Below are 170,335 nucleotides of genomic sequence, written 5' to 3'. Positions count from 1 at the left end.
CGCTTCGGGGTAAGCCATCGAGCCCAAGAACCTCCTTCCGAGTTCTTCCCGGCTGAGCCGGGGATACGACAGAGCGCCTCGTGGCGCACCTCGTTCGTCTTCGCTCCGACTTCCGCCCGGGCAATGGTGACCGCCCGGTGGTGGGTGACCGCGGAGAGCAGATGTCGCCGGCCGGCGGACAGGCGGGCCGATCCCTTCAACGACTTGCCGTCGACGGCGATCACCTGCTGTTGCCCGGAGCCGGTCCCGCCGGTGTTCCGGCCGGCGAGGTAGGCGCCGACCGTCCGGTCCAGGTCGTCACCGTCAACGGCCGCCAGGACGCGGCCGATCGTGGTCCGCGAGGGAGCGCGGCGCCACCGCAGCGGATGACGGCGGACCCCGACTGCCGTCAGCACACCGTCCGGGGCCCGCGCCGCCCACTCGGCGATCTCGTCCACGCTCCTCGCTCCGGACACGGCCGGGCGGGCACACACGAGGAGGATCGCGGTCAGCGAGTACCAGCGACCCCGTCTCGCACGCGGGTCCGGCATCCGGTCCAGGAAAGGCCGCAGGTCAGCGACTCGGCCGACGTCCAGCGGACCCAGCTTCACCAACACCGGCGGGACGAGGGAAGACACAGCGGCAGGCACGGGCCACCTCATGATCGTTGAGCTCAGACACCCCAATGATCACGAAGCCCGTGCCTGCTCCGCCATGCACCCCGACCGGTCACAGCCCCACCAACGGCACGACACCGGAACTCGCCCAAACCCTGCGACGAACCGGCTCGCGCTCGTCCAGGCGAACCGCCTCGCCGCCGCCGTCCTCCTGCGGGACTGGCAGGCCACGCGCACTCTGCTGCTGAAACTCATCCGGACCGAATCATGCCTGTGCGTGCTGCGCGGAACCGTTCTGGCAGCGGAGTCAGTCACCTCCGATGTCCTGCACAGGCGTTGGCGACGCGAAGCGCTCGGCCTGGGCGCGGAGGCCGTTGCCGGACTGGAGATGCCGCACGAGGCCACCGGGAAAGGTTTCCACGACTGCCTCATGACCTTCCTGGAGCGCGGACCCTCCGGCCGGACCCTCCTGGAGAAGGTCAGCGTCTTCCTGTCGCCGCTGTCCGCAGGCTCCTGCCAGGGAGCCGCACTGGCGTCAGCAGTCCTGCTCGCCGCCTCACTCACCGTGTCCGATCCCAGAACCCCCCGCGAACCGGCCCGCGAACAGGTCGCGTTGATCAGCGCCTTCATGAACGCCGGCGTCATCACCCATGACGACGACCGTGTCCACGGCTTCGACTAGGGCATGCCTGACACTTCGCGTCGGATCGACGCGCGGCGTCCGGTGCGCCGCATCGCGAGGCGGAGGAACGCCCGCGGACTGCGTGTACACGGCAACGGCTCCCGTACCCCCGCGCGTAGAGGCCTCCGATGTCACCCGGGATCAGTCTCGGATCGCGCACCGATGAGTTTCCCGCGCCGCGCCGGTCTGTACGCGTGAGACCGACTCACGGAAGGCTTGCGCCATGCGGAAACTGATCTACGGCATGAACCTGACCCTGGACGGCTACATCGCCGCGCCCGGCGACGACATCGGCTGGAGCGTGCCGAGCGACGAGCTGTTCCGGTTCTGGTCCGACCAGTTGCAGGCGACCGACCTGTCGCTGTACGGGCGCAAGCTGTGGCAGACGATGAGCTCCCACTGGCCGACCGCCGACCAGCAGCCCGACGCCACCCCGGCGGAGATCGAGTTCGCGCGCCGCTGGCGGGACATGTCGAAGGTGGTGTTCTCCTCGACGATCGACGAGGTCGACTGGAACACCCGTCTGGTCACCGGCGACGCGGTCGCCGAGATCACCCGGCTCAAGGCCGAGGACGGCGGCCCGATGGACATCGGCGGCGCGACGCTCGCCGGGGCGGCCATGCGGGCCGGGCTGATCGACGAGTACGTGCTGGCCACCGCGCCGGTCCTGGCGGGCGGCGGCACGCCGTTCTTCACCGCGCTGGACAGCTGGGTGAATCTGAACCTGGTGGAAACGCGGACGCTTCCCCGCGGCGTGATCCTGACCAGGTACGAGACGAGGCGCTGAGCGCCCGTCACGCGATTCGACCGCCTGCCGGGTCCACGCGAACGTGAACGCCACCACCGGGGTGGAAGCCGGCAGGGGCTCCGACACGCACGGACGGGCCGGGGCGGCCCGGCGGACCAGGTGTCCTCCTTCCCCCGAAGAGCACCGTGGCCTCGGTGAAGACGGGCAGCAGGTGACGACGCTCCCCGACAACGGCTCCGACCGCGATGCCGTGCATGCCCAGGTCCGATCGTGGAGGGTGGAGACATCTGCACTCCGATCGGGCGCCGAGGGCGGGCCGGTCGAGGGGAGGCTGCCGGCCCGGCCGGATCGGGAGGCCGAACGGTCGCGGGTCAGGTGTCGCCCGCCTGACGTTCGGCCAGGCAGCAGACGGCATTCACCCGGTGTACACGCTGCTTCAAGACCGCATTGTCACAGTGCGACCTCGTGCCTACTTCACACTCGCGTGCAAGCATCGCCTCCGTGTGCGCCGCCGCTCTGACGTTTTCGGGACTCGTCGTCACCGGGCTGGCCGCCGCGCAGCCCGCGGCGGCCGCGGACCCGGCCGGTTACCAGAACGTTCGGATCAACGAGGTCACCTCGTCGAACAACGACACGGTGGAGCTGTACAACGCCGGCCCGACGGCGGTGAGCGTCAGCGGCTGGAAGATGTCCGACGACGGCTTCTCGCCGCAGTCGTTCAGCCCGTCGTCCAGCACGATCGCGGCCGGCGGCTTCGTCACCTTCAACTCGCCCAAAGGGCTGGGCGACTCCGACAAGCTGGTGATCTACACGGCGGACGGCACGGTCGTCGACCGTGTCGACTGGGCGGCCAGCAACGCGAAGCCGGCGATGGCCCGGTGCGGCGGCGACGGCACCGGCGCGTGGGTGACCACCGCCCCGGCGACGACCTTCGGCTCCGCGAACGCCCCCGCCTGCCCGTCCGCGCTCCCGGCGGCGAGCCGGATACGGATCAACGAGGTCACCTCCGACGGCTCGGACACCGTCGAGCTGTACAACGGCGGCACGAGTGCGGTCAGCATCGGGTCGTGGAAGTACACCGACGGCGACACCGGCCACTCACCGGTCCCGATCTCCTCCTCGCCGAGCGCGGCCAGCATCCCCGCGGGCGGCTACGCCACCTTCGACTCCACCCTCGGCCTGGGCGACAACGACTCGGTGTTCCTGATCGACTCCGGCGGCACCAGCGTCGACTCGGTGACCTGGGCGACCGACGGCGCCAAGCCGTCCGACGAGCGGTGCGCCGACGGCACCGGCTGGTTCCAGCCCGCCACGAGCGCGACCCTCGGCGGCGCGAACTCCTGCTCCGGCAGTGGCGGCGGTACGGGCGGCGGCGGTCAGACCGGTCACCTGCTGGGGGGCGGTGGCGCACTGACCAGCGGCTGCACCCCGGAGGCGCCCTCCGGCACGGGTCCCACCCCGGCGGGCACCCTGGCGTGGCCGGGCGGGCCGGACGTGACGATCGCCGACACCGTGTGCGCGTTCACGACCTCCACCGGCCCCGAGGGGCGTGACGTGAGCGGTCTGGCGTTCGACCCGGCGAACCCGTCGGTGCTGTGGGCCGCCAAGAACAAGAACTGGCTGTACAAGCTGGTGAAGAGCAACGGCACGTGGATCCCGGACCCGTCGTGGAGCGCGACCGGCAAACAGATCCGCTTCGCGGGCGGCTCCGGGCAGCCGGACTCCGAGGGCATGACGGTGGGCGGCAACGGCCACCTCTACGTGACCTCCGAACGGGACAACGCCAGCAACACCGTCCCCAAGGACACGATCATGGAGTTCGACCCGGCCGCGACCGGCTCGACACTCACGCCTCTCCACCAGTGGGACATGACCTCGCAGTTCCCGCAGCTGAACACCGGCAGCAAGGACGACGCCAACCTGGGCTTCGAGGGTGTCGGCTACGTTCCGGACACCTGGCTGACCGCCAACGGCTGGACCGACCCGCTGACCGGCGCCGCCTACAACCCGGCGAACTACCCCCTGCACGGCTCGGGCCTGTTCTTCGCCGGCCTGGAGTGGGACGGCACGCTCCACGTCTACGGCCTCAACTCCGACGGTACGTTCACCACGTTCGGCACGATCGCGACCGGCAAGGCGGGCGTGATGGACGTGATGTTCGACGCCGGCACCCAGCGCATCGTCGCGACCTGCGACAACACCTGCGGCGAGACCCACACCTTCCTCAAGGTCGACACCGCCGGCGCGATCGTGCCCGACGTGACCTACACCAACCCGGCCGTGATGCCGGTCGACAACCTGGAAGGCTTCGCCATCGCACCCGCCTCCACCTGCATCAACGGCTTCCGCGAGGCGGTCTGGAGCGACGACGGCATCTACGGCCTCGGCACCGGCACCACCTCCTACGGCCACGCCCTCTACAGCGGCACCTTCCCCTGCTGACCCCTGAACCGAACAAAACAGATGACCTGGGGGTGTCACCGGGTCCGGGAGGTGCCGTCGGAGACGCTGATGAGCGGTCCGGCCACCGCCCGGTCCGGTGCAATGCCGGACAGTTCCGCGGGCGGCAGGTCTGCATGACGTGGATGCGCGCGTACGGCACCGACGCCGCGGCCAGCACGGATCGGCCTCCCGGGAGGGACGCGGTGTCCGACATCGAAGACGTGAGCGTGTTCCCCGGTCCGGACGTCGGCAAGACGGCCCACCACGGTCACGGACCGGCCCCGGCCGGGAAGAAGGTCTTCGACAAGCCCCTGCCCAACCCGCTCGCACGCCAGGAGACCAGTCCCACTGGCCTCAGCGGCGCCACGCCCCCACGGTCGCCCGCCACCGGCTCCGGCCCCTGGGCCTTGACGGCTCGTGCAGACGATCGGGCTGCGCCGCCCGGGACGAGGGGACGGCGTCGGATGTCGCAGCGGCTCAGCAGCCTGCCCGGCCCCTCGGCGGATGGAAGGCCGTCCCCACCGGCTCATCCCTGACGACGAGGAGAGCGCGGGGTGGCACATCGTCACGAACTCGCCTATCAGAAAAGGGAGTTCCTCGCTCCGCTGATCGCTTCGGCCATCTGCCGGTGACAACCGTGCTCCGGCTGCCGACTGCCGCCCGCCGGCCGGGAACCGGGCATCCCGTCACTTACGGCGGTCCACTCCTCATCGCTCATGTCCGACGGACACCTCGGTCGCCGGTACGGCCGGCCCCGGCGTCCCCGAACCGGTGCACCAGACAATCACCAGACCGACGAAACACGCGTAGCCGAACGGCTCTTCGCCCACTGCGGTGCGGAAGACCCACACACCCGCACTCACGGCCGGAAACGGTGACGGCCGTCACCCGGCCGGACGGCACCGGATAGCCGGGGCGAGGGAGGTGACGGAAAGTGGGTGCGAGCCCGCGGTCACCCCGATCCGGCTGCGCGCAGCCGCCCGGCCCGAGGAAGAGATGAGTACCGAGACCGGCACGACCTCAGCGACCGGCGACCTCTTGTCGAAGGCCGATCGGTTGCTGCCGAAGATCCGCCGGGGTCTGCCGGGTCTCGTCCGCATCCGCTCGGTCACCGGCGACGGCAGCGGCAGCGGCGAAGCAGCCATGACCGACGTGGGAACGTGCGTGCACAAGATCCTGGCCCTGCGGGCCGCCACCGGGGTCAAGGGCCGCCTCGTGCCGCTTGGCGGCGACGGCGGGCAGCACGCCGCTGGTCCATGCCGACCGGTCCTGCCGGGGCACCCCACCGGGAACACCGCCGGGACTGCTTCACGCGTCCTGTGCGGTCGGCCCGGTGGCAGTCTCCTCGCCCGGTGCGTTCCAGGTCTCGTGCGGCGGGGGGCGTTCCAGCCCGCGTCGACCGGGGTCGTCCTCCCGGTCGCTCCCGGCGGGACGGCATCGCGTCCGTCGACCGGTGGCGCACGATCCGGCTCTTCCGCCCGGCTCCCCGATCCGGGGGTGCGAGGCACGCGAAGGCCCCCTATCCCTGTTCTCGTGGAGGGACAGTATGGAAAAAGCCGACATAGACCAGGAGCGTGTCGAGACGGCCCGGCGCGACGGACGACGGTGGGTGGTGCGTCGCCGCACCCGGCTGATCCTGCACCTCATGGGGACGTTCATTTTCTTTTTCGTCACCTGCGGGGCCACACCGTACGCACGGACCCCGGCCGCCGCGGGCGCGTCCGCGACGGCGCACCTGGTCCTCGACGGGAACTCCCTGACTCTTGAGCAGATGTTCGCCGTCCTCGACGCTCCGGCGGTCTCCGTGCGCCTGGCGCCCGAGGCCCGGGAGCGGATGCGGCAGAACCGCGAGGACGCGATCGGCGCCCTGCGTTCCGGTCAGCGCGTCTACGGATGGAACCAGGCGCTGGGGCCCTTGAAGGACCGTGCGCTCACCCCTGCCGAGCAACGCCAGTTCCAGCGCAACATCGTGCGGTCCAACGCGGCGGGGGTCGGCCCTGCCTTTCCCCCGGCGGTGGCCAGGCTCGCGCTGGTCATCCGCGCGAACCAGATGGCCCGGGCCCGGATGGGGGTGCGCCCGCAGCTCCCCGAGAGACTGCTCGACCTGGTGAACGCCGGCGTCACTCCCGAGATGCCGCAGATCGGGTCACTCGGCATCGGTGACCTCCAGCCGATGGCGGAGGCCGGCATGGTCGCCCTGGGCGAGGCCGCTCCGGCCCGGTTCAGGGGCGAGGTGGCCCCGGCGTCGCGGCTGCTGCCCCTGGCGGGGCTGGCGCCCTCGTTCACACTCGAACAGGGAGAGGCCCTTCCGGTCATCAGCGGAAGCGCGGTCGTGGCCGCCTCCTTCGTCTACGCCGTGGAGCGGGCGCAGCAGCTGGCGGACCTCACCGAGGGCGGCCTCGCCCTGTTCATGGACGCCACCCGTGCCGAGAAGCAGGCCCTGGACGCCCGCACCCACCAGGAGCGCCGGATTCCCGGTGAGATCGAGGTGGCGGCCCGGCTGCGTGCGCTCGTCGCGGGCAGCGGATGGATGACCGACGCGGGGCGCCGTCGGCTCGGGGAGACCCATGACCGTGTGCAGGACGCCGTCTCGGTGCGTGCTGCGCCGCACATCCTCGGCGCGCTGCGCGAGACGCTCGGCGACGAGCGCCAGGTCCTCGAACGTGAGGTGAACTCCTCCACGAGCAACCCCCTGGTGTTCCCCCGGCCCGGTGGCGGCCACGAGTTCGTCATGGGCGGGAACTACGACGCCGACCTGCTGGCGCACGAGATCGACAGGCTGAACGGCGGCATCGCCGACGTGGGCGTCCTTTTCGAGCAGTTGTCGGCCCGGCTCATCTCACCGGAATGGAGCTACGGCCTTCCCGCCAACCTCGCCGGCGGCCGCGTGGGCCTGAATTCCGGCATGGTGCAGGTGCAGACCGTCGCCACCGCCCTCGTACCGGAGATGCAGGTGCGGGCCTACCCGCCGAGTGCGCTGTCCAGGCCGGCGAAGGCCGGGCAGGAGGACCACAACACCATGGCCATGGCCTCCGCCCGCGGCCTCCACGAGAACCTCGACCGTATGGACACCGTCCTCGCGGTACAGATGCTGATGTCGGCGCAGGGCATCGACCTGATCCGCGCCCGCATGCAAGGACTTCCCCTGGGGTCCGGCACGTCGGCCGTCCGACGGGAGATCCGCCGCCACATCCCTGCCCTGGAGGACGACCGCTGGATGTCCCCCGATCTGAACGAGATGATCCGCTTGGTGAAGGGACCCGCGCTTCTCGACATCGTCCGCGGGGCCGAACCGGCGGCACTTCGCCCTGCGGCATGAGTGTCCCCGGCCGCGGACGGCGACAGGCGAACGAGCGAGGCGTCGGGACGTGCGGAACCCCGGGGGGCTCGCCGTGCAGGGGCGCGCCCCGGGGCTCGTGCCGACCGGTCCGGCAGGGAAGGCGGTCAGCGCGTGCAGGGCGGTGACCGGGTCGAGGCGTGCGAGGGCGCGACGCGCCGGTACCGGCAAGGGGAAGGGTGGCAGGAGCGGAATCAGGAAGGGGGCGATCACTGCTCGTCGGCTTCCAGCAGTTGGCGCAGCAGCCCCAAGGTGATCGACCACCGTCAGTGACGGCATGCGCAATGCGTTCATGAGTCACGACTACAGGCCCGGTGACGTGCTGTTGCCGGAGTGCCCGTTCACTGAGACCGCCGTCACCGGGGTCACCCGTTACCACGTGTCCGTGCGGTGCCCGTGGCTGGAAGTGGATCCGCAGGCCGAGAACATCAGATGGAACGGCCGAAGGGCGCTTCCCACGCCCGCGGCCCGCGAGTGGGAAATCTTCCGAACGGAACCGGCGGAGACCACACTGAAGCCGGGCGATACCTGCCTGGTGGGTATCCCCACGACCGTGGTGCACGTCCAGGCGGTCCACCGCTTCGACCCGCCCTTGGTCACCGGCATGCCGCCCCGGCCCGCGTCCTGCCTTGAGGTCCTGCAACAGGGTGAGACCCATGATCCTTCCCTTGAGGACCAGGGCTACACGATCGATCCGGCCGGCGGCGAACCGATACGCGTCGAGCTGTTCTTCCGTCCGTACGCCTTCCTCGAACTGGGTGATGAGGTCGCTGACCGCAACGGGCGCGCCTGGCGGTTCGATGCGGCCTGGGACCGGCACCCCTTCGACGGTGAGCAGTCGGGCACTCCGACCTGGCCGCTGACGTTGCTCTTCCGACACAGTGAGCCGACACCGAAGGAAGCCGAAGTGGTCGCCCGGGCAACAGCGGTCGGCAGCCACGCGGACGAACTGGAGCGGTGGAGCGGACTCACTCGCGCGCGACCAGCCGCCCGGCAGCAGTAGCCTCGCGGGACTCTACTGGCTGCGCTTCGGGCCAAGTGGGTGCTCAGCTCAGATCCGGTGCCCGCGGGTCAGCCACCGTGGAGGGCCCACTCGTCGAGGCCGCCATAGATGTGCGCTTCGAGGCATTGCGGGGCGTCAAGGCCCACAGCCTCACCTCGGTACACGGCGATGAGGGAGTCCTTCCCCCGCCACCACGAGTCGGTCACACCCCCGCCCGGCCGGCGTTCGTCCTTCGGGCCGGTCATAAGGATGATCCTCACCCCGCCATCGTCTACAGTTCGGTAGACCGTCTACAAGATTGTAGTCACCGGTCGGGCGCTGTTACGACGCGCCCGTTCCGCCGGACCGAAGGGGTCGCGACGATGTCCACACCCGTCCACCTGTCGTCGCAGCTCGCTGTCGACGTGCTCGATGCCCATTCCCTGCCGGGCGACTCGTTGTCGGTCACGCCCGGTCTGCTGTCCAGGGGCTCCACCGAAGCAGGTGTGCACCTGTCCCTGGAGCCGTTGCTGTTCACGGCTACGTCAGGTGCACCGGCCGGGGTGCAGTGCGGGTATCCGCCCGGCCGGAAGGCTGGAGGCGGAGCTCCATCGGGCCGCAGTCGCTCACAGCGCCTGCACCAGGGCGCGAAACGCGCCGAGGAACTGCCGGAGCGGTACGGATATGCGAAGGCCATCGTGCCGGCCCGCCTTGCACCGGTGGTGCGGACCGCGCCCGATCCGGTGGCGGGCGCACCGGAGGTGCCGGTGCGGACGTCCACGCTGTGGCAGGTCGCCGGCGGACTCGCGTGGAGCGTCGGCCTCGCTCTCGCCGGCTGTGCGCCGGGCTCGTCGGTCCCGAACGTCGGCCGTTACCTGTTGCCGCTGGTGACGTCGGCCGTTGTCCTGTCGCTGCTCCCCCTTCCCACCGAGGTGTACCGGGCCCGTCGGGGCGCCGGGACCGAACGGAGCAGCAGGTGATCATGGCCTTCGACGGGGCCTCGATCGACGGCTCCGCCTACCTGGACGTGGTGCGTCTGGCCCGGCATTCGCCGGGCTGGCTGGACGGCGCGGTGTCCTTCTGGTCGACGTACGGGCTCGCGGTGTTCGCCGCCCTCGCGGGCGTCGGCTGGTGGCTCGCGCGCCGGGCCGGGGGCACGGCGGCGGTGACCGCGCTGGCCGTGCCGGTTGTCGTCGTCGTGGCGTACGGCGTGGACGCCGTGATGAAGCTGTCGGTGGGCGAGGACCGGCCGTGCCAGAGCCTGCGCGTGAAGACCCTGGAGGCATGTCCGGCGCCCGGGGACTGGTCCTTCCCCAGTAACCATGCGGCGATCGCGGCCGCCGCCGCGGTGGCCCTGTTCTTCGTCTCACGCCGGCTGGGGGCGGCCGCGGCCGCGGCCGCTCTGGCGATGGCGGCCTCCCGGGTGTGGGTCGGCGCACACTATCCGCATGATGTCGTGGCCGGAGTGCTGGTCGGCGGGCTCGTCGCGCTCCTGTCGATGATCACTCTGGGACGGTGGTCCCGATCTCTGGACGGTTGGATCCGCTCCGGCCGCCTGCGCCCGCTGGTGACGGCCTCATGAACCGGTCAGTCGGCCCGCCCAGTCACCGGCTCCCGTTCCATCGGCCGCGCCGTGGCGGTCCGGCGTTCCTGGACCTGCGCGTAGGCCACCAGACCGAGCAGGACACCCAGGAGCACGGCAGAGGACCCTGCGGTGCCGAGGTCCAGGCCACCCTTGGCGACCGGCTTGGTCAGGAAGTCACCCGCGGTGGCGCCCAGGGGGCGGGTGAGGACGAAGGCGATCCAGAACAGCAGCACGTTCGGCACCACCGGCACCCTCATCAGGGCGACGAGAACGGCGAGCGCCCCGCCCACGAGCAGCGCGCCACCGGCGTAACCGAGCCCGGAGCTGTCGGACAGGAAGTCACCCATGGAAGTGCCGAGGGTGTTGGAGACGAGGATCGCCGACCAGAACAGCGCCTCGCCCCGGAAAGTGACGATGTCCCGGATCCGGAAGGTCGTCCCGGACATCTTCCAGACGGCGAAGACAGCCAGCAGGATCGAGATGAGGATCGCCGCCCCGGTGGGGTAGCCGAGACCGAGACCCTGCGGCCCCCGGCCGAGTGACGTGACACCGCCGGAAAGGAACCTGGTGCTCGCGTCACGGTTCATGAAGTCGGACATCGTGGTGCCGGCCATGCTGGTCGACAGGATCACGGTCCAGTAGAAGAACGGGTTGTAGCGGCTGGACCTCAGCTGGACGACCAAGGTCACCACGAAGAGCAGGAACAGGGCGATCGTGGTCAGGAAGTAGCCGAGATGCAAGGTCTGGGCGAAGAGGTCGCCGGCCGTCTCGCCGAGGGTGGTTGCGGCGACCTTCATGATCCAGAACACCAGGGTGGCCTCGGGCAATTTCTTCATCACCGACCTGGTCGCGCTCGCGACGTCCAGATCGGTGAGCACTTCCGGTTGTTGCATGGTGGGGCTCCGATTCGGTCGTACGGCACAACGCCCGCCCCGCCACGGGAAGGGCGAGCGCACTATGTCATGCAATGACCCCGAAGAGTGATCACCGGAACCGATCTTGGCAGCGTCGGCCTGAACGCATCCTGAACGCCGGCCGCGCTCGGACGTGACGCAGTCGCAGCCGGCCGCCCGGCACGGGCCGCCGAGCCGGGCCAGGACGTGCGGCGGGACGTCGGCGGTCCACTCCGCGATCGCGGCCGGGGACCTCGCTCCGGCCGGGACCGCGCACGCGGCCAGGCACAGGACGAAAGCGAGCGGATGACGTCGGCCCCGGTCCCGGCGGGTGTCGGGCACCCGGGCCAGGCAGGCCGGTGAGTCCGTCGGGAGCGGTCGTGCGGCGTCGGTGAGTCGGCCCCGAGGCCCCGGGACGAGCGAGGACGAGCCGGCAGGCACGGTCTTCCGCCGTGATGATCAGGGACTCGACACCTCATGGTCACCTGAGTCGTGCCTGCCTCCGCGTCAGCCCCCGGCGACCGCTCCCCGGTCCTGCCCAGCCCCTGAAACCCCATCGACCCCACCCCATCGCCTGCATGACGCCGCCCTGGTCCCGTACCTCACCCCTCGATGTGGTCCACCAGGCCCCAGGCCAGGGCCCGTTGGGCGGAGACGGGCCGGCCGTCGAGGACCAGGTACCGGGTGCGCCAGGGGCCGATCCGGCGGGGGATGCTCACTGTGCCTCCCGCACCGGGGATCAGGCCCATGGCCAGTTCGGGCAGGCGGACGGTGGTGCCCGGGGCCGCGAGGAGCCGGGGGGCGAAGGCCGGGAGTTCGATGCCCGCGCCGACGCAGGTGCCGTGCAGCCGCGCGGTGAGACGGCCGCCGAGGGCGTGCAGACGGGCTGCGGCGCCGGCTCGGGTGCGGATGAGGTGCGCGGCCGCGAGGTCCGTGGCGGTGCCGAACTCGTCCAGGTCACCGCCCGAGCTGAAGCAGGGGCCGTTGCCGTCCAGGACAACCTGGTGCACGGTCTCGTCCCGGACGGCGAGGTCGACGGCCGCGACCAGGGCGTCCCGCAGTTCCGCGCCGTGCGCGTTGCGCCGCTCGGGCCGGTCGAGGGTGATCCGCAGGACGTCGCCCTCGCGGCGCACCGCCACGGGGTCGGTGCTCACACGAGGGGGCGCGGGCCGTGGCCCCCGGGCCGTGAGCCAGCGGGCGAAACCGGAGCCGCCGAGCAGCGTCGAGTACGCGAGGGACTCCACGTCGAGAGCCTGCGGTACCGGCAACCGCCCGGCCGTGCGGAGGACTTGGTGGAGCACCAGCGCCGCCTCGGGCTGCTGTTCCGCCTGCACGCGCAGGAACTCCGCCTCGGCCGCCGGGTCCGTGACCGCGACCGTGGCCGGGTGCCCGGCGCTGTCCGCCGCGCGGAGGCGGTCGCCGGTGGCCCGTACCAGCGTCACGGCCAGGACCTCCAAGAGGTCCTCGGGACAGTCGGGGACCGGTCGGCCGGTGCGTCCGACCACCAGCCGGTCGCTGTCCCGGGCCCGCTGGACGGCATGCTCCAGGTCGGCGGCGGATGCGGTGGAGCGGTCCAGGTCGACGACGACCAGGGGCCGGGAGGGCCGTGCGCGGGCGTCGAGGAGGTCGGCATGCGGCGCCCCGGCCGCGAGATCGGTCACGGAGATCGCTGTGGTCGCAGACACCTCTCTCGTCTACCATCCGGGCATGGCCGACGACCGGGCATCCGGCAGGAAGGCACGGATCCACCGGAGCCGAGGACCCGGCGGTACGGCGCCGGTACCGCCCTCGGACCGGCCGTGCTCGGAACGGCCGGGCGCTGACACGGCCGGACCGGCCCGTGTCCGACCCGAGGCCGATCCCTCCCACGTCGCGCAGGACTGGGCGCGCAGCGGCGTTCCGCTGCTCACCGGCCATCCCGACGCGCCACCGCTGCTCCCGCCCGGCGGCGCGGCCACCCTCGCCTCCCGGCTCACCGATCACATCGCCGCCGCCGGCGGGGCGAGACTCGACGGGGCCCGGCTCCTCGCCGAGCGGGCCGCGCTCAGCGGACGCGGACGGCAGGGCCGGCTGTCCGTGGGCGGCAGTTGCCGGCTGCTGCCGACCCGCGACGGCTGGGCCGCGGTGTCCGACGCGCGTCCGGACGACCCGCTGCTGTGGAGCGCGCTGATCGGCCGGGATCTCGATGCCGAGGCGCTGCCCGGCCGGCTGGCCGGCTGGCTCACCGCGCACGACGGCGCGGACCTCGACGAGCGGGTGGCGCTGCTCGGTCTCGCGGGCGGTGCCGTCCGGCCCCGGCCCGAACGCGCCTGTCCGCTCCCGGGAACGCCCCGCCATGCGGCAGGAATGCTGGTGATCGACTTCAGCGCGCTGTGGGCGGGGCCGCTCTGCGCGCATCTGCTGGGAACGGCGGGGGCCAGGGTGGTCAAGGTGGAGACGCCGTCCCGCCCGGACGGGGCCCGCTTCGGCGACCCCGCCTTCTACGACCTGCTGCACGCCGGGCACGCCTCGGTCGTCCTCGATCCGGCGGACGCGCGCGGCCGTGCCGCGCTGCACGAACTGGTCGGCCGGGCGGACGTGGTCGTCGAGGCGTCCCGGCCGCGCGCCCTGGCGCGGTTCGGCCTCGACGCCGAGACGGAGGCGGCGCGCGGCTGCACCTGGATATCCGTCACGGCGTACGGGCGTGCCTCGGACCGGGTCGGCTTCGGCGACGACGTGGCCGCCGCCCGCGGTCTCCTGGGCACGGCCGCGGACGGGCTGCCCGTGTTCGCGGGTGACGCCATCGCCGACCCGCTCACCGGCTTGCTCGCCGCGGCACTCGCCCTGTCCGAACAGCCGTGCGGTGGCGGTGCGGTCCTGGACGTGTCGATGGCGGACGTGGTGTCCGCATCCCTCTCCCCGCCCGTGTCCCTCTCCACGCCCGCCCGGTCCGGCGCGCCCGGTGACCGCGAGGCCCGTGTCGTCGGACACGGTGACGGCTGGCTGGTGGACCTCGGCGGTACGTCGTACCCGCTGGCCGCCCCGCGCCCGCGCCGTGCGGCCGCCGCCGCCCCGGCGAGCGGAGCCGACACCGCCGATGTGCTGCGTCACCTGGGGATCCGGGTGCCGTGAGCGGGCTGCTGATCCAGAACGCGCAGGTCGAGGGGCGGTGCTGCTGCGTGCGCGTGCGGGGCGGCCTGGTCGAGGACCTCGGTCCGGTGCTCACACGCACCCCCGGTGAGCGGGAGTTCGACGCGGCGGGCGGTGCCCTGCTGCCCGGCCTGACCGACCATCACCTGCGTCTGTTCGCGCCGGCGGCCGCGTCGTCCTCGGTACGGTACGGCCCTCCCGACGTCCGCGACCGCGCGGCGCTGCGGGCCGCGCTGCACCGGGCGGCCCCGGACCGGCACGGCTGGGTGCGGGGCATCGGCTACGACGAACGGGTCGCCGGATCGCCGGACACCGCCGGGCTCGACGCGCTGCGCGCGGACGTGCCGCTGCGGGTGCAGCGCAGGAGCGGCGCCCTGTGGGTGCTCAACTCCCGTGCGGCCGAACGGTTCGGCCTCGTGCACGGACGCCGTCCCGGTATCGAACGCGATGCCGCCGAACGCCCGACGGGACGGCTGTGGCGTGCCGACGACTGGCTGCGCGGGCGGCTGCCCGAGACGGCGGTGCCGTCCTTGGCCGCGGTGGGTTGCACGCTCGCCGGTCACGGCATCACCGCGGTCACCGACGCAACGCCGCGTCCGGCCGCCGGGCCGGCGGTCCTCATGAGGTGACCGCCGGTTCCACGGGCACGTTCCCTGCCCGATCCTGCCAGGACGGTGGCCCTGACGGCTCTCCGCGGTGCGGGACGGTGCCGCGGTCACCCCTGCCGGACGGTGCCGTCCCCGGCCGGGGCGGACTCGGCCGGGTCCGGCCGTTGCCCGTTCATCAGGGCGAGGGCGGCGCCGGCGGTCGGCAGGACGATGTCCGGGTTCGCGCCGGCGCCCTCGGCGACACGGGTCGCCAGCCGGACGTCCTTGCGAAGCAGGGGGCCGGCGTGAGCGGCGAACCGGTCCAGGGTGCCGCCCGCCGCCGCGACCCGGTTCAGCGCGAAGCTGGCCGCGCTGCCGTGGGTGAGGACCCGGGCGAGGGCGACCGGGTCGATCGCGAGGTCCCGGCCGAGGGCGAGGGTGTCGGCGGCGGTGGCCAGGTTGGCCGTGAACAGGACGTTGTTGAGGAGCTTGGCCGACTGGCCGGTGCCGAGCGGGCCCATGTGCACGACCGGGTCGGCGTAGGTCTCGAACACCGGGCGGCAGTAGGCGACCGTTCCGGGCTCGCCGCCCGCCATCACGACCAGTCTGCCCTCGGCCGCCGCCGGGCCGCCGCCGCTGACCGGGGCGTCGATCAGGGCGGCGCCGTGGGTGCGGGCGCGGTCGGCGAGGCGGCGGCAGGTGTCGGGGTGGACGGTGCTGTGCACGGCGACCACCCCGCCCCTGCGCAAACCGGCCAGGATGCCGTGCCCGCCGGTGAGGATCTCCTCGACGTCCGCGTCGTCGACGACGCACACGCAGACCAGGTCGCTGGCCTCGGCCAGGTCCGCGGGAGAGGCGGCGCGCCCGGCCGGGGTGTCGGCGAAGGGGGCGAGGGTGGCGGGGCGGCGGGCCCACAGCGTCGTCTCGTAGCCGGCGTCGACGATCCGGCGGGCCATCGGCGCTCCCTGGCTGCCCAGGCCGATGAATCCGACTCGCATCAACTGGCCTCCTGCTCAACGGGGTCGGGACCGGGTGCCGGTTCCGGCGCGGGCCTGGGGCGCCAGAACGCGGCGAGCAGCATGCCGCCACCGACTTCGCTGATCACGCTCAGCCAGGCCTGGAGGGTTCCGTGGGTGAGGCCCGGGCCGGTGAACCAGCGGGCGGTGCCCGCGATCCGGCCGCCGCGCCAGTGGTCGAGACGGTGCGCGATCATGACGACGCCCAGGACCAGGCGCGGCAGAAGTGCGACGGCATCGGCTTGGTTCATCCCGCTCTCCCTTGTCGTGGGGACGCGGCGAGACCGGCCTCCCGGGTCACCGCGCACTCCTCCGCGAACGACAGCACCTCAGGTGGTAGGCCAGGGCCGCGTGGGCGAGGTCGACGCGCCGGGCCGGGTCGGTGAGCCGGGGCGCGTGGGGCAGGGAGGCGCCGTAGCCGGGCCGGTCGAGTGCGATGACCGTGCGGCCGAGGGCGGCTCCGGTGCGCAGCAGCGAGAGCCGTGGGTGGCCGGGGCAGTCGAAGTGGGCCGAGTCGGTTCCGCCGCCGTGCAGGGCGAGGACGACGGCACGCGGCTGTCGTACCCGACTCGCCCGGAACGACAGCGAGATGCCGTCGACGCCCACCGCGCCGGGCACCACGTCGGGATGGCTGTCCGTCACGTGTCCGTCCTGAGGAGGATGGCCCCGCCGGGCGCCAGCCCGCCGGTACTGACCGCCGCGACCCGGGCGCCGGGCACCTGGCGGGGGCCGCCGTCGCCGCGCAGCTGGACGACCGCCTCGTGGACGAGGCCCATGCCGTGGGTACGGCCGTGGGAGAGCTGGCCGCCGTGGGTGTTCAGGGGCAGTACGCCGTCGCGGGCGATGTTCTTCCCTCCGTCCAGGAAGTCCTTGGCCTCACCGATGCCGCAGAAGCCGAGCGCCTCGATCCAGGACAGGCAGTTGAAGGTGAAGCCGTCGTAGAGCTCGGCCACGTCGACGTCGGCGGGGCGCAGGGAGGTGCGGGTCCACAGGTGGGCGGACGGGCCCAGGGTCTGGGGTTCGTGGGTGAGCGTGCTCTGGTCCCACTCGAGGCGTTCGGTGATCCGGGTGCCGACGGCCTCGACGAGGACCGGCGGCTTCGCGAGGTCGTGTGCGGTGTCGAGGGCCGAGACGACCACGGCGACGGATCCGTCGCAGGGGACGTCGCAGTCGTAGAGGCCGAAGGGGGTGGTGATGGGGCGGGCCGTGAGGTAGTCGTCCATCGTCAGCGGGGCGCGGTAGATGGCGGTGGGGTTCAGGGCCGCGTTGGCGCGCTGGTTGAGGGCGATCCAGCCGAGGGTCTCGCGGGTGGTGCCGTAGCGGTGCATGTGCCGCTGGGCGTTCTGGGCGAGGGTGTGGGCGGCGGAGGTGGCGCCGAAGGGCTTGAGCCAGCCGGCGTCCGCGCCGCCGGCCGGGGGGATCCTGCCCTCCTTGACGAGTTCGGCGTGGCTGGACTCCCACACGGTGCGGAAGCAGAGCACATGACGGGCGAGGCCGCCGGCCACCGCGAGCATCGCCGAGACGAGGGAGCCGCCGGGGCCGAAGGTCTCGCTGCCGCCGTTGTACCAGGTGGGGCGGATACCGAGGGCGGACTCCAGCGCGGTGACGCCGCCCTCGGCGAAGCCGCCGTAGGCGCCGGCACCCGGGTAGCTGGCCAGACCGTCGATGTCGTCCAGGGTGAGTCCGGCGTCGGCGACCGCGGCCTCGCACGCCTGGACCGTGAGGGAGATCGGGGGGACCCTCAGCCGGCGGCCGAGCGGGGAGACGCCGATGCCGGTGAGGGCGGCTTTCTCCTCGAACTTCTCCGTGGTCCGCGCCGGCCGTATGTGGCGTACCACTGAGCCGGGCCCGGTCTCGTCGGCGGGCAGCGGGGCGGGTTCCCCCTGCTCCGCGGCCGGCCGGAACAGCGGCAGCCACACGTCCTGCCCGGCCCGCTCGAAGACGGCCTCCATGCGCATACCGAGGGCGAGTTCGCCGGGGTCGCACTCGACGGCGTTGGTGGTGAGCCGGATCCGGCTGTCCTCTTCGAGCGCGACCTGGGCGACGACGTAGGGCGCCGGCAGGCCGGGGAGACTGAAGCGGTGGCTGACGGTGAAGCCGATCAGGACCGCGTGTCCGGAGACGGCCCGTACGCCCATCTCCCGTCCGCGGCAGTACCGGCAGACGGGCTGCGGCGGATGGATCAGGGCGGTGCAGGACGTGCACTCCTGGATCCGCAGCCGGCCGTCCGCCCCTGACGTCCAGAAGAACTCGTTCTGATCGGTGACCAGGGGCAGCGGGCGCCCCGGGGACGCGGCTGCCGGACCGGATACCGGGGATGCGGCCACTCGTCGACTCCCTTTCAGTGTTCGTTCCCGGCCCGGCCGGGGCGCACGGTCACCGGCTCGGCGAGCCTCTGCTCGTCGCATGCCTTCCGGAGCGTCTCCGGCGTCTCGTCGAGCGGGGGCCGAGGCGCCTGCCCGGGGTGAAGGCCGCCGGGAGGTGCCGCATGCCCTGGATGATGCCGATGGTCTCCCAGTGGACGGTGGCCTCGGGGTCGCAGCAGTGGTCGGGCATCCGGTCCGTCACGGCCGTCACCATCCGCTTGAACACCGTACGGGCGACGTTCGAGCCGATGCAGCGGTGGACACCCGGGCCGGAGCTGCTGTGCCGGTTGCCCTTGCGGTCCAGGTGCACGCGGTCGGGGTCGGAGAAGACGGCGGGGTCCCGGTTGGCCATCGCCCAGGACAGCCACAGGCGTTCACCCTCCTTGAACCGCCGGCCGGCGATCTCGCAGTCGGCGGAGATCGTGCGACCGTCGCCCGGTGCCGGGGGAAACAGCGCAGGAACTCCTCGGTCGCCGAGTCCAGCAGAATGTCCCGCTCCCGGCTCAGCCGGTCCCGCTCAGCGGGATGCCGTGACAGCCGCTCCGCAGAGCGGCGTTCCGGACGCCGGCGGCCTCGGGCCGGTTGAGGGCGAGAGCGGTCCCCCGGCCCGCAGCCACGCACCGGCCGCGACAGGGCGCTTCGGTCTCAGTCCTCCCCGACCGCCGCGCACAGCCCCCCGTCCACGACCACGTCCACGCCCGTGACGAAGCTCGCCCCGTCCGACAGCAGGAACGCGGCGACGGCCGCGACCTCGTCGCACCGGCCGATGCGCCCCAGCGGCGTGCTCTCGACCAGCTCGCGCACCGACGCGTCCCGTGCCATCCCCAGCCTCGTCTGCGGGGTGTCGATCGCGCCCGGCGACACCGAGCAGGCCCGGGCGCCCACCGGCCCGAGCCGTACCGCCTCCGCGCGGACGAAGCGCTGCACGCCGTAGGCGGCCCACGGGTACGCCCAGGCGGGATCCTCGATGGCCGGACCCACCGCCTCCCGGACCCAGCCGAGGAAGTCCTCCTCCAACGGGTCGTCCAGGACGGCGGCGACGGCCGGGTCGGGGTCGACGTGGGCCATCAGCGCGGACACCGACGCCAGGTACACGAAGGCGGTTCCGGCGACGGCCAGCGGGCGCAGTTCCTCGGCGAGCAGCGCGGTCGCGACGAAGTCGGTGCGCAGCATCCCGCGCCAGTCGGCTTCCTCCGGGGCGACGCTGTCGGCGTGCGCGACGGCCCGGAGCGCGCCGAGCTCCCCGGCCCGGGCGGCCAGCCGCGCCACGTCGTCGCGGTCCGCCACGTCCCCCGCGAACGGCTCGGCGCGAGCCCGTTTGCCGCGGCCTGAAAGGTCTTTCGCGAACGCGGCCACGGCGGCTTCGTCCCGGTCGACGAGCAACAGCACGTCCACCATGTCGGCCAGGCGACTCGCACAGGCCTGCCCGGTCCCGCGACCGGCACCGGTGGCAATACCTACCGTGGTCATGCGCCACTCCTCACTGGAGACACTCGTCACGGCACGAGTGTCTCGTGAGTGGCGCCGTCCGAGCCCCGGCGGGGGCCGGACGACACCGCTCACCGGGTGCGCACGGTCTTCGGCCGGGCGGCAGCGGCGCCGGTCCGGCCGGAGCGGGCTCCCGGACGCCGGGCACGGCCCGCTCCGCCCTGCGGATCAGACCGTCTGCGGGATCGCGGTCTCGGTTTCGCCGAGCCGTCTGCCCCTGGGTACGAGCGCGACCAGCAGCGTGCCGAGGGCACAGCATCCGACGACCAGCCAGAGGCCGTTGGTGAAGCCCTCGTCGAGGTAGAACCGGGTGCCCTTGAGGACCGTGCCGTGCTGGGCCATGACCACGAAGGCCAGCTGGGAGACGATGATCTGGGCCACGCCCTGGGCGAGGGTCTGGGCGCCGTTGGCGAGGGCCTGCTCGGCCGGCGTGACCACCTCGATGATCATGATGGGGACGACGGCGACGACCATGCCGGTGCCGAAGCCGGCGATCACGCCCATGCCCACGATCTGGGGTCCGTTGTGGTGCAGGTGGGTGCCGATGCCGTAGCCGACGACGGTGAGCACGGAGCCCGCGGCGAGCAGGATCCGGGCGTCCACGCGGCGGGCGACCCAGCCGGTGCCGACGGCCGCGATGATGATCATCGCGCTGATCGGGCTGGTGACGACGGCGTTGTGGGTGCCGGACCAGCCGAGGCCCTCGGAGACGTGAGGGATGTCCGGCATCAGCACCAGCAGCTGGATGACCACGCCGACGGCGCTGAGCGAGCCGGCCGCCACGGAGGTGGCCAGCAGCACGGTCCACACGGGCCGGCGCCGGGTCATGGACGGCGGGAACAGCGGCTCGGCCACCCGTCGCTCGACGATCAGGAAGGCGATCAGCGCGACCGCCGCGCCCGCGACACAGCCGATGAACTTCCCGCTGCCCCAGCCCCAGCCGGCGCCCTCCCCGACCGCGTACACGAGGGCGGTGACCCCGCCGCCGAGGAGGAGTCCGCCGGTCCAGTCCATCCGGCCGGTGCTCTGCCGGACCGGGCTCTCCGGGACGACGAGGGCGACCATCACGAAGCTGACGGCGGTGCTGACGGCCATGAACCACAGCACGCCGCGGAAGCCGTAGTCGTCCAGCAGCCAGCCGGCCAGGAACGGTCCGCCGAAGGCGACCAGGCCGACCCCGCCGGCCAGGATGCCGCTGGCGATGCCGACCCAGCGGCGCGGGAAGATGTCGCGGGTGATGGCGTACCCGATCGGCATGGTGGCCGCGTAGAGGCCGGCGAGTCCGCGTCCGATCAGGAGGGTGCGGTAGTCGGTGGCGACGGCGGCGAGCAGGTCGCCGGCGAAGCCGAGGCCGGTGGCGACGAGCAGGACACGCTTCTTCCCGAACAGGGCGGCGCCCTTGACCATGAACGGCAGGAAGAAGGTCCCTGTCAGCAGGGTCATCAGGGTGAACCAGGCGATCTGGGTGGTCCGGAAGTGGATCGCGACGTCGGCCTGGGCGATGCCGGAGAGCGCGGCGACGAGCGACACGAGCTGGACCGTCCACAGGAGCGCGACGACGACGAGCACGTTGCGCGTGGTGGAGCGGGATCTGTCGTCCGCCTGGGGCGGAACGGTCTGCGTCTGGGACATGGGGGCCTTCCGTGGACGGTCGGGGGCGCGGAAGCCGCCGCGGACGGACACGGCCTGATGCGCCTCGCCGGAGGGTTCGCCGACGTGTCTCGTCGGCCCGAAGGAAGTGCGGGGAAGCGCCGGTACCGGCGGCGTCGGACGTAACGTAGACCTAACGGTCGGTACAATCAATCCTTCGCACGGAGAAATTCAGCGAGCCGGTCACTTGCGCGGAAACGCAGAAAAACACCGCGCGAACCACAAAAGTTCGCGCGGTGCCGGAAGAGCTCGGAAATACTCGGAGAACTACAGACCGACGCAGAAAGCGGGAGGTCGCCCCGGGCCGCTCACGCGTCCGCGGCACCCGTCCCGGGCTGGAACTGGTGCTTCAGGAAGGATCCGGTCCAGGCCATCAGGTCGGCGGGCACGTAGTAGCCCTTCTCGTCGTTGATGGTCTCCCAGTTCGCGGCCACGTCCTCGACCGTGGCGGGGCCGCCCTCGTGGGCGTAGCCCTCGGTGGAGGCGAGGAACAGACGGGCGAAACGGCCCGCGCCTGCCGTGTAGGTCTCGCCGCTGACCGGGCAGCTCTCGTGCGCGAGGTAGGCGACCATGGGCGCGACGGCGTCGGACGGCATGTACGGCATGCCCGGGGCCGCCTCGGCGGCCTCCTCCTCGGGGCCGCCGCCCATCCGGGTCATGGCGGCCGGGGCGATCAGGTTGACCTTGATGTTGTGCGGCTCGCCGGCCAGCTTCGCGCTGCGGGCCATGCCCACCGTGCCCGCCTTGGCGGCCGCGTACGACAGGTTGTTGTCCATGCCGAACATGCCGCTGGAGGTGGTCAGGACGACCCGGCCGTACCGCTGCTCCACGAAGTGCGGCCAGGCGGCGCGCATCGTGTTGAACGAGCCGACGAGGTGCACGGCGAGGTGGCGGTGGAGGTTCTCCGCGTCGATGTCGGGCAGACCCGCGTAGCGGATGATCCCCGCGTTGTTGACGAGGACGTCGATGCGGCCGAAGTGCGCGATCGCCGTGTCGACGACGGCCTGGCCACCGGCCGGCGTGGAGACGTCGTGGGTGTCCGCGACGGCCTCGCCGCCCGCCGCGGCGATCTCGTCGACGGCCTTCTGCGCGGGGCCGGCGTCGGCGCCGTCGCCCTCCATGGAGCCGCCCAGGTCGTTGACGACGACCTTCGCGCCGCGCGCCGCCAGGAGGCGGGCATGGGCCCGGCCGATGCCACGACCCGCGCCGGTGACCACGGCGACGCGTCCTTCGAAGCTCAACTTGCCCATTCCTGACTCCTGTTGTGCGGCGATTACGTGCGGGACACAGGTCGCCGGTCCCGTCCGGGCGGCCGGAACCGGCGGTTGGTGCGCGGCCTTGCGGGCGCGCCGGCTACCAGGTGACCGGCAGCTCGCTGATGCCGAAGGCGAGCGCGTCGGACGGCCGGAACCGGAGTTCGTCCCGGTCGACGGCGAGGCGCAGGGTCGGGATGCGCCGGTAGAGGGTGCCGTAGACGACCTGCAGCTCGATGCGCGCGAGCTGCTGGCCCAGGCACTGGTGGATGCCCCAGCCGAAGGCGTGGTGATGCCGGGAGTCCCGGGTGAGGTCCAGCTTCTCCGGGTCGGGGAAGGCCTGCGGGTCCCAGTTGCCGGCGGGCAGCGGGACGACGATGCCGTCCCCGGCCTTGATCTCGGCGCCCTCGAACTCGAAGTCCTCGGCGGCGATGCGGCGCTGCCCGAACTGGGCGATCGTCAGATAGCGCAGGATCTCCTCGACGGCGGGCGCCGCGTCCCTGGTGTCCTCGATCGCCCGTAGCCGGGCCAGCTGGTCGGGGTGGTCCATGAGCAGCGCCGTGCCCACCGCGATCATGGTCGCGCTGGTCTCGTGGCCGGCGATCAGCAGGATCATGGCGAGCAGGGTGGCCTCGGGAAGGGTGAGGTCGCCGTCCTGGATACGTGCGGCGAAGTCGGAGAGCACGTCCTCGCCGGGCTCCTCCGTCTTCTTCTGCAGGAGCGCCGCCAGGTAGCCGCCCAGGGCCGCGTTGGCCCGGTTCTGTTCCTCGGTGGTCTTGTCGCTGCGGGTGGCGAAGGAGGCGTGCTCGTGGAAGAACTCGTGGTCGTCGTAGGGCACTCCGAGCAGCGCGCAGATCATCAGCGAGGGCAGCGGGAGCGCCAGCGCGTGGACCAGGTCCACCGGTTTGGGGCCCGCCAGCATCGTGTCGATGAGGCCGTCGGTGAGCCGCTGGATCTCCGGGCGCAGCGCCTCCATCCGGGGACGGGTGAAGGGCCGGGTCATCATGCGGCGGATCCGGGTGTGGTCGGCTCCGTCCGCGTTGAAGATGGTGAGCGGGTGGAGGTGCGCCGTCTCCGCCATGGCCCGGTTGGGGTAGGGGAACCCGGCCTGCTTGTCGTCCGAGCTGACCCGGGTGTCGGACAGGATGGCGCGCTGGGCGGCGTGTCCGGTGACGAGCCAGGGGGTGCTGCCGTCCCAGATCCGGCCGCGGCTGACCGGGCCCGTCCCGTTCAGGGCGCGCAGCCCGGGCGGCGGGGCGAAGGGACACTTCGCGTCCCGGTCGTCCTGGTAGTGGTAGACCTGCTCGTCACGGGTGGTTCGGGCCTCTGCCTCGGCCATGGGTTCTCCGTAAGTTGTGGGGTGGGGGGAGGAGCGGGCGCGGGTCGGGCTATTCCTCGATGCGGATGGCCAGCGCCGGGCAGACCGCGGCCGCGGTGCGGACCCCGTCGGCCAGTTCGGCGGGCGGGTTCTCGTCGAGGACGACGACGATGCCGTCGTCCTCCCGCTGGTCGAACACGTCCGTGGCGGCGGCCACACACTGTCCGGCCGCTACGCACTTCTCCTCGTCGACGACGACCTTCATGGGATCTCTCCAGCTCGTTCAGGGGGTGGGGGTGCGGAAGGCGTCGACGATCTCCTGTCGGCGCATCCGGGCCTGTCGGGGCATGTTCCAGCCGAGGACGCCGGTGACCACGCCGTCCAGCCGGTAGCGGGCGACGAAGCGACGGGCCGTCAGATCGCCCTCGACGACCTCCGCCTCCGCCTCGGCGGGCAGGAAGCCGTGCACCTGGAGCCTGGCGTCGAACTGGTCCGTCCAGAAGTACGGGACGGGCGCGTACGGCCGGTCGTCGCCGAGGATCACCGCCGCCACCGCCATGGCTTGTTCGGTGGCGTTGGTCCGGTTCTCCAGGCGGACCGGGCGGCCGAGCCACTCGTGGTGCCAGCGGGCCACGTCACCGACGGCCCAGACGCCGTCCGCGGCCCGGCAGCGGGTGTCGCAGACCACGCCGTTGTCCAGGCTCAGCCCGCTGTCCGCGAGCCACTCCGTCGCCGGGACGGCACCGATCGCGACGACCACGACGTCGGCGGGCAGTGTCTCCCCGGTGGCGAGCCGGACGCCCGTCACCCGGCCCGCGCCGTCGTCGGTGAGCCCGGTGACGCCGTCGCCCAGGCGCAGCCGAACGCCGCGTTCGGTGTGCAGGTCGGCCAGCACGCCGGAGACCAGCGGACCCACCTGGAGGGCCATCGGCGCGTCGAGGGGGCCGGTCAGGGTGACGTCGAGGCCGAGTGCGCGGCCGGTGGCCGCGATCTCGGAACCGAGGACACCCTCGCCGACGACCACCAGCCGCCGGGCGGCCAGCAGGCCCTTGCGCAGGGCGAGCGCGTCCCCGAGGGTGCGCAGCACGTGCACCCCGGCGAGCGCGTCCTGGCCGGGCAGCCGCCGGGCCCGTACGCCGGTGGCGATCACGACGGCGTCGGCGGACAGCTCGCGGCCCGACTCGGTGCGCACCGTCCGGGTCGCCGGGTCCAGTGCGACGGCCGGGTCGCCGAGCGCGAACTCGGCGTCCAGGGCGGACAGGACGTCCTCGGTGCGCAGCGTGGCCCGCTCGGGCTCCCACTCGCCGACGAGGACCTGCTTGGACAACGGGGGCCGGTCGTACGGTGCGTGCGGCTCGTCGCCCAGCACGGTGAGGGTGCCGGCGTACCCTTTGCGCCGCAGGGCTTCCGCGGTGGTCAGCCCGGCGGCGGAGGCGCCCACCACCAGCACGCGCTCCGGGGCGGTCATGCAGGCACCTCGACGCCCGTGTTCCCCGCGGGGATGTCGTGGATGGTCATGCGTGGCTCCGTTCGGGTCTCTGGTGCGTTGTCCGTCCCTGAAAAATAAACCGACCGGTCGGAAGAATCAATTCGATCCGCATGACGACGCGGTCCGGAGCGGTCCGGATCAGGGGCGGACGCCTCGCGCGCAGGGCTGTACCGGTCGTGCGAGGCCCGACGGACCACCGCGGACGTGCGGTCGTACGACCACCGCGGACGTGCGGTCGTACGACCACCGCGGACGTGCGGTCGTACGGCGGCGGAGCTCAGAGGAGGTAGCGCCCGCCGTTGGCACTGAGGCTCTGGCCGGTCACATAACCGGCCTCCTCGGAGGCGAGGTAGGCCACCGCGTAGGCGATGTCCTCGGGCTGTCCGGCCCGCTTCATGGGCATGGTGGCGGCGGCCGCCTCGACGTCGACGGGGCCCTCGCGCACCAGCGGGGTGTCGATGAAGCCCGGCGGGACGTGATTGACGGTGATGCCCTTGTCGGCGTACTCGATCGCCAGTGCCCGGGTGAGACCGATGACACCGCCCTTGGAAGCCGCGTAGTGGGCCATGGCGGGGGCGCCGGTCTGCGCGGACGAGGACGAGATGTTGACGATCCGGCCCCAGCCCGCGGCCAGCATGTCCGGTACCAGTTCCCGGGTGACCAGGAACGGCCCCTTGAGGTTGATCCCGATCATGCGGTCCCAGGCGGCTTCGCTGATGCCGGTGAACGGCACGTAGGCGGTGGTCCCGGCATTGTTGACGACGATCGAGACGGAACCCAGCTCCGCGCGGGTCCGGGCCGCCGCGGCGGCGACGGCCGCGGCGTCGGCGGCGTCGCCGGCCACCGCGATCGCGGTCCCGCCCGCCTCCTGGATCTCGGCGGCGGTCTTCTCCGCGCCCTCGGCGTTCAGGTCCCAGACGGCCACCGCCGAGCCGCGCGCGGCGAGGACGATCGCGATCGCCCGCCCGATTCCGCGGGCGCCGCCGGTGACGACCGCGACCTTTCCCTGCAATGTCATGTGCACTCCTTGTGTGCCTGGTGCGGGTGCCCTGCGGCCCCTGCTACTCGCCCAGCGCCTCGCGCGCCGCGGTACGGGCCCCCACCGCGCGGGGGAAGCCCGCGTAGCCGGCGGCGTGGTAGATGACCTCGGCGATCTCGTCCCTGGTCAGTCCGTTGGTCAGTGCGACCCGGACGTGCGTCTTCAGCTCGGTCTCGGCCCCGAGCGCGATCAGGAGGCCGAGCGTGACCAGGCTGCGGTCCCGGGGCGCGAGCCCCTCACGGGCCCAGATCGCGCCCCAGACACTGGTCAGGCCGATGTCGACCAGTTCCTCCCCGAGACGGCCGTCACGGAGGTCGGCCTCCCCCTCCGGGAAGACCCCGGGCAGGGCGGCACGCATGGCCTTCCAGCCGGCGGCTCGCAGATCGGCGGTGGTCCCGGACCCCGTTGCGGCGGGTTCCCGAACGTCCTCGGTCGTCATACGCGACTCCTCTGCCACGACACGGTGCGGTTCGCCTGAGCGAAAGTTAATTCAAACGATCGGTACAATCAATCCATCGCACCGATCCGGCCGTCCGCGCCACGGACCGAGCCCGCCGCGCGGCGCGATCCCCCGGGAGGAACCCCGGAAACCGCACCCCGGACCATTGATCGGGCCCACCCCCTCCCCTACGCTCGGCCCTGAATATTCGACCGACTGGTCGAAACATCATTCAGGGCGTACGCGGGAGCAGCGGCCCCCGTCATGTTGGAGGGCAGATGAGCGAATCGACGAAGGCGCCGGAGGCGGCGCCCGGCACCCGGGCGCAGGCATCGGAGCAGGGCATCGGTGTGGTCGACGTGCTGGTGATCGGCGCCGGTGTCACCGGCATCTACCAGCTCTACCGGGCCCGCGAGGCCGGCTTCTCGACACAGCTGATCGAGGCCGGCACCGGCGTGGGCGGCACCTGGTACTGGAACCGCTACCCCCAGGCGCGCTTCGACTCCGAGAGCTACACCTACGGCTACCTGTTCTCCAAGGAGCTGTGGGAAGAGTGGGAGTGGTCGGAGCACTTCGCCGGCCAGCCGGAGATCGAACGGTACTTCAACCACGTGGTCGACCGGTTCGACCTGCGCCGCCTCGTCTCCTTCGGCGCCAAGGTGACCTCGGCCGTGTGGGACGCGCCGTCGGGCACCTGGACGGTGCGGACGGAGGACGGCACGGAGCGCCGGGCGCGGTTCGTGGTCGCGGCGACCGGCATCCTCTCGGTGCCGTTCGTCCCGGACATCCCGGGGCGTGCGGACTTCCGCGGGGAGCAGCACCACACCGGCCGCTGGCCGAAGGAGCCGGTGGACTTCGCGGGCAAGCGGGTGGCCCAGATCGGCACCGGTTCCAGCGGGGTGCAGATCGTGCCGGCGATCGCCGACGAGGTGGCCTCCATCACGGTGTACCAGAAGGTCGCCGACTGGCTCACGCCGCTGAACAACCGGCCGATCACCCCCGAGGAGCAGGCGGACCTGAAGGCGAACTTCGAGTCCATCCGCGACACCCTGAACGCCTCGGTGAGCGGGTTCCTGCACCAGATCACGATGCGCTCGGGCCTGGAGGACACCCCGGAGCAGCGGCAGGAGTTCTACGAGCAGAAGTGGAACAGCCCCGGCTTCACCAAGCTCTCCGAGCACTACTACGACATGACCACTGACCCGACGGTCAACGAGGAGTTCTGCGCGTTCATCGCGGCCAAGATCCGCTCCATCGTCAAGGACCCGGCCACGGCCGAGAAGCTGATCCCCAAGGGGCACGGCTACGGCGGTCGGCGGCCCCCGTTCGGCACCGGCTACTACGAGGCGTACAACAAGCCGAACGTGCACCTCGTCGACCTCAACGAGACGCCGATCGTCCGCATCACGGAGACCGGCGTCGAGACCGCGGAGGGCGTGCACGAGGCCGACATCATCATCTGGGCCACCGGCTACGACTTCGGCACCGGGGCCCTGAACCGGCTGGGGGTGCAGGGCCGCGAGGGGCTGCCGCTGAAGGAGTACTGGGCGGACGGACCGTCGACGTATCTGGGCGTCGCGACCGCCGGCTTCCCGAACTTCTTCTTCCCCGGCGGACCGCACGGCGCGCTCGGCAACAACCCCCGCTACTCAGGCGACCAGGTCGATTACGTGATGGATGTCCTGGTGCACGCGCGCGACCACGGCCACGACGTCGTGGAGGTCACCGCGGCCGCCGAGGAGGAGTGGACGAACCTGGTCAACGACAGCGAGGGCCAGTCCTCCTTCCTCAAGAGCAGCTACTTCTACGGGGCGAACATCCCCGGCAAGGCGATCAAGCAGCTGCTGAACCCGACCGGGCGGTGGAAGCTCCGGGAGCTGATCGACGAGTCCGTCGAGAACGGCTTCCCCGCGTTCTCGTTCGCCAAGGCGGAGAAGCAGGGCTGAACACGCCGATCGCCCGTGCCGCCGGTCCCGTCACAGGGCGGGATCGGCGGCACGGGCGATCGGCTGCGCCGGGTGACCCGGTCACCGGAAGGACGTGACCCGCTTGCGGAACTGCCACGCCCCGTCCACGAGGACCACCGTGTCCTCGTAACCGCCGACGAGCCGGACGGCCCAGCCCTCCTCGCCGCGGGCGAAGAACACCAGGTTGCTGGTCGCCGTCACCTCCTCGCCGGGGGACGAGGTGAGAACCGTGTTGCCGACGAGGTGCAGCTGCGGAGCCTGCGGCTTGAAGGCGCCGTAGGCCTCACGGATCGCCTCGCGGCCCTGGAAGGTGCCCTGGCCGGCGATCTCGGAGACCCCGTCCTCGGTGAACAGGCCGGCCACGGTGTCGGCGTCGCCCGCGTCGATGGCGTGGGCGTAGGCCGCGATCACGGACTGCACGCCGGCCAGGGCTTCTTCGGCGGAGATGGCCATGTGTCCTCTTCTCTCAACAGGTACGGGAGATCTACGGATACGACATGCGGAAGGGATGGAACGGGGGCGGGCGGTGGCGGGCGGGACGGCCTACGCCTGGAAGACGGTCACGCGCCGCTGTATCAGCCAGGTGCCGTCGACGTGCCGCAGCGTGTCCTCGTAGTGGCCGACGACCTGCGGCGCCCAGCCCGCCTCGCCCCGCAGGAAGAAGGCCACGTCGCTCTTGGCGGTCGCCTCGCCGGGCCCGGAGGAGGTGACGACGGTGTTGCCCACGAGGTGCAGCTGCGGCAGCTGGGGGGCCCACCCCTTGAAGGCCTCGCGCAGGCCGTCGTGCCCCCGCACCGGGTCCATGCCCGGCAGCTCCAGGATCCCGTCGGGTGCGTACAGCGCGACGATGTCGTCGGTACGGCCGGCGTCCTGAGCCTGGGTATGCGCACCGATCACGGCACGGACCCCGGCCGCGACCCACGCCGGTGTGGATCCACTCATTGCCTCTCCCACGGACAGTAGACGTTTCGACCAATCAGTCTATTGATCGGAGCGAGCAATATGAAGCCAAATTTCCAAGCCGTCGTACTAGTTGACCACTCGGTACATTAGAAATAGCATGCGGCCACGACCGTCGACGGGGACCGTCGCCCAAGGAGGCGTTTTATCGTGACGAAGCGTTGGAAGCAGCGGCCGCCGGGATCGACGTGGGGCGATTTCGGTGCGGACGACGAACTCGGCCGCATCAACCTGCTGACCGCCGAGAAGGTGCTCCAGGGCGTCCGCGAGGTGGAGCACGGGGTCACCTTCAGCCTGAGCCTGCCGCTGGACTACCCGGGCGGGACCGCGCTCAACCAGCGGCGTTACCCGCCGATCCTGAAGCCCACCGAGGACCTCGCCCACCAGCAGGACGTCTTCTACAACGTCGTCGCGCGCGACCAGATCGATCCCTCCCTGATCGACGTGTGGTCCGACGACGTGGTGACCCTCTGGCTGCAGTACTCGACCCAGTGGGACTCCCTGGCCCACCAGGGCGCCGAGTTCGACGCCGACGGCGACGGCGAGGCCGAGCCGGTCTACTACAACGGCTTCCGCCCCGGCACCGACCTGGTGGGGCCGCGGGAGGACGCCAAGGGCGACGGCAGCGGGAGCGTCAGCTTCGCCCGCCACCTCGGCCTGGAGAAGATGGCGGAGCACGGCGTCCAGGGCCGCGGTGTGCTCATCGACATCGCCCACCACCTGGGCACCGGCTACCAGGCCGTGAACCACCGGCAGCTCCAGGAGATCATGGCCGCGGACGACGTGACCGTGGAGCCCGGCGACATGGTGCTGCTGCACACCGGTTTCGCCACCCAGGTGCTCGCCTGGAACAAGGACCCGGACCCGGTGACGATCCACCGGACCGCCGCGTACCTCGACGCGGACGACCCGGACATCCTCCAGTGGATCGCCGACTCGCAGATGTCGGCGCTGATCTCCGACAACTACGCGGTCGAGGGGGTGGGGGTCACCCGGGCACAGGGCCGCCACACCCTGCTCCCGATCCACCACCTGTGCCTGTTCAAGCTGGGCGTCCCGCTCGGCGAGCTCTGGTACCTGCACGACCTGGCGGCGTGGCTGCGCGAGCACCGCCGCAGCCGCTTCCTGCTCACCGCTCCCCCGCTGAACCTGCCCGGCACCCAGGGCAGCCCGCTGACCCCGGTCGCGACCGTCTGATCCACGGCCACGACCGGACCGCCGCCGGCCCTCCCCTGTCCTGCCGACGAAGACGGGCCGGTGGCGGACACCACGCAGCGGACGCAGAGAAGCGCGCGTGACGAAGGGGTGCCCCCGGGACCGGATCCCGGGGGCACCCCTTCGTCACGTGCCGTGCGGTCCGCGGGTCACACCGCCGCGATCCGCCGCAGCGTGTCGGCGATGGTGTCGCGCGAGGGCAGCCAGAGCCGCTCCAGCGCCGGGGCGTAGGGGGCCGGCATCGGCGGCGGGGCGACCCGGGTGACGGGTGCGTCCAGGTGCCAGAAGCCCTCGTCGACGGCGAGCGCGGACAGTTCCGCGCCGATGCCGAAGTCCCGTACCGCCTCGTGGGCGATGACCAGGCGGTTGGTCTTCGCCAGAGAGGCGAGGACGGTCTCGCGGTCCAGCGGGGCGACCGTGCGCAGGTCGACCACCTCGACACTCACGCCCTCGGCGGCCAGCAGTTCCGCGGCCGCCAGGGAGTCCTGGACCATCCGCGACCAGGAGACCAGGGTGACGTCGGTACCTTCCCTGACGACCCTGGCCCGGCCCAGCGGGACGAGGTGGTCGGCCGGCGGCCTCGGCCCCTTGAAGCCGTACTGGAGGCGGTTCTCCACGAAGACCACCGGGTTGGGGTCCTGGACGGCGGCCCGCAGCAGGCCGTAGGTGTCGGCCGGGTCGGAGGGCATCACCACGGTGAGGCCGGGGATGTGCGCGAGCAGCGCCTCCAGGGACTGGGAGTGCTGGCTGCCGGAGGAGCGGCCCGCGCCGAACTGGGTGCGCACGACCAGGGGCATGCCCGCCCGGCCGCCGGTCATGAAGCGCAGTTTGGCGGCCTGGTTGAGCAGCATGTCCAGGCAGACGCCGATGAAGTCCATGTACATGATCTCGACGACCGGCTTCATGCCGGCCATCGCCGCCCCCACCGCCGCGCCGAGGATCGCGCTCTCGCTGATCGGGGTGTCGCGGACCCGGCCCGGGAAGGCCTGGGCCAGGCCCCGGGTGAGGCCGAACACGTTGCCGCCCGCGCCGACGTCGATGCCGGCGACGAACACGTCCGGGTCGGCGGTGAGTTCGTGTTCCAGGGCCAGGCGCACGGCGTCCATGGTGCGGAAGACCTCGCCCGCGGCGGGGGCGGGCTCGGGTACGGCCGGACGCGGGGCGGAGACGAAGTCGTACAGCGTCCCGGGGGCCGGCTCGGGCAGGCCGCGGGCCCACTCCACGGCCGCCTCGATCTCCTTGTCGATCTCCTCGTCGACGGCGTCCGCCAGCGCGGTCGCCACCCCGGCCGCCACCAGGTGCCGGCGGGCGATGAGCAGCGGATCGCGCTCCTTGGCCGCCGCGACCTCCTCGGCCGGGCGGTAGCGCTCGGGGTCGCCCTCGTAGTGCCCGTGCCAGCGGTAGGTCTCGGCCTCCACCAGGACCGGGCCGCCGCCCGTCCGCAGCCGGGCCACCACGTCCGTCATGAGGGTCTTCACCGCGAGCACGTCGTTGCCGTCGACGTGCTCGTAGCCGATGCCGTACCCGGCGGCACGGGCGGCGAGCGTGGCGCGGTGCTGTTCGGCGGCGGGCGAGAACTCGGAGTAGTGGTTGTTCTCGCAGAGGAAGACGACCGGCAGGTCCCATACGGCGGCCAGGTTGACGGCCTCGTGGAACATGCCCTGGGCGACCGCGCCGTCCCCGAAGAACGCCACCACCACGTCGCCGCGGCCGCGCAGCTTCGCGGCGGTGGCGACTCCCCCGGCGATCGGCAGTCCGGCGGCGACGATGCCGTTGGCGCCGTAGATGCCGATGCCGGGGTCCGCGATGTGCATCGAGCCGCCGCGGCCCCGGTTGGTGCCGGCGTCCTTGCCCATCAGCTCGGCCATCATCGGGGCGGCGTCCAGGCCCTTGGCGAGGACGTGGCCGTGGCCCCGGTGGGTGGAGGTGATGCCGTCACGGTCGGTGAGCGGCCAGCACGCGCCGACGGCGCTCGCCTCCTGCCCGATGGACAGGTGCAGGAAGCCGGGTATCTCCGTCGCCTTGTACAGCTCCGACGCCCGTTCCTCGAAGCGCCGGATGCGCCGCATACGGCGGTACATTTCCAGGAGGTCGTCCGCCGGAGCGGAGCCGGTGTGCTGCGGTGCCTGCGTCATGCGCGTCCTCGCAATGCTCACGCGGACGGCTGGGCCGTCCGTGTCCCGTGTTTTAATGTACCGTTTGGTCTAGCAAACTGGAACGATGCCCTGGAGTCCGCTTCCCCCGGATGTGCCGAAGGCTGTTCGACACGGGCCCGGGAGCCTGTTTCAATCGACACGTCGTCGCATCACGCGGGAGAGGAATCCATGCCACGTCCGCCGGGCCATGGACCGGGCTTCGAGGTCAGACGCCAGAAGATCATCGACATCGCGGCCTCGCTGTTCGCGCAGCAGGGGTACGCGGCGACCTCCATCAACGACCTGGGTCGCGCGGTCGGACTCGCCAAAGGAGCGCTGTACTACTACATCGGCTCCAAGGAGAACCTGCTGGTCGAGATCCAGTCGCGGGTGATGGGGCCGCTCCTCGCCCGCGCCCGCCAGATCGCGGACCTGGACGAGGAGCCCCTGCTGCGACTGCGGCTGCTGTCGGAATCGCTGCTGACGATCATCTTCCGGCGGCTCGACCACATCTGGGTCTACGAGCACGACTACCGTTCCCTCAGCGGCGACGAGCTCAAGACCCTGCTCGGACAGCGCTCCGACTTCGAGGAACTGATCTCCGGGCTGCTCTCGGAGGCCATGGCCCAGAACGTCTTCCGGCAGATCTCGCCGCGGCTGGCCACCCTGCAGTTCCTGAACCTGCACAACCACACCTACCAATGGGTGCGGCCGGAGGGGCAGTGGGACGCGCCGTTCCTGTCCCGCGAGTACTGCGCGACCCTGTTCCGCGGGTTCGGCGCGCCGGACCACGTCCTGCCGAGGGTCGAGGAGCAGGCCGAGGCGTTCAAGCGCGAGCGGCCCGCTCTGCCGCTCGACCCCGAGGCCGGCTGGGAGCAGGTCCCGGCCGCCGGCTGACGGACGGTCCCGCGGTGCACCGACACACACCGCGGGAACCCGCTCACGCCTCGGCGACCAGCGCCCTGGCGATGACATTGCGCTGGATCTCGCTGGTGCCCTCACCGATCTCCAGGATCTTGGCGTCGGCGTAGAAGCGGGAGATCTCCGACTCCCGGACATATCCGTACCCGCCGTGTATCTGGACGGCCTGGGAGGCGGCCCGGTTGGCGACCTCGGAGGCGTACAGCTTGGCCATGGCGGACGCGGTGCTGTGCGGACGCCCCTGGTCGGCGAGCCAGGCGGCCCGGTAGACCAGGCAGCGGGCGGCCTCCAGCTCGGTACCCATGTCGGCGATCTTGTGTCCGACGGCCTGGAAGTCCGACAGCGGACGGCCGAACTGGTGCCGCTCGGTGGCGTGCTTGACGGCCAGACCGAGCGCCGCCCTGGCCAGGGACAGGCCGAGTGCGGCGACGCTGATCCGGCCCTTGTCGAGGACGGAGAGGAACTGGCGCAGACCGCCGCCCTCCTCGCCGATCAGGTGGTCGTCGGGGACGAAGCAGCCGTCGAAGACCAGTTCCCGGGTGTCCATGGCGTGCCAGCCGAGCTTCTTCAGCTTGTGGCCGACGGTGTAGCCCGGGGTGCCGGTCGGGACGTAGAAGGTCGCGTAGCGCTTGCGTCCCCCCTCCTCCCGGCCGGTCACCGCGAGGAGGGTGACGCCCTGGCTGATGTCGGTACCGGCGTTGGTGATGAACATCTTGGTGCCGTCGATCACCCAGCCGCCGTCCACCCGGCGGGCGACGGTGGCGATGCCGGCCGCGTCGGAACCGGCCTCCGGCTCGGTCAGGCCGAAGGCGCCGATGGCCTCGCCGGCCGCCAGCGGGGCCAGCCAGCGGTGCTTCTGCTCCTCGGTGCCGTAGGCGAGCAGCGGCAGCGTGGCGATGGTCGAGTGGGCGTTCCAGGAGGAGGCCACCGACTGGTCGGCGGCGCCGAGTTCCTCCATCACGGCCACATAGGTGACCATGTCGGAGCCGGCGCCGCCGTACTCCTCGGGCACCAGCATGCCCATCAGGCCGAGTCCACCGAGCTTGGTGAAGACCTGGGTCGGGAACTCCTCGTTCTCCGACCACTGGGCCGCGTACGGTGCGATCTCCTTGGCCGCGAACTCACGGACCATCTCCTGGAGGGCGACGGTCTCCTCGGGCAGGTCGAAATCCATGTCGGTCATCCCTTCGGGGTCAGCAGAACCTTGAGGTGGCGGGCCCGGTCGGCGGCCAGGTCCGCGAAGACCCCGGCTCCCGCGGAGAGCGGGAAACGTCCGGTGACCAGCGCCGAGGCGTCCAGGCGCCCGGTGCTCATCAGGTCGATCACGCGGGGGATGTCGAAGGTGTAGCCGAGCGTGCCGAGCACGGAACGCTCGTGGAAGACGAGCTGGCCCAGGTCGAACTCGACGCTGCCGTGGCCGACCCCGGCGAGCACGACCCGGCCGCCGCGCCGGACGGTGGCGACGGCCTCGGCGGCGAGCCGGGGTACGCCGGTCGCGTCGATGACGGCCGCCGGGCCGATCCGGCCGGTACGCACGAACACCTCGCGGCGCACGTCGGTCTCCGCCGGGTCGAAGGTCTCGGTGACGCCGAGGCCGAGCAGCTTCTCCCGGCGCTCCTTGAGCGGTTCGCTCACATAGAGGCCGGCCGCACCGGCGATCCGGGCCGCGAGGACGACGGCGACACCGATGGGTCCGCCGCCGACGACCAGGACGTGGTCGCCGGGCCGTACCCCGGCGCGGGACACCGCGTGCAGGCCGACGGCCAGCGGTTCGGCGACCGCCGCCATCTCGTCGGTGACGTTGTCGGGCAGCCGGGTCAGCCCGGCGATCGGCACGGTGACGCGGTCGGCGAAGCCGCCGGGCGACGCGAGGCCGACGGAGCCGCTGCTGGGGCAGATGTGGTACTCGCCGCGCGCGCACCAGAAACACACACCGCAGCGCCAGACCGGGTCGGCGGTGACGCGGTCACCGACCGCGATGCCGGGCACTTCGGTGCCGAGGGCGACGACGGTGCCGCTCAGTTCGTGGCCGAGGGCGAGGGGCGGCTCGGCGCCGGTGAACGGGTGCGGGCCGGTGCGGATCATGTGCGGGCCTTCGAGGAACTCGTGCAGGTCGGTGCCGCACACCCCGCACCAGGAGACCTCCACCACCGCCTCGTGCGGACGGGGCTCGGGAGGGTCGGGGACCTCTTCGAGGCGGAGGTCCCGCGCGCCGTGCCAGCGCAGTGCCTTCATGGTGGGCACCCCTTTCGTGTCGTAAGCGCTTCGCTGCCGGCGCCGCCAGGTGTCGTCGTTCGGTTGCGGCGCCGTCGTGGCTGGTCACGCGGTTCCCGGCGCCCCTTCGGGACGCTCCCCGAAGCGGGCCCGCCCCGGGCCGTGCTCCAGGAAGGACCGGATGCCGGTTGCCGCGTCGGCCGTACCGAAGACGCCGGTGAACAGGGCGCGTTCGAGGCTGAGGCCGGTGGCGAGGCCGGTGTCGGCGCCGTGGTCCACGGCCTCCTTGATCGCCTCCAGGGCCGCGGCCGGCCCCTCGGCGAGGCGGCGGGCGTAGTCGAGCGCGGAGTCGAGGACACGGGCGGCCGGGACCACCTCGTCCACGAGGCCGAGACGCAGCGCCTCGTCGGCGCCCACCCGGCGGCCGGTCATCAGCAGGTTCTTCGCGCGGGACGGGCCGATCAGCCGGGTGAGCCGCTGGGTGCCGCCGGAGCCCGGCATGATGCCGAGCTGTACCTCGGGCTGGCCGAGCAGCGCGTCGCCGGCCGCCACCCGGTAATCGGCGGCGAGGGCCAGCTCGAGGCCTCCGCCGAGGGCGTAGCCGGTGACGGCCGCGACGACCGGCATCGGCAGCCGCGCCACTTCGTCGAAGGTCCGCTGCAGGGCGCGGTTCCAGCCCCGCACCTCCTCCGGCCCCATCGCGGCCAGTGCTTTCACGTCCGCCCCGGCCGCGAACAGCCGTGTGCCGCCGTAGAGCACCACGGCCCGTACGCCGGGGGCCTCGGCGAGCTCTCGGACGCAGGCGGAGAGCTCGGCCCGCTGGGCGGAGTCGAAGGCGTTCATCGGCGGGTTGTCCAGGCGGACCGTGACGACCGGTCCGCCTGGATCGAAGCGGATGCGTGGCACAGGCACCTCCTCGTCGGCTGCCGCACCTCCGGCCGGTTCCGGCACCGGTGGGCGCGGGAGCGCTTGTCGAGGCCTTCGTGCCGTCGTACAGTGCGGAAACAAGTTTTATAGACCAAGAGGTACACTAAATCTTCGGTGCGGGCAACCGACCGGTCGGGACCCGGGTCGCCCTGGAGCCGGGGCGGCAGCGGTCGTCGTCGAACACCACACAGTGAGAGTGAGCCGTGCACAATTTCGCGAGCATCCTCGACTACCACCTGACCCAGCGGCCCGACGCCGTGATGGTCGCGCAGGAGGATCGGCACCTGACTGTTCGTCAACTGCACCTACGTGTCGTCCGGCTGGCCGCCGGCCTGACCGAACTCGGCATCCGGCGCGGCGACGTCGTCGCCCTGCTCCTCTACAACAGGCCGGAGTTCCTGGAACTGGTCTACGCGGCGAGCCGGATCGGTGCCGTGCTCCTCCCGCTCAACTACCGGCTCTCCGAGGAGGAGTGGCAGTACATCCTGGGCCACTCCCGGGCCAGGGCCGTCATCACCGAGCCGGAGTTCGCCCCGGCGATGGAGCGCAGCGCGGGCCTCCTGACCGATCTGGAGCACCGGATCCTGGTCGGCGGCGCACCGACCGCGTCCTGGACCGGCTACGAGGCGATGCTCGCCGCCCACAAGGGCGCCCGGGTGGAGCCGGTGGACGTCGGGACGGAGGACCTGCACCGCCTGATGTACACCTCCGGCACCACCTCACGGCCCAAGGGCGTGCGCATCACCTACGGGAACCTCCAGGCGAAGAACCTCGCGCACATCGTCCACTTCGGGCTCACCGCGGCCGACACCACCCTGGTGTGCGGCCCGCTCTATCACGTGGGCGGCCTCGACATGCCCGGCCTCGCGACCCTCTACGCGGGCGGCGCCGTGGTGCTCCAGCGCAGGTTCGACCCGGTGGGCGTGCTGGAGGCGATCGGGCGGCACCGCGTCACCAACCTGTGGCTGGCGCCCGCCATGGTCAACCAGGTGCTGGAGGTCCCCGGCCGGGACGGCTACGACACCACCTCGGTCCGCTTCGTCCTGGGCGGCGGCGAGAAGACACCGGAGCCGGTGCTGCGCCGCATCATGACCGCGTTCCCCAACGCCTGGTACGCGGATGCCTACGGTCTGACCGAGACCGTCTCCGGCGACACCTTCCTCGACCGGGAGCACGCCCTGACCAAGCTGGGCTCGGTCGGCCGCCCGGTGCCGCACACCCGGGTCAGGATCGTCGACGACGAGGGCCGGGAGGTGCGGGCGGGCGAGCTGGGCGAGATCACCCTGCACGGCCCGAAGGTCTTCGCCGGCTACTGGCGCGACGAGAAGGCGACGGCCACCGCGCTCAGGGACGGCTGGTTCCACACCGGCGACATCGGCCACCTCGACGAGGACGGCTACCTCTACATCGACGACCGCAAGAAGGACATGATCGTCTCTGGCGGCGAGAACATCGCCACCCCCGAGGTGGAACGGGTGCTCTACGAACACCCCGCCGTGCTGGAGGCCGCCGTGGTCGGCCTGACCCACCCCCGCTGGGGCGAGGTGCCGCGCGCCTTCGTGGTGGTGCGGCCGGGAGCGGCGGCCGGGGCCGAGGAGCTGCGGGAGTTCTGCCGCACCCGGCTGGCCCGCTTCAAGGTGCCGGCCCGCTTCGACTTCGTCGACGTGCTGCCCCGCACCCCGTCCGGCAAGGTCCTCAAGCGGACCCTTCGCAAGCTGCCCGCGGAGGGCTGAGCCATGACCGACGTGAACACCGAACTGCGCCTGGACGGCCGGACGGCATGGGTGACGGGGGCGGGGAAGGGACTGGGCCGGGCGATCGCGGTCGCCCTCTCCCAGGCCGGCGCCACCGTCGCCGTGACCGCACGCACCGCCGCAGACCTCGAAAGCCTCGCGGCCGAACTCGCAGGCCACGGCGGCAAGGTGCTGGCTCTGCCCGGCTCGGTCGCCGACTCCGCCGTGGTGCGCGAGACGGCCGAGCGCATCACGGATACGACCGGCCGGCTGGACGCGCTGGTCAACTGCGCGGGGATCAGCCCGCACTTCACCCGCAGCGAGCAGGTCACCGACCAGGACTGGCAGCAGGTCCTCGACGTCAACCTGCAGGGCACGTTCTACTGCTGCCGCGAGGCGGGCAAGGCGATGCTGGCCCAGCGCTCGGGATCGATCGTGAACGTCTCGTCCGTGCACGCCAGTACCGGCTTCGAGAGGATCGCCGCCTACGCCGCCAGCAAGGGCGGGGTCGAGGCGCTGACCCGGACGCTGGCCGTGGAGTGGGCCGACCGCGGGGTGCGGGTCAACTCCCTGGCCCCCGGCTACTTCCACACCGATCTCAGCTCCGGGCTGCTGGACAGCCGCTGGGGCGAACGGATCGTCGGCGGCACCCCGCTCGGCCGGGTCGGCGACGCCGGGGAACTGGGCGGCGCCGCGGTCTTCCTCGCCTCGGACGCCTCCCGCTTCGTCACGGGCACGACCCTCACGGTGGACGGCGGCTGGACCGCCTGGTGACCCGGCCGCACCCTTCCGCCCCGCAGCCGTGGGCCCGGGGCGGAAGGAGGTGCTCCGCGGACCGGACCGACGGGGACGGCCGGTTCCCCTACCCCACCAGCACGTCCTGGCGGTCCGGCAGCGGGGTCCCGACCAGGTCCTCCGAGACGGCCTGGACCACGTTGACCACCAGCGGGGCCACCAGTTCGAGCGCGGTGCCGTCGTCACCGACCACCGATATCGCCGCGACCGGGCCCTCGGGCCCCCGCAGCGCGAGGCCGACGCACCCGATGTGCGGGAAGCACTCCCCCCGTTCGATCGCCAGGCCGTTGCGGCGGCGGACCAGGCCGAGTTCGCGGTGCAGCTGGTCGAGGCGGTCGATGCTCTGCGGGGTACGGGGCTCCATCACCTGCGCGCACCGGGCCTCGACCTCCTCCGCGGGCAGCCAGGCGAGCAGGGCCTTGCCCAGCCCGGTGCAGTGCGCGACCGCCCGGCCGCCGACCTTCGAGGGGATGTCGAAGGCGGCCCGGCCGCCGACCTTGTCCAGGTAGTAGATCTCCGGCCCGTCGAGCACGGCCAGGTGGACGACCATCCTGGTCCGCACGGCCAGTTCCAGCAGATGCGGCGCGGCGGCCGCCCGCAGCGCGCTGTGGTCGATCTCCCGGCCGCCCAGGCCGAGGGCGCGGGCCCCCAGCGTGTATCCGGCCGCCGTGTGGCGCAGCCAGTCCAGGCGGACCAGCTGGTCGAGTATGCGGTGTGTCGTCGAGCGCGGGAGCTGGGTCCGACGGGAGATCGCTTCGAGCGTCAGACGGGTCTGCGGACGTTCGAAGAGATCCATGATGAGCGTCACGCGCTCCATCATCGACGGAGGCAGCACGGGGCCGCCGGCCTGGATGGTACGTGCGCTCGGGCGAAGGGCAGACGTCATCGTCGGTGCCTCTCTGCTCAAACTGAAATCAATTCTAGTTCGGCGCCGACGCCAAAATACCAACGGCCTCGGCTGCGGAGATAGAGGCGTGCACCGATTCATTAGATCGATTGGTCTATTATTCGTGGAGGGGCACCCGCGGACATCAAAAAGGTACCGCTCCCGGAAGGGCCCCGGGAGCGGTACGTCCGGCCGGGGTCAGCCGCGGGTGGTGAGGTCCAGGGCGATGTCCACGATCATGTCCTCCTGGCCGCCGACGAGTCCGCGGCGACCGACCTCCTCCAGGATGGTCCGCGCGTCGAGTCCGTAGCGTTCCGCCGCGGTCTCGGCGTGCCGCAGGAAGCTGGAATAGGCACCGGCGTAACCGAGGGTGAGGGTCTCCCGGTCCACGCGCACCGGCCGGTCCTGCAGGGGCCGTACGAGATCCTCGGCGGCGTCCTGGAGGGCGTGCAGGTCGCACTCGTGCTTCCAGCCGTGCAGGGTGGCGACGGCGACGAACGGCTCGATCGGGCAGTTGCCGGCGCCCGCGCCCTGTCCGGCGAGGGACGCGTCGACGCGGGTCACCCCCTCCTCCACGGCGACCACGGAGTTGGCGACCGAGAGGGAGAGGTTCTCGTGCGCGTGGATGCCGATCTGGGTCTCCGGGCCGAGCACGTCCCGGTAGGCGCGGATGCGGTCGCGTACGCCGTCCATGGTCAGCCGGCCGCCGGAGTCGGTGACGTACACGCAGTGCGCGCCGTAGGACTCCATCAGCCGGGCCTGCGCGGCCAGTTCGGCGGGTTCGGCCATGTGGGCCATCATCAGGAACCCGGAGACGTCCATGCCGAGTTCGCGGGCGGTGGCGATGTGCTGGGCGGCGACGTCGGCCTCGGTGCAGTGGGTGGCGATGCGCACCGAGCGGACCCCCAGGGCGTAGGCGCGCCTGAGTTCGGCGACGGTGCCGATGCCGGGCAGCAGCAGGGAAGTGAGGACCGCGCGGTCGACGGCGTCCGCGGCGGCCTCGATCCACTCCCAGTCGGTGTGGCTGCCGGGCCCGTAGTTGAGGCTGCCGCCGGCCAGTCCGTCGCCGTGGGCGACCTCGATGGCGTCCACGCCCGCCCGGTCCAGGGCGGCGGAGATCTTCGACACGAACTCGGGCGTGATGCGGTGCCGGACGGCGTGCATGCCGTCCCGGAGGGTGACGTCCTGCACGTAGAGCCTGCGGGTCACTCGGCCACCTCGGAGGTCGGACGGAGGGCGATGCGCTCGGCGACCCGCAGGGCGGCCGAGGTCATGATGTCGAGATTGCCGGCGTAGGCGGGCAGGTAGTGGGCGGCGCCCTCGACCTCGAGGAAGACCGTGACCCTGGTGGTCGGCCGCTCGCCGACGTCCTTCGGCAGCAGGGTGTGCACCGGGTCCGCGTCGGCCACCGGGGTGAACTGGACCTGCTGCTTGAGCCGGTAGCCGGGCACGTACTCGGCCACCGCGGCCACCGTCTCCTCGACGGAGGCGCGGACCGCGTCCTGGTCGGCGTCGCCGGTCAGGCAGTACACCGTGTCCCGCATGATCAGCGGCGGTTCGGCCGGGTTGAGCACGATGATCGCCTTGCCGCGCCGGGCGCCGCCGACCTTCTCGATGGCGCCGGCCGTGGTCTCGGTGAACTCGTCGATGTTGGCCCGGGTGCCGGGACCGGCCGACCGGGAGGAGATCGAGGCGACGATCTCGGCGTAGGGCACGGGGGTGACGCGGCTGACCGCGTGGACGATCGGGATGGTCGCCTGGCCGCCGCAGGTCACCAGGTTGAGGTTTTCGACGTCGCCCGCGAGGTGCTCGTCCAGGTTGACCGTCGGCACCACGTACGGCCCGAGGGCCGCCGGGGTGAGGTCCACCAGGCGCTTGCCGTACGGGGCGAGCTTTCTGGCGTTCTCGACGTGGGCCTTGGCCGAGGTGGCGTCGAAGACGATGCCGATCTCGTCGAAGCCGGCCATGCGGATCAGGCCGTCCACGCCCTCGTGGGTGACGGGCACCTTCAGGCGGGCGGCGCGGGCGAGGCCGTCGGACTCCGGGTCGATGCCGGCCATGGCGGCCATCTCCAGGGTGTCGGACAGGCGCAGTATCTTGATCATCAGGTCGGTGCCGATGTTGCCGGAGCCGATCACGGCCACCTTGGTCTTCGTCATCCTTCTTGGTCCTTGGGTGAGAAGGTCGCGGTCACCGAACCGAGGCCGCCGGTCATCTCGGCTTCTACGGTGATTCCGGGCGGGGTGGGGACGAGCGGGCCGAGGGCGCCGGAGAGCACCACCTGCCCGGCGCGCAGCGGGTCGCCGAACTCACGGGCGGTGCGCGCCAGCCACAGCAGGGCGGCGAGCGGGTCGCCCAGGCAGGCGGTGCCGTCGCCCTCGGAGACGGGCACACCGTCGGCGTACATCCGCATGGCCACGTCCCGGGGCTCGAACTCGTCGATGCCGACGGCCTGTCGCCCGAGCACGAAGAGGCCGCTCGAGGCGTTGTCGGCGACCGTGTCGGAGATCGCGATGTCCCAGCCGGCCACCCGGCTGTCCACGATCTCCAGCGCGGCCACGGCGTGCCCGACCGCCGAGCGGACCCGAGCCAGGTCGAGGTCGTCGGTGTCCAGGTCGGCGGCGAGGACGAAGGCGATCTCCGCCTCGGCCCTGGGCTGCAGCAGCCGGCCGCTGGGGACGGCCGGCAGGGCGGAGACGTCCATGTCGTCCAGCAGGACGCCGAAGTCGGGCCGGTCGACGCCCACCTGGCGCTGCACGGCCTCGGACGTCAGGCCGATCTTGCGGCCGACGACGCGTGCTCCGGCGGCGATCCGGTCGCCGACGACACGGCGCTGGACGGCGTACGCGAGGCCGATGTCGGCCGGTCCGAGCAGGTCCCGGACCGGCGCACAGGGCCGGTGGTCCCTCGCCGCCCGGGCGAGGCGCGCGGCCGCCTCCGCCACGGCTGTCCCGGGGTCCGCGACCGCCGTCGGTTCCCACACGTCTGTCATCGCCGTCCTCACCTCGTGCCGGCCTTCAGCCTGTGCCGCGGGCCGAGGGGCCGCCGGGTACTTTCCGCTCACCGGGACTGCCGGCCGGCCGCCGGGGCCGGGTCAGGAGCCGGTGGCGGCGGCCCTGGGCCGGGGCCGGCCCGGGGCAGGTGGGGGTCTCGCTGAGCGAGATGGCGCGGGAACGACCCCGCGCTGTCTCCTTACCGTCGTCCACGGGGCTGCCGGGCGGCGAGGGCGGCATGCCCCCTGGCTCCTTGCCTTCGCGGGCCCCGTGTCGCCTTCTCCCCCACCCACAGGTTCGGCACCCATCAGGAGGTTCGGATGAGCATCAACGAAGATGCCTACGACGTGATCGTCGTGGGGTCGGGCGGAGGTCTGGTCGGGGCGTACGTGGCGGCCGCGCGCGGCCTGCGCACTCTGGTGATCGAGAAGTCCTCTCTCGTGGGCGGCACGATGGCCTACTCGGGCGCGGGACTGTGGTTCCCCGGTTCCGCGCCGCTGCGCCGCGCCGGACTCGGTGACGATGTCGAGGCGTGCCGGGCGTACCTGCGCGAGATCGTCGGCGATCCCTCCCGCGAGGCGCTCCAGGACGCGTATCTGGAGGCCGGGGCCGGGTTGATCGACGAGCTGGAGCGCAGCCCCTGGTTCCCTCCTTTCGTGCACGGGCCCGTCCCGGACTACTTCGGGGACATCGAGGGCGCCTCGCCCACCGGGCACACGGTCTTCCCGATTCCGCTGGAGATCGCCGAGCTCGGGGAGAACGCCGAGATCCTGCGGCGCTCGCTGCCCACCGAGCGGTGGGACTTCGACGAGGGCCCGGTGGTCTCCGGCGGCCGCGCGCTGGCCGGCCGGGCCCTGGCGGCGTTCCTGGAGACCGGCAACGGCACGGTCAGGCTGAACACCCGGCTGGAGAGCCTGGTCGTCGAGGACGGCCGGGTCGTCGGCGTCGAGGCCGCCGGCGAGGGCGGCCCGGTCCGGTTCCGGGCCGAACGCGGCGTCCTCCTGGCGGCCGGCGGCTTCGAGCACGACCGCGAACTGCGCGAGAAGCACCAGGCGCCGCTGACCGGCGCATGGTCCAACGGCGTGCCGACGAACACGGGCGACGCGCTGCGGGCCGGCCTCGCGGTCGGCGCGGACGTGGACCTGCTCGACGAGGCGTGGTTCGTGGCCGGGCTGATCCAGCCCGACGGCCGGCCGATCTTCCACACCGGCACCCGGGGCGGCATCTGGGTGAACGGCGCGGGTGAGCGCTTCGTCAACGAGACCCGGCCCTACGACCAGGTCGGGCACGAGATCATGCGCCTGCACAACGCGTCGGACGTCAGCCACATACCGGCCCACTGGATCTTCGACCAGCGGCAGTTGGACCGCGACAGCTTCGGCGGGCCGCCGGACGAGCCGCTGCGCCCGGAGTGGCTGGAGTCGGGTGCGCTGCGCAAGGCGGACACCCTGGAGGAGCTGGCGCGGCTGATCGGCGTGCCGTTCGACCGGCTGAGCCGGACGGTCGCCGAGTTCAACGGCTGTGCGCGGACCGGCGTCGACGAGCGGTTCCACCGCGGCGAGTCGGTGTGGGACCGGATGTTCCACCACATCGTCCCCTTCGCTGCCGACCCCCGGCAGAACTTCCCGGCGAAGCCGGAGACCGAGTTCCCGAACCCGCTGCTGACACCGATCGAGAAGGCCCCGTTCTACGCGGCGACGATCGTGCCGTCCGACATCGGCACCAAGGGCGGCCTGCGGACGGACAAGGACGCGCGCGTGCTGCGGCCGGACGGGCGGCCGATCCCCGGCCTGTACGCGAGCGGCAACACGACGGCCGCGATGTCCGGGCGGGTCTACCCGGGCGCCGGCACCCCGATCGGTTCCAGCATCGCCTTCGCCTACCGTGCGGTCCTGGACATCGTCGGGGCGGACGGCTGAGCCCGGCGGGGCGTCCGACCGGGCGCGGCAGGCGGAGGTGCCCGGGACAGGTGCGGTGTCCCGGGCGCTTCCGTCTGCTCAGGCGGGGACGATCAGCCGTGCGGCCAGGCGCAGGTCGGCGGCTCCCTGCTCGGGGGAGATCTCCTCGGTCAGCACGGCGACGAACAGCCCCCACCAGCCGTAGACGAGGAGCCGCGCCCGGCTGCGGCAGGTGTCCGCGTCCGCGCGTCCCGCGAGCAGCCGCACGAGCCGTTGCCCCAGCGACCGTTCGACGATGTCGATCCGGGTCGGGACGCCGGTGGCGTACTCGGTGAAGGAGGACACCGCCACCGCCGAGGCCAGCAGACGGCTGTCCAGCAGCTTCCCGGTGAGCGCGATGAGGGTGTCGGCCACCTCGGTCGCGGGGTCCGCGGTCCGGGTGGCCGGCGGTTCGCTGCCGTGGTCCCCGAGGAACTGCCCGATGTGCCATTCGAGGACCGACAGGAACAGGTACGGCTTGGACGGGAAGTAGCGGTACAGGGTGGCGATCGCGACCCCGGCCTCCTTGGCCACCTCGTGCATCTGTACGCTCGCCAGCCCCTCACGGGCGCCGAGTTCGGAGGCGGCGCGCAGGATCCGGACCTGCCGTGCCGCCTGCCTGCCGGACATCGGTGCGGCGGGGCACCCTGCCTCCACGGGTCTTGCCACGTCCTCGTCCTCCCTCTGTCCCCGTGTCCGCGCTGTCGCCGACCGCCTGCGCGGCCAGGCCATCTCAGTCGGCCTCCGGGCGGGTCAGGAAGGCCAGTACGGCGCTCTCCCAGGCATCCTTCTGCTCGATCATCGCCCAGTGTCCGCAGTCGGGCAGCACGTGCAGTTCCGCCTTGGGGATGGTCCGCATCGGCAGCAGCGCGCTCTCCAGCGGGGTGACCCGGTCGTCCCGGCCCCAGGTCAGCAGGGTGGGCGCGGTGATCTTGTGGAGCATGGCCCAGATCGGCTGGTCGGACTGCGACTGGGCGGCCTGCATCGCGGCCATCGCCTGCCGGCCGTAGATCCGGCGGGACGCCTCCAGGGTCTCCGGTTCGGTGGCGGTCGCCCAGCGCTCCTCGATCAGCTCGTCGGTGAGCAGGGCCGGGTCGTGGACCATCGACCGCAGCCACTGGACGAGGTGGTCGCGTGTGGGGTTCTCGGCGAACTCGACCAGCAGGTTGAGCCCCTCGCTGGGTCCCGGGGAGAGAAGGTTGCGGCCCACCCCGCCGATGGTCACGATCCGGCGGAACAGGTCCTTGTGGGCCACCGCGAGCCCCACGGCGACGTACCCGCCCATGGAGTTGCCGATGACGTCGACGCGGTCGAGACCGAGGCCTTCGAGGAAGCGCAGCACGGCCTTGGGAGCGGCCGCCATCGGGTTCTCGGCGGTCGGGTCGCTCACCCCGAAGCCGGGGAACTCCAGCGCCAGGCAGCGGAAGTGCCGGGCGAACACGGGCAGGTTGCCGCGGAAGTTGCGCCAGCCGGTGACGCCCGGACCGGAGCCGTGCAGCAGCAGCAACGGCGGCCCGTCGCCGACCTCGTGATAGCGCAGCACGCCGTCGTCGGTGGTCAGTTCGCGCAGGGTGTCCTCGTGGCTGAGTGTCATGGCGGTCACCGTGGCACCGGCCCGGCGGCCGTCGCCGTACGCCTCCCGATCAGTGGGACGGTCCCGGCGGCGGGCGTGCCGGGCCTTCTACCGTCGCGGACGTAACGAGTACCGGGGGCCCGACGGGCCGTCCCGGACCTGACCGAATGTGAGGGGAGGGCCTGATGGGTGTTCGCTCACTCGGGTACCTGCGTCTGGAGTCCGACGACCTCGACAGATGGAAGGCGTTCGGCGCCGACTTCCTCGGCCTGATGCCCGTCGAGAGCGGCTCCGGGTCGCTCGCCTTCCGGATGGACGACCATCCGTCCCGGATCGTGGTCTCGCCGGGTGCCCGGCCCACGATGACGGCGCTGGGATTCGAGGTCCTCGACGAGCGGGAGCTGACACGGCTGGCCGCGGACGTCGAGAAGGCCGGCATCAAGGTGACGGCGGGCACCGAGGCCGAGGCGGCGGAACGGAAGGTGACCGGCTTCGTCAAGTTCGACGACCCGGGCGGCAACCCGGTCGAGCTGTTCTACGGCAGGACCCTCGACCATGTGCCCGTGCAGACCCCGCTGGTGTCCGGGTTCGTCACCGAGGACATGGGCTTCGGCCACGCCATCGTCTCCGCGGAGGACGCCCGGGGCACGTTCGACTTCTACGTCGGCGTCCTCGGCTTCGTCGAGCGGAACACGATGCGCTCGCCGGGCGGCACGACCTGGTTCATGGGCTGCAACCCGCGCCACCACACCCTCGGTGTGACACCGATGCCGGGACCGGGCCGGCTGCTGCACTTCATGGTGGAGGCGGCGACCCTGGACGACGTCGGCCGGGCCCTCGACCGGGCCGGCAGGTACGAGGTACCGATGATGCACTCGCTCGGCAGGCACACCAACGACCACATGGTGTCGTTCTACGTCTGGTCGCCGGAGAACTACGCCGTCGAGTTCGGCTGGAACGGCCTGAAGGTGCCGGAGCCGGTCCCGGTGTACGAGATCACGGACGGCGCGTTCTGGGGCCACCACTTCACCCCGCCGCCGCAGCCGGCCGGCTGAACGGACGTGGAGTACGGGGAGAGCCCCACGGTCCCAGGGCCGTGGGGCTCGGTCGTGCGCCGGCGGACGCGGGTCGGGGGACGCCGGTACCGGGGTACCGGGGACGTCCTGGCCGGTCGGCGCGTGCTCAGCGGACGGTGACGGCCCGTTCCGGGCAGGCCGCCTCACCGTCGCGGGCGTCCTGCTCCAGGTCCTCCGGGACGTCCTCGTCGAGCGGCAGCGCATAGCCGTCGTCGTCGAGGCGGAAGAGCCGCGGTGCCGCGGCCGCGCACCGCGCGTGGCCCGAGCACGACGCCGAGTCGATGGTGACCCTCATGCAACCCACTCCGTTCTACGGCTTGTTGGTCGACCCCGCGTCGACGGTGAACTGCAGCCCGGTGACGTACCGTGCCTCGTCCGAGGCGAGGAAGAGGACGGCGTTCGAGACGTCCCGGGGCTCGACGTACGGAGCCAGGGGGTTCATCGCGGCGAGCGCGAACAGCGGCTCCCGCGCGGCGAGTTCCTCGACCGGGACACCGACGGTGATGCCCGTGTCGCTGACTCCGGTGGGGTGGACGGTGTTCACCCGGATCCGGTGCGGGGCGAGTTCGTTGGACAGGGCCTTCATCAGGCCCACGACGCCGTGCTTGGCGGCCACGTAGTGCGCGTAGGGCACATGGCCGCGGATCCCGGCGGCGGAGCTGGTGATGACGATCGAGCCGCCCCGGCCCGCCTCGATCAGCCAGGGGATCGCGGCCCGCGCCGTGTTCCAGGCACCCTTGAGGTTGACGTCCACGACGACGTCCCAGACGTCCTCGGTCAGCTCCCAGGCGGCGCCGGAGCTCATGACGCCGGCGTTGGCGACGACCGTGTCGAGCCGCCCGAACTCGGTGTGGGCGGCGTCGACCGCGGCCCGCATCTCGGCGATCGAGCGGACGTCGGCCTGTACGGCGACGCACCGCCGGCCCGTCGCCCGGACCAGCTCGGCCGTCTCCTCCAGCTGCTCCTCGGTCCCGAGCGGGTACGGCAGTCCGTCGCCGATGTCGTGGCAGACGTCGGTGACGACGATGTCCGCGCCCTCCTCGGCCAGCCGCACGGCGTGCGACCGGCCCTGTCCGCGGGCCGCTCCGGTGATGAGCGCGGCCTTGCCGTCCACGCGTCCCACGGCCACCTCAGTCGCCCTTCGGCTGCCGGCCCAGGTCCTCGGCGGCCTCGCGCAGGGCACGCAGCCGGGACCGCAGGAGTTCCCGCTCGGCCCGCTCGGCCTCGGTGCCGGATGCGGCCCCGGTTGCGCCGAGTCCGGCGAGGCGTACGTCCGTGTCGGCGATCTCGGCGAGGAGCCGCCCGTGGGCCTCCTCGCGGGTGAGCAGGTCCAGGTCGGTCCAGTCGGGCCGCTCGGACTCGGGCCGGCGGGTGCTCATGCGGGGAGGTTGTAGAGCCGGCGGGTGTTCAACTCCACGATCTTGTGCACCTCTTCGTCGGGTACGTCGGCCAGCACCTCGGCCGCGTAGGCGCGGGACCTGGGCCAGTAGGAGTCGGAGTGCGGGTAGTCGCACTCCCAGGTGATCCGGTCGACTCCGACGTGGTGGCGGGCCTCCACGCCGAACCGGTCGTCGATGAAGCAGCCGTGGAAGTGCCGCCGGAACAGCTCCGAGGGCCGCACGCTCTGGTCGACGTTCTGGTAGAAGCGGTGCCGCTCCCAGGTGCCGTCGGCGCGTTCCAGGAGGTAGGGGATCCAGCCGATGCCGCCCTCGGACAGGCCGATCTTCAGCTGGGGATGCCTGTGCAGCACCGGGGAGAAGAGCAGGTCGGCGGTGGCGAACATGGCGTTGCAGCCGAAGAGGGTGATCGTCACCGCGAAGGGCGCCTCCTCGGCGGTCCTCGGAGGCCTGCCCGAGGTGCCGAAGTGCAGGCACACGGGCAGGCCGGTCTCCTCGGCCGCCGAGAACATGGGGTCCCAGTGGTCGGTGTGGAAGGAGGGCAGGCCGCGCGGAGCGGGGTTCTCCGGGAAGGAGATCGCCTTCGCCCCCTTGGCGGCGGTGCGGTGGATCTCGGCGACGCAGGCGTCGACGTCCCACATCGGCATGATGACCAGCGGGACGAGCCGGCCCGGTGCGGTGGCGCACCACTCGTCGAGGACGAAGTCGTTCCACGCCCGCACGCAGAGCAGGGCCAGCTCGCGGTCGTCGCCGTCGAGGAAGACGTGTCCGGAGAACCCGGGGAAGGACGGGAAGCACAGGGCGCCCCACACGCCGTCCAGGTCCATGTCGCGGATCCTGGCCTTGGGGTCGTAGCAGCCCGGGATCATCTCGTCGTAGCGGGTGGGTTCGAGGCCGAACTCCTCGGGCCGCTTGCCGGCGACGGCGTTCAGGCCGATGTAGGGGTAGATCCGGTTCTCGTAGACCCAGACCTCGGCGGGTGCCCGTCCCTCGCCTCGCGACTGCTCCACGATGCGCGGCCCGGCCTCCCGGTACCTGGCCGGCAGCCGGTCGGACCACAGGTGCGGGGGTTCGATCAGGTGGTCGTCGGTCGACAGCAACTTCATCCACGGCTGCAACGGCATCGCGTGCTCCCTCGGTCTCGGGGACTCTCTAGCACCGGACGCATTGTGTGCACTCAACATGTCCCACTGAACGGGAAGGTTCGAACACCTCCCGCGTGATCAGGCGATCATCAGGGAACGCCCGGCTCCCGGCATCGCCATTCAGGCTACTCTTTTATGTAAGGGAAGGAGACCCCATGGGTCGAGTGCAGGACAAGGTCGTCTTCATCACCGGGGCCGCGCGCGGACAGGGACGCGCCCATGCGGTCCGGCTCGCCGCGGAGGGCGCCGACATCGTCGCCGTGGACCTGTGCGGGGACATCGCGACCAACGGCTACCCCCTGGCCTCCGAGGCGGACCTGGACGAGACCGTGCGGGAGGTGGAGAAGCTCGGTCGGCGGGTGGTCGCCCGCAAGGCGGACGTCCGGGACCCGGCCGCACTGAAGGCGGCGGTCGCCGAGGGGGTGGCCGGGCTGGGGCGGCTCGACGCCGTGGTCGCCCAGGCCGGGATCGCACCGCTGGGGCCGCGGACCGCCCAGGCCTTCCTGGACGCCGTCACCGTCGACTTCAACGGGGTGGTGCACGCCGTCGAGGCGGCGCTGCCCCATCTGCCCGACGGGGCCTCGATCGTCGCGACCGGGTCCATCGCGGCGCTGACACCGGCGTCCGTCGACAACCCGGCCAACGGACCAGGCGGCCTGGGCTACTCCTTCGCCAAGCGCCAGGTGGCCGCGTTCGTGCACGACCTGGCGACGGTCCTGCTGGCCCGCCGGATCCGGGTCAACGCGGTGCATCCCACGAACGTCGACACCGACATGCTCAACAACGACCTCATGTACCGGTCGTTCCGGCCCGACCTGGAGAACCCGACCCGCGAGGACGCGCTGTCCTCCTTCCCCGCGACGACGGGTTTCGGCATCCCCTACGTCGAGGCGAAGGACGTCTCCGACATGGTGCTGTTCCTGGTCTCGGACGAGTCGAGGTACGTCACCGGCATGCAGATGCGCGTGGACGCCGGCGGCTACGTCAGGCGGCGCCCGCAGCTGCCGGCGTTCTGACGGTCAGGCACGCATGCCGATGACCACCTTGCCGGTGGTGCGCCGCTCGGCCACGTCGGTCAGCGCGGACGCCACGTCGGCGAGGGGGTGGACGCGGGAGACGAGCGGGCGCATCCCGTCCCGGACCATCCGGGCCAGCGCCCGGTCGCCCGCGGCCACCGCCTCCGGGGCGTACCGGCGCAGCATCCGGATCTCGAAGCCCCGGACCACCGCGGCCTTGAGCAGCACCAGGTTGAGCGGGATCCGCGGGATCTTCCCGTCCGCGTAGCCGACGGTGACGAACCGGCCGCCCCGGCGCAGCGCGCGCAGGGCGGCCTCCGCATGGTCGCCGCCCACCGGGTCGACGACCAGGTGGGCCCCCTGACCGCCGGTCAGCTCGCGGATGCGGGTCTTCAGGTCCTCCCGGACGTAGTCGACGCCGCCCGCGGCGCCCAGTTCCCGGGCGACGAGCAGCCGCTGCGGACCGGAGGCGGCCGCCACGACGCGCAGGCCGAGCCGGGTGGCGACGTCGACGGTCGCGGAGCCGACGCCGCCCGCGGCCCCCAGCACCACCGCCCACTCCCCCGCCGTGCCCTGCCCGACGGTGGTCAGGGCGTGGTAGGCGGTCGCGTAGGTGACGTGGAACGCGGCGGCGTGGACCATGTCGAGGCCCTCGGGAACCGGCCGCAGGCCCGCCGCCGGCACCACGACCTGCTCGGCGAAGGCGCCCGTGAGCACCGCTCCGGCGACCGCCGAGCCGACCGCGGGACCGGAGACGCCCGGCCCGAGCGCGGCCACCACTCCGGCGAACTCGCTGCCCGGGGTGAACGGCAGCGGTGCGGGCACCTGGTACCGGTTCGCGACCAGCAGCACGTCCGGGTGGTTGACCGCGGCGGCGTGCACCCGGACCAGGACCTCACCCGGTCCGGGTACGGGGTCGTCCAGTTCGACGACGTCCAGGTCCGCCGGAGGGCCGTAGCGGGTGCAGCGCGCCGCTCTCATGGTGTTCTCCCGGTGGCCGGCATCGCCGGGTCCCGGGGCAGCCCCAGGACCTGTTCGGCGATGGTGTTGCGCTGGATCTCGGCGGTGCCCGCGCCGATGGTCGAGGCCCGGGTGCGCAGGAAGCCCCAGACCCAGCGCCCGCGCTGGACGGCGTGCGGGTCGCGGCGGCCCAGCATCCCGTACGGTCCGAGCAGTTCCAGGGCGAACTCGTGCAGTTCCTGTTCGAACGTCACGATGAACAGCCGGGAGGTCGAGGAGGCCGGGCCGGGCTCGCCGTTCGCCATGATGTCGGCGATGGTCCGCATCCCGGTGAGCCGCATGATCGTCACCCGGATCTCGAAGTCGGCGAGCCGGTCGCGCACCAGCGGGTCGGCGGTCGCCCCGCGTTCGTGTGCCAGCTCGATCAGCTCGTCGAGGACGCGCCGGTACAGGGCGGCCTGGTTCATCGCCCCCGCGGCGCGTTCGTGGCCGAGACTGGTACGGACCAGCGGCCAGCCGCCGTTCTCCGCGCCGATCCGGTCGGCGACCGGGACCCGGACGTCGTCGAGGAAGATCTCGCAGAAGTGCGCGTCCCCGGTGAGGTCCCGCAGCGGGCGCACGGTCACGCCGGGGGCGTGGGCGTCGATCAGCAGGTAACTGATGCCGTCCTGACGGGAGTCGGGAGGCCCGGTGCGCACCAGGGTGAAGAGGACGTCGGCGATGTCGGCCGAGCTGTTCCACACCTTCTGGCCGTTGACGACGTACACGGCGGCCGGGTCGTCGGGGCCGCCGCCCTCGCGGCGGGCGGTGGTCCGCAGTGCGGGGAGGTCCGAGCCCGCCTCCGGTTCGGAGTACCCCTGCGCCCAGACCGTGTCGCCGCGCAGCATGGGGCGCAGGAAGCGGTTCTTCTGCTCGGGCGTGGCGTACCGGATGAGAGTGGGCGCGGCGATGCCGGGTCCGGTGCCGAGCGGGCCGGGGACCCGGGCGCGCGCGTACTCCTCCTGGTAGACGACCTGACGGGCGAACGGGAGGTCCATGCCGCCGTGTTCGCGCGGCCAGCTCGGGCCCGCGTATCCGGCGTCGTACAGGGTGGCCAGCCATCGCTTCTGCCACGCCAGGCGTTCGGCGGGGTCCTTGGGGCGACGGCCGGGGTGACGGGCCGTCAGGAATGCGCGGAGGCGGGTGCGGAATTGCTCGTCGGTCTCGGCCGCGGTCGTCGCAGCGGTCATCGCGGGGCCATGCGGAGGGCGCCGTCGAGGCGGACGGTCTGGCCGTTGAGGTAGGGGTTCTCCAGCATCTCGACGGCGAGGCGGGCGAAGTCGTCGGGGGCGCCGAGGCGTCTGGGGTGCGGGACGGAGGCGGCGAGGCCGTCGCGGATGTCCTCGCGGAGCCGGCCGAGCATGGGGGTGTCCATGATGCCGGGGGCGATGGTGTTCACCCGGATCCCCCAGCCGGCCAGGTCACGGGCGGCGACCAGGGTCATGCCGTGCACGCCGGCCTTGGCCGCGGCGTAGGAGGTCTGGCCGATCTGGCCGTCGAACGCGGCGACCGAGGCGGTCAGGACGACGGCCCCGCGGTCGCCGTCCACCATCTCGTTGCCGGAGAGGCGGGCGGCGGCCAGGCGCAGCACGTTGTAGGTGCCGATCAGGTTGACCCGTATCACCTCGGTGAACGTGGCGAGTTGTCCGGGCGTGCGCTCGCGGTCGATGATCCGGGTGCGGTCGCCGCCGCGCCCGGCGCAGTGCACGACGAAGCGCAGCGGACCGAGTTCCTGCGCGGTGTCGAGGGCGGCGTTCACCGCGGCCTCGTCGGTGACGTCGGCGCCGACGAAGCGGGCGGCCTCACCGAGGTCGGCGACCGCCTTGGCGCCCTGTTCCGCGGAGATGTCGGCCAGGACGACCTTGCCGCCGCGGTCGGTGATCCGGCGCGCGGTGGCCAGTCCGAGGCCGGAGGCGCCGCCGGTGACCAGTGCCGTGGATCCGTCGATGTTCACTCGAGTCTCCTCTACAGGCCCAGGGACTTGCTGATGTCGGTCTCCGGTCGTTCTCACCCTCTATTCAGTGTACGCAATTGACGTCTACCAGCACAGCGAAAAGCTCGGAACAGCAAGAAGCCGTCCGGAGCCGGGTAATCAGTGTCAGTAAATCGGCGGCATCCGGTGCGGCTCAGTGCCACCAGGGGATGAGGGCGTCCAGGTGGCGGCGCATCCGGTGCCTGGCCACCCCGGTGTCGCCCTGCACGATGGCGTCGAGGATGCGCTGGTGGACGTGCTGGACCTCGTCGGCGACCGTGTCGCCGGGCAGCGGCCGGTCGTGGCCCGAGGCGTGCCGGCGGAACAGCTCGGTGATGATGGCGAGGAAGAGCGCCAGCACCGGGTTGTCGGCCAGAGCCGCCAGTTCGGAGTGGAACAGGTCGGCCTTGCGGGTGTCGTCGGCCGGACCCTCGGTGGGCCGGCGGACGGCCCTGCCCAGGCGCTCGGCGATCTCCTGGTCACCGGCAGCGTACCGGGCGGTCACCCTGGCGACGATGCCGAGTTCGACCGCGTTGCGGACGATCCGCAGGTCGTCGGCGGTGACGCCCTGGTATTCGAGGAAGAGGGCCATGGTGTCGATGCTGGCCTGCGGCTCGGGCTCGGTGACGACCAGGCCGCCGCCGGGGCCGCGCCGCATCCGGGCCACCGAGTGGTACTCCAGGAGCCGCACGGCCTCCCTCAGGACGGCCCGGCTGATCCCGTAGCGGGCCAGCAGATCCGCCTCCGAGCCGAGGACCAGTCCGATCTGCCGGCCGCGTGCGGCGATGTCGTCGTGGATCCGGGAGGCCACCACCTCGGCGAGCTTGGCGCGCGGGCCCTCCACCAGCTCGGGCTCGATCACGTTCCCCGAGATCCGCGCGGACCGGCGCACCCTGTGTTTCTCGATCCAGGCGGCCACCGACTCCAGATGCGCCGTCAGCTCGGTCTGCGCGCGGGCCCCGTCGTCGGCGACGACGGCGTCCACGACGGCACGGTGCTCGCGGTGCGAGGTCTCCTTCGCCGCGTGCATCTCCGCCTTGGAGATACGGCGCGAGGTGTGGGCGTAGCGGGCGGTGAGCCGGGTGAGGACGTCGATGAACAGGTGGAGCACCGGGTTGCCCGACAACTGGCCGAGCACCGGGTGCAGGGGGTCCTGCGAGTGGACCGAAGGGTCGTCCCAGTGGTCGCGTTCGGAGCCGAGGGTCGCCCGGAGGACGGCGATGCCCTCCTCGGTGATGCGGTCGGCGGCCAGGCCCGCGGCGATCGGTTCGAGCAGCTGACGGGCCTGGAGCAGGTCGGTGACGCTGGTGCCGACGTATTCGAGGTAGATCACCATGGCCCGGGTCGCGGGTCCCGCGTCGGGGGCGCAGACGATCAGGCCGCCGCCGGGGCCGCGCCGCATCCGGGCGACCTGGTGGTGCTCGACCAGGCGCACCGCCTCGCGCAGCACCGCCCGGCTCACCCCGAGCCGCTCCCGCAGGTCCGACTCCGAGCCCAGCGACTCGCCGACGGGCCAGCCGCGGCGGATCACGGTCGCCTCGATGCGCTGCGCGGTCTGCGCGGCCAGCTTGCCGACCGGGGTGTCGGTCTCGCCGTCGGCGGGCTCGCGGTCGACGGCAGTCGCCATGGGGCCAACTCCTCTGCGGAAGCATTGCGGATCCCCAGTCTATTCGGCACCGGGGCAGGACCCCCGGGGCCGACCGTCCGACGTGGAGATCAGTTTACTGTTTTCGGCACAGACCCATGACAACCGGGTCTGTCGATGTTTAGAGTACCCTCATTTCGAGATCGCTTGCATGAGGACCGAGGAGTCGGCGGCGATGCGACTGGAACCCGCACCCGAACTGGACGCCTTCCGTGACAAGGTGCGCGCCTTCGTCGCGGAGCACGCGCCGGGCGTCAAGACCCACACCGGGGTACGCGCACCCGAACCGGAGCTGATGCCGGCGATCCGGGCCTGGACCGCGCGACTGTACGAAGCCGGCCTGCTCGGCATCGACTGGCCCGCCGAGTACGGCGGCCGGCCCGGCGCGCACCCCCTGGAACCGGCCGTCGTCGCCGAGGAGATCGCCCGCGCCCGTACCTGGGCCCCGGTCGGCGCGGCCGCGCTGGCCTCGGCGGCCCTCATCGAGTTCGGCACCGATGCCCAGCGGGCGCGTTTCCTGCCCCGCATCCGCTCCTGCGACGACATCTGGTGCCAGTTGTTCAGCGAGCCCGAGGCGGGCAGCGACCTGGCCTCGCTGCGCACCCGGGCGCGCCGCGAGGGCGAGGGCGACGACGCGGTGTTCGTGGTCGACGGCCAGAAGGTGTGGACGACCAACGGCCAGCACGCGGACCTGGGTTACCTGCTCGCCCGCACCGACGCCGACGCGCCGAGGCACCGGGGCATCACGGCCTTCGCGCTGGACATGCGCAGCCCCGGGGTCGAGGTCCGTCCGCTGCGCGAGATCACGGGCACCACCGACTTCAACGAGGTCTTCCTGGACCGGGTGCGCATCCCGGCGGCGAACGTGATCGGCCGGGTGAACGACGGCTGGCGGGTGGCGATGAGCAGCCTCGCCCGGGAGCGGTCCGGGGTGGCCGCCCGCGGCGTCGAACTGTTCGCCGTGCTGGACGATCTGGTGCGGCTCGCGCAGGAGGTGCCGGTCGGCGGCCGGGCCGCGCTCGACGACTCCGCCACCCGGCAGGAGATCGGCGAGCTCGCGGCCCGGGTCCAGGTGAACGCCGCGCTGGTCGCGCTGGCACAGTCCCGGATGCTGCACGGCACGGAACGGCCCGCGGACGCCCTGGTGGGCAAGGTCTTCTTCAGCGAGCTCAACCACGACCTGGCCGACCTCGGCCTGCGCCTGCAGGGCACCGACGGCCTGCTCACCGAGGACGACCCGGCAGCGGTCGCAGGGGGCTGGTGGCAGGACGCCCACCTGTACTCACGCGCGTACACGATCGCGGGCGGGGCGAACGAGGTGTTGCGGACACAGATCGCCGAGCGGGGTCTCGGTATGCCCAGAGAACCCCGCTGAGCTGGCAGAACACAGAGCGGGTCAGTCGCGGACAATCAATTGGACCAGTCGGTCGACAGCCATCGGACCACGGGGCACATATATTGATTGTACCGTTCGGTCTACGTAAGGTTCCCTCCGTCGTGCCGCCGAGAGAGCGAGGTAACCATGACCGAGAGCGTCGCCGGGACCGATGCCGCCGCGAACCTGCCGGAGTTTCCGTCACCCCGATCGGGCGAGTGCCCGTTCGCGCCCCCGCCGGGTCTGCTCGCCCTGCACGAGTCGGACAAGGCCGTCCTGCGCGTGAGGACCTGGGACGGCACGACCCCGTGGCTCGTCACCTCCCATGCGGCGCAGCGCGAGCTGATGACCGATCCGCGGCTCAGCGCCGACATCGGTGCCCCCGGTTACCCGCACACGACCGAGGCCATGAAGGCGCACGCGGCCGAGATCCAGCCGTCGGTCAACAACACCGACGGTGCCGAGCACACCCGCTGGCGCCGGATGCTGACGAACTCCTTCACCCGGCACCGGATGGAGAAGCTCCGGCCGGAGATCCAGCGGATCACCGACGACCTCATCGGCAGGATGCTGGCCGGACCCACACCGGCCGACCTCAACGAGGCCCTGTCCCTGCCGCTGCCGTCGCTCATGATCTGCGCGCTCCTCGGCGTGCCGTACGAGGACCACGACTTCTTCCAGGAGCATGCCGGGGTCACCAACGCCCGCTTCAAGACCCCCGAGGAGGCGGCCCGGTCGACGGCGGAGGTGCGCCGGTACATCGCCGGACTGATCGAGGCCAAGATGGACGACCCCGGTGAGGACGTCCTCTCCGACCTCGGCGCCCGGGTCCGGGAGGGGGTGCTCTCCATCGCGGAGGCGGCCCCGCTCGGGCACATCCTGCTCGTCGCCGGCCACGACACCAGCGCCAACATGATCACCCTGGGCACCGCACTCCTGCTGCAGAACCCGGGCCAGCTGGCCGCGCTGCGGGAGCACCAGGACGACCCGGAGTACGTGACCAAGGCCGTCGAGGAGCTGCTGCGCTACCTGACCGTCCCGCACCTGCTGGCCCGGCGGGCCGTGCTGGACGACATCGAGATCGACGGGGAGACCGTCCGGGCCGGCGAGGGTGTCATCGCCTCGCTGCCGGCGGCCAACTGGGACCCGGCGGCGTTCCCGGAACCCGACCGGCTCGACCTGACCCGTACCGCCTCCCACCACCACGCGTTCGGCTGGGGTCCGCACCAGTGCGTCGGCCAGCAGCTGGCCCGCATCGAACTGCACGTCGTGTTCAGCACGCTGTTCCGCCGCATCCCGACCCTGCGGCTCGCGGTCGACGTCTCGGAGCTGAAGTTCAAGGAGGACTCCCAGGCGTACGGCATCTACGGCCTGCCGGTCACCTGGTGACCGGCGCCGACCGAAGGGAGTGGACCCCATGGCCACGATGAAGTCCGTCAGGACCGGAGCGAAGAACCAGGTCGACGTCGTCGAGTGCGAACGCCCGGTGCCGGGCCCCAGGGACGTGCTGGTCCGGATCCGCGCCTGCGGGATCTGCGGCACCGACACCTTCTTCGTCCGGACGGGCGGCACCCCGTACAACGCCGAGGGCGGGTTGGTCCCCCTGCTGCTCGGGCACGAACCGGCCGGCGAGATCGCCGAGCTGGGCACCGAGGTCACCGGGCTGAAGGTCGGCGACCGGGTGGTGGTCAACCCGCAGGGCGTGCCCTCGGGGATCATCGGATGCGGTGGCGCGCACGGCGGGATGAGCGAGTACCTGCTGCTGGAGGACGCGGAGATCGGCCGGACCCTCGCCGTCCTCCCCGACACCGTGCCCTTCGACGTCGCCGCGCTCAACGAACCGATGGCGGTCGCGAGGCACTGCGTCAACCGGTCCGGGGCCGGCCCCGCCGACCAGGTGGTCGTGTTCGGCGCCGGGCCCATCGGCCTGGGCGTGACCATCTGGCTGAAGCTGCGCGGGGTCCGGCACGTGGTGGTCGCCGACATCGTCCCCGAACGGCTGGAGACGGCGCTGGCGGTCGGTGCCGACGCCGTGATCGACCCGGCCGCCGAGGACGTGTCCGCACGGCTGACGGAACTGCACGGCGAGGCGGCCGACGCCCTGGGCCGGCCCCGCCCCGGCACCGACATCTACATCGACGCCGCCGGTGCCGCCGCCGTCTTCAACACCACCGTCGGCACCGCGAAGTGGGGCGCCAGACTGGTGATGGTCGCCGTGCAGAAGCCCTCCGAGGCGATCGACCTCGGCGGGATGCTGCCCAGCGAACTCACCCTGATCGCCTCCCAGGGGTATCCGACCGAGATCTTCGAGGTGACGGCCGAACTCGTCGAGCACCAGGAGCGGTTCGCCAGGCTGATCAGCCACCGGGTGCCGTTCGCCGAGGTGAACCGGGCCTTCGAGCTGGCGCTGACCCCCGGCGCCGCCGAGAAGGTCGTGGTCGTCTACGACGACGAGGCATGAGCCGGTGCGGAAGGCGGAGTCCCGCTCCGCCTTCCGCACCCACGTCGCCGGGTCGTCACGTCCTCACAGCAGTTCGAGAATGGTCGCGTTGGCCGTGCCGCCGCCCTCGCACATGGTCTGCAGCCCGTAGCGGAGGTTCTCGCGGCGCATCCGGGCCAGCAGCCGGGTCATCAGGATGGCGCCGGAGCCGCCGAGCGGGTGGCCGACGGCGATCGCCCCGCCGAGCGGGTTGAGCCGCTCCGGGTCGGCGCCGGTCTCGGCGAGCCACGCCAACGGCACCGGTGCGAAGGCCTCGTTGACCTCGTAGACGCCGATGTCGTCCAGGGACAGCCCGGAGCGGCGCAGCACCTTCTCGGTGGCGGGGACCGGGCCGAGGAGCATGGTGATCGGGTCGGCGCCGCTGACCGCGCCGGTGTGGTAGCGGGCGATGGGGGTGAGGCCGAGTTCATCGGCCCGCTCAGGAGTGGTGACGAGCAGGGCGGCGGCCCCGTCGGAGATCTGGGAGGAGTTCCCGGCGTGGATCACGCCGTCCTCCTTGAACGACGGCTTGAGCCCGGCCAGTGTCCCGGGCGAGGTCCCCCGGCGCAGGCCCTCGTCGGTGCCGAACGTGGTTCCGTCGACGTCGACCGGCACGACGTGGTCGTCGAAGACGCCCGCGTCGATCGCCGCGGCGGCCTTCGCGTGCGAGGCGGAGGCGAACTCGTCGAGGCGGGCGCGGCTGAACCCGTAGCGTTCGGCGATCAGTTCGGCGCCGATGCCCTGGCTGAACCGGACGCCGTCGTAGCGGGCGACGACCGTGGGACCGTACGGCTGCCCCGTCGTCCGGTGCGAACCCAGCGGCACCCTGCTCATGGTCTCGACGCCGCCCGCGACCACCAGGTCGTACTGGCCGGACATGACGGCGTGCGCGGCCTGGTCGACGGCCTGCTGGCTGGAGCCGCAGGCCCGGTTGACGGTGACGGCCGGGACGTGTTCGGGCCAGCCCGCGGCGAGCACCGCGAACCGGCCGACGTTGCTGGACTGGTCGCCGATCTGGGTGACACAGCCCCAGACCACGTCGTCCACGGTGCCGGTGTCGATGCCGGTGCGCCGCACCAGCGCCCTGAGCACCTCGGCCGACAGATCCGCCGCGTGCACCGACGCCAGCAAGCCGTTGCGCTTGCCGATCGGGGTGCGTACGGCGTCGACGATGACAGCGTCTCGCATGACAACTCCTGGGTCGGGTCATTCGGGGAGCGGCACGCCCCAGTCGCGGAAGACCGCCCGGGTGTCGGCACCGACGGGCGGTGCCACCGGGCCCGGGCGGGCCGGGGTCGCCGAGAAGCGCGGGGCCGCGGCGGGCTGGAGCACTCCGTCGCGGGTGAACAGGCTGGCGCGGGCGGCCAGATGAGGGTGCGCCGCCGCCTCGGTCAGGTTCAGGACGGGCGCCACGCAGGCGTCGGTCCCCTCCAGCAGCGCCGCCCACTCGTCCCGGGTGCGCTCCGCGAACCGCTTCGCCAGCAGTTCGCGCAGGTGCGGCCAGGTGGTGCGGTCGTGCTGCCGGTCCGGGTCCACCCCCAGGCCGAGCAGGTCGACCAGGCGGCGGTAGAACTTCCGCTCCAGCGCCCCGACGGCGACATGGCGGCCGTCCTTCGTCTCGTACACGGCGTAGAAGGGCCAGCCGCCGTCGAACCGGTTGACGCCCCGCTCGTCGCGCCACTCGTCGCGGGCGAGTTTGGCGAAGGTGCTGGCGAGCAGGTGGGCGGTGCCGTCGACGACGGCCGCGTCGACGACCTGGCCCGCGCCGGTGCGGCCGACGGCGTGCAGCGCGGCCAGTACCCCGATGACGAGGTAGCAGCCGCCGCCTCCGAAGTCGCCGACGAGGTTCAGCGGGATCCGCGGCGGGCCGCCCGCCTCGCCGATGGCGCCGAGCGCACCGGTCAGCGCGATGTAGGTGATGTCGTGTCCCGCCGCGGCGGCCAGCGGTCCGTCCTGGCCCCAGCCGGTCATCCGGCCGTAGACCAGGCGGGGGTTGCGGGCCAGGCAGTCGTGCGGTCCGATGCCCAGCCGTTCGGTGACGCCGGGCCGGAACCCCTCGATCAGCACGTCCGCGCGCTCGACCAGGCTCAGCAGCGCGCCGGCGGCGGCCGGTCGCTTCAGATCCAGGACGACCGACCGCTTCCCCCGGTCGAGCACGGCCGCGGGCCCGCCCGCGTCGGACTCCTCCGCCCGGCCGGGCCGGTCCACCCGGACGACCTCCGCACCCAGGTCAGCGAGGAGCATCCCGGCGAACGGCCCCGGTCCGATCCCGCCGAGTTCGAGGACCCGGCAACCGGCGAGCGGCCCGCCCGGACCGGCGGGCGTCCCCAAGCGGCCGGTGGTGCCGGCCTCGGCGGCCATCGTCAGCGGCCCTTCCACGCCGGTGGCCGCTTCTCCGCGAACGCGGCCGCGCCTTCCCTGGCGTCCTCGGACCGGAAGACCGGCTCGGCGATGTCGAACTGCCTGTCCCATGCCTCGTCCGAGGTCCAGTCGGCGGTGTTCCGGGCGATCTGCTTGGTCGCCGCGACCGCGAGCGGGCCGTTCGCCGCGATGACCGTCGCGAGGCCGAGGGCGCCGTCCAGCGCGCCGCCCTCCTCGGTGAGCCGGTTGACCAGGCCGTACGCGGCGGCCCGCGGCGCGTCGATCGGCTGCCCGGTCAGCAGCAGTTCGAGGGCGATGGCGTACGGGATGCGGCGCGGGAGATGGAGTGCGGCGCCCCCGCGGGCGACCAGCGAGCGGGTCACCTCGGGCACGCCGAGCCGGGCCGTGCGGGCGGCGACCACCAGGTCGCAGGCGAGCAGCAGTTCGAAGCCACCCGCCAGGGCCCAGCCCTCGACGGCGGCGACCAGCGGCTTGCGCGGCGGGGTCAGGCTGATCCCGCACAGGCCGCGGCCCTCGATCGCGGGTGTCTCGCCGCGCAGCCACGCCTTGAGGTCCATGCCCGCCGAGAACGTGCCGCCCGCGCCCGTGAGCACGCCGGCGCGCAGCTCGTCCGACTCGTCCAGCTCGTCGACGGCGGCCGCCACTTGCTCGGCCACCGCGGCGTCCAGCGCGTTCCTCACCGCCGGGCGGTTGATCGTGATGACCTGGACCGCGCCACGCCGCTCCACCAGTACCTCGTCGGACACGCCTACCTCCTCGGATGTTCGCCGGTGACGGCGAATCGGGCCAGTTCATGGGCGACCATGCCGTCCAGGTCCGCCGCGGGCGGCGCGGGGAGCTCGACGGCCCGGTCGCGGGTGGGCAGCAGCACGACGGCCGTGCCGGGTGTGGTGACCTCGCCCCGCTGGTTCTCGCAGCGCACCTCGAGGTCGACCTCCGCGCGCCCGTCCGCCAGACGTTTGCCGACGACCGTGCCGCGCACCCAGGTGGTGTCGCCGAGGTAGTTGAACCTGCGGTGCTCGCAGCGGAGTCTCCACAGCCAGCCGTCGTCGCCGATCCAGTCGGTGAGCAGATGGCACAGCCAGGTCTCGCGCATGCCGCCGTAGTCGTAGGGGGCCGGCAGGCCCAGTTCCCGGGCCCGCTCCGGCTCCCAGTGCAGGCGCTGCACGGTGTCGGGGACGTTCAGCGGGTTGGGCGGGTAGAGGCCGGGCGCCTTGCGCCGGACCCGCGCGGCGATCCCGAACGCCCCGGGCGGGGTCAGCTGCATGCCCCAGCCCAGGTGCCACACGACCACGTCGGTGGTGGTCAGCGGTCCCTTCACCCGGGGCTGGAGCTGCTCGCCGATCTCCACGTCCTCCCAGTACCGCGGCTCGGCGCCGCGCCGGGTCTCGGCCGCGTAGGCCGCGTCGATCTCCGCCAGCTCCGCCGCGCCGTAGGGTGGTTGGACGAGCTGCTCCTTGGCCCGCTGCCTGGAGGTGTGCCGTTCGGCGTTGATCCAGGTGCCCCGCCGCACCGCGTGCATCTCACCGCGCCCGTTGGCGTACAGGTAGTCGTTGAGGACATGGGCCGTGCGCCCGCCGAAGCGGCTGGGTCTGACCTCCACGCCGACCTGGGTCTGCAGCACCCGGCAGCGGTCGCCCCGGCGCAGCGGGCGCCACCACTCGAACTCCATCACCGCCTGGTAGGAGCCGAGTCCGGCAAAGGGGTCGCCCCTGAGCAGCGCCCTGGTCCCGGCGTCGGGCGGCGGGGCGGCGTCCTCGCCCATCGTGTACAGGAAGGTGGGCGGTGCCAGCAGGTCGCCCCAGCGGGTGCCGGCCGCGTACCCGGGATCGCAGTACAGGGGGTTGTCGTCGCCGTAGCCGTAGGCGAAGTGGCGGGCGCCGTCCCAGGTCACCTCGTGGTTGTGCGGAGGGTTGCGCTGGGGCCGGGGGATGCCGAGGCGGCGCCGTGAGCGTTCGACGGCCTCGTCGGTCAGCACGCCGAACCGCTCCCCGGTCTTTGTCATCGATGCTCCTCCTTCTGTCCCAGCCGGTCCCGGACCAGGCCCAGCAGCTCCACCCGGCTGACCTTGCCGGAGGGGGTCCGGGGCAGGGCGCCGAGGACGACGATGTGGGCGGGCACCTCGTAGGGGGTGAGCCGGCCGCGGCACAGGGCGGCGAGTTCGCCGGGGTCAGGCGCGGGCCGGCCCGGCTCGGCCTCGACCGCCGCGACCGGGACCTCGCCGAGCCGCGGGTCCGGCAGTCCGGCCACGGCCGCCTCCCGGACGGCCGGGTGCGACTCCAGGACGCGGGCGACCGTCTCCGCCTGCACCTTGAAGCCACCCCGGATGATCGCGTCGTCCGCGCGTCCCTCGATCCACAGGAACCGGTCGGCGTCGATCCGGGCGAGGTCGCTGGTGCGCGCCCATACCCGGCCGCCGTGGGTGCTCTGTTCGGTCCTGACCTCCAGGCGGCCCGTGCGGCCGACGGGCAGTTCGGCGCCGTCCTCGCCGGTCACCCGGAGTTCCACGCCGTCGAAGGCGCGCCCGGCGCTCCCGGCCTTGCTCCGCCACCAGCGCTCGTGCAGCGGCAGCGTCCAGCCGGCCACCGCTCCGGCGAACTCGGTCGCCCCGTAGGTCATCAGCACGGGCACTCCGTACGTGCGGAAGAACCTGTCGGCGAGTTCGGCCGGGCAGGGTGCGGTACCGGAGGTCACGACCTGGAGGCTCGCCAGCCGCTGTCTGGGCACCTCGGCGTCGAGCACGGCACGGATCGCGGCCGGGACCAGGCTCGCCGCCCGCAGCCCGTACCGCTCCACCGCGTCGGCCCAGGGCGCGACGGCGAACTTGGCCATCAGCAGCATGCGGCGGCCGGTCGCGAGGCAGGCGAGCGCCCGCCACAGGCCGCCGATGTGCACGAGCGGGCTGGACACCAGCGAGGCCGACGGCGACAGCAGGCGCTCGGGATTCGGGATCTGGCCGCCGGAGACGAGCGCCTGGTCGAGCTGGGCGATGCGCAGGTGGACGCGTTTCGGGGGGCCGGTGGTGCCGGAGGTGAGCATCTCCACGGCAACGCCCGGGTCGGCCGGGGCGTCGGCGGGGACGCTGCCTCCGGCGGGCTTCACCGTGCCGTCCTGACCGAGTTCCAGTGCCGTGCCGTGGGCGGTCACCGCGTCCACCACACCGGCGCGGGCCAGCGGTTCGGTGCCGGCGACCACGACGGGCGGCGCACAGCGGTCGATGTCGGCCGCCAGCCGCTCGGCGGGCTGCAACGGGCTCAGCATCACCAGGCAGCGCCCGGAGGCGATCACCGCGGCCACCACGGCGATGTGCTCGGGCCGGTTCTCCAGGACGACGCCGACCCGGCCGCCGGGCGGCAGGCCCGCCTCCTCCAGCAGCGCCATGACCTCGCCCGCGGTCCTGCGGACCTGTCCCCAGGTCCACCAACGGCCCTCGTGCTCGATCGCCTCGGCCTCGGCGGCGGCCTCGCCGAGCAGCCGGGACAGACGGTCACGGATTCCCACGTGATCGGCCTTTCGTCGCCTCGGGCGCGGAGATCCCCACCAGGGCGGCCAGCAGCCGGCGGTGCGTCGCCGGGCTGCCGAGGAGGTGCTCGGAGGACTTCGCGCGTTTCAGATGGAGGTGGGCGTCGTGCTCCCAGGTGTAGCCGATGCCGCCGTGGATCTGGATGTTCTCCTTGGCCGCGTGGGTGTAGGCGTCCGCGCAGCAGACGGCGGCGACCGCGGCGGCCGTGGACAGCGCGAGGGAACCCGCACCGGGCTCGCCCCGCTCCGGCGGACCCGCCGCCACCGACTGGGCGTGGTAGACCGCCGACCGTGCCGCCTCGACCTTGAGGAGCATGTCGGCACACTTGTGCTTGACCGCCTGGAAGGAGCCGATCGGCCGGCCGAACTGCACCCGGACCTTGGCGTACTCCACGGCCGCTTCCAGACATGCCCGGGCTCCGCCGGTCTGTTCGGCGGCCAGCGCGACCAGCGCGAGGTCGGTCACCCGGCGCAGGTAGGCGGTGGCGTCCGCGCCCCGCGGGCCGACCGGCAGCGCGGGAGCGCCGTCCAGGTCGATCCGGGCCAGGCGCCGGGTCGGATCGAGCGTCTCCAGCCGGGTGCGGGTCACTCCGGGCGCCGTGCCCTCGACGGCGAACAGCCCGGGGCCGGTGGCCGCGCGGGCCACGACCAGGACGAGGCCGGCGCTGTGGCCGTCGACGACGAACATCTTCGTGCCCGACAGCCGCCAGGTTCCCTCGTCGCCGTCGCCGTCGCCCGGTCCGGGTACGGCCTCGGTCGTCACGTCCCCGACGGGCCAGGAGCCGTTCTGCTCGGCCGGCGCCAGGGTGCCGGTCAGCGAGCCGTCGGCGAGGGCGGGCAGCCAGCGTGCCTTGGCGGCCGCGTCGCCGGAGACCGCGAGGGCCTGGCCGGCCAGGGCCGCGGTCGCGAGATACGGGGAGGGCAGCAGGACCCGGCCCAGTTCCTCCAGGACGAGGCCCAACTCGACCGGTCCGCCGCCGAAGCCACCGTACTCCTCGGGCAACGCCAGCCCCAGCAGGCCGAGTTCGTCCGCCATTCGCCGCCAGAGCACCGGGTCGTGCCCGTCCGCGGACTCCATCGAGCGGCGCACGGCCTCGCTCGGCGCCTTGTCCGCGAGGAAACGGCGCAGCGTCAGCCGGAGTTCCTCGTGCTCCTCGGTGAAGGCCGGTGCCCCGTCCGCCCTGTCCTCGGCCGTCACCGGGGCGTCTTCGACCGCAGATAGGCGGCGAGGTCGGGGATGCGGGTGCGGTCCACGATCTCGATGCGGATGCCGGAGGGGGCCAGGTGGTAGGCGAAGACGGACGGTTCGCCGTCGATCACCGCGCAGGCCTCCAGGACGAAGCCCGCCGCCGCCAGCCGCTTCGACGTCGTCGCCAGGTCGTCGCAGAAGTAGCCGAGGTGGTGGGTGGCGATGTGGCCGGACGCCGTCCACGGGGTGCCGGGGATCTCCTGGACGAGTTCGATGTGCGGGGCGTCCAGCGAGTAGCTGTAGCGGAGTTCCAGCACCCGGTCGCCGTCCGCGAGCCGCACCGGCAGCCGCGCGGACATCGTCTCGGTCCACCGGTGTCCGGCGACCTCGCCGAGCCGGGCCTTCCAGACGTCCACGTCGTCGACCACGATCCCGGTGTGGTAGAGGTCCGCCGCTCGCAGGGGGTGTGCCATCGTCGGTGCCTCACCACTCCAGCCGGAGCGACGTGATGCCGTACATGTTGCCGTGCTGCCACAGCTCCTGGCCCGGGGTGATCCGGTAGTCCGGGATGCGCCGGTGCCACTCCTCGACCGCCACGTCGAGTTCCAGGCGGGCGAGGTGCGAGCCGAGACAGCGGTGCGGGCCGGAGCCGAACGCGATGTGGTCGGTGGCCCTGCGGCGCAGATCCACCTCCCGGGGGTTCGCGTACCGTTCGGGGTCGCGGTTGGTGACCGCGAGCGGGAGCATCACCATCTCGCCCGCCCGCACCGGGCAGCCGCCGACCTCGACGTCCCGGGTCGCCTTGCGCGCCGGGACGACGAACGAGTAGACGCGCAGGATCTCCTCGACACCGGTCCGGATCAGCGAGGGGTCGGCGAGGATCTCGGCGCGCTGCTCCGGGTGCGTGGCGAAGTGGTACAGCGCCCAGCCGATCGAGATGGGTACGGTGTCGAAGCCGGCCTGGAACATCAGGACGCAGAAGGCGTGCAGGTCCCGGTCGTCGATCGGTTCGCCGTCGATGGTCCAGCTCATGGCGTGCGAGAGCAGGTCGTCCAGGGGCGTCCTGCGGCGCAGCGCGATCTGCTCCTCGAAGTAGGTCGACACCTCCCGCATGGCGGCCAGTCGGCGGGCGCCGTCCGGGTCCTCGGTGTGCGAGAGGTGCAGCAGTTCGCGGGTCCAGGCGAGGAAGGTGGGGAGGTCCTGCTCGGGCAGGCCCATCAGGCGCATGAAGATCAGGGTCGGGAAGCGGCGCGCGAACGCGTCGAGGACTTCGGCGCCGTCGCGTTCCCGGAGCCCGTCGATCAGCTCCGCCGCGGTCCGCCGGACCTCGGGTTCACGGGCGGCGACGGCGGCCGGGGAGAAGTGGCGGCCGAGCAGACGCCGCCACACGGTGTGGGCGGGCGGGTCCAGCATCTCGGGTATCCACAGGAACTCCGGGTCCGGGTCGAGTGCCGTCACCGACGTGCTGGAGAAGGTCCGCCAGTCCTGGAGCGCCCGCTGTACGGCCGGGCCGTCGGTGACGACCCAGAAGCCGCGCGCGACGGTGCTGCGGAATCCGCCGTGGGTGCCGGCCATCTCGTCCCACCGTTCCTGGTGGCTGAGGACCGGTCCGCCGAGCCGGTTGTCGAAGTGGTGGGCGGGCACGCCCGCGCCGGTTCCGTCGGACTCGCCGGGCGTCGTCCCCATCACGGCTCCTTCCGTCCTGCGTCCGTCACGTCGCGTCGCCCATCGGCCCGGTGTCGTCGCACGTCCGTCGCGTCCCGGCGGACGCCCGTCATGTCGCAGCGCCGTCGATCTTGAGGGCGATGAGTTCGCCGTCGTCGAAGCCGAGCGAGCGCAGGATCTCGTCGGTGTGTTCCGCGAACTGCGGTGCCCGGGTGAGGACGGCCGGGGTCTCGTCGAACTGGACCGGGCTGGCGACCAGTTCACGGTCGACACCGTCGGCGTCCACGACGGGCGCGATGAGTCCGTTGGCCCGCAGCGCGGGGTCCTGGCCCACCTCCCAGGAGTTCTGCACCGCCGACCACTGCCCCTCGCCCCGGGCCAGGATCTCCAGCCACTCCGCGCAGGGACGCGAGGCGAGGAGACCGGCGACGATGTCGGCGGCCTCGGCGGCGTTCGCCATCAGCTTCTCGGTGCTGTCGAACCGTTCGTCGCCGATCAGTTCCTCGCAGCCCGCCAGCTTGCAGAACTCGGCCCAGTAGCGGCCCGGTTGCAGCATCGACAGCTCGATCCAGCGGCCGTCGGCGGTGCGGTAGGCGCCGATCAGGGGGTTGGTGGCCGAGCCGTACCGGGGCTGGGTCCGCGCCGGGAGCGGGCCGCCGGCCATCAGCGCCATGTTGACGGTGAACTGGGTAGCCCAGGCGCCGACCCCTATCAGGGACACGTCCACGACGGACGGTTCCCCGGTGGTGGCCCGGGAGTAGAGGGCGGCGGCGATACCGCCGGCGATGGTCATGCCGCCCATCGAGTCGCCGTAGGCACCGGCCGGCATCCGGGTCATGCGGTCGGCGCCGGGCGGGGTGACCCCGGCGGCGCTGCCGCCGCGCGCCCAGAAGGCCGTGCTGTCGTAGCCGCCCTTGCCCGCCTCTTCGCCGCGGGCGCCGAAGCCGCTGCCCCGGACGTAGATGATGTCGGGGTTGACCGCCCGCACGTCGTCGAGGTCGATACGGAGCCTGGCGCGCGCGTCGGGCAGGAAGTTCGTGAGGAACACGTCGCTGGAGCGGATCAGTTCCTCCAGCGCGGGGCGCGCCGAGGGATTCTCCAGGGCCAGGCCGACGCTGCGCTTCCCGCGGTTGGGACCTTCCATGATCGGGAAGAACGACGACCCCTCGCTGACCGCCTCGTACCCGAGCACCCGCACCAGCCCCCGCTGGGCGTCGCCGCGTTCGGCGTGCTCGATCTTGATCACGTCGGCACCCCAGTCGGCCAGCACGGCGCCCGCCGCCGGGACGAAGGTGAACTGCGCGACCTCGAGCACCCGCACGCCCTCCATCGGCCTCTGCATCCGACCGGACCTCCCCGAGTTCACCCTTGCGCGTACCTGCTATTACGGATACCCAATTGACTCCTTGCGGCTCCGAGTATGGACCCGGGTCGCCAAAAAGTATACTGTTTTTGTCATGCTGGATTTCACGATCGAACCTGACTTCCAGGCCAGGCTGGACTGGGCGGCCGCCTTCGTGCGCGAGGAGGTCGAACCGCTCGACCTGCTGTTCCCGCACGGCGGCGACCCCTACGACACCGGCAACGAGAAGGCCCGGGCGATCCTGCGGCCGTTGCGGGAGCAGGTCCGGGAGCAGGGCCTGTGGGCCTGCCACCTGGGTCCCGAACTGGGCGGCCCCGGCTACGGGCAGGTGAGGCTCGCCCTGCTCAACGAGATACTCGGCCGCTCCTACTGGGCGCCGACGGTGTTCGGCACCGCCGCCCCGGACACCGGGAACGCCGAGATCCTCGCCATGTTCGGCACCGAGGAGCAGAAGGCGGCCTATCTGCGGCCGCTGCTGGACGGCGAGATCGTCTCGGCCTTCTCCATGACCGAGCCACAGGCGGGCGCCGACCCCAAGGAGTTCACCTGCCGGGCCTGGCGGGACGGCGACGAGTGGGTGATCGACGGGGAGAAGTGGTTCTCCTCCAACGCCCGGTACGCGGCCTTCCTGATCGTCATGGCCGTCACCGACCCGGACGCGCCCCCGCACACCCGCATGTCGATGTTCGTCGTGCCCTCGGGGACGCCCGGCATCGAGATCGAGCGCAACGTCGGCACCATGGACGAGCGGGAGAACCTGGACGAGGGCATCCACGCCTACATCCGCTACCACCACGTCCGCGTCCCGCTCGACGCCATGCTCGGCGGCCCCGGCGAGGGCTTCGCGGTCGCCCAGGCCCGTCTCGGCGGCGGCCGGGTCCACCACGCCATGCGGACGGTGGGCAAGTGCACCCGTGCCTTCGACATGATGTGCGAACGGGCGCTGTCCCGCCGCACCCAGGGCACCCTGCTCGCCGACAAGCAGGCGGTGCAGCAGTTCATCGCGGACTCCTGGGTGGAGTTGCAGCAGTTCCGGCTGCTGGTGCTGCACACGGCCTGGCTCATCGACACCCAGCCGCACGGTGCCGCCCGCACCCAGATCGCGATGTGCAAGGTGCAGACGGCGAAGGTGCTGCACGACATCGTCCAGCGGGCGGTGCATCTGCACGGTTCGCTCGGCACCACCGGCGAACTCCCGCTCGCCAAGTGGTGGATGGCCGTCCCGAACCTCGCGCTGGCCGACGGCCCGACCGAGGTGCACCGCACCACGATCGCCAGGCAGTTGCTGCGGAACCACCGGCCGGCCGAGGGGTTGTTCCCCAGTGAGCACATCCCTCCGAAGCTGGCGGCGGCCCGCAAGCGGTACGCCCACATCATCGAGGACGACGGCCTCGCCGGCCGGGTGGACTCATGACCGCCGGACACGACCCGGTCGGCCGGGACGCCAGGTCCATCGCCCCGGCCGACCTGTTCGACCTGTCCGGGAAGGTCGCGCTCGTCACCGGAGGCAGCCGGGGGCTCGGCCGGGAGATGGTGCGGGCCTTCGCCACCGCGGGCGCGGACGTGGTGATCGCGAGCCGTAAGTCCGACGCCTGCGAGACGGTCGCGGCGGAGGTCCGCGAGCTGGGCCGGCGGGCGCTGCCGGTGGCCGCGCACGTCGGCCGCTGGGACGACCTCGGCCGTCTCACGGACCTCGCGTACAAGGAGTTCGGACGTGTCGACGTGCTGGTCAACAACGCGGGGATGTCCCCGCTGGCCCCTTCCTCGGCGCAGACCGGCGAGGAACTCTTCGACAAGGTGATCGGTGTCAACTTCAAGGGCCCGTTCCGGCTCACCTCGCTGATCGGGCAGCGGATGGCCGAGGGCGACGGCGGCTCCATCATCAACGTGTCGTCCTCGGGCGCGCTGTTCCCCCAGCCGAGGTTCGCCCCCTACGCCGGCGCCAAGGCCGCGCTCAACGCGCTGACGACCGCCTTCGCCCTGGAGTACGGGCCGACGGTACGGGTCAACACCATCTCCGCGGGGCCGTTCCTCACCGACGTCTCCAGGTCCTGGACGGAGGACAATCGGCGGCACACGCGCAGCGCGGTGGGGCGGCCCGGACAGCCCGAGGAGATCATCGGCACGGCGCTGTACCTGGCGAGCGACGCGTCGAGTTACACCACGGGGTCGCTGATCCGGGTGGACGGCGGCCTGTACTGAGAGGGCGGGCCGGTGGGAACCGCGCGACCCGCCCCACGCCCGCGGCCGGAACGCTCAGCCGAGCAACCCCATCGCCTCGTCCAGCAGCACGGGCAGCGCCGGTCGCATCCGCCGGTGCATGTCGGTCAGCCGCCCCGCCTTCCGCCCCCGCTTGATCAGCAGCGCCGTCGCCGCCGCCTCCTTGTACTTCGTCAGCGCCTCGAACCAGGCCATGTCACGCAGCGGTGCGCCGCGTTCCTCCTGGTAGGCGTCGACGAGTTCGGCCTTCCCCGGCATCCCGGTCGGCTCCTGCGAAACGGACGCCGGATGGTGTGCCTCGTCCGTGAAGAAGGTCAGCCAGGTGATGTCGACCCGGGGGTCGCCGACCGACCAGATCTCCCAGTCGATGACCGCGTTCACCGAGCCGGCGTCGCACAGGGTGTTGCCCAGCCGGTAGTCGCCGTGGGTGAACACCGGCGTCGTCACGGCGGGCAGGGTCGCGCGCAGCCGCTCCTCGACGGCCTCGCAACCGGCGCGCAGGTCCCCGGGGACGGTCGTGAAGGCACGCGCCCAGCGGTCGATCTCGGCGCCGGGGGTGACGACGGGCTCCGCCGCCAGCGGCGTCCGTCCGGGGTCCGCGTGGTGCAGCCGGGCCAGCATCCGGGCGGCGTCGAGCGCCCGGGCCCGCACCTGTCCGGCGGGCACGGTGCCGCGGGGCACCAGCACCGGCTCCACGCACTGTCCGGGCACCAGTTCCATCGCCACGAACGGCTGCCGGGCGGGCGGGGCGCCCTTGTCGTGGAACAGCACCTCCGGTACCCGCACCCCGGGCACCCCGGCCAGGACCCGCATGAGCCGCGCCTGGCGCAGGACGTCCCGGTTGCGGACCGGTTCCAGGCCGGGCGGGGCCACCTTGAGGACGACGCGCCCGTAACCGGCGGGGGCGCCCGTCAGCGTGGCCACGTACGTGAGGCTGGACGTGCCGCCGGCCAGCGGTTCCACGGACTCCACCGCGGCCCCGGGCGCCCAGCCGGGCAGGGCGGCGGACGTACGGCGCGTCAGTTCCGCGGCCGGGTCCGTGCTGTCGGCGGCGACACTCATGTGCCGGCCCCCGTCCGGGTCCCGGCGGCGAGCGCCGCCACGATGTCGCGGCGGATCAGCTTGCCCGTCGGGGTGCGGGGCAGTTCGGGCCAGCAGGTGATGCGCTCCGGGGTCTTCGAACCGCGCAGCGTCGCGCGCACCTGAGCCCGCAGGGCCTCCGGGTCGACGCTCACCCCGTCCCGCAGCACGATCACCGCCTCGATGCGCTGGCCCCACTCCTCGTCGGGGACGCCGACGACGACCGCGTCGAGCACGTCCGGGTGGCCGAGCAGGACGTCCTCGATCTCGGCGGGCGCGATGTTCTCCGCGCCGCGGATGATCGTGTCGTCGGCCCGGCCCTCGATGTGCAGATAGCCGTCGGGGTCGAGGCGGCCCCGGTCGCGGGTGTGGAAGAAGCCCCGCTCGTCGACGGCGGAGCCCGCTCCCGCGTACTCCCCCGCGACCTGCTCGCCGCGCACCCAGATCTGTCCGCTCTCGCCAGGAGCGGCCACCGCGCCGGACGGGTCGCGGACCTCCAGTTCGACGCCCGGCACCGGCAGCCCCGCCGAGCCGAGCCTGGCCCGTACCGCGGGATCCTCGCTCGCCACGGCCGTTCGGTGCTCCTCGGGGCCCAGGACGGTGACGGTGGAGGAGGTCTCGGTGAGCCCGTAGGCGTTCACGAAGTCCACGTGCGGCCAGGCCCGCAGCGCGGTCTCCACGACCCGCACCGGCATCCGGGCACCGCCGTAGGCGAGCGCGCGCAGCGAGGGCACCGACCGGTCGAGCCCGTCCGTGTCCATGACGCGGGCGAGCATGGTCGGTACCACCATCGCGTGGGTGATGCCCTGCCGCCGTACGAGGTCGAGCCAGCCGTGCGGGGTGAACTGCTCCAGGGTGAGGGCCCGGCGCCCGGCGTAGACGTTCGTCAGCACGTTCGACACGGCGGCGATGTGGTAAGGCGGGACGCTCACCAGCGCCGCCTCGTCGGGACCCGCACCGGCGAACTCCACGGTACCCAGGACGTACGACACCAGGTTGTGGTGACGCAGGACCACGCCCTTGGGTGCGGCGGTGGTACCGCTGGTGTAGATGAGGACGGCCGGGCCGTCGGAATCCAGGCGGCCGGCGACGCCACCGGTACCGGCGTCGGCGTCGGCCCGCTGCGCCGCACGGTCCAGCCACTCCGCGGGACTGCGCACCGGCAGGCCCGCGCGGCGCAGCGCCGTGCCGTGGGCCGGGTCGGCGATGCCCAGCGCATGGGGGTGGTTGGCGAGGAGGGCATCGAGCTGGGCCTCGCCCAGGCGGTAGTTGACCGGTACCAGGGGTACTCCGGCACGGGCCGCCGCGAAGAGGGCGACGGGCAGCGCGGGACCGTTCACCGCGAGGTACACGAGCGCGTCGGCCCCGGCGTCACGGATCGACTCCGCTCCTCCGACGGCCAGTTCGCGCAGCTGTACGGCGGTCAGGCCGTCGTCCCGGCGCCCGACGACGACCCGGTCGCCGAAACCCTCGGCCGCCATGTCCAGGAGCATCGAGATGTTCACGGGCCCGGCCGCCCGTCAGTCCGAGGCCGGCAGCGGCTTGGCGGACTTCACCGGCAGCGGGACGCCGTCGACCGTCAGGGTGCCCGGTCCCGCCTTGGTGCACAGGAGTTCCACGCCCCGGTCGTCGTCGGCGTAGCGCTTCCCGAGCAGCGAGCCCCCTGGCAGGCCGGGGCCGGGCGAACCGGTGGCGGCGGCTGTCGGCGCGTTCCCGGTGCCCTCGACCATGGCGGCTCCGCCGCAGCCGATCTCCAGTTCCCCGTCCGGGCACCGCACGACGATCACCACCGTCGTGTCGACCGTACTGGCGAGCATCTGCCCCACGCGTGGCCTCATCGCAGTGTCCTCCGCGGCTCTCGCGGCGCCGCACCGGCGGCGCCGAGTGACCAGAGAAAAGTATACTACTTTCCTCGATCGCGTCGAGAACGGAGCTGCCCGATGGAACTCGAGACCGTCCTGTTCGAGGTGACCGACCACGTCGCCACCGTCACCCTCAACCGGCCCGCGGCGATGAACGGCTTCAACCAGCGGATGCTGACGGAGTTCGCCGCCCTCTGGGACACCGTCAGGCACGACGACGACGTGCACGTCGTCGTGCTCCGCGGGGCGGGTGATCGGGCGTTCTGCACGGGGATGGACGTGAAGGAGGGCATCGACCGCCACCCCAACGTCTGGTCGCAGAAGGATCCCGGCGAGTTCCTCTCGCCGAAGCTGAACCAGGTGTGGAAACCCCTGGTCTGCGCGGTGCACGGGATGGCCGCAGGGGGTGCCTTCTACTGGCTCAACGAGGCCGACATCCTGATCTGCTCCGAGGACGCCACGTTCTTCGACCCGCATGTCAGCTACGGGCTGACGGCGGCCCTGGAGCCCATCGGCCTGGCCCGGCGGATCCCGCTCGGCGAGGCGCTGCGGATCGCCCTGCTCGGCCTGGACGAGCGCGTGTCGGCGGCCCGCGCGCTGCAGATCGGCCTGGTCAGCGAGGTGCTGCCGCGCGAGGAGCTGTGGGACCGCGCCGACGGCATCGCCCGCATCATCGCGGCGAAACCGCCGGCAGCCGTCCAGGGCACCGTCCGCGCCGTCTGGGAGTCGCTCGACTCGACCCGTACCCAGGCCCTGCGCACCGGACTGTCGTACACGCAGCTCGGGAACCCGATCGGGAAGGCCGGGGTCGACCGTTCGGCGGTGCCCCGGAGGAAGTGGACACTGCGCTGAGGCGTCCCGCACACTTCCCGCCCAAGACCAAATAAGTGTACTTTTTTTGCGGTGAAGCGCTGCCATGTCGAGGTGATCAACAGGAGGCCGTCATGCGGTTCGGTATGCCCTGGCCCGGCCGGGACGTCGGACGGGAGGCCGAGCAGGCCGGTGCCGAGGCCTTCTGCGCCGGGGAGTTCGCCGACCACGACCCCTACCTCACGGTGGCCGACATCGTGGCGCACACCGAACGCGCGCTGGCGGGCCCGGCCATCGCCTACGCCTTCGCCCGAACCCCCTACGCCCACGCCACCGCCCTGCGCCAGCTGCACGCGCAGGCGCCGGGCCGGCTGTTCCTCGGGCTGGGCAGCGCCGCGTTCCGGATCAACCGGGACTGGCTGGGCGTGCCGGCGGAACGGCCGGTGGCCCGGATCGCCGACACCGTCGGCGCCGTCCGGGCCTGGCTGCACGCGGAGAACGGCGAGAGGGTCCGCTACAGCGGCGAGTTCCACGACCTCGACGCCGACGTCCGGGCCCCCGTGCTCGGCCGGCTGGACATCCCCGTCCTGCTCGCCGCGTTCAACGCGCGGATGGCGGTCACCGCCGGCCGGGTGGCCGACGGGGTGATCGGGCACGGGCTGTTCACCGGCTCCTGGTGGAACGACGTCGTACGGCCGGCGGTGGCCCGGGGGGCGGCCGAGCGTGATCCGGCGGGTCCGCGTCCGTTCGAACACGGCTGGATCATCACCGCGGTCGACGACGAGGCGCCCGAGAGGGCGATCGCCGACGCCCGGCGCATGATCGCCTTCTATCTCACGGTCCGGACGTACGACCCCTTCGTCGCCCATCACGGCTGGGAGGAGCCGGTCGCCCTGCTGCGCGCGGCGTTCCGGACCGGTGACACCGATGCCATGGCGGGGGCGGTCACCGACGAGATGCTCACCCGGATCGCCGTCTGCGGTACGACCGCCGACGCGAAGGACGCCCTGGCCCGTCGCGCCGGCTCGCTCCCCCGTGACATCGGCTATTTCGCCCCGCCGAGCTTCCTGGTGAGCCGCAGGCGGCGCGCCGCGTACGCCCGGGCCGGCCTGGCGCTGGTCGGCGCGCTGCCGTACCCGGTCTGAGCGGTCAGGCGCCCTCGGGCACCGGCGCCAGTTTGCGGCTGGTGTCGAAGCCGACGACCTTCGCGAGGGTGCCGCCGAGGATCGCGGCGCGGTCCTCGTCCCCCACTCCCTCGAAGTTCTCGGCGATGCACTCCTCGCTGCTGCGGAAGGTGCCCTCGGCGTGCGGGTAGTCGTTGCCCCACATCACCGTCGACAGGCCCGTGATGTGACGTGCCTTGACGGCCGTCGGGTCGTCGGCGAACTGGACGTGGATCTGACGCCGCACGTATTCGGTGGGCTTGAGCGGGTAGGGCCACTTGTCGTTGACGGCGAACAGGCGGCCCATCGAGGGCTGTTCCTTCGGTCCGCGGCTGTCGTCCCAGAAGCCGAGCCACCAGTCGGGGTCCTGGCCGGTGCCGGTCTTCCACGCCTTGTCCATGTAGCCCATGAAGGAGACCAGCCAGCCGGCCGTGTACTCGATCAGGTTGAAGTGCAGGTCGGGGAAGCGCTCGCACACCCCGCCGCCGACGAGGCTGGCGATGATGCCCTGCGGACCGGCCACGGCCGACCCCACCGCGCTGCCCATGGTCCGGCCGGCCACCATGTCGTCGGTCAGGTTGCCCTTGCCCATGTTCATGGCCGTCATCAGACCGCGGACGGTCATCGCCGTCTCGGAGACCTGCTCCCTGACCTTGACCCCGCCGGTGGCGACGTGGATGAAGACCGGCAGCCCGTGCGCCTGCGCGGCCGCCCAGACCGGGTCGTACTCCCGCGAGTAGTACGGCAGCGGCGGGATCTCCGGCAGCAGCAGCGCGCCTATCCCGAGCCGCGCGACCCGCTCGATCTCCGCGACCGCCTCGGGGACGTCCGTGAGCGGGATCGCGGCCGTCGGCCGCAGCCGGTCCTTGTACGACAGGTACCGCTCGACCAGGTAGTCGTTCCACACCCGGGCGTGGGCCATGGACAGCTCGTGGTCGTCCGTGAAGAGGACGAACAGGGAGAGGTTCGGGAACATCACCGAGGCGTCGACGCCGTCGAAGTCCATGTCCCGGATGATGTGGTCCGGGTCGCCGTCCGGGGTCTCCCCGCCGGTCTGGCGGTACTTGGAGATGGTCCAGCCGTCGAACCCGATGGTGTGGAGCTTCTTGAACTCGGTGTGCCCGCCGTCGACGATCGGCTCGTCGAGGGTGAACTCCTCTTCCCACAGGGCGCGCTCGCGCAGCTGCTTCGGCAGCCGGGTCCTGAAGAGATCGACCGGCTCGATGATGTGCGAGTCGCCGGAGACGACAAATTCCCTGAACACAGGCGGTACCTCTTTCGAACCTCGTTGTCCGTCGCAGAAATCCAACCCGCTGGTGCTGCCGAAGTTAGCTGTACCGACCGGTCTAGTCAACGATTCCGCGTACGGAATGGGCGGGCGAATTCCGTCGCGAACCCCAACGCCCGGCGGATACGGGGGACCTGGCAGCCCCCTTCCCGCGATGCCCACATTCAGTACACTCAACTGAGCAGGCATGGGTATCACCGCAGGCGACCGGGAGACCGAGATGACGACGGCGTACGCGTTCTCCGCGCAGCTCTACATCGACGGGCGGCGCACCGACGGCCGGGCGGACACACCGACGGCCGTCCGCAACCCCGCGACGGAGGAGACGATCGCCGAGGTTCCCGACTCCGCGCCGGCCGATGTCGACGAGGCCGTGCGGGCGGCCCGGCGCGCCTTCGACGAGGGTCCGTGGCCGCGGCTGAAGCCCGTGGAGCGGGCCGGTGTCCTGCTGCGCATGGCGGAGGAGATGGAACGCCGGCTGCCCGAACTCGTCGCCGTCAACATGGCGGAGGCGGGCTCGGTCCGGGGCCTGGCCGAGACCCTGCAGACCCGGGTCCCGGTGGCACATCTGCGGGACATGGCCGAGCGGGTGATCCCCGGGTTCGCCTGGGAGCGCCCGATGGACCCCACGGTCACCCCGGGCACGGGCATCACGCAGGGGGTGCTGCGCCGGGAGGCGTTCGGGGTGTGCGCGCTGGTCGCCGCCTACAACTTCCCTTTCTTCCTCAGCATGATGAAGGTGATCCCGGCCCTCGCGGCAGGCTGCACCGCCGTGCTGAAGCCGGCTCCCACCACCCCCCTGGAGTCCCTGCTGATCGGCGACTTCGCGGACGCGGCCGGGCTGCCGCCGGGCGTGCTGAACATCGTGACCGGTGGCGCGGAGGCGGGCCGGGCGCTGACCACCCACCCCATGGTGGACCTGGTGAGCTTCACCGGATCCGACGCGGTCGGCCGCACGGTCTACGCCCAGGCCGCCGCCTCGCTGAAGAAGGTCGTCCTCGAACTCGGCGGCAAGTCGGCCAACATCGTCCGCGCCGACGGCGACCTCGACGGCGCCGTGGGCGCCGCGCTGACGGGCATCACCGCCCACGCCGGGCAAGGCTGTTCCCTGCTGACCCGCACGCTGGTGCACGAGTCCGTCCACGACGAACTGGTCGCCCGGCTGACCGCGGCCCTCGCACGGGTGAGGGTCGGTGATCCGGCCGACCCGGCCACCACCATGGGCCCGCTGATCAGCGAGGCCCAGCGGGCCAGGGTCGAGAAGCTGATCCGCGTCGGCGAGGAGGAGGGGGCCCGTCTCGTCTGCGGCGGCGGCCGGCCCGCCGGTCTCGACCGCGGCTACTTCGTCGAGCCCACGCTCTTCGCCGACGTCGACAGCTCCATGACCGTCGCCCGCACCGAGTTCTTCGGCCCGGTCGGTTGCGTCATCCCCTTCGCCGACGACGAGGAGGCGGTGCGGATCGCCAACGACAGCCCGTACGGCCTGGCCGGCGCCGTGTGGAGCGCCGACACCGTGGCCGCCTACGAGATGGCGTCGCGTATCCGGACCGGCGCGGTCGCCGTCAACGCGAGCAGTGCCGGAGTGATCCCCCGGGCCGCGTTCGGCGGCTACAAGCAGAGCGGACTCGGCCGGGAGTGGGGCGAGTTCGGCCTGGAGGAGTACCTGCAGACGAAGACGGTGAGCTGGACGGCACGCTGAGGCGCGTGCCGGCATACGGGCCGCACCCACCCCTGGATGGTGCCGGACCATGCGGGAAGAACAGCGTCAAGCATGTAATTCAGAGCACTTAAACAAGTGATCTATCGGTGGATCGGAACCATATCACCTGGAGATCTCGACCGAGAACTTAAAAGAGGATACCTTGCTCGGGTGAACTTCGAGCTCAGCGAAGAGCAGGATCTTCTCCGGGCGGCCTCGCGCGACCTGCTGGCGGAGCGGGCCCCGATCGAGCACGTACGTGCCTGGGCGGACCGCGCGGAGGACGTCGATCCCGAGGTGTGGCGGCTGACGGCCGACCTCGGCTGGCCCGGTCTCGGCCTGCCCGAGGAGTACGGCGGCGCCGGCCAGGGGCTGGTGGAACTGACCATCCTCGCCGAGGAGTCGGGCCGGGCGCTCGCGCGGGGGCCGGTCATGTCCACCGCGGTCGTCGGCCGGGCACTCGCCGCCGCCGGGTCGCCCGCGCTGTGTGCCGAGGTACTGCCCGCGCTCGCCTCGGGCGCGGACTGGGCCACCTGGGCGTTCGCCGAGCCGCACGCCCCGTGGTCCGTGGACGGCGTGCACGCCACGGCCCGCGCCGACGGGGGCGGGTTCGTCCTGGACGGGGTGAAGACGGCGGTGCAGGACGCGGGCGGCGCCCGCCGGCTGCTCGTCACCGCACGTCAGGACGGGCTCCCGGCGTCCTTCCTCGTCGACCGCACGACGCCCGGTGTGACGGTCCGGCGGCAGAGGGTCCTCGACCTGACCCGCTCGTTCCACGAGGTCCGCTTCGAGAGCGTGCGCGTACCGGCCGGGCGCCGCCTCGCGGCCGGCCCCGGCGAGATCCAGCGGCTGCTGGACGAGGCGTCGGTGCTGCGCTGCGCCGACGCGCTCGGGGTGATGGAGCGCATGCTGCGGCTCACCGTCGAACACACCACGTCCCGCGTGCAGTTCGGCCGCCCCATCGGCACCTTCCAGGCCGTCAAGCACGCCTGCGCCGACATGGCGCTGCGGGTGCACGGCGCCCGCGCCGTCACCGGCTACGCGGCGATGGCCGCCGACGCGGGCGCCGGGGACGCCGGGCGGGCCGCCTGCGCGGCCGCCTCGTACGTCGCCGCCGCGGCGGGCGAGGTCGCGGGCCGGGCCCTGCAACTGCACGGCGGCATCGGCTTCACCTGGGAGCACGAGCTCCACCTCCACCTGCGCCGGGCCAGGGCCGACAGCGTGCTGTACGGCGATGCCGCCGTCCACCGCGACCGGCTCTGCACCTTCCTGCGGGCGTCTCCCGCATCCGCGTGACCGGACGATCCGAAAGGTTCCCCATGGACATCAAGGGAAAGAAGGCGGTGGTGTTCGGCGGCGCCTCCGGCATGGGCCGGGCCACCGCCGAACTCCTCGCGGCCCGCGGCGCCGACGTCGCTGTGCTCGACCGTCCGGCCTCGGCGGGCGGGGAGGTGGCGGCCGCGCTCGGCGGCAGCTTCCACCCCGTCGACGTGACCGACTTCGCCGCGGCCGAGAGCGCGCTGGACGCTGCCGTACAGGCGCTGGGCGGGCTGCACGTGTCGGTCACCACGGCGGGCGGCGGCAGTGTGCGGCGCACCCTCGGCAAGGACGGTCCGCACGACCTGGAGACCTTCCGCCGGGTGCTCGACCTGAACGCCGTCGCCACGTTCAACGTCAGCCGGCTGGCCGCCGCGCACATGAGCCGCAACGAGCCCGAGGAACCGGACGGCGAACGCGGTCTCATCGTCAACACCTCCTCGATCGCCGCCTTCGAGGGGCAGATCGGGCAGGTCGCCTACTCCGCCGCCAAGGCCGCCATCGCGGGCATGAGCCTCACCATGGCCCGGGACCTCGGCTCCCTCGGCATCCGGGTCGTCGCGATCGCGCCGAGCCTGTTCGAGACCGGTGCCACCGAGAAGATCCCCGCCGAGACGCGTGCCGCCCTGGTGAAGGACGCCGCGTTCCCCCGGCGCCTGGGCCGGCCCGAGGAGTACGCGAAGCTCGCCCTGGCGGTCGTGGACAATCCGATGCTCAACGGCCAGTGCCTGCGTCTGGACGCGGGCCAGCGGTTCGGGCCGAAGTGACCGCGGCGACCGAGGTGAGGTTCTGATGCCGGACAGCACACCGCACGAGGGCAGGGTCGCCCTGATCACCGGCGGCGGCCGGGGCTTCGGCAGGGCGTTCGGCGAGGCCCTGTCGGCACTCGGCGCGCATGTCGTGCTCGCCGACATCGACGGCGACGCCGCGGCCGAGGCGGCCCGGGAGCTGACCGCACGGGGCCGGGGCGCGACCGGGGTCGTCTGTGACGTCGCCGACGAGGACGGCGTCGGCGCCGTGGTGGACGAGATCGCCGCTCGCCACGGCGGGCTCGACATCCTGGTCAACAACGCCGGTCTGCACGCCACCTACAACCGGCCGTTCACCGAACTGGGCCTGGCCGGGGTCCGGCGCGTGGTCGACGTCAACATCATGGGCACCGTCATCTGCACCATGGCCGCCCGCGACGCCATGAAGGGCCGGCCCGGAGCGAGTGTCGTCAACATCTCGTCGTCGGCGGCCTACGCGAACCGCAGCATCTACGGCGTCTCCAAACTCGCCGTACGCGGCCTGACGGTGTCCTTCGCGCGGGAGCTGGCCGCCGACGGCATCCGGGTCAACGCCATCGCGCCGGGCCTGATCTTCACCGACGCGGTGCGGGAACAGCTCTCCCCCGCCGAGGCCGAACGCGTCCTCGGGGAGCAGATCCTGCGGCAGGAGGGCCGGGAACAGGACGTCGTGGAGGCGCTGTTGTACCTGGTCTCTTCGAAGGCTTCCTTCATCACCGGCGAAACCCTGCGGGTGACGGGCGGGTTCGCGCTCTCGGTCTGAGCCGACAGGCCTGTGGCCATGACCCCGGTGGGGTCACGGCCACAGGCCTGTCGGCTCAGACGGTCGTCGGCCGGGCCTCCGGCAGGCCGGCCAGTTCCTGCTCCTCCGACCTGATCGCCTTCAGCAGCACATAGGGAGTGGCGATCTTCCAGACGAAGTACGTCAGCGAGGGGATCGTGTTGGCCAGCACCCCGTTCCAGGCGAACGGACCGCTGTGCACGACGAAGACGAAGGCTCCCGGGACGAGGAGCACACCCAGCACGATGCTCAGCCAGCCGTACCATTTCGGGAAGACTTGCTTCTCCCGGTGGTCGATGAACGCCGCGTAACCGATCGACCAGACCTGGAGGACGAAGATGCACGCGTTGCCCACCAGCATGAGGTTGAACGTGTCGGTCAGTGCGGCCAGTACGTCGGGCGAGTGGATCTCCGGCCGGAACGCGGCGGCGGAGAGGATGGCGAGGGGGAAGAAGAAGCCCAGCGGGGCGACGACCCCGGTGGTCAGCTGGATCATGGACAGCAGACCCCAGCCGCCCTCGACGCGCTTCAACTGAAGGCTCGTCACGACGACGTAGGGGTACTCGAAGGGTACGGCCAGCACCATGATCACGGTGCACCAGAGGATCCCGGTGCGGTGGTCGTGCAGGAAGGTGACGACGTCCGCGGGGCTCATCTGCGGGTCCACCGGGGTGAGCAGGTGGCCCGCCCCGAAGGCGGCCACGAAGCCCACCAGCAGGACCACGCCGCACCACGCCGACACGCGTTCCAGTCTCAGGTACAGATCTCTTCTCAACTGCGGCTCCCTTGTGGGCCGGCCGACGCCCGCCGGCCGGCTGCTGCCTGCCGACCGGCGGCTACCGACCGATCTCGTCCCAGCCGACGAGCCTGTCCAGCAGCACCGCCGCGCTGGAGAGGTAGTCGCCGTATCCGCCGCGGAAGAACAGCAGCGGGGTCTTCAACGACTCGACGCACAGGTGGTGGACCCGGCCCACGACCAGCAGGTGGTCACCGATCTCGACGGTCTGTTCCACCGCGCAGTCCACCCAGGCGACGACCCCGTCCAGGACGGGACTGCCCAGCGGTGAGGGCTGCCAGGTCATGTCCGTGAACCGCTCGCCGGCCGGGCCGGCCGCCATCCGCCGGGAGAGCCGCTCCTGGTCGCCCGCGAGCGCGTTGGCGCAGAAGCGGCCCGCGGCCCTGATCGTCCGCAGCGTGGTGGAGGAGCGGTCGGCCAGGAAGGACACCAGGGGCGGGTCCAGGGACACGGAGGTGAAGGTGCCGACGATCATCCCGTGCGGCCGCTTCCCGGCGTCCGCCGTGGTGATCGCGACCACACTGGTGGGGAAGTTGCCCAGCACGTCACGGAACAGGCGGCCCTCGATCACATCCACCTCCCGGGCACGGCCGCCCCGTCCCTCATATCAGGACCCGCATCGCCTCGGGCAGTTCGAGCCCCATCCGGGCCAGGGCGTTCGCGTGGTACGCGGTGCCGGGCACGTGGATCATGTGCTGGAGTCCGACGTGCGCGTCCCGCCAGTACCGCTGGATCGGGTTGCCGCGGCGGATGGCGTTGCCGCCGGACCGCGCGAAGATCTCGTCCAGGGCGGAGACCGCCCGCCAGGCACAACGCACCTGGTTGCGCCGTACGTCCGCCCGGTCCTCGATGGTGATCTGCCGGCCGGACCCGGCCTTCTCGTACAACCGGCTGATGCCGTCGATGAGCTGGACCCGCGACGCGGCTATCTCGGCGGCGGCCTCCCCGGCCGCGTAGAGCACGTACGGGTCGTCGCGGACCTGGACGCCGGTCACGGCGACCCGGTCCTTCTGCTGGCCGAGGTGGAGGGCGAGCGCGCCCTCGCAGATGCCGATGACGGCCGCGGTGATCCCGAGCGGGAACATCGAGGCGAACGGCAGCCGGTAGAGCGTGTCGGTGAGCCCGATCGCCTCGGCGGCGGCCCCGTCCTGGACGGCCTCCTGCCGTACGGTGCGGTACTCCGGGACGAACGCCCTGTCGACGACGACGTCCTTGCTGCCGGTACCGGAGAGGCCGACGACGTCCCAGGTCCCGTCGATGATCTCGTAGTCCGAGCGGGGCAGCACCACGTGCAGGACGGTGATGGGCCCCGCGGGCCCGCCCTTGCCGTCCCCGACGAGCGCCCCGAGGAAGTCCCACCGGCAGTGGTCGCTGCCGGAGGAGAACGGCCAGCGGCCGCTGAGGACATAGCCGCCCTCGACCGGTTCGGCGATGCCGTTGGGCATGTAGGGAGAGGCGATCCAGGTGTCCGGGTCGGCGTCCCACACCTCGTGGGCGAGCCGCGGGTCCATCTGGGCCAGCTCCCACGGGTGGACCCCGACGACACCGCACACCCAGCCGGCGGCCCCGTCGTGCCGCGCGACCGCCATCACCGCTTCCGCGAAGTCCCGCGGACACGCGCCGAAACCGCCGTGCTCCTTGGGCTGCAGCAGCCGTACGACCCCGGCGGAACGCAGCAGTTCGACGGTGCGGTCGCTCAACCTGCCGAGTGACTCGTTCTCGTCGGCGAGTGCGGCCAGTTCCGGACCCGACTCCTCGACACGGCCGACCACTTCATGCGTCAATCCGCCCACCTCCTGGTCACTGGTCCATCGCCCGCGCGGCGTGGCGCCGACGGCGGGACGTCTCAGTGTCGGGGCACGCGGCGGTCGGCGGCCGGGCGCTTTCCGCTGACCGGGACTGGGCCGTCACGGCGGGTGAACCGGGGTCGCAGCGCGGCGCCGGAGCGGGCCCGGAGGGCGGCGGACCAGACGCCGGCCCCGTAGGCGAGGTCGTCGAGGCGGCGGGCGAGACCGTAGCGCAGTGGATCGAGGGTGGCTCGATCCCGCCGGTGTTCCAGGGCGATGTCGGCCAGCGCGGCGACCGCGGCGGCGCGCCGCACCCGGCCGGAGAACACACAGCCGACAGCCGTCAGCGGCCACCAGTGGCGGGTCAGCAGCGCGCCGGTCTGCGACAGAGCGGCGAGGGCTCCGTTGCCGGTGAGCCGCACGGCCAGCCGGTAGGGGTGCCCGGTGCCGTCGAGCTTGCGGGCGATGCGCACGGTGACGACTCCGAGGACGGCCGCGGCGGCCGGTGCCGACCAGCGCCGCCCGGCGAGCAGCGCCGCGGCCAGCGCGGTGCTCCAGGGGGCGAGCACGACGGGGGCGACGGACTCGGGGTGCCGTTCGGCGAGAGGCTGCGCCCCGGTGCCGTAGAAGGCCTTGCGCCGCAGCCAGTCCCCCAGTCGCACCCGGTGTTCGTGGGCGGCCCGGACAGCGGGTTCGTACCGCACCCGGCGGCCCGCGGCCACCAGCCGCCAGCACAGGTCGACGTCCTCCCCGACCCGCATGTCCGCGTCGAAGCCGTCCCCCAACGCGTCGGTGCGGGCCACCACGCACGCGGAGGAGGCCCAGGAGACGGGGGTGCCGGGCCGTACCGGGGCCGGATGCGCGCCGAGGTCGAGCGAGGACCGCGCGTTCTCGTACCGTTCGATCCAGGTCGTGGCCGGGGCGGTCAGTCCGGTGATGCGGGGTACGGCCATCGCGACCCGGGGGTCGGCGAAGTGCCGGAGCAGGGTGGGGACCGTGTCGGGGTCCAGCACGACGTCGGAGTCGGCGAAGACCACGTACGGGGTGGTGACCAGGCGCAGTCCGGCGTTGCGCGCCCCGGCGGGCCCCGCGTTGGACGTGAGGACGACCAGTTGCGCGCCGTACCGGGCTGCCGCTGCCGCCACGGCGGCCGGCTGCCGGGACGCGTCGTCGACCACGATCACCGGGCGGCCCCGGCCGATGCTCCGCAGCAGGCGGTCCAGTTGACGCGGGCGGTCACGGACCGGCACGACCACCGTGTACCGGGGGTCCGCGGGCAACGGGAGCGAGCGGGCGACGGGATGGGCCATGCCCGTCTCCAGCAACCGGTCCGCGAGGAGCGCCCCCGCCGCGTCCCGCACCGCGAGTGTCCGTCCGGTCAGCAGCCGCCGCGCTCGCGGAGCCAGCTTGAGCAGTCGCGTCGGGAACCCGCCGAGCAGCGCCCGGCCACCGTCGACGACCCGCGTGTGCCGGTCCAGCTCCACGACGAACCCGGGGGGAAGCGTCATCGGCGCACTCCCTCCGGGACAGCAGGTGACGTCAACGGCGTACCCGCCCCTGGACGCGCCGGAGCGGCGGCGGGGCCGACGGCGGGTCTCATCGGCGCGCGTCCCTCGGACCGGTGGGCGACGGCGGGGACGGGCAGGCCCTCGGGTCGGTGAGGCGGCCCCGGTCGTCCGGGGTCCAGGCGGTGATGCGGCGGAGCGTGGCGGAGACCATGGCGGCCGTCGTCCGGCGTCCTTCCTCGGCCGTGGCGCCGGCCGGGTCGCCGAGTACGCCGGAGGCGGACACCGCGCGGACACCGCGGGCCGTCAGCTCCGGCAGGAGTACGGACAGTGGGCGGGTGTCGCCGGCGACGGCGGCGTCGAGGCGGACGCGTCCTGGTTGCAGATGCAGCAGCAGGGAGGTCTCGGTACGGCCCGCGTGCGCGTCGCCGCCCGGCGCCTGGCAGGCGGTCCAGACGGCGTCGTGGCCCTCGGCGCGCAGCAGGGCGACGGCGCCGTCGAGGGTGGCGGTGTTGCCGCCGTGGCCGTTGACGAAGACGATCCGGCCCGCCCACAGGGACAGCGAACGGGTCAGTTCCACGATGACCGCGCGCAGCGCCTGATGCCCGATCGAGACGGTCCCGGGGAAACCGGCGTGTTCGCCGCTCGCGCCGTAGGCCAGGGCCGGCGCCACCAGCGGCCGGCCCTGCGGTCCGCCGGCGAGGGCGTGGGCCGTGAGCCGGGCGACGGCACGGGCGACGACGGTGTCGGTGTCGAGCGGCAGGTGCGGGCCGTGCTGCTCGGTGGACCCGACCGGGACCAGGACGAGCGCGCCCGGGGGCACGGCCGGCCACACGGCGTCGCTGAGGACGGGGGGCTCGGCGCTCCTCGCCACGGCGTCGCTGAGGACGGGATGTTCGGCGTCCCTCGCCACGGGGTCCCCGGACATGCTCAGGCGGCCGTGGATCCGGCGCCGGGCACCGGGACCGCCGCCGGTGCGTCCGAGCCGCCCAGTGTCAGCCGGAAGCCGGGCGGTACCGCCAGGTCGTCCGGCCCCAGGTGGTGCACGGAGGAATGCCCGAGACCCAGGACGGCCGAGTCCAGTCCGCCGCGCAGGATGTCCAGCACGTTCTCGACACCGGCCTGTCCGTTCGCCGCCAGGCCCCACAGACAGGCGCGGCCGATCAGGACGGCGCGGGCGCCGAGGGCGAGTGCCTTGGCGACGTCGCCGCCGCGGCGGACACCGCCGTCCAGCAGTACCTCGACCTGGTCGCCGAGGGCTTCCGCGACGGCGGGCAGCAGCCGGATGGTGGCCGGGGTGGTGTCCAGGTTGTTGCCCCCGTGGTTGGACACGGACAGCGCCGAGACACCGGCGTCGACGGCCCGCCTGGCGTCGTCCACCCGGCAGACGCCCTTGAGGAGGAAGGGCCCGCCCCACTCCTCGCGCAGCCAGGCGATGTCGTCCCAGGTCGGCGGCGGTGTCCTCATCCACTCGTCGTAGGCGCCGAAGAAGGTCGGCGCCTTTCCGCCGGCCGCGGTCATGTTGGGGACGGTGAGTTCGGGGAGGCGGCCCGACCTGGCGTACCGCCACAGCCAGCCCGGCCGGGGCAGGACGTCGGGGGCGAACCGGAGCACGGTCCTGAGGTCGAGGCGGTCCGGGACGGCGGGGCTGCCCCAGTCACGACCGTGGGAGAAGGACCAGTCGAGAGTGACGATGAGGGCCTTGGCGCCGGCGGCTCTGGCCCGGTCCATGCGCTGCACCATGATGTCCCGGGTGCCGCTCCAGTACAGCTGGAAGAAGAAGTCCGGCTGGGCGTCGGCCACCTCTTCCACGGGCTTGCTCGCGAACGAGCTCAGACCCATGATGACGCCCCGGTTCGCGGCGGCCCGGGCCACGGCCACCTCCCCGTCCGGGTCGACCGCCTGCACCCCGGTCGGTGAGATGAGCACGGGCAGCACGGTGGGCACGCCCAGTACCGTCGTGGACAGATCACGCTCCGCGTGGTGGCCCACGACACGCGGGGCGAAGCCCAGTTCCGCGAACGCCTCGGTGTTGGCGTCGATCGTGCGGCCCCGCTCCGAGCCCGCGACGAGCGCGCCGTAGACCGGGCCGGGCAGTCGCCGTTTCGCCCTGCGCCGGGCCTCGGCGACCGTCTCGAACCAGGGGTTCCTAGGCATGGGTCCCGCCCTTTCCGGTGGATATCAGGTCCAGCCCGGCCAGCGGACTCTCGGCGCACTCGCCGACCGGCGGGCGGCGGGTGAGAATCAGGTCCACGGGGCGGGGAGCGGCCCGGTGGGAGTGGTCCCCGGAGGGCTTGGGAAGGTGTCCGGTCCCGTCCGGGCGGCGGGCCGGGCGCTGCACGCCGTGGCCTTGCACGCACTCGGGGTCCGGTCCGTCCAGGGGCAGCCCGGTGAAGAACTTCGCGGCCATGCAGCCGCCCTTGCAGGTGTCGTAGAACGCGCAGGACGCGCAGGCGCCGCCGTGCTGCGGGGTCCGCAGCCGTCGGAACAGCTCCGCATCGCGCCAGACCCCGCGAAAGCCGCCGGTCTCGCGCACATTGCCGGCCAGGAACTGCTCGTGGACGGCGAACGGGCAGGCGTAGACGTCGCCGACCGGATCGATCAGGCAGACGACACGCCCGGCGCCGCACAGATTGAGGCCCGGCAGTTCCTGACCGTAGGCGGACAGGTGGAAGAAGGAGTCGCCGGTCAGCACGTGCTCACCGTGCGCCAGCAGCCAGTCGTACAGCTCGCGCTGCTGCCCGGCCGTGGGGTGCAGGTCGTCCCAGACGTCCGCGCCGCGTCCGGACGGGCGCAGCCGGGTCAGGCGCAGTTGGGCGCCGTAGCGGTCGGCGAGTGCCTCGAAGGCGTCCAGTTGTGGGATGTTGTGCCGGGTGCAGACCACGGAGATCTTGAAGTTGCGCATCCCGGCGGCGGCGAGGTTCTCCAACGCCCGGACGGCCGTGGCGTACGAACCCCGGCCGCGCACCGCGTCGTTGACGTCGGCGGTCGCGCCGTCGAGGGAGATCTGGACGTCCACGTAGTCGTTGCGGGCGAGGCGTGCGGCGGCCTCGGGGGTGATGCGGACGCCGTTGGTGGAGAACTTCACGCCGACGTGGTGGGCGGTGGCGTAGTCCAGGAGTTCCCAGAAGTCGTGGCGGACGGTGGGCTCGCCGCCGCCGATGTTGACGTAGAAGACCTGCATGGCCTCCAGTTCGTCGATGACCGCCTTGGCCTCGGCGGTGATCAGCTCACGCGGATCGCGGCGGCCGGAGCTGGACAGGCAGTGGGCGCAGGACAGGTTGCAGGCGTAGGTCAGCTCCCAGGTGAGGCAGATCGGAGCGTCGAGCCCGAGCTCGAACAGGTCGGCCAGCCGGGGCGAGGCGGATGAGGCGGATGAGGCGGATGAGGCGGATGAGGCGGATGAGGCGGACATGGTGGTCATGAGGTCCTCCCGACGACCATCGACGACCGCACGAGTACGGAGAGGGCCCGACCGTAGCGGGGCAGTTCGGCGTCTTCGAGCCCCGCGGCCAGGCAGGCGGCTCGGGCCGTGGGCGCGTCCGCGAGGCCCTGGACGACGGTCAGGAGTTTTCGGTCCTTGAGGAACGAGAGCTTGCGGGTGCCGAAGTGGTAGAGGAGGGCGCCGAAGGGTTCCGGCCGCACCGAGACCTGTGGATGCAGGTCCCAGGCGCGGTCCAGGTCCAGCCCTGCCGTGTCGGGGTTCATCGCGGTCACGCGACGGCGCCTAGTAGACGCCGCACATGCCGTCGATGGAGACCTCTTCGATCAGCTCGTCGGCCTCGATCAGCGGCTCTTCGGCCGGAGTCCTCTCGTCCTGGATCTCGCTGACCGGAACGGGCGGGGTGGTGCGGAGCTCGTTCATGCGACTCTCCCTGGGCATCGCTCCCGTCGGACATCTGGAGAGTAATGACACCGAGTGCCGAAAGTGAAGACGCCGGACGGCACGGAACTCCGGAGCGGGACCGACGGATGAACTCCGCTTGTTGTAGAGGCATGTGACGCCATGTCACCCGTCGCCGCGGAACGAGCTGGGAGGAACCGCCCCGACGTCATCGTCGTCGGGGCCGGCGGCACCGGCGCCGTACTCGCGGCCCGGCTGAGCGAGGACCCCGGTCGCACGGTGCTGGTGCTGGAAGCCGGCCCCGTGCCGTCCCGTCCGTCGGCGTTCGCACCGGGGTTGCTCGACGCCCGGCTCGTGCCCGGCGCCCAGCCCGGACACCCCGCCGTCCAGCCGTACGCCGTGCGGCTCACCCCAAAACGCCCTTGCACAGTCGTTCGCGGCCGCATCCTCGGCGGCTCGACGACCGTCAACGGCGGGTATTTCGTCCGCGCCCGGCGGGCGGACTTCGACCGGTGGGCGGTGGCGGGCGGCGCGGTCTGGTCGTACGACCGGATGCTGCCGTTCCTTCGCGCGCTCGAGACGGACCTCGACCACGGCGGCACGCTCCTGCACGGAGACCGCGGTCCGGTACGCGTCCGTCGTACCGGTCTCGGACACCCGGCGGCCGTCGCGTTCCGGGCGGCCGCCCGGCGGCTGGGTTTTCCCGCTGAACCCGACAAGAACGCCCAGGACGCACCGGGTTTCGGCCCGGTGCCGTGCAACGTCGTGGACGGCTTGCGCGTCAACACGGGCCTCGGCTACCTGCTGCCCGCAACGGAACGGCCCAACCTGCGGGTGGCGGGGAACACCACTGTCCTGCGGGTCGTCGTCGAGCGGGGTCGCGCGACCGGCGTGGAGACCGAGCGGCACGGCCACCGCAGGACGATGCACGCCGGCCAGGTCGTGGTCTGCGCCGGGGCCCTGCGCTCCCCTCACCTGCTGCGGCTGTCGGGGATCGGGCCGCGTCGCCGGCTGGAGTCCCTCGGCGTCCCCGTGGTCAGGGACGCTCCAGCCGTCGGGGCGCGCTTCGGCGACCATCCGCAGGTGGTACTGGAATGGGCGCCCAGGCGGCCGATGCCGCACCCCTCCGGCTCGTGGCTCGGCGGTGTGCTGCACCTCTCCTCGTCGGACGGGGACCACGCGGGCGACCTGGAGATCCTGCAGTCCCTCGTCCCGATGGCCGCGCTGACGGCCGGGAAGGTGTCCCTCCCCGGCGCGCCCCTCGCCTTCCTCGTCTCCGTCCAGACCCCTCGGCTGACCGGCCGGATGCGCACCCGTTCCGCCGACCCCGCGACACCCCAGGGCCTCGACTACGGCTACCTGTCGACTGCGGCGGACCGCCGGCGCATGCGCGAAGCCGTCCGGTCCACCGCCGAGCTGATCGGTACGGGCGACTTCGCGGAGGTCGCCGAAGGACTCACCGAACCGGGGGCGGCGGTGCTGGAGGACGACCGCCTGCTCGACGGGTGGATCCTTGACCGTCTCGGGACGTCCCAGCACACCTGCGGCACGGTACCCATGGGACACGCCGACGATCCCCGGGCGGCCGTGGACGCCTACGGCAGCGTGCACGGGGTCGCCGGTCTGCGCGTCGCGGACACGTCCATCCTGCCCACCCCTCCGCTCAGGGGGCCGGCGGCCACCGCCGTCCTCATCGGGGAGGTCGTCGCGGACGCGATGCGACGCGGCCCGGCATGACCGGTGCCGCGGGACCGGCGCGGCTACCCGGGAAGGCCCCGGTACCCGGCCGCGAGCTGCCCCACGGCGAGGTCCAGCAGCCTGCCCAGATCGGCGTTTTCGTCGGCCAGCCACTGTTCGTACGCGGTGACACACGCCGCCAGGACAGTGCTGCCGATCAGCTGGGGCAGCAGGTCGGATGCGGGGAGTTCCAGGCGCCGGGCGGCGAACTCCGCGACGAGCGCCCGCCAGGAGGCGTACCGCACGGCCGAGTCGGCCTGGAGTGTCGGCACACGCAGGATGAGGGCCATGCGCTGCCGGTGCCACGGGACCACCGCCGGGTCGAACCGGTTGAACTCGACGACCGCCTCGCGCAACGCGTCCATCAACGGGGTGCCCGCCTCGGCCGCCGTGAGCAAGGCGTCCAGCCTGACCAACTGCTCTTCGAAGTCACCCCAGACCAGGTCGTTCTTGGAGGCGAAGTAGCGGAAGAAGGTCCGCCGGCCGATACCCGCCGCGGCGGCGATGTCGTCGACGGTGGTGTCGTCGAAGCCCCGTTCCGCGAACAGCTCGAAGCCCAGCCGTTCGAGCACGCCCCTCGAGGTGACGCGCGGCCGGCCCATGCGGGCAGCTCCCGCGCACACCGCCGAACTGCCCCCTGGCGGCTCCATCCCCGCTCCCCTTCCCGGTACGACCTCTCCCCGCGCCGGACGGCCCTGCGCCCAGACGCCGTCGTCGCCATCCTCCCATCGCCGACGCCGGTGGGTCCGCCGGGCCCGTCCCGATCGAGCGGCCGGTGCGGGCGGGAACGCGAGGACGGCCGCACCGGGCATGAGAGGACGCCCTGGACCATGGTGGGGGAAGGGGCCGCGGTGGCGCGAGGGTGTGCCACCTCGATCAGTCACCGGTCCCGGACCCGGCTCCGCCAGAACGGGGGCACATCAAGAGGCGTCGAGAAAACCCCGGTGTGTGGCGGACACACCGGGCAGGTCGTCATGATCGACCACGAGCGGAGCGTCGGGGCCGCACTGCGCGCCGGCTCCCTCACCGACATGGTGGTCAACCACCGCGACGACTGGCGCTCGGACGATGACTGGAACCGTCCGCCGGTGGTGGCCCGGGTGAGCACCGACAGCCCGGGCGGCATGGTGGCCGCCGCCCGGCCCGAGCTGGAGGTGCTCCGGATCGGCGGTCGGAAGGGGGAGCCGGTCGGCCTCGCCCCGGTCACCGGTCTCCCCCGCCTGCAAACGCTCACCGCCTCCCCGGGCACGCCGGCCGATCCCCTGGAGATCGCCGGGCTGACGGGTCTGGAGTACCTGAGTCTCGGCCCCGCGGAGTGGCGCGTCCTCCTCGACGCGGGCACCGTCCCCCGGAGCCTGTCGGCCGCCGGCATCGATGTGCAGGGCGAACAGCACCCGCTGCCGGTCCTCGACCTCGCCGACGAACTCCTCGCCCTGTGGGACCGCCCCCTGATCACCCGGACCCTCCTCGAAGGCGGCCTGGACACCGACCGGACGGCCGGGGACGCCCCGTGAGCGACCGCGGAACGGAGGGCGGCCACTCTCGGTACGGTGCCGAACAGGCTCCGACACCCCACACCGCGACCGTCAGCCCCTACCGACCGGGGTGATCGTCCAATGCCGCGAAGTCGACAGCTCGGCGGCGGCGTCCAGCGTGACGCGAGGCGAAGAGGACCTCGGCCGCCCAGGGGATCGGCCAAGATCTTCCGAGCGGGCGGGAGCCCGGCGGCTCAGCCCGGCACGGGCGGCACCCATGACGTGTCCACGCCTGGTCATGGATGAGCTGACGCAGGCAGACCCGGGACCCGGACCGGCCACCCGTCTGCGGCACTCCGCCGTTCCGTCACCGCTCCCGGTGTCACCGTGCACTGACGCGTCGCTCGTCGGCCAGGGAAGAAAATTGACACACCATAAGATGGATCTTCCGAACTCTGGTCGATCCAAAGGAAACAGATGGGCAAACAGATACGGAGCACGGCGTTACTCGGTGCCCTGCTCGCGCTGGGTGCGGCCCTGCTCGTTCCGGGCACCGCACAGGCGGAGACCGTCACCTCCGGTGACTACACAGCGGTGTTCAACTACCCCACGCCCACGACCTACGACTCATCGATCAACACCTCGGTCGGCGACCTGATCGATCTCGCGGCACCCGGCTCGACCCTGTACATGGGCATGTACTGGTTCAACAGCTCGGACCTGCAGGCGAAGCTCACCGCCGCCCAGAGCCGCGGCGTCACGCTGCGCATCGTCTCGGAGTCGGCGAACCGGGCCAGCAGCAACCTGGACGGTCTGACGCTGACGGGCAACTCCAGCCTCACCTGGTGCTCCCGCGGCTGCCTGGGCAACGGCTCGGGCGACACGAACGCGATCGACCACGACAAGTACATCGTGTTCGACGCGCTCACCGACGGACGCACGAACGTCGTCTGGCAGAGCTCGCAGAACCTCGCGGGCGGCCAGGACGGCGAGATCAACAACGCGGTCGTCGTGTCCGGCAACGCGACCCTCGCCTCCCGGTACCGCGCGCACTTCAACCAGCAGATCAAGCATGCCGGCGACAGCCTGCACACGACGTACGACTACACCACGGGCGACCCCGGCTCCCCGGTCGAGGCGTACTTCTTCCCCCGGGACACCGACTCGGACGCCACCCACTACGGCAATGCCGACATCCTCGCCTCGTTCATCGACGAGGTCGACTGCAAGGCCGGCGGAAAGATCAGGATCTCGGCGGCCGAGCTCGACCAGCGGACCACCCGCCCGGCCGTCTACGCCGCCCTGCAGGCGAAGCGCTCCGACGGGTGCAGCGTGGACGCGAACGTCCGTGATCTCAGCGCCGGTGGCGGCAACAACGGCGTCAACGACCTCACCGCCCTCGACATCGCGGCCTACGGCAACCGGCCCGGCGGGTGCCGCTACAAGTCCTCGGCGACCGCTTCCTGCAATCACGGCACCACTCATTCCAAGTACCTGCTGACGGAGTGGACGGCGGCCGACGGTACCGCGGTCCGGCATGTGTACACGGGCTCCCACAACTGGACCTCGGGCTCGCTGAAGACGAACGACGAGACACTGCTGCGCATCGACGACCCGACGGTCTACCAGGCCTACGTCGCCAACTTCACCAAGGTGCGCTCGGGTGCGGTCGACATCGACGCCTCGAAGTACGGCACGACGTCCCAGCACTACTCGCGGGTCAACGTGGAGACCGACGGCGACCAGCACTACAGCGCCATCGCCTCCGGCGGCACCTCGTCCGTCTACACCGCGGTGGTGTACGAGCAGGGCGACCGGCACGACTCCTCGGACACCGAGCTGGGCACCGACGTGTACATCCGCATGTACAAGGACGGTGTCGCGTTGTGGAACGAGAAGCTGCTGAGCAACAGCGGCACCGGCGGCAGCATGACCTGGTCACATCAGAAACCCGACGTCGGCGTGGACGACCAGGGCAACGCGATCGTCGCGTGGGCCAAGGACGACGACGGCAACAAGTTCGCCGACATCGCCGTGGTCAGAGTGGCCCCGGACGGCACGGTGACCGCCCTGGCCCGTCCGCACGCCTCCGGCAGCGGGGACCAGCTGCGGCCGACGGTCGCGGTGGCCGGCGACGGCTCCTACACCGTCGCCTGGGAGAGCACGGCCGACGGCTCGACGCTCGACCAGATCTACGCGAGCAGCTGGTCCGGGACCGGTGCGCTGCGCTACCAGGACGTCCAGATCAGCACGATCAACTCGGGTGCGGCCGGGTCGAACCGCCGCCCCGACGCGGCGATCGACGACGCCGGGAACACCGCGATCGTCTGGGAGGAGGACGCGGACGGCAACGGCGGCCTCAACATCGGTCTCGCGAAGCTGAACACCTCGGGCGGCTTCGCCGTGGCCCGCAAGACGGCCAACACCCTCACCGACGGGCAGCAGACCGTTCCCGCGGTGGCGTCGACGGGCGACGGCCGGTTCGTCGCGGCGTGGACGGACGAGTACACCACCGGCACCGGCACGCCGGTGCGGCCGCAGCGGATCTACGACCGCGTCTTCTCGGCGACCGGCAGCGCCGCGGCAGCCGAGCAGCGGACCACCGAGGACGGCACCGGCAGCGGCCCGTACGTCGACGACGACCGGCCGATCTCCGACCAGGACGTCGCCGACGTCACGGTCGCCGACGACGGCAGCTTCGTGGTCGCGTGGAAGGAGGCCTTCGACGTGAACCTCGGCGGGACCCTGTACGCGGGCAAGGACGACGTATGGGCCCGCGGCTTCAACGCGGACGGCACGACGACCGGCAGGCTCCCCGCCTACCGGATGAACGTGGTGACCGGCGGCGGCCAGGGCGGCCCGGCCGTGACCCTGGCCCCGACCGGCCGGCTCGCGCTGACGTACTCGGACGACTACGACGGCAACGGCTTCAACGAGATGCGGCTGCGGGACTCGTTCAGCAACTCCTGAGTCCTGGGGAGCGGCCTCGCTCCTGAGGCCCTACGCCGTGCGAACGCCCCTGGGCGGCACCCCCGGAAGGGGTGCCGCCCTGGGTACTGCGCTCGCCCTGGAACGCGGTCCCTTCAGGTGTGAGGCACGAGGCTCTCCCCCGCAGCGACAAGAGGCGGTGCGCGATATTACCGTTCTCGGAATGGAGATGTCGCAGTTCACCACCCGTGCCCGGCTGCTCGTGGACAGTCCGGCGTTCACCTATCGCCAGCGGGTCCAGGCGCTCGCCGGCCTGGCCGAGGAGGCGCTCGACGCGCCGAAGGTGTCGACCGCCTGCGCCGAGGCGCTCGAGTCCGGGCTGATAGGCGACCTGGCGGAGGGGCACGCGCCGTACCGCCCGCGCTATCTCCTGCCGGACTACCGCCGCGCCCTGGCACAGGGGTCGGCGTTCCTGCAACTCGAGCCGCCGCGCGACCTGTTCGAGGCGGTCGCCTTCCTCCTGTCGATGTACTCACAGGTGCCGTCGATCACCGGTTACCCGGTCTACCTGGGCGACGTCGACCAGCTGCTCGAGCCGTACGCGGCCGACGTCGACGACGAGACCCTCACACGGCTGATGCGCCTGATGTGGGTGACGATCGACCGCTCGCTGCCGGACGCGTTCACCCACGCGAACCTCGGCCCGGACGACACACGCGTCGGACGCACGGTGCTCGCGCTGGAGCGCGAGCTGCTGCAGACCGTCCCCAACCTCACCCTGCGCGTCGACGTCGACCGCACCCCGGACTCGCTGCTGCTCGACGCGGTCCGCACCGTCTTCGCCTGCGGCAAGCCGCACTTCGTCAACCACGCGATGATGCGCGACGACCTCGGCCCGGACTACGGCGTCGTCAGCTGCTACAACTCGCTCAAGATCGGCGGCGGGTCGCACACACTCGTGCGGCTCGACCTCGCCGAGTCGGCGCGCCGGCACCACGGCGACGTGGAGTCGTACCTGGCGGCGACGCTCCCCCAGCACGTCGCGCTCAACGCCGAGCTGATGGCGGCACGCATCACGTCCCTGGTCGAACAGGCGCGCTTCTTCGAGCACTCGTGGCTGGTCGACGAGGGCTTGCTGTCGCTCGACCGGTTCTCGGCGATGTTCGGCGTCTACGGTCTCGCCGAGTGCGTCGACTCTCTCGTCGCCGCCACCGGCGGCACTGGCACGTACGGGCACGACGCCGACGCCACGGCCCTCGGGTGGCGCATCGTGGAGCGGGTCGCCGACCTCGTCGCCGGCACGCCGCTCCCCCACTGCGAGGGCAACGACGGCGTCGCCTTCCTGCACTCGCAGTCGGGCATCGACTCCGATGTCGACGTCACGGCAGGAACCCGCATCCCGATCGGCACCGAGCCGCCGCTGCACGAGCACCTGCTCGCCGTCGCGCCGAACCACAAGTTCTTCGCTTCCGGCGTGAGCGACATCATGCACTTCGACGACACGGCCGTACGCAACCCGCGTGCGGTGGTCGACGTGATCCGCGGCGCGATGGCGGTCGGCATGCGTGACGTCACGTTCAACCTCGACAGCAACGACTTCATCCGCATCACCGGCTACCTCGTGCGCAAGTCCGACCTGGCCGGACTCGAGGCCACGGGTGTCGCGCGGCACGGCAGCGACGTGCTCGCGGCCGGCTCGGTCGCCAGCTCGCACGTGACCCGGCGCGTGGTCAAACGCGTCGTCAGCGCGGAGTCGTCGCCCGGGCTCGGTGCCTGACGTGACGGCCGTCCCGTCCGCCGTGCCCGGCGCCGTCCCGACCGCGGTGCCGAGCGGACTGCTCGCGGACGTCGTCCGCTTCTCGTGGGTCGACGGGCCGGGCAACCGCTACGTGGTGTTCCTGCAGGGCTGCAACCTCGACTGCCTGGCCTGCCACAACCCGCACACCATCCCGCGTGCGACGCCGCGGGCACGGGCCGTCACCGTCGAGGAGACCGTGGCCGACATCCGCACCTACGCACCGTTCCTCTCCGGCATCACGGTGTCCGGCGGGGAGGCGACCCTGCAGGCGCCGTTCGTGGCCGCGCTGTTCGAGGCGCTGCGCGACGACGCGGCCACCTCGTCGCTCACCCGCCTCGTCGACAGCAACGGCTGTGCGTCCGACGAGGTCTGGGACCTCCTGCTGCCCCTGTCCGACGGCGTGATGCTCGACCTCAAGGCACTCGACGTCGACGTCCACCGCGAGCTCACCGGCTCGGACAACACACCGGTGCTCCGGTCGATGGACCGCCTCGCCCACGAGGACAAACTCACCGAGGTCCGGCTGCTCGTGGTGCCCGGGCACAACGACGGCGAGGACCGGCTGCGGCGCACCGGCGACTACCTCGCGACGCACGCACCGGGCGTGCCGGTCAAGGTCATCGGCTTCCGCCCGCACGGCGTGCGCGCCGCCGCACGCCGCGTCCCGGCACCGACCGACGACCGGAGAGCCGAGTACGGACGCCGGATCGCCGCCCGGGTCGGCGCCGAACTCGTCACGGTCGTCTGACCACTCGGCGGGTACGGCCACCGCATGGTCATCGGGGTGGGGCGGACTCCTGAAGATCGTGCGGTGGCCGCGGGCCATGGCGTGGACCCTGCCCGCCGGGACGCCGGTGCGGTCCGCGACGACCTGCGTGTCTGCGCCGCCGAACACCTCGGCGCTGCCGGCGGCGTTCTCGTGGTCGATCCGCGCCGGACGCCCGGGTCGCCGCCTCCCGGGTGGCCGACGACGAAGTTCACGTGCTGCCGTCCACCAGCTCCCCGTGTTCGCCGCCCGCCCCTCCCCCGACAACTCCTCAACGAGTGGCGAGCGTCTGCCCACCGTCGCCGATCGGCCGTCTGCGCCCCGGCAGGACGGCCAAGGCTGTGAGCCCCGGGCGCCTTTCCCGCGGTCTCAGTCGGCACCCCCCCGAGAGTGCCCCGTTCAGGAAGACCTCGACCAGCTCCTGCGGGGTCAGGTCGGGCTCGTCCTCGGTACGCGGCTGGGTGAAGAGCAGCCCGAAGAAGACGGCCGCGATCTGCTCCGGCGGTCGGCGCAGGGCCGCCTTGTCGGGCTCCAGCAGCTCGGTGAGGGCCGCACGGACACGGGTCGTCGACTCGTGGCGGCCCGAGCCGCGCACCGTGCCGGGGTGCTTGCCGCCGCGATGCCCCAGCGAGCCGAGGATCGCGCCCGTCCCGGACATGTGCGCCTGCGGTGCCTCGGCCGCCTCCGCGAGCCGGTCGGGCAGCGGCTGGGACACGTCGATCGCGTCGAGTTCGCGCACCGCGTTCTCCGGGGGGAGCGCCTCGGCCACGCAGGCCTGCAGCAGCTCGTCCTGGTCGGCGAAGACCCGGAAGATCGTGCCCTCGCCGATGCCCGCAGCGCGGGCGATCTTCGCGGTCGTCACCGCGGCGCCGTACCCGGCGATCAGCGGAACCGCGGTCCGGATGATCATTGAGCGGCGCTCCTCCGGCAGCGCTTCCCGAACCCCGCCGCTCGCCGACGGCGACCCACCGAGATCCACAACGGCTGGAGCAGGTGCCGCTCACGTCCGTTGATCCTCCTGTCGGCATCAGAACCCCGTGGGGTGTGGGTGACGGTCTTCCGCCCGGTGGACAGCCTCGGATCAGGTGCGAGTCTCCACGCAGGAGTCACCTGATGCAGGACACTCCCCGGGCATCGGCCGGGGCCGGGTGCGGTTCAGCGGCCCTGATCCGCGAGGAGAGCGTTCAGGCGGGGGTAGACGGTGCGTGCGTTGTGCTCCTGTATCGCGGCCAGCCGGCCGGCGGGCAGCCCGGCGGCCTCGGTGTAGCGGCGGGTGTCGTCGAAGTGGTGGCCGGTACGGGGGTCGATGTCCCGGACGGCGCCGATCATCTCCGAGGCGAAGAGGATGTTCTCGGCGGGGACGACGCCGAGGAGGAGGTCGATGCCGGCCTGATGGTAGACGCAGGTGTCGAAGTAGACGTTGCCCAGGACGTGTTCTTCGAGTGGGGGTTTACCGAGGGCCGTCGCCAGTCCGCGGAAGCGGCCCCAGTGGTAGGGGACGGCACCGCCGCCGTGCGGAATGATCAGGCGGAGGGTGGGGAAGGCGGGCTGCCGTCCCCCGACAGGGGCGTGGGGATATCGCGTGCTGTCCGGTGAGATGACGTGGGTGTGCGCGTCCACGATCTCCATCAGGCCTCCCAGGGTTCCAGGACGGTTGTCGGCGGCTCGGCACCTTGGCCGGAACTCGTACACCGACTGAAGTCCAACCCGACAGGATTATCAACAATTTTATTCGACTATTTTTTCAGCACTGACTCCCGGATGCCGCCGATCGGCCACCCGAGGAGGCGGGACGCCCCGGCCCCCAGGGACATGAGACAGATCTTGACGTGGGGAAATGACGTCCGTCGGTCCTCTGCGGACGGGACTGTCCGAGGCGCCGCCGACGGCGCCGCCGACGGCAGGGATGCGCCGGAAGAGTCGGGCCGTCGAACTCGCAGAGGGTCGTGGCGGTCGACGCCCGCCGCGCCCGCACGACGCCGCCGGCAGCACGGCGAAGCCACCGGCCGGCCGAGTCGGTGTGCCGGTCGGCCGCGCCCGCGCGGAGGAAACCGGCTCGCAGGGCGCCCCGCGCCGGGGCGACGGCCACCGGTCCGCTCGCGGGACGCGCGGCCTCCGGGACGGGGACTTGCAGGGGGCACCCGGCGCTCGCCGCGCAAGGCACGTCGGTCAGGACCGGCGCGCGCCACCTGACCGGCCGCGGCCGCCTCCCGTACGTGTCACATCACAGGCTCGGCGGGCCGCGCGGACCCGGTCGCACGCAGTTCTTCGATCACGCCGGCCAGTTGCGCCTCGGCGGCGGCGTCGGCGGCGTCGGCGTCACCGGCGACCACGGCGTCGATGATCGACAGGAGCTGGGGCAGCGACTGCTGCGGGCGCCCGGGCCGCATCGCGAGGCGGAACTGGAAGCGCACCATCTGTGTGTTGAGGCGCTCCAGCTGCCGCTTGGCGACCACCTGGCCGCTGAACTCGATGATGAGGTCGTGCAGTCTCCGGTTGAGCATCGAGTAGGTCTCCGGCGCGTTCTCGGCGACCGCCGCACGCAACTGCCTCCCGACCTCCGTCAGTTCGGCACGCTGGACGTCATCCGCGTACTGCGCCGCCCGGCGGGCGCACACCCGCTCCAGCGCGGAGCGGCACTCGGTGATCTGGACGGCCTCCTCGACCGAGATCATCCTGACCCGCGCCCCACGGTTGCGCACGATCTCCACCAGGTCGTCGGAGACGAGGTCGAGCAGCGCTTCGCGTACGGAGCTCCGGGTCACCCCGAGTTCGTCGGCCAGGTCCTGCACCACCAGCCGCTGCCCCGGCACGAGGTCGCCGACCCACAGGGCGTGACGGATGTAGGTGCTCACATGGGTCCGAGCGGCTGCCCCTTTGACGGGCGTGCTGGTCACCGGCTGTCGCTCTCTCTCACACGCGGACATGCGCCGCTTCGTCCTCACGGGCTTCGGATCAGATCACTGATTTTATCATCGGACATATTGTCGGCAATTATTGTGAGAGTTCCATCAGGTTCATGATCATGAAGTCGCCGGACCGTTCCCCGACACCGCGCGGACGACGAGAACCGGCGGGGACAGTGATGAGCACTCCGTGCTCTCCGGGGCCCCTGCTCGAAGAGCTCGGGGGAGCGCCCCGGGCGTCGTGACGGGACGAACGCGCCGCGGCACCGAGCGTGCGGTCAGCCGAGCGGGCGTATCGGATCGCCTGCGAGGAACGCCCGGATGTCCTCGACGGCCTGGCCGTAGTACGTCGCGTAGTTGGCCCGGGAGACGTAGCCGAGGTGCGGGGTGGCGAGCAGCCGGGGTGCGGTGCGCAGCGGGTGATCGGCGGGCAGCGGTTCCTCGGCGAAGACGTCGAGGCCGGCGCCGGCGATCCGGCCGTCGCGCAGCGCGGCCAGCAGGGCGTCCTGGTCGACGATGGCCGCGCGGGAGGTGTTGACCAGGTAGGCGGTGGGCTTGAGGAGGGCGAGTTCGGCGGGGCCGAGCAGGCCGCGGGTGCGGTCACCGAGCGCGAGATGGACGGAGACGAAGTCGCTGTCGCTCAGCAACTGCTCTTTGGAGGAGGCAAGTTCGACGCCGACCTCGTCGGTGCGGTCCTCGGTGAGGTTCTGGCTCCACGCGCTCACGCGCATCCCGAAGGCCAGGCCCACCCGCGCCACCCGGCTGCCGATCTTGCCCAGTCCGAGGAGTCCGAGTCGGCGGCCGTGCAGGTCGGCGCCGACGGTGGACTGCCAGGGGCCGCCCGCGCGCAGCGCGTTGTTCTCGGTGACGAGGTTGCGGGCGAGGCCGAGCAGCAGGGTCCAGGTCAGTTCCACCGGCGGGGTGGCGGCGCTGGCGGTGCCGCACACCGTGACGCCGTTGCGTTCGGCGGCCGCGTAGTCGATGACGGAGTTGCGCATGCCCGATGCGATGAGCAGCCTGAGCCGGGGCAGGCGGTCCAGCAAGGTGCCGGGGAACGGTACCCGTTCGCGCAGGGTCACGACGATGTCGAAGTCGGCGAGCCGGGTGGCGAGGCCGTCCTCGTCGGCGATGTGCGTGTCGAAGGCGACGATGTCGACGCGGTCCTCGACCGGGCTCCAGTCCGCCGAGCGGAGAGCGGTGTCCTGGAAGTCGTCGAGAACGGCACAGCGCATGCGCATGTCGGTTGTCTCCGTAGTCGGGGTCGGCCGTGGTGACGCCGACGCCGCGAACCGTCGGCAGCCGATCACATCATGCTCGACGGCCCCGCCGGGGCCCGGGGTGCTCAAGAGCCCGGACGGGCCCGTCGGCACCGGACCAGCGGACGGGGCTGTCTCCTCTTCGGCGGCCATGACGACCTCCAGCGAGGTCTGGTACGGCCGTCGGATGACGGCTGCACGATCTCCGTGTCGGGGCGCCCTCGTTCCGGCTGTCTCACACCTGCTTGGGCACCCTGCCGTTCCGGCCGAACACGAAGCACATCAGCCGGTGCCCCGCGTCGGCGGTGGGGCCGAACATCAGCGGGCAGCCGCCGTCGATCACCGTGATCCCGTGGGAGCGCCCGTACCGCGCAGCCGCCGGAGAGACGCTGCCGTCCCCGAAGACGGGGCCGTGCATCCACGCCCATACGACGCCGAGTTCGGCGCACTCCCTCATGGTGCCCTCGGCGTGTTCCGGGCGGGTGGCGATCACCACGGCCTCGACACCGCCGGGGATCGACGCAAGGGAGGGGTAGCACGTGCCGCCTTCGACCTCGTCCGTGTTCGGGTTGACCGCGAACACGTCGTAACCGCGCTCCCGCAGGCGACGGAAGACCACGTTGGCGCCGTGCCCCTGCGGTTTCCGGGACACCCCCGTCACGGCTATCCGCTTCTTGGCCAGGAACTCCGATGCGGCCTCTTTTGTCGTCGGCACGGGTGACTCCCTCGCATGCTGCCGGAACGCCCCAGCGTCCAGGGGCCTGATCGCTCTCCCCCACAAACTGCGCCATTGCCCGCGTCCCGGCCAGTGCCCAACGCCACCCTGATCGCCGTCATCCAGCCCTGCCGCACCGCGGCAAGACGTCATACACTCCCGCGGCTCGCGGCCCGTCCGGCCCCCGGGTCATGGCTTCCGCCCGCTCCCGCCCACCGTCTCGTCCAGCCGCGCACGGCGACGTGCGGTGTCCGGCTGACGTGATGCCGGACAGGAGGGAAGCCGGTCCGGTTCAAGCGGTCGAGGCCGCACGGGTGGGGACGTCGGTCATGCGCTCGTCGTAGCCCGTGGCGGCGTCGACGACACGGCCGGCGGCCCACCAGTTCTCGCCGGCCGTCTCGATGGCCATGAGCATGATGTCCTCTTCGGGGACGTCGGCGAACAGCCGGAGGTCGGCGACGATCGTCCGGAACAGCTCGGTCTTCTGCTCGGCGGTGCGCTGGTCGAAGGACAGCTGGATGAACATGGTGCGCTCGCTGCGCCGGAGGCCGAACACGACGGGCTGAATGACGAAGTTGTCGCTCAGGACCTCGTGGAAGACGTGGAACTGGTTGAATCGCCCCGGGTGTGTTGGAGACATCGGAGTTTCTCTTCAGCCGCGCTGGCCGCTCGACGACGGAGCCAGGGTGCTCCGCGCCGCGCACCACGCTGAAGAATCAGGCTTCGACCACGTTGCGGTCGGCAACCGCCTGCTGGACAGCGGCTTCGGCCCCGACACCGACCCGCTTGTTCTGCTGTCGGCCGTCGCAGCAGCGACGACGCGCCTGCGGCTGCTGACATCCGTACTCGTCGCGCCGTACTACCCGGCGCCGGTGCTTGCCAACCAGGCTGCCACCCTGGACGTCGTATCCGGAGGGCGCTTGATCCTGGGCGTCGGCACCGGCTGGAACCCCGACGAATTCGCCGCCGTCGGTGTACCCGCCCGTGAACGTGGTGACGCACCGACGACCACCTCGCCGCCGCCAAGGCCCTGTGGGCCCGGCGACCCGCAGACTTCGACGGGCCGTTCACGACACTGCACCAGGCGCATCTGGGAGTGCCTCCGGTCACCGCCGGCGGTCCGCCCGTGTGGGTCGGCGGCCACAGCGACGCTGCCCTGCGCCGTACGCTGCATTTCGGCGACGGCTCGTACGGCACAGGCGCCGACGCCGCAGAGGTCGCCGACGGCCTCGGACGGCTCGCCGAGGCGGGGCTCACCGCTTGCACCCTGTGGCTGCCTGTCGCGGCTGAACATGTCGAGAAGGCTATGAAATGGGTCGCAGCCGAGGTGGCACCGCGACTCACCTGATGCCGTGGCCGGGAAGACCGCCAGGTTGATCAAGCTGCCGCTTCGAGGGGGCGTCCACCCCAGCGGATGCCCTTCTCCCCGCGGATGCGGGCACGTTCTCGGCGGTGGCGGCCAGGACGTCGGGGTGGCGGGCGTTGGCGTCGCGCCAGCACAGGCATGCGTGCGGGGCCCGGGTCTGCGCGGGACGGCTGCGGTGGTGGGAGTTGGCCAGGGTGAACTGCCGCAGCGGGCCGAAGTGGGCCGCGATCGGGTTGGTCCAGCCCGAGCCGGGCTCGGCGCCGTGAGCTCTGTCTGCCCATACGGTGTCCGGTCCGGGTACGGGGCCCTCAACGGCGTCCGTCCTTGGTGGCGGCTTGCGGCGATCGGTGTGCGATGCCAAAATGATCAAAATGATCAAGCTGGATGATGTGGCCCGCGCGTCCGGCGTGTCCATCTCGACCGTCTCCCGAGCACTGTCCGAGCCCGAGCGCGTCGCCGAGCCGACCCGCCGTCGCATCTACGCTGCCGTCCGTGAGCTCGGCTACCGGCCGAACCGGGCCGCCAGTCTGCTGCGGTCCGGGCGCACGGGGTCGCTGGGTCTTCTGGTGCCGGACCTCGAGAACCCGTACTTCGCCTCCCTGACCAAGGGCGTCCAGGCGCGTGCCCAGGAGGCCGGGATGGCGGTGCTGGTCGCCGACTCCGACGAGAACCTGCGGCGCGAGACCGACCTGGTGGGCCAGCTCGCCCAGCAGACCGACGGAGTGCTGGTCGCCTCTCCGCGGATCCTTGACCTCGACGTCGCCGCCCTGGACGGCACGCCGAGCATCCTCATCAACGCCGAGGCTCCCGGCCTCCCCTCGGTGTCCGTGGACTACGCCGACGCGACGATGCAGGCCGTCGCCCACCTGCACGCCCTGGGTCACCGACGCATCGCGTACGCCGGCGGACCCGCCGGCTCGAGCGCGGACGCGCGCCGCCGGGACGGCCTGACGCAGGCCGACGAACGGTTCAGCGATGTCCAGATCGTCGATCTGGGGGCGTTCAGCCCGCGGGTCGAGGGCGGCGAGGCCGCCGCCGACCTTGCCGTCGGGTCCGGTGCGACCGGCATCATCGCGTTCAACGACCTGGTGGCCGTGGGACTGCTGGCGCTGCTCGCGCGGCGCGGCATCGCCGTCCCGGACCAGTTGAGCGTCGTCGGCTACGACGACATCCTGGTCTCCCGGCTGGCGACGCCTACGCTCACGACGATGCGCGTCGACATCCGTGGCGTCGGCGAGGCGGCGGTGCAGATGTTCGTCGACCTGACCGGGCGGCGTCCCAAGACGCGCGCCGACGCCGCCGACGAGCGTCGGACGATGCCCACCCGGTTGGTCGTCCGGGAGTCGACCGCAGCACCGGTACAGCGCGGCTGAGCGGCCCTTTTCGCGTCGGCCCGGCGGTCGGTGCCCGGGCCGGCCGCCGTCCCGCACCCCCTGACGACAACGCCCGTCCGGCGTCGGAGACCAGGGCCCAGCCAGGCCCTGTCATCACATTCCCACCTGACCCGCGACGTCTGCAACGCTCTCCCAAGTTCTGCGAGCCGGGGCCCCCAGCGGCGTTGTCGAACCGCCCACGCGACTCCTCCCCTCGCTCGGACCGGCTGCGCCGACTTACGCGGGGGCACCCCCGTCGAGGGGGCTCCGGCGCCTTGCGATCGCCCTCCCCCGAGCTCTCCGAGCAGGGGGCACCCCCACCCCCCGAGCTCTCGACTTCGCTCGAGCAGGGGACCCATGACGCCGCAGGGCCCGCCCTGCGGGCGGACGAGGGGAATTACTGATGCCCTTCATGTGATGTCACGTCGTGGTTGCCCTTCGCCGCAGGTCAGGGCGCGGGCTCCAGCGGCATCACGCGGCGAATCTCAGTAGACGACAGGGCCGAGGAGCCATGCCGGGCGGGCCCAAGGTCCTGCTCCACTCGGACCCATGGGCCCGTTACACCCGGCCCGGGGAGAGGTCTATGGTCACATCAATGCGAACGTTCGCATAGCGTTTGAACAGGCATGATGATGATCGGCATACAAACGTATGCAGACTGCCCACCACGCCTGACCCCGGATCGACATCGTGGGAGATGGACAGATGGCTGTCAGCAACGGAGCCGACACCCAGGCGGGTATCGCCTCCGAAGGGATCGTGCCGTGGGCAGGTGTGCCCCTCGAGTACGGTGACGTCCGCCTCGTCTCGACCTCGGACGGTCTGACCGCCGTCGAGATCCACGCGCCCGCCGCCGAGGCACGCGTGTATCTGCAGGGCGCCCACATCGCCGGGTGGACTCCCCGCGAGCAGGCCCCCGTGCTGTGGATGGGGCCGTCGACCGCCTTCTCGCCCGGCGTGGCGCTGCGCGGCGGGGTGCCGGTCTGCGCACCCTGGTTCGGTTCCGGCCCCGACGGCACCCGTCAGCCGAACCACGGCTGGGCTCGCCTGCGCGCCTGGGACCTGGCCGAGGTACGGGCCGCCGCGGACGGCGGCGTCGACCTCGTACTGGTGCTGCCGGCAAACCGGCCGGACGCCGACTCGACGCCGGCCGGCCTGTCACTGCGTCTCGCCCTGCACGTCGGCACGAACCTGACCATGGTGCTCACTGCGGCCAACACCTCCGATCACGCTGTCACGCCGGAGCTCGCCCTGCACGCGTATTGGTCCGTCGAAGCCCGGCGGACCACGCTCGGCGGGCTGGACGACATCGCGTTCCTGGACCGCGTCCAGGGTGGCGAGCGGACGGCATCGCCGTTCCCCGGCATCGAGGGGCAGACGATCGACCGCGTCTACCCCATGCCGGCACACATCACAGTGCACGATCCGGGGCACGGGCGCACGATCGGGCTCACCTCCGCCGACGCGACGCAGGCCGTGGTGTGGAACCCGGGGATCGAGGGCTGCGCGAGCGCGGCGGACCTCGGCGCCGACGACTGGCAGCACTTCCTGTGCGTCGAGGCGGCACGGGTCCGCGACCAGGCGCCCACGCTGGAGCCGGGGGCCGAGGCGACGCTCACCCTGACGGCCGCCGTCCGGCAGGAGCCGCTGCCCCGGCTGAGCGACGAGCTCGTCACGGTGCCGGACCTGCCGACCCGGATCATCCAGTTCGGTGAGGGCAACTTCCTTCGGGCCTTCGTCGACTGGCAGGTGCAGAAGCTCAACGAGCGCACCGACTTCAACGGCGGGGTCGCGGTCGTCCAGCCGCTCCCCGTGGGCCTGGCCGCCGGCCTGGAGGAGCAGGACCGGCTGTACACGGTGCAGCTGCAGGGCCTGCACGACGGCGCCGAAGTCAGGAGCCGCGAGGTCATCACGGCCCTGACCACGACCGTCGATCCCTACCGGCAGTGGGACACCTTCCTCGCCCTCGCCGAGGACCCCGAGACGCGGGTCATCGTCTCCAACACGACCGAGGCCGGCATCGCGGTCGACCCGCGCGACACCGCCGAGACCACGGTGCCGCGCGGATTCCCGGCCAAGCTGACCCGGTTGCTCCAGCACCGCCACGAGGCAGGTCTGCCCGGGTTCGTCATCATCCCGTGCGAGCTGATCGACGACAACGGCCGGCAGCTGTACGAGGCCGTCCTGACGTGCGCCCGCACGTTCGGACTGCCCGAGGAGTTCATCGCCTGGGTCGAGCAGGAGAACACCTTCTGCACCAGCCTGGTCGACCGCATCGTTCCCGGGTTCCCGGCGGACGACGCGCCGGGCATCTGGCGGGAGCTGGGCTATGAGGACCGGCTGCTCGTCAGCGCCGAGCCCTTCATGCTGTGGGTCATCCAGGGCCCGGCATGGCTCGATGAGGTGCTGCCGCTGCGGAAGGCGGGCCTCAATGTCGTCATCACCGATGACCTGCGGCCCTACCACGACCGCAAGGTGTACCTGCTCAACGGCCCCCACACGACGATGGCGTCGCTGGCACGCAACGCCGGCCTGGCGACCGTCGGCGACGTGATGGCCGACGACCTGTTCCGGAACTTCCTCCGCGCCGAGATGTACGAGGAGATCTTCCCCGCCATCGACCTCCCCGAGGAGGAGTTGCGGGCGTTCGCCGACCAGGTGGAGGAACGGTTCCAGAACCCGTTCGTGCGCCACGCGCTGGATTCGATCGCGCTCAACGCGATCTCGAAGTTCACCGCGCGGCTGCTGCCCATCGTCAACGCCCACGCCGCCCGCAGCGGCCCGCTGCCCCGCCGGATCGTGCTGGCCCTCGCGGCGCTGCTGTGGACCTACTCCGGCACGGCCCCTGCGGCTCCGGTCGACGCCGAGGAGACGATCGCGCGGTTCGCCGGCGTCCTCGAGCCGGGCGGCGTCGAGCGTGTCCTCGGCGACCAGGAGACCTGGGGCCAGGACCTCACGCAGGTTCCCGGGCTGCTCGACCTGGTCCGCGCCGACCTCGAGCGGCTCCAGACCGACGGTGTGCTCGCACTCGTTCGCGAGCTGCGCGGCTCCGAGAACTCCACGGAAGGACGCTGACATGGCTGACGCACTGGTGCTGCACCCCACCGACACGGTCGCCGTCGCCGTACGCGCCGTGCGCGCCGGGCAGACCCTCACGCTGGGCGGCGAACCGGGATCCACGGTGCGTGTCACCGCAGCCGAGGACATCGCACCGGGTCACAAGATCGCCCTCTCCGCCGTCCCCGAAGGTACGGACGTCGTCAAGTACGGGCTCCCCATCGGGCGTACGACGACCGACATCCCCGCAGGTGCGTGGATCCACTCCCACAACCTCCGCACCAACCTCGGATCCGACCTCGCCTACCGGTTCGACCCGACGCCGCACCGCACCGCACCCGGGTCGAGCACCCGGACGTTCCGGGGGTACCGGCGCGCCCACGGCCTGGTCGGCATCCGCAACGACCTGTACATCGTGCCGACGGTCGGCTGCATCAACGCTCTGTGCGAGGGCATCCTGCGAGACTTCGACGCGGCGCACCCCGAGGGGCAGCCGTTCGACTCCGCGATCGTCATGCGGCACCCCTACGGCTGCTCGCAGCTCGGTGGGGACATGGACATGACGCGCCGGATCCTTCAGGACATCATCCGCCACCCCAATGCCGGGGGCGTCCTGGTCGTGGGGCTGGGTTGCGAGAACAACCAGCTCGACGAACTGCGTGCGGGGCTCGGCGACCACGACCCCGCTCGCGTGCGGTTCATGGTCGCCCAGGACGTCGACGACGAGTACGAGACCGGGGTCCGGCTGCTCGAAGAACTGCGCGAGGCGGCGCGAGGCGACCGACGCGAAGAGGTCCCGATCTCCGAGCTGCGCGTCGGGGTCAAGTGCGGAGGGTCCGACGGCTTCTCCGGGATCAGCGCCAACCCCCTGATCGGACGTTTCACCGACTGGCTCGTCTCGCACGGCGGTTCAGTGGTGCTCACCGAGGTGCCCGAGATGTTCGGCGCCGAGACCGTGCTGATGTCCCGGGCCCGCGATGCTGAGGTCTTCCACGAGATCGTCGGCCTGATCAACGACTTCAAGGACTACTTCCGACGCTACGACCAGCCGATCTACGAGAACCCGTCCCCCGGCAACAAGGCGGGTGGCATCACGACGCTCGAGGAGAAGTCCCTGGGCTGCACCCAGAAGGCCGGCACCGCTGAGGTGCAGGACGTGCTGGCCTACGGCGCCACCATCCGCCGGTCTGGGCTTTCGCTGCTGCAAGGCCCGGGCAACGACCTGGTGTCGTCGTCCGCGCTCGCGTCCGCGGGCTGCCAGCTGGTGCTGTTCTCCACCGGGCGCGGCACGCCCTTCGGGACCTACGTGCCCACGCTCAAGATCGCGTCGAACACGCCGCTGGCCCAGCGCAAGGCCCGATGGATCGACTTCGACGCCGGACGCACCCTGGCCGAGCCGATGGATCAGGTCCTCGACGACTTCGTCGAGCTCGTCTCGGCCGTCGTCGACGGCACCCCGACCCGTAACGAGAAGAACGGCATGCAGGAGATCGCGATCTTCAAGGACGGCGTGACCGAATAAGGCGCCCGGGCCGCGATGAACGGCGCCGTCCCGGGCTCCGGTGACGCCGGGCGCCGGCGCAACAGTCCCCTATCTCGACACAAGGCGAGCAGGAGAAACAACGATGTTTCTGGATGATGACTTCCTTCTGACCACCGGCACCGCGAAAACACTGTTCCACGAGTACGCGAAGCCGCTGCCGATCATCGACTACCACTGTCACCTCAATCCGTCCGAGATCGCCGGGGACGAGAACTTCTCCGGCATCGTGGAGGCATGGCTGGGGGGCAACGGCTACGGCGACCACTACAAGTGGCGTCTGATGCGCGCGAACGGCGTCGACGAGGAGCTGGTGACCGGCCACGCGGACGACTGGGAGAGGTTCCAGGCGTTCGCGGGGGCCATCGAGAAGGCCGTCGGCAACCCCGTCTATCTGTGGACCCACCTGGAGCTGCGCAGGATCTTCGGGATCGAGACCGACCTCAACCGCAGCACCGCGCGGGCGATCTTCGACCGCACGAACGAGCTGCTGGCCACCCCGGAGTTCTCCCGGCGCGGCCTCATGCGGAAGTTCGGCGTCGAGGTCGTCTGCACCACCGACGACCCCGCCGACGACCTGCACTTCCACCGTGAGCTGGCGGCCGACAAGACCGTCAAGGTCATCCCCGCGATGCGCCCCGACAAGGCGCTCAATGTCGACAAGGACGGCTACGGGGCCTGGGTGGACGACCTGGAGAAGGCCGTCGGCCACCCGGTGTCGGGGTTCTCGGGGCTCACCGACGCCCTCGCCGAGCGGGTCGACTGCTTCCACGCGATGGGCGGGCGGTTGTCCGACCACGCCGTCGACGTCGTCACCTACGACGAGGCGAGCCCGGCGCAGCTCGACGCGATAACGGACAAGGCTCGCCTCGGACGGTCCCTGTCCGCGCTCGAGGTCTCGCAGTACCGGACCGCGCTCCTCAAGAGCCTGATGCGGATCTACCACGACCGCGGCTGGACGATGCAGATCCACCTCCGCGCGGCCCGGAACCTCAACTCGGCGATGTTCGCGGTGCACGGTGCCGACACCGGCTACGACGCGATGTGGGACCGTCCGATGATGGAGCCGCTGACGCGCCTGCTCGACTCCGCTCAGACCGCCGGCATCGTGCCCAAGACGATCATCTACTCCCTCAACCCCAACGACTGGCTGCCGATCGCCACGGCGTTCGGTTGCTTCCAGGGCGGCACGGTCCAGAAGTTCCAGCTCGGCAACGCGTGGTGGTTCGACGACACCCGCTCGGGCATCCGCCGCCAGCTGGAGACCCAGGCGGAGCAGTCACTCCTGGGCAACTTCGTCGGGATGACGACCGACTCGCGGTCGTTCCTGTCCTACCCGCGCCACGAGTTCTTCCGCCGCATCCTGTGCGAGCTGGTCGGCGAGTGGGTGGAGCGCGGCGAGGCCACCGGCGACATCGAGGCGCTCGGACGCCTGGTCGCCGACGTCTCGTACCACAACGCAAAGGCAATCTTCACCGCCTGAGTCCCCCCGACCGGATACACCGGTCCCCCGTCCGCGGTGACCCGCACCCGGGTCGCCGCCGACCGGCGTACGCCGAGACCGATCACGGACGTCCGGTGACTCGGCGATCAACAGAACGGCCTGCCGCACACCGCACGTGACGCGATGAGATCCCACGCGTCCCGATGCGCTTCTGCGGTGCCGGCGCGGATTCACGCAATTCATTCTCCTTGGCTGAGAACGGTCTTGCCGAACCGCACTCGACATTGGTGTCAGCAAAAAATACAAGCGGAGATGATGGGCAATGACAACGGAGACAAGCCCAGACCCGAGCGGCTTGGCGGCCTCGCTGCCGGACGGTGACAAGGCGGTGGCTCTCGAGAATCCCAGGAGCGGGGAGATCGAGACCAAAGAAAAGGCCCTGTACGGCTTCGGCGACTTCGGCAACGGCTTCATGTTCGACCTGGGCCAGAGCTACCTGACGAAGTTCTGGATCGACGAGAACGGGATCGGCGCAGGCGTCGTCGCCCTGATCTTCTCCCTCACGAAGGTCTTCGACGCGTTCATGGATCCGCTGGCCGCCAGCTGGATCGACTCCCGGAAGATCGGCAAGAGGGGCAAGTTCCGTCCGGTCATGATGGGCGGGGCCGTCGCCCTCGCCGTCCTGACGGTGGTCACCTTCACGATGCCCGACCTCTCCATGGGCTGGAAGATCACGTGGGCCGCCGGCAGCTATGCGCTCTGGGGCGTCGTCTACGCGTTCACCAACAACCCGTACCAGTCCATGGCGTCGGTCATGACGCGCGGCGTCGAGGACAGGGCCTTCCTGGCGTCGAGCCGGCAGGTGGGATCGCTGGGCGCCCAGTGGATCACGGGCTTCGCCTTCATCCCGGTCCTCACCTGGCTCGGCATGACCCACAGCTCCTGGGCGTTGACGTCGCTCGTGATGGCCGTCGTCGGCGTCATCGGGTTCTACATCTGCTACAAGAACTCGCACGAGCGGGTCCAGGTCAACCGCTCCGTCGGGTACCAGCGCAACTCGGCCAAGGACTACGCGAAGGTCGTCTTCACCAACCGACCGCTCCTCGGCCTTGTGCTGATGACGCTGTTCCTCATCTCCGCGATGAACGTGAACAACATGATGATGGTGTTCTTCGCGCAGTACAACCTCGGCAGCATGGGCCTGCAGCCGAAGATCAACCTCATCATGATCGGCGTGTCCGCACTGACCGTCCTGCTCATCCCGAAGATGGTGAAGCGCTGGGGCAAGAAGAAGCTCGCGATCGTCGGGTGCACCGTCGGCGCGTGCGCGAACCTCCTGAACTTCATCCTCCCCACCCACCTGTGGTCCTTCATCGTCCTGGTGACGATCGGCTACGTCGGCCTTGCCATCCCGAACGGCGTCACCTGGGCGTTCGTGTCCGACACGATCGACTACTCGGAATGGCACACCGGCGTCCGCAAGGAGACGATGGTCTCGGCGGCCTTCAACTTCTCGCGGAAGATCGCGCAGTCGCTGGCGGCGCTGATCGGCGCCGGGATGCTCTCGCTGACCGGGTACGTCGCCAACAAGGATGTCCAGTCGTCCGGGACGCTGAACGGGATCAAGAGCGTCATGACGCTCTACCCGGCGATCGCGCTGATCGTCGGCGGGATCATGCTCGCCTTCGTCTACAACCTCACGGACGACAAGTTCAAGGCGATCGCGGTCGACCTCGAGGCCGGGCGGTGGGAGCACGGCGTGATCGGCGCCGGCCTCGGGGCCTCCAGGGCGTCCGACGGGACGGACGCCGACCAGTCCGCGCAGGCTGCTGACGGCGACGAGTCGACGGAGCACTGACCCCTCGCAGCGCGTTGTGGTCGGCCGTCAGGCCAGCGACCGCTCTCGATCAACCACCACCGGCCGGGGCGCCTTTGACGTTCGGGCGGAAAATCCGGTGGCGCCGGTGTCCGTGTCGTCCTACGGTCTGCCGCGTGGTCGAGCAGCGGTTGCAGCCGCTGTGCCGAAGCCGAGTAGCAGGAGGTGTGACCGATGTCTGTCTCTGTGACGGGCGCTGCCCACATCCAGACGTTCGTCCGATTCACCTCCCTGGCTTCCGGCTGACCACCTCGCCGTGTTGCTGGTCACCGTCGGCCGCGGCACAGCCCCGCGCCGTCGGCGTGGACGACTTCGTACTGCGGCGCGGTCACGTCTATGGTCAAGGGCCGCAAGCGGCAGGTCCCGAGCGGGCCCGACCCGTTCAAGCCCTCCCTGGCCGACCACTGGGCCGAGACCGACGGGAACGTGACCGTCCTCGGCCTCCACCGGGAGATCACCGCACGCGGTTTCCGCGGCCACTCCATCCTCGTCCACGGCCGGATCCGGCGCGAGCCGCCCCGGCAAAAGGCGTCGCTCCCGCCCCACCCCCGCCGTCGGTACGGCAGGTGACCGGCTGGCTCACCCGTCACCCCGCCACCCTCACAGAAGAAAAGAAGCTGCACCGCAAGGCCGTACTCGACCGCTGCCCGGAACTGGCCTCCGCCGCAGAACTGACCAGCTCGTTCGCGGAGATGCTCACCACCCTCAGCGGTACCCGTCCGCCCGAATGGATCAACGAGGCCACCGACGCCGACCTGCCCGGCATCAGGAGCTGCGCCACCAGCCTGAACAGCGGCCTCACCGCGGTGACCGCCGGGCTGACCACCGACTGGAACTCCGGCCCGGCAGCAGGAAATCCCTGATCTGCCGAGCACAGTCAACGGCGCTGACCGTCGTCGCATCGCACTCGATGTCGTAAAGACCATGAGCGTGCACCCGTTTGAACTGATGGGCCGCCAGGCTCGCCGGACGATCGCCGCGCTCCCGCTCACGCCGTTCCAGTTCCAGTTCCAGTTCCAGTTCCTGCAGCGAACAGCACACACCGACCAGGACGACATCTCCAGGAGCGAAGAGCCCAAGGCAGTCCAGCAGACGCCATCGCTCGCTCAGCACGTGATCCACCACCACGTTGTTGCCTGCTGCGGCCATACCGGCAACCGCGCGGTGGAAGCCCATCCACGCGCGACGAAGGATGCCGGACAGTTCCTCCGGTGCCACCTCGCGGCGAAACCGCATGGCATGGAAGGCATCCACGGGCATATGGAAGTACGGCGCGTCCAGAACCCGGAACGGTTCACCACACCCCGGAACACCCCAGCATCGTGAACGGTTCCGTCGCGGCAGCCGTGCGCGGCTCGTTCGGCGACGTCCGGTTCACCGATCGCACCCGGGACAGCGAACTGTTCGTGAACCCGCTGATGGCCCTGTACTTCACATTCGATCTCCCGGGCCTGGCCGCCCGCTGCCTCTGCCTGGATCGCATCGAGGACACCCACCTGATGCGCCAGGTCCGTTCACGGATCGCCGAGTTCCGCGAATCGACAGTGACTCGCCCACCCCGCCGGTTCCCGCACCGACGGGGCCGTTCCGGCTCTCGCCGGGGTCAGCCGGTCCTGCAATGCCCGCGCCGCGGCACCGAGCGTGCGGTCAGCCGAGCGGGCGTATCGGATCGCCTGCGAGGAACGCCCGGATGTCCTCGACGGCCTGGCCGTAGTACGTCGCGTAGTTGGCCCGGGAGACGTAGCCGAGGTGCGGGGTGGCGAGCAGCCGGGGTGCGGTGCGCAGCGGGTGATCGGCGGGCAGCGGTTCCTCGGCGAAGACGTCGAGGCCGGCGCCGGCGATCCGGCCGTCGCGCAGCGCGGCCAGCAGGGCGTCCTGGTCGACGATGGCCGCGCGGGAGGTGTTGACCAGGTAGGCGGTGGGCTTGAGGAGGGCGAGTTCGGCGGGGCCGAGCAGGCCGCGGGTGCGGTCACCGAGCGCGAGATGGACGGAGACGAAGTCGCTGTCGCTCAGCAACTGCTCTTTGGAGGAGGCAAGTTCGACGCCGACCTCGTCGGTGCGGTCCTCGGTGAGGTTCTGGCTCCACGCGCTCACGCGCATCCCGAAGGCCAGGCCCACCCGCGCCACCCGGCTGCCGATCTTGCCCAGTCCGAGGAGTCCGAGTCGGCGGCCGTGCAGGTCGGCGCCGACGACCTCGCAGGAGAACCGTGGATCGCCGGTCCGGGCGACGCGGGCGAGCCGCTGCTCGGCCTCTGGCCGGGACTGCCCGGGCGGCCCCGGATCGGGCACACCGCCCGCGACTGGCTGACCAAGCTGCACCTGGTCGCGGCGGGCGCGGGGATCACCACGGTGACGCCGGCGCTGCTGCCCGTCGCACCGCCCGGCGTGCGTTTCGCGGACGTCGACGGCGTCGCGGAGGAAGTGCGGCGCGTCAGCCTGGTGTCCGTGCCCGGGCCGGTCACGGCACCGGCCCGGGCACTGATGCACGCCCTGCGCCGGCAGGCCACCGAACCGGCCGGCTGACCGGCCGCGTCACGGCGCCGGTCGGCGGGTCTCCGCCGCCGGCAGGCCGGAGACCCAGCCAGGTGACGCCCACCCGCGGCGCAGCGCGGCGCACGGAAGCGGTGCGGAGCGGTCCCTACGGGTTCGGGGGTGCCGTGGGGGCAGGGCCGGTGCGGACGGCCGTCCAGCCCAGCAGCAGGATCAGCAGCCCGACCAGGGGCGCGGCGATGCTCCACCACGCCGCGACGGCCAGGGGCACGGCCCCGGCCACCAGCAGAGTCACCGCGAGGGCGCGGGACCTGCGTGCGACCGGCACGGCGGCGAGGACCAGCACGGCGCCGCCCAGGCCCAGGGCCCGGTCGAGGCCGTGCGCGGCGAGGCCGAGCCATCCGTACAGCGCCGCGAGTGCCGCCGTCAGGCCGGTGCTCCACCAGGTCCGTAGCGTGTCGTTCATGGATACCAGCCCTTCGGATCAGGTGAGTCGGGCGTCTTCGGCCGGGCGTCGGGGGCTGAGCAGGGTGCCGGCGGTGGGGCGGCCTGTCCGGAACGCCAGCAGCGGGTGCCACCCGGTGGGCAGCAGATCGGCCATGGCGTCGGTGAAGTGCGGGGGCAGCCCGGCGGCGTGTTCCCGGTCGATGCGTTCCAGCACCTGGTTCAGGGGCTGCACAGCCAGCCCCCGGGTGGTGGCCCACAGATGCATCCGCTGCCAGACACGGCCGGTCTCCAGGCGCCGGACGGCGTCGAGGCGGTCACGCACCAGCAGGATCCCGAACGCCGCCGCGGTGGCGACGTGGGTGTCCCGGGTCGCCCGCAGCCACCCGTCCTGGTTCTGCTCGCGGGAGGTGCCCAGCAGTTTCGCCGCCGCGCGGATCAGCGGTGACTGGCCCGAGGCGTCGATCGTGATGCCGTCCTTGCGGGACTGGATCTGCCGCCAGCCGGTGCGGTACCAGGCGAAGTCGTCGGCCGCCTGCCGCGGGTCCGCGATGATGGCCCGCGTCGCGCGGACGGTGAGCCCGCCGAAGATGTTCCTGCTCTTCTCGGACGCGAGCCAGAGCAGGCGTACGCCGGAGTCGGCGCCGATCTGACCGCGCAGCCCGGCGGCGACCTCGGCGCCGAGCGGGCGGCCGGTGTCGTAGGCGCCCCGGTCGGTGTGCCGCTTCGGGACGGCGGCGTACAGGGGTGAGTGCGCGACCGGTGCCGGGCTCAGGCGGATCCTCGCGACGTGGCCGACCCGAGCGGGGTCCGGCATCAGCGTGACCGCCGGCTGCCAGCCGCTGGGCGGTCCGGCCAGGACCATGTTCTCCACGGCGCAGCCCAGGGACACGTACATCTCGCGGCGCAGCGGATCCATGCTTCCCATACCGCGCCGCGGGTCGGCGTACAGGTCGATGTGGTCCCGGCCGACGCGGAAGAGCCAGGGCTGCGTGTTGTGGGCGCTGGCGGCCAGCACCCCGGCGCGCAGCAGGCTCAGCATGTCGCGACCGGGGCGGTCCCACTGGTCCCAGGCCGCGTACGCCGGGCCGGTCCCGGTGGCGAACACGCCTTCCTGCGCCGCCCGCCAGGTCAGCCCCCCGGCCCCGGCCACCGCGACGCTGCCCGCGGTCAGGCCGGCCGTGCCGAGGAACCGGCGCCGTCCGACCGGCTTGTTGTCGACGCTGCCACGCTCCACGGTCTCTGTTCCTCTCCCGCCGGACGGGGCCGGGGGCCGCCGTTGCGGCACCGGCGTCACCGGTCCGCCCCGTCGCTCTCTTCGGTGCTCACGCCGCGCTCCGGTCCCGGAGCCGTCGCCTGCCACTCCCGCCGTCCCTGATCGGTCAGGTACGGCTCCAGCGCCACCAGGACCAGATCCGCCCCCTCGGCGAGCTGGTCCGGGTCCTGGGGATCGCCCACCACGTCCAGGAACGCCGGCCAGTTCTCGGCGATCAGCCACACCGCGATCCCCAGCCGGCGAAGCGTGCCCGGCGGGCGGGGCGGCCGCATCAGCCCGTGCGCCACCAGTCGTTCCGCGAACCCCAGCCACTGGGCGAGCCTGCGCTCGTACACCTGGCGGTAGTCGGCGCGCAGTTGCGGATCGGCGCGCAGCAGCGCCCGGCTCTCCCGCTCGAAGAACCGGTACCGCCAGGCCAGCGCCGCCCCCGCGGCCACGTTCCGGCGCAGCGTCACCAGGTCGGCCGGTGCTTCCGGCGCCGGGTCCCACCGGTCCTCGTGCGCCGCCGCGTACCGGGCGTGGAGGTCGCGGACGATCTCCTTCTTACCGGTGAAGTGGTAGTAGAGGTTGCCCGGGCTGAGTCCGGCCGCCGCGGCGATGTGGTTGGTGCTGACCGCCGCGGTGCCGCGCTCGTTGAACAACTGCCGGGCGGCGTCGAGGATCCGGCCGCGGGTGGCCTGGGATTTCGCCCCCGATGCCGCACGCGGGCGGGCACCCGCCCCTTTTTTCGAGCTCATACTCTAATTAGAGCAAATCATCGAAACGGGTGTCACGCCCGTCACCGGCCGAGTGCCGTTCGGCGGTGCGGAGGGTGACCTTCGGCCCCGGCCCACGCGGCGCGGCGGGCCGGCCGCGGCTCGAGGGAGGACCGCCTCGCCCGGCTCCGGTGGCACGTCGGCCCGGATGGTGGAGAGCATTCCGGCCGGGCTGCCCCGAGGGTGCGGGTGACTCGGCGGCGGGGCGGCCTGTGCGGTGGTGCGCAGCCGCCGGCGGTGACGCGGCGGGGATTCTCCGACCCCGCGTCCGACGGCGGTGCCGAGCGCGCCCTCCGGGCCGGAGCCGAGGTCGGCGGCGTACTGCGGGCCGAAGGCCACGACGTGCTCGGGGGCCGTGGCTCGCGGGCCTCGGCGCGTGCTTCGACCTGCCGGCGGTTTCGGCCCGGGTGACAGTGCCGGGAACGGCCCCTGGACAAGGGGCCGTTCCTCTCCTCCTCACCGCGGTCGGCGACGCCCGGTGACATCGCCGACGTGACCGTCACACCCGCGTCCGGCAGCCGGCCACGTCAACGTGGCTGCGCCGCCGGCAGGGGCTCGGCGGGGTCGGGCACGGCGGTGGTGCCGGACCCCGCCCGCATCGCCACGCGGCCGGTGGCGGGCGGGCGCAGGAGGACGAAGGTGAGGACCGCGGCCAGGAAGGTCAGTCCGGCCGAGACGGTCAGGCACAGGCGCATGCCGTCGAGGAAGGATTCACCGACCGCGCCCCAGACCTGTCCGGCCCGGGCACCGAGCGGCACCGAGCCGACCGCGCCGAGGCCGCCGTCCCTCACCGCATCGGTGAGCCGGCCGGCGGTGGTGCCGTCCACGCCCGTCTCGGACAGGCGGCCCGGGAGCGCGGAGACCGCGCGGCCGGTGAGGAGGGCGCCGAGCACGGCGGGGCCGAGTGCGCCGCCGACCTGCCGGAAGGCGTTGTTGCCGGCGGCGGCCATCCCCGCGAGCGGATGCGGCACGGAGGCGACGGCGGTGGCCGTCATCGGAGTCGTCACCAGGCCCATGCCCAGGCCGAGCACGACCAGTCGCCAGCCGAGCGAGCCGAAGGAGGTGTCGGCCTCGGCACCCAGCAGCGTGAGGAGCGCGGCGGTCACCAGGAGCAGACCCGTAGTGATCATGAGGCGCGGTGACACCCTGTGCATCATGCGCCCGGCGATGCCGCTGACGATCAGCGCGGCTCCGGTGACCAGGAGCAGCCGCCATGCCGTACCGAGGGTGTCCAGGTGCTGGACCATTCCGAAGTAGAGGCTCAGCACGAAGAAGAACCCGATCATGGCGAGGAACGTGACCATGGCCACCAGGGTCGTCACGGCGAAGCCGGGGCTGCGGAAGAGCGCGAGGTCGAGCATCGGGTGCGAGGAGCGCCGTTCGGCCAGGACGAACAGCACTCCGCTGACGCCGGCGACGACGAGCGCGACGACCACCTGGGTGTCCCCGAAGGAGCCGGCGCCGCCCTGGATGACTCCGTGGACGAGCGAGGTGATGGCGAGCGCGGCGGTGATCTGGCCGGGCCAGTCGAGGCGTCCGGCACGCGGCGCGCGGGACTCGGGCAGCAGCCGCAGGGAGAGCCCGAGGGCGAGGAGCGTCACGGGTATCGGAACGAGGAAGATCCAGCGCCATTCGGCATGACCGAGGATCACCCCGGCGAGCATGCCGCCGACGGCGAGCGCGCCGAGCAGGCACATGGCCCAGAAGCCGATGAACTTGCCGCGTTCACGGTGGTCGGGCACGGCGTGGCTGATGAGTGTGAGGGTGGTGGGCAGCAGCGCGGCGGCACCGAGCCCGGAGAGCGCCTGGCCGGTCCACAGCCGGCCGACCGAGTGCGCGGTGAGGGAGGTGGCGGCACCGGCGGCGCAGAGCAGCAGTCCGGCGAGGTAGACCTTCTTGCGGCCGTGGACGTCGCCGAAGACGCCGGCGGTCAGGATGAAGGCCGCCATCGGCAGCACGAAGGCGTCGGAGACCCAGGACAGTTGCGAGGTGGTCGTGGAGAGCGCCGACTGGATGGCGGTCAGGCTCACCGAGACGCTCGTCACCGGCAGATAGGCGACGAAGACGCCGAGGCAGGCCAGGAGGAGCGTCGTCCCGCGACGGGACCCGGCTGCGGACGGTGGCTGGGGCAAGACGACTCCTTACGGCGCGCCGGGCTCCGGCGCAGGCACTGTCGACGACGTGGGGGCGAGGGGTACGGCGGGGTGCACCGTGCGGGACCGGGTGGGACTGCGTCCGGTGATCACGCGTCCCGCGGCGCGACCGCGGCACACGCCGGGATGCGCGGTGCTCCCGCAGCGGTGGCGAGGGAGCGCTCCGGGAACCCGTCGGCGAATCCTCCGGCAGTCTCTTGCAGACCGAGGAGTACTCCCAAACCCCTGGGCCTTCATGGCCACAAACCGCCGCCTGGGAGCAGGCAATGGGATGCTTCCTCCATGCTCGACCCACTGGACAGTCATATCCTCCACGCGCTGCATGTGGCACCGCGTGCGCCGTTCCGGCTGGTCGGGGAGGTGGTGGGGGCTTCGGAGCAGACCGTCGCGCGGCGCTACCGGGCGATGCGGCGCGGGGGCATGGTGCGGGTGGTGGGGCTCGTCAACCCGGCTGTGCACGGTCTCCTCACGAGCGTCGTACGGATCTCGCTGCGCCCGGACCGGATCGACACCCTCGCCGAGGCGGTCATCCGGCTGCCCGAGATCTCCTTCGCGAACGTCTCCTTCGGCGGCTCGGAGATCGTCTGCTCGCTGGAGGCGCCCCACGACGGGCGGATGCCGGACGTGCTGCGCCAACTCGCCCGCTTCCCGGGGGTGCTGGGGCTCGACACGCGCATGATGCTGCACACCTACTCCCCGCCCGGCGCCGACTGGGCACGACTCGGTCCCTCGCTCCCCGAGGAAGCGGTGGCACGGCTGCGTGCCCGGCTGCCCCGTCCAAAACCGCAGGGCCTCCCGGTCGAGTTGGCCGGGGAGGACAGCGCACTGCTCGCGGTGCTCGCCGAGGACGGCCGGGCGAGCCAGGCCACACTCGCCGAGCGCACCGGCTGGACCACCGGCCGCGTCGCACGCCGTCTGGAGGTGCTGGAGAGCTCCGGCACGCTCTTCTACGACGTGGACATCGTCCCGGAGCGGCTGGGCCACCCCTTCAGTGCGGCGCTGTGGCTGAATACCTCCCCGAAGCGGCTGCACGCCACGGGCACGGCGGTCGCCGCCCTCCCCCGCGTCGTCTTCGCGTCGGCCACGACCGGCGAGCAGAACCTGATGGCGATCGTCACGTGCTCGGACGCCGCCGACTTCTACGACTGGCTGAGCCGCAGCCTGGCGACGGTTCCCGGCGTCACCGGCTACACGGTGAGCGTCCGGCTGCGCGCCCTCAAACGGGCCGCGTCCCTGGTCTACCGGGGGCGGCTGGTCGCACCGGCCCCGCGGCGGTGAGGACACCGGCGGCGAGCCGGGAGGAAGCGGGGGAAGCGGGCACGAAGGACAGCTCGGGACCGAGCCGGTGAGCGGGGGCGGAACGGCGGTGCGGCGCGCGTCGGGCGTCGGACGTCGGACGTCGGGCGTCGGGCGTCGGGCGTCACGGCTTCCCCCGGCCGGATCCCGGCGCAGGCCACGGCTGTGACGGCCGGCGCACACCGGCACGGAGAGCCGCGAGGCGGCAGACGCATGGGGAGAAGCACAGGGGGCAGCCGAACGGAGTCGAGCCCCGGGGTGCCCTCGGCCGGACGAGATCCACGGGGGAGGGGTGATTCGCAGGGCGATCGGCCCCGTTACCATGGCTTTGGTTTGAGAGTCTCAAAGGTTTCCTTATGACCGGGACTCAGCGTCACTTCTCCCCCATGCAGGAAGGCCCGCCGTGAACACCCTCTCCGGGCGCCGAACCCGTCTCGTCGCCGCCACCACCGTGGCGGCCGGACTCATGCTCGTGTCCGCCTGTACCTCCAGCGGCGGCGGAGGCAGCGCCTCCAGGACCGCCGCGGGCGGCGTCCAGCTCGTCAAGGCGGGTCAGCTCACCACCTGCACCCACCTGCCCTACCCGCCGTTCCAGTCGGAGATCGACGGAAAGGTCCAGGGGTTCGACGTCTCCCTGATCGACCTGGTCGCCAAGGACCTGGGCGTGAAGCAGAAGATCCTCGACACGCCCTTCGAGAACTTCAAGACCGGCGCCTTCCTCAACTCCGGCGAGTGCGACCTCGCCGCCGCCGGCATGACCATCACCGCGGAACGCAAGAAGAACGTCGACTTCTCCGACCCGTACTTCAACGCCACCCAGGCTCTCCTGGTGGACAAGAACGCCGGGGTGAACTCCCTCGCCGACGTGAAGTCCAAGAACATCAAGCTCGGTGCCCAGGCCCAGACCACCGGCGAGGACTACGTCACCAAGCAGGGCTTCGACCCGGTCTCCTTCGAGTCCTCCGACGCCGTCCTCAACGGTCTGCGCACCGGCCAGGTAAAGGCCGTCGTCATCGACTACCCGGTCGTCCAGGGCTGGCTGAAGGACAAGGCCAACGCCGACGCCTTCAAGGTCGCCGGCAATCTCCAGACCGGGGAGCAGTACGGGTTCACCGTGAAGAAGGGCAACACCGCGCTGCTGAAGGCCGTCGACAAGGCGATCGCCGACGCCAAGGCCGACGGCACGTACAAGAAGCTCTACGAGCAGTGGATCGGCCCGTACGACGCGTCCGCGGCCTCCCCGTCCGCCTCATGAGCGAAACCCGGCTCGAGGTCCCGCCCCGCCGCAAGGGGATGACCAGGCGCCAGAAGCGCAGCCTGTCGCGCGGGATCCAGTACGTCGTCTTCGCCGCCGCCGTGATCGCCTTCGCGGTCACGGCGGACTGGGGCCGGCTGCAGAACCAGTTCGCCCAGGCCGACATCGCCCGGCGGATGTTCCCCGACGTCATCACCCTGGCGCTGAGGAACACCGTCGTCTACACCGTGACCGGGTTCGCGGTGGGTCTGGCCCTCGGCATGGTCATCGCGCTGATGCGTCTGTCGTCGGTGGGGCCCTACCGCTGGCTCGCGGGTGTCTACATCGAGATCTTCCGCGGGCTGCCCGCCCTGCTGATCTTCATCTTCATCGGGGTCGCGGTGCCGCTGGCCTTCCCCGGCACGGAGATCGTGGGCGGCACGTACGGCAAGGTCGCCCTGGCGCTGGGCCTGGTGGCGGCCGCGTACATGGCGGAGACGATCCGGGCGGGCATCCAGGCGGTCCCCAAGGGCCAGCTGGAGGCGGCCCGTTCGCTGGGTTTCTCACCCGCCCGCGCGATGGTCTCGATCATCGTTCCGCAGGCGTTCCGGATCATCCTGCCGCCCCTGACCAATGAACTCGTCCTGCTGTTCAAGGACTCCTCGCTGGTGCTGTTCCTCGGTGTCACCCTCGAGGAGCGCGAACTGTCCAAGTACGGCCGCGACCTGGCCAGTACGACCGCCAACTCCACGCCCATCCTGGTCGCCGGCCTGTGCTACCTGCTGATCACGATCCCGCTCGGCTTCGTCGTGCGCCGCATGGAGGCGAAGGCCCAGGAGGCCGTGAAATGAGCCGACCGGAGATCGAAGTCCGCGCGCTGCACAAGTCGTTCGGCGACAACGAGGTGCTGCGCGGCATCGACCTGGAGATCGGCCGGGGCGACGTGGTGTGCGTCATCGGCCCGTCGGGCTCCGGCAAGTCCACCCTGCTGCGCTGCGTGAACCTCCTGGAGGACCCCACCGCGGGGCAGGTCTTCGTCGGCGGCGTCGAGCTCACCGACCCCGACGTCGACATCGACGCCGTGCGCCGCCGGATCGGGATGGTCTTCCAGCAGTTCAACCTCTTCCCGCACCTCACGGTGACCGAGAACCTCACGCTGCCGCAGCGCCGGGTCCTGCGGCGCGGCAAGGCGGAGGCGGCCCGCGTCGCCGCCGGGAACCTGGAGAGGGTGGGCCTGTCGGACAAGGCGGCCGCCTACCCCTCCTCGCTCTCCGGCGGCCAGCAGCAGCGCGTCGCGATCGCCCGCGCGCTCGCCATGGGTCCCGAGGTGATGCTGTTCGACGAGCCGACGTCCGCGCTGGACCCCGAGCTGGTCGGGGACGTCCTCGCGGTGATGCGCATGCTCGCCCGGGACGGCATGACGATGATGGTGGTCACCCACGAGATGACCTTCGCCCGGGAGGTCGCCGACCGGGTCGTCTTCATGGACGGCGGAGTGATCGTCGAGGACGGGACGCCCGAGCAGGTCATCGGCAGCCCGCGTCACGAACGCACGCGGCACTTCCTCTCCCGCCTCCTCGACCCGGCGATGGCAGAGGTGGAGGAGGAGACCTCACCACGGCAGGGACCCGCCTGACCGGCAGCCGTCCCGGCGCGGAGTGGTCAGGCGGTTCTGACGGCGGTGCCACCGCCCCGGAGCGCGGCCACCTCGTCGGCGGGTGCGGTGGAGTCGGTGACGAGGGTGTGCACAAGGGTGGAGGGGCCGACGTAGGCATAGGCGGTGCGGCCGAGTTTGCCACCGTCCGCGGCGGCGACGGTGCGGCGTGCGGAGGCGATGCCCGCCTTCTTCACCGCGGCGTCGTCGAGGTCGTAGGCGGTCAGGCCGTCGGCCGCACTCAGTCCGCAGCAGCCGATGACGGCGGTGTCGAAGCGCAGGGCCGCCAGAGAGGCGAGGGTCAGGGGGCCGGTGAGGGCGCCCTCGGCGGCGCGCGGCTGCCCGCCCGGCACGACCAGCGTGGCCGGGCCGGGTGTCTCCCCGAGCAGGTGGATGGCCTGCAGGGACAGGGGCATCACGGTGACAGGCCGCTCGCGCAGGAGGCGGGCGACCTCCAGACAGGTGGTACCGCTGTCCAGCAGGACGCTCTCACCGTCGGCGATGAGTGCGCAGACCTCGGCGGCGATCCGGCGTTTGGCGTCGACCGCATCGTGGGCGCGCAGCCCGAACGGGGGCTCCTCGCCCCTGAGCAGCAGGGTGCGTGCCCCGCCCCGGACGCGTTCGAGGACACCCTGGGCGGCCAGGGTGTCGAGATCTCGCCGGATGGTCATCTCCGAGGCCCCGGTCAGCGCGGCGAGCTCCTGGACCGTGGCGCCGCCGGAGTCCCTGACTGCCTTCGCGATCAGCCCGTGCCGGTCTGCGTTACTCATACCGCGATTGAACACCACTGGACACCACCCGAAAACGAACAATCAAATTGTTCATTAGTATGGCTTTCGAACATAAGTAATGTTCGTTACGGTGGGCGGCATGGAACGTTCGCTCCGGGCCGCCCGTGTGGCGACCTACGTCTACTTCGTCCTGTGCGGCACCCTGATGGGCGCCTGGGTGGTGCACATCCCTTCCGTCGAGGAGCGGGTGGGCATCGACCACGCCGCGCTGGGCGGTCTGCTGGTGCTGCTCGGGCTCGGGGCCTTCGCCGGGATGCGGGTGGCCGGTCCTCTGACCGACCGTCTCGGCGCGCGCGTCGTGGTGCCCGCCGGCGGGGCGCTGTGCGGCGCGGCCCTGGCCCTGCCCGGTCTCGCCCGAGACCCGTGGACACTGGCGGGTGCCCTGCTGGTCTTCGGGTTCTGCAACGGCTGCCTGGACGTGAGCATGAACGCTCACGCCGTGCACGTGGAGAAGGCGTACGGCCGCCCCGTCATGTCGGGCTTCCACGCCACGTTCTCCGTCGGCGGCGTCCTCGCCTCCCTCATCGGGGCGGCTGCCACGAACGCCGGCCTGGACCCGGTCGGGAGCATGACCGCGGTGGGAGCCCTGGGCATCGTGATCGCCCTGGCCTCGGCACGTGCTCTGCTGCCGGCCGCTCCCGCCGCCGAGAGCACCGGCTCCCCGGCGCGGACGGAGGCCTCACCGTCCGTCGAGCGCCGCGGCCCGGCAGGGCGGATCCGGCTCCTCGCCGTCCTGGCACTGATGGTCATGCTGTGCGAGGGCGCGGCGAACGACTGGAGTGCCCTGCACCTGGAGGACGTCCTCGGCGCGTCGGCCGCCACCGCCGCTTTCGCCTACGGCACCTTCGCGGCGGCCATGACCGTCGGCCGGCTCCTGGCCGACCGCCTCGCCGCCCGGTTCGGTTCCATGGCGGTCCTGCGCCACGGCGCGGCCACGGCCGCCGCCGGCATCACACTCGTGGCTCTCGGCCCGTGGATGTGGGCCGCGTTCGCAGGCTGGGGGCTGTTCGGACTGGGCCTGTCCGGCTGCGTCCCCCAGCTGTTCAGCGCGGCCGGGCACGCCGACCCCGCAGCCGCCGGCGCCAATGTCTCCCGGGTCGCCGGCCTCGGCTACGTCGGCATGCTCGCCGGCCCCGCCGTCATCGGATGGCTGACCCACCTGGTCGCCCTCGACCACGCCTTCGTCCTGCTGACCCTGCTGTGCGTCACCACCGCCGTCGCCGCCGGGGTCCTGCGCACCGGCTCCGACCGCACGCCCCGGAGCGACATGGCACCCATCGGCCACTGAACGCTTGCGCGGGACGGTTTCCCGCCCCGGGCCGCACGAGCACCACCACCCCGTCCGCCCCGCCCCTCGCCGAAGACCTCCGCCGGCCCCGTGCGAACGTCGCCGTGAGCACGACGGGCGTCACGGCCGGGGCTTGTGCGCGAGCACCCACCGGTTTCCTTCCAGCGCGTCGTTCGGCTCCGGGCAGGGGCCACGTCCGTGCCGGCGGGTGAAGTCGAAGGGCGTGTACATCGAGGTGGACCAGCCCTTGGCCTTCAGGGCACCCGCGGAGTCGGGCCGTGGCCCCTTGTCGAAGAGGTGGAGCAGGTCGATGCCGGTGTGCTCTCGCGTCGCCGTGTAGATCGGGCTGTCGCGGTACACCAGCAGGTCCTTTTCCAGCTTGGCCTCGAAGGCCAGAGCGCTGCCTTCGGCGGTCAGCCCGTCCACCGTGTCGATGAGGCACGTCTCGGCGGGGCCCGGCAGGTAGAAGAGGAGTCCCTCGGCCAGCCAGACGCTCGGTGCGGCCGGGTCGAAGCCGACGGCGGTCAGCGCGCCGGCCCAGTCCGCGCGCAGGTCGACCGGTACGGGGACGCGCTTCGTCCTCGGGATGGCCGCCAGGTCCGTGAGCACCTGGTGCTTGAACTCCAGCACACCCGCCCGGTCGATCTCGAAGACCGCGCAGCCGGGCGGCCAGTCCAGCCGGAAGGCGCGGGTGTCCAATCCCGCTCCCAGCAGGACCACCTGCCGGGGGCCCGTCCGCACCGACCGGAGCAGGAAGTCGTCGAGGACCCTGGTCCGCAGGCCGAAGTAGCGGGTGAACCGCCCCCACAGCGGGTTGCCGTCCCCGTCCGGGACCTGCTGGATGCGCACCGGCCAGTCCCGGCACACCGGGGCGGCCCGCACGAAGTGTTCCGCGTAGGCGTCCCGGGCGAGGCTGTCGTCGCGGTGGGTCTCGATCGCCCGTGCCGCGGCGACCAGGAGGGCGGTCAGGCCCACCCCTCCGTCCACGCCTTCCCTGTCCGTGTGCTGCGGTGCCGTGCCGGTCATGTCTCCTCCGTCGGCGGGGGTGGGGACCGCGAGCTTCCTGCTCGTCGGATGCGGTGGGTCCGCGGTGCCGCGTGCCGCGCTCACCGGCTTCTCCCGGCCGGGAGCAGGACGGGTTTGACCACGCGGCCGGCGTCGCAGTCACGCTCGGCCTCATTGATGTCGGACAGCGGGTAGGTGCGGATGAGCTGGTCGAAGGGGAAGCGTCCGGCCTGCCAGAGCCGGGTCAGCAGCGGTACCAGCAGTCCGGGGACGGCGTCCCCTTCGCAGATGTGGCGGATGCTGCGACCCCGGTCGAGCGTGCCCGGTGCGAGCGGCAGAGCGGTGCGGAGCCGTGCGACCAGGCCGAGGCTGCCGGTGGGGCGCAGTGCGCGGAGCGCATCGTTGACGAGCGGGGCGGAGGCCGTGGTGTCGAGGCCGTACTGCGCGCCGCCGCCGGTGAGCCGCCGGATCCGCTCGGCCCGTCCGGGCGTTCCGGCGGGCAGCGGGATCGCGCCGAACCGTTCGGCCAGTGCGAGCCGTCGGGGGTGCCGGTCGACGGCCACGGTCAGCACGCCGGCGGCGGTGGCCGCCATCACCGCGGCCAGGCCCACGGCTCCCGCGCCGAGAACGACGAGGGTGTCGCCCGGGCCGGCGGCGAAGGTGTTCAGCACGGCTCCGGCGCCGGTGAGGAAGCCGCAGCCGAGCGGCCCGAGCAGTTCGACGGGCAGCGCGGGGTCGACCCGGACGGCGTTGCGGGCCGAGACGAGCGCGTACTCAGCGAAGGAGGACTGGCCGAACCACCGGGGGGCCAGCGCTCCCCCGGCGGCGTCGGTGAGCCGCGGCGCCTCCTTTCCGCGGCCCCCGAAGAGGTTGAGGGAGGCGAAGGAGTCGCAGTAGGCAGGGGCCGCGCCGCGGCAGTTGCGGCAGTGCCCGCAGGAGTCGAAGCTCAGCACCACGTGGTCCCCGACGCCGAGCGCGGTGTCAAAGCCGCCGCCCGTCCGCACCACGACCCCGGATCCCTCGTGGCCGAGCACCGCCGGCAGCGGGCTGCTGCCGGCCGATCGCCGGACCGCGAGATCGGTCCGGCACATCCCGCAGCCGGCGATCTCGACCAGGACCTCGCCGGCGGCGGGTTCCGTCCGCAGGGCCACCTCCTCGACCGTGAAGGGGTCCTCGTGCGAGCGCAGCACGGCCGCCCGGAACCTCACCATCACGCCTCCCGCGGGCGGTGGACGACGAACGGCCGCAGGTTGCCGTACAGCCCCCACGGTCCGCCCGCCACACCGACGCCGCTGTCCTTGACACCCGCGAAGGGCTGGGCGAGGGACAGTTCGGCGTGGTGGTTGATCCAGACCGTGCCGCATTCGAGCCGGTCGGCCACCGCCTCGGCCCGGGCGGGGTCGGTGCCCCACACGGAGCCGCCCAGTCCGAAGCCGGTGCCGTTGGCGGCGTCGACGGCTTCGTCGAGGCGCCGGTACGGCAGCACCGGGAGGACCGGCCCGAACTGTTCCTCGGTCACCACCGGGCTGTCGGGCGGGACGTCGGTGAGGATCGTGGGGGCGAAGAAGTGTCCCGGCCCGGCCGGGCGGCGACCGCCGGCCGCCGCCCGGGCACCGTCCGCCAGGGCCCGCCGCGTGATCTGCTCGACCCGGGCCAGCTGGGGGGCGTTGTTGACCGGTCCCAGCCGGGTGTCCGGGTCGAGGCCGGGCCCGACGGCGACGGTCCTGGCGCGCTCGGCGAGCGCTTCGACGACCTGGGCGTGGAGCCGGACCGGGGCGTAGACGCGTTTGACCGCCATGCAGACCTGCCCGCAGTTGCGGAAGGCGGCCCAGAACAGCCGGTCCGCGATCCGGTCCACCTCGACATCGTCCAGCAGGACAGCGGCGTCGTTGCCGCCCAGTTCCAGGGTGACCCGGGCGAGAGAGGCCGCCGCCGCTCCGGCGACGGCCCGCCCGGTGGGCGCCGATCCGGTGAAGGTGACGTGGCGGATGCCGGGGTGGGAGGCGAGGCGGGCGCCGAGCGGTTCGCGGCCGGTGACGACGGTCAGCACGTCCTCGGGCAGGACGGTGGCGAGGACGGAGCCGAGCAGCCGGGTGGCGAGCGGGGTGAAAGGAGACGGTTTGAGGACCACGGTGTTGCCCGCCATGAGTGCGGGCGCGAACTTCGCCGCCGCGAGCTGGAGGGGGAAGTTCCACGGCACGATCGCGGCGACGGGGCCGAGGGATCGCCAGCGGATCTCGCTGTGCACGGGCCGGCCGTCGGTGATGCGCCGGGTCCTGGGGGCCAGGCCGGCGAAGTAGCGCAGGCGGGCCGCCGTACGGGCGATCTCCGCGTGCGACTCGGCCAGGGGCTTGCCCTGTTCCCGGGTGAGCAGCCGGGCGAGGTCCTCGGCGGCCCCCTCCACGGCGCCGGCCGCCGCGCGCAGAGCGGTGGCGCGAACGGCGGGATCGGCGCGCCAGCCCTGCCAGGCCCGGCGGGACCGGTCGACGACGGCGTCCAGTGCGTCCGGCTGCTGGTCGGGGACCTCGTCGAAGACCTCCCCGGTGGCCGGATCGGCGACGGCAAGACGCGGGGCCCGGCGTCCGGGGACGCGGCCGGGCTCGAAGGCCGGCATGCCGGTGGTCAGCTCACGGCGGCGACGCCGGCCGCGTGCTGCCGGGCCTGTCTGTCCATCTCCGCCCGGAAGGCGGCCACCAGGTGCGGCCGGATCCGTCCGGCATTGCGGTCGCCGCCGTCGCAGACCGCTCCCCGCACCCCGACGATGTCCGTGCCGATGCGGGTCAGCGGGCCCAGGTCGGCCTGCTTGACACTGCCTGCGAGGGCGGCCGACAGGCCGGCGGCGTGGGCCAGCCGGACGAACTCGGCACAGGCGTCCGGCGGCACGTGGTCGAACAGCCGCGTCCCGTCCTTGATCGCGGTGTCGAGCATGGCGGCGTCGGCGCCGGAGCGGGCGGCGATGCCGGGCAGGGCGAGCGGGTTGACGCAGCCGATCCGGTGGGCGTCGGCATAACCGGAGGCGACGACGAGCGCTTCGGGGCGGTGGTCCTTCACCGCCCGGACGACCGCGCGCATGACCTCGATGCCCTGGTCGGGCGTCGTGCATCCGTAGAGGCCGACCTTGATGTACGTGGCGCCGGACACGACCGCGCCGAGCGCGGCCTGCGCCACCGTACCGGGCTTGTACGGGACGTCCCCCACCGTCGCGGACACCGGCTTGTCCGCCGGTACCGCGTCGCGGATCTCCCGGATGACCCAGGGGAAGTTCGCGCCGAGAGAGCCCTCGTCGGGCTTCTTGACGTCGACGATGTCGACATGCTCCGCCGCCTTCGCACAGTCGAGAGCCTCCTCGACACCGTCCGGGGAGATGAGAAGCAACACCGTGAACTCCTTCCGCCGCCGGTCCGCCCTCCCGAGGGAGCGGGGGACCGCGGGTCACCTGGTTCATGCGCCGTGCACTCATCATGTCCGTCACTCAGAGGAACCGTAAGGGCGCACAGAGTGTCCATCGGCGCTCATGGTCACCCGCAGCGCGCCGCGCATAGTGGATCAAACCATCCGTATGGGCAATGTTTCGTCCGGTGAGGCAGGTCATGCCGATCGGCGCCGGCGAGGAGCGGCGAGGGGGCGGCTCCCGGTCGACACCGACGTGAACCCCCGCGATCTCAGCCGCTTCCACGCACCTCGGCGAGGCGGGACGAAAGCGTGGTACCACTGGTACCGTGGGTGCCATGTCAGATCCCAAAGCGATGAATCTGCGCTTCCCCGACCCCGCGCAGCGGGCTGCCATCGCGGCGGCCGCCAGGCAGGCGGGGGTCAGTATGCAGGAGTACATCCTCTCGGCGGCCTACGACCGGGCGACCGCGGTGGAGCAGCGGTTCCTGGAGGGCTTCAAGGCGTCCATGGCCCGCAGCGGCGCGGCCTTCGCGGCCGAGCCCAGCAGCGTCGATGTCGGCGCGGAGCAGCGGGAGCTCGAGCGGGAGGCGCTGCGGGAACTCGAGCAGCGGGAGCGGGGCCACGCCGCGTGAGCGAGCAGGAACCCCTCCACCCCCTCGACGTCACGTTCCTGCTGCACGCCGCCGAACTGCTCGGCGGTGATCCGCAGGTCGACGACTACGGGCCGCTGTATGCGGCTGTCGCCCGGGTCAACGCCCGGGCGATGGAGCGGGACATCTACGGATCGCTGTTCCTCAAGGCCGCCGCCCTGCTGCACACCCTGGCGAAGCTGCCGTGCCTGGAGCACTCGAACGAGGCATTCGCCTGGCACGCGACCGAGGCGTACCTGGCCCTCAACGGGCACTCTCTCGACTATCCGCCCAAGGCAGCCGTCGCGCTGGTGCGGGACGCGGCCTGCGGGGCGCTCGGCGTCGCCCGGATCGCCCGGCAACTGCGCGACTGGGCTGTCTGACCCACCGCGGGACGGCTCGAAGCCGGCCGGGGGCGTCGGCGGTGGCGCCCTGCCGGTGGGCGAGGGAACCGTCACGGCAGGCGACCTTGCACCTGGGTGCCGCGGAGCCGGCCGGCAGGGACGCGCGGGCGTTCAGGGGGCCGTCGGCGTCAGGTCCTGCAGGCCCACCACCCGCAGCAGCTGCAAGCGCTGGTACGACTCCGTGCCAGGGCGGGCCGTGTGGATGACGAGCCGCTGGTTGTGGTCGGAGTTGACGAGGACCTCGCAGTCGAGTTCGAGGATGCCGACCGCGGAGTGCCGGAAGCGTTTCGTGGAGGCACGGCGTACGGCGACCTCGTGTTCGTCCCAGAGGCGGGCGAACTCCTCGCTCGCGGCGCGTAGTTCGGCGACGAGGGCGGAGGGTTCGGAGTCCGTGGGACGGGCCGAGGCCACCGCTCGCAGGCCGGCGACCTGCTCGCGGGCGCGCTCGGGGCGGTCCTCGGGCGGGAACAGCTCCTGGGCCGCCGGGTCCAGGAAGAAGCGGCGGATCATCTTGCGTCCCTGGGGCGGGCGGGCGAGGACGTCTCCGCTCAGCGCCCGCGACAGCGCGTTCTGGGCCAGGACCTCGCCGCAGTCGGTCACCACCATGGCCGGGGTATCGTGCAGCCGATCCAATACCAGGAGCAGGCCCGGGCGCACGTGCGTGCCGGTCGCCTCCCGGCACGGCGGCTGTTCACCGGTGAGGTGGAAGAGGTGGTCGCGTTCGTCCTCCGTCAGTCGCAGGGCGCGGGCCAGCGCGGTGAGCATCTGGCGGGACGGGCGCGGGCCCCGGGACTGTTCCAGCCGCGCGTAGTAGTCCACGGACATGCCGGCCAACTGGGCCACCTCCTCGCGGCGCAGCCCCGGCGTACGGCGGCGGGCACCGGCCGAGAGGCCCACGTCGGAGGGGTCCAGGCGGGCGCGGGCGCGGCGCAGGAAGTCGGCGAGTTCGGCTCGGTTCACCTCTCCAGGGTGCGGGAGGCCGGCCGGGTTATCCAGGGACTCCCGATCCGCTGAAGAAGAGGTCTCTCCCCCTCGTCCTCGCATCGGCCGAGGCTGGTCGCGAACGACAGGCGACACAGCGCGTGAGGAGCACATCATGCTGACTTTGGTGACCGGTACGACGGGACAGGTCGGACGCCGCTTCGTGCCGCGGCTGCTGGCCCAGCGGCAGCCGGGCGAGCAGGTGCGGGTCCTGGTACGGGACGCGGCCCGCGGCGAGCGCTTCGCGGAGCTGGGCGCCCAGGTCGCCGTGGGAGACATGCGGGACGAGGGGACGCTCGGCAAGGCGCTCGCCGGCGTGGACGCCGTCGTGAACGTCGCCGCCTCCTTCCGCGGGGTGCCGGACGAGGAGGCGTGGGCCGTCAACCGGGACGCCGCGGTGGCTCTGGGCCGCGCCGCTCAGGCCTTTGGCGTGGAGCGGTTCGTGCAGGTCAGCACCGGCAATGTGTACGGCGTCGGACGGGGCCGCCCGCTGACCGAGGAGGACGAGAGCCAGCCGGGCGGCGAGATGTGGGGCGCCTACCCGGAGTCCAAGGCCGAGGCCGAACTCGAACTGCTCGCGCTCAAGGGCCTGGACGTACGCATCGGGCGGCTCCCCTTCGTCTACGGCGAGGGCGACCCGCACCTCGCCAACGCCTTGCACTGGGCGTCCCGTTGGGCGCCCCACCAGCGCCTGCAGATGGCCCACCACGCGGACGTCGCCCAGGGTCTGATGCGTCTGCTGTACGCGCCGGGCGTCGCCGGCCGGATCTACAACATCGCCGACGACGCCCCTGTCACGACGGTCGAGCTGTACCGGCTCAACGGCGTCGAGGTGCCCGCCGGGCTCCACGAACTCACGGACCCCGACCCGTGGTTCGGAATCATGTCCAACCAGCGCATCCGCCGGGAGCTCGGCTTCCGGCCGATCTACCCGAGCGTCTGGACGGCCCGGGACGCCGGAGCCCTGTGACGGTCACCGCACGTGGTCGGTCCGCCCTCTGATCCGGCCCGGTCGGCACCCCCCCCCGCCACGCCGATCACAACCGCCACCAGGTACGCGGCACCCGGTAGCCCCGAGCACGTCACGATCAGCACCGCGCGGGCGGTATGTGACGCTGCTGCCCGGATCCACGTGCTGTCCGACCGTACCGCCGGTATGCCGCAGGCGGTGCTGCGCGAGCATCCGGACGTCGAGGTCGTGCGCCGGGACGGTTGCGTGACCTGCGCCGAGGCCGTCCGCCGTCGTCCTGTGGGGTTCCGCGGGCCGGACGGATCCCCTGGGGCGGAGCGTGAGGAGAGTGCGGCTCAGCCGCGATGCCGCACTCTCCCGGTCCGGCGCGGGACTTCTACGGTGAGCGGTGCTGCGGGACACGGGGCGGCCCCGGACGGCCCTTCGAAATCAATGTCTCGACAGTGCCGTTTCCCCCTCTGGCGCACGGCCTGGCGTCCGGGCAGATCCGACTCCGAGGTGACGGGCGCGGTCAGGACGTGATGGTGTCCGAGAGCCCCAGATCCCAGACGGCCAGGCCGTGGACGCCCTTGTCCGCGGCGAGTGTGCGCCGGGCGGCGAAGGAACGGGAGTCCGACCACCACAGCACGGTGCCGTCGCCGAGAGTGGCCGTCCACTCCCCCGCGGCGGTGTCGTAGCGGGCCGTGGCGCCGTCCTGGGTGACCAGGTCGCGGGCCTGCCGGTCGCCGACCTGGCTGACGTGCCCGTCGGACGACCAGGCATAGCCGTAACCGGCCACCCCCAGATCGACCTTGCCCGCCGGCACCTCGCCGAGAAGCAGGTCGAGGCTCTTCTCCTGCCAGGACAGCTCACCGACCGGGCCGGGTCCGGAGTCGCCCCAGCCGTGCTCGTCGTACGCCATGAGCGTCACGGTGTCGACCGTGCGGCCCAGGGCGGACAGGTCGTAACCGTTCTGCGCGAACTCGTCCGGCGAGGTGCAGGCGGTGATGTCGATGCCCACCGTCTTCCCGGCCGGCAGCGCCTTCTTCAGTGCCGCCGCGAACCGCGTCAGCCCCGCGGTGTCGCGGGCCTGGAGGGACTCCAGGTCGATGGTGACCGCATCCCACCCCTGCGAACCGACCGCGTCGCTCAGCGTGGAGACGACCGCGTCGATGCCGGCGGTGCCGGACAGCATCCGGTGGGCCGCCGCCTCGTCGAAGTCCTGAAGGGACTCACTGTAGTTGCCGATCAGCAAGTCCGCGCTCAGGCCGAGCGAGTGAGCCGCGGCGAGCTGGGCGCGAGCGCCGGAGTCCGGCGATGTCACCTGCGTACCCTCGGAGTTGATGTTGACGCCGTCCACGCCGACGCGGCTGAGGGCCGTGGAACTCGCGTCGATCAGCGAGGTCGCGTCGCCCTCCTCCTGGTACGCGGTCACGGGCAGGGTCGCGGCGTCCGAGGCGGGCAGGGCCACCACGCCCATGCCCACGGCCAGCAGTCCACCGGCAACGACCGCCCGCACCCGCTTCTTCGACATGGAACTCCTCTTGCTGTGCGCCACGGTGATCCGGAGACAGGAACGCTAACCCATGCGCACCGGCCGGAGGACCTCCACAACGGCGTGGCCGGTGCCGGACGTTCTGGCGCGGCACTCTTCGTACGGCACCGCGCACGGCATCGGTCCCGTCAGACGCACCGTGCCGGCCCGGGAATCCGCGCCCGGACCGGCAGCCGGCGGATCGACGGCGATCGGCAGGACCAGCGCCGGTGCCAAGCACCGCTACGCCGATGGCGGCCGGTGGGCGGGGTGCCGGTCGGCCTGCGGGGGGGGGCCGGGCATCGCCGGCGCTGCCCGGCGTGGTGGTCGGCAAGAGGAAGGAGACCGGGCGTCCTCGCGGGCGGCCGGGTCCTCGGTGGGCGGCCGGCAGCGGCATCCGGTCGGGCGAGCCGGCGTAGCGGATCGCCCGCGAGGAACGCCCGGACGTCCCCGACGGCCCGGCCGTGGTCACCTCGTGTGGTGGGCCCGGGAGGCATGGCCGAGGTGCGGGGTGGCGAGCGGCCGGGGTGCGGTGCGCGGCGGGTGATCGGCGGGCAGCGGTTCCTCGTCGAGGACGCCGAGGCCAGCGCCGGCGATGCGAGCGGCTGTGACGGTGTGCTGTTGCCGGGCGCCGGCCCCGGTGATCTACTCGGGGAAAGGCCGCCCCGGACGGAGCGGTCGGGTCGGCGGTGTCCCGTGCCGCCGAGTCACAGGAGAGCCCCGGGGCCGTACGGTCCGGGGCGGTTCACGGGATGGTCCCCGATGGCTGCTGAGCGTTCCTCCCGGCGGCCGGTGGCCGACCGGGTGCCCCGCTACCGGCGGGAGTTGCTGCGCGGGGACGTACTCGCGGGCCTGACGGTGTGGACGTTGATCGTGCCGGAGGCCGTGGCGTACGCGGAGATCGCCGGAGTTCCGCCGCAGAACGCGTTCTACGCCGCGCCGATCGCGCTCGTGGTCTACGCGTCACTGGGGAGTTCGCGGTTTCTGGTCGTGGGGGCGACATCGGCCGCGGCCGTGCTGTCGGCGTCCGCCGTCAAGGGCGTCAGCGGTGATCCGGACACCGCCGTCGGGCTGTCGGCGGCGCTGGCGGTCATCGTGGGCGCGGTGCTGGTGGCGGCCGGAGCGGCCCGGCTGGGGTTCCTGACCAGCTTTCTGGCGGAACCCGCCCTGGTCGGCTTCCTCTTCGGCATGGCGTTGACGATCATGGTGCGGCAGGCGGGGAAGATCGTCGGTGTCTCCGGCGGGGAAGGCGACTTCTTCCAGCGCCTGGCGAAGCTGCTGAGTCAGGCGAACGGGTGGTCGTGGACCACTGTCACCGTGGGTGTGTCGGCGATCGTCTCGCTCCTGCTGCTGGAGCGCCTCCTGCCGCGGCTGCCGGCCTCGCTGGCCGTGCTGGCCGCCGGCCTGCTCCTCTCCCAGGTCCTGGACCTGCACGCTCACGGGGTGGCGACGGTGGGGAGGATCCCCGTGGCCGTGCCGGTCCCCCACCTGCCCGGGATCCCGGCCGCCGACTGGGCCGAGCTGGCCGCCGGCTCCCTCGGGGTGGCACTGGTCGCCTTCGCCGAGTCGTACAGCATCGGCGGTCGCTTCGCCCGCCTGCACGGCGACGAGGTGGCGGCCGACCGCGAGATGGTGGCGGTCGGCGCGGCCAACCTCGCGGTGGGCTTCTTCCGCGGCTTCTCGGTCTCCGGCAGCGCGTCGCGCAGCGCGGCCGCCGAGGGCGCGGGCGGCCGCAGCCGCATGGTCTCCCTGGTGGCGGCGCTGCTCGTGCTGCTGACCGGGGCCTTCTTGACGTCGCTGTTCACGCCGCTGCCCGAGGCGGTGCTCGGAGCCATCGTGATCGTCGCCGTGAAGGGCTTCCTGCGCGTCGGTGAGTTGCGCCGCTACGCCACGCACGACCGGCCCAGTCTCTGGATCGCCCTCACCGCCCTGATCGGTGTTCTGGTGCTCGACCTGCTTCCCGGGCTGCTCCTCGCGGTTCTGGCGTCACTGGTGCTGTTCATCGCCTATGCGAGCACTCCCCGTCTGGCGGTCCTGGGCCTGCTGCCCGGCACCGGCGTGTGGGGCGACCTGAAGGAGCACCCCCGGGCCGTGGCGGCGCCGGGAATCCTCGTGATCCGGCCGGACGGAGCGCTCTTCTTCGGCAACGTCGATCGTGTCCGCTCGGCCGTGAAGGACCTGGTGGCCGCGTCCGACGCGCCGCCCCGGGCCGTGGTGGTGGATCTGACGGCCAGCTATCGGCTCGGTCTGCCCGTCCTGGACACTCTGGCGGACCTCGCCGCGGACCTCGGCCGTCAGGGAATCGAACTCCGTCTGGCGCGGGTCCGGGCCGGCCCCGCGCGCTCGCTGTCCCGGCACCCGCTGCACGAGACCCTCAGCCCCGAGCGCCTCCACACGACGGTGACCGAGGCGGTGGACGCGCTGGGTGACGGACACGGATGACGACGACCGGACGGCCTCGGGCCTCACGCCTCGGGCCTCGGGTTTTCTGCCCTGTGACCTGCGACGCCCGGTTGCCGAGGTACGGACGTGGTGATCTACTCGACCAGTAGGTGCGTGTGGGAGCACCCGGCCCGGCACCCATGAGACATGGCGCAGAACGCCGCCCTGTGTGCACCGGGAGCGGCCGGGACGCGTCGTCGTGACGCTCACCGGCTTCCTCGGTCCGTGCGGCGGCTGCTGCGAGCCGCGCCGTCCGGCCTCTTGAGAGGAGCACGGAATGGCATCCTCAGCCACCAGCCACCGTCCGATGCACCGTCTGCGGCACGACGTCGCCGGGGCCGCAGTCGGCCTGGGTCACGCCGCGGCCGCCACCGGAAAGGCCACCGCGGCCGCCGTCCGTCACCCGCAGGAGACCATCGACCGCGCCAGGAAGATGACACGGACCCTGCCCATGGCCTGGCACTCGGTGAAGCCGACGCTGACCGGCCGGGTGGACGACTGGCGCCGGGAGTACGCGTACGCGCTGGGGCAGCAGGCCTTCGTCTACGGATTCCCCTACTACTACAACGCCGTGCTCCGCCACCGCTGGGTGACGCAGAAGCCCGAGACGGAGACGACGCCGTACGCCCCCGTCAACCACTTCTGGCACGCGAGCAGGCTCTGGGACGCCGAGGACCGGGAGGGTGTGTCCCCGAACAACGACACGCTGTACTCCTGGGCCTGGGCCGATCTGCGCGAGGAGCCCCTCGTCCTGTCGCACCCCGACATGAGCGAGCGCTACTTCACCTTCGAACTGGTCTCCTTCACCTCCGACAACTACGACTACGTGGGCATGCGGGCGACGGGACCGGAGGCCGGTCACTTCGCGCTCATCGGCCCGGACTGGACCGGCGACCTCCCACCGGGCGTACGCCGCACGGCGACCGCCCCCACCCCGTGGGTCCTGGTGGTCGGACGGACCCTCGTGGAGGACGTGGACGACCTCCCGACCGTGCACGCGGTGCAGCAGCAGTACCGGCTGACGCCGCTCCACCTGTTCGGCAAGGAGGGCGTCACCCTGCCGGAACGCCGCGACGTACCGGTGCCGGTCGACCCCGCCGAGGACCCGCTCGGGCCGTGGAAGACACTCAACGCGGCGCTGGCCGAGAACCCTCTGCCGAAGCACCACGACATCCTGCTGCGGCAGTTCGCGGAGATCGGCGTCGGGCCGGGGCTGGACGTCGGGGCACAACCGGAGCCGGTGCAGGAGGGACTGATCCGGGCCGCCGCCACAGCCGTACCCATGCTCGAACAGCAGCTGCTCAGCGGCCAGTGGGGTGAGCTGATCAACGGCTGGCGGTACCCTCCCCCGCAGATCGGGCACTTCGGGGACGACTTCCTCAGACGAGCCGCGGAGCAGTCCCTGGTGGGCATCGCCATCAACGACGCCGAGGAGGCGGTCTACCTGGCGGCCTTCACCGACGGGGCGGGCGAGACGCTGTCCACCGGCCGCTACGCACTGCACTTCGAGGCGGGGATGCTGCCGCCGGTCGACGCGTTCTGGTCGCTCACCGCCTACGACGAGGACCGCAATCTGATCCCGAACCCCATCGACCGGTACTCCGTCGGAGACCGCACCACGGGGCTGGCCATGGACCCCGACGGCGGCCTGACGCTTCACCTGCAGCCGGACTCACCGGGACCCGACCGGGAGCCCAACTGGCTGCCCACGCCGCAGCAGGGCATCTGGTACGTCGCGCTGCGCATGTACCTCCCGCGGCCCGAGGCCGTCGACGCGCGCTGGCACTGCCCGCCGGTCAACCGCGTCGGCTGACGGAACCCGGACGGAGGACGGGCGGCACGGGCGCCGCAGCCGGGACACGCGCCACGGGACCGGAACCGGACAGACCCGGATCACCCGCCCGTACGCCGGAAGCCCACCGGCTGATCGGTCAGGTGTTCTCCGCGAGGAGGGCGGTTCCCAGCGGGGTGAGGGTGTGGACCACCGTGTTGCGATGGCGGGTGGAGACGATCAGGTTCGCTGCGCGCAGTGCGGTGGCGTGCTGGCTGACGGTGGGCGGAGCGAGGCCGGTGCGCCGGGCGAGTTCGCTGGTGGTACAGCCTTGTTCGATCACGCGCAGGGCAGCGGCCCTGCCCGGCCCGAGCAGGCGGGCCAGCGCGTCGCTCCGGGTGAGGGCGGGGTGGACCCACCAGTCCCGCCCGGGGGCGACAGGATAGATCAGGACCGGGGCGAGGTCGGGATCGATGAGGGTGACGGGGCCGCCGTGGCAGAACACCGAGGGCACCAGGAGCAGACCTCGTCCGGCCAGGTGGAGGTCCCGGTTGACGGGGTAGTCCGCTTCCAGCACGGGGGGAGACCATCTCAGGGCGGGGCGCAGGCTGTGCAGCAGCCCGTCGGTGCCGTGGTCGAGCAGAGCGCGAGCGCGTACGGCCCGGTCCGCGTCGACGAGAGCGTGGAGGCGCGGCCAGACCGGGGCGAGCACGGCCTGGTAGTACCCCTGCAGCGCGTTGCCGAGTTCGGTGAGGGTGGCCCGGTCGGCGTCGGCCAACGGCTCGGCCCATGCGGGCGGGTCGGCGAGAACGGCCAGATCCTTGCGTAATCGCCGTTTCGGTGTGGCCAGCACCGCCGTGACACCCGCGCGCAGATCGGGTGCTGTCTGGAACGGCGTCAGGAAGTCGGGGAAGTCCCCCACGGACGGGGCAAGGTAACGGATCAGCTTCACCTGCGCTCTGGGCAGGCGGCGCAGTCGCGCCCTAGCGCGCACACGCCATGCTCCGAAGACGGCCCTGCCCTCGGTGTTCAGGAGCTTGTTCGCGCTCAGTACGATCTCCCACATCGGGTCCGGACCGCGGGCGACGTGGACCCGCGACAGATCCTCCACCGAGAAATGCACCCTCAGCTTCATTGGCTCTTCCCACCTGCAACCAACAGACCTTCACATCCTGGGTGTGCCGCACACCTTCTGACCAGCCTCATTCGGCGGTGCTGAAAAGATCTCGCCATCCGCCCCCGGCGCCCGCCACCCTGGCATGGACACGGTCAATCTGCCGGAGCGGGCCCGGTACGTCGGGCGGTTCGAGCAGGTCGGCGGGGTCCCTGTTCCCGGGCCCCTCACGGATCATCTGATCCGCAAGGGCCCCCGGCGTGGAGCAGGTCCCAGAGAGGTCATCAGGAGGGGAATGTGAGCATGTCATCACGTAAGGCTGTCGCTGCGCTGGCCGCGGCTGCGGCGCTGGCCCTGAGCCCGGCTCTGACAGGTACCGCATCGGCTGCGTCCGGGGCCGTCCAGGCGACGCAGCTCCAACTGCAGGTGAACAGCTATCTGGCCACGCACCCGGGTACGCACCAGATCTCCGCCAACAAGATCGCGATCCCCGGAGGCAGCGTGACACTCGCTGCGGCCGGCACCAACACCGTTTCTCCCGCAATCTCGTGCGGCAGCGGGCACCTGTGCATCCAGGACGGCACGGGCGCCACGTACGACTACTACTACTGCGGCTACTACAGCTTCGACGGCGTCGGCGACGGCACGTTCAACAACAACCAGACGTCGGGCACCGTGGCCAAGTTCTACAACTCCGACGGCAGCCTGCGGTGGACCAACACCGCCAAGGACACCGGCACCGCGTCGTGGACCCCTGTGTACTACATCCGGCCCTGCTGACCGGACCGGGAACACGCCGGTAACAGCGGCACACGGCCGAAAGCCGGGCCCAGGCCCCTCACGAAGGGGCCCGGGCCCGGCGCGCGGCCTCGGCACCGCCCGGCCGGGTGGACAGGAACGGGGACGTCGCGGGGCGCGTCCTGCCAGCTGTTGTGCGCGGCGTCGACGACGTGGGTGAGGACCGTGTCCCGCCCGTTGCCGACGGCGATGTTCCCGTACAGGGCCACGGCGACCGGGACGTCGCCGCCGCCGAGGGTGAACCCGTCGCCGCCGCCCTTCCAGGACGTACGGTTCCAGCGGTTGAAGCCGTTGCCGTAGGACCAGTTCCCCTCGATGGTGACGGGGGTGGTGAACTCGCCGAAGCCGAAGCCGTCGTCTGCGTTGCGGTAGGCGCGGCAGCGGGCCGGGGTGGGCCGCGGGGGCGGTGCCGTGCAGTGCGGTCCGTACGGCCTCGGCCAGGGCGGGCGGAACCGCCGCGAGGCCGGCGCGGTCGTCAGCCCCAGAGGTCAGCTCTCCTGCGGCACGGCCATCTCACCGAGGCGCGACCAGTCGTCCTGCGGGACGGTCACGTTGACGATGCGGGGAGTCTCCGCGAGGTGACGCGGGAGTGCCTCGCAGGCCGTGCGGAAGTGGTCGGAGCCGACGTGAGCCGCGCCGGCCGCGTCGTCGCGGAACGCCTCGGTCAGCACGTACTCCGTCGGATCGTCGACGCTGCGGGACCACTCGAACCACAGGCAGCCCGGCTCGGCGCGGGTCGCCCGCGTGAACTCCCCGGTGATCCCGAGCCAGGCGTCCGCGTGGTCGGGCAGAACGCGGAACTTCGCGGTGATGAAGATCATCGGTTCTCCTCACGAACGGTGTGTGGGCCCGGCGCCCCGGGCCCGTACGGTGTTCCCGCTCAGGGGACGAGGATCGCGCGTCCCCGGACCCGGCCCGCTTCCAGGTCGTGGAGGGCGTCCTGGAAGCGGTCGAGCGGATAGGAGGTGGTGTGCAGGCGGACGCGCCCCTGGGCGGCGAGCACCATCAATTCGCACAGGTCGTTGTAGGAGCCGACGAGGTTGCCGATGAAGTTGATCTCGCTGGAGATGATGTCGATGGTCGGCACATCGATGTTCTCGCCGTAGCCGACCACGTGGTAGTCGCCCGCGCGGCGCAGCATGCGCAGCCCGTCCCGGGTGGCGCCGCCCTCGCCGACGAAGTCGATCACCACCTCCGCTCCCCGGCCGCCGGTGAGCTCCAGCACCCGCTCGACATGTCCCCCGTCGGCGACGACGCCGCGGTCGGCTCCGATGGAGCCGGCCAGCTCCACCGCGTCCGGGTTGCGGTCGACGACCACGATCTCGGCGGCCGTCAGGGCCTTGAGCACCTGCACGCCGATGTGCCCGAGCCCGCCGGCGCCGATGACCGCACAGACGTCGCCGGGCCGTAGCTTCCGGGCCGCCTTGGCCACGGCGTGGTACGCCGTGAGGCCGGCGTCGGCCAGGGCCGCGACGCCGGCCGGCTCCAGGGGGTCGTCGATGCGGACGACACTGCGGGCGGAGGTCTTCAGGTACTCGGCGTAGCCGCCGGCCGTGTCGATGCCGGGAAAGAGGCTCTGCTCGCAGTGGACGTCGTCACCGGACCGGCACGCCCGGCACAGCCCGCAGGTGATCAGCGGGTGGACGATGACCTTGTCGCCCTCGGCGACATTGGTGACGGCGCTGCCGACCGCATGCACCCAGCCGGCGTTCTCGTGGCCGATCGTGTAGGGCAGTGTCACGCCGGACTTCGCCGCCCACTGCCCTTCGAGGATGTGCAGGTCGGTCCGGCACACGCCGGCGCCGCCGATCCTCACGACGACGTCGTACGGGCCGGTGACCGAGGGGGTGGGGACGTCGGTCATCTCGGGGTCACGGCCGTAGCCGACGACCTGGACTGCTTTCACGAGGCCTTCTCCCTGGCGAGCGTCGCGGGCTGCGGAACCGCGGCCCGGGGGGACTGGTCGGCCGCGGCCTGCGGGTAGCGGGTCCGCAGCAGGCCCCGGCAGAAGTGCGCGTTCCCCTCGATCGAGATGCGGACCGCCCGGGCGAACCTCAGCCGCAGCGGAATCTCACCCGGTGGGAAGGGGCGCCCGTCGTCGTCGACGAGGACGGGCGCCGAAGCCGCCGTGCCGAGGCCGAGCGCCTCACGCCGGCGCAGCAGCGCACGGGTCGCGGCGGTGTCGGGCAGGTCGCCGAGCACCAGGTCGGGCAGTTCCTCCTCGGTGCGGCCGGGGTCCTGCCGGAGCAGTGCGGTGACGGCCCGTTCCATCGCCGCCGCGTGGGCCTTGCGCCGGAAGACGAGCCGGAGCCCCTCCAGGCTCTCCTCGGCCTCGGCGCCGAACGTACCCCGGTACCCGGCGTCGGCGGCCAGGCCGCGGTTGATCAGGTCGGAGTCGTGGTGGTCGTCGAGCAGAACCGTGACCGGGCCGGCGTCCGGCAGGGCCGTCAGGACGTCCTTGGTGTCGGAGGCCATGAGGTAGGCGAAGTTCGGGGAGCAGAAGGAGGTGGGCAGCCGGAGGTGCACCGTCAGCCCGCCGTCGGGGCCGGCCTCCACGGAGCGGACGAAACCGAGGTCGGTGATCGGTTCGTCCAGTTCGGGATCGAGGACCGCGCGCAGCGCCTCCCTGGCCCGCTGCTCCAGGGTTCCGGCAGGCATGTCACGTCTCCTCGGGCTGTGCCGCGACGGAGGCCGCCCCGGCGGGGCCTGCGGCCTCGCTCGCGGCCGGGCCCGGGGCGGTGGCCGCGGCCTCGGCCTCCGCGGGCACCGGGATGCCGTACATGGCCGCCGCGTTCAGTCCGAGGATCTTCTTCTTCTGATCGACGGTGATCGGCGCGTACTCGTCCTGCATGTCCTCGGGGATCTGGAAGTCGACGAACCGCTCGATCAGCCACCGGGGCGTCCACAGCGCGTAGTCGCTGGAGAACTGGATGCGGTTCTCGTCCAGCCAGTACAGCAGCTCTCCGATGATCTGCGCGAAGTAGCGGGGGCGGGTGTGGATGAAGGGGATGGCGACCGCGAGTCCGGCGTGCACGTTGGGCTCCTGGGTGGCGATCCAGCAGAAGTCCTCCAGCCGGGGCAGCCCGCAGTGCTCGACGACGAAGTTCAGCTCGGTGAAGTCCGTCGCGGCCTTGTCGACGTCCGCGACGTCGAAGGCGTCCCGGTCCAGCGGCCGGATCGTCGGCCCCTTGTGGACGTGGATGTTGCGGATGCCGAGCTCCTGGGCCAGCTCCAGGTAGCGGTAGGACCACGGGTCGTCCAGCTTGTAGCCGCGCGAGTCGCCGTGCCACTCCGCGGTGTAGAGCTTGGCCCCCTTGAGCTGGAACCGGTCGGCGTCCCGCCGCAGTTGTTCGAGGCCGCGCTCCTCGTAGCGGGGATCCCAGCAGTGGTTGTAGGTCAGCTTGTCGGGGTACTGCCGGGCCAGCTCGAAGGCCTCCTCCGTCTGCCCGAAGCCGCTGCGGTAGAAGGCGCCGAGCAAGGCGGGCTGGAAGATCGCGTGGTCCACGTACCCGTCGGTGAAGAGGTCCTTCATCAGCCGCTGTCCGCCGTAGTAGAGGTACTCCTCGTACGGCCACACCTCCGACTCGGGGCTCAGATTGCGGTGGTAGTCGTAGAAGCAGTCGATGAACTGCTTGCCGTGGATGTTGAGCTGGTTCTCGGGGCGTGCGTCCCACAGCGCGATGTGCGCGTCCACGATGAAGTAGTTCTCGCCGTCCTTGCTGTACACGTCGGCCTCCGTCCCTCTGAATGCCTCGTGCTACAAGGACGACGTTAGGCACGAAGCAGACAGCCTGCGAGTCGTGACCGTCCCGGTCCGGGACGACCGGCCGGGAGTGCCTCCCGCGACCGCGGCCCGCCGCCGGACCCGCGGGGGACACTCATGACGGGGGCGGCCCGACCGCCGACGGTGTGCACACAGTTTTGGGACATGTTTTACGGGATGCGGGCAACTACGACGCACACCGCGGCTGTCTCAGCAGGCAGTCGGGTTCGTCAGCACCGAAGAGCGAGAGAGCGGGGCAGTTCATGGGACGGCGCAAGGGCGGCATAGGGATCGCACTCGCCACAGGGGTGATCCTGGCGGGTACGAGTGCCTGCGGCGGGGGTCACGGCAGCGATGCGGCGGCCGGGGACGGCGCGTCGGCGTCGGGCAAGCCTGCCGCGAGCGCCTCGCCGTCGCCGACGAAGCCTGCGGGTCCGCCGATGCTGCTGGAGACGATCACTCCCCAGACGGGAACCACGGTGGGCGTGGCCATGCCGATCTCGGTGATCTTCACGAACCCGGTGGCCGCCAAGGCGCGGGCCACCGTGGAGAAGCACATGAAAGTCAGCGCCTCGCAGCCGGTGGCCGGCGCGTGGCACTGGTTCGGCGACCGGCGCGCCGACTGGCGGCCGAAGACGTACTGGCCCGCCGGCACCAAGGTGAAGATCGACGCCGACATGAAAGGCGTCAGCAACGGCAACGGACGCTACGGCGTGCACGGCTACACCCACACCTTCCAGGTCGGTGACGACGTACGCGCGGATGTCTCGGTGACCGGCCACACCATGAAGGTGACCCGGAACGGCAAGGCGGTACGCACCCTGTCGATCAACGCGGGCAGCGCCCAGTACCCGACGTGGAACGGCACGATGGCTGTCATCGACAAGCAGGAGAAGGTCCACATGACCTCCTGCAGCGTCGGCATCAGCTGTGACAAGGGAAGTGCCAACTACTACGACCTGACACTGCCCTGGGACGTCCACCTGACCCAGTCCGGCACGTATGTGCACTACTCCACCGGCGACCCCGATCCGGGCAGCGGCAGCGCCCGCGGCTCGCACGGCTGCGTCCATCTGTCCCTGGCGGACGCCAAGTGGTTCTACGGCCAGGTCAAGCAGGGCGACCCGGTCACCATCACCGGATCGTCCCGGGCCAAGGCCCCTGCCGACAACGGGTACGCCGACTTCAACCTGGGATGGGACCAGTGGCTCGCCGGCAGCGCCTCCGGGGAGCAGACCGCCACGACGCTGTGAGGCGGCCGCCCGCGCGTACGAAACCGTGAACCCCGGGCAGGCGGTGTCCGGGCGGCCTCGTGCCCGGCCCGCCGTGCCCGGCCCGCCGTGCCGGGCACGAGGCCGCTCGCTTCCGTACCGGGCCGAAGCCCGACGAGCCGGTGACCACCGCCCGCCGCACCGCCCGCCGCACCGCCGGCCGCCGCACCCGAAGTCCTCACGGCCGGCGGCCGTGCCTCGTCCGGCGTCCGGGCGTCGGCTGTCTCATCCGGTCCCCGGTAACGACACCGCCTCTGACCAGCAACAACCACTCAACGGTTGCGAGAGGGACGGTCTCCCAGGGGTCTGTCGGGGTGAGAAACTGGCGCAGGAGATCATGTCTCCCAGGAGAGTCGGTTCGTTGAGCCCGTGCCCGAGCGCACGGGCTCGAGGGGTTACGGGGGTAAGGGCGATGAAGATCTGCTTCCTGGTGGAGGAGCAATACCGCCATGACGGCATGCCCGTCGAGGTCATTCGCCAACTCGTCTCCTGGGGACACGAGGTGGACGTCCTGCGCCCCGGCAGCTCACTGGTTCCCGTGACCGAGGCGGTGCGCAGAGGCAGCCATGACGCATGGGTGCTCAAGACGGTCTCGGGAGGCCCCGGGCTCACCCTGCTGGAGGCGGCCGCGGCCGTCGGGCTCACCACCGTCAACGACGCCCGCGCCATCAGAGGTGTCCGGGACAAGGCGCTGGCCGCCGCGATCGGCCGCAGCCACGGGCTGCCCGTCCCCGTGACCTACGCGGTGGCCTCCTGGGAGACCCTGGCCGAAGTACCGGAGAGGGACTATCCACTGGTCGTCAAGCCGGCCAACGGCAGCTCGGGACGCGGCGTACACCTCGTGCCGTCGCCGGTCCGGCTGGCGGAGGCCGGAGCGGAACTGGCGGGCGAGGGGATCCTGATCGCCCAGCCGTACGTGCCCAACTCCGGGACCGACCTCAAGGTGTACTGCGTCGGCGGCGAGTTGTACGCGACCGAGCGCTGTTCACCGCTCGACCCGGGCCGCACCGTCCCCGAACGGCGCGTCGGACTCAGCAGGGAGGTGGCGCGTATCGCGGCCGAGGTCGGCGAGGTCTACGGGCTCGACCTGTACGGGGTGGACGTGCTCCTGGGCCCCGACGGCCCGGTGGTCGTGGACGTCAACGACTTTCCGAGCTTCCGCCAGGTGCCCGACGCACCGGCCCGGGTGGCGAGGGCGGTTCTGAGACTGGCCCGGGACGGAGGTGCGCCGCCGCCACCGGCCGCAGCCGTAACGTCTCTGCGCACCGCGCGGACCGCGGCCGAGATCCCGGCGCAGATGCAGGCGCAGATCCCGGTGGCCGTCGGGGAGAACTCATGAGGATCGGTCTCATCACCTCGCAGCCCGGCCATCCGCTGCTGGCCGCCACAACGGCTCTGCTGGCCGCCCGGCACCGAGTCGACTGGATCGACCCCCGTGACCCGGCGGGCCCGGACGTTCTGGGCACACCGGCAGACGTCTACCTCCTCAAGGCGCGCACGGCGCCCGCCCTCGCCCTGGCCGGGGCGCTGGAGGAGCGCGGCGCTCCCGTGCTGAACTCCTCCTCCGCCACGGCGTTGTGCCAGGACCGGACACTCATGGCGGAACGGGCGGTGTCCGCGGGGCTGCCGTTCGTGGGCAACAGGACCGTCGCGAGGCTCCGGCACCTCGCCGACGAGCCCGGACTGTCCTATCCGCTGGTGGTGAAGAGCCGCCACAGCAGACGCGGGGACCTGGTGGCGCGGGTCGACGGCCCGGGGCGGCTCCGTGAGCTGTGCGGCCGGTGGGCCGACGAGCCGGTGGTCGTCCAGCCCTACACGGCCAATGACGGCTGGGACCGCAAGCTCTGGGTGATAGGCGGGAAGGTGTTCGCGGCGCTGCGGCGCTCCGAGCTGGCCGACGACCCGGCCGCGGGACTCGAGACCGTGTCGCTGCCGCTCCGTGAGCTCCCGCAGCCGTGGCTGGAGACGGCGGCACAGGTCGGTCCGCTCTTCGGGCTGGAGGTGTACGGGGTCGACCTGATCGACGCCGGCGGCAACACCCCGCAGATCGTGGATGTGAACGCCTTTCCCGGGGCCCGCGGCCAGGCGGGGGCCCCGGAGGCGCTGACGGCGCTCGCGCTGCGCACCGCGGAGGGGAACGGGTGGACGGGCCGGGCCGGCGGGCAGCCGGACCGCCGTTCGCCCGAGTCGCCGGTCACCGTACGCGGTGAGCCGGACGGGGTACCGGGTCCGCGGCCGGGGCCCGGCCTCCCGGTGCCCCTGCCCGCGGCGGCCCGCGCTCCGCGGGCGGGCCGCGCCGGGTGACGGGCAGGGGCCGGGGCCGTGCGGTGAGCGCGGTCAGCGCTCGGTCGTGCCGTCGTCCCGGTAGGAGCGGCGGACCGTCTCGGAGGCCTTGTCGGTCTGCGCGTCGTACTTGTCGCCCGTCCTCTCGTCGATCATCCGCTCGGCGCTCTCGACGCCCTTGTCGGCCTGGTCGGGGTGGCCCTTGGCCATCTGCTTGGCCTTGTTCGCGATGTCTGACAGCTTGCCCACGAGGTACCTCCCGGGATGTGCGTGTTCCGTACACCGGCGCGGGTACCCCGCCCGGAGCATCCGACGCACGGCGGACCGGCAGGCGGCGGCCCCGGGGCACCGGACGGCCCCGCCTGCGCGGACGGGGCCCGGGTCCGGGTGGTCACTCCTGCTTCCCGGGGGACTGCGGTGCGGGGCGCCGGGTGTCGGTGAGGCGTGCCACGTGGAGGCAGAGGTAGAGGATCTCGTCGCTGTCGACCGTCCAGCCGAACAGTCCCTCCAGGAGTCTCGCGATGCGGACCGCGGAGGCGTACTGGCGTGGCCGGGCGCTGCGGATCGTGTCCAGCAGCGTGTCGGGGTCACGCGTGGCGTCCTCCTCGGGGAGGGCGACGGGATCGCGCCGGTTGCGCACGAAGAGGAAGCGCAGGTGGGTGACGAAGCGCGCCACGTCGATGGACTGGTGGTCGAAGCGGAGTCCGTACTCCTCCTCGATGATGCCGAGGATCTGCTGGAGCGCCTCGGTGATGCGCAGGTAGTCCCGCATGTCGTCGGAGCCGAACTGGGCGTTGACGAAGTGCATGGCGATGGGGACGGCTTCCCCGGCCGGCAGGTCCACACCGGTGCGCTGCCGGAGGAGCTCGACCGCCTGACGCGCGAATTCGAGCTCCGCGGGGTAGAGGTAGGACAGCTCCGAGCGCAGCGGGTACTCGATCGCGGCGCCCTGCCGGGCGCGCTGGAGCGCGACGCCGAGGTGGTCGGCGAGCGGGATGAGCACCCGGTAGGTGACATGGCGGCCCAGGCGCTCGCGGCCGAGGCGGACCACCTCCTCGGCGGCGGTCACGGCGTCGATGGAGATCTCCTCGACCATGGCGGCGAGCCGCTCCACCGAGCCGATGCCCTCGGGTACGAACGTGCGCTGGACGGTGGAGGGGTCGATCCGGTCTCCCACCGCCGCCCGGAAGCCGATCCCGGGGCCGAGGAGTACGACCTCGATCCCGGAGTCGTCGATACCCAGCACGACGCTGTTGTTGAGTACCTGCTTGACTCGCACGGCTCCTCCTGCCTTCATGGTGCGGGTGTCAGCCCTGGTGCGGGGGCACGAGGGCGGTGTCGCGGCTGTGGGACAGCCCGTTGGCGGCGATCACGCGCTGGTACCAGGCGAAGCTGTCCTTGCGGTGACGGCCGAGAGTGCGCAGGTCGTCCTCGCCGCGGTCGACGTAGATGAAGCCGTAGCGCTTGGCGACGCCCTGGTGGGTGGAGACCAGGTCGATGGCCGACCAGGGGCAGTACCCGAGCACGTCCACACCGTCGGCGAGGGCTTCCCGCATCTGCGCGATGTGCTCGCCGAGGTACTCGATGCGGTAGGAGTCGTGCACCGCCCCGTCGGCCTCGAGGACGTCGCGGCCGCCCAGGCCGTTCTCGGTGACCAGCAGCGGCAGGCGGTAGCGGTCGTAGAGCTGGCGGAAGGTCGTGCGGAATCCGACCGGGTCGGTCTCCCAGCCGAACTCGTTGGTGGCGAGGTGCGGATTGGACACGCCCCGGTAGGTGCCGGCCTCGCCCACGAGCAGGTGCTGGTCGGCCGATCCGCCGAGCTCCGGTTCGTCGTCGCGCGGGGCGCCCACGGTGTGGGAGGTGTAGTAGTTGAACGCGACGAGGTCGGGGCGGCCCGCCGCGAGGTCCTCCATGTCGCCCGGCTCGATCCGGGGCCGCCAGCCCCGCTCGCCCAGGTAGGCCCAGGCCGTGGTGTTGTAGCGGCCGTGCACGGCGGCGTCGAGGTAGAGCCAGTTACGGATCGCGCTGAAGTCCTCCGCGGCGACGACATCCAGCGGGTCGCTGGAGGCGGGGTAGACGCAGGCGATGTTCGGGGCCGGGCCGACCTTGCCGCGCGGGGAGATCTCGTGGACCGCGCGCATGGCGCGCGCCTGGGCGACCAGCATGTGGTGGTTCTGCTGGTACAGCTCGCGCTGCGGGTCGCTCGACCGCGGCGGCTCCAGCCCGAGCGCGGAGGCGAAAAGGATCATCACGTTCTGTTCGTTGATCGTCAGCCAGTGGCGGACCTTGTCGCCGAACTCGCTCACGAGCACTCGGGCGTAGCGCTCGAACGCGTCGACGGTCGCGCGCCGGGACCAGCCACCGCGCTCCTGGAGCGCCTGAGGCAGGTCAAAATGGTACATCGTGACGATCGGCTCGATGCCGGCGGCCAGCAGCGCGTCGATCAGCCGGTGGTAGAAGGCGAGGCCGGCGGGGTTGACCGCGCCGTCGCCGTCGGGGATCACCCGGGACCACGCGACGGAGAACCGGTAGGCACGCAGTCCGAGTTCCGCGAACAGCGCGATGTCCTCGGCGAAGCGATGGTAGTGGTCGCTGGCGACGGTGAAGTCCGCCGTCCCGGGCGGGAGCTCGGTGCGGGCGTCGATGACGGAGGGTCCCTTGCCGTCCGTGTTCCAGGCGCCCTCCACCTGGTAGGCGGAGGTCGAGGCGCCCCACAGGAAGCCGGGCGGGAAGGGACGCGGGGACTGGTGCTGCACGGGTGCTCCTCAGAGGGTGACGGTGGCGACGGCCTGGCCGGACTCGACCGGTCCGGGTACCTGGGTCTCGATCCCGCCGACGGAGTCGGCGTTGGTCACCACCACGATGACGGTCGGGTCCAGGCCCGCCTCGACGATCGCGGGCACGTCGACGCGGACCAGCGCCTGCCCCGGTTCGATCTGCTGCCCCTGCTCCACCAGCGGGTCGAAGTGGCGTCCCTTGAGGCTGACGGTGTCGATGCCGACATGGACGAGCACCTCGAGACCCTGCGGCGTGCGCAGGCCGTAGGCGTGGGGCATGACGGACACCAGGGCGCCGCCGACGGGGGCGGTGACCTCGCCGGAGGAGGGCCGCACGCCCATGCCGGGGCCGAGCAGTCCGGCGGAGAACGCCGGGTCGCCGACCTGGCTGAGCGCGATGAGCTCGCCGGTCACGGGCGCGCCGATCCGCAGGGTTCCCGCGGCGGACGGGGCCGTGCCGGCCGGGGCCGGCGGCTGCCCGGAGCGGGCCGAGGGCTCCGTGCCGGCCGGCAGGGTCGCCGGGCTGTCCTGGCGGTCGTTCCCCCGGAGGTTCCAGAGGCGGCGCCGGGGTGCGCCCTGTCCGTCGTTGCTGGTCACGTTGCCTCCGTGGGGGTTGCTCGGGTGGGGGTGGTGGGCCGAGGGAGCGGTCACAGGTTCATGGCGTAGCTGTGGCCCTCGAAGACGGCGTCCATGATGATGCGGGGCCGTTTGCAGTCGCCGACCATCGCGATCTCCGGGGTGATGCCGTAGAAGGCGTTCGCCTCCTGGGTGCGGGCGCGCATACCGACCGAGACGATGACGTGGTCGGCGGGCAGCCGGCGTTCCTCGCCGTCCTCGCCGATGACCACGACCGCGTCCGGGTCGATCCGTACGCACCGGGTGTGGAAGAGGAAGCCCAGGGTGGGGGTGTCCTCGATCTTCTGGCGCAGGCCCTCGCGGTAGAGCGAGTTGCCCTGGGGGGCATAGGTGCCGGCGATGTCGACGACGGTGACGTCCTTGCCGCGCAGGCGGGCGAGTTCCAGGCCGATCTCGGTGCCGATGGAGCCGGCGCCGATGACGACGACGCGGTCGCCGAGTTCGTGCTCGCGCTCGATGGCCTCGTTGCCCGTGAGCACGTGCTTCTGGTCGATGCCCGGGATGGGCGGTACGACCTCGGTGGCGCCGACCGCCACGACCAGGGCGTCGGGGGCGAGCTCCGCCACCAGTTCCGGGGTGGCGTCCGTAGCGGTCCGTATGTCGATCGCGCTCTGCTCGACCTGGCGCAGCAGGTAGTCGAGGTAGGCCTTGATGTCCTGCTTGTAGTGCTCGCGGGCGACCCACCGCAGCTGGCCGCCGAGCTCCCGCTCCTTCTCCAGCAGCGTCACCCGGTGCCCGCGGCCCGCGGCGGTGAGCGCCGCGGTGATGCCGCCGGGTCCGCCGCCGACGACGACGGTGTGCCGTGGACGGGGGGTGATGGTCAGTTCCCGGGGGACGAACTCCTCGTTCCAGAAGCGGGGGTTGACCGAGCAGCCGACTTTCCGGCGGTTGGTGGAGATGTGGTAGCACTGCAGGCACCGGATGCACGGCACGATCTCGTCGGCCCGGCCCTCCTGGGCCTTGCGGGGCCAGTCGGGGTCGGCGATGAGGGGTCTGCCGAGGGCGACCATGTCGACCATGCCGCCGGCGATGAGCTTCTCGGCCTGGTCGGGGTGCATGATCGCCCCGACGACGCTCACCGGGATGTCCACATACTGCTTGACGGTGGCCGCCCAGTGGGCGTTGGGCATGTGCTCTTCGAAGTTGGTCGTCGCGACGTGCACGTTGCCCTGGATGCCGATGTCGACGCCCGCGGAGATCTGGACCGTGTCGATATAGGGCTCGGCGAGGGTGATGAACTCCAGGACGTCGGAGAACTCCACGGAGTTCTCCATGAACTCGACGGCGCTGATGCGCATGTCGACGGGGTAGTCGGGGCCGACGGCCTCCCGGACCGCCCGGAGGATGCGCAGCGGGAATCGGGCCCGGTTCTCCAGTGACCCGCCGTAGTCGTCGGTGCGCCGGTTGTTGCGCGGGGAGAGGAACTGCGCCGGCAGCCAGCCGTGTCCGAAGTGCAGGAAGACCATGTCGAACCCGAGGTCGCGGGCATTGCGCACGCAGGTGCGGTAGAGGTCGAGGACGTGGTCCATGTCCTCCTCGGTCATGGCGCGCACCTCGACGCCGTCGGCGCGGACGTGCGAGACCGGGCCGCGCGCGAAGTCCTTGACCCTGGCGTACTCACCGGCGTGGAAGATCTCCAGCGACGCCCTGGCCCCGGCCTGGTGGGCCTTGAGGACCCGGCGGCGGGTCGCCTCGGCCTCGTACTTCGCGAAGGCGTCGGGTTCGTCCCCGCTGGAGTAGCTGGACCGGCCCGGCTCCACGATGGCGTGCCCCGTCACCACGATGCCGACCCCGCCGAGCGCCTTGTCCTCGAAGAAGTCGCCCGTCGGTGTGGCGACGATGCGGTTCTTGGTGACCATCCCGTTGATGGTCAGAGGGCTGAACAGGTGGGGGTAATCCATGTGGTTCTCCAAAAGGACGGGGCGGGTGGGGGTCCGGGGGTCCCGGTGCGCGGGACCCCCGGCCGCGGCGGTCAGCGTGCGGCGGCTTCCGCTGCCGCGGGCTCCGGCGTCGTCTGCGCCTGCTCCGACTGCCGGGAGCGGCGGTCGAGCAGCAGCGTGCACAGGAACCCGACGGCCATCGAGCAGGCCACGGCGAAGAAGTAGGGCACCGCCCGGGGCGACGCGAGGAAGGCGGGTGCGCCGAGGATGCCGCTGAAGGCGAAGGCCGTGACGTAGACGTCGAAGAGCCCGCAGATGAGACCGCCGACCAGGCCGCCGGCGACCACGGCGACGAGGTAGCGCTTGCTCTTGATGACCACGCCGTAGAGGCCCGGCTCGGTGATGCCCGCCACGCCGTTGACGAAGGCCGCGGAGGCGGCCACGGTGCGGGTCGGCTTGTCCTTGCTGGTCAGCAGGACCGCGAGCAGCACGCCGAGGATCGCGTAGTTGCCCATGCCGCCGGCGGCGAGGGCGTATTCCTTGCCCTGGTCGGCCAGGATGCCCAGCAGCAGCGGGGTGACCAGCCAGTGGGCGCCGATCGCGATGACGAAGATGAAGAAGCCGCCGAACAGCAGGCTCAGGATGAGCGGGTAGTGCAGCAGCCAGTCGTAGCCCACGGCCACGCCCTTGGCGATCCCGAAGCCGATCGGACCGAACACCAGCAGCATGGCCGGCACCATGACGACCAGGGAGAAGACCGGGATCAGCAGCAGGTGCGTGAGCTGCGGCAGGATCCGCTTGAGCGCCCGCTCGAGGTAGGAGAAGGCCCACATCCCGAAGAGGATCGGCAGCACCGTGCTGGAGAAGGACTGCCCGATGAACGGGATGCCGAGGAAGTCCAGGTGCTTGCCGCTCACGTTGATCGCGGTGAGGTTCGGCTCCAGCAGCGCCGCGCCGATCGTGGCGCCGATGTACGGGTTGGCACCGAACTGGCGCGCGGCCGTGAAGGCCAGCAGCACCGGGAAGAAGTAGATCATCGCGTTGCCGGCGGCGGCCAGGATCGCGTAGGTGTCGGAGGTGTTGGCCAGCCAGTGGAACTTCACGGCGACGGCCAGCAGCCCCTGGATGATGCCCACGGAGGCCAGCACCGGGATGTACGGGGTGAAGATCGCCGAGATGGTGCCCAGCAGGCGGTCCAGCCACGAACCGCTGCCCTTGCCCCGCGCGGGCTTCGCCGCACCGTCACCGGCGGCGTCCTGCGGCTCGGAGTCCTCGGTGCGGACTCCCGGGATCGCGGCGACCGCGCGGTACGCCTCGGGCACCGTCGGTCCCACGATCACCTGGAACTGTCCCTGGGACTCGATCACGCCGACCGCCTCGGACTGCTGCTCGACCCGCTCGCGGTCGGCCTTGTCCGGATCCACCAGCTGGAACCGCAGTCTGGTCGCGCAGTGGGTGACCTGCCGGATGTTGTCCGGCCCTCCCACCGCATCGACGGTGATGCGGGCGAACTCTGCGTACATGTGGTCCTCTCTCCGCGCCGCCGCGTGGCAACGCCTGTCCTGCACTGCACGGGGGTCCCGAGACAGGGGTCCCGGGTTCGGACGACTGCTCCGTCGCAGTCGGCCACCGGCGCGCGGGACGGGAAATGGCGTGGGAGGGCACGGGAGACGGCTGAGCCGGGGTGCCCGCACGCCATCCAGGTACGGGAGAGAGGGGGAGGCTCTTGCGAGACCGGGAGGATGTCCGCCGGGGAAGAGGCCAGCTGCTCTCGTCGACCTGGTCCGGACGCAGGGGGGCGAGCACCGCCTGGACCTGGGTACCGGAATACCGTGCGCCGGACCTCAGATCTTGCCTCGCAGCGAGTAACAACCCTGTGGTCACGATCGAAGCGTGTCGCTTCGTCGAAGTGCCCGCATTATGCATAGACACGTCGGCCCGCGGCAAGTGCGCGACGCCCTTGGCCGGCGTTGCCGTCGTTCCGTGAACCGTCGCGACCCCCTGTCGGTCGATGAAAAGTGACCCCTTCCGTGATCAAGCGATCGGTCTGGCTCCATGGGAGTCAGGTGGCGGGGGTGATCGGTGTGGAGGACCGGGCTGAGCTCCGCCGGCTCCACCGCGCGGAGGGCATGCCGGTCAAGGTGATCCCTCGCCGGCACCGGGGCCCGGAGGCGAAGGGCCGGTCGAGCGGGCGAGCGGCCCCCCGGAGACCTCGTTCCCGCCTGGCCGGGTGTTCTCCTCACCGGCCGATTTCAACACGCAGCCGGCCTGGGGGCTGGAGGCGGCCGGAAAACACGCGGCGGCGCGGTGACGGCGCCGCCGGGCACCGTCACCGCGGCGTGGACGTCAGACCACCATCCAGTCGAGTACCGGGGTGGACTGGAGGTAGACGAGGACAGCGGTGATCAGCAGAAGCAGCATGCTCCAGCCGAAGACCCGGCGGAACAAGGTGCCTTCCTGTCCGACGATGCCCACGGCCGCCGCACCGACCGCCAGCGACTGCGGGGAGATCATCTTGGCCATCACCCCACCGGTGGAGTTGGCCGCTCCGAACAGATAGGGCGAGACGTCCAGTTGATGGGCCGCCGTCACCTGGAGCCCGCCGAACAGGGCGTTGGCCCCGGCGTCCGTCCCGGTGATGGCAACGCCGAACCAGCCGACGACCGGCGACAGGAAGGCGAAGAAGCCACCCGAACCTGCGAGCCACTGGCCGAGGGTGACGATCTGTCCGGACTGGTTCATCACGTACGACAGCGAGAACACACACAGGATGGTGAAGATCGCCCAGCCGAACTGACGGATCGTCCGTCCGTAGACACGCATCCCGGTGGTGGGACCGGTCTTGAGGACCAGCATGGTGAGCAGACCGGATATGAACAGCAGGGTGCCGGTGTGGGACGCCCAGTTGAGGACGTAGTTGGTGGCCATGGGGTCACCGTCCGAGTTGAGGATGTGCAGTCCCGGCCAGGCGAAGGTGCAGGTGCCCTTGGCCAGCCAGTCCTTCACGGCTTCGATCTGGGCCAGGGAGAACAGCAGCACGATGATCCCGTAGGGGGCGAAGGCCCGGATCCGGTCCGCGGTGGAGTCCGCCGTGCCCTCGTGCCGGTGGGGGTCGTCGTCGCGGATGCCGCTGCCGGCCGGGGCCCCGTCGCCGGCTCCGTCCGTCTCGTCGGCGGGCTCCGGCTTCCAGAACCGGTTGAGCAGCAGGATCGCGCCGACCGACACGAGCGCCGCGAAGATGTCGGTGAGCTTGTAGGCGAAGTAGTTCGAGAAGACGAACTGCGAGAAGGAGAACGACAGTCCGGCAGCCAGAGCGGCCGGCCACACCTGACGCAGTCCCCGCCGCCCGTCGGCCATGTACAGCAGCACGAAGGGGACGAGCGCGGCGAGCAGCGGGGTCTGCCGCCCCGCCATCGCCCCGAACCGGTCCGCGTCCAGACCGGTGGTCGCACCGATGATGGTGATCGGGTTGCCCATGCCGCCGAAGGCCACCGGGGCGGTGTCGGCCACGAGCGTCAGTGCCGCGGCCTTGAGCGGGCTGAAGCCCAGGGCGATCAGCATCACCGCGCAGATGGCTATCGGGGAACCGCCTCCGGCCAGTGCTTCGAGCAACGCCCCAAAGGCGAAGGCGATCACGATGGCCTGGATCCGGCGGTCGTCGCTGACCGACGCGAACGCCCGGCGCAGCGTGTGGAAGTCGCCCGTCTCCACGGTGAGGTTGTAGATCCAGATGGCGTTGAACGTGATCCACAAGATGGCCAGCACGCTGAATGCCGCTCCGAAGGCGGCCGAGTCCAGGGCCTGGCCGACGGGCATCGAGTAGCCGAGGACGGCCACCCCCAGGGCGACGAGAAGACCGGCGAGTCCGGCCCAGTGCGCCTTCAGACGTATTCCGCCGAGCAGGACCAGCAGGACGAGCAGGGGGAGCAGGGCCAGCAGCGCGGAGAGGAACAGCGATCCCGTCGGATCGAAGTCTTGGGTGTACATGATCACCTCAAGTGCGGGTTGGAGCGGCCTCCGAGTGTTCTGTCAGACGGAACGTGAGTCCGCAGGACGGACTATAGACTGACCCGCGCAACCATCGATCCCGCGAAACGAGGGCCGATCATGGACGTCCGCCATCCGACACACCCGGAGCAGATACCGGGGTTCGACACCGAGCGACTGCGAGCCCACTACCTGGTCGAGGACCTGTTCCCCTCCGACCGAGTGGCGGCCGTGTACACACACCAGGACCGGATGGTGATCGCGGGCACCAGCCCGCGGGCAAACACGCCGGTCACCCTTCCCGCGTTCGACCCGCTGCGCGCCGAGTACTTCCTCATGCGCCGCGAGGCCGGAGTGGTCAATGTCGGGGCGCCCGGCACGGTGACGGTGGACGGCACCGAGTACGCACTCGGCAACAAGGACTGCCTCTACATCGGACGCGGCGCCCGCGAAGTGATCTTCGCCACAGATTCCGGCTCCGGTGACGGGAGCGGGACGCGAGCACGCTTCTACCTCGTCTCGACGCCCGCCCACACCGCCCACCCCACCGGCCTGGCCCGGCTGGCGGACACCGAGGGAGAGCGGCTCGGCAGCCGCGAGGGCTCCAACGACCGGGTCATCCGCCGTTACATCCACGAGGGCGGCATCCGCAGCTGCCAGCTCGTGCTGGGCGTGACGATCCTCGAGCCCGGCTCGATGTGGAACACGATGCCGTGCCACACCCATGACCGGCGTACCGAGGCGTATCTCTACACCGACCTCCCGGCGGACGCCAGGGTGGTGCATCTGATGGGGCGCCCGGACCAGACTCGCAACATCATCGTCGCCGACGGCCAGGCGGTCATCTCGCCCAGCTGGTCCGTGCACTGCGGGTTCGGCACCCGCGCCTACGCCTTCGTGTGGGCCATGGGCGGCGAGGACCAGACCTTCGACGACATGGACCATGTCGCCGTCACGGAAATGCGGTGACCGCGGTGAACGCACAGTCCACGAAGAACCCGGCACACCCGGCCGACGGCCCTGCCGGCCTGTTCTCCCTCGCCGGTCGTACCGCGCTGGTGACCGGCGCCGGATCAGGCATCGGGCAGGCCATCGCCATCGGTCTGGCCCGGGCCGGGGCCGACCTCGTCCTGGCCGGCCTGAGCCCCGACATGGAGGACACCGCCGCACCGGCTCGCGCCGCCGGCGCCGAGGTGGAGTCGATCGGCATCGACCTGGGCGACCCGGAACGCGTCCACGCCCTCACCGCGGACCTCAACAGCCGTCACGAGATCGACATCCTGGTGAACAACGCCGGGATGATCTCCCGCGCACCGGCTGCCGAGGTGGAGTACGCCGACTGGCGGAGGGTGACGGCCGTCAACATGGACGCGGTCTTCCTGCTGTCCCAGGCGTTCGGGCGAAAGATGGCCGAACGCGGCTCGGGCAAGATCATTTCTACCGCGTCGCTGCTGGCCTTCCAGGGCGGCATCAACGTCGCCTCGTACACCGCCACCAAGCACGCGGTGGCCGGCGTGACCAAGGCGCTTGCCAATGAGTGGGGTGGCCGCGGGGTCCAGGTCAACGCGATAGCGCCCGGGTACATCGCCACTCAGAACACCGCGCCGCTGCGCGCCGACGCCGAGCGGGAAAAAGAGATCAAGCAGCGCATCCCGGCCGGTCGCTGGGGTACCCCCGGGGATATCGTGGGGCCAGCGGTCTTCCTCGCCTCCTCGGCATCCGACTATGTGAACGGTCATGTGCTCGTGGTCGACGGTGGATGGATGGCGCGGTGATAATGCCACGATGAGCGGGCGCCCGGGACGGGGCGCCCCGCACGGACGACGGGTGACGGGCAGCCAGTGAAGAGCAATCCAGGTGGGGGAAACGCCTCGGAGAAGGTCTTGACCGTCCTGGAGGCGCTTGCCGACCACGAGCGCGTCACCGACATCGCCGAGGTCACCGGCCTGCCCAAGTCCACCGTGCACCGCATCCTGCGGGTCCTGGTGGACCACCAGTTCGCACTGAACGTGGGCGGCGGCCGGTACCTCGGCGGTCCGCGGATCCTCTCCCTGTCCAGCAAGGTGCTGGGACGCTTCGAACCGGCCTACTACGCCGACGCGGCGCTGCGGAAACTGCAGCAGGAGACCGGGTACACCGTCCATCTCGGGCTTCTCGTCGGCGACGACGTGGTGTACGTGGCCAAGGTCGAAGGCAGCAAGCCCTACCACATGCCGTCACGGGTGGGCATGAGCATCCGGCCGCACTGCACCGCTGTCGGCAAGGCGGCGCTGTCCTGGACGGACGAGAGCCAGGTGCGGGAGATGGTGCGCCGCGCCGGGATGGAACGGCGCACCGCCCACACCATCACCGACGAGGACGCTCTCGTCGCGGAACTGCGGGCGGTCCGGGAGCGCGGTTACGCCCTGGACATGGAGGAGAACGAGAACGGCATCATCTGCCTCGGCGCACCTGTCTTCGACCATGCCGGAAAGGCCGTGGGCGGGGTCAGCATCTCCACACTGACCTTGGAGCCGTGGAAACAGCCGGTGGAGGATCTCGCGGGTACGGTCGTCAAGGTGGGCGAGGAGATCTCCCGCTCCTTCGGCGCTCCCGCCGCCACCGCCGCCGTCAGAAGCTGATCAGCCGCAGCACCACGTCCGCGCCGGCACCACCGCGCGGCCGGCTGGCCTGCGTGCCTAGAGGCCGCCACCGGTGAGGTGATCGGCTCCGCCGTTCAATTTGACATGCTCACGACATTAACATTCCGGCGGCCACCCTCCCCCGCCAGGTCTTCGGTCCCCGCCACCCGGCCCCCACGACCCCTGCCGACCGATGCCGTTCTTCCTTCGCCCCGGCCCGCACAGCCCATGACCGCGTTCTCTTTGATGGAATATTGTTCCGTACGACAGAACAGAGGAGTGCTCATGAAGTCGAACGCTTCCCGGCCCCGTACGGGCCCCGGCCGACCGGTGCGTGTCCTCGCGATCGGCGAGTGCATGACGGAACTCGTCCACCTGGATGGCTGCACACTCCGTCTGGGATACGCGGGCGACACCTTCAACACCGCGGTCTACCTGGCTCGTTGCACCGATCCCGGGCAGGTCGAGGTGGACTATCTGACCATGCTCGGCAATGACCACTACAGCGAAGGCATCGTCGCCGCCCTGCGTCGCGAAGGCATCGGCACCGCACCCGTGCAGCGGATCGACGGGGCTCAGCCCGGGCTGTACCTGGTGGACACCGACGCGGCAGGGGAACGGACCTTCACCTACTACAGGTCGCAGTCAGCGGCCCGGCAGCTGTTCGGTCCCCTGTGCCCACCCGAGGTGGACAGGCTGCCGGCCGAATACGACGTCGTCTACCTGTCCGCCGTCACGCTCCACATCCTGCCGCCCAGGGCCCGTGAGCGGCTGCTGACCGCGCTCCGCGCCGCACGCGCCCGCGGCACCGACGTGGTGTTCGACAGCAATTACCGCCCAGCCGGATGGCCCGACCCCGGCACAGCCCGAGCAGCGGTCTCGGCCGCCTGGCGGCTGACGACGATCGCCCTGCCGACCTTCACGGACGAAGCGGCACTGTTCGACGACAGCTCAGCGGCCGGCAGCGTCGCGCGACTGACCGGCCTCGGCATCCCGGAGGTCGTGGTCAAGGACGGAGCCCGGGGCTGCGTGGTGTGGGACGGCGAACGCCCTCGCCCCGTCGCGGTGACCGCGGTCCCGTCAATCGTGGACACGACAGCGGCCGGTGACGCCTTCAACGGCGGATATCTGGCCGCGCGTCTGACCGGGTCCGACCCCCTCACCGCGGCCCGCCGGGCCGGCACCCTGGCGGGCCAGGTGATCGGCCATCGCGGTGCCGTCCTCCCCGCCGCCGTTCTGCCCCCGCGCGCATACCGCGCCGAGGACAACACTGCACCCCGCCCACCTGCCGACGCGGTCGCCGTAGGCGGCGCCGCCCGGACCCGTACGAAGGACGCCCGATGACCTCCACACGACTGTCTCTCCGCTCACCGCTGGACCTCGTCCCCGTCCTGCCGGTCGTGGTGCTGGAGGACGCCACCGCTGCGGTGCCGCTCGCCCGCACCCTGGTCTCCTGCGGTCTGACCGCCATCGAAGTGACGCTGCGCACCCCAGCCGCACTGGAGGCCGTCCGGGCCATCGCCGCCGAGGTCCCGGACGCCGTGGTGGGAGCCGGTACGGTGCTCACCACGGCACAGGCCGACGCCGCCGTGGCGGCGGGAGCCCGGTTCCTGGTCAGCCCGGGTTCGACGGACCTGCTCGTGGCCGCGATGCGGGACACCGGGGTTCCCTTCCTGCCCGGGGTGGCCACGGCCTCGGAGGCGGTGACCCTGCTGGAGCAGGGCATCACCGACATGAAGTTCTTCCCGGCCCAGGCCGCAGGCGGCGCCGCGTATCTGCGGGCGCTGGCGTCACCGCTGCCTCAGGTGCGGTTCTGCCCCACCGGCGGGATAACGGCGGCCAACGCGCCGTCCTATCTGTCGCTGCCCAACGTCGCCTGCGTGGGCGGCAGCTGGATGCTGCCGGCCGCCGCGGTGCAGGCCGGGGACTGGACCACCGTCGCGGCGCTGGCGCGCGACGCCGCCAGCCTGGGACACCACGCCCCCGAGAACGGCTGACCCCCGGGCCGCCCGGCGCCCGGGCGGCGGCGCGCCCGGCGGACGGCCGGATCATGAGCGGTACCCGGTGCCGGTCCGGGTCCGTCGTCGCGATCACCGCCGTCCCGGTCACGGTGCCGTCGTCGCCGGCCACGTCACGCACGGGCCGGAGCCCATCCGGCGGCACATCGCCGGGCCCGCGGCGCTGCCGGCATGGACGTACGCCTCCCGCAAAGGAACTCGTGGTACACGGCGACAAGTGCCTGGACGCCTACGACCTGGGCGACCTGGGCACCACCAACGGCACCAAGGCCGTCATCCGGGACTGCAACGGCCAGGACAAGACGTGACTCTGTGACGCGCCGCTCCCGCCGCACCTGAACCTCGGCGGGAGCGCGGCTCGCGAGACGCCTGCGCGGCATTTCGCGAGCCGTGAACATCGCCTCGTTGCAAGGCAGATGAGATATCCGAGTACGATCACCGCGAACTCGGTCTGTATCTTTCACCGGCGCGATGGAGTTGCCATGACCACCGACCCCCAGCCGTCCCCGCCGATCGACACCAGCAGGGCGCACCCAGCGCGGGTCTACGACTGGCTGCTCGGCGGCAAGGACAACTATCCGGTCGACGAGGCGGTCGGCGAGAAGCTGCCGCCCGAGGCGAGAGACGCCGCCCGGCAGAACCGTCAGTTCATGCACCGGGCGGCGTCATGGCTCGCCACGCAGGGCATCGATCAGTTCCTGGACGTCGGCACCGGCATTCCCACCGCGCCGAACCTGCACCAGATCGTGCAGAACATCGTGCCGTCGGCCAGGGTCGTCTACACCGACAACGACCCGATCGTCCTGCGGCACGCCGAGGCACTGCTGATCAGCCGTCCCGAGGGAGCGACCGACTACGTCCAGGCCGATGTGCGCGACCCGGAGGCGATCGTCCGGCACGCCCGGCACATCCTCGACTTCGACCGCCCGATCGCGCTCTCGCTCATCGCGCTGATGCACTTCATCACCGATGAGCAGGACGCCCACGGCATCGTCCGTGCCCTGGTCCGCACACTGCCGTCGGGCAGCGGTCTGATCCTCTCGCACGCCGCGTCCGACCTGTTCCCGGAACTCGCCGAACAGGTCGTCGCCGAGTACGCCAAGGGCGGTATCCGGCTCGCCTTCCGCACCCGCTCCGAAGTGGGGCGCTTCTTCGACGGCCTGGATCTCGTACCGCCCGGACTGGTGACGGCGACCGACTGGTTCGCCTCCGCCCCGGCCCCGGAACGGGAGGACAGCGGCATCTACGCGGGTGTGGCCCGTATCCGCTGAACCCGTCACCGGCCGTCGCCCGTCGGCGGGTGTCAGGGCGTGGTTCCGAAGGTCACCTTGTAGTAGCAGGCCCCCTTGCAGGCCATGGTCGCGGAGTCGTCGAAGGCGTAGGAATAGGCGTACGGCTCGGCCCGCTTGAAGACCTGGGTGTAGTCCACCGGCCACTTGGAGGGGACACACTTCTCGCGGCCGGCCCATGCGCCCCGGCAGCAGTACGTGTCGCCCCCGAACGCGGCGCACGGCGGCTTGCAGCCGACGACCCGGCCGCCCGAGACGGACCGCATCGCGGTGGGACAGTCGATGTCCGAGGTGCAGCGTCCCTGGTAGCAGCCGGAGGAGCTGACCGGGTCGACGGTCGTGGTGTGGGAGACGTTGATGTACATGGGCAGGTTCGAACCGTCGACCATGCTCACGTCGTAGAAGTCCATGCCCGCGTACGCGTCCAGGGTGAACTCGCCCAGTGTGGTGGGCGGGTTGGGGCCGTCGCACACGCTGGTGCAGTCGCCGGACGCACAGGGGCCCGCGGCGGTGGCGGCACATCCGGTACGGCCCCAGACACGGCCGCCCCAGTTGTCCGCCACGGTCACGGACATGCTCTGACCGGGGGCCAGCCTGTGGCCGGCCGGATATGCGGCGGTGTCGGTGACGATCGCCCAGACCGTCTCCGGGGTCCGGTTGACGACCGTGATCAGGCGCTTGCCGGCCGGTACCGCCGACGGCCGGGCCACCGTCGTGCCCGGACCGGTGGCCGGCTTCGGTGTGCGCTTCGCCGTCGCGCTCGCCTTCGCGGAGGGCGAGGGCGACGCCGAGGCGCTGCGACGCGGTGAGGGCGAGGGGGACGGGGAAGCGTCCGGCGCGGGGGACGGCCTGAGCCCGGCGGTGACGTGGCGGTCCGTGTCCGCCGTGCGCGCGGTGCCGGTGCCCGTGCCCGACGGTGACCATGTGCCGTACGCGATCAGTACCGCGACCGCTGCCGCGAGGGCGGCCGTCCCCGCGTACCACCAGCGGTGACGTGCCGGGCTCGCACCGTGTCTTCTGTGTCCGCTTGCCATTGCTGCGCCTCTTCCTCGTGCCGGTCGCGGGGCGTCCTCTCGTATCGGTGACGTCGCCGGCGGCCGCCGACAACACAAATTCCGGGGCGGGCCGCCGTTCTCGCCGTCCAGCACGTCGGACCCGCCGCGGAGCGCCGGTGTGGCGCGGTGTCCGCAATCGCAGTCCGACGGCACACCGGGCCGGCTGCGTCACCGGTTCCGGCGCACGGTCCCGCCGATGCCCAGCACCTTCGCCTCGGCCTGTGGATCGAGTCCCGGGGCGGTGCGGTCCGGCCGCCCCGGTGCCGTGCCGCCGATGTCCCGGAGCCACTGCCAGGTGTCGGTGACGGTCTCCTCGACCGGGCGGCAGCGCAGCCCCTCCCCCACCGCCCGCGACACGTCCGCGCCGTGCAGGGCGTCGTGCAGCTCGCCGGCCGGCGGGACCCACACCGGCAGCTGGGTCCACGGTTCGATTCCCGCGTCGAGGATCACCTGCGGATCGGTCCAGCGCAGTTCGGCCGGGCCGCCGGTCGCCCGTGCGCAGGCGTCCAGCAGCGTGCCCATGGTGGCGTGTCCCTGAGGGCTGATCAGGTTGTACGGCCCGCTCAGCTCCCGCTGCACGGCTTCGAGGATCCACTCGGCGAGGTCCCGGACGTCGACGTACTGCAGAGGCAGGTCCCGGGGCCCGGGCGCGAGCACCGGGCCACCGCGCGCGACGCGGTTCAGCCACCACGGCAGCCGGCCGACGTTCTCGTACGGCCCGAGGATCAGTCCGGCCCGGACCAGCAGTGAGCGGTCCGGGCCGAACCCGGCCACGGCCGCCAGCTCGCCGCCCCGCTTGTCGCACGCGTAGTCCGTCCGGTCCGCGTCGGCCGAGGCGCCCTCGACGAGCGGCGCGTCCTCCCCGTACCCGGCGGGCGGTGCCCACGCGTACACCGAGCAACTGGACACGTACGCGCACCTGCCCGCGCGGCCCCGCAGCAACCGCGCGGCGTCACGCACCGCGCGAGGCGCCCCCGACCAGGTGTCGACGACCGCGTCCCAGGTGCTGCCGGCCTCCGCCAGGGCGGCGAGCCCGCCGGGCACGGTGCGGTCGCCGTGCAGCACCCGCACCCCGGCCGGGGCATCGTGCCGTCCGCGATGGAACACGGTCACCTCCCAGCCGTGTCCGAGGGCCGTCTCGGCCACGGCCCGTCCCGCGAACTCCGTACCTCCCAATACCAGAAGTCTCATACGGCCCACGGTGCCGGACCGGACCGTACGACGGAACCGGGTTCTGCCGACGGCAGAGACGCCGGCGCGGGAAGCCCTCCCGGTGAGGTGGGATGATCTTCTTTCATGAATTCCGATCGTCAGGAACCCCGTACGGGTCGGCCTCCGGTGCGCGTGTCGTGGTGGCTCGGCCGGGGGCCTGGTCCGCAGGCCGTCCGGGACTTGTTCGTCGGCCCCTTCAACGCCGGCCAGGAACAGGTGCGGTTGGACATGAAGGTACTGGCGTCCGCCGCCCGGGAGCGGACGGTGGAGGCTCTGGAGGCGGGGACCGGACCGGACATCGTGATGGTGCCCCGCGCAGGTGACTTCGTGTCGCTGGCCTCGCGTGGACTCCTGCTCGACCTGACCCCCTACGCCGACCGTCACGGCTGGGGTGCACGGCTGCTCGCACCGGCTCTGCGGCTGGCCACCGTGGACGGCCGGCTGTTCGGTGTCCCGCGAAGCAGCGAGACGATAACGCTGCTGTTCAACCCGCGGGTCGTCGAGGAGCTGGGGCACGGCGCACCGTCCTCGTTGCCGGAACTGGAGGGGCTCGCCCGGCACGCGCTCCGCCGGGGCATCACCCCGTTCGGGGCCGGCTGCGCGGACATGCCAGAGTCCTGCGAGCTCCTGTGGACGCTCGTCCTCAACCATTACGCGGGTCCGGCTGCCGTGCGTGCCGCCCTGCGCGGCGAGATCCCCTGGACGTCCGAGGTGTTCGTCGCGGCGGTCGACTGCCTGCGCTCATGGTTCGACCGGGGATGGTTCGGGGCCGGCTACTTCGACGACACCGTCGAGCAAGGGCTGGAGCGGGTCGTGAACGGTGCGGCGGCGATGGCGCTGGCGATGACGGGCATGCTGCCGGCAGACCACGCGGGGCTGGGCACGGTCCCCTTCCCTCCGCTGCGAGACCAGGTGGCCACGCCGCTGTTCGTGTTCGGTACCGCCAGTCTGCTCGGTGTCAACGCGTCGTCACGGGCGGCGGATGCCGCGGCGCTCGTGCTCGACGCGCTGTTCGACCGGGACGTACGCCGCCGTTTCTCCGCCCGGGTCCCGGGCGACTGGAACATTCCTCTGGCGGACCCGGACGCCGATGCGCTGCGCGCGGCGTCACCGGGCATCTTCGCGGACGCCGCCATCGGTCTCACCCGCGCTGTGGCCGAGGGACGGTACGGGTACGCGACCTGGTCCTTCCTGCCGCCGAAGGCAGAGGCTCTTGTCGTGGCGCACGTCCGTCCCCTGGCCGATGGCCGGATGACGTCCCGTGACCATCTGACGGAGCTGCACTCGGTGTTCACCGCGGAGTCGGGGGGCGGCACCTCACCCGGACTGGACTAGTGCCGCGGCAGGCAGCGTTCGCCCCGTCGCGACGCCCGGCACTCCCCCAAGCTCTTCGAGCAGGGGGGACCCCCAGAGAGCACGCACCGGACGCCGCTCCTTCACGGGCA

General features: G+C 71.9%; 152 protein-coding genes and 9 pseudogenes. 66 read left to right on the top strand and 95 right to left on the bottom strand.

Annotated elements, in window-relative coordinates; translation table 11 throughout:
* The coding region (locus ABZ862_RS25230) for a transposase family protein (RefSeq protein ID WP_360962034.1) at positions 1 to 530 on the bottom strand (530 nt) is incomplete at its 3' end.
* A gap of 109 nt (positions 531 to 639) precedes the next feature.
* Between ABZ862_RS25230 and ABZ862_RS25225 the strand changes: the two genes are divergently transcribed.
* From ABZ862_RS25225 to ABZ862_RS25195, 7 genes are all read left to right on the top strand, one after another.
* The gene (locus tag ABZ862_RS25225; RefSeq protein WP_360962031.1) at positions 640 to 1,278 is read left to right on the top strand and encodes a hypothetical protein; all 639 of its coding nucleotides are present in this window, start codon (positions 640 to 642) and stop codon (positions 1,276 to 1,278) included.
* Positions 1,279 to 1,501: 223 nt separating this feature from the next.
* Positions 1,502 to 2,065, top strand: coding sequence for a dihydrofolate reductase family protein (locus ABZ862_RS25220; protein WP_360962029.1), 564 nt, complete (start codon positions 1,502 to 1,504; stop codon positions 2,063 to 2,065).
* A gap of 462 nt (positions 2,066 to 2,527) precedes the next feature.
* On the top strand, positions 2,528 to 4,468 hold the full coding sequence (locus tag ABZ862_RS25215; RefSeq protein ID WP_360962026.1) for a lamin tail domain-containing protein: 1,941 nt from the start codon (positions 2,528 to 2,530) through the stop codon (positions 4,466 to 4,468).
* Between the two features lie 1,546 nt (positions 4,469 to 6,014).
* Positions 6,015 to 7,787 (top strand): aromatic amino acid ammonia-lyase, encoded by a 1,773-nt coding sequence (locus tag ABZ862_RS25210; RefSeq protein ID WP_360962023.1) that lies wholly within the window; start codon positions 6,015 to 6,017, stop codon positions 7,785 to 7,787.
* A 310-nt stretch (positions 7,788 to 8,097) separates the two neighbouring features.
* A complete protein-coding gene (locus ABZ862_RS25205) occupies positions 8,098 to 8,808 on the top strand; it encodes a hypothetical protein (protein WP_360962020.1) in 711 nt (236 codons plus the stop codon).
* A gap of 362 nt (positions 8,809 to 9,170) precedes the next feature.
* Positions 9,171 to 9,767 (top strand): VTT domain-containing protein, encoded by a 597-nt coding sequence (locus ABZ862_RS25200; RefSeq protein WP_360962018.1) that lies wholly within the window; start codon positions 9,171 to 9,173, stop codon positions 9,765 to 9,767.
* Positions 9,764 to 10,369 (top strand): phosphatase PAP2 family protein, encoded by a 606-nt coding sequence (locus ABZ862_RS25195; protein WP_360962015.1) that lies wholly within the window; start codon positions 9,764 to 9,766, stop codon positions 10,367 to 10,369. Before ABZ862_RS25200 ends, ABZ862_RS25195 begins: the two co-directional genes overlap by 4 nt.
* A 5-nt stretch (positions 10,370 to 10,374) precedes the next feature.
* Here ABZ862_RS25195 and ABZ862_RS25190 read toward each other — a convergent pair whose 3' ends face one another.
* The 3 genes and pseudogenes from ABZ862_RS25190 to ABZ862_RS25180 form a co-directional block, all read right to left on the bottom strand.
* Positions 10,375 to 11,265 carry a hypothetical protein gene (locus ABZ862_RS25190; protein WP_360962056.1) on the bottom strand — a complete coding sequence of 297 codons (891 nt, stop codon included), beginning with the start codon at positions 11,263 to 11,265 and terminating at the stop codon, positions 10,375 to 10,377.
* A 201-nt stretch (positions 11,266 to 11,466) separates the two neighbouring features.
* Positions 11,467 to 11,607: pseudogene (locus tag ABZ862_RS25185) on the bottom strand (transposase family protein); the annotation flags it as partial.
* A 260-nt stretch (positions 11,608 to 11,867) separates the two neighbouring features.
* A complete protein-coding gene (locus tag ABZ862_RS25180) occupies positions 11,868 to 12,950 on the bottom strand; it encodes an enoyl-CoA hydratase/isomerase family protein (protein WP_360962012.1) in 1,083 nt (360 codons plus the stop codon).
* A 22-nt stretch (positions 12,951 to 12,972) separates the two neighbouring features.
* Here ABZ862_RS25180 and ABZ862_RS25175 point away from each other — a divergent pair, with 22 nt between their 5' ends.
* Entirely contained in the window at positions 12,973 to 14,376 is a 1,404-nt protein-coding gene (locus tag ABZ862_RS25175; RefSeq protein ID WP_360962009.1) for a CoA transferase, read from the top strand.
* Positions 14,373 to 15,023, top strand: a complete 651-nt coding sequence (locus ABZ862_RS25170; RefSeq protein ID WP_360962006.1) for an amidohydrolase family protein — start codon at positions 14,373 to 14,375, stop codon at positions 15,021 to 15,023. The genes ABZ862_RS25175 and ABZ862_RS25170 overlap by 4 nt, the downstream gene beginning before the upstream one ends.
* Positions 15,024 to 15,109: 86 nt before the next feature.
* Here the strand turns inward: ABZ862_RS25170 and ABZ862_RS25165 are convergent, their stop codons facing one another.
* The 13 genes from ABZ862_RS25165 to ABZ862_RS25105 form a co-directional block, all read right to left on the bottom strand.
* Positions 15,110 to 15,979, bottom strand: coding sequence for an NAD(P)-dependent oxidoreductase (locus tag ABZ862_RS25165; RefSeq protein ID WP_360962003.1), 870 nt, complete (start codon positions 15,977 to 15,979; stop codon positions 15,110 to 15,112).
* Positions 15,979 to 16,248, bottom strand: coding sequence for a DoxX family protein (locus ABZ862_RS25160; protein WP_360962000.1), 270 nt, complete (start codon positions 16,246 to 16,248; stop codon positions 15,979 to 15,981). Before ABZ862_RS25160 ends, ABZ862_RS25165 begins: the two co-directional genes overlap by 1 nt.
* Positions 16,249 to 16,294: 46 nt before the next feature.
* On the bottom strand, positions 16,295 to 16,639 hold the full coding sequence (locus ABZ862_RS25155; RefSeq protein WP_360961997.1) for a hypothetical protein: 345 nt from the start codon (positions 16,637 to 16,639) through the stop codon (positions 16,295 to 16,297).
* Complete coding sequence (locus ABZ862_RS25150) at positions 16,636 to 18,324, bottom strand: OB-fold domain-containing protein (RefSeq protein ID WP_360961995.1); 1,689 nt, start codon at positions 18,322 to 18,324, stop codon at positions 16,636 to 16,638. The genes ABZ862_RS25155 and ABZ862_RS25150 overlap by 4 nt, the downstream gene beginning before the upstream one ends.
* A gap of 49 nt (positions 18,325 to 18,373) precedes the next feature.
* The gene (locus tag ABZ862_RS25145; protein WP_360962054.1) at positions 18,374 to 18,766 is read right to left on the bottom strand and encodes a hypothetical protein; all 393 of its coding nucleotides are present in this window, start codon (positions 18,764 to 18,766) and stop codon (positions 18,374 to 18,376) included.
* A 242-nt stretch (positions 18,767 to 19,008) separates the two neighbouring features.
* Positions 19,009 to 19,833 carry an SDR family oxidoreductase gene (locus tag ABZ862_RS25140; protein ID WP_360961992.1) on the bottom strand — a complete coding sequence of 275 codons (825 nt, stop codon included), beginning with the start codon at positions 19,831 to 19,833 and terminating at the stop codon, positions 19,009 to 19,011.
* Between the two features lie 186 nt (positions 19,834 to 20,019).
* Positions 20,020 to 21,483, bottom strand: a complete 1,464-nt coding sequence (locus tag ABZ862_RS25135; RefSeq protein ID WP_360961989.1) for an MFS transporter — start codon at positions 21,481 to 21,483, stop codon at positions 20,020 to 20,022.
* Positions 21,484 to 21,809: 326 nt separating this feature from the next.
* Positions 21,810 to 22,751, bottom strand: a complete 942-nt coding sequence (locus tag ABZ862_RS25130; protein ID WP_360961986.1) for an SDR family NAD(P)-dependent oxidoreductase — start codon at positions 22,749 to 22,751, stop codon at positions 21,810 to 21,812.
* Positions 22,752 to 22,854: 103 nt separating this feature from the next.
* Positions 22,855 to 24,093, bottom strand: coding sequence for a cytochrome P450 (locus ABZ862_RS25125; protein ID WP_360961983.1), 1,239 nt, complete (start codon positions 24,091 to 24,093; stop codon positions 22,855 to 22,857).
* A 49-nt stretch (positions 24,094 to 24,142) separates the two neighbouring features.
* Positions 24,143 to 24,337 (bottom strand): ferredoxin, encoded by a 195-nt coding sequence (locus ABZ862_RS25120; protein ID WP_360961980.1) that lies wholly within the window; start codon positions 24,335 to 24,337, stop codon positions 24,143 to 24,145.
* An 18-nt stretch (positions 24,338 to 24,355) separates the two neighbouring features.
* Positions 24,356 to 25,540, bottom strand: a complete 1,185-nt coding sequence (locus tag ABZ862_RS25115) for an FAD-dependent oxidoreductase (protein WP_360961977.1) — start codon at positions 25,538 to 25,540, stop codon at positions 24,356 to 24,358.
* Between the two features lie 298 nt (positions 25,541 to 25,838).
* A complete protein-coding gene (locus tag ABZ862_RS25110; RefSeq protein WP_360961974.1) occupies positions 25,839 to 26,579 on the bottom strand; it encodes an SDR family NAD(P)-dependent oxidoreductase in 741 nt (246 codons plus the stop codon).
* Positions 26,580 to 26,622: 43 nt separating this feature from the next.
* On the bottom strand, positions 26,623 to 27,039 hold the full coding sequence (locus ABZ862_RS25105; protein ID WP_360961971.1) for a carboxymuconolactone decarboxylase family protein: 417 nt from the start codon (positions 27,037 to 27,039) through the stop codon (positions 26,623 to 26,625).
* A 278-nt stretch (positions 27,040 to 27,317) separates the two neighbouring features.
* Here ABZ862_RS25105 and ABZ862_RS25100 point away from each other — a divergent pair, with 278 nt between their 5' ends.
* The gene (locus tag ABZ862_RS25100; RefSeq protein WP_360961968.1) at positions 27,318 to 28,985 is read left to right on the top strand and encodes an NAD(P)/FAD-dependent oxidoreductase; all 1,668 of its coding nucleotides are present in this window, start codon (positions 27,318 to 27,320) and stop codon (positions 28,983 to 28,985) included.
* 81 nt (positions 28,986 to 29,066) lie between these two features.
* Here ABZ862_RS25100 and ABZ862_RS25095 read toward each other — a convergent pair whose 3' ends face one another.
* Positions 29,067 to 29,459 carry a nuclear transport factor 2 family protein gene (locus ABZ862_RS25095; RefSeq protein ID WP_360961965.1) on the bottom strand — a complete coding sequence of 131 codons (393 nt, stop codon included), beginning with the start codon at positions 29,457 to 29,459 and terminating at the stop codon, positions 29,067 to 29,069.
* Between the two features lie 90 nt (positions 29,460 to 29,549).
* Entirely contained in the window at positions 29,550 to 29,948 is a 399-nt protein-coding gene (locus ABZ862_RS25090; RefSeq protein WP_360961962.1) for a nuclear transport factor 2 family protein, read from the bottom strand.
* A gap of 168 nt (positions 29,949 to 30,116) precedes the next feature.
* Here ABZ862_RS25090 and ABZ862_RS25085 point away from each other — a divergent pair, with 168 nt between their 5' ends.
* Positions 30,117 to 31,163: a cyclase family protein gene (locus ABZ862_RS25085; protein WP_360961959.1), complete on the top strand. Its 1,047-nt coding sequence runs from the start codon at positions 30,117 to 30,119 to the stop codon at positions 31,161 to 31,163.
* A gap of 167 nt (positions 31,164 to 31,330) precedes the next feature.
* On the opposite strand, the gene ABZ862_RS25080 is transcribed toward ABZ862_RS25085, so the two are convergent.
* Complete coding sequence (locus ABZ862_RS25080) at positions 31,331 to 33,316, bottom strand: pyruvate dehydrogenase complex E1 component subunit beta (RefSeq protein WP_360961956.1); 1,986 nt, start codon at positions 33,314 to 33,316, stop codon at positions 31,331 to 31,333.
* Positions 33,317 to 33,505: 189 nt separating this feature from the next.
* Between ABZ862_RS25080 and ABZ862_RS25075 the strand changes: the two genes are divergently transcribed.
* Positions 33,506 to 34,213, top strand: coding sequence for a TetR/AcrR family transcriptional regulator (locus ABZ862_RS25075; protein ID WP_360961953.1), 708 nt, complete (start codon positions 33,506 to 33,508; stop codon positions 34,211 to 34,213).
* Between the two features lie 43 nt (positions 34,214 to 34,256).
* Here the strand turns inward: ABZ862_RS25075 and ABZ862_RS25070 are convergent, their stop codons facing one another.
* From ABZ862_RS25070 to ABZ862_RS25060, 3 genes are all read right to left on the bottom strand, one after another.
* Complete coding sequence (locus ABZ862_RS25070) at positions 34,257 to 35,420, bottom strand: acyl-CoA dehydrogenase family protein (protein ID WP_360961950.1); 1,164 nt, start codon at positions 35,418 to 35,420, stop codon at positions 34,257 to 34,259.
* The gene (locus ABZ862_RS25065; RefSeq protein WP_360961948.1) at positions 35,417 to 36,472 is read right to left on the bottom strand and encodes an alcohol dehydrogenase catalytic domain-containing protein; all 1,056 of its coding nucleotides are present in this window, start codon (positions 36,470 to 36,472) and stop codon (positions 35,417 to 35,419) included. The genes ABZ862_RS25070 and ABZ862_RS25065 overlap by 4 nt, the downstream gene beginning before the upstream one ends.
* An 84-nt stretch (positions 36,473 to 36,556) precedes the next feature.
* Positions 36,557 to 37,357: an enoyl-CoA hydratase-related protein gene (locus tag ABZ862_RS25060; RefSeq protein WP_360961945.1), complete on the bottom strand. Its 801-nt coding sequence runs from the start codon at positions 37,355 to 37,357 to the stop codon at positions 36,557 to 36,559.
* A gap of 224 nt (positions 37,358 to 37,581) precedes the next feature.
* Here ABZ862_RS25060 and ABZ862_RS25055 point away from each other — a divergent pair, with 224 nt between their 5' ends.
* Both ABZ862_RS25055 and ABZ862_RS25050 read left to right on the top strand, forming a co-directional pair.
* Complete coding sequence (locus ABZ862_RS25055) at positions 37,582 to 39,111, top strand: long-chain fatty acid--CoA ligase (protein ID WP_360961942.1); 1,530 nt, start codon at positions 37,582 to 37,584, stop codon at positions 39,109 to 39,111.
* A gap of 3 nt (positions 39,112 to 39,114) precedes the next feature.
* On the top strand, positions 39,115 to 39,885 hold the full coding sequence (locus ABZ862_RS25050; RefSeq protein ID WP_360961939.1) for a 3-oxoacyl-ACP reductase family protein: 771 nt from the start codon (positions 39,115 to 39,117) through the stop codon (positions 39,883 to 39,885).
* A gap of 88 nt (positions 39,886 to 39,973) precedes the next feature.
* Here the strand turns inward: ABZ862_RS25050 and ABZ862_RS25045 are convergent, their stop codons facing one another.
* The 4 genes from ABZ862_RS25045 to ABZ862_RS25030 form a co-directional block, all read right to left on the bottom strand.
* Complete coding sequence (locus ABZ862_RS25045; protein WP_360962051.1) at positions 39,974 to 40,723, bottom strand: IclR family transcriptional regulator; 750 nt, start codon at positions 40,721 to 40,723, stop codon at positions 39,974 to 39,976.
* Positions 40,724 to 40,990: 267 nt separating this feature from the next.
* Positions 40,991 to 42,001: a 4-hydroxy-2-oxovalerate aldolase gene (dmpG, locus tag ABZ862_RS25040; protein WP_360961937.1), complete on the bottom strand. Its 1,011-nt coding sequence runs from the start codon at positions 41,999 to 42,001 to the stop codon at positions 40,991 to 40,993.
* The gene (locus ABZ862_RS25035; RefSeq protein ID WP_360961934.1) at positions 41,998 to 42,951 is read right to left on the bottom strand and encodes an acetaldehyde dehydrogenase (acetylating); all 954 of its coding nucleotides are present in this window, start codon (positions 42,949 to 42,951) and stop codon (positions 41,998 to 42,000) included. Before ABZ862_RS25035 ends, dmpG begins: the two co-directional genes overlap by 4 nt.
* On the bottom strand, positions 42,948 to 43,784 hold the full coding sequence (locus ABZ862_RS25030; RefSeq protein WP_360961931.1) for a fumarylacetoacetate hydrolase family protein: 837 nt from the start codon (positions 43,782 to 43,784) through the stop codon (positions 42,948 to 42,950). Before ABZ862_RS25030 ends, ABZ862_RS25035 begins: the two co-directional genes overlap by 4 nt.
* A 321-nt stretch (positions 43,785 to 44,105) precedes the next feature.
* Between ABZ862_RS25030 and ABZ862_RS25025 the strand changes: the two genes are divergently transcribed.
* A complete protein-coding gene (locus ABZ862_RS25025; RefSeq protein WP_360961928.1) occupies positions 44,106 to 45,704 on the top strand; it encodes an FAD-binding protein in 1,599 nt (532 codons plus the stop codon).
* A 78-nt stretch (positions 45,705 to 45,782) separates the two neighbouring features.
* Here the strand turns inward: ABZ862_RS25025 and ABZ862_RS25020 are convergent, their stop codons facing one another.
* A complete protein-coding gene (locus ABZ862_RS25020) occupies positions 45,783 to 46,391 on the bottom strand; it encodes a TetR/AcrR family transcriptional regulator (RefSeq protein WP_360961925.1) in 609 nt (202 codons plus the stop codon).
* Positions 46,392 to 46,455: 64 nt separating this feature from the next.
* Positions 46,456 to 47,316, bottom strand: a complete 861-nt coding sequence (locus ABZ862_RS25015; RefSeq protein WP_360961922.1) for an alpha/beta fold hydrolase — start codon at positions 47,314 to 47,316, stop codon at positions 46,456 to 46,458.
* 164 nt (positions 47,317 to 47,480) lie between these two features.
* On the opposite strand from ABZ862_RS25015, the gene ABZ862_RS25010 reads away from it, so the two are divergent.
* Positions 47,481 to 48,350: a VOC family protein gene (locus ABZ862_RS25010; protein WP_360961919.1), complete on the top strand. Its 870-nt coding sequence runs from the start codon at positions 47,481 to 47,483 to the stop codon at positions 48,348 to 48,350.
* Positions 48,351 to 48,477: 127 nt separating this feature from the next.
* Here the strand turns inward: ABZ862_RS25010 and ABZ862_RS25005 are convergent, their stop codons facing one another.
* From ABZ862_RS25005 to ABZ862_RS24990, 4 genes are read right to left on the bottom strand one after another with little or no spacing between them, the layout of a single operon-like run.
* On the bottom strand, positions 48,478 to 48,666 hold the full coding sequence (locus tag ABZ862_RS25005) for a ferredoxin (RefSeq protein WP_360961916.1): 189 nt from the start codon (positions 48,664 to 48,666) through the stop codon (positions 48,478 to 48,480).
* A 15-nt stretch (positions 48,667 to 48,681) separates the two neighbouring features.
* Positions 48,682 to 49,494, bottom strand: coding sequence for a mycofactocin-coupled SDR family oxidoreductase (locus ABZ862_RS25000; RefSeq protein ID WP_360961913.1), 813 nt, complete (start codon positions 49,492 to 49,494; stop codon positions 48,682 to 48,684).
* Between the two features lie 7 nt (positions 49,495 to 49,501).
* Positions 49,502 to 49,750: a hypothetical protein gene (locus tag ABZ862_RS24995; protein WP_360961910.1), complete on the bottom strand. Its 249-nt coding sequence runs from the start codon at positions 49,748 to 49,750 to the stop codon at positions 49,502 to 49,504.
* Positions 49,747 to 50,892, bottom strand: coding sequence for an amidohydrolase family protein (locus ABZ862_RS24990; protein WP_360961907.1), 1,146 nt, complete (start codon positions 50,890 to 50,892; stop codon positions 49,747 to 49,749). The genes ABZ862_RS24995 and ABZ862_RS24990 overlap by 4 nt, the downstream gene beginning before the upstream one ends.
* A gap of 176 nt (positions 50,893 to 51,068) precedes the next feature.
* On the opposite strand from ABZ862_RS24990, the gene ABZ862_RS24985 reads away from it, so the two are divergent.
* The gene (locus ABZ862_RS24985; protein ID WP_360961904.1) at positions 51,069 to 51,929 is read left to right on the top strand and encodes a mycofactocin-coupled SDR family oxidoreductase; all 861 of its coding nucleotides are present in this window, start codon (positions 51,069 to 51,071) and stop codon (positions 51,927 to 51,929) included.
* Between the two features lie 3 nt (positions 51,930 to 51,932).
* On the opposite strand, the gene ABZ862_RS24980 is transcribed toward ABZ862_RS24985, so the two are convergent.
* From ABZ862_RS24980 to ABZ862_RS24965, 4 genes are all read right to left on the bottom strand, one after another.
* Complete coding sequence (locus tag ABZ862_RS24980) at positions 51,933 to 52,910, bottom strand: NADPH:quinone oxidoreductase family protein (protein WP_360961901.1); 978 nt, start codon at positions 52,908 to 52,910, stop codon at positions 51,933 to 51,935.
* On the bottom strand, positions 52,907 to 54,118 hold the full coding sequence (locus ABZ862_RS24975) for an acyl-CoA dehydrogenase family protein (RefSeq protein ID WP_360961898.1): 1,212 nt from the start codon (positions 54,116 to 54,118) through the stop codon (positions 52,907 to 52,909). The genes ABZ862_RS24980 and ABZ862_RS24975 overlap by 4 nt, the downstream gene beginning before the upstream one ends.
* Positions 54,115 to 54,882: an SDR family NAD(P)-dependent oxidoreductase gene (locus ABZ862_RS24970; RefSeq protein WP_360961895.1), complete on the bottom strand. Its 768-nt coding sequence runs from the start codon at positions 54,880 to 54,882 to the stop codon at positions 54,115 to 54,117. Before ABZ862_RS24970 ends, ABZ862_RS24975 begins: the two co-directional genes overlap by 4 nt.
* 172 nt (positions 54,883 to 55,054) lie before the next feature.
* The gene (locus ABZ862_RS24965; protein WP_360961892.1) at positions 55,055 to 56,527 is read right to left on the bottom strand and encodes an FCD domain-containing protein; all 1,473 of its coding nucleotides are present in this window, start codon (positions 56,525 to 56,527) and stop codon (positions 55,055 to 55,057) included.
* A 193-nt stretch (positions 56,528 to 56,720) separates the two neighbouring features.
* On the opposite strand from ABZ862_RS24965, the gene ABZ862_RS24960 reads away from it, so the two are divergent.
* From ABZ862_RS24960 to ABZ862_RS24950, 3 genes are all read left to right on the top strand, one after another.
* Complete coding sequence (locus ABZ862_RS24960; protein WP_360961889.1) at positions 56,721 to 57,920, top strand: acyl-CoA dehydrogenase family protein; 1,200 nt, start codon at positions 56,721 to 56,723, stop codon at positions 57,918 to 57,920.
* Between the two features lie 147 nt (positions 57,921 to 58,067).
* Positions 58,068 to 59,309: a cytochrome P450 gene (locus tag ABZ862_RS24955; protein WP_360961886.1), complete on the top strand. Its 1,242-nt coding sequence runs from the start codon at positions 58,068 to 58,070 to the stop codon at positions 59,307 to 59,309.
* Between the two features lie 28 nt (positions 59,310 to 59,337).
* Entirely contained in the window at positions 59,338 to 60,381 is a 1,044-nt protein-coding gene (locus ABZ862_RS24950; protein ID WP_360961883.1) for an alcohol dehydrogenase catalytic domain-containing protein, read from the top strand.
* 63 nt (positions 60,382 to 60,444) lie between these two features.
* Here the strand turns inward: ABZ862_RS24950 and ABZ862_RS24945 are convergent, their stop codons facing one another.
* From ABZ862_RS24945 to ABZ862_RS24905, 9 genes are all read right to left on the bottom strand, one after another.
* Entirely contained in the window at positions 60,445 to 61,587 is a 1,143-nt protein-coding gene (locus tag ABZ862_RS24945; RefSeq protein ID WP_360961880.1) for a thiolase family protein, read from the bottom strand.
* A gap of 18 nt (positions 61,588 to 61,605) precedes the next feature.
* The gene (locus tag ABZ862_RS24940; protein ID WP_360962048.1) at positions 61,606 to 62,760 is read right to left on the bottom strand and encodes a CaiB/BaiF CoA-transferase family protein; all 1,155 of its coding nucleotides are present in this window, start codon (positions 62,758 to 62,760) and stop codon (positions 61,606 to 61,608) included.
* Positions 62,761 to 62,762: 2 nt separating this feature from the next.
* Positions 62,763 to 63,527 (bottom strand): crotonase/enoyl-CoA hydratase family protein, encoded by a 765-nt coding sequence (locus tag ABZ862_RS24935; protein ID WP_360961877.1) that lies wholly within the window; start codon positions 63,525 to 63,527, stop codon positions 62,763 to 62,765.
* 2 nt (positions 63,528 to 63,529) lie between these two features.
* Positions 63,530 to 64,786 (bottom strand): MaoC family dehydratase N-terminal domain-containing protein, encoded by a 1,257-nt coding sequence (locus ABZ862_RS24930; RefSeq protein WP_360961874.1) that lies wholly within the window; start codon positions 64,784 to 64,786, stop codon positions 63,530 to 63,532.
* The gene (locus tag ABZ862_RS24925; protein WP_360961871.1) at positions 64,783 to 66,282 is read right to left on the bottom strand and encodes a class I adenylate-forming enzyme family protein; all 1,500 of its coding nucleotides are present in this window, start codon (positions 66,280 to 66,282) and stop codon (positions 64,783 to 64,785) included. The genes ABZ862_RS24930 and ABZ862_RS24925 overlap by 4 nt, the downstream gene beginning before the upstream one ends.
* Complete coding sequence (locus ABZ862_RS24920) at positions 66,269 to 67,501, bottom strand: acyl-CoA dehydrogenase family protein (RefSeq protein ID WP_360961868.1); 1,233 nt, start codon at positions 67,499 to 67,501, stop codon at positions 66,269 to 66,271. Before ABZ862_RS24920 ends, ABZ862_RS24925 begins: the two co-directional genes overlap by 14 nt.
* Positions 67,498 to 67,965 (bottom strand): VOC family protein, encoded by a 468-nt coding sequence (locus ABZ862_RS24915; protein ID WP_360961865.1) that lies wholly within the window; start codon positions 67,963 to 67,965, stop codon positions 67,498 to 67,500. The genes ABZ862_RS24920 and ABZ862_RS24915 overlap by 4 nt, the downstream gene beginning before the upstream one ends.
* Positions 67,966 to 67,975: 10 nt before the next feature.
* Complete coding sequence (locus ABZ862_RS24910; protein ID WP_360961862.1) at positions 67,976 to 69,178, bottom strand: cytochrome P450; 1,203 nt, start codon at positions 69,176 to 69,178, stop codon at positions 67,976 to 67,978.
* A gap of 88 nt (positions 69,179 to 69,266) precedes the next feature.
* Positions 69,267 to 70,499 (bottom strand): CoA transferase, encoded by a 1,233-nt coding sequence (locus tag ABZ862_RS24905; RefSeq protein ID WP_360961859.1) that lies wholly within the window; start codon positions 70,497 to 70,499, stop codon positions 69,267 to 69,269.
* A gap of 115 nt (positions 70,500 to 70,614) precedes the next feature.
* On the opposite strand from ABZ862_RS24905, the gene ABZ862_RS24900 reads away from it, so the two are divergent.
* Together ABZ862_RS24900 and ABZ862_RS24895 are read left to right on the top strand one after the other, a co-directional pair.
* Positions 70,615 to 71,934 carry an acyl-CoA dehydrogenase family protein gene (locus ABZ862_RS24900; RefSeq protein ID WP_360961856.1) on the top strand — a complete coding sequence of 440 codons (1,320 nt, stop codon included), beginning with the start codon at positions 70,615 to 70,617 and terminating at the stop codon, positions 71,932 to 71,934.
* On the top strand, positions 71,931 to 72,722 hold the full coding sequence (locus ABZ862_RS24895; protein WP_360961853.1) for a glucose 1-dehydrogenase: 792 nt from the start codon (positions 71,931 to 71,933) through the stop codon (positions 72,720 to 72,722). The genes ABZ862_RS24900 and ABZ862_RS24895 overlap by 4 nt, the downstream gene beginning before the upstream one ends.
* 54 nt (positions 72,723 to 72,776) lie before the next feature.
* Here the strand turns inward: ABZ862_RS24895 and ABZ862_RS24890 are convergent, their stop codons facing one another.
* Genes ABZ862_RS24890 through ABZ862_RS24880 form a run of 3 tightly spaced genes read right to left on the bottom strand, consistent with a single transcriptional unit; the run spans position 72,777 to position 75,658 of the window.
* Positions 72,777 to 73,802 (bottom strand): phosphotransferase family protein, encoded by a 1,026-nt coding sequence (locus ABZ862_RS24890; RefSeq protein ID WP_360961850.1) that lies wholly within the window; start codon positions 73,800 to 73,802, stop codon positions 72,777 to 72,779.
* Positions 73,799 to 75,325, bottom strand: coding sequence for a fatty acid--CoA ligase family protein (locus tag ABZ862_RS24885; protein ID WP_360961847.1), 1,527 nt, complete (start codon positions 75,323 to 75,325; stop codon positions 73,799 to 73,801). Before ABZ862_RS24885 ends, ABZ862_RS24890 begins: the two co-directional genes overlap by 4 nt.
* A 15-nt stretch (positions 75,326 to 75,340) precedes the next feature.
* Positions 75,341 to 75,658 (bottom strand): hypothetical protein, encoded by a 318-nt coding sequence (locus tag ABZ862_RS24880; RefSeq protein WP_360961845.1) that lies wholly within the window; start codon positions 75,656 to 75,658, stop codon positions 75,341 to 75,343.
* 102 nt (positions 75,659 to 75,760) lie between these two features.
* Between ABZ862_RS24880 and ABZ862_RS24875 the strand changes: the two genes are divergently transcribed.
* Together ABZ862_RS24875 and ABZ862_RS24870 are read left to right on the top strand one after the other, a co-directional pair.
* Positions 75,761 to 76,534 carry an enoyl-CoA hydratase/isomerase family protein gene (locus ABZ862_RS24875; RefSeq protein ID WP_360961842.1) on the top strand — a complete coding sequence of 258 codons (774 nt, stop codon included), beginning with the start codon at positions 75,761 to 75,763 and terminating at the stop codon, positions 76,532 to 76,534.
* A gap of 92 nt (positions 76,535 to 76,626) precedes the next feature.
* The gene (locus tag ABZ862_RS24870) at positions 76,627 to 77,637 is read left to right on the top strand and encodes an LLM class flavin-dependent oxidoreductase (protein WP_360961839.1); all 1,011 of its coding nucleotides are present in this window, start codon (positions 76,627 to 76,629) and stop codon (positions 77,635 to 77,637) included.
* A gap of 4 nt (positions 77,638 to 77,641) precedes the next feature.
* Here ABZ862_RS24870 and ABZ862_RS24865 read toward each other — a convergent pair whose 3' ends face one another.
* Positions 77,642 to 78,919: an amidohydrolase family protein gene (locus tag ABZ862_RS24865; protein WP_360961836.1), complete on the bottom strand. Its 1,278-nt coding sequence runs from the start codon at positions 78,917 to 78,919 to the stop codon at positions 77,642 to 77,644.
* 211 nt (positions 78,920 to 79,130) lie between these two features.
* On the opposite strand from ABZ862_RS24865, the gene ABZ862_RS24860 reads away from it, so the two are divergent.
* The 4 genes from ABZ862_RS24860 (at position 79,131) to ABZ862_RS24845 (ending at position 83,510) form a co-directional block, all read left to right on the top strand.
* Positions 79,131 to 80,642 (top strand): aldehyde dehydrogenase family protein, encoded by a 1,512-nt coding sequence (locus ABZ862_RS24860; RefSeq protein WP_360961833.1) that lies wholly within the window; start codon positions 79,131 to 79,133, stop codon positions 80,640 to 80,642.
* 171 nt (positions 80,643 to 80,813) lie between these two features.
* The gene (locus ABZ862_RS24855; protein ID WP_360961830.1) at positions 80,814 to 81,938 is read left to right on the top strand and encodes an acyl-CoA dehydrogenase family protein; all 1,125 of its coding nucleotides are present in this window, start codon (positions 80,814 to 80,816) and stop codon (positions 81,936 to 81,938) included.
* A 23-nt stretch (positions 81,939 to 81,961) separates the two neighbouring features.
* Positions 81,962 to 82,726, top strand: a complete 765-nt coding sequence (locus ABZ862_RS24850; protein ID WP_360961827.1) for an SDR family NAD(P)-dependent oxidoreductase — start codon at positions 81,962 to 81,964, stop codon at positions 82,724 to 82,726.
* A 25-nt stretch (positions 82,727 to 82,751) separates the two neighbouring features.
* Positions 82,752 to 83,510, top strand: coding sequence for an SDR family oxidoreductase (locus tag ABZ862_RS24845; RefSeq protein ID WP_360961824.1), 759 nt, complete (start codon positions 82,752 to 82,754; stop codon positions 83,508 to 83,510).
* Positions 83,511 to 83,565: 55 nt separating this feature from the next.
* Here the strand turns inward: ABZ862_RS24845 and ABZ862_RS24840 are convergent, their stop codons facing one another.
* The 9 genes from ABZ862_RS24840 to mftA all read right to left on the bottom strand — a co-directional run bounded on the left by ABZ862_RS24840 (position 83,566) and on the right by mftA (position 91,481).
* A complete protein-coding gene (locus ABZ862_RS24840) occupies positions 83,566 to 84,303 on the bottom strand; it encodes a hypothetical protein (RefSeq protein WP_360961821.1) in 738 nt (245 codons plus the stop codon).
* Between the two features lie 61 nt (positions 84,304 to 84,364).
* Positions 84,365 to 84,895 (bottom strand): flavin reductase family protein, encoded by a 531-nt coding sequence (locus tag ABZ862_RS24835; protein ID WP_360961818.1) that lies wholly within the window; start codon positions 84,893 to 84,895, stop codon positions 84,365 to 84,367.
* Positions 84,896 to 84,926: 31 nt separating this feature from the next.
* The gene (locus ABZ862_RS24830; RefSeq protein WP_360961815.1) at positions 84,927 to 86,117 is read right to left on the bottom strand and encodes a hydroxylase; all 1,191 of its coding nucleotides are present in this window, start codon (positions 86,115 to 86,117) and stop codon (positions 84,927 to 84,929) included.
* Between the two features lie 53 nt (positions 86,118 to 86,170).
* Complete coding sequence (gene mftF, locus ABZ862_RS24825) at positions 86,171 to 87,619, bottom strand: mycofactocin biosynthesis glycosyltransferase MftF (RefSeq protein WP_360961812.1); 1,449 nt, start codon at positions 87,617 to 87,619, stop codon at positions 86,171 to 86,173.
* An 88-nt stretch (positions 87,620 to 87,707) separates the two neighbouring features.
* Positions 87,708 to 88,544: a mycofactocin biosynthesis peptidyl-dipeptidase MftE gene (gene mftE / locus ABZ862_RS24820; protein WP_360961809.1), complete on the bottom strand. Its 837-nt coding sequence runs from the start codon at positions 88,542 to 88,544 to the stop codon at positions 87,708 to 87,710.
* 2 nt (positions 88,545 to 88,546) lie between these two features.
* The gene (mftD, locus tag ABZ862_RS24815) at positions 88,547 to 89,773 is read right to left on the bottom strand and encodes a pre-mycofactocin synthase MftD (protein ID WP_360961806.1); all 1,227 of its coding nucleotides are present in this window, start codon (positions 89,771 to 89,773) and stop codon (positions 88,547 to 88,549) included.
* Positions 89,766 to 91,040 (bottom strand): mycofactocin radical SAM maturase, encoded by a 1,275-nt coding sequence (gene mftC, locus ABZ862_RS24810; RefSeq protein WP_360961803.1) that lies wholly within the window; start codon positions 91,038 to 91,040, stop codon positions 89,766 to 89,768. Before mftC ends, mftD begins: the two co-directional genes overlap by 8 nt.
* Positions 91,037 to 91,324, bottom strand: a complete 288-nt coding sequence (gene mftB / locus ABZ862_RS24805) for a mycofactocin biosynthesis chaperone MftB (RefSeq protein WP_360962045.1) — start codon at positions 91,322 to 91,324, stop codon at positions 91,037 to 91,039. The genes mftC and mftB overlap by 4 nt, the downstream gene beginning before the upstream one ends.
* Positions 91,325 to 91,343: 19 nt before the next feature.
* Positions 91,344 to 91,481 carry a mycofactocin precursor MftA gene (gene mftA, locus ABZ862_RS24800; protein WP_360961800.1) on the bottom strand — a complete coding sequence of 46 codons (138 nt, stop codon included), beginning with the start codon at positions 91,479 to 91,481 and terminating at the stop codon, positions 91,344 to 91,346.
* Between the two features lie 141 nt (positions 91,482 to 91,622).
* On the opposite strand from mftA, the gene mftG reads away from it, so the two are divergent.
* Positions 91,623 to 93,197, top strand: a complete 1,575-nt coding sequence (gene mftG, locus ABZ862_RS24795) for a mycofactocin system GMC family oxidoreductase MftG (RefSeq protein ID WP_360961797.1) — start codon at positions 91,623 to 91,625, stop codon at positions 93,195 to 93,197.
* Between the two features lie 23 nt (positions 93,198 to 93,220).
* On the opposite strand, the gene mftR is transcribed toward mftG, so the two are convergent.
* Entirely contained in the window at positions 93,221 to 93,799 is a 579-nt protein-coding gene (mftR, locus tag ABZ862_RS24790; RefSeq protein WP_360961794.1) for a mycofactocin system transcriptional regulator, read from the bottom strand.
* A gap of 372 nt (positions 93,800 to 94,171) precedes the next feature.
* On the opposite strand from mftR, the gene ABZ862_RS24785 reads away from it, so the two are divergent.
* From ABZ862_RS24785 to ABZ862_RS24770, 4 genes are all read left to right on the top strand, one after another.
* Complete coding sequence (locus ABZ862_RS24785; RefSeq protein ID WP_360961791.1) at positions 94,172 to 94,711, top strand: SMI1/KNR4 family protein; 540 nt, start codon at positions 94,172 to 94,174, stop codon at positions 94,709 to 94,711.
* Between the two features lie 438 nt (positions 94,712 to 95,149).
* Positions 95,150 to 97,642 carry a phospholipase D-like domain-containing protein gene (locus ABZ862_RS24780; protein WP_360961788.1) on the top strand — a complete coding sequence of 831 codons (2,493 nt, stop codon included), beginning with the start codon at positions 95,150 to 95,152 and terminating at the stop codon, positions 97,640 to 97,642.
* 181 nt (positions 97,643 to 97,823) lie between these two features.
* Entirely contained in the window at positions 97,824 to 99,377 is a 1,554-nt protein-coding gene (locus ABZ862_RS24775) for a YjjI family glycine radical enzyme (RefSeq protein ID WP_360961785.1), read from the top strand.
* Positions 99,370 to 100,146, top strand: coding sequence for a radical SAM protein (locus ABZ862_RS24770; RefSeq protein WP_360961782.1), 777 nt, complete (start codon positions 99,370 to 99,372; stop codon positions 100,144 to 100,146). Before ABZ862_RS24775 ends, ABZ862_RS24770 begins: the two co-directional genes overlap by 8 nt.
* Positions 100,147 to 100,543: 397 nt before the next feature.
* On the opposite strand, the pseudogene ABZ862_RS24765 reads toward ABZ862_RS24770, so the two are convergent.
* The 6 genes and pseudogenes from ABZ862_RS24765 to ABZ862_RS24740 form a co-directional block, all read right to left on the bottom strand.
* Positions 100,544 to 101,074: pseudogene (locus tag ABZ862_RS24765) on the bottom strand (helix-turn-helix domain-containing protein); the annotation flags it as partial.
* A gap of 245 nt (positions 101,075 to 101,319) precedes the next feature.
* Positions 101,320 to 101,706 (bottom strand): annotated as a pseudogene (locus ABZ862_RS24760) (amidohydrolase family protein); the annotation flags it as partial.
* A 677-nt stretch (positions 101,707 to 102,383) separates the two neighbouring features.
* Positions 102,384 to 103,091, bottom strand: coding sequence for a GntR family transcriptional regulator (locus ABZ862_RS24755; RefSeq protein ID WP_360961779.1), 708 nt, complete (start codon positions 103,089 to 103,091; stop codon positions 102,384 to 102,386).
* Between the two features lie 257 nt (positions 103,092 to 103,348).
* Complete coding sequence (locus tag ABZ862_RS24750) at positions 103,349 to 104,308, bottom strand: D-2-hydroxyacid dehydrogenase family protein (protein ID WP_360961776.1); 960 nt, start codon at positions 104,306 to 104,308, stop codon at positions 103,349 to 103,351.
* A 253-nt stretch (positions 104,309 to 104,561) separates the two neighbouring features.
* Positions 104,562 to 105,041 (bottom strand): CoA-binding protein, encoded by a 480-nt coding sequence (locus ABZ862_RS24745; protein ID WP_360961773.1) that lies wholly within the window; start codon positions 105,039 to 105,041, stop codon positions 104,562 to 104,564.
* A 292-nt stretch (positions 105,042 to 105,333) separates the two neighbouring features.
* Positions 105,334 to 105,681 (bottom strand): tautomerase family protein, encoded by a 348-nt coding sequence (locus tag ABZ862_RS24740; protein WP_360961770.1) that lies wholly within the window; start codon positions 105,679 to 105,681, stop codon positions 105,334 to 105,336.
* Between ABZ862_RS24740 and ABZ862_RS24735 the strand changes: the two are divergent.
* A pseudogene (locus ABZ862_RS24735) lies at positions 105,608 to 105,976 on the top strand (LLM class flavin-dependent oxidoreductase); the annotation flags it as partial. The gene ABZ862_RS24740 and the pseudogene ABZ862_RS24735 overlap by 74 nt on opposite strands.
* Before the next feature lie 95 nt (positions 105,977 to 106,071).
* On the top strand, positions 106,072 to 106,389 hold the full coding sequence (locus ABZ862_RS24730) for an LLM class flavin-dependent oxidoreductase (protein WP_360962042.1): 318 nt from the start codon (positions 106,072 to 106,074) through the stop codon (positions 106,387 to 106,389).
* Positions 106,390 to 106,418: 29 nt separating this feature from the next.
* Here the strand turns inward: ABZ862_RS24730 and ABZ862_RS24725 are convergent.
* Positions 106,419 to 106,654 (bottom strand): annotated as a pseudogene (locus ABZ862_RS24725) (IS630 family transposase); the annotation flags it as partial.
* 124 nt (positions 106,655 to 106,778) lie between these two features.
* On the opposite strand from ABZ862_RS24725, the gene ABZ862_RS24720 reads away from it, so the two are divergent.
* From ABZ862_RS24720 to ABZ862_RS24690, 7 genes are all read left to right on the top strand, one after another.
* Entirely contained in the window at positions 106,779 to 107,780 is a 1,002-nt protein-coding gene (locus ABZ862_RS24720; protein WP_360961767.1) for a LacI family DNA-binding transcriptional regulator, read from the top strand.
* 705 nt (positions 107,781 to 108,485) lie between these two features.
* Positions 108,486 to 110,855, top strand: a complete 2,370-nt coding sequence (locus ABZ862_RS24715) for a tagaturonate reductase (RefSeq protein ID WP_360961764.1) — start codon at positions 108,486 to 108,488, stop codon at positions 110,853 to 110,855.
* Between the two features lies 1 nt (position 110,856).
* Complete coding sequence (locus tag ABZ862_RS24710; RefSeq protein ID WP_360961761.1) at positions 110,857 to 112,359, top strand: altronate dehydratase family protein; 1,503 nt, start codon at positions 110,857 to 110,859, stop codon at positions 112,357 to 112,359.
* Between the two features lie 103 nt (positions 112,360 to 112,462).
* Positions 112,463 to 113,860, top strand: a complete 1,398-nt coding sequence (uxaC, locus tag ABZ862_RS24705; protein WP_360961758.1) for a glucuronate isomerase — start codon at positions 112,463 to 112,465, stop codon at positions 113,858 to 113,860.
* A gap of 349 nt (positions 113,861 to 114,209) precedes the next feature.
* A complete protein-coding gene (locus ABZ862_RS24700) occupies positions 114,210 to 115,679 on the top strand; it encodes an MFS transporter (RefSeq protein ID WP_360961755.1) in 1,470 nt (489 codons plus the stop codon).
* 354 nt (positions 115,680 to 116,033) lie between these two features.
* A complete protein-coding gene (locus ABZ862_RS24695; protein ID WP_360961752.1) occupies positions 116,034 to 116,267 on the top strand; it encodes a hypothetical protein in 234 nt (77 codons plus the stop codon).
* A complete protein-coding gene (locus tag ABZ862_RS24690; RefSeq protein ID WP_360961749.1) occupies positions 116,264 to 116,560 on the top strand; it encodes a hypothetical protein in 297 nt (98 codons plus the stop codon). The genes ABZ862_RS24695 and ABZ862_RS24690 overlap by 4 nt, the downstream gene beginning before the upstream one ends.
* On the opposite strand, the gene ABZ862_RS24685 is transcribed toward ABZ862_RS24690, so the two are convergent.
* Entirely contained in the window at positions 116,496 to 117,041 is a 546-nt protein-coding gene (locus tag ABZ862_RS24685) for a chloramphenicol phosphotransferase (RefSeq protein WP_360962039.1), read from the bottom strand. The genes ABZ862_RS24690 and ABZ862_RS24685 overlap by 65 nt on opposite strands.
* On the opposite strand from ABZ862_RS24685, the pseudogene ABZ862_RS24680 reads away from it, so the two are divergent.
* Positions 116,999 to 117,271: pseudogene (locus ABZ862_RS24680) on the top strand (hypothetical protein); the annotation flags it as partial. The gene ABZ862_RS24685 and the pseudogene ABZ862_RS24680 sit on opposite strands and share 43 nt — an antisense overlap.
* Positions 117,272 to 117,344: 73 nt before the next feature.
* Here ABZ862_RS24680 and ABZ862_RS24675 read toward each other — a convergent pair.
* Positions 117,345 to 117,887 (bottom strand): annotated as a pseudogene (locus tag ABZ862_RS24675) (NAD(P)-dependent oxidoreductase); the annotation flags it as partial.
* Here ABZ862_RS24675 and ABZ862_RS24670 point away from each other — a divergent pair.
* Positions 117,885 to 118,220: pseudogene (locus tag ABZ862_RS24670) on the top strand (LysR substrate-binding domain-containing protein); the annotation flags it as partial. The pseudogenes ABZ862_RS24675 and ABZ862_RS24670 sit on opposite strands and share 3 nt — an antisense overlap.
* A gap of 115 nt (positions 118,221 to 118,335) precedes the next feature.
* Here the strand turns inward: ABZ862_RS24670 and ABZ862_RS24665 are convergent.
* The 4 genes from ABZ862_RS24665 to ABZ862_RS24650 form a co-directional block, all read right to left on the bottom strand.
* The gene (locus ABZ862_RS24665; protein ID WP_360961746.1) at positions 118,336 to 118,653 is read right to left on the bottom strand and encodes a hypothetical protein; all 318 of its coding nucleotides are present in this window, start codon (positions 118,651 to 118,653) and stop codon (positions 118,336 to 118,338) included.
* 18 nt (positions 118,654 to 118,671) lie between these two features.
* Positions 118,672 to 119,868 (bottom strand): hypothetical protein, encoded by a 1,197-nt coding sequence (locus ABZ862_RS24660; RefSeq protein ID WP_360961743.1) that lies wholly within the window; start codon positions 119,866 to 119,868, stop codon positions 118,672 to 118,674.
* Between the two features lie 56 nt (positions 119,869 to 119,924).
* On the bottom strand, positions 119,925 to 120,644 hold the full coding sequence (locus ABZ862_RS24655; RefSeq protein ID WP_360961740.1) for a TetR/AcrR family transcriptional regulator: 720 nt from the start codon (positions 120,642 to 120,644) through the stop codon (positions 119,925 to 119,927).
* 545 nt (positions 120,645 to 121,189) lie between these two features.
* Positions 121,190 to 122,794, bottom strand: coding sequence for an MFS transporter (locus tag ABZ862_RS24650; RefSeq protein ID WP_360961738.1), 1,605 nt, complete (start codon positions 122,792 to 122,794; stop codon positions 121,190 to 121,192).
* A 303-nt stretch (positions 122,795 to 123,097) separates the two neighbouring features.
* Between ABZ862_RS24650 and ABZ862_RS24645 the strand changes: the two genes are divergently transcribed.
* From ABZ862_RS24645 to ABZ862_RS24630, 4 genes are all read left to right on the top strand, one after another.
* Positions 123,098 to 124,093: an Lrp/AsnC family transcriptional regulator gene (locus ABZ862_RS24645; protein WP_360961735.1), complete on the top strand. Its 996-nt coding sequence runs from the start codon at positions 123,098 to 123,100 to the stop codon at positions 124,091 to 124,093.
* 421 nt (positions 124,094 to 124,514) lie between these two features.
* On the top strand, positions 124,515 to 125,366 hold the full coding sequence (locus tag ABZ862_RS24640) for a transporter substrate-binding domain-containing protein (RefSeq protein WP_360961732.1): 852 nt from the start codon (positions 124,515 to 124,517) through the stop codon (positions 125,364 to 125,366).
* Complete coding sequence (locus ABZ862_RS24635) at positions 125,363 to 126,196, top strand: amino acid ABC transporter permease (RefSeq protein WP_360961729.1); 834 nt, start codon at positions 125,363 to 125,365, stop codon at positions 126,194 to 126,196. The genes ABZ862_RS24640 and ABZ862_RS24635 overlap by 4 nt, the downstream gene beginning before the upstream one ends.
* Positions 126,193 to 126,981 carry an amino acid ABC transporter ATP-binding protein gene (locus ABZ862_RS24630; protein WP_360961726.1) on the top strand — a complete coding sequence of 263 codons (789 nt, stop codon included), beginning with the start codon at positions 126,193 to 126,195 and terminating at the stop codon, positions 126,979 to 126,981. Before ABZ862_RS24635 ends, ABZ862_RS24630 begins: the two co-directional genes overlap by 4 nt.
* Positions 126,982 to 127,007: 26 nt before the next feature.
* Here the strand turns inward: ABZ862_RS24630 and ABZ862_RS24625 are convergent, their stop codons facing one another.
* Positions 127,008 to 127,769 carry a DeoR/GlpR family DNA-binding transcription regulator gene (locus tag ABZ862_RS24625; RefSeq protein WP_360961723.1) on the bottom strand — a complete coding sequence of 254 codons (762 nt, stop codon included), beginning with the start codon at positions 127,767 to 127,769 and terminating at the stop codon, positions 127,008 to 127,010.
* A 100-nt stretch (positions 127,770 to 127,869) separates the two neighbouring features.
* On the opposite strand from ABZ862_RS24625, the gene ABZ862_RS24620 reads away from it, so the two are divergent.
* A complete protein-coding gene (locus ABZ862_RS24620; protein WP_360961720.1) occupies positions 127,870 to 129,078 on the top strand; it encodes an MFS transporter in 1,209 nt (402 codons plus the stop codon).
* 120 nt (positions 129,079 to 129,198) lie between these two features.
* On the opposite strand, the gene ABZ862_RS24615 is transcribed toward ABZ862_RS24620, so the two are convergent.
* The 4 genes from ABZ862_RS24615 to ABZ862_RS24600 form a co-directional block, all read right to left on the bottom strand.
* Positions 129,199 to 130,104 carry a class I SAM-dependent methyltransferase gene (locus ABZ862_RS24615; protein WP_360961717.1) on the bottom strand — a complete coding sequence of 302 codons (906 nt, stop codon included), beginning with the start codon at positions 130,102 to 130,104 and terminating at the stop codon, positions 129,199 to 129,201.
* Between the two features lie 80 nt (positions 130,105 to 130,184).
* Entirely contained in the window at positions 130,185 to 131,291 is a 1,107-nt protein-coding gene (locus tag ABZ862_RS24610) for an NAD(P)-dependent alcohol dehydrogenase (protein ID WP_360962037.1), read from the bottom strand.
* A gap of 2 nt (positions 131,292 to 131,293) precedes the next feature.
* Positions 131,294 to 132,697: an aldehyde dehydrogenase family protein gene (locus ABZ862_RS24605; RefSeq protein WP_360961714.1), complete on the bottom strand. Its 1,404-nt coding sequence runs from the start codon at positions 132,695 to 132,697 to the stop codon at positions 131,294 to 131,296.
* Between the two features lie 8 nt (positions 132,698 to 132,705).
* Entirely contained in the window at positions 132,706 to 133,461 is a 756-nt protein-coding gene (locus ABZ862_RS24600; protein WP_360961711.1) for a (5-formylfuran-3-yl)methyl phosphate synthase, read from the bottom strand.
* Positions 133,462 to 133,811: 350 nt separating this feature from the next.
* On the opposite strand from ABZ862_RS24600, the gene ABZ862_RS24595 reads away from it, so the two are divergent.
* Positions 133,812 to 134,108, top strand: coding sequence for a hypothetical protein (locus ABZ862_RS24595; protein ID WP_360961708.1), 297 nt, complete (start codon positions 133,812 to 133,814; stop codon positions 134,106 to 134,108).
* A complete protein-coding gene (locus tag ABZ862_RS24590) occupies positions 134,105 to 134,488 on the top strand; it encodes a fic family toxin-antitoxin system, toxin component (RefSeq protein WP_360961705.1) in 384 nt (127 codons plus the stop codon). Before ABZ862_RS24595 ends, ABZ862_RS24590 begins: the two co-directional genes overlap by 4 nt.
* A gap of 132 nt (positions 134,489 to 134,620) precedes the next feature.
* On the opposite strand, the gene ABZ862_RS24585 is transcribed toward ABZ862_RS24590, so the two are convergent.
* Complete coding sequence (locus ABZ862_RS24585; protein WP_360961702.1) at positions 134,621 to 135,469, bottom strand: helix-turn-helix transcriptional regulator; 849 nt, start codon at positions 135,467 to 135,469, stop codon at positions 134,621 to 134,623.
* 136 nt (positions 135,470 to 135,605) lie between these two features.
* Between ABZ862_RS24585 and ABZ862_RS24580 the strand changes: the two genes are divergently transcribed.
* Complete coding sequence (locus ABZ862_RS24580) at positions 135,606 to 136,460, top strand: NAD(P)-dependent oxidoreductase (protein ID WP_360961699.1); 855 nt, start codon at positions 135,606 to 135,608, stop codon at positions 136,458 to 136,460.
* A 511-nt stretch (positions 136,461 to 136,971) separates the two neighbouring features.
* Here the strand turns inward: ABZ862_RS24580 and ABZ862_RS24575 are convergent.
* Together ABZ862_RS24575 and ABZ862_RS24570 are read right to left on the bottom strand one after the other, a co-directional pair.
* Positions 136,972 to 137,973: a glycosyl hydrolase family 18 protein gene (locus tag ABZ862_RS24575; protein ID WP_360961696.1), complete on the bottom strand. Its 1,002-nt coding sequence runs from the start codon at positions 137,971 to 137,973 to the stop codon at positions 136,972 to 136,974.
* Between the two features lie 407 nt (positions 137,974 to 138,380).
* Positions 138,381 to 138,573: pseudogene (locus ABZ862_RS24570) on the bottom strand (D-2-hydroxyacid dehydrogenase family protein); the annotation flags it as partial.
* Positions 138,574 to 138,735: 162 nt separating this feature from the next.
* On the opposite strand from ABZ862_RS24570, the gene ABZ862_RS24565 reads away from it, so the two are divergent.
* Together ABZ862_RS24565 and ABZ862_RS24560 are read left to right on the top strand one after the other, a co-directional pair.
* Complete coding sequence (locus ABZ862_RS24565) at positions 138,736 to 140,415, top strand: SulP family inorganic anion transporter (protein ID WP_360961693.1); 1,680 nt, start codon at positions 138,736 to 138,738, stop codon at positions 140,413 to 140,415.
* Positions 140,416 to 140,692: 277 nt separating this feature from the next.
* Complete coding sequence (locus ABZ862_RS24560) at positions 140,693 to 142,228, top strand: DUF1254 domain-containing protein (RefSeq protein ID WP_360961690.1); 1,536 nt, start codon at positions 140,693 to 140,695, stop codon at positions 142,226 to 142,228.
* Positions 142,229 to 142,346: 118 nt separating this feature from the next.
* Here ABZ862_RS24560 and ABZ862_RS24555 read toward each other — a convergent pair whose 3' ends face one another.
* Entirely contained in the window at positions 142,347 to 143,321 is a 975-nt protein-coding gene (locus ABZ862_RS24555) for an ArsR family transcriptional regulator (RefSeq protein WP_360961687.1), read from the bottom strand.
* 282 nt (positions 143,322 to 143,603) lie between these two features.
* Between ABZ862_RS24555 and ABZ862_RS24550 the strand changes: the two genes are divergently transcribed.
* Positions 143,604 to 144,080: a hypothetical protein gene (locus tag ABZ862_RS24550; protein ID WP_360961684.1), complete on the top strand. Its 477-nt coding sequence runs from the start codon at positions 143,604 to 143,606 to the stop codon at positions 144,078 to 144,080.
* Between the two features lie 506 nt (positions 144,081 to 144,586).
* Here the strand turns inward: ABZ862_RS24550 and ABZ862_RS24545 are convergent.
* Genes ABZ862_RS24545 through ABZ862_RS24530 form a run of 4 tightly spaced genes read right to left on the bottom strand, consistent with a single transcriptional unit; the run spans position 144,587 to position 147,825 of the window.
* A complete protein-coding gene (locus tag ABZ862_RS24545; protein ID WP_360961682.1) occupies positions 144,587 to 144,919 on the bottom strand; it encodes a putative quinol monooxygenase in 333 nt (110 codons plus the stop codon).
* 59 nt (positions 144,920 to 144,978) lie between these two features.
* Positions 144,979 to 146,004 carry an NAD(P)-dependent alcohol dehydrogenase gene (locus ABZ862_RS24540; RefSeq protein ID WP_360961679.1) on the bottom strand — a complete coding sequence of 342 codons (1,026 nt, stop codon included), beginning with the start codon at positions 146,002 to 146,004 and terminating at the stop codon, positions 144,979 to 144,981.
* Complete coding sequence (locus tag ABZ862_RS24535; protein ID WP_360961677.1) at positions 146,001 to 146,756, bottom strand: iron-sulfur cluster assembly protein; 756 nt, start codon at positions 146,754 to 146,756, stop codon at positions 146,001 to 146,003. Before ABZ862_RS24535 ends, ABZ862_RS24540 begins: the two co-directional genes overlap by 4 nt.
* 1 nt (position 146,757) lies before the next feature.
* On the bottom strand, positions 146,758 to 147,825 hold the full coding sequence (locus ABZ862_RS24530) for an amidohydrolase family protein (protein WP_360961674.1): 1,068 nt from the start codon (positions 147,823 to 147,825) through the stop codon (positions 146,758 to 146,760).
* A 299-nt stretch (positions 147,826 to 148,124) separates the two neighbouring features.
* Between ABZ862_RS24530 and ABZ862_RS24525 the strand changes: the two genes are divergently transcribed.
* The 3 genes from ABZ862_RS24525 to ABZ862_RS24515 all read left to right on the top strand — a co-directional run bounded on the left by ABZ862_RS24525 (position 148,125) and on the right by ABZ862_RS24515 (position 151,436).
* Entirely contained in the window at positions 148,125 to 149,114 is a 990-nt protein-coding gene (locus tag ABZ862_RS24525; RefSeq protein ID WP_360961671.1) for a L,D-transpeptidase, read from the top strand.
* Positions 149,115 to 149,544: 430 nt separating this feature from the next.
* Positions 149,545 to 150,471 carry a hypothetical protein gene (locus ABZ862_RS24520; RefSeq protein WP_360961668.1) on the top strand — a complete coding sequence of 309 codons (927 nt, stop codon included), beginning with the start codon at positions 149,545 to 149,547 and terminating at the stop codon, positions 150,469 to 150,471.
* Positions 150,468 to 151,436, top strand: coding sequence for an alpha-L-glutamate ligase (locus ABZ862_RS24515; RefSeq protein WP_360961665.1), 969 nt, complete (start codon positions 150,468 to 150,470; stop codon positions 151,434 to 151,436). Before ABZ862_RS24520 ends, ABZ862_RS24515 begins: the two co-directional genes overlap by 4 nt.
* Before the next feature lie 33 nt (positions 151,437 to 151,469).
* Here ABZ862_RS24515 and ABZ862_RS24510 read toward each other — a convergent pair whose 3' ends face one another.
* From ABZ862_RS24510 to ABZ862_RS24480, 7 genes are all read right to left on the bottom strand, one after another.
* Positions 151,470 to 151,664 carry an antitoxin gene (locus tag ABZ862_RS24510; RefSeq protein WP_360961662.1) on the bottom strand — a complete coding sequence of 65 codons (195 nt, stop codon included), beginning with the start codon at positions 151,662 to 151,664 and terminating at the stop codon, positions 151,470 to 151,472.
* A gap of 142 nt (positions 151,665 to 151,806) precedes the next feature.
* Complete coding sequence (locus tag ABZ862_RS24505) at positions 151,807 to 152,694, bottom strand: PRD domain-containing protein (RefSeq protein ID WP_360961659.1); 888 nt, start codon at positions 152,692 to 152,694, stop codon at positions 151,807 to 151,809.
* Between the two features lie 28 nt (positions 152,695 to 152,722).
* Positions 152,723 to 154,171 (bottom strand): glycoside hydrolase family 1 protein, encoded by a 1,449-nt coding sequence (locus ABZ862_RS24500; RefSeq protein ID WP_360961656.1) that lies wholly within the window; start codon positions 154,169 to 154,171, stop codon positions 152,723 to 152,725.
* 9 nt (positions 154,172 to 154,180) lie between these two features.
* Positions 154,181 to 154,789 carry a PTS glucose transporter subunit IIA gene (locus ABZ862_RS24495; protein WP_360961653.1) on the bottom strand — a complete coding sequence of 203 codons (609 nt, stop codon included), beginning with the start codon at positions 154,787 to 154,789 and terminating at the stop codon, positions 154,181 to 154,183.
* A gap of 50 nt (positions 154,790 to 154,839) precedes the next feature.
* Positions 154,840 to 156,729: an FAD-dependent oxidoreductase gene (locus ABZ862_RS24490; protein ID WP_360961650.1), complete on the bottom strand. Its 1,890-nt coding sequence runs from the start codon at positions 156,727 to 156,729 to the stop codon at positions 154,840 to 154,842.
* A gap of 71 nt (positions 156,730 to 156,800) precedes the next feature.
* Positions 156,801 to 158,231 carry a PTS transporter subunit EIIC gene (locus tag ABZ862_RS24485; RefSeq protein ID WP_360961647.1) on the bottom strand — a complete coding sequence of 477 codons (1,431 nt, stop codon included), beginning with the start codon at positions 158,229 to 158,231 and terminating at the stop codon, positions 156,801 to 156,803.
* Positions 158,232 to 159,054: 823 nt separating this feature from the next.
* Positions 159,055 to 160,695, bottom strand: coding sequence for an L-lactate permease (locus tag ABZ862_RS24480; protein ID WP_360961645.1), 1,641 nt, complete (start codon positions 160,693 to 160,695; stop codon positions 159,055 to 159,057).
* Positions 160,696 to 160,815: 120 nt separating this feature from the next.
* On the opposite strand from ABZ862_RS24480, the gene kduI reads away from it, so the two are divergent.
* The 6 genes from kduI to ABZ862_RS24450 all read left to right on the top strand — a co-directional run bounded on the left by kduI (position 160,816) and on the right by ABZ862_RS24450 (position 166,605).
* Positions 160,816 to 161,664, top strand: coding sequence for a 5-dehydro-4-deoxy-D-glucuronate isomerase (gene kduI / locus ABZ862_RS24475; protein WP_360961642.1), 849 nt, complete (start codon positions 160,816 to 160,818; stop codon positions 161,662 to 161,664).
* 5 nt (positions 161,665 to 161,669) lie between these two features.
* Positions 161,670 to 162,470 carry an SDR family oxidoreductase gene (locus tag ABZ862_RS24470; protein WP_360961639.1) on the top strand — a complete coding sequence of 267 codons (801 nt, stop codon included), beginning with the start codon at positions 161,670 to 161,672 and terminating at the stop codon, positions 162,468 to 162,470.
* Positions 162,471 to 162,578: 108 nt separating this feature from the next.
* A complete protein-coding gene (locus tag ABZ862_RS24465; RefSeq protein WP_360961636.1) occupies positions 162,579 to 163,316 on the top strand; it encodes an IclR family transcriptional regulator in 738 nt (245 codons plus the stop codon).
* 285 nt (positions 163,317 to 163,601) lie between these two features.
* On the top strand, positions 163,602 to 164,660 hold the full coding sequence (locus ABZ862_RS24460; protein ID WP_360961633.1) for a sugar kinase: 1,059 nt from the start codon (positions 163,602 to 163,604) through the stop codon (positions 164,658 to 164,660).
* Complete coding sequence (eda, locus tag ABZ862_RS24455; RefSeq protein WP_360961630.1) at positions 164,657 to 165,313, top strand: bifunctional 4-hydroxy-2-oxoglutarate aldolase/2-dehydro-3-deoxy-phosphogluconate aldolase; 657 nt, start codon at positions 164,657 to 164,659, stop codon at positions 165,311 to 165,313. Before ABZ862_RS24460 ends, eda begins: the two co-directional genes overlap by 4 nt.
* Positions 165,314 to 165,816: 503 nt before the next feature.
* On the top strand, positions 165,817 to 166,605 hold the full coding sequence (locus ABZ862_RS24450) for an SAM-dependent methyltransferase (RefSeq protein WP_360961627.1): 789 nt from the start codon (positions 165,817 to 165,819) through the stop codon (positions 166,603 to 166,605).
* A 32-nt stretch (positions 166,606 to 166,637) separates the two neighbouring features.
* Here ABZ862_RS24450 and ABZ862_RS24445 read toward each other — a convergent pair whose 3' ends face one another.
* The gene (locus ABZ862_RS24445) at positions 166,638 to 167,333 is read right to left on the bottom strand and encodes a thaumatin family protein (RefSeq protein WP_360961624.1); all 696 of its coding nucleotides are present in this window, start codon (positions 167,331 to 167,333) and stop codon (positions 166,638 to 166,640) included.
* Between ABZ862_RS24445 and ABZ862_RS24440 the strand changes: the two genes are divergently transcribed.
* Entirely contained in the window at positions 167,290 to 167,616 is a 327-nt protein-coding gene (locus ABZ862_RS24440) for a hypothetical protein (protein WP_360962059.1), read from the top strand. The two genes, ABZ862_RS24445 and ABZ862_RS24440, sit on opposite strands and share 44 nt — an antisense overlap.
* A gap of 230 nt (positions 167,617 to 167,846) precedes the next feature.
* On the opposite strand, the gene ABZ862_RS24435 is transcribed toward ABZ862_RS24440, so the two are convergent.
* On the bottom strand, positions 167,847 to 168,869 hold the full coding sequence (locus ABZ862_RS24435; RefSeq protein ID WP_360961621.1) for an NAD-dependent epimerase/dehydratase family protein: 1,023 nt from the start codon (positions 168,867 to 168,869) through the stop codon (positions 167,847 to 167,849).
* A gap of 249 nt (positions 168,870 to 169,118) precedes the next feature.
* Here ABZ862_RS24435 and ABZ862_RS24430 point away from each other — a divergent pair, with 249 nt between their 5' ends.
* On the top strand, positions 169,119 to 170,225 hold the full coding sequence (locus tag ABZ862_RS24430) for an extracellular solute-binding protein (RefSeq protein WP_360961619.1): 1,107 nt from the start codon (positions 169,119 to 169,121) through the stop codon (positions 170,223 to 170,225).
* The last annotated feature ends 110 nt before the right edge of the window (positions 170,226 to 170,335 follow it).

This window comes from Streptomyces sp. NPDC047000 (assembly GCF_040644295.1).
GTDB lineage: Bacteria > Actinomycetota > Actinomycetes > Streptomycetales > Streptomycetaceae > Streptomyces.
Note: the sequence above shows the minus strand (reverse complement) of the source record. Positions and strands in the feature narration are given on the sequence as shown.

What these genes read in the sequence shown, in the direction of transcription:
- ABZ862_RS24605 (WP_360961714.1), bottom strand. Translation starts at nt 132,697, where the DNA reads ATGCCGGCCTTCGAGCCCGGCCGCGTCCCCGGACGCCGGGCCCCGCGT.
- ABZ862_RS24615 (WP_360961717.1), bottom strand. Translation starts at nt 130,104, where the DNA reads ATGACCGGCACGGCACCGCAGCACACGGACAGGGAAGGCGTGGACGGA.
- ABZ862_RS24565 (WP_360961693.1), top strand. Translation starts at nt 138,736, where the DNA reads ATGGCTGCTGAGCGTTCCTCCCGGCGGCCGGTGGCCGACCGGGTGCCC.
- ABZ862_RS25050 (WP_360961939.1), top strand. Translation starts at nt 39,115, where the DNA reads ATGACCGACGTGAACACCGAACTGCGCCTGGACGGCCGGACGGCATGG.
- ABZ862_RS24695 (WP_360961752.1), top strand. Translation starts at nt 116,034, where the DNA reads ATGGTCAAGGGCCGCAAGCGGCAGGTCCCGAGCGGGCCCGACCCGTTC.
- ABZ862_RS24655 (WP_360961740.1), bottom strand. Translation starts at nt 120,644, where the DNA reads ATGAGCTCGAAAAAAGGGGCGGGTGCCCGCCCGCGTGCGGCATCGGGG.
- ABZ862_RS24785 (WP_360961791.1), top strand. Translation starts at nt 94,172, where the DNA reads ATGATCGACCACGAGCGGAGCGTCGGGGCCGCACTGCGCGCCGGCTCC.
- ABZ862_RS24460 (WP_360961633.1), top strand. Translation starts at nt 163,602, where the DNA reads ATGAAGTCGAACGCTTCCCGGCCCCGTACGGGCCCCGGCCGACCGGTG.
- uxaC (WP_360961758.1), top strand. Translation starts at nt 112,463, where the DNA reads ATGTTTCTGGATGATGACTTCCTTCTGACCACCGGCACCGCGAAAACA.
- ABZ862_RS24710 (WP_360961761.1), top strand. Translation starts at nt 110,857, where the DNA reads ATGGCTGACGCACTGGTGCTGCACCCCACCGACACGGTCGCCGTCGCC.
- ABZ862_RS25015 (WP_360961922.1), bottom strand. Translation starts at nt 47,316, where the DNA reads ATGACACTCAGCCACGAGGACACCCTGCGCGAACTGACCACCGACGAC.
- ABZ862_RS24450 (WP_360961627.1), top strand. Translation starts at nt 165,817, where the DNA reads ATGACCACCGACCCCCAGCCGTCCCCGCCGATCGACACCAGCAGGGCG.
- ABZ862_RS24645 (WP_360961735.1), top strand. Translation starts at nt 123,098, where the DNA reads ATGCTCGACCCACTGGACAGTCATATCCTCCACGCGCTGCATGTGGCA.
- ABZ862_RS24550 (WP_360961684.1), top strand. Translation starts at nt 143,604, where the DNA reads ATGTCATCACGTAAGGCTGTCGCTGCGCTGGCCGCGGCTGCGGCGCTG.
- ABZ862_RS24715 (WP_360961764.1), top strand. Translation starts at nt 108,486, where the DNA reads ATGGCTGTCAGCAACGGAGCCGACACCCAGGCGGGTATCGCCTCCGAA.
- ABZ862_RS24755 (WP_360961779.1), bottom strand. Translation starts at nt 103,091, where the DNA reads ATGTCCGCGTGTGAGAGAGAGCGACAGCCGGTGACCAGCACGCCCGTC.
- ABZ862_RS24635 (WP_360961729.1), top strand. Translation starts at nt 125,363, where the DNA reads ATGAGCGAAACCCGGCTCGAGGTCCCGCCCCGCCGCAAGGGGATGACC.
- ABZ862_RS24545 (WP_360961682.1), bottom strand. Translation starts at nt 144,919, where the DNA reads ATGATCTTCATCACCGCGAAGTTCCGCGTTCTGCCCGACCACGCGGAC.
- mftG (WP_360961797.1), top strand. Translation starts at nt 91,623, where the DNA reads ATGTCACCCGTCGCCGCGGAACGAGCTGGGAGGAACCGCCCCGACGTC.
- ABZ862_RS25130 (WP_360961986.1), bottom strand. Translation starts at nt 22,751, where the DNA reads ATGGGCAAGTTGAGCTTCGAAGGACGCGTCGCCGTGGTCACCGGCGCG.
- ABZ862_RS25160 (WP_360962000.1), bottom strand. Translation starts at nt 16,248, where the DNA reads ATGAACCAAGCCGATGCCGTCGCACTTCTGCCGCGCCTGGTCCTGGGC.
- ABZ862_RS24965 (WP_360961892.1), bottom strand. Translation starts at nt 56,527, where the DNA reads ATGGCGACTGCCGTCGACCGCGAGCCCGCCGACGGCGAGACCGACACC.
- ABZ862_RS25220 (WP_360962029.1), top strand. Translation starts at nt 1,502, where the DNA reads ATGCGGAAACTGATCTACGGCATGAACCTGACCCTGGACGGCTACATC.
- mftA (WP_360961800.1), bottom strand. Translation starts at nt 91,481, where the DNA reads ATGAACGAGCTCCGCACCACCCCGCCCGTTCCGGTCAGCGAGATCCAG.
- ABZ862_RS24950 (WP_360961883.1), top strand. Translation starts at nt 59,338, where the DNA reads ATGGCCACGATGAAGTCCGTCAGGACCGGAGCGAAGAACCAGGTCGAC.
- ABZ862_RS24850 (WP_360961827.1), top strand. Translation starts at nt 81,962, where the DNA reads ATGGACATCAAGGGAAAGAAGGCGGTGGTGTTCGGCGGCGCCTCCGGC.
- ABZ862_RS24480 (WP_360961645.1), bottom strand. Translation starts at nt 160,695, where the DNA reads ATGTACACCCAAGACTTCGATCCGACGGGATCGCTGTTCCTCTCCGCG.
- ABZ862_RS24880 (WP_360961845.1), bottom strand. Translation starts at nt 75,658, where the DNA reads ATGAGGCCACGCGTGGGGCAGATGCTCGCCAGTACGGTCGACACGACG.
- ABZ862_RS24630 (WP_360961726.1), top strand. Translation starts at nt 126,193, where the DNA reads ATGAGCCGACCGGAGATCGAAGTCCGCGCGCTGCACAAGTCGTTCGGC.
- ABZ862_RS25005 (WP_360961916.1), bottom strand. Translation starts at nt 48,666, where the DNA reads ATGAGGGTCACCATCGACTCGGCGTCGTGCTCGGGCCACGCGCGGTGC.
- ABZ862_RS24845 (WP_360961824.1), top strand. Translation starts at nt 82,752, where the DNA reads ATGCCGGACAGCACACCGCACGAGGGCAGGGTCGCCCTGATCACCGGC.
- ABZ862_RS24520 (WP_360961668.1), top strand. Translation starts at nt 149,545, where the DNA reads ATGAAGATCTGCTTCCTGGTGGAGGAGCAATACCGCCATGACGGCATG.
- ABZ862_RS24895 (WP_360961853.1), top strand. Translation starts at nt 71,931, where the DNA reads ATGACCGCCGGACACGACCCGGTCGGCCGGGACGCCAGGTCCATCGCC.
- ABZ862_RS24870 (WP_360961839.1), top strand. Translation starts at nt 76,627, where the DNA reads ATGCGGTTCGGTATGCCCTGGCCCGGCCGGGACGTCGGACGGGAGGCC.
- ABZ862_RS24905 (WP_360961859.1), bottom strand. Translation starts at nt 70,499, where the DNA reads ATGCAGAGGCCGATGGAGGGCGTGCGGGTGCTCGAGGTCGCGCAGTTC.
- ABZ862_RS24980 (WP_360961901.1), bottom strand. Translation starts at nt 52,910, where the DNA reads ATGAGAGCGGCGCGCTGCACCCGCTACGGCCCTCCGGCGGACCTGGAC.
- ABZ862_RS24780 (WP_360961788.1), top strand. Translation starts at nt 95,150, where the DNA reads ATGGGCAAACAGATACGGAGCACGGCGTTACTCGGTGCCCTGCTCGCG.
- mftD (WP_360961806.1), bottom strand. Translation starts at nt 89,773, where the DNA reads ATGCCTAGGAACCCCTGGTTCGAGACGGTCGCCGAGGCCCGGCGCAGG.
- ABZ862_RS24555 (WP_360961687.1), bottom strand. Translation starts at nt 143,321, where the DNA reads ATGAAGCTGAGGGTGCATTTCTCGGTGGAGGATCTGTCGCGGGTCCAC.
- ABZ862_RS24575 (WP_360961696.1), bottom strand. Translation starts at nt 137,973, where the DNA reads ATGTCGAAGAAGCGGGTGCGGGCGGTCGTTGCCGGTGGACTGCTGGCC.
- ABZ862_RS24750 (WP_360961776.1), bottom strand. Translation starts at nt 104,308, where the DNA reads ATGCGCATGCGCTGTGCCGTTCTCGACGACTTCCAGGACACCGCTCTC.
- ABZ862_RS25205 (WP_360962020.1), top strand. Translation starts at nt 8,098, where the DNA reads ATGAGTCACGACTACAGGCCCGGTGACGTGCTGTTGCCGGAGTGCCCG.
- ABZ862_RS24485 (WP_360961647.1), bottom strand. Translation starts at nt 158,231, where the DNA reads ATGTACGCAGAGTTCGCCCGCATCACCGTCGATGCGGTGGGAGGGCCG.
- ABZ862_RS24580 (WP_360961699.1), top strand. Translation starts at nt 135,606, where the DNA reads ATGCTGACTTTGGTGACCGGTACGACGGGACAGGTCGGACGCCGCTTC.
- mftR (WP_360961794.1), bottom strand. Translation starts at nt 93,799, where the DNA reads ATGGGCCGGCCGCGCGTCACCTCGAGGGGCGTGCTCGAACGGCTGGGC.
- ABZ862_RS24720 (WP_360961767.1), top strand. Translation starts at nt 106,779, where the DNA reads ATGATCAAGCTGGATGATGTGGCCCGCGCGTCCGGCGTGTCCATCTCG.
- ABZ862_RS25065 (WP_360961948.1), bottom strand. Translation starts at nt 36,472, where the DNA reads ATGAAGGCACTGCGCTGGCACGGCGCGCGGGACCTCCGCCTCGAAGAG.
- ABZ862_RS25080 (WP_360961956.1), bottom strand. Translation starts at nt 33,316, where the DNA reads ATGACGCAGGCACCGCAGCACACCGGCTCCGCTCCGGCGGACGACCTC.
- eda (WP_360961630.1), top strand. Translation starts at nt 164,657, where the DNA reads ATGACCTCCACACGACTGTCTCTCCGCTCACCGCTGGACCTCGTCCCC.
- ABZ862_RS24875 (WP_360961842.1), top strand. Translation starts at nt 75,761, where the DNA reads ATGGAACTCGAGACCGTCCTGTTCGAGGTGACCGACCACGTCGCCACC.
- ABZ862_RS24930 (WP_360961874.1), bottom strand. Translation starts at nt 64,786, where the DNA reads ATGACAAAGACCGGGGAGCGGTTCGGCGTGCTGACCGACGAGGCCGTC.
- ABZ862_RS25190 (WP_360962056.1), bottom strand. Translation starts at nt 11,265, where the DNA reads ATGCAACAACCGGAAGTGCTCACCGATCTGGACGTCGCGAGCGCGACC.
- ABZ862_RS25030 (WP_360961931.1), bottom strand. Translation starts at nt 43,784, where the DNA reads ATGACAGACGTGTGGGAACCGACGGCGGTCGCGGACCCCGGGACAGCC.
- ABZ862_RS24975 (WP_360961898.1), bottom strand. Translation starts at nt 54,118, where the DNA reads ATGACCGCTGCGACGACCGCGGCCGAGACCGACGAGCAATTCCGCACC.
- ABZ862_RS24900 (WP_360961856.1), top strand. Translation starts at nt 70,615, where the DNA reads ATGCTGGATTTCACGATCGAACCTGACTTCCAGGCCAGGCTGGACTGG.
- ABZ862_RS24625 (WP_360961723.1), bottom strand. Translation starts at nt 127,769, where the DNA reads ATGAGTAACGCAGACCGGCACGGGCTGATCGCGAAGGCAGTCAGGGAC.
- ABZ862_RS25115 (WP_360961977.1), bottom strand. Translation starts at nt 25,540, where the DNA reads ATGACCGCCCCGGAGCGCGTGCTGGTGGTGGGCGCCTCCGCCGCCGGG.
- ABZ862_RS24860 (WP_360961833.1), top strand. Translation starts at nt 79,131, where the DNA reads ATGGGTATCACCGCAGGCGACCGGGAGACCGAGATGACGACGGCGTAC.
- ABZ862_RS24990 (WP_360961907.1), bottom strand. Translation starts at nt 50,892, where the DNA reads ATGCCGTTGCAGCCGTGGATGAAGTTGCTGTCGACCGACGACCACCTG.
- ABZ862_RS25100 (WP_360961968.1), top strand. Translation starts at nt 27,318, where the DNA reads ATGAGCGAATCGACGAAGGCGCCGGAGGCGGCGCCCGGCACCCGGGCG.
- ABZ862_RS25210 (WP_360962023.1), top strand. Translation starts at nt 6,015, where the DNA reads ATGGAAAAAGCCGACATAGACCAGGAGCGTGTCGAGACGGCCCGGCGC.
- mftE (WP_360961809.1), bottom strand. Translation starts at nt 88,544, where the DNA reads ATGTCCGGGGACCCCGTGGCGAGGGACGCCGAACATCCCGTCCTCAGC.
- ABZ862_RS24915 (WP_360961865.1), bottom strand. Translation starts at nt 67,965, where the DNA reads ATGGCACACCCCCTGCGAGCGGCGGACCTCTACCACACCGGGATCGTG.
- ABZ862_RS24515 (WP_360961665.1), top strand. Translation starts at nt 150,468, where the DNA reads ATGAGGATCGGTCTCATCACCTCGCAGCCCGGCCATCCGCTGCTGGCC.
- ABZ862_RS25165 (WP_360962003.1), bottom strand. Translation starts at nt 15,979, where the DNA reads ATGCGAGTCGGATTCATCGGCCTGGGCAGCCAGGGAGCGCCGATGGCC.
- ABZ862_RS25120 (WP_360961980.1), bottom strand. Translation starts at nt 24,337, where the DNA reads ATGAAGGTCGTCGTCGACGAGGAGAAGTGCGTAGCGGCCGGACAGTGT.
- ABZ862_RS25025 (WP_360961928.1), top strand. Translation starts at nt 44,106, where the DNA reads ATGAGCATCAACGAAGATGCCTACGACGTGATCGTCGTGGGGTCGGGC.
- ABZ862_RS25125 (WP_360961983.1), bottom strand. Translation starts at nt 24,093, where the DNA reads ATGGCCGAGGCAGAGGCCCGAACCACCCGTGACGAGCAGGTCTACCAC.
- ABZ862_RS24560 (WP_360961690.1), top strand. Translation starts at nt 140,693, where the DNA reads ATGGCATCCTCAGCCACCAGCCACCGTCCGATGCACCGTCTGCGGCAC.
- ABZ862_RS25035 (WP_360961934.1), bottom strand. Translation starts at nt 42,951, where the DNA reads ATGACGAAGACCAAGGTGGCCGTGATCGGCTCCGGCAACATCGGCACC.
- kduI (WP_360961642.1), top strand. Translation starts at nt 160,816, where the DNA reads ATGGACGTCCGCCATCCGACACACCCGGAGCAGATACCGGGGTTCGAC.
- ABZ862_RS25140 (WP_360961992.1), bottom strand. Translation starts at nt 19,833, where the DNA reads ATGACCACGGTAGGTATTGCCACCGGTGCCGGTCGCGGGACCGGGCAG.
- ABZ862_RS25200 (WP_360962018.1), top strand. Translation starts at nt 9,171, where the DNA reads ATGTCCACACCCGTCCACCTGTCGTCGCAGCTCGCTGTCGACGTGCTC.
- ABZ862_RS25075 (WP_360961953.1), top strand. Translation starts at nt 33,506, where the DNA reads ATGCCACGTCCGCCGGGCCATGGACCGGGCTTCGAGGTCAGACGCCAG.
- ABZ862_RS25070 (WP_360961950.1), bottom strand. Translation starts at nt 35,420, where the DNA reads ATGACCGACATGGATTTCGACCTGCCCGAGGAGACCGTCGCCCTCCAG.
- ABZ862_RS24985 (WP_360961904.1), top strand. Translation starts at nt 51,069, where the DNA reads ATGGGTCGAGTGCAGGACAAGGTCGTCTTCATCACCGGGGCCGCGCGC.
- ABZ862_RS24890 (WP_360961850.1), bottom strand. Translation starts at nt 73,802, where the DNA reads ATGAGTGTCGCCGCCGACAGCACGGACCCGGCCGCGGAACTGACGCGC.
- ABZ862_RS24525 (WP_360961671.1), top strand. Translation starts at nt 148,125, where the DNA reads ATGGGACGGCGCAAGGGCGGCATAGGGATCGCACTCGCCACAGGGGTG.
- ABZ862_RS25095 (WP_360961965.1), bottom strand. Translation starts at nt 29,459, where the DNA reads ATGGCCATCTCCGCCGAAGAAGCCCTGGCCGGCGTGCAGTCCGTGATC.
- ABZ862_RS24430 (WP_360961619.1), top strand. Translation starts at nt 169,119, where the DNA reads ATGAAGGTACTGGCGTCCGCCGCCCGGGAGCGGACGGTGGAGGCTCTG.
- ABZ862_RS24960 (WP_360961889.1), top strand. Translation starts at nt 56,721, where the DNA reads ATGCGACTGGAACCCGCACCCGAACTGGACGCCTTCCGTGACAAGGTG.
- ABZ862_RS24955 (WP_360961886.1), top strand. Translation starts at nt 58,068, where the DNA reads ATGACCGAGAGCGTCGCCGGGACCGATGCCGCCGCGAACCTGCCGGAG.
- ABZ862_RS24740 (WP_360961770.1), bottom strand. Translation starts at nt 105,681, where the DNA reads ATGTCTCCAACACACCCGGGGCGATTCAACCAGTTCCACGTCTTCCAC.
- mftC (WP_360961803.1), bottom strand. Translation starts at nt 91,040, where the DNA reads ATGACCACCATGTCCGCCTCATCCGCCTCATCCGCCTCATCCGCCTCA.
- ABZ862_RS25105 (WP_360961971.1), bottom strand. Translation starts at nt 27,039, where the DNA reads ATGACGACCGAGGACGTTCGGGAACCCGCCGCAACGGGGTCCGGGACC.
- ABZ862_RS24775 (WP_360961785.1), top strand. Translation starts at nt 97,824, where the DNA reads ATGGAGATGTCGCAGTTCACCACCCGTGCCCGGCTGCTCGTGGACAGT.
- ABZ862_RS25175 (WP_360962009.1), top strand. Translation starts at nt 12,973, where the DNA reads ATGGCCGACGACCGGGCATCCGGCAGGAAGGCACGGATCCACCGGAGC.
- ABZ862_RS24665 (WP_360961746.1), bottom strand. Translation starts at nt 118,653, where the DNA reads ATGAACGACACGCTACGGACCTGGTGGAGCACCGGCCTGACGGCGGCA.
- ABZ862_RS24535 (WP_360961677.1), bottom strand. Translation starts at nt 146,756, where the DNA reads ATGCCTGCCGGAACCCTGGAGCAGCGGGCCAGGGAGGCGCTGCGCGCG.
- mftB (WP_360962045.1), bottom strand. Translation starts at nt 91,324, where the DNA reads ATGAACCCCGACACGGCAGGGCTGGACCTGGACCGCGCCTGGGACCTG.
- ABZ862_RS24945 (WP_360961880.1), bottom strand. Translation starts at nt 61,587, where the DNA reads ATGCGAGACGCTGTCATCGTCGACGCCGTACGCACCCCGATCGGCAAG.
- ABZ862_RS24595 (WP_360961708.1), top strand. Translation starts at nt 133,812, where the DNA reads ATGTCAGATCCCAAAGCGATGAATCTGCGCTTCCCCGACCCCGCGCAG.
- ABZ862_RS25010 (WP_360961919.1), top strand. Translation starts at nt 47,481, where the DNA reads ATGGGTGTTCGCTCACTCGGGTACCTGCGTCTGGAGTCCGACGACCTC.
- ABZ862_RS25090 (WP_360961962.1), bottom strand. Translation starts at nt 29,948, where the DNA reads ATGAGTGGATCCACACCGGCGTGGGTCGCGGCCGGGGTCCGTGCCGTG.
- ABZ862_RS24940 (WP_360962048.1), bottom strand. Translation starts at nt 62,760, where the DNA reads ATGGCCGCCGAGGCCGGCACCACCGGCCGCTTGGGGACGCCCGCCGGT.
- ABZ862_RS24995 (WP_360961910.1), bottom strand. Translation starts at nt 49,750, where the DNA reads ATGAGCACCCGCCGGCCCGAGTCCGAGCGGCCCGACTGGACCGACCTG.
- ABZ862_RS25225 (WP_360962031.1), top strand. Translation starts at nt 640, where the DNA reads ATGATCGTTGAGCTCAGACACCCCAATGATCACGAAGCCCGTGCCTGC.
- ABZ862_RS24435 (WP_360961621.1), bottom strand. Translation starts at nt 168,869, where the DNA reads ATGAGACTTCTGGTATTGGGAGGTACGGAGTTCGCGGGACGGGCCGTG.
- ABZ862_RS24910 (WP_360961862.1), bottom strand. Translation starts at nt 69,178, where the DNA reads ATGGGGACGACGCCCGGCGAGTCCGACGGAACCGGCGCGGGCGTGCCC.
- ABZ862_RS24620 (WP_360961720.1), top strand. Translation starts at nt 127,870, where the DNA reads ATGGAACGTTCGCTCCGGGCCGCCCGTGTGGCGACCTACGTCTACTTC.
- ABZ862_RS24490 (WP_360961650.1), bottom strand. Translation starts at nt 156,729, where the DNA reads ATGGATTACCCCCACCTGTTCAGCCCTCTGACCATCAACGGGATGGTC.
- ABZ862_RS25045 (WP_360962051.1), bottom strand. Translation starts at nt 40,723, where the DNA reads ATGGAGCGCGTGACGCTCATCATGGATCTCTTCGAACGTCCGCAGACC.
- ABZ862_RS25135 (WP_360961989.1), bottom strand. Translation starts at nt 21,483, where the DNA reads ATGTCCCAGACGCAGACCGTTCCGCCCCAGGCGGACGACAGATCCCGC.
- mftF (WP_360961812.1), bottom strand. Translation starts at nt 87,619, where the DNA reads ATGACGCTTCCCCCCGGGTTCGTCGTGGAGCTGGACCGGCACACGCGG.
- ABZ862_RS25110 (WP_360961974.1), bottom strand. Translation starts at nt 26,579, where the DNA reads ATGACATTGCAGGGAAAGGTCGCGGTCGTCACCGGCGGCGCCCGCGGA.